The sequence below is a fragment of the Pedobacter sp. V48 genome, from assembly GCF_000523515.1.
Classification (GTDB): domain Bacteria; phylum Bacteroidota; class Bacteroidia; order Sphingobacteriales; family Sphingobacteriaceae; genus Pedobacter.
The window spans coordinates 173,015-403,700 of sequence record NZ_AWRU01000005.1; the positions used below are offsets into that span (position 1 = coordinate 173,015).

The window sequence follows — 230,686 nt, forward strand, 5'->3', positions numbered from 1 at the left end:
AGTATCTTTGAAAAAGCCATCGAAAGATGGCTTTTTAATTAGTTCTGTTTTTTAGATTGCTGCATTGGGTTTGTTGCAGGCATCTGCTGTTCCTTAAATAATTCAAACCTGGTAGACTGGCTTTTTCTTGGCCAGGAGTTATTGCTCTCATCAATGTCGGCGGTTTCTCTACTTGGGTCTAATTGCACGGAAACAACTTCCTTATCCTTCGCAAAAACTTTGGTTATCTTGTTTTCATTCTTTCTCCATACATAGGCAGGAATTTTATCTGTTTCCTTACTGCCATCCTTAAATGTCCATTCAATGATCAATGGCATCACTAAGCCACCCAGGTTCGAGAATTCGAGCTCGTAAAAGTTCTTTTTGCTCTCATAGATTTTTTTTTCTTCTGCACCTAACGAGTTATAATAGCTTTGAAACTGCTCATCGGCAGTTTTACTGACTTCAAAGCGATCAAACTTATTATAAAAATCAAGCAAACTCGTGTCCTGCTCAATTGCAAACTTTATACCCTCAGCCTTATTACGTTCTCTGCTTAAGTATTTGTTGTCTTTGTCGTATGTTTTCTTGCTTTCTGCATTTTCAATAGCTTGTTTCATGCTATTCATACGATAATAACGCACATCATTCAATGAAATATCTACAGGATCAGTGCTAAAGAACCAACCTCTCCAAAACCAGTCAAGATCTACTGCCGAAGCATCTTCCATTGTTCTGAACAAGTCGGCAGGAGTAGGGTGTTTAAATGCCCATCGCGTTGCATACTCTTTAAAAGAATAATCAAAAAGCTCCCTGCCCATTATGGTTTCTCTTAAAATATTTAGCGCTGTGGCTGGTTTGGCGTAGGCATTAGGACCGAAATTTACAATGTTCTCGGAATTAGTCATAATCGGCTCCAACTGATCTTTCGGCATTTTCATGTAGTCTACAATCTTATGCGCCGGTCCTCGTTGAGAGGGATAATTATTGTCCCATTCCTGCTCTGCCATAAACTGGCAAAAAGTATTTAAACCCTCATCCATCCAGGTCCATTGCCTTTCGTCGGAGTTTACAATCATAGGAAAAAAATTATGACCTACCTCGTGGATAATTACACTGATTACACCATATTTAAGAGACTCTGTGTACGATCCGTCTTTTTCCGCACGACCATGATTAAAGCAGATCATAGGATATTCCATTGCATTAGAGGCTTCAACAGATATTGCAACAGGATATGGATAAGGAATGGTGTGTTTAGAATATGATTTTAAAGTATGCGCTACTACCTTGGTTGAATACCTGCTGTATATCGGATAAGCTTCAGGGCCATAATATGACATGGCCATTGTTTTTTTTCCGTCGATGTAAGTTGCCATAGCATCCCAAACCAACCTTCTTGAGGATACCCACGCAAAATCCCTTACATTTTCGGCCACATAAGTCCATGTCTTTTTCCCGGTAGCCTTTTTTGTAATAGCTGATTTTGCCTCGCTAAGGTTTATAATTTCCAGGGGGGCTTTTGCTGTTTGTGCTTCATTCCATCTCTTTAAGCTGGTTGCGCTTAAAACCTGCGGGTAGTTCTGGCATTCGCCTGTTGCCCCAACTACGTGGTCAGCCGGAACAGTCATGTTTACCTTGTAGTTCCCAAAAACCAGGGCAAACTCACCTCTGCCTTCAAATTGCTTGTTTTGCCATCCCTGGAAATCAGAATAAACAGCCAGGCGTGGAAACCATTGTGTAATGGTAAACAAATAATTGTCGTCCTGAGGAAAATACTCATAACCACCTCTTCCATGGACAATCTTACGATCAGAGATGTTGTAATTCCATGTGATTTTTAACTTATATTTTTCCTTAGGTTTAAGCACCACAGGCAAATCAATCCGTAACATCGTATTGTTGATCACGTAGGGAAGAGGAGTACCCTTCTCATCGGTAATTTTAATGATTTTCACACCGAGATCATCATTACGGCCAATAATATCAGAGAAGTCATCTAATGTCATCTTCTCTTTTATTTTGCTGGTTTGTGTAAGCTTATTATCGCTTGTGGCTTTATTCTGATTCTCATCAAGTTGAACCCATAAATAACTTAAAGGATCTGGCGAATTATTATAATAAGTGATCGTTTCAGATCCATTTAAACGAAGGTTCTTTTCATCCAGTTCCGCATTAATTTCATAATCTGCCCTTTGTTGCCAATAAGCAGGCCCTGGTGCCCCAGATGCAGAGCGGTAATAATTTGGATCAGAAAGCATTGTACCCAACTGTTCAAATTTATTCCCGTGGTTTGAACCCGGATTATTTAATGATTGTGCGTATATGGAAGCATTAAAAAGCAATGCAGCAGTTAGAAGTAACAGTTTCTTCATTTCGTTAGTTAAGGATTGCAGGTAAGCGTTCGGCCGCCATTACAAATGATATCCCAAATATAGCGGATGAAAGGAAGAAATTCCAGTCCCACCGCTTAATTTTTACGATCATAATAAGGATAAATGACAGGATGAGTACACCGAAAACGATTAGTATTTGCCCAAATTCCAACCCAAGGTTAAAGGCAAGTAACTCCACAACGATGTTGGTAGTTTTGCCAAGCAGACTTTTTAGGTAGTTAGAGAAACCCATGCCATGTATTAATCCAAAGATGAGTGCTAATGTATATTTTAGCCTTATGGCCTTGGGTTTCGGTTTTTTATTAAAGATGTTAGCTAATGCAGTTATCATAATTGTAACCGGAATTAAAAATTCTATAAGTGCGGTGTTTACATGCACAACATTTAACACACTCAGGGCTAAAGTAATGCTGTGGCCCACGGTAAATGCGGTAACCAAAATTAGTACTCTTTTCCAATCGGAGAGGGTATATACACCACAAAGAGCAAGTAAGAAAAGTATGTGATCGTAGCCTTTCCAGTCTAAAATATGGTGCCAGCCAAGATCAAAATAGAGATTGAAATCTTGCATTATAGTTTAAAGTTGTAATTTTGAATACAGAATAGCAAGAATTATTCTATTTTATATCTACCTATACAAAATGTTACAACTTATTTTATTTTTTTGGTTAAATATTTTTCATCCGTTTTACGTTAGCGTAACCGAGGTAGATCATAACCAAAAAACGAAAACTGTACAGGTAAGTGTGCGTGTATTTTTTGATGATTTTGAAAATGCTCTTGATAAACGTTATAAAACAAATATCAACATTTTGAAACCTAAAGATCGTAAACAGGTAGACGGGCTCATTTCCGATTACATAAAAAGCCATTTGCAGATTAAGGCTGATAACAAATCGCTCACCCTAAAATACCTGGGATATCAAATTGAAGAAGATGCCGCCTGGTGCTATTTTGAAAGCGAAAAAATTGAAAGCATACAAAAACTAGATATTCAAAACAACATACTGTTTGAACAGCATGATTCACAGATCAATATGATTCATGCAACGGTCAACGGAAAGCGAAAAAGCACCAAACTTGATAATCCGGAAAGGTCAGTAGCGTTTTCATATTAATCGTAAATAAAAAATGGGAGCATTTTTAAATGCTCCCATTTTTTAAATCTTTATATCGTTTATTGGTATTGAATGTAAACCGGAACAGGTTTCAGTTTCATCAATTCCTCAGGAGTCATTAAGCGCTTAGGATCTTTTTTCAAATCATTTTTATAGAATAATTTGAAACCAGTAAACTGAACAGGCTCAGAGAAAATAAAGTGACGGTAAGTTCCTTTTTTAAGCTCTGGTTCACCCCATCCATCCATATGCATTACAATTTGAACTTCCGGACGAAGTTTTATGTTTTGAGAATTGGTAACCATCTTTTTTGTAAAACGGTGAACCACGAATACTTTTGGAGGTAAATTGTATTTCTTTACAAGATTAGTTAAATACTGAGAAACATAGTTGATATCTGCAGCATCATAAGTTCCGATTTTTTTACCTGGCAGCGAACCGTCTTTCATAGAAAACTCAGGGTCTATACCTAAATGCACAAATGGTAGTTGCAGGTATTTTTCTATATGTGGCAACTCTGCCTTGATGTTACTAAGTGCTACCTGTAAATCTAAAAATACGATGGTATTAGGACGCATTTTAGCGATGCTCAATACAGAGTCAATCTGTGAGTTGGCCATACGGTTGATGTATTTGCCATCTCTGCCCGGCGTACCACTTGCTACAGCAGCAATGTAATGTAAACCTGGCTGTACGGGAGTAGTAGGGTCAACTTTTTCCCAATGTTTAACTTCAGCATCCAATCTTTTCCACATCTCTTTTGGAGCATATTCGCCCAGGGCCCCCATTTTTTTAGAGTGCAAATTTCCATAATAAACCACAATACGTTTAAATGGTAGTATAGCACCTGCAAGTGGGTACGGTTGTTTTTTAACCGGCCATTTACCTGTTGTATCCCCATTGGCTAACTTTGCCATAATTGCATCATACTTTGCAGTGTCAATCGGTCCCCGCAAATCTTCTTTTGTTTCGGTTGCTGTCGAATCTCCAGGAGCATCTTTTGTTTGGCCATTGGCCTTTTTAATGTCCGAGGTGCAGCTTATAAATACACCAATTGAAGCCATTCCGACTAAAAGCATCCCTGCTAGATGAGATAATTTCATTTTTTATACTTGTTTTTTATGGTAAGATAAGATGTAAATGTCAGTTCCTAGCCGACAATAAAATTTTTTACAAGTATACCACTATACACAGTAATAAAAAAGCTGGTTATCAGGGTTAATTAAAATTTTTCTATTTATTATTTGTAATTAGTCTAAATAAGTTCCTATACTTGTGGTGTTATTTAAAATTATTCTAAATAGATCGGTTAATGAGAATTGGATTACTAATAATGGTTGTATTTTTTATCGTTTCAACAACACAAGCACAAGAGAAAGATGCGGGTAGGAAATTGAAAAGCGATACAGCAGCCAATTCTCTAAAGGAAGTTGTCGTTACGGGCGAATATCAGCCTCAATCATTAAGAAATTCAGTTTACAGAACACGTGTTATTAATTCAGAGCGTATTCGCTTGCGTGCTGCAACAAACATTCAGCAAGTGTTAAATACAGAGTTAGGGTTCAGGTTTTCTAATGACATGGCGCTAGGTACAAGCGACGTAACTTTAATGGGCATGTCGGGCAGAAACGTTAAGATTCTTTTAGATGGCGTACCTATGATAGACAGGGGAGACACCAGAGAGAGTTTAAATCAAATAGACATCAACTCCATTGAGCGCATAGAGATAGTAGAAGGACCACTTTCGGTTTCTTATGGTACCGATGCACTGGCAGGTGTAATTAATATCATTACAAAAAGAGCAGTTAAAGAAACATTAAGCCTCAATGCGAGGGTGCAAGAGGAAACAGTGGGCAATGAATATTCTGCGTTCAGTAAAAAAGGGTCTCACTTGCAACACGTAGGTGCAAGTTGGCAAAATAACGGCTGGACTGCCCTTGGGGGTGTAACACATAACGATTTTAATGGTTTTAACAGTGCACCTGCTTTGGCTACTGCCGCACAGATAGCTGCTGATATTAATCGCTGGAAACCTAAAGAACAATGGTTGGGAAATGGCCGTCTGGGTTATAATGGTGATAAATTAAATGTATGGTACCGGATAGATTATGCTGATGAGACTATTTTAAGCAAGGGCGGCTATAACCCAAACATTTTTAAAGCTGTTAATCAAAAATACATCACCAACAGGTACACCCAGCAAATACAGGGTGACTATAAGCTAACTGATAAATTACAGCTTAGTGGCATACTTGGTTATGCTAACTTAAAGCGTACTACCAGAAGTGTATTGCACGACTATTCTACAGGAAAGGAAGAATTGTCTACTGGTGCCGGCGAGCAGGATATATCTAAATTCCAATCCACATCGGTTCGTGCAACCGCCCAATATAGGTTATCAGATAGGTGGTCTTTTCAACCTGGTATAGAGGTTAATCTGGATGGTTCAAGTGGGGCAAGAATTAAGGGAGATCCTTCTATTAATGATTATGCTTTCTTTGTATCTTCTGAGTGGAAGGTTACAGATGGTGTAACCATAAGACCAGGTGTCCGCTTTATAAAAAACTCAGTTTACGATGCACCTCCTGTAATTCCATCTCTTAATACAAAATTCAGGTTAAATAAAGATATTGATTTACGTTTGGGTTATGCAAGCGGTTTCCGCTCGCCTGCCTTACGCGAACTGTACTACGACTTCTTTGATGCCAGCCATTCTATTTTAGGAAACCAAAGCCTTAAAGCAGAACAGTCACATAGTTTTACCGGATCGCTGACTTTTACCAGGTTGCATAATGAGCATACTGATTTCCGCTCCGTTGTAAGTGGCTTTTATAATACTTTCAGAAACAGAATAGATTTTGGTCTTTCCGCTGCTGACCCTACAATTACCACCCTTATAAACGTTTCACGCTACAAAACGACGGGAGGGACTTTTGAAAACACTTTAACGCTTAATGATTTTCAGGTTTCCCTGGGGCTTTCCTATATCGGTATTAATAACCGGTTTGTAGCCGATGCTCCCAAGCCCGGTGAATCTGATGAATTTGCATGGACTCCTGAGGTGAACAGCAACATCACTTACACCTTTTCCAAGATTGGCACAACTGTAAATCTGGCATATAAGTTTTCGGGGAGAAGACCTTTTTATCAACTAAATACGGTTAGTGGAATTGATCGGGTTAGTCTTGAAAAAACAGGTTCTTACAGCACTGCCGACCTGATGATCAATAAAAAAATATTTAAATCTCTTAATCTGAATGCAGGAGTTAAAAACCTGTTCGATGTAACTACCATTAGCAGCACATCGGTTGCAACTGGTTCGGCACACTCAACGGGTGGTCCGGTGCCATTGAATTATGGGCGCTCCTATGTAGTAGGGTTAAGTTTTAACTGGAACAAGAATTAGATTATTAATTATTATAAACGTATAAAATCATGAACAAAATTACTAAACTCATTGCCCTATTGTGTTTTGCTACAGTCTTTACTTCTTGCAGTAAAGATCAGGATCCAATAGTGGAGGTTCCGGTATCGGATGGGACGACATTAACCCTGAATGGAATAGCTGGTGCCGAAGCCGGCAGCAGTGCTGCAAACAGCGTTTATGTAGATTTAAGTGGGGCCCAACAAACAGAAGTGCTTCGTAACAGCTGGGCTTTAGGTTTTTATTCTGGTAATGATTTTAAAGTTGTTCTGAACGGAACTTCAGGGGCATCGGCAAAGAAATTAGAGAAGACAGATTTAAATGCCGTAACTGAATCCGATTTTAACCTGTCTGATTTAACAATTGCGCTTGGTGAGACAGGAGCTAAGGCTGAAGTTGAATTCAAGAAATTTGATGATCCCAGAGAAACCAGCATCCTTAATAAAACAGTAATTGAAACCATCTCGGCAACAGATTCAGAAAATAAGGTATACATAGTTAGTCCGGTTGGTGGTAGTCATAGCTCAGTAATAAGTGCACAGACTGTTTACAAGGTAAGGGTTCTTCGTAAGGCCAACGGATATACTTTGGAATATGCCAAGCTAAAGGAAACTACTTTTAAATCTGTCGATATTGTTAAGGATGCAAATTCTAACTATAGCTTTTTCTCTCTTACTGATGGAAAAGCGGTAAACGTAGAGCCTGTAAAAGCCAACTGGGACCTGGTATGGACCTGGACCATGTATTATGGCACAAATGCGGATGGTATTTTCCCATATAGCTTTTCAGATATCGTTTTTACAAATAGCCTTAATGGTGTACAGGTGGCGCAGGTTAAAACTTCTGCAGTAAGTTACGCTGATTTTTCTGAGTCAAACCTTAGTGCTTTAACCTTCAGTGCAAACAGAGATGCGATCGGCGATAAATGGAGAAATACAACCGGTACCGCAGTAGGTGTAAAAACTGATTCGTTTTACATTGTAAAAGATGGCGCCGGTAACATATATAAATTGAAATTTAACAGTTTTCATGCAAGCGACGGTGGGGTGCGCGGCAAGCCTGTAGTAGAATATAAACTCGTTAAAAAAGGATAAAAGTTTGGTTTAGTTTGGTTAGATGAGGATGCTTTCGGCCCCCCCGAAAGCTCCTCTTTTTAAACACTTATTATGAAAAAAATAGTATTGTTGATGGTTGCTGTTGCCATGTTTAGTGCATGCAGAAACACTACCGAAAATAACACAGGCAGGCAACTGCCGGATAGTGTGAAGATTGTTTCTTTAAATGGAACTGTAAGTGAAATAGTTGCAGGACTGGGTTTAGAAAAAAACATTGTAGGAACGGATATAACAAGCAGCTATCCTGAAAGCTTAAAAAGCAAGCCTAAGGTAGGCCACAATAGTAAGATCAATGTCGAGGGCGTTTTGTCGCTTCAACCTGATGTCGTTGTTGCTATTGACAAAGAAGTATCTCCACAGCTTGCCACCCAGTTTAAAACTGCGGGCATTAAATTATTATTGTTTAAGCAAGAATTCTCACTAGATGGGGCTAAGAATTTAATCCGCTCCGTTGGCGATAGCTTATTGCAGCAAACCAAGGCAGATTCCTTAATTAAGGTATTTGATACGGAAGTAGCAGCTGCTCAAAAGCAAATAACCAATACAAAAAAAGCTAAAGTGCTGTTTATTTATGCCCGCGGTACTGGAACGATGATGGTTGGCGGCTTAGGTACACAAGTAGATAAAGTGATTGAATTAGCCGGAGCACAAAATGCAGTAACCGGATTTTCTGAATATAAGCCTTTAACCTCCGAAGCACTTGTTAAAGCTAACCCCGATGTAATCTTGTTGTTTGATGACGGATTGCAAAGTTTAGGCGGTACGCAAGGTTTGGAAACAGTTCAGGGTATAGCCCAAACAAATGCAGGTAAAAACAAGAAGTTCATCACTATGGATGGTGCTTTGTTGACCGGTTTTGGTTTGCGTTTAGGTAAGGCAATAACAGAGCTGTCTGATAAAATCAACAACGCGGTTAAATAGAGAAAATAGGGGTGATTAAAAAAACAGGATATATTATTGTACTGCTTGCGGTAGTTCTGGTGGTAACCATGGTGGTTTCTTCTTGCATTGGTGCTGTGGATATCAGTTTCTCAGAACTGTTGTCTATTATAAGTTACCATACAAGATTATCCGATCACCAGGGTTTTACTTCGCAACAGGAATCTGTGTTTTTTAATCTTCGTTTGCCAAGAGTACTGTTGGGTAGTCTTATTGGCGCTGCATTGGGCGTTTCTGGAGCTGCTATTCAGGGTTTATTTCGCAATCCCCTTGCAGAACCTGGTTTAATAGGAATATCATCGGGTGCGACATTGTTTGCTGTAATTATGATCGTGCTTGAGGTCAACATCTTTAAAAACCTTACAGGTACATTAAGTTTTTACGCCTTATCCATTGCAGCATTTATAGGTGCGGGTATCACTACAATGATCGTTTATCGCATTGCGATGAAGAATGGTAAAACGGTTATCACAACTTTATTACTGGCCGGATTGGCAATTAATGCATTGGCAAATTCGTTTATTGGATTAATGACGTACATGGCTACCGATGCACAATTAAGAAACATTACTTTTTGGAACCTTGGAAGTTTAGGCGGTGCCAGCTGGCAAACTGTAAGTGCATTGTTACCCTTTGTTTTAATACCTATTGTTACCCTTCCTTTTTTTGCCAAGTCTTTAAATGCATTGGCTCTTGGAGAACCCCAGGCGTTGCATATGGGTGTAAATGTTAAAGTAGTTAAACGGATGATCATTATCCTGGCGACCATGGCTGTAGGTGCTTCTGTTGCCATGGCTGGAATTATTGGATTTATCGGTTTAATTATTCCACATATAATAAGGATGACATTTACAGCTGATCATAGATTGGTAATTCCAGGATCAGCATTACTTGGTGGGGCTTTATTAACCGGGGCGGATCTTATTGCAAGAACAATAGTGGCTCCGGCGGAACTTCCAATAGGCATATTGACTGCAATGATTGGTGTGCCTGTATTTATATATATTATTATTTCTGAGAAAAATAAAAACAACCTATAGATGATCCGAGTAGAAGAACTTACCTATAAAGTAGGAAACAGAAAATTGGTAGATGGGTTGAGCTTTGAGGCTCACTCTGGCGAAATGCTGGCTATTTTAGGGGCTAATGGTGCTGGTAAAAGTACTTTAATGAAATTGCTTTGCAGAGAGATAAGGCCATCGGCAGGTAAGGTGTTTATTAAGGGAAAAGAGCTGATGAATTACAGGCTTGAAGACCTGGCAAAGACAAGAGCTGTGCTTTCTCAGCACAATACCATTTCAGTTTCTTTTGTTGTCGATGAACTGGTAATGATGGGAAGGTATCCACATTTTGATCAGAAGCCAGCTGCAAATGATTTTTCGGTAGTAAGAAGAGTGATGCAGGATACAGGAATAAGCCATTTATCGGGCCGAGATTATAATACGCTTTCAGGGGGTGAACAACAAAGGGTTCAATTGGCGAGGGTTATTGCACAGGTTTATGATAGTCCGAATGCTTGTTTGTTATTAGATGAGCCTACAAACGGTCTTGATATTCAGTTTCAGCAGCAGATTATGGTGCTGGCGCGTAAACTGGCCGATAGGGGGTATTGCGTGATCTGCATTTTGCATGATATCAACTATGCTTCTCGCTTTGCAGACAGAATATTGATGCTGAAAAATGGTAAAAAAGTAGCCGAAGGGATGCCTGTTGAAGTGATCAATTGTGATAATATCCATGAGACTTTTAGCATTAAAGTAAAGCTAATGGCATGCGAAGATTATAATTGTCCGCTGGTTATACCAGCTACTAGTGTAAGCTAAAAAAGGTGTATCATGAATACACCTCAATTTAAAATGAAACGAATTAATTAAAACAGGATAAAATGGAAAAGATATTAGATTTAAAAAGCCAGTGGGAAGCCTTTAAAACAGAAAACCCAAAAGTCCGTATCAGAGATGTAGCAAAACAACTTGGTACCAGCGAAGCTGAATTAATTGCAACAACTGTAAATTCAACAGCTATCCGTTTGCAGGACCAGTTCCAGGAAATATTAAAAGAAGTTGAAAGCTTAGGTTATGTAATGGCTTTAACACGTAATGACTTTTGTGTTCATGAACGTAAAGGAATCTATAAAAAAGTATCTTTCAAAGGAATGATGGGGTTGGCAGTAAATCCTGATATTGATTTGCGGTTATTTATGAGCGCATGGAAATCGGCCTTTGCTGTTAATGAGAATGACCGTAAAAGTCTCCAGTTTTTTGGCAAGGATGGAGAGGCGGTACACAAAATCTACTTAACCGATACGAGTGATGCTGACGCTTATGAGGTATTGGTTAAAAAATACACGGCCGAAGATCAGCGTGCTGCACTGGAAATAATTACCGAGAAAGTGGCCGTGGTAGAAAAACCAGATCAGGAAGTTGATGCCGAAGCATTTAAAAAGGAATGGCTGGCACTAAAGGATACGCACGATTTTCATGGTTTATTAAGAACCCATGGGTTAAGTCGTACACAGGGTTTGCGTTTAGCACCGGAAGGCCTTGCTACACAAATTACAACCGATTCTTTGAAAGCAATTTTAACCAGAGCATCAGAAACTGATCTGGAAATAATGGTTTTTACCTCAAATGCGGGCTGTATCCAGATTCATACCGGCCTTGTAAAGAAACTGGTTCAGACAGGTCCGTGGTTTAACGTTCTTGATCCTGAATTTAACATGCACCTTCGTGAAGATGGGATTGCCAACGTATGGTTAGTTAAAAAGCCAACAGATGATGGTATTGTAACCAGTGTCGAAGTATTTGATAAAGAAGGGAACATCATTGTTCAGTTTTTTGGAAAACGTAAACCTGGTATTCCTGAAAATGAGAATTGGAGAGTGATCGCAAATGAATTAGCTGTAATTGCATAAACAGCAAAAGAAACTTAAGCAGTAAGGTGTTACTGGGTTTAAGTGTGTTTTAAAGGCGTCGGTTTAGGTCCCGGCGCCTTTTTTTATTTTTAAAATCAATTCCTTCGTTCGGGATGACGGTGTGTACCACTTCTTTATTTGAAAGTATTGAATTTTCCAAAAACTCCCAATGGTAATTTAATACCCGAAGTTGCCTGCAAATACAATTCTCCTGTTTCAAGATTTCTTACCTGAGGGAATGAAGTTTTAATCAGATTCTCTACAATAACAGAAGAAAAACCTAATGAGTAAGTGTTTAAGATCAAAAAGTGTTCTTCTTCATCAAGCAWMNGARMAWCWKMYTRMNANNTCATTYCCTSARNTAWKKTMWTNNCCNNAGTTKCCWKYWMWYRCMATTYKSSYSWTKNCMARAAKNNCAGGWKKRYSTWWKMYAATTCCGTTATATTTTTTACCGCGTTTAAGCTCTCTTTTTACAAACTTTAAGGCGTCTTCAACTACCCATCGCACATCCTTAAGTTTAGAGAGCTCCTGGTTTTCATTAGCCCAGTTGACCACTTGTTTAATAGAATCAACGTGAGTAGTGTCTGCTCCGGCAGCTTTCGCAATTAACGATGCAGCACCGGTATAGGCAAATAAGTTTAATACTTTAGGGCTTGGCGTTTTAAATTTCTTTATTGATGAAGAGATATAGTCCCAATTTACCGCCTGTTCAGGGAAAACGCCAACATGTTTAAATGAGGTTAATCCTAACCGGAGGTTAATACTTACATCATCATTTTTGTATTCAACATTCCATCGGTCTGGCAAATGAGCCGAGTTTTTAACCCATTCTCCGGAGGTAGCAGAGCGGCCTTTAAATCGGATGTGTGTTTGTTTTTTCCAGTCTTGCTCAGACAAGGTCTTTTTCCATACCGCTTGGGGCTCAGGTCTGGACAGTACCAGGTTACCGAAACGTTCTAATTTTTCAAAATCACCACAATCAATCAGCTCATAATCTTTCCAATGCGTGGGTGTTAGCAGGCTTATCATAATTATATATTAAAACTTTCCTTTTGCAGCCTTCATAAAGCGGCTTGCAAAAACGAAATCATTTAGTTCTTGAATTTCAGTATGGGCAATTTCTTTGTTAGAACCTTCCCAGAATTTCTTGCCTTCGTGCAAGAAAAGAATATAGTCGCCGATGCCCATTACTGAGTTCATATCATGAGTAACAACTATGGTTGTCGTGTTGTATTCTTCAGTAAGCTCTTTGATCAGCTCATCGATTACAATCGAAGTTTTAGGATCAAGTCCAGAGTTTGGCTCATCAACAAACAAATACTTTGGGTTCATGGCAATAGCGCGGGCAATACCCACACGTTTCTTCATGCCACCGGAAAGTTCCGCAGGAAACAGCTTGTTTTTTCCTTCAAGGTTTACACGTTCCAAACAGAAATTTACACGCTCCAGCTTTTCCTTACGTTCCTGATCGGTAAACATATTTAAGGGGAACATGATGTTTTCTTCAACAGTCATCGAGTCAAATAGAGCTGAACCCTGAAATAGCATACCTATCTCTTTTCTGATCTCTATCTTTTCTTCGAAGTTCATGGTGGTAAACTCGCGGCCATCGTATTCTACACTTCCTTCTTCAGGGTGGTGCAGGCCAATCATACATTTAAGTAGTGTGGTTTTACCCGAGCCAGAGCCTCCAATGATCAGGTTGGTTACACCAGCTTCAAACTTACCGGAAATTCCCTGTAGTACTTTGTTGCTGCCAAACGATTTGTGTATGTCCTTAATCTCGATCATAATAATAACTGGGTTACAATGTAATCACATGCCAATATAGTAATACAGCTAACAACAACAGCTCTTGTACTTGCCTGGGCTACCTCAAGTGCACCACCTTTGACATAAAAACCWTSMYMKGCNWKKWWMCKAARWSATNMTRWMKCCRRAWACMAWTKYYYTWACMARKSYTWSRMYAWTRRTRTNWKKRYYAWWATYWSTASTNNTWCMYTGGANNWRTAWTNGRCANNRSARAWWSMSYKCCAGATAAAGTACCGCCAATGTACCCACCGGTAATGCTTAGGAACATAGACATAATTACCAATAAAGGAACCATGGTGATCCCTGCAATGATTTTTGGCAGGATAAGATAACCGGGAGAGTTGATTCCCATAATCTCAAGCGCATCAATCTGTTCGCTCACACGCATTGTCCCAATTTCAGAGGAAATTGCAGAACCAATTTTACCGGCCAAAACAATAGCGGTAATGGTAGGACTAAGCTCAAGAATACTTGAATCTCTGTTTACAGAACCGATAATGGTTTTAGGAATGAAGTCGCTAACTAACTGGAAGGCAATTTGTAATGTCATTACTGCTCCAATGAAAGTAGAAATAATGGCAATAAGCCCCAGGGAACCTACCCCTACAAAATCCATTTGTTTAAAGATGGCCTTCAAGTATATTTTAAACTTTTCGGGCTTTCTAAATACCGCTTTCAATAAAAGTAGGTACCTGCCAAAATTGGTGAAATTCATTCAATGAAAAATTAGCTATAGTATTTGTGCAATATTATTACAAAGAAACAATAAAAAGTTGAAATCGTTGTAATCCCTTTTTCTAACCAATCTTTGGCTATTAATGTTTTGCCATGCGGCGCTTTTTTGTATTATTGTGTTAAATAAACATGTTTAAACAATGAATGCAATTATTACCGGCGCTACGAAGGGTATTGGAAAGGCCATTGCAATAAAACTTGCAGAGAGTGGATATGATTTAGCAGTGTGTTCAAGAAATAAGACTGAACTGGATAGTTTTGCAGAAGAGTTAAAGTGTACAGGCGTTAAAATATTTACTTATCAGGCAGATTGCAGCATTAAAGAAGATGTATATGCATTTTGTAATGCCGTAAAAAAAGAGATGCCGGAGGCAGATGTGTTAGTGAATAATGCGGGCATGTTTTTGCAAGGTTCTATACTTGATGAGGCTGATGATCAGCTGGAAAAGCAAATAAATCTGAACCTTAACGCAGCTTATTACTTATCAAAGTTTTTTGGTAAAATGATGCGCACACAGCAATCAGGCCACATTTTTAACATATGTTCAGTAGCCAGTAAACAAAATGCAGAAAATGCAGGTAGCTATAGTGTAACTAAAGCAGCATTGCTAAGTCTTAATAGTGTATTTAGGGAGGAATTATCAAAATACAACGTTAAGGTAACAGCTGTATTGCCAGGTTCAACACTAACATCATCGTGGGAGGGAACAGAAATCCCGGCTGATCGTTTTGTACAACCAGAAGATATTGCGAATACCATATACACCATTTTAAATTTAAGCGGTGGCGTAAATGTTGATGAGATAACTATAAAGCCGATACAGTTTTAAAATATAGGAGGAAATATATTATGGACAAGAGATTATTTAGAAATGAGCATGAGAAAGTAATTGCAGGTGTATCATCTGGAGTTGCGGAGTACATGGAGGTGGATGTGACGATAATCAGATTATTGTTCGTACTCTCAACCATCTTTTTAGTTGGAACAGGGATTTTGGTGTATATCATCATGTGGATTGTGGTACCTGTGAATAACGATCCGACAAAAAGATTTTCAAAATTCAATGAGTTTTATAAAGGACCACAGAATAACCCTTTTAACTCGCCAAATGCGTTTTCGCAGCCGTATCAAACCCCGGAAACATCAAATTCATCGCAGTCACAAGCATGGACTTCATCTACAGTAAGTGATGCCGGTTTTACTGCGGAACCGAAACAGCCTGAATTTAAACCCTATCAGAAAAGTGATACAGGACGAACCGTAGGGGGATTGTTTTTACTGGTAATAGGTCTGTATTTTCTGATGAATGAGTTTAATATTATCCCTTTCTGGTTTAGTATAGGCAAGTTATGGCCACTTGTATTTGTTGCCATTGGGGTAAGCTTTATTCTTAAATCTAAAAGAAAAGATGCCTGGGAAGAGTGGAAGAAACAAAATCCTCAGGAAGGACCAACAACTGATCCTGTAAGCCCTCCACCTACACCAACAGACATACCAGGAAATTCAAATACTGGCGAAAGTAATACAGACGATAGATTCACCAAAAAAGATATATAAGATGAAACTGGATAGAATAATGTGGGGTATAGTACTGCTTTTTATAGGTGGGGTACTCCTTTTAGAAAATTTTCATATAATTGATTTTTACTGGCGCAATGTTTGGCGTTTCTGGCCAATATTTTTAATCATCGCAGGTGTAAATATTCTTTTTAACAGAAATAAATCCCAGATAGGTGGAATAGTATCTATCGCAATCCTTGTTGTAACCTTAGGTGTTTTGTTTTACAAAGGTCAACAAACTCCTGAGAGTAAAAGATGGGCGGATGTTAACATTGAGGACAGTGTAGATTTTGATAACAACGATACTGAACACTTAAGCTTCTCGCATCCTTTTACCGATTCTGCCTCTACTAAAACTGTTTTGAATGTTTCTGGGGGTGGAACATCTTTCGACCTAAAAGGACCTACAGATAGTTTAATTACTGCAGATGTACAGAAAAGAGGAGGAACCTTTTCATTGCAAACAGAAAAAACTGATAGTATCACTACAGTGAACTTTAAAATGAAGGGCAATTCGAAATGGAATATGGGTGACGGGGGGAATGATGTTAAAATGAAATTAAACATTAAACCTACCTGGGAAATCCATATGAACATGGGGGCCGGAGAAGTGAATTTCGATCTCTCGGAATACAAAGTGCGCGCTTTCAACTTTGATGGTGGTGCCGCTGCACTTGATATTAAGATTGGAGATTTGCTGCCCATTACAGATGTAAATGTGAAAACAGGTGTTGCAGATGTTAAAATCAAAATCCCAACAAATTCGGGATGCAGGATTAAAACCAAAACCGGACTTTCATCAAGAGATTTTACAGGTTTCACCAAATTAGAAGACGGCACTTACGAAACACCGAATTATAAAGCTTCAGCTAAAAAGATATTTATCAATTTAGATGGAGGATTGAGTAGCTTTGAGGTAAATCGTTATTAATCGATTTATCGCGCTTAAATTGCGACAAGCTAACTCTTAGAATGGAAAGTAAGAACGAAATTGAATATACCGTTGTAATTAACGGAAAGCCTGAAGGGCCATATCAATTAGAACAATTAAAGTCACTAAATATCCTTCCGGGAACTTTTATCAGGAAGCCTGGGATGGACGATTATAAAGAAGCTCACGAGTTGCAAGAACTGCGTGAGCTTCTTGGTTTTACCTTTCAGAAAACAGCCCCCCAATACTTTGCTTCCTTTGATCAGCGTTTGCTAGCCTCTGTTATAGATTATTTTTTCTTAACTCTGGGCTATGTGCTACTGGTATTAATCAGTTTCATGTTTGTAGAAGAAAAAACGCAGCGGATTATGGTCTCACTGACAGGATTGCCCCTGATTTCTATTGCTAAATTTATTTATAGCAGCATTGCCGAAGCATCTGATAAGCAAGCTACCATTGGTAAGCGATTAATTAATATTAAAGTTACAGATCTGGGCGGAAACAGGATCAGTTTAAATAATGCCTATGGCCGAAATGCCGCTAAAATACTATCGGTAGCTCCTTTCTTTTTGGGCTACTTATACAGCTTTTTGAATAAAAAGCAACAGTGCTTTCATGATTTGGCAGCCGAAACACTGGTAATAAAAGACCGGTTGATCTGACCAAGAGTTATAAACATAATCTTTATCTTTGTAGCACATTAGCAAGTCATGGAAAAAGTATTTGATCAGAGTGCGTTACAGAAAGAGTTAAACGGCGGGTATTGTAACAGTTTGACCCAATATTCAAGATTTCTAACCAGAGAGGTGAGTATCGGGGATATTCCTATGGGGGGATTAAATCCAATCCGTATTCAATCGATGACCACAACTGATACCATGGATACTTTAGGTACAGTTGAGCAAACCATTAGAATGGTAAACTCTGGTTGCGAATATGTTCGTATTACTGCCCCAAGTATGAAGGAAGCAGAAAACCTTGCTAACATTAAAAAAGAGTTAAGATTCAGGGGTTACAATGTGCCACTGGTTGCCGATATCCACTTTACGCCAAATGCCGCTGAAGCTGCGGCCCGCATCGTAGAAAAAGTGAGGGTAAATCCGGGTAACTATGCAGATAAGAAACGCTTCGAAAACATTGAATATACGCAGCAAGCCTATCAAGCCGAGCTGGAACGCATATATAAGAAATTTACACCGCTGGTAAAGATCTGTAAAGAATATGGAACGGCTATGCGCATAGGTACCAACCATGGATCGTTGTCAGACCGTATCATGAGCCATTATGGCGATACCCCAAGGGGTATGGTTGAGTCGGCAATGGAGTTTATCCGCATGTGCGAGGATCAGAATTATTACAATCTGGTTATCTCTATGAAAGCCAGTAATACACAGGTCATGGTTCAGGCATACCGTTTACTGGTAGAGACCATGGTAAAGGAAGGCATGAACTATCCTTTACACCTGGGGGTAACTGAAGCAGGCGATGGAGAAGACGGCCGCATTAAATCAGCAGTGGGTATTGGAACATTACTTGAAGATGGACTGGGCGATACCATTCGGGTTTCTTTAACCGAGGATCCTGAATTTGAAGCTCCTGTTGCAAAAGCATTGGCTTTAAGATATGAAACCAGGGCACTGTTAAATAATGAAATTATTGCAGGTCAACCAGAAAGTATTACTGTAAAAGATCTTCCCTATAATCCTTACCAATACAACCGCAGGCATACGCAACCAGTACAACATATTGGCGGTCATCATCACCCTGTAGTGATCATTGATGCATCAAAAGAAAACTTAAAAGATCCTTACTTTTTAACAGCAGTTGGCTATAAATATAGTGCAGTTCTGGATAAATACAACATGGCCGATCAGGCAACTGATATGGTGTATCTTGGAGATGCATTGCCTTCATTCTCTTTTCCAGGTAATCTAAAACAGATTTATAACTATCAAACCTGGTTAAATTTAAAGGATAAGAACAATTGCCACCCTTTATTTTCATTTGAAGAATATATCACTGCCGATATTAAAGACGAGCATTTAAATCTTGTTGGTATAAAAGCAGAAGAGGGCGCTGATAATGACCTTTCTAAATTGCAGGGTAATGTTGTTGTGGTATTAGAAACTACTGTTGCCCACGGTATGGCTATGCAAAGGGAGTTTTTTATATCCCTGATGAAGCATAATTCACAAATACCGGTTATTGTAAAAAGGGCCTATTCTGGTATCAGTGCTGATGATCTGATGCTGCATGCTGCTACAGACCTTGGTGCACTGTTTACCGATGGACTTGGCGATGGCATCTGGATTAGTGCTGATGAAACCATAGGCTTATCATTAATTAATGCCACAAGTTTTGGTATTTTACAGGCAACGCGTACACGCATTTCTAAAACAGAATACATCTCTTGTCCAAGCTGCGGACGAACACTTTTTGATCTTCAGGAAACTACTCAGCTGATTCGTTCACGTACGGATCACCTTAAAGGAATCAAAATTGGTATCATGGGTTGTATTGTAAATGGCCCAGGTGAAATGGCCGATGCCGATTATGGATATGTAGGTACCGGCCCTGATAAAATAACGCTTTATCGTGGGAAAGAAGTTGTCAAGAAAAATGTAAATGCTGCCCGTGCCCTTGATGATCTTATTGAACTGATCAGAGAAGACGGGAACTGGATAGAGGTAAATCAAAACTAAAAGATACTTTATTTCCTATCAAGTCAATGTTCAGTTTACTGTCATTGGCTTTTATGTATTCCCTGATCAGCGTTAGGCCCAAACCTATACCTTTCTCATTTTCTGTTCCGTAGGTTGCGCCACCGGCTTTTGGATTTCGAATATGTTCAACATCAAATTGCTCCGGATTATTGATGGTATTCCACACGCAAATCTCTACCATATTACCATGGGTTTTTAATGCGATACCAATTTCATTCCCAGAAGGGGTAAACTTTATCGCATTATCAATCAGATTTCTGAAAATAAGCTGTACATGGTCTTCATCTGCATAAGCTGAAAAAGGTTCCGATAAATTGATCGCTGTGACAATCCCTTTCTTATGGATCAGCGGCAGATAAACCAAAAGCAATTTTTCTATAAAAGGTTTAAGATCAAATGTAGTGGGTACACTATTTACCACCTCCATTTGTCGCCTTGCCCAATACAAAAGGTTATTTAAAGAACTGTTGATCGTTTCAATGTGCTTTTGATTCTCTGTTAACAGCATTTTATAGTCTTCGAGCGTTAGCATGTCCATGTCCTTAAGCGCAAAGATGCCCGTCAGACTGTTAAAAGGACTTCTAAGATCATGTGCTATGATAGAGAATAGCTTGTTTTTTACAGAATTGGAAAGTTCCAGTTCCGTTATCGTGTCACTGAGTTTTAATGTGCGCTCCTTAACTATGTGCTCCAAACGTAAGTTCTGATCGCTTACCAGCATCAGGTTTTCATCTCTTGTCTGCTGTTCCCGTTTAATTACTGCGTTATAACGGTATCCCATTGCAAAAGAAAGCAATAGTAATTCAATTGCTGAGCCTATAGGTAGCAGGTCAAAAGTATAATCTGTAAAGGGAAGGACCTTTGCAAGGGTTAGAATAACAATCAGAATAGCTAGGGCTATGAAGCTCCAAGCAAGAATATAATATTTAGCCGGGGTATGTCCTCTTCTGTAAGCAACAAATCCTGAAATCCATAAAATGATAGGAGAAACAAACATCAAGATCTGCGTATAGTTAGCCGCTATTCCCTTGTATCCAAAAATGCTGACAAAAAACAGGATGACACAAAAGAAAATGAGTGCCCGGTAAATCTTTAAAAACTTGGGGGCAGTTACACGGAGATTGAGGAAACGTCTACAAAATAAAATTCCAAAAATAACTGTTACGGACAGGAAAGCATGCGGATAGAGGTTGATGATCTTCCTTATCTCAGCATTAAGAAGGTACGAATATCCCCTCAAATACAAAGAAACATAAATAAATAAACCAGGCACATACAGACAGTAATAGAGGTATAATTTGTCTCTCATGTTCATGTATAAGAAAATGTTATACACAAATAAAGAAAGAAGAACACCCATAAAAACAATCTCCAGATAGTCTCTGAAAGTTGGACCCGCAACTAAAGTGTCAGAGGTAGCCATCTTTATTGGCAACTGCAGGTAATTATCAGATTTTACCCTTATAAAAATGTGTTGAACATTAGTTTGATTACTGTTTTGAGGCAAGCTGAAGGTAAAGCGGTTTTCTGATTTTACTCGGGTACTTGAGGGTATTAAAAAGCCTGATTTGAACTGAACCCAGGTTCCGTCAGTGTTATCTGCATAACAATCAATGTATTCAATATTAGGCATGTCTGCAATTAAATAAGCTTTTCCTGAGCTTTGATTAACGTAATTGACTTTAATCCAGAATGCAGACTTTGTATTCCCGAGATTTAATACCTCTGTTTCACTGTGTTTAAATTTTCCGGCCTTTTCCAAAGCTTTAACTTCATTGATCGTTAGTGATGCGGCCTTGTCTTCAAAGTACGTCACCTGTTTACCTATATTGCTGTAGGGCGTGTTGTCGTTTAAATAGATCACCTGAGCAATAGCCTGAATTTTCGCAAAAAGTATAAGGGCAATTAGAATAAGAAAACGGCGCATATAGAGAGATCGATTACAATAATTGGTTTGTGGTCGCTTTTTTAACAGCTAAATGTAAGCCAACATTTTTGTTTATAGTATGTTAAGTCTATAAAACTTCTATTTTTTCTATGTAAAATACGTAAATTGGATTTAAAACGATTTAAATTATGGATACACGTCGCGACTTTTTACAGAAACTTGGACTTTCTTCATTGGTTTTACCATTTATACCGCTTTCGGGCTGGGCAACTACAAAAACTGATAAATTGTACGATGGACCAGTGTTACGCGTAGCTATTATGGGCCTTGGCGGATATGGCAGCCGCGTTGCGGAAGCCATGCAATCCTGCGTTAAAGCGAAACTGGTAGGTGTAATTAGTGGAACACCTTCAAAAATAAAAGACTGGCAAGCTAAATATGGTATTCCCGAAAAGAACTGCTATAACTATGAGAACTTTGATCAGATAAAAAACAATCCTGATATTGATGCAGTGTATGTAATTACCCCTAACGCACTTCACCATGACCAGGTTATTCGCGTTGCTAAAGCTGGAAAGCATGCAATTTGTGAAAAGCCGATGGCAATAAGTCCTAAACAAGGGCAAGAAATGATCGACGCCTGTAAAAAAGCAAACGTGAAGTTATTGGTGGGTTACCGGATGCACTTTGAGCCCAAAACCCTCGAAGTTATTCGAATGAGAAATGCCGGCGAATTTGGAAAGATCATGTTTTTTCAAGGACAATGCGGCTTTAAAATAGGCGATCCAAAACAATGGCGATTGAATAAACAACTTGCTGGTGGAGGCGCAATGATGGATATAGGTATTTATGCCATCAACGGCTCCAGGTATATGGTAGGAGAGGAACCTACATGGGTAACCGCACAAGAAACCAAAACAAATCCTGAGATATTTAAGGAAGGGGTTGATGAAACGATTCAATTTCAGATGGGATTTCCAGGTGGGGCAGTAGCTTCTTACCTGTCCACCTACAATATGAATTATCTTGATCGGTTTTACCTGACCGGTGAGAAAGGTTTTGCCGAGATGCAGCCATCAACAGGTTACGGGCCAATAAAAGGTCGTACACACAAAGGCGAATTGACACAACCTCACGCTACCCATCAAACCGTGCAGATGGAAGAAATGGCCGGGATTATTTTAGAAGGTAAAGAGCCGATAGTACCAGTTAACGGAGAAGAGGCGCTAAAAGATTTAAAAATTATAGAAGCCATTTATCTTGCGGCTAAAACAGGTAAAAAGATACCGCTGAAACTGTAAGCTCTTTAAAAAAAAGAGTTTATTCCATCATTTTTGAAAGTGCGAGGTGCTGAAGTAGCATGATCGTTTTTCCATCCTTAATTTCGCCGGTTGCAATCATATTCATCGCGGTATTAAATGATAATTCCAGCACTTCTATATCCTCATCTTCTACGCCGCCGCCTATTTCTGTTTTCATCTCAGAGGTGTATTCTGCAATAAAGAAGTACAGCTTTTCAGTAACGGAACCAGGACTCATATAAACTTCAAATACTTTTTGAACGGAGGACAATACGTATCCGGTTTCTTCCTCTGTTTCTCTGCGGATGGCCTCTTCCGGACTGTTTTCGTCAAGTAAACCTGCGCATGTTTCAATGAGCATTCCGGTAAGGTTACCGTTAACATAGGTCGGGAACCGGAACTGTTTAATCAGGATAACGGTTTGCAATGTTCGGTTGTAAAGGAGTATTGTAGCTCCGTTTCCACGGTCATAAGTTTCCCTGCTTAGCGTTTCCTGTATCCCTTTTTTGGATAAGAAGTTGAATGTTGTTTTCTTTAAAACATACCAGTCGTCTGATAAGATTTCCTCTTTAATTATATTTATCGTACTATTCATGATCGATTATGATTAATAATGATTATTTTTGATCAAATGTAAATTATTTAGATGAGTTTTCAGGAAAGAAAGAAAAAGATTTTAATGATACTTGATGAATTTGAGGCTTTATCTGTAATGGAGATCTCTCAGAAATTATCTATATCTCCAGCCACTGTTAGAAGAGACCTGCAAGATCTTTCTGAAGAGGGGCTACTGCAGCGAACGCATGGAGGTGCCATGAAGCTTGATAACCCGCCCTTCGCATCGTTCAATAAAAAGCAAACTGCTAATACCCAAAGCAAGCAGGAAATAGGGAGATTAGCTGCTGCTCAGGTGGTAAATGGAGATACAATATTTATGGATTGCGGAAGTACGGTGTTTGCCATGTGCGCCCATTTAAAAAAACTTAACAAACTAAAGATCGTTACCAATTCTTTACCAATAGTAGCCGAATTAATAGATACACCCGGTATTGGCATTAACCTGATAGGCGGCGAGCTCGATAAAGAACGCAGGGCGGTACACGGGGATATGGCAGTTCAGCACATCGATACCTATCATGTCTCTAAGGCTTTTGTAGGGGTCGACGGCATATCATTACAAAATGGTTTAACAGCACATAGCGAAAAGGAAGCGCAAATAACAAAAGCTTTTCTAAAAAATGCGGAGCAGGTTTATTTACTTACCGACTCCTCCAAAATTGGGAAAGACGCGTATGTTAAATTTGGGACTTTAAAGGCGATAAACTTTTTAATTACCGATGCTCAGCTAACGGCCTCTTTGAAAAAGAAAATAGAAGAAGAAGTGAGGGTGTTGCAGTAGATTATTTGTAATACTTCTTTCTAAACCAAAAAGCAACATTTACCAGGGCAATAAGGGTTGGGACTTCAACCAGTGGACCAATGACACCGGCAAATGCTTGGCCTGAGTTGATGCCGAAAACGCCAATTGCAACAGCGATTGCCAGTTCAAAATTATTGCCTGTAGCGGTAAATGCAATTGCTGTGTTTTTAGAATAATCAGCGCCAAAATATTTGCCCATAAAGAAGCTGAAGACAAACATAATTACAAAATAGATAACCAATGGGATTGCTATTCGTATTACATCCATAGGAATTTTTATAATCAGATTACCCTTTAAACTAAACATAATCACAATTGTGAATAATAGGGCTATCAGTGTTACCGGCGAAATTAACGGTACAAATTTGGTTTGGAACCAGGTTTCTCCTTTGAGTTTTATTAACGCATAACGGCTGATGATACCCAATGCAAACGGTATGCCAAGATAAATCGCCACGCTCTTGGCAATCTGGCCGATCGTGATATTTACTTCTAATCCTTTTAATCCAAATAATGGCGGTAAAACAGTGATGAAAATATAGGCAAATACACTGTATAGTAACACCTGAAAAATACTGTTCAGGGCAATCAGGCCTGCCGCGTATTCCCTGTCACCTTCAGCAAGCTCATTCCAGACAACTACCATTGCAATACACCTGGCAAGACCAATTAAAATTAAGCCCACCATATATTCCGGGTAGTCGTGTAAAAATACAATGGCCAATATAAACATCAGCACCGGCCCGATAACCCAGTTTAGTACTAAAGACAGAGAGAGCACCTTGGTGTCCTTAAATACCCTGCCCATATTTTCATATTTAACTTTGGCCAGTGGAGGGTACATCATTAGAATTAATCCTATTGCCAGCGGAATATTTGTTGTTCCGCTGGAAAAGGAATTGATAGTGGTAGAGGAAGATGGAACCAGATACCCGATTCCGATACCGGCAGCCATAGCAAGAAATATCCATAAAGTAAGGTAACGATCAAAGAAGCTTAATTTTTTCCTTTCCATTAAATATGCTTTGCTATAAAATCCTGGCAGTACTGTTTGATCATCTCCCTTACCGATCTGAATTGCGTTTTAACTTCCTGGTCAGTTCCTGTTGCTTTGGCCGGATCGGGAAAGTTGTAATGAAATTTTTGTGCATGCGTAGGGAAATACGGGCAGCTTTCCTTAGCATTATCGCACACAGTGATTACATAATCAAAATCGATATCCGTGTACTCATTGATGTTGTTTGAAGTATGTGATGAGATGTCAATTCCATCTTCTTTCATCGTTTCAATGGCTTTCGGATTTACGCCGTGGGTTTCTATCCCGGCACTATAAATTTCAGCGTTATTCTTTGCAAAGAATCTTAAATAGCCTTCGGCAATTTGACTGCGGCAACTGTTGCCGGTACATAATACAAGTATCTTTTTCATATTTTAATTAGCAGCAGCCACTTCCAGGCGAGCAAGTAACTGTTTCTGTTTCCTTTGTGTCGCAATTCCCACCTCTGCTGATGGCTTTGCATTGTGTAAAATCAGGGCTTAGGTTTACAATAAAGTTTCCATTGTCAATAATAAATTCCCCGGGATACATCTGGCGGGTATCAAACTGAGAGTTCCCAAATTCTATTTTTACTACAGCCAGTGGATTTAGTGGCAGGCTTTTTTCGACAAGCTTAACAATTGATAGTGCTTTGCTTACCTGCATTGCTCTTTCTTTGTCCTTCACAGCTGGTTCCCAGAGCTGAACAATAATTTCTGTCCACGAGTTCATAATCCCACCGCAATCTACCGATACAATGGGTGCCTGTTTAATTTCTGTGATGTGATATGAAGCATCTACCCATTTGTCCTCAGCATACTGAAATTGTAAAGTAAGTTCTGGATTGTCCTGTAGTTTACGTTTAAATGTTTGCCAGTTGATTAATTCAGTTGTATTCATGATAATTTATTTAATTGTTTGATTGCAATATTACGATGTATTGGGTCAAATTTTTTTAACAGCAGTCTGTCTTTAATTCATAAGTAGAAAAGAATATCGAGAGTTGTTGCTGAAGCTCGTTCCATACCGTTGGATTGATGCAGTAGCATACACTAACACCTTCAATTGTGCCTTGTATAATACCTGCCGTTTTCAGCTCCTTTAAATGCTGAGAAATGGTGGCTTGTGCAAGGCCAAGTTCTTCAACCAGGTCCCCACAGATACAGGCGTTGGCTTTAATGATCTGCTGCAGAATAGCAATGCGGGCAGGGTGGGCCATGGCTTTCAGCATTACCGCTAAGCGGTTTTGTTCTTCAGTAAATATTTCTGTTTTTGTAAGTCCCATAATTTTATATCGCAATATTACGATGTATAATTGTAATGACAAAATTTTTTTTAAAAAAATGTATTGCCTGGATATCTTCTGAGATTTGCTTGCTTGGGATTTACTCGAGACTGGTTCGCGTTTTGTTCCCGAAAAGGATTGTTTGTGGAGAAAGCATGTACCAAGTGTGCATTGCGTCTGGATTAACTGAAGGCGCAACCATGTTCATAAAATTGAAAAATACACTTCCATTTTACTAAAAATATTAGTAATTTTAATGTATCTAATTTTTCTGATTTATGAAAGGCATATCAATAACACCGGAATTTCGAACCATATCTCCATCCGAACTACAAAAGCGTTGGCGGAAATCATCTACAGGATTACCAAAGAATATTAAAAAAGTCCCGGTTTATTTTATTTGGGTGCCCCGAAAAAATAAGTGACTGAAAACAACGCTAATACCGTTGTTTTTCCAGTTCTACTTTTAAGTCGTCTTTTAAATTTTTGGCTTTTTCCATCCATTCTGGCGCTTTTTCTTTGATATCATCGGCTATTGAGCGCCCATTAATGTCTTTTTTAGTTACGTATTTAACTATGCCATATATTGCGGCGCCGATTAAGGCAGTTTTAAATAATCCCATTTTTTTTAAAATATTTGTGTTCTTATCACTAACAAACGGGACCGGAAATGGTTTGAATGCCATCTAAGAATTAAGACTGTGTAGTATTCCGGTTTCGAGTCCTCTTAACTCGGCCAGACCCTTTAGCCTGCCAATAATAGAATAACCGGGGTAGTGCTTTTTGTTTAGATCATCTAACATTTGGTGACCATGGTCGGGCCTCATCGGAATAGATCTACTGAGCCTTTGTTGAAGTGCAACCACCTCTTTAACAACTTGCGGCATGTTGGCATTTCCTTCCAGGTGGTTGGCCTCGTAGAAGTTTCCTTCGTTATCTCTTTGGGTGCTGCGCAGGTGAAGAAAGAAAATATGGTTGCCAAGTCTTTTTATCATTCCCCGGAGATCATTGTCGGCGCGTGCGCCAAATGAACCTGTACAGAAGCAAATGCCGTTGTTGGCTGATGGAACTTCGGTAAGCATGTCTTGAACATCGGCTTCAGTACTCATAATTCTTGGAAGACCCAGAATAGCGTAGGGAGGATCGTCTGGGTGAATGGCCAATTGTAGTCCCATTTGTTCCGCAACCGGAATAATTTCCCTAAGAAATTCATACAGGTTTTCCTTTAGTTTCTTGTTGTCAATATTCCTGTAAGTTTCCAGCGCGCTTAAAATCTGTTCGGGAGTAAAAGGCTCCTCTGATCCCGGCAGGCTAAGTAATGCATTGTTGTATAGGATTTCTTTTTCCTGTTTGCTCATTTCCAGGAATCGTTTTTCAGCCTTTTCAATCTCGTGTGGTTGATAGTCGTTTTGGGCATTTGGTCGTTTTAACAGGAAAAGATCAAATGCTATAAAAGCCGATTTTTCAAAGTATAGTGCTTTGCTGCCATCACTTAATTCGTACGAAACGTTGGTGCGCATCCAGTCCAATATGGGCATGAAATTATAGGTGATAACTTTTAAGCCGCAGGCAGCAACATTTTGCATACTGGTTTTATAGTTTTCTATGTAGACTTTATAATTTCCGCTTCTTTTTTTGATGTCCTCATGAACAGGCAAGCTTTCGATAACAGTCCATGTTAATCCTGCTTCCAAAATTTCCGCTTTTCTCTGTGCTATCTCATCGATAGTCCAGATTTCGCCAACAGGAATGTGATGCAGAGCGGTAACTACGCCCGTTGCGCCGCTTTGTTTGATGTATTGCAGACTAACCGGATCGTTAGGGCCGAACCATCTTAAGGTTTGTTCCATTTTAATCATATCAGCTTGAGATTTTTGTTTAGAATCCTATTGAATTTCCACCGTCAACAGGTATAATTATACCTGTAATGAATTTAGCATGATCAGAAGCAAGGAAGTAGGCGGCATCTCCTATGTCAGCTGGTAAGCCCAGTTTTCCCATTGGCGTGCGCGAGAGTACCTTGTTTTTTCTGTCGGGATCATTATTTAGTGCTTTGGCCGACATATCTGTAGCGATAAAGCCGGGAGCAATACAGTTTACGCGAATGCCATCGGGCGAGAGTTCTACGGCCATTGCTTTTGTCATTCCTTCGATAGCTGATTTGGCAGCGGTATAAGCAATTACTTTGGGTATGCCATATTGCGCGGCCATGGAGCTGATGTTTATGATGCAGCCTTTTTTCTGCTTAAGCATCACTTTTGAAACCTCGCGTGTTAACGAAAATACAGAAGATAAATTTGTAAGGATAACTTCGTGAAATTCCTGATCGGTAACCTCTATAAGCGGTTTTTTGGCATTTATTCCGGCATTATTAACAAGAATGTCAATGCTACCGAACTTTTGTTCGATATCGGCAACCAATTGGGGGATATCACTTAGTTTATTCAGATCAAAAGCTATGGCTGTTGTAAGTTCGCCAAGTTGCTTACGTGCCTTTTCCAGTCGTTGTTCGTTTCTTCCAATCAGGATAGTGAAAATATTGTTCTCTACAAACTTTTCAGCTATGGCAAAGCCTAATCCTGATGCGCCGCCGGTAACCAGTGCGATTTTTCTTTCTTGATCATCTTTCATGGATGGTATTGGTTTGAGATTTCGAGGTAATAAAATTGAACTAATGTAGTTAAAAAACTCACAATTATACAACCGGTTGCATAATTATTTTTTGACATGATAGCCTTTTGTTATTTAATCCGTTTAGATGAATCTCTTGCGATAAGTTCTGATCTTAAAATAATTGAATTGGTTGAATTTATGCTTTGTTGTCCGTTTAAATGTGTGATTAGTTTGTGTGCTGCTATTTCTCCCATTTCAAATCCCGGATAATTAATGGTTGATAATGTTGGTCTGATGACCCTTGATATTGGGTCGTTGTTGAAGCCGATAAAAGCAATATCCTCAGGTATTCTAATTCCATTATTCATAAGGATGGCCATGCAGTTAACCGCGCAGGTGTCGTTGTCTACAAAAACACCGTCAGGTAACGGATTCATTTTTAGTATCTTTTGGGCGCAGTCTATGCCTGCCTGTTCATCCAGTACGTTGATGAAGGTATTGTTGGGATCTGCCTGGATCCCTGCATCTTTAAGTGCATACTCGTATCCTCTTTGGCGATCGGCATAAACGTTCCTGGCTAAATTTCCGGTGATGTGGATGATGTTTTTACATCCCTGCGCTATTAAGTGTTGGGTAGCAAGGTACCCGGATTTATAATTGTCTATAATAATACTGGTGCATTGCGGATGATCAAGGGTGCGATCGAAGAATAGCAGGGGAATGCCTTTTTCTAATAGCATTTCGAATTGCGAAACGCCAACTGTGTCGTAGGCTACGGACACCATTAGCCCGTCTACACGATTGTTAAACATCGTTTTTACGTTTACGGCTTCTTTTTCTGCTGATTCAAGTGATTGGCTGATGATTAAATTGTAGCTTGCCTCATTTGCAACTTTTTCCATTCCGGCAAGTACTGCCGACATAAAGCTACTGTTCATTCTTGGAATGATTACCCCAATAGTATTGGTTCGCTTACTTCTGAGGTTGCTTGCAAAGGTATTGAAACGGTAGCCCAGCTCTGCCGCAATATCGTTAATTCTCTTCTTGGTTTTTTTGCTAATAGCAGGATGGTCCTTCAGTCCGCGACTAACAGTTGTAGGTGAGAGGTTGAGTTTTTCGGCGATATCGTAAATGGTTACGTCTTTTTTTGAGTGCATTTCTTTAGATTTTTATAGAGCCTGATGTACTGATTTTGTATTTAAAATTGAAACCGGATGCATGTATATTCGTTTTTTCTACGAGAAAAATGTGATTCCCGCAATTACTCTGCTGCTTGTTTTGCCCGCTTTGCTGCCTTGGAAAGATGTGTTTTTCCATATAAAAGTCCATTTTTATCATCTTTTAATGCTTTTTGTGGTTTTATTCATTCCTTAATCCCTTCCAGGAATGAATAGGCAAATTTAAAAACATTTATGCTATCGGTTGCATTTTTAAATATTATTCCTAACTTTAATTTACTAACCTAATTAAACTAAACTATATGAAACCTATGCTTAACCGGGATACCTCTTGAATTTAGAATGCACGCAGTGTAATTAAAATTATTCATTTCCTAAAAAATAATAATACATATTATGTTTCTAAATATACAAAACGGCAATAAAATGCGCGTTACAGGATTCTTACGCTCAATTTTTGCAGTAGCAATATGTTGTCCGCTATGGTCTTACGCAACAATTAACGAATTGATAAGGGTTCCGCCTGAACAGCAGTTTGACGATCGCTTTAATAACAAATATGAAAATGTCCTCGCCAAAACGGTTTCCGGTACAGTTACCGATGAAAAGAAACTTCCTGTAGCAGGGGTGAGTGTTCGTTTAAAGGGCTCTAAAAATGGGACTGTAACTAACGCGGAGGGACGTTATGTTCTAAAGGATATTCCAGACAATGGCGGAATATTGGTTTTTAGCTCACTTGGCTTTATCTCTAAAGAAGTTCCCGTAACGGGCACAACAGTTAATGTTGTTTTGGCAGAAGCCGCAAATGACTTAAATGAATTAGTGGTGGTGGGTTACGGTACACGATCAAAAAAGGATTTAACAGGCGCCATATCACAGGTTAAGGCTGTACAACTTGAAAATCAACATCCAAATAGTGTACAAGATCTGCTTCGGGGAAATGTTCCGGGATTAAATGTCGCTTTTTCAGCCTCACCGAAAGGTGGAAACAACTCCGACCTTCAGGTGCGTGGAAAGTCCTCGCTGATAGCTGGAGTTACGCCACTTCTCGTTGTGGACGGTGTAATTTATCCGGGTCAGTTGAGTGATATTAATCCTAGTGATATCGAAACAATTGATGTCTTAAAAGATGCGAGCTCCGCTGCAGTTTATGGCGCAAAGGCTGCAAGTGGTGTGGTTATTATCACTACAAAACGAGGCAAGTCAGACAAACCTGTAATTACTTTAAATACCACAATCGGGATGGCCTCACGTGAGGTTACTGAACATGTTTATGATGCTAACGGCTTCGTTAACTGGCGTACTGATGTATTAAAAAGTATAAATGCGGGTACAATTGGAACACAGCCATCTCGTTTTAATGACCCGCGTACGCTTCCATCAAATGTAACTCTGGCACAATGGTATGCTTACGATAATACGCCTGTAACTGCCGATCCGATAGATACCTGGTTAACCAGATTGAAAATGTTTCCAATAGAAATTGAAAATTATAAGGCAGGTAAAAGTACAAACTGGGAAGATTTGATTTACAGAAACGGATTTAGACAGGATCATACGTTTGGTATTTCCGGAAGAAAAGATGAGGTTAATTATTACCTTTCTTTAGGCTACACCAATAATGAAGGATTAACTGTAGGTGATCAATATAAAAATGCCCGGGCACGCCTTAATCTGGAAGGTAAAGCGGCAAAATTCGCAACTATAGGTGTTAATTTTCAATATGCGAGTCGCGATGAGAGTGCCGTTCCAATTGACTTTGGCCAGATTAGAAATGCTTCACCTTTGGGGTCTAAATACAAGGATGATGGAATTACATTGCGACCAAGTCCAAATGACGATTTAGGTAACAACCGTAATCCTTTTCTGGATAATGTGTACCGCGAAAGGATGCTGAAATATAACACCATCTTTTCGACCATGTATGTAAAAGGTGAATTGCCATTTGGTTTTTCATACTCGGTAAACGTAACACCAAGTTATGATCAGACCAGGGAATTTAATCACTTTTCTGCGCTACATCCAGACTATGTTGCCAGAAAAGGATATGCAGATCGTACAGAAACCACCCGTTTTAACTGGCAAATTGATAACGTTCTGAAATGGAATAAAACCTTTAATAAAATTCATCAATTCGATGTTACGTTCTTGATGAACGCAGAAAAATTAAAACAAACGTCTTCGAGAATAGAAAATGAGGGTTTTGATCCAAACGATAAACTAAGCTATCATAACATCGGTTCAGGAGTAAAACCAATTGTGAGCAGCAACGATCTGGTAACTACGGGCGATGCATTAATGGCCAGGTTAAACTATACGCTTAACAGTAAATATCTTTTAACAGCAACCGTTCGTCGCGATGGGTATTCTGCTTTCGGACAGCGAAATCCGAGGGCAACTTTCCCTTCATTGGCTTTGGGCTGGGTGTTTAGCGACGAAGGTTTTATGAAGTCTGTAAGCTGGCTTAATTATGCAAAACTTCGTCTGTCTTATGGATCGGTAGGGAACAGGGATATTGATGGTTATTTAGCGCTTTCAAATCTTAATACAGGTAAATACTTATATGTATCTCCGTCAGGAACAGTTTTTCCTATTGCACAATTGTATGTGGATAGAATGATAAACAGGGACCTTAAATGGGAATCTACATCATCATTTAATGGTGGTCTCGACTTTTCAATCCTTAATAATATAATAGACGGATCGGTAGAGGTTTACAGGAAAAATACAAGCAATTTACTCCTGTTAAGAGCCCTGCCAAGTGTAACAGGTTTCTTTAACATCGCCTCTAACCTTGGTAATGTGACCAATACCGGTGTAGAAATAGCCTTAAACAGCAATAACTTTAAAAGAGAAAACTTCAGCTGGAAAACCTCTGTAAACTTTTCTTTGAACCGGAACAAGATCGTTCATTTATTTGGCGAAGTAAACCAGTTGGACAATGAAGGAAAGGTAATTGGTAAAGTTGAAAACAATGATCCTGGAAATGGTTGGTTTATCGGCAAGGATGTGAATGCCATTTGGGACTTGAAAGTTTTAGGCGTGTGGCAGCAAAATGAAGCAGCTGAGGCCGCTAAATACGGTGTGAAACCTGGAGATTTTAAATTGCAGGATGTAAATGGTGATTTCAAATTCACAGATGCTGATAAACAATTCCTGGGATCCAGAAATCCTAAATTTACCACCTCAATGAGAAATGAATTTACGCTGTTCAAGCACTTTGATTTTTCTTTCTCTATGTACTCCAACTGGGGAGCTATGACTGATTTTAACGAGGCTAAGAATAATTCCGGTTTCCAAGATAGACAGAATTCGTACAAAGTGCCGTATTGGACTGCAGAAAATCCAATCAACGATTATGCAAGGTTGTATTCAAGCAATGGCAGTGCAAGCTATAATGTATATCGTAAAACGTCCTTTATCAGAATCGATAATGTCTCGTTAGCATACACTTTGCCAAAGCGCCTGGTTGAAAAAGGAAGGTTGAATAGTGTAAGGATCTTTACGACTGTTCAAAATGCAGCAATTTATGCACCCGACTGGGATTACTGGGATCCGCAAAATAAAAACCCAACGCCGCGGTATGTGACATTAGGCTTAAATGTAACCTTGTAGTATAAATCAAATTGATGATCATGAAAAATCTATATAAAATATTACCTGTCTGCTTAGTTATCACTATGCTGGCTGGAATTGGATGTAAAAAAAGCTTTTTAGAACCCGAACCGCTTTCCTTTTACACAGATGAAGATTATAAAGACCCTGCAGTTTTGAGGGCTACATTAGTTGCCTGTGCAAGAAATTTACGGAATGAATACTTTGGTGATGGGGCGCCATGGATTACCGAGCAAATATTCTCTGAGATAGCAGTTGATGGTACAACAGATAAATCTGGTCCTGCTCAGGATTTAAACCTGTTGATTACTCCTGATGCAAATCTAAATTCGGTTGACTTTAACAGAATTGGATATTATTGGGACGAAGGATACAAGGGTATCAAATACGCAAACACTGTGATTAGCCGTATTGATGCCGCCAATTTTAAAGATGAAGCGGAGCGCAACTCGATACTTGGATCGGCCTATTTTCACAGGGCATTCCGTTATTATCGTCTGGTAAACCAATTTGGCGATGTTCCTTTGTTGTTAAATGAAGTAACTACTCCAAGGGTCGATTTTTATACGACTAAGCGCGAGGTAATTCTTCAGCAGATGAAAACAGACCTGGAATTTGCAGCACAATGGGTAACTGATAATGTGAATAAAGGTGAGGTAACCAAAGGAGCGGTAAATCATTTGCTTACTAAAGTGAATTTGGCGCTTGGAAAATTTGACGATGCCATAGCCTCTGCAAATGCAGTTATCAATGGTAGTCCGTATGCGCTAATGACCAATCGCTTTGGCGCTACAAGGGCAGATGAAACAAGAAACCTGATATGGGATCTTCACAGACCGGAGAACAAATCATTGGGTGAGAACAGGGAAGGTATATTTATGGTGATTGATCGGCAGATGGATGGGGGATATGACGGAGGGATGAAAATCATGCGTCAGGCGGTACCCAATTGGGGTTCAAACATCAATACGCCAAATGGAAAAAAAGGTACAAATGATGGAATTAATCTGGAGATCACCCAATCAAATTTTTATGGAAGAGGAATTGGCCGCTGTCGCGGAACATCTTACAGCACGCAAGCGATCTGGGATGATCCTAATGACTTAAGGCATATTAAAGGCAACTGGATGAACATGGAAGACCTTGTTTATAATGAGCCTGCATTAAAAAAGAGCGACCCTACATACTACAATAAACCGATACAATTGCGAAATGCTGCCGGCGGACTTATCGTTACCGATACGATAAGGAGTTATTTTGGATGGCCACAGTATAAAATATTTATACCTGATTTTGAAAATGCACCAATGCAAGGTGGCCATACAGACTGGTATGTGTTCAGGATAGCAGAAACCTATTTGCTTCGCGCCGAGGCTTATTATTGGAAGGACGATCTGGCCAACGCAGCCGCTGATATTAATAAGGTAAGGGCACGTGCCAACGCAGCACCCTATACACCTGCTTCGATCAACATCGGCACTATACTAGATGAAAGAGCACGGGAACTTTATTACGAGGAGCCAAGAAAATGCGAGCTGACCAGAATTGCTTATATTTTTGCGCTTACCGGTAAAACCGCCTATAATGGCAAAGCCTATTCTTTAACCAATTTTTCGGAGAACAATTTCTTCTATGATAGGGTAAAAGAAAAAAATGTGTTCTATAAAAATGGTGTTAAAACAAATCATGGAGATCAATATACCATGAGCCCGTATCATGTGTTGTGGCCGGTACCTCAAAGTGCAATCAGGGCAAATGTCTCTGGTCACATAAATCAAAACAAAGGATATTCTGGCTCAGAAGGTAATGTGCCACCGATTGATAAAATAGAATAAGGACTAAATTGAACTTACTGTCTAAAAAGCATATTTTTAAAATACGATTAAAAAAATAATGATGTTAAATTCCCTGAGGCTAACCTGTATATCTTTTATTGCCTTTTCAGCAATGGCAACACCTTTGCGTGCCCAAAGAATTGCCACCCTGGAAGTAGACCTGAAGAAAAGAACTCCAGATAAAGAGATCCATGTTCAGGTAGATCTGGATGCAATTACTTCTTTGCCTGATAGTGACATCAAGTTAATAGAGATAAAAGGAAACAAGCAAATCCCCGTAGCTTATCAGATAGAAAACAACGGAAAACGGGTTTTGCACTGGCTGGTAAAACCATCTTCGGGCACAAGCGTATTTGGCCTGCAAAAAGGAAAACCGCTTCAACCTGCAGAACACATAAAGGCGCTCCGTGAAAACGGTGAATTGACCATAAGTAACGGTAATAAAAATTTGCTGCGCTACAATTACAAAACGGTGTATCCGCCAAAGGGAATAGATACGGCCTTTAAAAGAAGCGGGTTTATACATCCGTTATGGTCTCCGCACGGGCAAGAGTTGACAAGGATACAGGCTCCTGATCATTACCATCATTATGGATTGTGGAACCCATGGACCCATGTGGTGTTTGAGGGTGATACTGTAGACTTCTGGAACCTTAAAGACCGGAAAGGAACCGTAAGGTTTGTAGATTTTGTTTCTGTAAACGCTGGTCCGGTGTATGCCGAGTATCAGACACTGCACGATCATGTGGTTTTTAAAAAAGGCGGAACCGAAAAGGCAGCGCTTAACGAGCTTCAGTCGGTAAGGATTTTCCAACCTCAAAAGGATCAGGATTATTATATCGCAGACATCACTATTCAGCTTAATTGCGCTACAGATGAACCCGTATTGCTTAAAGAATACCGTTATGGCGGCCTGGGTTGGCGGGCTACCGAAAAATGGAACAAAGAAAATAGTGAAACCCTGACATCCGAAGGAAAAACAAGAAAAGATGCAGATGGCACAAAGGCACGATGGGTGATTTTGCAGGGTAAGATAGATGATGACTATGCCGGTGCGGTAATGATGTCTTATCCCACCAATTATAATTACCCGGAACCATTAAGGATATGGCCCGAAAATATGAACGGACGGGGAGATGTGTATGCCAATTTCTCGCCAACAAAAGATAAAGACTGGTTATTGGAAAAGGGGAAAACCTATACCCTAAAATATAGATTTCTGGTGTACAATGGCCATACTTCTAAGGAGCGTGCTGAAGCCGCATGGGGTGATTTTGCCAATCCTCCTGTAGTTAAAATAAAATTAAACCAACTTAATTCAAACTAATGAGCGTATCAATTTTAAGATTTAAATTCAAAGCGAGTATCCTGCTTTCTGCGTTATGGATATTGTGCATGCCATTTGCAATGGCTGCTGAAAAGACCACTTTTCTAAGAAAAGTAAAAGTCCTGGTGTATACCAAAAACGGGAAGGGTTATGTTCATGACAATATTCCTAATGCAGTAAAATGTATTCAGAAATTGGGTCAGGAAAATGGATTTGACACTGATGTGTCTGATGATCCATCGGTTTTTACAGAGGCAAATTTAAAGCAGTATACCCTGCTGATTTTTCCAAGCACCAATAATGATGTGTTTGATACCGATGGGCAAAGGTTAGCCTTTAGAAGGTATATAGAAGCCGGAGGCGGATTTGTTGGCTTACACTCTGTAACTGGCACAGAACGAAACTGGCAGTGGTTTAAGCAAATGCTGGGAGGCACCTTTGCCTGGCACGCCAGAAATCAAAAGTTTACGGTAAAAGTAATTGACCCTTCGCATCCCTCTGTTGCGGGCTTGCCAAAAGTTTGGGAAAGAAAAGATGAGTGTTATTTTGCCAAAGAACTCTATCCTGGTATTAAAGTAATCATGGCACATGATGTTACCTCTTTAAATTCATCCGACCCGGCGGATGCAGAGAAAATCAAAACATTTTCTGCTCCGTTTTCGGAGTTATATCCTGCAGTATGGTACCAGCAATTTGACGGAGGAAATGTTTGGATCACCACCCTTGGTCACGACAAAGAAAACTATGAAGATCCGGTTTTTATCAAACACATCCTTCAGGGCATCAACTATGTTGCCGGCCAGTATAAAAAAATAGATTTCAGTAAAGCATACGCAGATTCACGAAATACACCGCTGCGCTACTAACCAAATATTAACCTAATAAACCTAGATGATATGATGAGCGAAAATGAAAAACTTCCATATAGCAGAAGAGATTTCGTGAAAACGGCTGTTAAGAGTGCTGTTGTTACTTCGGTTGCCATGACCGGCTTTCCTACTATAGTTCCTGCTTCTGTGTTTGGTAAAAACGCACCCAGCAATAAAATTAATATTGGCCAGATTGGCTGCGGTAGAATTGCCCGTACACATGACCTTGCCGAAACTTTTAAATATGATAAAGCCCGTATTGTGGCCATTGCAGATTTAGATGGCAATAGACTCAAAAGTGGAAAAGAGCTGGTAGAAGGCTGGTATACCAAAAAAACAGGCAATGCCAATTATATAGATATTAAAACTTATGATGATTATCATGACCTGCTGGCCAATAAAGATATTGATGCGGTGATGATCAGTACGCCCGATCATTGGCATGCCCAGCCGGCAATTGAAGCGGCACTTGCCGGTAAACACATTTATCTTCAAAAACCAACTTCGTTAACTATTGAAGAGGGCAGGATGATGAGTGATATGGTCCGGAAATCTGGAGTTACCTTTCAGTTAGGCAGTCAGCAACGCTCAGTTAACCCATGGCCTCAATTTAAAAGAGCATGCGAACTGGTAAGAAACGGAAGAATAGGAAAACTTCTAAGCGTACAGGTGGGTTTGCCTTCAGATCCTGCGGGTGGGGTTGCTACAGAGATGCCAATTCCTGCAAATTTCAATTATGATATGTGGCTTGGCTCAACACCTTACATTTACTATACTCAGGATCGTGTGCATTCGCAAACAGATCCCGAATCGCGGGGCGGATGGTTAAGATTAGAACAGTTTGGCGCCGGGATGATAACCGGATGGGGCGTACATCACATTGATATTGCCCATTGGGGAATGAATACAGAGCATACAGGTCCTATTGAAATTGAGGCGCGTGCGGAATTTCCTAAAAATGGTTTGTGGAATGTGCATGGCGATTATGAGGTTCATGCCAAGTACGCAAATGGAGTAAATATGGTGATGAATAGTAAAAATCCAAATGGGGTAAGGTTTGAAGGCAGTAACGGTTGGATCTTTGTATCAAGAGGAAACGTAGGCGTTACCAGTACAGACCCTGGATCAGGTGGTAAAGAGAATAAAGCATTTTATGCAAGCGATCCGGCTATCCTTACTTCTAAAATAGAAGCAAATGAAATTCATCTGTACGAAAGTCCTGAGCAACACGGCAATTGGCTGGATTGTATTGAAAGCGGAAAGCCAACCATTAGCCCTGCTGAAGTAGCGCATCGTTCTTGTAGTGCATGTTTAGTTGCTCATGCTGCAATGAGATCTCCAAAAAAGCTATATTGGGATCCGAAGAAAGAAGTTTTTAAAGATAATGCAGAGGCCAATAAATTATTATCGAGGCCACAACGCTATCCTTATGGTACCAACTATATTCTCGATAAAAAGAGTAAACTATGAAAAGTAAACTAATCATGATCCCATTAATTGTACTGGCAGGGTGCAGTCAGCCTAAGAAACAGGAAGATAATGCCGTAAAGCTGATCACCCTTGATCCCGGACATTTTCATGCTGCGCTAGTGCAGAAATCGATGTATCGCGGCGTAGATTCTACCGTGCATGTGTACGCACCTAAGGGAACCGATGTGGAGTTGCATTTATCAAAAATCGAAGCGTACAATAAACGTCCGGACAGTCCAACCACATGGGATGAAAAAGTTTATCTGGGCGATGACTACCTGGATAAAATGATTGCCGAAAAGAAAGGGAATGTTGTGGTATTGGCGGGTAACAACCAGAAGAAAACAAACTACATAAAAAGATCGGTTGAAGCCGGATTAAATGTATTAGCTGATAAGCCAATGGCCATTGACGGAGCTAGTTTTGAGGTTTTGAAAGGTGCATTTAAAACGGCAGCAGATAAGCAGTTGTTGTTGTATGATATCATGACAGAGCGTTATGAGATCACGACCATGTTGCAAAGAGAGTTCTCCATGATACCCGAAGTTTTCGGTATGCTTGAAAAAGGCACGCCCGGTAACCCTGCAGTTACCAAAGAAAGTGTTCATTATTTTTATAAGTATGTTTCCGGAAGTGTTTTGGTTAGACCTGCATGGTTTATGGATGTGGCACAGGAAGGAGAGGGGATTGTTGATGTAACTACACATTTGGTTGACCTGGTACAATGGGAATGTTTTCCGGATCAGACACTCGATTATAAAACTGATGTTCAATTGGTGTCGGCTAAAAGATCAAGCACAGATTTAACTTTAAGCCAGTTTAATACCATTACCAAGTCCACTGCGTTTCCGGATTATCTTAAAAAAGATGTAGTTAATGATAGTGTGCTTAAAGTGTTTTCAAACGGAGAGATCAATTATACGCTCCGTGGTGTGCATGCTAAAGTTTCTGTAAAATGGAATTATAAGGCACCCGAAGGTACTGGCGATACCCACTACTCCATTATGCGTGGCACAAAGGCCAATCTGATTATAAAACAGGGAGCAGAGCAGAAATTTAAACCTGAACTGTATATTGATCCTGTAAATCCAAAAGATGCTGCTTTTGAAGCGGCTTTAAATCAGCAGCTTAAAAATCTACAGGGTAAGTTCCCTGGTATTTCGCTTACAAAAACCAAAACCGGATGGTGGGTTAATATTCCCGATAAATACAAAGAAGGGCACGAGGCACATTTTGCACGGGTAACCGAAAAGTTTTTGAGTTACCTGAAAAATAAGGATATCCCAGCCTGGGAAGTACCCAATATGCTTGCAAAATATTACACAATTACTGCAGCTTTGGATCTTGCCAGAAAGAAATAGTTATAATTCATTTTCTATCTTGCAATGTTAAATTGCAATTATGGATTATGTTTTAGGAATAGATATCGGTACGGGGAGTGTAAAAGCGGTTGCTGTAGATACCAAATGCAAATCATTTGGTGCATTTCAGCAGCATTATTCTTTTACCTCGCCACATCCCGGTTATCATGAACAGAATCCGGAAGAAATCTGGAATGCTTTTAAGAAAAGCATGGATGGATTGATTGCTGAAATTGGCAATATGCCTAAAGCAATATCTCTTAGCAGCGCCATGCACAGCCTGATACCGGTTGATGAAAATGGTAACGCACTGGCGCCAATGATAACCTGGGCCGATAATCGAAGTTCTGAAATTGCTAAAGGATTAAGAAACACTGACATGGGCGTGTCCATTTATAAAGCAACAGGTACACCCTTGCACGCCATGTCGCCTTTATGCAAAATCATTTGGTTAAAGGAAAATGATCCAGGCTTATTTAGCCAAACGCATAAGTTCATTTCTATAAAAGAATACATCTGGTACAAGCTTTTCAGAGAATTCAAGATAGATTACTCAATCGCTTCATGCACAGGTCTGTTTAACATAGGGGAGCTGGCCTGGCATACAGATTCCCTTAAGATCACGGGGATAGATAGTGAAATGCTTTCTGAACCTGTACAAACTGATTACACTAAATTTCTAGACTCTGGTATTGCTGTTGTAATTGGCGCAAGCGATGGCTGTATGGCCAATCTGGGGAGCGGAGGGATTAAACCCGGCATTGCGGTGATGACCATAGGTACAAGTGGTGCGGTAAGAATAGCCAGCGATAATCCCTTGCCGAATGAAAAGGCAATGACATTTAGTTATATCCTGGATAAGGATACTTTTATTTGCGGTGGCCCCATAAATAATGGGGGCATTGCCTTACAATGGTGGATAAAAAATAACATCAAGCATGAACCCGGAGCAACCGATTATGAACAGCTTTTTGCGGAAATTGCCGGCATAAAGGCTGGAAGTAACGGGTTGCTGTTTTTACCTTACCTCACCGGAGATCGGGCACCGATATGGGATAGCGAAAGCTGCGGCGTATTCTTTGGTGTAAAGCTGGAACATGGAAAAGCCCATTTTTCGAGAGCTGTACTAGAGGGAATCTGCTATGCGATGTATAATGTGCTTGATGCCTTGCAGGAAAATGCTGAACCCATCAAACAGATCAATATTAGCGGAGGCATTGTGAAGTCGGATGTTTGGATGCAGATCATGGCTGATATTACCGGAAAAGATCTGGTGATTACACAAACAGAAGATGCTTCGGCAGTTGGTGCTGCACTGTTGGCAATGAAAGCCTTTGGTTTGATTCATGATTATTCCGATTTGGTAAATAAAACGCCAAAAATGGTTAAACCAAACACCAATAATGCTGAGGTTTACCTGAGGAATTTTAGGATCTTTAAAACGCTTTATTCTGATTTAAGGAATACCATGCATGAATTTTATAAAATGAATCTTTAATGTTTGCAAGGAAAACCATAATTGCATTAATCTTCTTCCTGATTTCATCTGTTGGGTTAGCCCAACAGGACCAGATTCAGTTTTCGAGTATAAATCTCTCTGATGGGCTTTCTCATAACCAGGTAAATACAATTCTTAAAGACAGCAAGGGCTTTATATGGATTGGTACCCTTTCCGGATTGAACCGTTTTGATGGTCAGCAGATAAAAGTTTTTAAGCACGATCCAAGAGATGGTAAATCAATAAGTGACGATTTTATTGCCAATATTTTTGAACTACCCGAAAACAAGCTCTATCTGGAAACCAAGACTGGGGCAAATATCTATGATGCGGAAACCCAAAGTTTTATAAGGGATGTGAAACCTTACCTGAAGGAATTAAACATCATTGCTAAAAAGATCATAGAAGTAGTAAAAGATAATAAAGGCGGTTTTTGGTTCAACGGGGGCGACGAAGGCGTCTTTAAATATGATACCATTAGCAAAAAGAGTATTCATTTAAAACTGAATACCGGGAATGCCGCCTCACTAGCTGGTTCTCCTGTTTCAGCATTACAGAAAGGACCTAATGGAGACATTTGGGTTATTCATACGGACAAGACCATTGAACTGCTCAACAGTTCTACTGGCAAAGTGCAAAAGCGTATCTCAGTATTCAAACATGACGATCCTTTGGTTTCTCAAAACTTTAAACTGTTTGTTGATAATGCATCCGATCTATGGATATATACCCTGAACAGCCAGAGGGGAGTAGATTTTTATGAAACCAAAACAGGGAAAACCAGATTTATAGACAAGGCGCCAAATGGTCTGAATAACAACCTGATCAGCAGTATCATTCAGGACGATAAAGGATTGATTTGGATAGGAACGGATCATGGCGGTGTTAACCTGCTGGATAAGAGAAATTTTAGTGTCAGGTATCTTGTTAATAAAGAGGACGATGTCAAAAGTATTGGGCAGAATGCCATTTTAACCTTGTATAAAGATCATTCAGGTATAATATGGGTAGGCACATTTAAAAAAGGTGTTAGCTTTTATCATGAAAAGATTCTCAAATTCCCACTCTATAAACACCAGAATGCAAATCCGAGTGGCCTGACTTATGATGATGTAAACCGTTTTGTAGAAGATGACCTGGGTAACATCTGGATTGGCACGAACGGTGGAGGACTATTTTATTTTAATAGAAAAACAGGTCAGTTTAAAAGGTATGTGCATGAGCCCGGTAACCCAAACAGTTTAAGTAACGACATCATTGTAAGCCTGTTTATAGATCATCAAAAAAAATTATGGGTAGGCACTTATTTTGGGGGATTAAGCTGCTTTGATGGTGCAAAGTTCATCAATTATAAACACAGTAGCCAAGATAAAAATAGCCTGACCGATGACCGGGTGTGGGATATTCTTGAAGATAGGACCGGAAATCTGTGGGTTGCGACCTTAGGTGGTGGGCTGGATAAATTCGATAGAAGCAAGGGCGTTTTTCTTCACAAAAAAGTAGGGGATAAGAATGGCATCATTTCAAATTCGCTCTCCTGTTTAATAGAGGATAGGAAAGGCAATATATGGATAGGCACTTCTGAAGGTGTTGATGAAATGAAACCGGATGGCAGATTTGTTCATTACAAGAATAAACCCGGCGACAAAAAATCATTGATCAATAATGTTGTTTATGGTATGATGGAGGATAGCTATGGTTTTATTTGGATATCTACACGTGATGGTTTAAGCAGGTTAAATCCTGAATCCGGGCAGTTCCAGAATTTCGACAGCAAAGATGGACTCACTGAAATGACCACTTTAAAAGTGGTTGAGGATAACGACAAAAATCTTTGGATAAGCACGGCGAATGGTTTGTTCGAGATCATGGTTAAGAAGATAAATACAGGCAAATTCTCGTACACCTTTCGTAAGTACGATGAACATGACGGTTTGCAGGGCAATGCGTTTAATGCCAATGCAGGGTATAAGACCAGATCGGGAGAGCKTYNTRTWKGGARRGRSWRWWGRYYTYRRTSKTYKYMRNAYCRKKMRAWAWMARAAATGMYAATMMSAAWSCTNTYAWMSWYWTTWSSRAWMWKYAKWYTKCYAWYWRRMGKRTYKRYMKTRATGNAKCMRKTWWWYGKRWKKGWWWKSWYAWAGRMSGNTATYWYYWKNTAMSAWMGRWWKARMGTYGWRYCATAGCCAGAACGGGTTTGCACTTAAGTTTGCAGCACTGAACTTTTTTAATCCTCAAAAAATAAAATACCGGTATAAGCTCGAAGGATTTGATCAGCACTGGCAGGAACTTCAGGGGGATAACCGCTTGGCAACCTATACCAATATTGATCCGGGCGATTATACCTTTAAAGTGATTTCTACTGATGCGTCGGGAAATTGGGTAAGCAATGAGACCAGTCTTGGTATTACCATTATGCCTCCATTTTGGAGAACCACGCTAGCCTATATCATCTACGTATTGCTAATTGGTGGTACGCTGTTTTTCATCAGGCATCGTGGCATTCAAAGGATAAAGAAAGAGTTTTTAATAGAACAGGAGCGACAACAAGCCAAGCGGATGCATGAGCTGGACCTGCTTAAGATAAAATTTCTTACCAATGTAAGTCATGAATTCAGAACACCCTTGTCGCTGATCATCACGCCACTTGAGAAACTGATTAAACAAGCTCAGGATTCAGAAAGGCCGCAACTTCAAATGATTCAGCGGAACGGGCGCCGCTTGCTGAATCTGGTAAATCAATTGCTGGATTTTAGAAGGATGGAGGTGCATGAATTAAGACTGCACCCTAAAACAGGTGATATCATTTCTTTTATTCAGGAGCTATCGTTTTCTTTTAGTGATATAGCCGACAGAAAGAACATCAGTTTTAGTTTTCAAACCGATAGAAAGAGCCTGATTACCTTTTTTGATCATKAWMAARKTRAAMNGKAWACTSWKTAMNCTKCTTTCAAATGCTTTCAAATTTACACCACAGGGTGGTAAAGTGAAGGTAAGTTTGCTCACTACCATTAATGAACAAAAACAAACTCAGTTAATTCTTAAAGTTTCTGATACGGGTATTGGTATTCCTGAGGATAACAAGGCAAGGATATTCGAAAGATTTTTTCAAAATGATGTTCCCGATTCCATTGTTAATCAGGGTAGCGGTATTGGCTTGTCGATTACCAGGGAATTTGTACGGTTACATGGTGGACACATTACGGTTGACAGCATGGTGAATGAAGGTACTGAGTTTACAGTTTACCTTGTTTTTCCTAAAACAGATATAGAAACTTCTGTTCCAGAACCTAAGCTTGACCTGCTCATTACGGCGGGGGTAGAAGAAAGTGCGGTAAGCGATCCTAAGTTTGTATGGAAAAGTAAAAAGCCTGTGCTCATGCTGGTAGAAGATAATGAGGATTTTAGGTTTTATTTAAAGGATAATTTAAAAGAATACTACCAGATAGCCGAGGCGGCCAATGGTAAAGAAGGTTGGCAAAAAATACTTTCGATACATCCTGATTTGATTGTTAGCGATGTGAGTATGCCTGAAATGAATGGCATTGATCTTTGTCGGAAAATTAAAGCAGATAAGCGTACTGCCCATTTGCCTGTGATATTACTTACCGCACTGACTACCGAAGACGAACAATTGATCGGTCTGGAAACCGGTGCAAGTGATTACATGACCAAGCCCTTCAACTTTGAGATCCTTTTGTCCAAAATAAGAAACCTGTTGCAGCAGCAGGCACTTTCAAAAAAGACCTATCAAAAGCAGGTAGAGTTTAAACCGCTGGAAACAGAAATCGAATCTGTTGACGATAAGTTCATCAGACAGTTGTCTTTTCATATAGAAAAACATTTGTCAGACTCTGCTTATACTGTTGATCAGTTAAGTGCAGACATGAATATGAGCAGGGTAGGTTTATATAAAAAAGTACTTCCGCTAACAGGTAAATCACCTGTAGAATATATACGTTCTTACAGGTTGTTAAAATCTAAACCCTTGTTGCTGAAATCGCAAATGACCATTGCCGAGGTAGCCTATGAAGTTGGCTTCAGTAACCCTAAACATTTCAGTAAATATTTTAAGCAGGAATTCAATATGCTGCCATCAGCGTATGCCCTCATAAAACCCGACCAAGAGCCTGTTTAATCCTCGTTTTGGCCGATTTGTTAACATATGAATACCTAATTGTTATCATTTGAATGCCCTGCCTTTTTTTGCTTGCATATACCTTTAGAAATAAATCAACCAAGTATAAACAGTATTTATTTCTATGCGAAAAATTAGGGTGAGCGCCGTAATATTTATAAGTAGTATGTTACTATATATAAATGTAAACGGGCAAGTAAAAGATGATGTGCAAACAACCTCAGGGATTGAAATTCCTATTCAACATTCTGCCTCGGGAATTAAAAAAATAAAACTTCAGCCCGTATCCGATCAGATCATTCATGTAACTGCAATTGCGACAGACAAGTTTCCTGACGACAAAAGTTTAATGGCTGTTAAGCTTTCAGATGCCGCTGTTAAATTTACAACAACTAACTCACCCGACCAGGTGACCTTAAGTACTTCATCGTTAAAAGTTGAAGTATCCACAAAAACCGGTTTAATTACCTATCGTGATGCCAACGGTAAAGTATTGCTGGCGCAAACAAAAACCGAAGGGCTTTCACTTATCCCTAAAGTATTTAATGGAGAGCCGTCTTATCAGGTTTCTCAGCTATTCGATGCGCAGGAAAATGAAGCGTATTACGGTTTGGGCCAGCACCAGCAGGGACTGGTAAATTATAGCGGACGCAGGGTAGATCTTGTACAGTACAATACAGAAATAGGTGTTCCCTTTTTTGTTTCTAATAAAGGTTATGGGCTGCTTTGGGACAATTACTCAATTACCCGCGCTGGCGACATCAGAGATTACCAGCCTTTAACTGCACTAAAATTATTTTCTAAAGAAGGGGATGAAGGGTGGCTTACTGCTACCTACACTTCAAAAACCGAACCCGGTAAGGCGTTGCTTAAACAACCTATATCTGAACTATCTATAAACTGGTTAACCGATCAGCATAAATTTCCTTCGGACATAAAAATGCAGGATGCCGTGGTGCATTATGAGGGGGCTGTGGGAAGCGAGCTGGAAGGGTTGTATCAGCTTCAGTTAAAATATGCAGGTTATATTAAAGTTTGGTTTGATGATAAGCTTGTTGCCGATTTTTGGCGTCAGGCCTGGAATTCAGGGTCTGCAATATTGGATCTGGAATTAAAAAAAGGTAAGAAAACCAAAATCAAAATAGAATGGATACCCGATGGAGGGGAGTCTTACCTGGGCTTAACCTGTTTGCCTCCTTTGCCAGAATCATTAAAAAATACCTTTGCGCTTAGTTCTGAATCTGGTGCCTCAATTAACTATTATTTTATTGGCGGTGCAAGTGCCGATCAGGTAATCAGCGGGTACCGCACAGTAACCGGAAAAGCGGTATTGATGCCAAAATGGGCTATGGGTTTTTGGCAAAGCAGAGAACGTTATAAAACACAGGACGAAATTTTATCAACCGTAAAAGAATTCCGCGACAGAAAAATCCCGCTTGATAATATTGTACTGGACTGGTCGTACTGGAAACAGCCGGAATGGGGTAGTCAGCAGTTTGACCCTGCACGTTTTGCTGATCCTGATGGGATGATCAAATCTCTTCATAAACAAAATGTGAACCTGATGATCTCTGTTTGGCCTAAGTTTAATAAGGGCTTCGATATCTATGATAAGTTAAACAAAGAAAATTTCCTTTATAAAAGAAACATCGCAGATGGCCGTGTAGATTGGATTGGAAAGGGATATTCGAACACATTCTACGATGCTTTTAACCCTAAAGCGAGAACCGCATTTTGGGACCTGATGAACAAAAGGTTGTATAGCAAAGGTATAGATGCCTGGTGGATGGATGCTACAGAGCCTGATATGCATTCGAATTTACCGGTTGAGATCAGAAAGGACCTGATGAACCCAACTTATGTAGGATCCTCTACAACTTACTTCAATGCATTTCCGCTGGTTAATGCCAAAGGTATTTACGAAGGACAACGTAAAGTGAACAACGAAAACAGGGTGTTTATTCTAACACGGTCTGCATATGCAGGCTTGCAAAGATATGCTGCTGCGGCATGGAGCGGAGATATCGCTTCCAGATGGGAAGACATGAAAACCCAGATCGGTGCAGGGGTGAATTTTTCGCTATCGGGCATGCCTTACTGGACCATGGATATTGGTGGTTTTTCTGTTGAAAAGCGTTATGAGAAACCTAATAAAGAAGACCTGGAAGAGTGGAGAGAACTGAATGCCAGGTGGTATCAGTTTGGCGCTTTTGTTCCTTTGTTTAGGGTACACGGACAGTTTCCTTTCAGAGAGATCTATAACATTGCGCCAGAGGGTCATCCTGCGTATAAAAGCATGCTGTACTACAATAAGTTGCGCTATAGACTGATGCCTTATATCTATTCAATTGCCGGAAATACCTATCAGCACGATTATACCATGATGCGTGGTTTGATGATGGACTTTCCTCAGGATCTTAAAGCTGCTAATTTGTCGGATGCCTTTCTTTTTGGTCCTTCGCTATTAATTAATCCTGTTTATAAGTACAAGGATAGGAACAGGGAAGTATACCTGCCATCTGGACAAGGGTGGTATGATCTATATACGGGCAAGTATTTTAACGGCGGACAAACCATTAAAGCTGATGCACCATATGAAAAGATGCCTGTGTATGTAAAAGAAGGATCTATTGTTCCTACGGGCCCGGAATTACAATATACTTCAGAAAAACCTGCTGATCCGATAACGCTCTTTGTGTATACCGGTAAAGATGCTTCATTCTCTCTTTATGAGGATGAGGGTACCAATTACAATTATGAGAAAGGTGCTTTTGCTACAATAGATTTCAATTACGACGAAAAAACCAAAACGCTTGCAGTAGCTGATCGCAAAGGAAGTTTTAAGGGAATGCTTGAAAATAGAACCTTTAAGATCGTGGTGATTACTCCCAAATCAGCCAGGGTATTAGACTTTAACCAAAAGGTAAACCACACCATTACTTACAATGGTAAGGCTACTACAATAAAGCTTTAATCAAAATTAAACCAATATAAAATGAATCAATTATTTACCAAATCTTTATGAACGGCATGAAAAAGAATTCTATGATTAAAAGAGAACATATTTTTCTGCTGATGTTTCTTTCACTGCTTGTTTTTAGCGAATCTCTATTTGCACAGCAGCGTCAGATCAGTGGAAAAGTAACTGCGGCGGATGGACTCGCTATACCGGGTGCAGTAGTAAAAGTAAAAGGAAAAACTGGTGGAACAGGAACCGATAACGATGGTGCATACACCATTAATGCTCAAACAGGAGATATACTACAGGTTAGTTCTATTGGTTTTGTAGCCAAAGAAGTAACAGTTGGGCAAGGTAACACCATCAACACTAGTTTAGCTGAAGATAACCAGGGCCTCAACGAAGTAGTGGTAGTGGGGTATGGCGTTCAGCAAAAGAAACTGGTAACCGGTGCCACAGTTCAGATTAAAGGAGAGACGCTGCAAAAGCAAAGTACCACTAACGCCTTGCAAGGCTTACAGGGACAAACTCCCGGCGTACAGATTACGTCTACTTCTGGTCAGCCTGGCGAAAACATCAAAGTAACCATAAGGGGATTAGGTACCATTGGCAATGCATCGCCGCTATATGTTGTGGATGGAGTGCTTACTGGCGATATCACTTATTTAAACTCATCAGATATTGAATCGATCGATGTTTTAAAAGATGCTGCATCTGCGGCTATTTATGGCTCCCAGGCGGCTAATGGTGTAGTGTTGGTTACTACACGACAAGGTAAACGTGGGCAAACAGGACAAATTACTTTTGATGCTTACGCAGGCGTACAAAATGTTGCAAAAAAATTAGCGTTGCTTGATGCTTCGCAATACGCGGCTATGATGAGCGAAGCTGCTGTTAATGGAGGGAAACAACCACTGTTTACTAATGATGAAATAAAAGCTTTTGGCAAGGGTACAAACTGGATGGACGAGATGTTTGTAGACAATGCACTTACACAAAATTATGCACTTGGCGCATCCGGTGCATCTGAAGCCTCAGTTTATTCATTGGGTTTATCTTATACCGGGCAGGAAGGTATTGTAGGGGGTAAAGGCTTGTCTAATTACCAACGCTACAGCTTTAAAATCAATTCTGAACATAACTTTTATAAAGATATCGTCAAAATTGGTCAGCACCTTACCTACTCAGATATTAAAAATAATGGTATAAGTGTTGGTAATCAGTATAATAACACACTACGTGGAGCATTTAGTGCCAGCCCATTTTTGAAGATGTATGATGAGGATGGAAACTTCTTTGACAACAGCAAGTCTACATGGAATAATGCTGAGGCAAATCCTTATGCATCGATGGTATATAACAGCCAGAACAAAAATAATACTCAGCGTATACTGGGTGATATTTATATGGTAATTGAACCGATTAAAAATCTGAAATTCAAAACCAGTTTAGGTATGGATTACAGTGCAGGCGAAAGTCGTTCTTATACCCCTATATACAGTCTTTCTGTTTATACTTATAACCTTGTTAACAAGGCCAGCCAGTCAATGAATAAAGGTAAATCTCTGATCTGGGATAATTTGTTGAGTTATAAATTTACCTTAAATAATGACCATACTTTTGAAGCCATGGTGGGTAGCTCTGCATATCGTGCAGATGGTTCCAGTATTTTTGGAACCAATACAAATTTGATTGCTGATAGTTTTGATTATGCCTGGCTAAGTAACGCTACGGGTAAAAACATAGCGGGTATTACTATTGGAGGTAGACCAAACGATCCAGATCGCAGGTTATCTTATTTTGGCAGGTTAAATTATAATTACAAGGAAAAATACTTATTAAATGCCACTTTCAGAGCAGATGGTTCTTCACGTTTTGGCCCGGCAAACCGCTGGGGGTATTTCCCTTCTGTTTCTGCAGGCTGGGTAGTAACAAACGAGAATTTTATGCAGGGACAAAAAGACTGGTTGGACTTTCTTAAGGTACGTGCGAGCTGGGGGCAGGTTGGAAGTCAAAATATAGATGCGTTTCAATATCTTGCGCCAATTAAGCTAAATAATACAAATTATATTTTTGGTCCTGACGAGGGTGTGCTTACTCCTGGTGGCTACCAGGAAAGAATTAGTAATCCTGCAGTGAAATGGGAAACCTCAGAGCAGACTAATATTGGATTTGATGCTAATTTTTTGCAGGGCAAATTTGCGTTGAACTTCGACTGGTATAATAAAACTACTAAAGATTGGTTAATAGCTGTGCCAATTCTTGCCACAGCTGGTGCCAATCCTCCTTTTATTAATGGTGGTAATGTGAAAAATACAGGTATAGAACTGGCACTTACTTATAGAAACAAGGTAGGTGAATTTAATTATTCTGTTGGGGTTAATGGTGCTTACAATAAGAATAAAGTTGAAAATATTCCTACTTCCGATGAAATCATTCATGGTGGCGAGAATGAACTGTTCAACAATGCACTTGAGTTTTATCGTGCTCAAACCGGATTCCCAATTGGTTATTTCTGGGGCCTAAAAACAGCAGGTATTTTTCAGAATGAAGCCGAGGTTCAAAACTACAGATCTGCCAATGGTAAGGTAATACAACCAACCGCTGCTCCTGGAGACGTTAAGTATGTAGACATTAACGGAGATGGTATGATAGATAACCTGGATAGAGGAATGATTGGTAATCCGAACCCTAATTATACGTTTGGCATCACACTTTCAGGTGATTATAAAGGCTTCGATTTTTCTGTTGTAGCTTCTGGAGTTGCCGGAAATGATATTGTTCAATCTTACAGAAATCCATCTAGTCAGTTTGGTAATTACACCACCCGAATACTCGATAGATGGCACGGAGAGGGTTCATCGAATACCATTCCCCGCTTAACCGAAGACAACCGGAATTGGAGTAATTTCTCTGACCTGTATATTCAAAAAGGTGATTTCTTAAGGATCAGTAACATCACTGTTGGTTATGATCTTGGGAAGGTATTTAAAAAGAGCTACCTGAAACAGGTAAGGTTATATGCTGCTGCATTAAACGTTTACACATTTACAAAATACGATGGAATGGACCCTGAGATAGGTTATGGTACTCAAGGATTCGCGTCGGGTATAGACTTAGGTTATTATCCAAGGCCAAGAACATTCATGATAGGAGCCAATCTTAAGTTTTAACTACAAGATCATAAAAATATGAAAGCTATAAAAATATATGCTGTTGCACTAAGCCTTTTATCTTTAGGGGCATGCAAAAAAGGTTTTCTGGATACTGAGCAAGTGACAGCAGTAACAGATCAAAATTTTTACAAAACACCAAAGGACGCATTTACCGCACTTGTTGGTTGTTATGATGGACTACAGGTTGTGTGGTCTGAGGGGGTCGCCTTGCCGGTTGCAGCCGAAGTAATGTCTGACAATACTTTTGGTGCAACCGGAAATTCTGATGGTTTTGGTTACCAGATGATTGATGAATTTGATAAGTCGCGTTCACCATCAGACCAAAATTTATACAATCGAAACTGGGTTTTGTATTATAGAGCATTGTTTCGTTGCAACACCCTTCTGGGTAAATTGGATCAGATTGAATGGGGTAAAGATACTGAGTTGAGAAAAACATACGAATCTGAGGCCCGCTTTCTGCGTGCCTACCTGCTATTTGATATGGTTAGACTTTGGGGTAATATTCCATTGTTAACTGCTCCATCTACCGAGAATTTACCACAGAGTAATCCAGATGAAGTTTACAAGGCAATAGCTGAAGATCTAAAATTCGCAGCAGCAAATTTACCAGAAGTTGCTTACCCGGCTCAGGCTGTTGCCAATCATGGCAGAGTTACCCGATATGCCGCCGAAGCGCTGATAGGTCGTGTATTCTTGTTTTACACTGGTTATTATGCAAAGGCAGATTTAGTTGGTCTGGTATCTAAACCAGAAGCACTTGCCTATCTTGAAGATGTAATTACAAAAGGCGGATATGGTCTAATTGAAAATTTTGCAAACCTATGGCCTGCTGCATCACCAACATCATATGCAGGTGAGGATAATAAGGAAACCATTTTCGCCATAAAATATACTTATACAAGTGATTATGATGGCAATACCGATGGCAACCATTGGATGATAATGACAGGTATTCGTGAGCAGGCACTTTACCCGTATGGAAACGGATGGGGCGCTGAAACAGTAAACCCTAAATTATGGAACGCATACTTGCCTACCGACACCAGAAGAGCAGGCTCTATCATTTCAATTGTAGACGAAAACCTGCCCTTCACAAATCAAAAAGGTCAAAGAGAATATACTGGTTACTATGTGAAAAAATATAGCCCAATGATCGGGTTAGACGGCAAGCCTCTGCCAGAAGCACATGGTAATACAAACTTCCAGATTGGTCAGTTCCAGGATTATGTATCTATCCGTTATGCTGATGTATTATTGATGGCCGCAGAGCTGGGAAGTGGAAATGCGCAAACCTATTTTGATGCGGTGAGGCAGCGTGCATATAAGGGTGCATTTACTCCGCTGGCGATAAGCCAGGCTAACATCATTAGAGAGCGCAGACTGGAATTTGCTTTTGAAGGAATACGCTATTATGATTTATTGCGTCAAGGAATAGATAAAGCAGCTCAGGAAATTGCCGAAACTTCAACGGTATTAAACGGTGGTGTAAGCGCAGAGAAAAAAATATCTGCAGCAAATATCATTGCTACAAAAGGTTTGCAGCAAATACCATACACCCAAATCGGTCTTTCTAATGGAACGTTAAAACAAAATGCAGGCTGGTAACAGATCATCTATTTTAATCATTAAAGAAATGAAACTATATATAAAAATGTTTGCAATGCTGATAATGCCTTTGCTGTTCAGTGCATGCAAAAAAAATGAGCACAGTATTGATAGGACGCTCGATAAATCAGAAATTCAGTACACTGTAACCCAGGATTTAAAGGCCGATGCCGGTGGAAATACTGTAATTCTTAAAAACGCTACACCGGGAACTATACCCATGTGGGATTATGGAACAGGAACCTCCAGAAGGATGATAGATACAGTTAAATTTGCCTTTAAAGGAGATTATGTGATTAAATTTTCTGTACTCAGCGGAGGATTAGAAGTGAAGATGGATTCTGTAGTGGTAAAAGTTACACAAGATAACTTGAACTACGTGAACGACCCACTTTGGATAGCGCTTACTGGCGGCGTTGGCAGTGAGAAAGAATGGGTATTGGATACGGAAGGCGTTTATTTTGCAGGACCTTTTGCATTTTATGGAGTAAATATTGGTTGGCTTAAAGACGGCGGTCCATGGGGTTCCAATACCACAGGATGCTATGGTGCTGATTGCTGGAATTGGGGTCCGGGACTTGCCGACATTTATCCGAATATGATGGCCAAAGGTGATTATGGGGTAATGACGTTTGGACTAAAAGGAACTGCTTCTTTTAAAGCCGTTAAACCTATGGAAAATGGAATTATACAAAATGGAACTTACTTTTTAAATGTGAATTCGAAAATGTTAACCATCAATTCGGGTTCAATCCTTAGAGGATATAAACCTGAAAAGAATGGAATTACAGGAATAAGTAACTGGACAACCTATAAAATTTTATCTCTTGATGAAAATACGCTTCAACTTGGGGTAATTAGAGATAAGGATGTTGATGGAGAAGGGATGGCTATGCTCTCTTTCAACTTTATATCAAAGAACTTTGCTTCTTCACAATAAGCGAAAGTAAAGTCGTTTGATTTGGTGCAATCAAATGTTGAAAAGGATGAATGGCTTTTTTATTATATCCTTTAATTAAATCCGCTCGGGCTTCATTTTGATTCAGGTGAAGTCTGGGCATTTATTAAACATATTTTTCTTATCTTGGAGGTAAAAACTCAATTTTATGAAAAAGTTATTTGTATTAACATTAATTGCTGGTTTGTTTACCACGCTGACCAGCTCTGCTCAGGATGACAAGTCCAAAAGAGTCAGCCCTCCGGCTATAGCAAAAGAAACGCTTGCATCTGGAGCTGCTGTAACCATTGACTACAGTCAGCCTTCAGTTAAAGGCCGTAAAATAGGAGCCGATATTGCACCTTATGGAAAAGTATGGCGGACCGGAGCAAATGAAGCAACTGTATTTGAAACAAGCAAAGATGTAAAGGTAGAAGGTAAAGCCCTTGCTGCAGGTAAATATGGTTTGTATACTATTCCAGGAGAAAAAGAATGGACAATTATCTTTAACAAAACCTGGAAACAATGGGGTACTGATTACACTGAGGCAGATGATGCACTTCGTGTAGCGGTAAAACCTGGTAAAGCTGCTTCTGCAACTGAAAAAATGACTTTTAAGATTGAAAAATCAGGAAAAGTTAGCCTTTTATGGGGTAATGTTGTAGTGCCGTTTACTGTTAAATAGTAGGTAAAGTAATTTAAGTTATAGCGGGTATCATCCATATGGATGTTACCCGCTGTTTTTATAGACTAATAAACCGGAAAGTGTTTTCCACCACCTGTTGCAAATGCTCAGGTAGGCTTGCCGATGTATACGGATGCGATGCCCCATAAACATGATTAGCTCCTTCAATCTTTAATATTTTTGCTTTAAGTTGTTTTTGTGCCAATTGTTGTGCTACACTAAAACTCACATTTACATCATCATCACCATGCAGAATTAACCATGGGATATCTATCTTTTTTGCAGCACTCAAAATGTTCAGCTCTTCTTTGTGCTTATTAAAGTCTTCTAATAACGTGCTGNTTTAACGGCATTTTTTCTTTAGTCCTWGCATTTTCTACATAGATTTTGCCGGTTTTAGTCCATTCTTCTTCCTGCTCTTTTTTCCAAAGGCTCGAGAAATCCGAAATAGACGACCAGGTAATCAGCTTATCAATCCTTTCATCATCAGCTGCTTTTATAATCGATAGCCCGCCACCCCGACTATGTCCGATCAGGTAAATAGGCGAAGATGGGTAGGTGTTTGAAACATAGTTAACCATTTGGTCAACATCAAAAAGTTCCTTGCTAAATGTGTTGTCAGCAAAGGCTTCCATATCGGTTACATCATTAGAATTTTGGTCTGTTACTCCACCATGACTAAGGTTAAACTTCACATAACGGCAGCCATTTTTGGCAAACCATTCGGCAATTAGGTTGTGAGCACCCCAATCTTTGAAGCCTTTAAAGCCGTGAACAAATATTATGGTACCAATGTTTGTGTTTTTATCGTCATATGTAGTGTCACCAAATATGTTTTTTTCATCTGCTCCTTTTATTGTAAATTGCTCCTTTTGTATCATATATGTCTGCATTTATGGTGTTTAGCCAATATAACAATTTTTATATCGGGATGTTTAAATGAATCTATTTATTTAAAATCTTTCTAAATAACTCTTAATTACAGCATAATGACAGTGGAACAAGGGCGTCTTATTACTTTTGTTTCGCTAAAAATAAACAGGATAATAGATTTTGGAATATTTAAAGATCATTGCTTTTACGCATAAACAGATTGACCTCAAATCTTTAGGTAAATTAGTGATATGTGAGCAGACGCTGGACGACAGATTGAGAAACATTCAATCTGAGTTAGGAGTTAAAGAAATATTCTACGTAGGAACGTGTAATCGTGTTGAATTTGTATTCACATCCTCAGAAAAAGTTGACAGAGATTTTATCAGTCGTTTTCTTACTGTGTTAGATATGGGGTTACCCGATCAATACATGKAWAAKYTCNTSKMAAMTKTTTCTGWKNNTRTGAAGAAGCGGAGGCGTTTAATCACTTGCTTCGTACATCCTGTTCCTTAGAAAGTCTGGTTGTAGGAGAGAAGGAAATTCTTGCCCAGATCCGGAAGGCTTATGAAGCTTGCAGGGTTGCAGGATTTACGGGCGATTATATGCGGATGATCATGAACCGTGTGGTAAAAACAGCTAAAGAGGTTTACACACATACCAATATCTCCAAAAACCCCGTCTCCATTGTTTCTCTTGCTTACCGTAAACTTCGTGATCTAAAAATGTGTGGCAATGTAAAATTGCTCATTATCGGAGCGGGAGAAACCAACAAAAATATTGCTCAATACCTTAAAAAACATAAATACTCTAACTTTTCTATATTCAACAGAACTTTAGAAAATGCCCAAGCGCTGGCCAAAGATTTAAATGGCACTGCATATCCACTTTCGGAACTAGAAAATTACGATCAGGGATTTGATGTAATTATTACCTGTACCGGCGCTACAGAACCTATTATTACTGAAGCCATCTATAAGAAATTATTAAATGGTGATACCGGTAAAAAAGTAATTGTAGATCTTGCCATCCCTAATGACACTGCTCCTGAAGTAGTGAAAAATTTCCCGATACATTTCATAGAGGTAGAATCTTTAAAAGAAGTTGCCCGCAAAAATATACAAGAACGCTATGATGAGCTGGTTAACGCAGAACACATCATCGAAGAGAACATCAAAGATTTTGAATTGGTATTACGCCAGCGTGAAATTGAGATAGCCATGAGTGGCGTTCCTCAGAAAATCAAGGAAATTAAGCATACTGCTATCAATGGTATCTTTGCCGAAGAGATCAATAACCTGGATGAGAACTCCAGATTGGTACTGGAACGTGTGATGGATTATATGGAAAAAAAATACATCAGCGTACCAATGGTAATGGCAAAAGAGATATTGGTAAAGAATAGCTAAATTTGCCAAAAAATTAGCATCAACGTGAAAAGACTTACTATCGGTACAAGAGGCAGCGACCTGGCTTTATGGCAAGCCAACTTCATTAAAGATAAACTTGCAGGAATTGGCGTTGAGGCAGATTTGAAAATCATCAAAACGCAAGGCGACAAGATTCTAAACTTAAGATTGGACAAACTGGAAGGTAAAGGGTTCTTTACTAAAGAGCTTGAAGAAGAACTTTTAGGTGGAACCATCGATATAGCAGTACACTCTCATAAAGATTTACCTACAGTACACCCCGCAGGATTAACAATTGCAGCGGTGACTGAACGCGAAGATCCGGCAGAGCTTCTTTTAATTTTAAAAGACTGTGTAGACATTACCCAAAAATTATCGCTGAAAACAGGCGCAATGGTGGGTACATCATCTAACAGACGTAAAGCCCAAATATTAGCATTACGCCCTGATTTAAATATTGAAGATTTAAGAGGGAACGTGCCTACCAGGATCCAAAAACTAAGAGATGAAGATTACGACGCGATCCTGCTGGCTAAAGCCGGTGTGAACCGTTTAAAAATTGACCTTTCGGAGTTCCATGTAGAAGTTGTAGATACTACAGAACTGGTTCCCGCTCCTGCTCAAGGTGCTTTGGCTATTCAGATCAGAGAAAACGACACTGAACTATTTGAACTACTTCAAAAAATACACGACCCGGAAACCGCAGAGGAAATTGCAATTGAACGAAAAGTGTTAAACCTTTTTGAAGGCGGCTGTCACATGCCATTAGGGTGTTACTGTAAAAAAGAAGATGGTTTATATGAGGTTTGGACTTCTAAAGCAGAAACCGATGAGGATTTCCCTGATCGCTTATTTTATAGAGTAGAGAGTCTTGATGGTTTAGCTGAAAAGATTGTGAGCAGATTTGCTCCGGATAGGAAATTTCCAGCAAGGGTGTTTATTTCAAGAGAAGTTGGTGAACATAACTATTTTAGAAAGGCTTTAGCAAAACACAATATAGAAATTGATGGCAGATCGCTGATCCGTACTTTTCCTATTGTAACTGTTTTGGATCAATATCATTTCAGACATGTAGACTGGATCTTTTTTAGCAGCAGAAATGCGGTAGATTATTTTTTTAATCTAAAACCTGTATTGCCTAAGCACGTTAAATTTGGCGTTGCCGGCAAAGGTTCTGAAGATTCATTAAGAAGGGCTGGTTATCTGGCTGATTACGAAGGAGAGGGTGGTGATATTGAGGAAGTAGCTGAACTTTTTGCTAAAAAAGTTGCCGGCAAAACGGTATTGTTTCCAAGAGCACAAGATTCTTTATTAACCATTCAAAAAGCACTGACAGCAGATACAAAAGTAATAGACTTACCTATTTACGAGACTGTATTTGAAGATGATATAGACCAGACTTACGCTGACGTGCTGATTTTTACCAGCCCATCTAATGTTGACGCCTATTTTGTAGAGAACTTATTAGATCCCGGACAGCAGATTGTTGCTATTGGTAATTCAACAGCGAAAAAATTTGATGAGATGGGTATAAAATATACCTTACCTTACTCGCCGGATGAGATCGGATTGGCTGAGGCTGTGTTTGGAATAGAAATAAAATAGAGAAAGTTAAATAGAGGTTGATATGTTACACCGTCCACGTAGATTGAGGAAAAACCCTGTAGTTAGGGAAATGGTAGCCGAAACAAGGTTGTCGAAAGATATGTTCATTTATCCGTACTTTATTGTGCCGGGTAAAAATGTTGTTCATGCTTTAGATGCAATGCCGGGGATCAACCATTACTCTGAAGATACATTGGTTAAAGATGTTGAAAAGGGCCTTAAACTAGGTGTAAACAAAGTCATGTTGTTTGGTGTAGGAGATGAAAAAAGTGAGGATGCACATTCAGCATATCATGATCATTCCCTAGTACCTTCGGCAGTTCGTTTGCTTAAGAAAAACTTTGGCGAGGATTTATATATAGTTACCGATGTTTGCGTTTGTTCATATACTACTCATGGACATTGCGGCATATTAGAAAATGATTATGTACAAAATGATGCAAMTSWWSMMKKMMWTGCCAAAATGGGACTTACCCATGCACAGGCAGGTGCTGATATGCTTGCCCCATCCGATATGATGGATGGCAGGGTTGGTGCAATGCGAAGTGTACTTGATGGTGCAGGTTTTGTAAATACGGCAATCATGTCGCATGCTACAAAATTTGCTTCAGCATATTATGGCCCTTTTAGAGAGGCCGCTGATTGTGCACCAAGTAAAGGAGATAGAAAAGCCTATCAAATGGATTTTAGAAATGGCAATGAAGCGCTAAGAGAAGCATTGCTTGATGAAAGTGAGGGAGCAGATGTATTAATGGTTAAGCCGGCTTTAGCTTACCTTGATGTAATGCACAACTTAAAACAGCATACAGACTTGCCAATAGCATGCTATAATGTATCAGGAGAGTACTCTATGGTAAAAGCAGCTGCTGAAAAAGGCTGGATAGATGAGCAAAAAGTAGTGATGGAGACCATGCATGCATTTGCACGCGCAGGAGCAAGCATTATAACAACTTACCATATAAGAGATATAGTAGAAAAGAATTGGATGTAATATGTTAGAATCTTTAAAAAAAATGTTTTCGGGAAATGAAGGGGATATGCCTGTAAATACAGGAAGTAAACCGGATATTTCCAGAGAGAAATCGGCAGAGCTGTACGAGAAGGCTAAAAACTATTTTCCGGGAGGAGTAAATTCTCCGGTTAGGGCTTTTAAATCGGTTTACGGAACTCCATTGTTTATTCAAAAAGGCGATGGATGCTTTGTTTGGGATGCTGATGGAAATCAATTTATAGATTTTTGCGGAAGCTGGGGTCCATTAATTCTTGGCCATAACAATGCTAAAGTTCGTGAAAAGGTTACTGAGGTGATGCAAAATGGAATGAGCTTCGGCGCACCTACTGCATTAGAAAACGAGCTTGCGGAACTGATTATAAAAAACAATAAACTTGTAGAAAAGATACGTTTTACCAGTTCTGGTACAGAGGCAGTAATGTCGGCTATTAGATTGGCGCGTGGCTATACAGGTCGTGATAAGATCATCAAATTTGAAGGTTGTTATCACGGGCACAGTGATTCGCTATTGGTAAAAGCAGGTTCAGGTTTGGTTACCTTCGGTGAAACTTCTTCTGCCGGCGTTCCAAAATCATTTGCTCAGGAAACCATCGTAATTCCTTTGAATGATACCGAAGCTTTGAATAAAGCATTTGAACAATTTAAAGATGAAGTAGCCGCTGTTATTATTGAAGGAATTCCTGCTAACAACGGATTGCTGATGCAGGATGCAGCATATATTCAGTTTTTACAGAATATCTGCAAAGAGAATAAAGCACTCTTAATATTTGATGAGGTAATCACCGGGTTCAGATTGGGATTTGAAGGTGCTGCGGGACATTATGGCATAAAGCCTGACATAGTTACCTATGGTAAAATTATCGGTGGTGGCTTGCCTGTAGGAATGTATGGTGCATCGKCCGANNTCWTRKCTNATATTTCTCCTGATGGTGGCGTTTATCAGGCAGGTACATTATCCGGAAATCCGGTTGCTATGGCTGCGGGTATTGCCCAGTTAACGGAGCTATTACGTTCTGGTTTTTATAAAGATTTAAACAATAAAGCCAGTGAGTTTGCCGAAAGTATACAGCGTTTTGCTACTGCAAGGAACTACAAATTAAAGGTATTCCATGTGGGTTCTATTTTCTGGCTGGCTTTTACCGACAAAGATAAAATTCAATGTGCCGAGGATATTGATCCGGCAAGCATGGAGAAATTTAAAGTAATGCACAGGGAGCTGTTAAACAGAGGTATTTACCTGGGCCCATCGGGCTATGAGGTAGGTTTTGTTTCTGCTGCGCATACTAAAATAGAGCTTGAAAAAGCAAAGAGAGCTATATTTGATAGTCTCGATGTTGTTTTCAGGAATAAGTAAATTTTGGGTATATTTATAGTATAAACTACTAACTGTCTTGAAGAAATCAATCGTTATATTTTATTTCCTGCTATTGTACTCTTTAGTGCAATTAATTTCGTGGGGCACGCTTGTAGTTAAATTACAACCGTCCAGGATGGCTATGGTAATGGGCGAGGGATCTGTATTTCTGTTCTTATTGTGTATTGGAGCATATTTTTTACACCAATCTATTAAAAAAGAAGACAGGCTAAGAGAACAGCAGCAGAACTTTTTACTCTCGGTAACGCACGAGTTAAAATCGCCTTTGGCGGCTATAAAATTATCTATACAAACCATCGTTAAACGTGATCTGGATAAAGCCAGACAAACTTCTTTACTGAATAATTCATTAAAGGATATTGAGCGTTTAGATGATTTGGTTGAAAACATGTTGTTGGCTACCAAGATCGAAAACAGGTCTTATTCGTTCCCTAAAGAAGAGTTTGATCTTTCGGAAATGGTTTCAAGAATCACGGATAGGTTACAGATCCATTCATGCGGCTGTGAGCAGCTGATAAATCCAAAAATACAACCCGGGGTTAAGGTAGTGGGCGATCAGTTTGCGCTGTCGTCTGTGGTAACTAACCTGGTTGAAAATGCAGTTAAATATTCTGGACCTTGTGCAGAGGTTGGTGTGGAATTGACAAATAAAGATGGGCATCCTTTTTTAAGGGTAACTGACAAAGGGCCAGGTATCCCTGATGCGGAAAAGATGCTTATTTTTGATAAATTCTACCGTGTAGGTGACGAAAATGTCAGAAAATCAAAAGGAACAGGTTTAGGCCTGTTTATTGTTAAAGAAGTTCTACAAAGCCATGACGCTGATATCAGCGTTAAAGATAACGCACCACAGGGTGCAATTTTTGAAATAACATTTAGTTGATTATGCCACAGAAATTAAGAATATTACTGGTTGAGGATGAAGACCACTTATTAGATGCAATAAAATTAAACCTTGAACTTGAAGGTTATAAAGTTCATGCGGTAAAAGACGGTAAAACTGCTTTAAAGGTTTTTAAAGAAGAGCGTTTTAACCTGATCATTTTAGACGTGATGCTTCCTGAAATGGATGGTTTTCAGGTTTGTGAAACAATTCGTTTAGAAAACACTGAAGTTCCTATCCTTTTCCTAACAGCCAAAAATACAAGTGAAGACCGTGTTATGGGTCTGAAAAAAGGTGCTGACGATTATTTGGTTAAACCATTTAATTTGGAAGAGCTGATCTTAAGAGTAGGTATTTTGGTTAAACGCAGCATGAAAGCTGATGATCTGAAAGAGCTTAACTCTTATAAAATCGGAGATAAGACCATCTATTTTAATTCTTTTGAATTAAAACAGGATGATGGCCTTATTGTTCCTTTAACAAAAAAAGAAACCATGCTGTTAAAACTACTGATTGAGCGTAAAAACGAAGCAGTATCGCGTGAGCAGATTTTAGAAACCGTTTGGAATTACGATGTTTATCCATCAACGCGTACTATCGATAACTTTATATTAACCTTCCGTAAGTATTTTGAGCCAGATCAGAAAAACCCGGTTTATTTTCACTCTATCAGAGGGGTAGGTTATAAATTTACTGATATTCATTAATGTACAATACCAAAGGCAGGTATGCACTGATGGCAATTTTTATTATTGCCGCTTTAGCATGCCTTTTTTATGATCAGTATCAGCTTGCCGCATTGGCAGGCCTTTTCTTTGCCTTTGTACTTTGGAGTCATTTTAAACACAGTTCTGTGCTGCTTGCTTCCAAGTATTTTAAGAATGGCGAATATGAAAAAGCAGAACGCATATTGGCGGAAGTGCCAAATCCGGATAGACTTGCAAGAAACCGAAGAGGTTATTACGAGTTTATGCGTGCTAATATTGCCTTAAGAAAAGAAGAATATGATGTTGCAGAACACCATTTTCAGATCGCAAGTCGTTTCCCGCTGGGTGGAAAAAATGATAAAGCTTTTGTATTGATCCATCTTGCCAATCTTGCGCTTAGAAAGAAAGATGGTGAGCGGAGCAGGGCCTATATTGCGAAAGCAAAAGAACTGGCCAGTACCCCAAAAGCAAAAGATATAATTAGCAAGATTGAGATAGAAGCGAACAACTTATAAAACAAAATAGATTTACATGAACACGTTATTTTTAGATGCAGCATTTTCAAAGCAAACAGAACGCCCACCAGTTTGGATGATGCGTCAGGCTGGTCGTTTTATGCCTGAATACTGGGAGATCAAAAATAAATACTCCTTCCTTGAAATGTGCAAAACACCTGAAATTGCTGCTGATGTAACTATGTTACCGGTTAATTTACTGGGTATCGATGCCGCTATTTTATTCTCGGATATTTTAGTGACAGGCGAGGCAATGGGCGGAGATTTAAGCTTTACTCAGGGTGTTGGACCAAAGTTTGCAAACCCTGTGCGTACATTAAAAGATGTAGATGCACTTGAGGTTGATGTTTTAGACCGTTTGCAATACGTAGCAGATGCGATTAAGGTTATACAACAACGTTTAAACGGAAGTATTCCTTTAATTGGTTTTGCCGGTGCTCCTTTTACTGTTATGAGCTACCTTGTTGAAGGTGGTTCATCAAAAGATTTTAAAACAACCAAGCTGTTGATTCACAATCAACCAGAGGTTGCACACAAACTATTGGCTAAAATAGCAAAAGTTACTGCCGATTATTTGAACCTTCAAATTGCTGCAGGGGTTAATGCCATCCAGATTTTTGATAGCTGGGCCCAGGCTTTATCATGGAACGATTATCAGGAATTCTCGCACCGTTATATTCAGGAGATCATCGCAAACTTAAACAGAAAAGATATTCCCGTAATTTCGTTCTGTAAAGGAAGCTCTGTATTTGCGCCTATTATGGCTGAGGCTAAACCGGATGTAGTTTCGGTGGACTGGAACGCAGATTTGTTAAATATCAAGAAAAGCTTACCAGCAGGTATTGCAGTTCAAGGCAACCTGGATCCGCATATACTTTATGCAGATAAACCCGTTATTAAGAGAGAGATTCTTCGGTTGTTCGAGCGTATGCGCGGAGAGAATGGATTTATCTTTAATCTTGGCCATGGCATTATGCCGGATATTCCGTTCGACAACGTAAAATACGCGATTGAAGTAATCAAAGACTTTAAATACTAATATAAAAATGGAGAAGTACTATTTTTACATTCTGTCTGTTCACATCATCTTTGTTGTTAGCTGGATGGCAGGATTGTTTTATAGTGTCCGTCTGTTTATTTATCATACTGAAGCCGAAGACCGGCCCGAAATCGAGCGTAATATCCTGCAAAAGGAATACGAAAGGATAGAGGCCAAACTTTGGAATATCATTACTACACCTGCAATGGTACTCACTGTACTTGCAGGTGCAGGAATGGTTTGTATACACCCTGGTTTATTACAAACGCCCTGGTTTCATGTAAAACTTGGCTTTGTAGCAGCTTTGCTGGTTTATCATTTTATTTGCCAGAATATAATGAAGCAGCTGAAACACGGTAAATGCAAAATAAGCTCGTTTAACCTTAGATTGTGGAACGAGGTGGCCACCATCCTTCTTGTAGCTATTGTGTTCACAGTAGTGCTGAAAAGCGCCGTGAACTGGATTTATGGCCTTGTTGGGCTCATCATATTTTCTGTAGTAATTATGCTTGCCGTGAAATGGTACAAACATTACCGCAAAAAGCACGATTGCTAACCCCCTTTAATTTTTTTTATTACTGCGTGCAACCTTTTCTATAGTTGCGTCATCTACTCTATACCAAACACACAAATGAAATTGACGCAATATAGTATAAATGAATTATTAGAAGGATGCAAAGCAGGCAACCGGAAGATGCAGGAGGCCCTGTACAGGCAAACTGCGCCCAAGATGCTTGTAGTTTGTATGCGTTATGCAAAAGATAAGATGGAGGCCGAAGACGTATTGCAAATGGGTTATATTAAAATTTTTCAGAAAATAAATGAATACAGGGGAGATGGGGCTTTTGAAGGATGGATTAGGAAAGTTATGGTAAATACAGCAATTGAAAGTTACCGTAAAAATTTAAGGACTATGAATGTGGTTCCAATTGAGGACGCGTATGATCAGCCATCAACAGGCTTTGATTTTAGCAGATTAGGAATGCAGGATTTATTAAAAGTGATTCAAAAGCTGGCCGATGGCTACAGAGTGGTGTTTAACATGTACATCATAGAAGGATATTCTCATAAAGAAATTGCTGAAACATTGGGCATTTCTGAAGGAGCAAGTAAATCGCAATTGTCAAGAGCAAGGGCGATATTAAAAGAAGAAATCATAAAAATGGAGGGCATAAATTATGCAACACATGCAGGATAAAGCGTTTGATCAGTTGTTTAGGGATAAGTTTGAGGGGGCGGAAATACAACCTTCAGCAGACCTGTGGAATGGTATTTCAGAAGAACTGTCGCCAAAACCTAAACGTAGTTTACCGGTTTACTGGATGGCAGCAGCAGTCGCTGTAATTGTCGCAACAATCGGTTTATTGATGCCGATGCAGAAAACAGAAAAGATCAGGTTGCAGGCACCAGAGATGGCACGCAACGAGGTTACCCCAGTTCCTGTTGTTAAAACTCCGGCGCAAGTACGCGAGGTTAGCTCAACAGTTGCGGACAAGGTTGAAAGTACTCCATTAATTATTGCACCACGCATAAAATTAAGCAGCAGAGAAAAAGAATTGGCCGCTTTGCAACCAAAAGCAACAACCGATCGTCCTGTTAATAAGCAACCGGAAGTTGTTAGCACGTTAGCTAAAGTTGAACCAAAAGAAGAAGCTCCTAAAGAAGAAGTGATGATCGCAAAAGCAGAACCTGCAGAATATACAGATGTTGCTGTTGAGCCTGAACATCAGGAGAATAAGGGAATTAGGAATGTAGGAGATCTGGTGAATTTTGTAGTTAACAAAGTAGATAAGAGAGAGAAGAAATTTATACAGTTTGATACCAATGACGATAATTCATCTTTAGTGTCCATTAACATAGGTTTCATAAAGTTTAATAAAAAGTCAGATAAATAGAATTAGGAAACACACAAACCAATACATACAATGAAACGTCTATTATTAACAGCACTTATTGTAAGCGGACTTACCGGTGCTATAGCTCAAACTGCCAGTGCACAACAAGATACTACCGTAAGCAAAGAACGTAAAATGAAAAAGTTCGATATGGATCTTGGTGTTGGTATTACCATTGGTAAAAAAGACTCTACAGGGAAAACCAATATGTCTAAGGGCCGCTTTATTGGCGGAATAACCATAACAAGAGTGGATCTAGGCTTTTCAAGATTAATAGATAATGGCAGTTTTACCTTATCTCCTGAAAACGACTTCCTGGATTACAGAGGTGGTAAAACAAGTACATTCTCTTTTGATATCATCCAGTTTGGCTATCGGTTCAATTCAAACTTTAAGATATATCTGGCAGGTGGTTTCGACTGGACGCACATCAGGTTGAACAAAGATATAACCATGCAAAAAAATGCAAGTGTGCTTACTTATGTTCAGGAAGATATTCATTTCTCTAAAAATCGTTTCTCTAGCAGCTATGTGCACATACCTTTCAATTTTGAATTACGCACTAAAGAAAACGATCATGGCAACCGATTTTACTTTGTATTCGGACCAGAAGTGGGGTTCCTTTTAAATGGAAAAGTAAAACAGATCAGTAACGAAAGAGGAAAAGTAAAAGTYNASTSWTGATTACAACTTTCAATCCTTCCGTTATGGCGGCACAGTTAGGTTAGGTTATGGCGCTTTCGGAGTATTTSCKANNTMYTMKGCTAGTGACATGTTTGCAAGCGCAGCTCAAAAGGGATTAAAAAATATGGCATTCGGCGTTACGCTTGGCTTAAATTAAAACACACAACACACACAAGTAAAACCAATCCCGCGGTATATACTGCGGGATTTTTTTGTTTACTGACCAACACTTTTATATTATCTTTGAACTGTGGAAGAACAGATCATTAGCGTAAAAAACCTGACCAAGCAATATCAGACTGAACAGGTTTCTGGAGTTAAAAATATTAGCTTTGATATCAAAAAGGGAAATATTGTAGCCATTATTGGAGAAAGCGGAAGTGGGAAATCGACACTGCTGAAATGTATTTATGGTTTACTAAAGGTAGATAGTGGTGAAGTGCTTTTTGAAGGGAAAAGGATTCTTGGACCGGATGAGCAACTGATACCAGGCCATAAGCAAATGAAAATGGTTACTCAGGATTTCTCCTTGAATATCTACGCCAAGGTGTACGATAATATTGCTTCCATGCTATCGAATACAAACGTGCAATCCAAGCACGATAAAACGATGGACATGATGGAGCATTTGCACATTATGCATCTTAAAGAAAAGAAAATTACTGAACTAAGTGGAGGAGAACAACAACGTGTTGCAATTGCCAAAGCATTGGTAAGTGACACCTCAGTCTTACTGTTAGATGAACCATTTAGTCAGGTTGATGCATTATTGAAAAATCAGTTGCGTGCTGATATTAAACGAATTGCAGCTGATACCGGTGTTACTGTTATCATGGTTTCTCATGATCCTGCCGACGGTTTGTTTTTGTCAGACGAATTATTGATTCTAAAAGATGGCCAGCTTTTACAGAAAGGGGAACCATCACATATATATCATCATCCCGATCATATTTATACCGCTCAAATACTAGGCAATGCCGTGGTTTTAAATGCAGAAGATGCTTTGAAACTGGGTATTAATGCCACCAAAGATCAAGTGGTTTTTTATCCGGAATGGGTTGAACTAAAAAGTTCATGGAATAGCAGGCGTTTTGAAGTTAAGGATGTTTATTACAAAGGCTTTTATGAAGAATTACTACTGGAAAGAAATGGAGTAAAAATCAGGGCAATTCAATTGAATAGGGGAGAACATAAAAAGAACGATCATGTTCAGGCGAACATCGGTCATTTTTTAGAATTTTAATATCGCAGACCTATTATGGCAATAGCCATTTTAAAAATGCGACAAATTTTAATATGTCTAGGTTCCAAATGTTGATCTCACGAAGACTAGTTAGATTTGAAATCTATTAAGACAATCTAATATGTACTTATTGTTGTACCTTTTTTGATTACCATTTATAACTTTCTAGGAGATATAATTTTAGCTTACTAATAGTTTATAAGTTTTACTTTTTTTTTAAAAAATGATTTATTATATGTAATCTTACTATTACCTATAGCCAAATATTTATGATAAAAATTTACGTTCTCTCAAACGATAATAAGCCTATTTCTGAATTGTTTGATTTCATATACAAAACTGAGGGGCTAAAAATAGTAGGGGTATCCGATGATCTTGTTAAAGTCGCATTATCTATATATTCTTCATGTAAACCTGATATTATCATTGTGAATCAACAAATCAATGAAGAGCGTATGATTAATTTGAATGATTCGCTCGGACTTGCATTTAATGTTGTTTTTGTAGATCCATTAAAGACCTTGTCAAAAGAGTTTTTTGAAAAACATAGGTTGAATTATATGCAAAAACCTTTTGGCTATGATAAATTTCTTGAAAGGGTCAATTTACCCAAACCTAAATGGAGTCATAGCAAACCAAAATTTATTCAAGAGTTTCACAAAGAAGATCATTTCTTTATAAAATGTGAAAAGGGGAAAATTATAAGGATAAATATCAATGATATCTTTTACATAGAAGCGAGCCAAAACTACATCATTATCAATCAAACAGGAGAAAAGTGTATTGCAAATTTTACACTTAATGGAATTGAGAAGGTGTTGTCAGAGAATGTTTTTATAAGAGTTCACCGATCTTTTATTATTAATATTAATAAAATAAGGTCTATCGAATCTAATCGGGTAATACTAGATAAGAATATCATCATTCCGATCGGACAATCTTACAAAGCTGGAATACTGGATGTATTTAATCCTAGGATTTTAATTCTCAATAAAATAATGTTATTTATCGCGATGATCCTGTCGCTGTACCGCGATTTTGATTTTTTATTCGAGAGTATGTTAACTTAAGATGTTGTTTCCTAACGCTTTCATTTAACATTGTTGTCTAAATATTTGGCGTTAGTGTAATTTTAAAGCCCGTTAGTCATTTGAAAATAGGTGTCTGTGTAATTTGTTTGTTAATAAATAAGCTCTTATTAAATTGCTAATGTAAACCTATTGCTCTCAATTTATGCCAACTTACTATTTCAACAGACTCGATCAGTTAAATTCATTAATTCGGAGAAGAGCTACCGGATCTCCAATTCAATTAGCTAAAAAGCTTTCTGTAAGTGAAAGAACCATATTCGCATATATTTCCATTCTTAGAAATCAAGGTGCAGATATTAGATATAACAGGAGTAGGCAATCCTATTATTATTCGACAGATGGCACCTTTGATTTTACATTTAAAAAAACAGGATAGGGAAATAATGAATTTAGTTATACTGTTATTTTTTTGCATCGAAGTAAATTAGATTTATATCAATAAGCATTATACATTCATTAATAGTTTTACATGGAGAACAAGGAAAAAACAATGATTGTAATAGTGCCTTGCTATAATGAATTTAAACGTTTCCCCCTTCAGTCATTTGAGAAGTTTATTAGGGATAATTCTAATATTGGATTTTGTTTTGTAAATGATGGGAGTTCAGATCTAACTCAATATTTTATTGATAATTTGGAATCAAGATATAAAAAAAATRYANGTAYWRYTWMRTWAATGGTAAATCTTGGGAAAGGTGAAGCCGTACGTAGGGGAGTTAATTTCGTACTAAAGAATTTTTCTACAAAGTATATATGTTATTTAGATGCAGATTTATCTACCCCACTTGAAGAAGTTCAAAGAGTGTTTTGGTTAATTGAATCGCGACAAGAATTATTATTTGTTTTCGGTTCACGTGTTTCGGTATTTGGAAGCCAAATAAAGCGTTTAAGTTATCGTCACTATGGTGGGCGTGTTATAGCAACTCTGATTGATATGGCACTAAAGCTCTCTATTTACGACACACAATGTGGGCTCAAGATATTTAGCCGTGATTTGGCAAATGAATTATTTAAAGACCCATTTTTAAGTCGATGGCTTTTTGATGTTGAAATTTTCGCCAAAATGAAATTGCTATATTCCTTGGTAGATTTAAATAGGCTTATGAAAGAGATTCCAATTAACGTATGGACGGAGAAAGGTAATTCAAAGGTGAAGTTTGTTGATGTGGTGAAAATTCCTTTCATACTTTTTGCTATTAAATATAAGTACAGGATTAGAGCGAATGAAAGAAAAAACAACACGAATCATGCCTCTAATATTCAGTCTGTTCTAAGTTCAATCCATTCAAGTTCGAATCCTTTGCAGAGATGAAAATTTCTACATTCATTTTCAGAGTTTTGAAATTCGGTATATGTGGAAGCATTGGAATGTTGATTGATTTTAGTTTTACGATTCTCTTTAAAGAATACTTTCAACTAAACCCTTATTTATCAAATTTGTTGGGTGTTTCTATTGCCATGGTTATTGTTTTTAACTTGAATAAGAGATGGACCTACGCAGATAGCAATAGTAATGTAAGGAAACAATTTCAACAGTTTTTTATTGTGTCTTCGTTTGGTTTTATATGGAATTCTGCACTCGTGTATTTATTTCATCAAAATTTAGGTTTTTCATTCTATTTGGGGAAATTTTTTGCAATTGTCCTAGTGGCAATTTGGAATTTTTCACTTAACTCAATTTTCACCTTTAAGGTAACTAAATAATTTTATTATAACTCCATGGCTAAACAATTTTTCTTGACGTCCAAAGCACTATTCGTTTTATTTACAAGTATCGTGGTAATAGTGATTTTATACTTTATTTTTATAAAGCTTGGTATAATAACTGAAGTCCCCAATGAAGTTAACATTATTAAAAATGATGGTGTATGGTTCAACGACATTAGATATTTAGGTTACACCTTTACTCCCAATCAAAAGTCTAATATGGCTTTCTTTCCATTGTTTCCTTACCTCTGGAAATGGACATTTTTGAACAATTTTCAGATTATTTTTGTAAACCTAATCATCTTTATCATCTCATTTTTATTCTTAATTGGAAAGACAAATTATAAAATACCTTATCTGATGATTGTTAGTACAATTCCTTGTTTTATATTTTTCTTTCTACCTTATTCCGAGGCGTGTTTTTTTTTGTTTGGTACACTGCTTATCCTTGGCTATAGAAGAGATTCCAGGACTTTGGTATTTATTGGGTTGTTGGGTTGTTGCTTAACAAGATCTGTTTCAATTTTCTTTATACCCGCTGTGATTGTAACTGAGTTATTGGCCTACAAAAGCTCCAGTATTAGTAGAAAGAAGTTACTGACAAATATTATTACCAATACTCTGATTTGTGTCATTAGTATATTCATTGTCGTCTTAATTCAATGGATAGAAACAGGAAAATGGTTTTATTATATTGAGGTTCAAAAATACTGGAAAAGAGAGTGGCTAATTCCATCTATACCTTTTACAACTGTTTCACCGAATAAGGTTTTGGGAATTGATGCAATAGGATTAATGTTGGGTTGTATTGCAATGTTTTTCTGTTTCAAATGGGGCTATAATTGCGTTATCTCGAAACAAAGAACATCAAGGAGTGGATTAAAAGAAGAAAAGAATCATGTTTGTAAATCAGTTTATTTTTCTGCCTTGTTTTTATCTGCAATAGCTATAATAGATACTTGTTTTACATATAACATTGAAGGAAGCACAAATATGCAGTGCATGAATCGACATCTTATATGCACCTCATYTKCMGWTYNTTWKNTTGAATTGGATAAATAAAGATTACAACCCCGGATCAAAGGATGTTTACTTTATCACGGCAATACTGGTCTCCGGTATATTTGTAACTGGTATTTTTAACTATATACACCATACTGTTTATTATATATTATTTGGATTATCCTTTTTCTTATATAAGTTTTTCCAAAAATTGCAGCCTTTGTATTTCTTGCTGTTTTTATTTAATATTTTTTTTACCGTGATATTCTATCATGATTTTATTAGTGGTTTTTGGGTGGGCTAATTTTCATGAATTAAAATTATGCACTGCAAAAGCTTAGCAGTCTATTGAGATAGATTTATATAAACAAATTTAAATTAATTTTATATGGAACAAAAAAAATGGAAAGTTTCCTTAGCAGCTAAGGTACTTGGAGGAGCTGTATTCCTCACCGTATTTATTTTTAATGCCGTAACTTTTATTGAAAAAGATGGCGGCAGTTTTTCCTTGAACTCTTTAAAAGCATATGCCCAGACTGGAGGAGGAGGCTCCGAAGAACTCGCACCGTGTAATGATCCGAATACAGAGGGGTGTTCGGCAAAACTTTTAACTACGGAAGATTGTTCTAAACCTTACGTTAAAACTCAATATTATAATTCCTTTAATCAGCTTGTGGGAGCATCACTTTACATAGATGGGCACTTTACTTCTTCATATGGAACGGCTTATACGCCACCGGGCGGACATTCGATAGTCCTAAATGGATTTATAGGAGGGACGATAACAAAGTTGGCTTGTCCTATGGGGACCACTGTAAAAGGGTGTTATCCGAATTCATCTGATTGTATATTGAGTCAACAAGAAGTGTAAATACAGGGAGAGGTAACTCTCCCAACTTAAATGAAATTAGAATGATCAAATATTTAACACTTTTTAAAAGGGGTTACATCACATTCATTGTTATAATCATGTTGAATTCTTGTGACTTTAAAGACCAGCGAGTTACAGGAACCAAAACGGTCTTTGCTGGGTATGCAGGGGAAATTAAAAACAATAAAATTCCTGTAATAGAAAAAAAAAACCATAAGGTATTTAGTGTTAAAATTCCCCAAGTTATCTCGGATACTTCTTCTATACGATTAGATGATTTGGTTAGAAACATTCAATACATTCAATTAGAGACGGAAAGAAACTCTTTAATTGGTTCGATTGATAAGCTTATAGTTACCGATAAGAGCATAATTGTTTGTGATTTCAATAAAGCTTCCTCTATTTTTATTTTTAATTTGAAGGGTAAGTTTATGAAAAAAATCTTTTTAAAAGGTAAGGGGCCTGGAGAATTCTTAGCGCTAAGAGATGTTACCTATAATAATTTGACAAAGGAAATTCTATTGTATGACGATTTTGGGAGAAAGATTAATTATTATTCGGAGGATGGTTCGTATATAAAATCTTCCAAGACATATTATTATTATTTAAAATTGGCATGGCTGGAAGATGGAACCCTACTTTCCAAAGCTACTCCCGACATTAATTTACATGTTCCTGATTTGAAATATGCGCAGCTTGTATCTACTGATACAAGTCAAAGTATTCTTACCAAGGCCTTTAGTGCTAAGCCTGTTTTTGAGAAAAATGAACTAAATAGTTCTAAGAATTTTAAAGATCATACCGGGAAAGTTCTTTTTACTCCCTTATTTACAGATACTATTTTCGAAATATCTTCTGCTACCGAAATGTTTGCAAAATATCACATTGATATGGGAGATAGGAACATTGTTAAAAGAGTTACGAAAGATATTGATGCCAGCTCATTTCTCCTGGAATTAAATTTAAAGAAAAACTATTATTTTGAAGGTAATTGTTTAGAGATGAAAAATAATCTATTTTTTGAATTAAATAATGGAGACATAGCGTCATTTTTTTATTCATCGAAGACTGGCCGATTAGTCGGTGGTAAATCAACGAGTTCAGCAGATATTGATTTAGCCCTATTTAGTTTGCCAAAAAGCGTTTATAGGGATAGCTATGTTAGTACTATAACTGCAACTGAAATTATTGCCAGAAGGAATGGAATGGATCGCTCGGTAGTTTCAAAGAAGAAGGATAATAAAACAATAAAACTTATTAATTCAATTAAACAAGAAGATAATCCTGTGTTAATGTTCTATAATATTAATGAAAAATTTTAGGTATCTGATATTGGCGATAATTGTATTCTTGCTGGTATTGTGTGTTGTTCTTTTCAAAGAAACGAAAATACTAAAGACAGAGTATGAAAGTTTGGTTAAAGACAGCAAAATAGACCAAACTATTCTATTTAAGAGTATTGAAGAATCAACATATTTTAAATTGCCTGAAGGTATAACTGTTTCTGATTCCTTGGGTAGGGAAGTCCCTTTTGAGTCTTTAGCTATTCAGAACCCTGTATTGATTTTTCGTACTTCCTGGTCAAATTGTGAATCTTGTGTAAAGTCTCAGATAGAAATTATAGAGTCTAGCTTGGAACTGATTCAACCAGGGAAAGTTTTTGTCTTAACATCATTTGAATCAATAAATGATATGGTCGTTTATAAAAAACATTTACGATCAAACTTGAATTTTATTAATATAAAGTTAGAGAGCTTAAAAGATTTAGAACTTGAAGGGGGAAATAGTCCATATTTTTTTGTTTTAAATAAGGATAGAACTGCAAAAATGATATTTATTCCGCTCGTTAGCTCAATTGACTTATCTCAAAACTATCTGAGATATATTAGAAAAAATTATTTAATTACTAATAAATGATACAAAAATAAAGCATGAAATTATATAAAAATTCCTTTGTTTTACTGTTCATATTGTTGTTATTAATCACAAATGGTTTTTTGATAAGGAGAATATTTATTGATAAAAAAAATGATGTGGAGGTTAAGGGCACTCTGTTAGAGAAAGCTTATAGAGAAAGGTTATTATATCAGGTTGAATATTGCAATTCATTCAAGTTGCCTACTTTTATCCTTGCAAAGGATATTAATAATAAGATATTAAGATTTGATTCCTCATTAAATTATAAAGGCAAACTTTTTTTTCGTGTATCTGAAAGAAATTGTGATTTATGTGTAAGTAAGGAGTTTATACACCTTAAATTGCTTGAAGAAAAAATTGGTAGCGACAGGATTATTATTATGGCATCCTATAGTGGCCCTAATGACTTAAGAATTTTAAAAAATAGGTATAATATCAATTTTAAAATTATCAATATACCTTTCGGTGCCTTAGATAATAAATATACTGAAGATCAGGATTTTCCTTACTTTTTTACCATTAATGATAAAAATGTTGCAAATAATATCTTTGTTCCTGATAAGTCATTACCTCAATTAACTAAAGATTATTTAAATTTTTTTAGTAAAAAAGAACAAATGTGAAAGATTAGAAGAGAAAAATAGAAATGCAATTGTCGTTGAAAGCCAGTGGTTTTTTTCTTTTTTTACTATATTATAGGACGTGCTGTATGCGGATTAGTAAAGCAGTCCATAGAAAAATAAATTGAGGTATGTAAAAACACTGTTAGATGAAATTAATAACACTGCTACTCTTGATTGTGATCATATTTTCCTTTTCTGAAGCCTGGGCTCAGTTTCCATTCTATGGGGACATGCGAAGACCTAAAGGGAAAGTACAGTCATTTACTGAGAAATGTTACGAAACTACCGGGGGTATAAATACTTTGGTTCAAAAAAGAAGTTATAGTTATGACTTAAATGGAAAATTGATTGAGCAAAAAATATATAATACGATAGATAGCAACGCCGTCGAGCAAACCATAAGTTATGTGTATGAGGATAAGGAACTCTCAGAAGAGCAAGGGGATGGTGAACATGGCTACAGGATTAAATACATGTATTATGATAGCGGAAAGATGATGGCGAAAAAATATATTTCTGATTCGGTGAAAAGCCTGGAACGTTATGAGTATGACGATAAAAATAATAGGAGCTTACGTGTTTGTTATGATGGATATGGAGAATTAAAGCTTAAGGAAGTTTATAAGTATGATGGCTTAAATAACCTCATATTAAAGGAGTGGAATGATTATGATACGACTTTAAATAGTGGAAGTATAGCCTACTCAATTGAACCCACTTTACTGTTAGGCGGCGAACGGGCGTATGCTTCAAATGGACATTTAAAACATTCTATTACTTATGAATATGATAATAACAATAATATAGTTCAAGAGATTCGATATACCGGAGGAGGCTTTGTTGACTGGAAGAAAAAATACTCATACGAGTATGATGAGAAGGGTAATTGGTTTACTCTCAATAATAAAAATAAAGTAAGTACTTATTTAACCAAAAGAGAGATTAACTATTATTAAATATTATGAAACGATCGCTCTATATTCCTTTCTTTTCTGTTTTAATTTTGGTTTTAGCATGTATTCCCAGCGATAATGATCCGGTTAATAAGTTAATTGCATCTTTGCATAAATGGGTAGAAACTAATCCACAGGAAAAGGTTTACCTGCATACTGATAAGCCCTATTATGCAGTTGGTGATACCATTTGGTTTAAGGCGTATGTAACAATGGGGAGCAGGCATAAGCCATCAACCCATAGTGGAATACTGTATGTGGATCTGATCAATGAAAGAGACTCCATACAGAAAACGCTTAAGTTTCAATTGACTAAAGGAACATCGGCTGGGGATTTGATATTAGCAGATGATTTTAAAGAGGGGAATTATAGACTGAGGGCTTATACGCAATGGATGCGTAATTCGGATAAAGATTACTTTTTTGACCATACTTTTATGATTGGTGATCCCTTCGTTAACAATACAGATGCCAAATCGAATTCCAAGATTGTAAAGAAGGAAACTAAAGAAAAGGTAAGCAAAAAGGCTATTTTAAAAGGCGAACTTTCTGATAGTGATGTTCAGTTTTTTCCGGAAAGCGGAGGGTTAATTAATGGAATAACCTCCAAAGTGGCTTTTAAAGCTATTGGAATTAATGGAGCTGGCATAAGTATTAAAGGTAAAATAAAAGACAATGAGGGTAAGGAAATTGCTGGTTTCTCTAGCTTGTATGCCGGGATGGGTGCTTTTGATCTGAAACCTGAATCGGGAAAGAGTTATGTTGCAGAAATAGTTTATCCTGATGGGTCAGAAAAACGAATAATGCTTCCTAAAGTGAGCGATGATGGCTATGTTGTTTCAATTAATCAGGGTAATAAAGATAGTTTAAGTGTCAGTATTAAAGCTTCTTCAGGTGTGTATCAGCGGGCCAAAACTGTTGCTTTAATCGTGCAATCCTCTGGAGAGATTATTTATTCTTCCCCAATAAAAATGAGCAAACCGATAACATCAATACGATTGGCTAAAGGTAGTTTTCCGACAGGAATTGCTCAGTTTACCTTGTTTAACAATGAAGGGCAGCCTTTAAATGAAAGGATAGCATTTGTTAGAAGTCGGGATCTGATGCAATTGAAGTTGAAAACCGAAAAGACAAGTTACAATACTAAGGAAAATGTTTGGATAGAGATGGAATCAAAAGATCCATCAGGAAAATTTGTGGCCGGAAACTTCTCTGTTACTGTTATTAATGAGGGTAAGGTGCCTTTTGACGAAACCTCGGAAAGTACAATACTGTCAAATCTATTGCTGAGTTCTGATTTGAAAGGCTACATAGAAAAGCCGAACCATTATTTTATTGATGAAAGCGAAGAAACTAGTAGAGCTTTGGATAACCTGATGTTGACGCAAGGCTACAGGAGGTTTGTGTGGAATAATCTTGGTCAGGATTTTACTCCAGTTTACAAAACCGAAAAGTCGGGTATAGAGATTTCTGGAAGGGTAGTTACCTTAGGAAATAAGCCACTTGTAAATGCCAAGGTGAATCTACTTTCATTAAATGGAGGTATTATGGAAGATACCAGAACAAACACTGATGGAAGATTTAAGTTTGATGACTTAATGTTCAAAGATGGTTTTAAGTTTGTAGTGCAAGCCAAAACACATGACAATCGAAAAAATGTTGAGATAGTACTAGATAGTGCTCAGGTGCAGGGTATTACTACGAATAAAAATTTGCCGGACGCTAGTAATGGTACTAGCACAGATATTAAAGTGTATCTTGAAAATAGCCGGAATCAGGATCAGGCATTGCCTAAGTTTGGCAGGTTAAGTCGTGTTCAAAGGCTTAGAGAAGTAAAAATAATAGCTAAAAAAAGGGAAAGTGAAAAATTTGCTCCTCAGGGAATGATGCAGATCCCGGAAGGACATGCTGATCAAACCTTTTTTCTTGAAAAACCTGAGGTTTGTGCCAATTTGGGGGTGTGTTTACAAGGAAGATTACATGGGGTGTTTTTCGGGAAGGTGGGAATAGTTAATAATTATCCACTCTCTAGGCCCGATCCAATTAATCTATCCGGACTTATGCAGATTATACTTAACGGAAGAAAAATTGAGGACCCAATAGAGATCGCAGGAATATTTGATAGTAATGAAATAGATCCCATGGATATTGTTAAAATAGAAGTTGTTAGGAGCAATTTGGCATTAATGGGATTATTGGGGAGAGCTTCTATTCTTATTTACACTAAAAAGGCTCCTCTGCGAAATAAAAAATATACCCCAAACATTGTCAATTTTTCGGCAAAGGGTTTTGATAAGGGACGTGAGTTCTATGAGCCCAGATATGAAAATGGGGATAAAAACAATAGGATTCCTGATTTTCGTTCGACAATATATTGGAACCCTGCAGTGAAAACTAATAACGACGGTAAGGCATATTTTGATTTCTACAATGCGAGTGAACCAGGGGTTTACAAGATTGTTGTTGAGGGGATTAATGCTGCTGGTGAACTTGGGAGATTGGTTTATAGATATAAAGTTGAAGAATAAAAATTTAAATGCATCTGGATTTCCTTTAATTTCTTAATAAGTAAAACTTTAAAAATGGCTTTTTCTTTAAAATTATTCTACTTTTTGTTACTTGCAGTACTTCCACTTTTGCATGCTTGTTCTAGTACTGCTAAAGAAGATTCTGAAATTGCAGGTAGTAATCAAAAAAATGCTGTTGAAAAGAGAAATGTAAGTGTTGAGATTGCTGAGGTTTTCGAAGGCCCATTCTATCAAGAGATTATTAGTAATGGCAAGGCTCTAGCGATAAATAGTGCAGAGATCAGATTTTCTTCTAATGGTGAAATAAGGGCAGTTCTAGTGAAAAATGGAGACTATGTTAGTCGAGGGCAGGTTCTTGTTAAATTAGATGACGAAGATCTTAAAATTAGACTAGCAAAGACTAGGGATGGTGTAGATAAGGCGACAGTTGAATTGGATGATCGTCTGATAGATTATGGATTCCGTTTAAAAGATTCTTCTATTGTACCAAAATCTGTGATGCGTATGGCAAGAATAAAAAGTGGTTATAATGGGGCACTTTATGAATCGGATGAAGCAAAAAAATCATTGGATAAAACAAAAATTACGGCTCCATTTTCGGGTAAAATAGCCAATCTTAAAGCAAAGAATTTTAATGCGGCAAATACTTCTTCTGAATTTTGTACACTGCTGGATGATCACCAAATGCGTATAGAGTTTAATGTTTTGGAAACGGAGTATAAGTTTGTATCCAAAGGGACAGTAATCGAAGTTGCTCCATTTGGTAGAAAAGAATTTGTAAAGGGAGTAATTACAGAAGTTGAGCCATTTATTGATAATAATGGAATGATTAAAATTACTGGAGTTGTTGATAATGTAAATGGCTATTTTTTGAATGGGATGAGTGTTAGAGTTGTAGCTAGAAATACTGAGTCTCGTCAATTATCTATTCCAAAAGAAGCTGTATTAGAACGGCAGGGGCGGGAAGTTGTATTTACTTATGAAAATGGCCGGGCTAAATGGAATTATGTAGGAATAGGTTTGCAGAATAGCCGGTTCGTAAGTATTAACTCAGGATTGAAAAAAGGTCAGAAGGTTATAGTTACTAATAATGTAACACTTACTCATGATCTTGAAGTTTCTTTAAAACAATAATAAGGGTGGTGGACAATCAGAAACAAAGGTCTTTACCCGCATTTACTGTAATAAGCATTTTTGTAGCGTTCATGATAGTTGGATCAGCGCTAATACCTTTATTGTCAGTTCAGCTGGAACCTTCAAAGAACTTCAACAGCATTTCAATCCATTCTTATTGGAATGATGCCTCTCCGCAGATTATGGAGAGTACGATTACCACAAAAATAGAAGGTCTATTGGCAACGGTAAAGGGGATTACTAAGGTCAGTTCGAGTTCGGGTAATGGCTATAGTAACGTGTATGCTAACATTGGAAAAAATGTAAAGATCAATGAAGTAAAGTATGAAGTGTCAGCTCTTATCAGACAATTATACCCCAGTTTGCCTTTAGGGATTAGCTACCCGGCTGTATCTGCAAACACTCCTTTTGGAAACAAGAGTGTTTTATCATATTCAATAAATGCAGGAGGCAGCAGTGCCGAGATCCAATTGTTTATTGAGAAAACAATTCAACCATTACTAGCTCAAATAAAAGGTATTTCTAAAGTGACAATTTATGGCCTGGAGAGGTCTAATTGGAAATTAAATTATGATCCAGCGTTGCTTGCAAAATACGAGATTTCAATCAAGGATATAAGCTTAGCTATTAACAACTATTTTTTTAAGTCTGAATTAGGTAAGGCTAATGTTAAATCAAGCGATAAATCAGTTAAGGAAACGTATAATTATTTAACCTTAGTGACAAATTACCCTGATAAGGTATCTTGGAATAAGATAGCAATTAAACAATGGGGTGATCGGATTATTTTTTTAACAGATCTTGCTAAAATAGTTTATCAAACTAGTCCTCCTAAATCTTACCACCGAATTAATGGTCAGCATACGGTAACAATGGAAATAGTAGCGGCAAAGAATGTAAATTATCTTGTCCTTGCAAAAGAAATAAAGGAAAAGATAAATGACGTTCGAAAAAAAATCCCTGTCGAATACAAAATAACAACGAACTATGATGCCACTGATGTTCTAAAGGAGGAGCTTGACACAGTGATCTGGCGCTCTTTTTTCGCTTTGTTCGTTCTACTTATTTTTATATTGATTATCAGTAGGCAAATTCGCTATTTTTTATTGATTTTAATTTCTCTGGTTGCGAACTTATTGCTGGCATTTATCTTCTATTATTTTTTTAAGCTGGAAATTCATCTATACTCCTTGGCTGGAATAACAGTTTCTTTGGGACTGATAATTGATAATAGTATTGTGGTCATTGATCATATAAGGAATAAGAAAGACTTACGGATTCTGCTCGCTGTAATTGGAGCTACGTTTACTACTATAGGTTCTGTTTGTATTGTCTTTTTTTTGAGCGAGGATCAACAAATCAGACTGGTAGATTTTGCTTGGGTAATGATAATTAATTTATCAGTATCACTATTAATCTCACTTTTTTTAGTTCCTGCACTTTTGGAAAAATTTCCATTAAGACAAGAAAATTTTATCTCAATTGTCAGAAGAAAAAGAAGAATAGTAATATGGTCTAAATTTTATTCTCATTTAATAAATTATTGTAGTAGGTTTAAAAAATCTCTTATTCTAGTCCTCATTCTTATTTTTGGTTTGCCCATATTTCTTCTCCCGTCGCGGATAGCTACAAATAACATATGGGCAAACGCCTATAATAGAACAATTGGTACAGATGAATACAATTTGAAAATACGCCCAGTTTTAAATGTAGTTTTAGGGGGGCTATTGAGATTGTTCCTTGAAAGAAAAGAGCATTTTCCCTATTCGGCTGTCATCGCAGGAAAGACCAAAATAAATGTAGCAATCAAAATGCCTTATGGAACAAACCTAGAGCAGATCAATAATATTGTGGTGGATTTTGAAAATTTTTTGGGTGAATTTAAAGAAATTGAAGATTTTCAAAGTCGTGTAAATAATGGATATGCATCTATTGAAATTAGCTTTTTGAGGGAGTTTGAGACTGGTCCCTTTCCTTTTGTTTTAAAGACCCAGCTAGAATCAATGGCAATAAATACGGGTTTGGCCGAGTTTGTAATTTCAGGTGTTGGACAAGGTTTTAATAATGAATTACATAAGGAGGCCGCTAATTTCGGTATAATACTTCTTGGATATAATTACGAAAGGTTGCTAAAATATGCTGAGCAAGTTCAAAGCTTGCTTCGCGAAAACATGCGAATAGAAAATGTAACCATTGGAAGTCAGCGAGATTATGTAGGAACAAATTCTAATTATGAGTTTGTTTTTCAAGTAGATAACAGTGATAATTTGCTAGTTAATTATTTTTCTTCTGATATGATTAACAGTTCTTTAGCTCATTTTTCGGGAAACGATCAATATGTAACAAATTTGTTTGTCGAAGGGAAAAGGGTTCCTGTGGTTGCTAGCTCTGGGCAGCCCCCAGCTTCTGTATGGAAGGTGATGAATGAACCTGTACGTTCTGATTCTGGGTCTTATATTCGACTGAAAGAATTTGCTTCTATTCAAAAGCAAAAAACGCCAAACGAGATTTTAAGAGAAAATCAACAATATCAGTTAGTGGTAAATTATGACTTTATTGGTGATCAAGCCTTAGCTGAAGTTGTATCCATGCAAATAATGAAGAAAATGAGATCTGTAATGCCGATTGGATACAGCATTAAGCAAATCATAAATAATTTTTGGTCCGGGAATGAAAAAAACTTGACTTGGGCCATATTACTTACTATTGGAATTGTATTTATTATTTGTTGCGTATTGTTAAATGATCTTCTGCAGCCTCTAATTGTGATTTCAATGATTCCAATTTCTTTTATTGGTGTATTTTTAATGGCCTGGATTTTTGACTATCATTTTGATGAAGGTGGCTATGCTGCACTCATTATTTTATGCGGAATTGTAGTTAATGCTGCTTTGTACATTCTCAATGATTATAATAATCTCCGCAAAGATTATCCTGGGAAATCTAGAAAAGTTGTTTTTCTCAAGTCATATAATTCGAAAATAATACCGGTCTTGTTGAGTATGGGCTCTATGCTTTTAAGTTTGATGCCGTTTATTTTTTATGGTGAAGGAGAAGCTTTTTGGTACGCTCTTGCGATGAGTGTTACAGGTGGCTTAATCTTTTCTATTCCTGCAATCTTAATTTTTTTGCCATTGTTTTTAATAGGAGAATCAAAAAATAAAATGAAGAATAAAAAGGGGTTTTTTAGTGTTTTAAAATAGAATGGTTAAATTTCTGATTCATAAGCCTGTTGCTGTTATTATGGTGTTTATTGCGCTGATCTTACTCGGTATTGTAGCTGCTAAACATATTCCTGTTTCCCCGTTGCCTTATATTGATATTCCCGAGATAACAGTACATGTTAGTAATAAGAATATGTCAGCTGAAAGATTGGAAGATGCAGTAATTAAAAATCTACGTGCACAGTTACAACAGGTAACGGGATTGGATGAGATCCATACTGAGACCCGTGATGACTATTCCATAATTAAACTTCGATTTGATTACGGGACGGATATTAATTTTGCTTTCATTGAAGTGAATGAAAAAATTGATCTGTCTATGAATAGTTTTCCTCGCGACATGAACAGACCAAGAGTAGTAAAAGCTAGCGCAAGCGATATTCCTGTATTTTATATTAATCTGAGTTTAAGAGATACTGTAAATTCCCCAAATAATGCACCTCATTTTCTTGAATTAAGTGAATTTGCTAATCAGGTGATTAAAAGAAGATTGGAGCAGTTGACAGAGATTGCTTTTGTTGACATTACAGGTACTACAAGTGCTGAAGTTTATATCCAACCAGATGTAGTTGCAATGTCCGCTTTAAGTTTAACGGAGGAAAATATTAAGAAAATTATTGAGAAAAATAGCCTTGTGTTTGAAAATGTCTCTGCAATGGATGGCATATTAGAATATAATATTCGCTTTGCTACTCAAAATCCACGCACTTTAGAGGAGATAAAGAATCTAAGTTTTAAACACAACGAGAGAATATTTAAGTTAAAAGACATTGCTAAGGTTGGAATCAGGCAGCAACAAATGAAAGGTACATTTATAGCAAATAATCAAGCTGCTATAAATCTTGCCGTTATCAAACAACCGCAAGCTAGGTTGGGAGACCTCAGAAAGGCTATAAATGAATTGATGTTGGGATTTGAACATGATTATCCGGATATTCGTTTTGAACTCGTGCGGGATCAAACAGAGATTCTAGAATTTTCTATCAATAATTTGAAGCAAGACCTCCTTTATGGAAGTTTGCTCGCATTTATAATGATGTTTTTCTTCTTAAAGAACGTCAGGGCTCCGATGCTTATTGGAATAACAATTCCAGTATGTCTGATTTTGAGTATTCTTTTTTTCAATCTATTTAATATTAGTATTAACATTATCTCGCTTTCTGGACTGGTTTTAGGAGTGGGATTAATGATTGATAATGCTATTATCGTTATCGACAATATCACTCAGTACCGTGATAGAGGTGATGCACTTTCTGATGCCTGTGTTAAAGGCGCAACGGAAATTATTCGGCCCCTACTTTCATCAGCATTAACTACCTGTTCTGTTTTTCTGCCTCTTATTTTTTTGAGTGGTATCGCTGGGGCGCTATTTTATGATCAAGCGATGGCAATTGGGATAGGCCTGGCTATTTCCTTAATTGTTTCTGTAACGTTATTACCTGTACTTTACCGGTTATTCCATCGTGGTCAGGTTACGGTTGTTAAAAATAGATTTTTTGAAAAATATGGTATTACTTTTTTTGAACGCATGTATGAAGCAGGTTTTCAGTGGGTCTTTAAAAATAAAACAGCTTCATTTTTAATCGTCTGTGTATTAATTCTATCGAATGCATTGTTGTTTATATTACTTAATAAAGAAAAACTTCCTAATCTTAAACAAACAGAGCAGATAATAGAGATTAATTGGAACAGTAATATAACAATTGATGAGAACAAGAATCGAGTGAAAGATCTTGTTATGAATTTAGGGAAAAACCTGTCATCATCTAGTGTAGTTATCGGTGAACAACAATATCTTTTAAATAAAGAAAAGGAATTGTCTTCCTCAGAATCAGTTGTTTATGTTAAATCTACTAACGTTAGTGCATCGATACTCGTCAAGAAGGATTTAAAAAGGTATTTTGAAAAGAAATATCCCGAAGCGATCTGGAAATTAAATCCACCTAAAAGTATTTTTGAAACAATCTTTGGAGAAGATCAGGCCCCCTTAGTTGTCCAGATCTTTCAAACCGGAGGGCAGATTTTACCCAGTACCCGCGACGTTGACAAAGTTTCAAAGTTTATTAAAGATTCTTTTCCCAAAGCAGAAATATTTGTGGAGGCAGCGCAAAGTTCTTTGGTTTTGAATTTAAATTCAGATAAGCTATTGCTTTATGACCTCTCTTTACAAAGTGTTTTTGATAAATTGAAAGGCAGCTTAAATCCTAATGAGATTGGTTTCCTACAAAGTGGTCAGTTGCAGATCCCTGTGGTATTGAGTAAAAACTCGACTGACTTAAATGATATTTTGCGGTCGATTACTGTAGAAAATGTCAATGGTATTAGTTATCCGATATCTGATATGATCAAAATTAGTAATGAAAGAAGCTATAAGACTATACAAGGAGGAGTAAATGGAAATTATATTCAAGTGTCAGTTAATACTAAAGATCCAGATAAAGTTATTAATTTTTTGAATAGCGAATTTAATCGTAAAAATGGAATGGAATTAAGTTTTTCTGGCAGCTATTTTTCAAATTATCAATTGATTAAAGAAATGGGAATAGTTTTGTGTGTAGCTATTTTTTTATTGTATTTTATTCTAGCAGCACAGTTTGAATCTTTAGTTCAGCCATTGATTGTGTTGTTTGAACTACCCATAAGCATGAGTGGAGCATTGATAATGCTATACTTTTTTAATTCTTCAATTAATTTGATTTCCTTAATTGGTCTCGTTGTTATGTGTGGAATTATAATAAATGATTCTATACTGAAAATAGATACGATAAATCAGCTTAGGAGACACAAAAATTATTCTTTAATGGATGCGATACACATCGGTGGTGTAAGAAGGTTAAAGTCAATTATTATGACTAGTATGACTACTATTCTTTCTGTAGTTCCTTTTTTATTTGGAAGTGATATAGGGTCAATGCTTCAACGTCCTTTGTCATTAGCTTTAATTGGAGGTATGATTATAGGGACTCCCGTGAGTTTATACTTTATTCCTTTGGTTTACTGGTATTATTATAGGGGTTCTGAAAAAAAAAGCGTCAAAATTAATGATTGAGAACTGTTGGACTTTGTATTAATCGAAAGGAATGTCTGATAATTCTATTTTTCTATTAATTTCAAAATCATATAAAGTAATTTTTCTAATAGTATAGTACATCGACCAATAGTTTCGTAAGTTACTGATATAATCAGTAACCGCACGGTCTTTCTCCATCTGAGCATTGTTAAAATCAGTATAACTGATACTACCCATTGAATATTTCTGCCGTGCAATATCATAACGTTGTTGGGCTAACATGCGGGTTTCCTTTGCAATTTCTATCAATTCCTTTTGCATTCCCCATTTCAATATCTCTGTAGAAATTTCTTGTTCATTCGCTAATTCTTCTTGTATAATATTTGTATTTTCTAAATCGAGATTTGCATTTGCTCTTTTTCTGTTAGATTTATTTACACCCCAGTCTATCAAGGGTACACTAAAGCCGATGATTACTGATTGATTTCGGAGAAGATCTGTATATGAATTTTGCAAGCCATTTCCTGTTTGGCTCAGGCCAATATTGGCATTTATGCTAACTGAAGGTCCGGTTTGTGATTTTGTCTGGTTCACCGTCTCCTGTGCTTGTAATAATCTTCGCTTAAAGGAGAGTGGATATTTTCTGTTATTTTTGGCATGTTTCAGGGCATCATCAGTACTTATATCGAAAAATAACAGTGTATCGGGAGTCAATAAATTGATTTTTTTATCCTTATCTAGCTTTACATAGCGTATGAAACCTTGTTTTGCAGTCTCAAGTAATAAAGTAGAAGCAGCTAGGGATTTTTTTGCATTGAGTAAACTTACTTTTGCCTGTAATATGTCATTTAAATTAACAGTCCCAATTTCAAATCTTGCCAAAGTAATTTTTAGGAGTGTATCTATGTTGATTAAATTTTGTTGGTCTAATTTATATTGCACATCTGCTATTAGTAAGTTGAAGTACTTATCAATAGTTTTATAAGAGATGTCTTCCAGGTTTTCAATATATTCTCTTTGTGATTCCTGAAGCTTAAGTGGTTCAATTTTTTTTTTCCATTTAATTGGGTTATAAAATAAATTATTCTGAAAGTAAGAGATGGATAGTGGAATAGATGTATATGCTGTATTGGAAAACCGTCCTAAATTATCAATGCGTTGGAGTGATGATGATACCGCAATACTACCACCTGTATAAGCGATATTCTGGCTCAAATTCAAATTTAAGCTCGAATTGGCAACATTTTGACTTACAAAATCGTTTGCTCCGCTTGGTAAAGTAATCATGTTAATGGTTCGGTAATAATTCGGTAAGGTTCCATTTAATGTAAGTTTAGGTAAAAAACTGGAATTATAAGCTTTGTAATCCCAATACGATGATCTTGCCATGTAAACAGCGATTTTATAGTCTAAAGAATTCTTCTGAGCAAGTCTAATTGCACCTTTTAAAGATATACTTTGATTTTTCTGAGATTTAGCCAGAAAAGGTAAGAGAATTAGAAGTAATAGCGATTTGTTGATGTTAATTTTAAAATTTAGAAATTTAAAGGCAAATTGAAAAATTATAATAAGCATAGATTTAAGTGGTAAGAGTTTGATGTGTATGAGAGTATATTTAGGGTTGCTTTTCCTATAATTAAATCCTCAGGAAGAAATCCCCAATATCTGGAATCAATTGAACGATTTCGATTGTCGCCTAGCATAAAGTAATAATTTTGTTTAAATGTATAGAACCTGGTTTCTTTTCCATTTATGTAAATTTCAGTATTGGATATAAAACTGGTAGACCTTTCATGGACATCAATTATTTTCTTGTATAAAAAATAATTTGAAGGATTTAATTTTATAGTCAGTCCCTTTTTGGGAATTAGTAGAGGGCCATAGTTGTCATTATTCCAGTTGGAATTCTCTTGTGGGTATATATCTGATTGTCGGCCCGTGATTTCTGTTTTATGAATTTCCTTTACGCTTGGCATATTTTGAATTTCTTTCGCTATTTCTGGATTAAGAGGTACGATAGTAGATGTATTATTGTCTGGGTATAAGCTCTCGAGCTTGAATTTATTTTTAAGGTGAATCATTGCTTTATGATCGAAGGTCTCAATATAATAATGACTGATGGAAGTATTTGGTTGCCTGATGATTTTTGAATCAACGTATACCTGATGATGGATAATTGATAGGAGTTCTCCAGGTAATGCAATACACCTTTTGATTAGGAACTCATCCTTATTTACCGGATTCGTAAATACGATGATGTCATTTCTCTTTACCTTTGAAAACCCTGGTAAACGACTTGTTGCAATTTTTGCCCCATAATGCAATTTACTAACTAATATTTGGTCACCACTTAATATCGTATTGGCCATAGAATCAGTTGGAATTGAGTAAAATTGAAAAAAAAAATACTTGCAGGCTGTTGAAACTAATAGTGAAATAAGAACTAATCGAATAGCTATATATAGATGTCTGGAAAAAATGCGCTTACGTTTCATTATCGGGTTTCCGCATATATAATACTCAACATCGTAAATGTATCTGTTAATACTGCAAATTTATTGCGTTATTAACAGATACATTTATCCTACTCCCATATTGAATTAATTTAGATCTAATGAAATTTTAATTAAAAAATAATTCTAAAAATGATTACTTTTTTTAATTTATTTAATAAAAAAGCACTGCTTCTATCTGGAGCTAATTGTATAGTGATGGTGGTTTTTTATTTTATTCTTTATAAGCTTCAAATTATAAATCTTCTTCCTAACGAAAGAAATATTGTAAGTTGGGACGCAGTATGGTATAATCAAATAAGAGAATCTGGGTATACATATTTACCTGTTCAGGTTTCTAATATGGCATTCTTTCCACTGTTTTCACTTTTTTGGAAAGTAACGCAATTTTCTGCCATCCAGATTAGTTTTTTTAATGCAGTATTGTTTATGATTTCATTTTCTTTGTTAATAGGAAAGGAGAAATATAAAACGATCTACTTATTGGTATTGGTTTCATTACCTAGTTTTATTTTTTTTTACTTGCCATATACAGAGTCTCTATTTTTTTTTTTCGGAACATTGATAGTAATCGGATATCGTAATAATTCTTTCAGTTTATTGATTTTAGGGATTTTTGGGTGTTGTTTAACAAGAGCTGTTTCTACAGTATTTTTGCCTATTTTAATTTTGACAGAGCTATTTTGTTGGGATAGTTCAAAAGATAAATTTTTCGATGTTCTGAAAAAACTTTTTGTTTATTGTTCAGTGACACTACTTTGTATTTTTATCGTGGTACTAATGCAATTCATTCAAACAGGGAAATGGTTTTACTATATTGAAGCCGTTAAGTATTACAATAGACACTTAATTCCTATATCGTTACCTTTTTCTACTTATTCCGCTAAAATGATCCTGGGGATTGATGGAATTGCGTGGACTCTAGGAATGATTTCAATGTATTATTGTGTGAAATGGGGGATGGAATTTACAAGGAATTTATTGTCAAAAAATGAAAATAAATTTATACTTAATAAGTCGGCATGTTTTTCAGCCTTATTTTTATCATCAGTTGTTGTCTTAGATACTTTTTTTACAAACTATGTAGAAGGAATGACAAATATTTGGAGTATAAATCGACATCTTTTATGCACCCCATTTGCTATTTGCTTTATTAATTGGTTTCACTCACAATGTAAAATGAAAAAGTATGATTTCTATTGTATTTTTATCATTCTAATTTTGGGGTTATTTATTACAGGTACATTCAAATATCAGCATCATATTCTTCTTTACTCATTGTTTTCGATTTCTTTGATTCTAAGTAAGTTTATTAACAAAGCATCGTCGATGTTATTTCCGATGTATGCCCTTAACTTATTTCTTTTCGCCCTTTTCTATTATCAATTTCTAAGTGTTAAGTGGGTGGGTTAATTTATTGTAACTAATAATCTAATTATATGTCATTAATCACAGTAATTATTCCTGCTTATAATGAAGAGAAAAATATCTTACTTATCGCCACTCGATTAATCGAGGTCTTAGAAACTAGGTCATATGAATTGGAATTAATCTTCATTAATGATGGTAGTAAAGATAATAGTGAAGAAGTGTTAAAAATGCTAAGCAATCGGTTCGCGAATGTATATTTCATTAATTTTTCACGGAATTTTGGTCAACAAAATGCACTGAGAGCTGGTTATGATTATTCAACCGGTGATGCTGTTATTTGTATGGATGCTGATCTTCAAAATCCACCAGAGTTAGTATTGGAGCTAATTAAGAAATGGGAAGAAGGCTTTGATGTTGTTCTCTGTCGACGTCGGAAGGCAAAGCAACATGGAGGCTTTTTAAAAGAAATTACATCAAAGTTCTTTTATCGGCTGTTGACAATAATATCTGATACACCAATTGAACACGATTCTCCTGATTTTCGTTTGATTGATAGAAAACTTGTAAATATTATTAAGAACTTACCTGAGAATGATATTTTTCTTAGAGGATTAATTTCATGGATGGGTTTTCAAAAAACAGTCGTTGAATATAATCATGGTCTCAGAATTAACGGAAATACTAGTTATTCCTTGCCTAAGATGATAAAATTAGCAACGTCAGGTATAACAAGTTTCAGTGTTAAGCCTTTACATATAGCGATTTATCTTGGATTGTTTATTTCTTGCTTATCGCTTTCTTATATCCCATATGTATTTGTGAAATTTTTTTATGGACATACCATTTCCGGTTGGGCATCTTTAATTGTGACTGTTTCTTTTCTAGGTGGGCTCCAATTACTTATTCTTGGAATTATTGGTTTATATCTAGGTAAGCTCTTTATACAAAATAAACAAAGACCTGAGTATATAGTAAAAAGCACAAATATGGATAACAAAATTAATTTAAACTTTGAATTACAAAAAGGTAGGGGAATTTAAAATGGTCTTCTTTTGAAAACAATATAGCCGAAAGATTAAAATAAAGATTGCAAAATATCATGTTGATTAACAAAACTTATTTCTTGACTCTAATTCTGGTCGGGACTTTTAGTATTGGTTTTTTTTTAAGGATTKSTYAGWNNTRGAARWKWYMMCWTKMCWAATTAACCAGGATGAGCTCTCCAATATCTACGATGCATATTCAATTGTAGAGACTGGTGCAGATAGATGGGGTTTGAAAAATCCCGTTATTCTTAGGGCATTTGGAGAAAATGATTATAGACCACCTTTATACACATGGCTTGCGGCAGGAAGTATTAAGATCTTTGGTTATTCAGTTTTTTCAGGCAGACTTCCATCAGTAATATTAGGCATGTTGTCACTTCTATTGTTATACAAGACATCAAAAAAAATAGGGGGAAGTATATTTTCTTATTTAACCCTCTTAATAGCCGTTCTATCTCCATGGCATATCACCATGTCCCGTCTGGCACTTGAAGCTGCGAGCCTCTCCTCATTTTTTGTAATTCTTACAATCTATCTATGGATTAAGGCCAAAGAATCAGATTTTTATATTTTAAATCTGATTTATTTAGGCTTGAGTGTCGGACTTGCTACTAATGCTTATCAGTCAACCAAACTTATTTTCTTTTTGATAGCAATTGTAATATTTATTGATATTGTAAAAAGTTCATCAAATTGGTTAAAGAAAAGCTCAGTTTTTATTTTGTTTATTACGTTGGGAGCACTCCCCCAACTATATGCAGTAATTGCTATGCCGCAGTTTTTTTTTTCAAGGGCAGCTGACACTATGATGCTCTTTAGCTTTTCATTTGAATATCTTTTCATCTTGCTCAGAAACTTCTACCTAAATCTTTCGCCACAATATTTGTTTTCGGAAATTGGCAGTTACAATTTTTTAACTGTAGCTAGATTATTGACAGTTGAATTACCCTTTTTTTATTTAGGGTTAGTTTTATTCTATTGGAAATTCAAAGAAAATAAAAGTATCAATCCAATCTATATTTACCTATTTATCATGGTGTCTATTTTACCAAGTGCTTTAACCTATAATAATCCCAATGCGTTACGAGCTTCCTGCAATGTTATCCTCTTTCCTATGATTTCTGCAGTAGGTATTTTAGCAATTTACGATATAATAACTAATAAATTACTGAAAAATTTACTATTAGGGGTGACGATTTTCCTTTTATTTCTAAATTCAATAATCAATATTGTGAAGTATATCAAGATTAGAGAATTAGCTGGGGCCGGTCAACAAAATGTATTGGTTGAGCTATCCAAAAAGATTAATCTCCAAAAGGATAAATATTTGAGAATATATATAGAGGACTTAGGGAATCAACCGTACATATACATAACAAGTTATTGTGATATCACCCCTAAACAATTTCAGGATGCCAATAAAAAAATTGAAAAAATTGGATGGGATCATTTTGTTCAATTAGACAAATATTTTTTCCTAAATAAAGAAGCAATCTTAGATTCTATAAATAGAAATAAAGAAAAGAGTTTATTTATCCTAAAATTTAAAAATTATAAATATGATCTAATCGATAGTATTGAATTGTATGATGAAAAACTTTTCTTTTACTCTAATACATTTATCGTACCGAGTATTAGAAAGTGAAATTCTTCCACTTGATTCTTATTTCAACTTTTTCCTATTAGACTTTATGCTATCTTGAATAGGTTGAGCTAAAAAGTTCATTTAACAACAGGTATTTTGAAGTAAAGATGTTTGTTGCAAAGGCCGATATGAAGAGCTGCTGCTGGAAAGAAACTAATTAAAATAAGAGTAATCTAATTGAACAGAGTAGAACATAAAAAATGACAGTATTGAAATAAACCTCCGTCATTTTTGAAATTTGGTATATATTCTGTAATCTGATCGGTTTTTTCGTGATTAAATGGGAATAATCATCTTATTTGATTCTTTGTAAATCTTAACTTACGTTGAAGTTTCTTGTGTTTACTATTTAACCAAATAAAAGCTATTCATATGGGAGCTGCAAAATTAACAAATCGAAAGAGTTTGCAGATGTTCAGTTTTGGTTGCCGCTACTTACAGATTTTTAAGAGTAAGCTTTAAGGATTATACACCTACTTATGATGGTTTTATGTCTGCCAAGACTTATATGTCTAAAAATTCGGTTAACGATGCATATCGAGAATTTATAATTGAGTCTGGATTGGCTTTAGTAAATTTTTGTAAACTTAGCCAGCTGCAAAGACAGGTGTTGTTTCAGAAAGCACCATTACTCTAGCTTTTAACTTGGAAGGAGGTAATATGTTTATGATAACAGAGCAACGTTTTAATCCATGAGATAAAAATGGAGTGGCTGAATTTCAAGCTGCCATTATGAAGTAGTTTAACAACAAGATATTTACTTCAACAAGGAATTTTCTAACAATCGGCTTACATCTTTATCTGACTTTTATATCCGGGAATCGGAAAAACAGAAGCAATAGCCGATATTTTGTTCAGGTTACCTATTTTAGAAAACTGATAATAAAGGTTCTCGTTATAGCTCCTTCAATTTAAAATACATGAGCTTAAAAATAATGGGCTTATCTATAGCTGGCTTGCTTTGCGGAATCACCTCATTTTTAAAAGGTACTATGGTTATAAAATAATCCCCAAGTTTGCCTGAGATTTTATTGCGGGAGTGTAGCGTAGGATCTTTTTTACTATTTAATTCAACAAATTGAAGTGTTTTGCCTGTCTTCTTCGAAAAAAAGGCATTCCTGGGATCAGTTCTTGAGCCGAAATTATATCTGAAAGAGACCCACTTATCAGTAACAAAAAGCGAATTATTATCGTACATTATTTTAGCTGCTTCCATTTTTTTCCAGTAATCGAAATGATCTTTTGCCGGTTTAGCAGAATTAATATCGAAGCCTATCTTATTTTCCTCAGGTACTTCAATTTGAAATGCTGGTTTTACATCATCAATGTCCACTGTATAGATTTTATCGTCAAGTAGTGGGTAGTAATAAACAGAATCTTTGTAACTATCAAATTGATGTGAAAAACCCAGATCAAGCTCCTTAATCACAGGGGGGAAGAAAAGTTCCTGAGAATGGTAGGTAAGCATTCCGTCTCCTTCTTTATAAAGTCTAAGTCTTCTCAAATCCTTATTGTTGTTGATGATCTCACTTACATACATGTCCTTAGTTTTTGCAAAGGTTAAACCGAAATACCTGGAGCCTACAATATCCAGAACACCTTCAGGTTTTCCATTAAGGTCATATCTGAAAATTTTGTTTAAGCTCAGATCTAATAGTTCTATCCGATGGTTGTACTCATCGTAAATTATGTCTGTTAAATTCGCATACTCGTCAGGTTTATCACCCAGGTGATTTATCTTGATTTTAGGCTTACCATTTTGATCGAAAAGAAAAATAGTACTTTGCGATCGGTCGGCGATAATGATAAGACTATCAGTTACAAAGAAATTAGAAATATGTTTAATGGAAAAATCCTTTTCGGCTTCTAGGGTTACATAATAAACACTATCAGCAATATCCTCAATGAAAGCTTTTTTGTTCTCTGCGGGGTTGATCTTAATCTTCGTTACAGGGAAATCGAATTTCTCTTTCTTTTTCTCCTGCGAACATGAAATAAATAGAATGAATAAAGGGAAAAGTAGGTAGTACTTCATTGATGAGATATTTGATTTTGAGTAAATATTGATTAATCCGCCACCTTAAACAGATGGCGGATTTTAAATTTAGTATTCAGGCCAGCTAGGTACGATATTGGTAACGTCATGGTAGTTATTATGAGGTGTGTTAGGATTGTATCCTACACCGCATTGAGTTCCCGAGTTGTTTGGGAAAAATTCATAATAGCCATAGTCGTAACCATACCAGCCTTGAACAACTTTGTAGTAATTGTCATTTTGCCAAACCCATGTGCCGGTTCTGTAACTTGTATTGCCTGTGGTTCCACAATACATAGTGCCGTTTGCATCGGTCCATGCAGCACTGGCTGCTCCTGAGTTGTTTGTTACGTCGTAATCAAAGAATGCATATTGGAGATTACAAACCAATGTGATCACAACAGCCAGAACTCCTACTATTTTAAGTGTTTTTTTCATGATTTTTAATTTTAACAAATTATAATTAGGTTAATTTTTAATGATTCGATTGCATTTATAAGACCCCGGAACGGGGTCACCAATGTTGCAACAGAAATAATTCGACCCTGATTAAAGGTGGAATAAGGATGATGAAATCTATGTTAATAAAAGTTAGTTTCATTTGTTAGCCTTGTGTTTCTGGAAGTCATTTCTTTTTTTAAGCAACTCTTTCAGCTCTTGTTTTAGCTTGTCACTGTCATGCCAGATCTTGCTATGTTGATGGGCATAAATGCCTATGGAGAGTACATACAAGAAACTGAGTATAATTGTTAAGTTTTTGTATTTTAAATTGCTCAGGGCCTTATCCACGAAGTAGGCCATAAGGAAAAAGATCCCTATTGAGGCTACGTATACGTACCTGTCGGCGACAATCGCGAATCTTGAAATCGGGATGACATGCAGACAAACCCCAAGATGGACAATGAAAAAACTGATTCCAAAAAAGACCCAGTGCTTTTTCCAGAAACCCCAAAATGAAACACATATAATTAATAGCATTGCCGGGTACATCCAGAACCGCATGGGAACTTCTTTGCCTATAGCATTTGGAAACACATATAAGTAGCTTAATTTAACGGGGATTAGACATTTTACAAGGTATTCGGTCACAGAATAGCTGGCAAATATGATGTTCTGATAAAATGGATAGCGAGGGGCCTCAGATAGCAAGCCAGCCTTGTCTGCACTTTGGGAAAGCAAGGTAATGCATCCAAAAAAGAAAGCAATAATAAATAAAGGCAACTTCTCAAACCATAGCCATTTGCTTCGGAAATCTCTTTTTACCGCATAATCTATTAATAAAAGACAAACCGGAAGTGTTACTGCCTGTTCCTTTCCGGCAAATGACAAAATGAAAAACAAAACGACCAATAAATAATGGCCTATCTTTTTAGAAACGAGGTAGCTCAGGTAAATGTGAATAGCGATTAAATAGAAGAAACTATAAATGAGAATTTTAGAAGCGGATAACCAGGCGACAGATTCCACAAGAAATGGATGTACTGCCATGAGTAGGGCCGTAAGAAATGCGATGCGGGTTACAGATGCTGTTTTAAAGCCTTTAGAAAGATTTAGAAGCTTTTTGATAAAAAGATAAACCAGAATTACATTGCTTATATGTATAATAATTCCTAAGAGATGGAACCAGAGGGGGTTATATCCAAATGCGGAATAAAGTAATGTATAAGACAGTTGATTTGCAGGGGCATATTGTCCATTGTAAAACTCGGTCAGTATTGCCCATAAGTTGTTTCGTGTTAAGCCGTCTTCTGTGTAGGCATTAACTACAACCCATTGGTCGTCCCAACGCATCTGGAATTTATGCGAAAGCACAGGGAAATAAACCAATAAGCTTATTGAAATTAAGAATAAGATTGTTGTCAGGGTTTTATTATTGTCAATAAAACCTTTTAGCATAGGAATCTTACTTGGGCTGGAGGAAGCGCTAACGTTTGTGTTCATTTTAATAGGGGATGGCTAAATAAATGAATTGCACGACGGTGAGAGTCGTTAAAATATTACGGCATGGGATGAGTTCTTAAAATTTCTTGGGGCGTAGGCGAGTGCCGCCTAATGGCATTAGAATTTTCAGATGATCCATTAAATGGATCAATGATTCTTTTTGGTATGAGCGCGTTCAGGTACTCAAGTCTTTTAAAGTAATATTTAGGCATATCGGGATGATTTAGGCCATTAAATATCTTCTAAAGTTCTAGAAGTCGTTTATTATTTGGTTGTTATCTCTAATATAGATAATATAGTTTGAACTTAATCAAGGCGCTAGTATATGCAGGTAGTAACTTTTTTGATACAAAAAGCCAGCACTTATTAAGTGCTGGCTTTAGAATATAATTGATTTTTAATCTTTATCCTGAAGCTATTCCGAATGTGTTTACGGTTGGAAATTAGAAGGAATGATAATAATTTTAGCAGTCATTGGTTTAGTTGGCTTAGCAGGGGTTGTCACCTGAGCATCTGAACTTTGTATGTCTATGCTAATTCCGCCCTTGTAAAGCTCATAACTATAGGTATTTACGTCATAAGTAAAAGGAACTTGTACATAGCTGGTCGAATTTATAGGGTGTGTTAAGTATACCAAAACAGCTTCATCATCCATAGTAATATCATCAATCTCATCTACATTTAAAGTAGCAGTATAGTTGTACCCGTCACTACTCAACTTCCAATCATTCGGCTGGATCGTATAAATGAAAGTCCTGTTCGGCGTTTCATTGATAATGGTGTCTTTTTTGCACGACACCAAGCCTAGCGTGGTGGTACATAGGATTAAAAATAATAGCTTTTTCATGTGATTTGTGTGTTTTGAAATTAGTCAAGCAAATTTATTGCCATAAAAATTAAAGCACTGTATTTGCTTATTCTGTAATTAAAATGTTATGCAGAATATTGTTGTTTACTGCAAAGTTAAACCAAATATTCAAATAGTGTTTTGTCGTTATTGAGCTCTATAATTTCAAACTTAAATTCCTTCATTCGTTGCACTAAAGCATCATAATCTGTTCGATCTGTAAGCTCAATACCAACCAAAGCAGGACCATTTTCCTTATTGGTTTTTTTAATGAATTCAAAGCGGGTAATGTCATCATGCGGACCAAGTACATTGTTCACAAAAAGCTTAAGTGCTCCTGGTCTTTGCGGAAACCGAACAATGAAGTAATGCTTAAGCCCTTCATAAAGTAAGGATTTCTCTTTAATCTCCTGCATGCGCTCGATGTCGTTATTGCCACCACTCACCACACAAACAACAGCTTTTCCTTTTATTTTGTCCTTACACGCATCCAGTACAGCTACCGATAACGCACCGGCTGGCTCAACTACAATAGCATCCTCATTATAAAGTTTTAATATGGTAGTACAGATTTTTCCTTCTGCAACCAGTAACATACTATCCAATACCTTGGTGCAAAGTTCGTAAGTTASGWTNCYTANCKCGCTTTACAGAGGCACCATCAACAAAACGATTTATTTCAGGTAATGTTATTGGACCACCATGTTCAAATGCTTTTAACATAGATGGAGCGCCTTCAGGCTCGACACCTATCAGCTGTATATTTGGATTTTCGTTTTTTAAATAGCTTCCTACACCTGCAGCAAGACCACCACCGCCGATTGGCATAATTACCACCTCAACGCCCTGCAGATCTTCGAATATCTCTACACCAACAGTACCCTGGCCTTCAATAATGCTGTAATTATCAAATGGTGGGATAAAAGTCATGTTGTGCTCCTTGGTATAAGCCAAAGCTTCCATCAGGCAATCGTCAAAAGTATCACCAACTAATACAAGCTCTACGCTGCCGTTGCCAAACATTTCTGTTTGCTTAACCTTTTGTCTAGGAGTGATTTCGGGCATAAAGATGACACCCTTGGTGCCAAGTTTATCGCAAGAGAAAGCAACGCCTTGTGCATGGTTTCCTGCACTCGCACAAACAACTCCACGGCTCAATTCTTCCGGGCTCAACTGACTGATCATATTGTAAGCACCACGCAATTTGTAGGAGCGTACAATTTGCAGGTCTTCACGTTTTAAGTATATTTCGCACTCGTATTTTTCAGATAACTTGGAATTGTAGATGAGCGGGGTATGCTTTACAACATCTGCTAATCGTTGCGATGCGGCTTTGGAGTCTAATTTAACAGTATTCTCTGTCATGTTTTCTAAAAGATGTAACCCTTACCTGATAACAGATAAGGGTTTAAATTTGTTTCTCCCGTAATGGGAAAGGAAAAGATGTTTAGCTACTTGATGTTCTTAGCTAACCAATCACCAACTTCACTTGTTTTGTATGCTTTGTTTTTTCCTGAAAGGTCTTCAGTTACGATTCCTTCTGCAAGAGATTTGTTTACTACAGCTCTGATCAATTCTGCTTCTTCTTTTAATCCGAAAGCATCTTCAAACATCATTGCGGCAGACAATACAGTTGCCAAAGGATTGGCAATGTCTTTACCGGCAGCCTGAGGGTAAGAACCGTGAATTGGTTCAAATAAAGAAGTGTGAACGCCAATTGAAGCAGATGGCATAAGGCCCATAGAGCCCGAAATTACAGATGCTTCGTCGGTTAAAATGTCTCCAAATAAATTTTCTGTGATCAATACATCATATGAATTTGGCCATTGTACCAAACGCATCGCAACTGCATCAACAAATTCGTAGCTTACTGTAACCTCAGGGAAATCTTTTTCCATGTCCTGTACAGTTTCTCTCCATAAACGTGATGTTTCCAATACGTTTGCTTTATCTACACAGCAAAGTCTTTTACCACGGGCCATTGCCATTTCAAAACCTAATTTAGCCAAGCGCTGAACCTCTACTCTGGTATAGGTACAAGTATCGAAAGCTGTGTTGCCATCGTCTTTTCTACCTCTTTCGCCAAAATAAATACCACCAGTTAACTCACGAAGGATAATAAGATCTGTACCTTCTATACGCTCTCTTTTTAATGGAGAGTTATCAATTAAAGATGGGAAAGTAAATGTTGGGCGTACGTTTGCAAATAGGCCCAGTTTTTTACGCATTTTTAGAAGTCCTTGTTCCGGACGAACGGTAGCTTTTGGATCATTGTCGTAACGTGGATGACCAATAGCGCCAAACAAAACAGCATCAGCTGCCATACAGATATCGTGTGTTGCATCTGGATAAGGTTCGCCAACAGCATCAATTGCAGCAGCGCCGGTTAGGGCAGAAGTCCATACAATTTCGTGATTAAATTTTTGTGCTACGGCATTTGATACTTTAACTGCCTGATCAATAACCTCAGGTCCAATTCCGTCTCCCGCTAAAAGAGCGATATTAAGTTTCATATATTTCTAGTTGTGTTTTTTTAAATATTTCTTTAATTATAACCAGTTTTTATTTGTGATACTAATTTACCTTTAAATAATGTTCAACATTTTCTGGGTAGCTTTAATCGCACACACGGTCTGATCTGAATCAAGGCCTCTGGTTATAAATACTTTCTGATCGGTTTCCCAGGTAATAATTGTTTCGCATAAAGCGTCTGAATTACTTCCGGGAGCTATCCTTACAGCATAGTCGATCAGCTTTGGCAAGCTCCTTTCTTTTTTTGCATAAACCTTCGTTAACGCATTCATAAATGCATCAAACTGACCATCGCCCTGCGCATTCTCTTCGAACTTTTCCCCTTCAATTACTACAGAGATGGTAGCAGATGGACGTAAGCCCATTGCATTCATCAATACGTACGATTCTACAATAACCTTTTCTTCATAAAGGCTGCTGTCTAATACGTCGGAAATGATGTAAGGAAGATCTTCTTTGGTTACGGTTTCTTTTTTGTCGCCTAATTCAATAACTCTTTGAGTAACTTTCTTTAGGTCGGCATCGTTTAGTTTTAAGCCTAATTCTTGCAGGTTTTTTTCAATATTGGCTTTACCGGAAGTTTTTCCTAATGCATAACTGCGTTTTCTGCCGAAGCGTTCAGGTAGGAGGTCGTTAAAGTACAGGTTGTTTTTGTTGTCTCCATCAGCGTGAATCCCGGCTGTTTGGGTAAATACATTATCGCCAACAATCGGTTTGTTTGAAGGGATTCTAACACCTGAAAATGTTTCAACAAGCTTACTAACTTTATAAATCGAAGATTCTCTAAGTTGAACTTCAACCTCGGGTGCAAAGTCATTAATTACGGCAATAGCGCTGGCCATTGCTGCATTTCCTGCTCTTTCGCCCATTCCGTTTACTGTTAAATGCAAACCGCTTATTCCAGCCTTTACAGATTCTAAAACATTGGCTGTACCAAGATCATAATCGTTATGTGCATGGAAATCAAAATGGGTATCCGGATATTTTGATTTAAGCTCAGTAATATATTTAAAAGTTTCGCCAGGTGTTAAAATACCCAGTGTATCGGGTAATAATACTCTTTTTATGGGCTGTGTAGTCAGAAAATCTAAAAATTGCAGCACATACTCCGGAGAGTTGCGCATGCCATTACTCCAATCCTCTAAATAAACATTGGTAGCGATGTTGTTGGCAATTGCCAGATCAATAACATGCTTAATTTCTGCAAAATGTTGTTCTGGTGTTTTTTTAAGCTGATGCGTTAAATGATTTAATGAACCTTTGGTGAGCAGGTTCTGAACTTTAACACCTGCTTTTAACATCCAGTCGATAGAAACACCGTTGTCTACAAAAGACAATACTTCTATACGATCTGCATATCCGTTTGCTTCTGCCCAGGTTAAAACTGCTTTTACTGCCTGAAACTCTCCGTCAGATACACGTGCAGAAGCAATTTCAGCCCGGTCAACATGGAGCTCTTCCAATAATAACTGGGCTATGGTTAACTTTTCTGAAATGGAAAAAGACACACCCGATGTTTGTTCTCCATCGCGGAGTGTAGTATCCATTATCTCTATTTTCCTTCTTTCCATGTATCGGGTCTTACTTTTTTCTTTATACTAATTATCCGTCATCGTCATCTCGAGGATAGGAGAGATTTAATGGTTGTACCAATTCAAGAGATCTCTCCTATCCTCGAGATAACGAGGTGTGCTATAGCATGACGGGTAACAGCTATGTTTTTTTTAAAGAGGTAGCTGCAATGCAAACTCTTCAATTTCTGGTTTTATGCTTTGCAGGTAATCGATGTCATCAAAACCATTCAGCATATTGTCTTTTTTATACGGGCTGATTTCGAATTTTTCTTTTTCACCTGTTGCTAAAAGTGTAATGGTTTGTTCCGGTAAGTTTACTTCCAGTTCTGTATTAGGATCAGCAAAAATTGCAGCAAAGATTTTTTCAGAAAACTCAGGACTAACCTGAACTGGCAATACACCAATGTTTAGGCAGTTGTTTCTGAAGATATCAGCAAAAAAGCTTGATACCACACATCTGAATCCATAATCATAAACCGCCCAGGCAGCATGCTCTCTTGATGAGCCTGAACCAAAGTTTTTACCACCAACAAGTATTTTACCGCTGTAAACAGGGTTGTTTAAAACAAAGTCTTTTTTGGGTGTATTATCTGGGTTATATCTCCAGTCACGGAAAAGGTTGTCGCCAAACCCAACGCGCTCTGTAGCTTTTAAAAAGCGGGCAGGAATTAACTGATCGGTATCCACGTTTTCTATTGGAAGTGGAACCGCGGTGCTTTTTAGTATATTAAATTTATCGTAGGCCATTTTAATCTTTTAAGTGTGTTTAGACAAGTTCTTCAATTAATGTTCTTGGGTCTGTAACCACGCCGGTAACAGCTGCAGCTGCAGCAACTAGCGGACTGGCTAACATGGTTCTTGAACCAGGACCTTGTCTTCCTTCAAAATTTCTGTTCGAGGTACTTACCGCATATTTTCCTGCAGGTATCTTATCGTCGTTCATTGCTAAACATGCAGAACAACCAGGTTGGCGTAATTCAAAGCCAGCTTCGGTTAAAATATCCAGTAAGCCTTCTTCTTTGATTTGAGCCTCGACAATATGAGAACCCGGAACCAGCCAAACGGTTACATCGTCAGCTTTATGTCTGCCTTTTACAATAGAAGTAAATGCTCTGAAATCTTCGATACGTCCGTTAGTACAGCTACCAACAAAAACGAAATCTATTTTCTTACCTATCATAGATTCGCCTTCCGAGAAGCCCATGTAACCTAATGATTTAGCATAGGTTGCAGCGCCACCTTCTGCGTGAGCAGCATCAGGGATGTCATGAGAAATTCCCATTCCCATTCCCGGGTTTGTACCATATGTGATCATTGGTTCAATTGAAGAACCATCGAAAGTCAATTCTTTATCAAAAACGGCATCAGCATCAGTTTTTAACGTTTTGTAATAAGCCAATGCTCTATCCCAGGCTTCGCCTTTAGGGCTAAACTCACGACCTTTTACGTAATTGATGGTAGTTTCATCAGGAGCGATCATACCGCCACGGGCACCCATTTCAATACTTAGGTTACAAACCGTCATACGGCCTTCCATGGTCATGTTTTCAAAAACATCACCAGCATACTCCACAAAATATCCGGTTGCACCAGAAGTTGTAAGCTGAGAAATGATGAACAATGCAACGTCTTTAGGGGTAACACCTACACCTAATTTTCCATTAACATTGATACGCATTTTTTTAGGTTTTGGCTGCATAATGCACTGTGTAGAAAGCACCATTTCTACTTCAGAAGTACCAATACCAAAAGCGATTGCACCAAAAGCACCATGCGTAGAAGTATGCGAATCACCACAAACAATAGTAGCACCCGGTTGTGTAATTCCGTATTCAGGACCTACAACGTGTACAATACCATTTTTTTGATGGCCTAGTCCCCAGTGGCTGATACCATATTCATTAGAGTTGGACTCTAATGCCTTTAACTGGTTAGCCGAAAGCGGATCTGCAACCGGCAAATGCTGGTTAATTGTTGGGGTGTTATGATCTGCCGTAGCAAATGTACGCTCAGGGTATAAAACTTTGATTCCTCTGCTTTTTAAGCCTAAAAAGGCAACAGGGCTTGTCACTTCGTGGATAAGGTGGCGATCAATAAAAAGCACATCGGGGCCACCTTCAATTTTACGTACCACGTGAGTGTCCCACACCTTATCAAATAATGTTTTGCTCATTTTTTTCTTTTTTTATTATGAATTCTTTTTGTGAAATAAAGGTTAAGCTAATTGTTGCTTGCCCATCATTAACAAAAGATCATCATCATTAATATCTAATTTACTATCTGCAACTGTAAGGAAGCGATGGTAGGCTTCTCCCAATTCTTCTTTACTTAAATTAAAACCTAAGCGCTCCAAATGGAACTTTAAAGCATGTCGGCCACTGCGTGCAGTAAGTACAATACTTGCATCAGGGAAACCAACATCTTCAGGACGTATAATTTCGTAATTTTCGCGGTTTTTTAAGAAACCATCCTGGTGGATGCCCGAGCTGTGTGCAAAGGCATTGCTGCCAACAATTGCTTTATTTGGTTGTACCGGCATACGCATTTGTGAACTTACCATACGGCTCAACTCATAAAAGTTTTTAGTGTTGATATTGGTATGCAAACCTAATGTCTGGTGGGTCTTTAAAATCATGACGACCTCTTCAATAGAGGTATTACCTGCACGTTCTCCAATACCATTAATAGTACCTTCAATTTGACGGGCGCCGTTTTGTAAACCCGCAATTGAATTTGCGGTAGCTAAACCTAAATCATTATGGCAATGCACAGATATAATGGCATTGTCAATGTTTTTTACATTCTCTTTCAAAAACTTGATTTTGCTTCCGTACTGATCTGGTAAGCAATAACCATTAGTATCTGGGATGTTTACAACAGTAGCGCCGGCTGCAATAACTGCTTCTACCATCTGGGCAAGAAAGTGTACATCGGCACGACCAGCATCTTCTGCATAGAATTCAATATCTTCTACAAATTGCTTGGCATATTTAACGGCTTCAACTGCACGTGCTAAAATATCTTCTCTTGTACTGTTAAATTTATGTTTGATGTGCATATCAGACGAGCCGATACCAGTATGGATCCGCGGACGTTTTGCAAATTTCAATGCAGCAACAGCAGAATCAATATCGCCTTTATTTGCACGTGTAAGTGCACAAATGATCGGCTCAGATACCGCTTTAGAAAGTTCTACAACACTTTGGAAATCACCTGGGCTTGAAATAGGAAAACCTGCTTCAATAATATCCACGCCAAGGGCCTCCAATTCTTTGGCAATTTCTATTTTCTCTGGGGTTGTTAATTGGCAACCCGGCACTTGTTCACCATCACGCAACGTGGTGTCAAACACATAAACTCTATTTGGATCGTGTAACATAATTTTCGTTTTTAGTTAGTATAGGTTTTTTGTGTAATATATTTTAAGACGAGTTTACCCATTTCCTTAGTACCTAATACTTTATAAGGATTTGTGGTGCCGTCGGCAATGTCATTAGTTCTGAAGCCTTCTTTGAGTACTTTGTCAACTGCGGCAACTACTGTTTTGGCTTCTTCTTTTAGTCCAAAACCTATTTCGAGCATTAGCGCTACGGATAGGATAGAAGCCAGCGGGTTGGCCAGGTCTTTTCCGGTGATGTCATGTGCAGAGCCATGGATTGGTTCAAAGAAACCAGTACCATCACCAATTGAGGCCGAGGCTAACATCCCCATTGAGCCTGCAATTTGCGAAGCTTCATCTGTAAGGATATCACCAAATAAATTGGCAGTTAGTACTACATCAAAGCGCTTAGGATCTTTGATCAGTTGCATTGCGGCATTGTCTATAAACATATGTTCAGTTTCAACCTCAGGGTATTCTTTAGCGATAGCCTGTACGGTTGCCCTCCATAATCTGGAGCTTTCCAGTACATTGGCTTTATCTACCGAACATAACCTTTTGTTACGCTGCATTGCAGCCTGAAAAGCTTTGTGTGCTATTCTTTCTATTTCGTATCGGTGATAGATCATTAAATCCGACGCGGTATTTCTATCCTCAGAAAGTGTTTTCTCTCCGAAATAAACGTCGCCTGTCAGCTCTCTGAAAAATAAAATATCTGTACCTTTTAGTATACTTGGTTTAATGCTTGATGCATTTAACAATTCATCAAATAATAAAATAGGGCGTAGATTGGCATAAAGACCCAATTCTTTACGGATCTTAAGTAAACCTTGCTCCGGGCGTACTTTAAGCGAAGGATCGTTATCATACAAGGCGTGGCCTACAGCACCAAAGAGGATTGCATCACTTTGTCTGGCTTTTTCCAGGGTTTCATCTGGCAATGGGCTGCCTGTCGCTTCAATAGCAGCATGACCCATTAAAGCTTCGTCAAAGGTAAACTCATGGCCAAAATCTTCGGCAATTTGTTCTAAAATGGCTTTTCCCCATGTGGTTACTTCAGGCCCGATGCCATCGCCGGGTATTACTAAGATATTCTTCTTCATAGTACGCTCTCTAATAAGGTTTCGACGGATTTTACTTCACCGTTTTCTAATAAAATTCTTTTCTCAATACAGCCAGGTACCTGTGATTCAAAATGACCAACATAAATTAACGTTGTGCCATTTTTGCACAATTCATCTACCAGTTTGTTAAAATGCAATGTTTGTTGCTTGTCTAATCCCTGGCAAGGTTCATCCAATATCAATAGCTCCGGGTTTTTTACAATGGTACGGGCCAATAATGCCAGCCTTTGTTTACCAAGAGGAAGTTCGTTCATCAGGGTGTTTTTATATTCATCCAGCCCGAAATAGTGAATTAATTCATCGGTTTGTGCTTTTTTTGAATATCCCGGATCACAAAATAAGCCTGAACTATCATAAAAGCCAGAAACAATACTTTGCCAAACAGTTGCTGAAGGATCAAAATACCAGTGTAATTCTGGTGAGATTAAACCAATTCGTTCTTTAATCTCCCAAATACTTTCTCCGCTTCCTCTTTTGTTTCCAAATAAATGAAAATCATTGGCGTAAGCCTGAGGATGATCGCCACAGATTAAACTTAACAAAGTTGATTTTCCAGAGCCGTTGTGGCCATGCAACACCCATTTTTCTCCTGCTTTAACTTCCCAGTTGATATTTTTTAACACCTGTTTTTCGCCGTAGCTGATATTTACATTGATCATTCTAATGATCTCTGCGGATGAAGCATTTACAACCGATTCACTCAAAAATGTAGGAACAGGTTTGTCAAATGCTTCGATATCATTCCAGGCACGTTCATCAGCAGAAATCTCGACTAATTTGCCTTCCTCAATTGTTGCGATGCGATTGATGCAGGCAGGTAGCTCAGCTTCGTTGCTGATTAAGATCAACTGTGTACCTGCTTCAGAAATTTCTTCCAGTAAAGCGTTTAAGTTTTTACGGGAAAGTACATCCAATCCGTTGTAAGGAAGATCAAGTATTAACAATTGAGGCTTTAACCATAACGCTTTAACCAATTGTAATTTTTTATGCTCTCCGCTGGATAACTGGATAAGTGTGGAGTCTTTTAATTCCGAAAACCCTAAAGCAGCTAAAACCCTATCCACCTCATTGAATAAAAGTGAATGTTTTTTGCCGAAACTTTCCAATTCAGCTTTTACCGTCGCGGTAGTTTCTGTTGATTGCTTATTGTAACGCTGCTGATAATAGAAATTAGACTGGCCTTCCAAGTCTTTAAATTGAAACCAATTGGCCACATAATAGGCCATAGCAGGTAAACTGCTTTGAGGATTAAAGTTGATTTCAATATTACTGTAGCTATGGCCTATACCGGCCATAGCTTTAGCTAATGATGTCTTGCCACTTCCACTTGTTCCGCACAACAACCAATTCTCATTACGATTTATAGTCCAGTTCAAATCCTTTAACACGGGTTTGTGCCGATACTTTAAATTTAGTTTTGTGATATGGACGACGGGCTGTGACATTTACTATTATTATGCTGTTTTTATAGATTTCATTGCAGTCATTGCTTTTCTCAATCTCGCGCCAACTATTTCAACTTCATGAGAACGAAGCGCCTCATTAATTGCAATTAACGTTCTGTTATCAACCGAACCATCTTTACCTTCGTTAAAGTTTTTACCTACTAAATCAGTATCTACTTTAGTCATGAAATCAGCTAATAAAGGTTTACAAGCATAATCAAATAGGTAACAACCATATTCAGCAGTATCAGAGATAACACGGTTCATTTCGAATAACTTTTTACGCGCAATGGTATTGGCAATAAGTGGAGTTTCGTGCAACGACTCATAGTAAGCAGATTCTGGTTTAATACCAGCCTGAACCATTGTTTCGAAAGCCAATTCAACACCAGCTCTAACAAAAGCAACCATTAAAGTATAGTTATCAAAATATTCTTGTTCGCCGATTTTTACATCACCAGCAGGAGTTTTTTCAAAAGCAGTTTCTCCTGTAGCAGCACGCCATGCTAATAAGTTTTTATCACCAGCAGCCCAGTCTTCCATCATTGTACGGCTAAATTCACCGCTCATGATATCATCCTGATGTTTTTGGAATAGCGGACGCATAATGTCTTTCAATTCTTCTGAAATTTCAAAAGCTTTAACTTTAGCTACATTGCTTAATCTGTCCATCATGCCAGAAACACCGCCATGTTTTAATGCTTCAGTAATTACTTCTACACCATACTGAACAAGTTTAGAAGCATAACCAGCATCGATTCCTTTTTCAATCATTTTATCGAATGAAAGGATTGAACCCGTTTGTAACAAACCACAAAGGATAGTTTGCTCGCCCATTAAATCTGATTTTACTTCAGCAACAAAAGATGATTTTAAAACACCAGCCCTATGGCCACCAGTTCCAACGCAGTAAGCTTTAGCTTGTGCTAAACCTTTTCCTTCCGGATCGTTCTCCGGGTGTACAGCGATTAGGGTAGGTACACCAAAGCCTCTTACATACTCAGCTCTTACTTCACTACCTGGACATTTTGGGGCGACCATGATCACCGTAATATCTTTACGGATCTGCATTCCTTCTTCCACAATGTTAAAACCGTGCGAATACAATAAAGTAGCACCTTGTTTCATTAACGGCATAATTGCAGTTACAACTGCAGTATGTTGTTTGTCCGGAGTAAGGTTAATCACTACATCAGCTGTAGGAATTAATTCTTCGTAAGTGCCAACAGTAAAGTTGTTTTCTGTAGCATTTTTCCATGAATCTCTTTTGCCTTCAATAGCTTCTTTTCTTAAAGTATAGGCAACATTTAAACCACTATCTCTTAAATTTAAACCTTGGTTAAGGCCTTGTGCTCCACAACCTACAATTACCAGTTTTTTTCCTTTTAGTGCATTTACGCCATCAAGAAATTCAGAACTGTCCATGAAATCGCAAACACCTAATTGGTTTAATTTTTCTCTAAGAGGTAATGTGTTAAAATAATTTGACATCGTTTTATCGGTTTTTTGTTATAAGGTTCTTATTTACTTTTTATTTAATGCTTTTTTAATTGATGATGCACAGCCATAGTGGTAAGCATCATGTATAGGGAAAAACTGTACCGCTTCAATTGTACTCTTTAGTTCTACACCGTAGCTTGTAGTACGCGCATTGTAGCTTACAAAAACATTGTTGTTCAGATCCTCTGCCAGCCTATTAATAGTGCTAAGCGCCAGGTCTTTTAAAATGTTTATTTCTTCGGCTTCAACGAACTTTTCAGGTTTTGTTCCTTTTTGATAATCCAGAATATACTGATCCTCTATAACAGGGGCAACATTAGCCAGTTTATAACACAGGATCTGCTGACTACTTATAATATGGCCAAAGTTCCAAATTATATTGTTGTTAAAGCCTGCAGGCACCTCGTTTATCTCTTCAATCGTTGATGTTTCTATCAACTCAATAAAGTTCTTCCTGGTTTGTATAATCGTTTTAAAAAGGGTGTTTTCCATCTTATTAGTTCTGTAATGCCTATTCGGTTGGCTACGAATTACATGCTAAATACATTCTTCTCTTTATCAAGGAACTCATTTTCAATCACATCCTCACCCGGTTCTCTGCGCTCAAATTCTCTAAGCTTGCGGTTAAAACCTTCGCTGTCTTTAATAATGGCAACTCTTGCACTTCTTACAAACTCAATTAATCCGTGAGGTTGTAGCACTTCAATCAGTTTATCAGTTTCTTCTCTGTGTCCGGTGGTTTCAAAAACAGTATAATCTTTACGGATCACTACTGCTCTTGCGCCATATTCGCGAAGMAAACGCTCTACCGATACTTTTTCTGCAATGGTATCTGTAGGCACTTTATACAATGCCATTTCCTGCCAGATGATGTCTTCGTTAGTATTGTAATATACTTTCAATACCTCTACTTGTTTTTCTATCTGACGGGCCAGTTTACGAACAACCTCTTCCGTTTCATGGATCAGAATATTGAAACGGTGAATGTGTTCAATTTCTGAAGGAGAAGTGTTCAAACTTTCAATGTTAATTTTTCTTCTGGAGAAGATGATGGCTATACGGTTAAGTATGCCGATTCTATTTTCGGTATATGCAGTAATCGTAAATTCCTGTTTTCCGGTTATTTCTATATCGTTGGAATTGCTCATGATCTTTAATTATTTAAGTCTGATTTCGCTTACACTACTTCCTTGTGGAACCATAGGGAACACATTATGTTCTTTGGCTACCATTACCTCTAAAAGGTAAGAACCTTTGTGGTCTAACATTTCTTGTAATGCTGCAACAAGGTCTTCACGCTCCGAAACTTTTTTACCTGCGATGTAGTAAGAATCAGCAAGTTTTACAAAGTCAGGACTGGTAATGTCTACAAAAGAATAACGTTTTTCGTGGAATAATTGCTGCCACTGGCGAACCATTCCTAAGAATCTGTTGTTCAAAATCATGATTTTAACATCGATACCACTTTGCATAATGGTTCCTAATTCCTGACAAGTCATCTGGAAACCACCATCACCAATAATGGCAACTACTGTACGCTCCGGAGCACCAAATTTGGCACCAATTGCAGCCGGTAAACCAAAGCCCATAGTACCTAAGCCACCGCTGGTAATATTGCTTCTTGTTTGGTTAAACTTGGCATAGCGACAAGCAACCATTTGATGTTGGCCAACATCGGTAACAATAACAGCATCACCTTTGGTTAGCTCATTTAATTTATTGATAACCTCGCCCATGGTAAGCTCACCGCTTTCCGGGTTTAGTTCTTTTTGTATTACGGTTTCTTGCTCAGTTTTATCAAAAGCCCTGAATTCTTCTACCCATTCGGTATGTGATTTCTGATCAACCAAAGCAGTTAAGAATGGTAAAGTTTCTTTACAATCGCCCCAAACAGGAACGTCTGCTTTTACGTTTTTATCAATTTCGGCAGGGTCAATATCCAAATGGATAACCTTTGCCTGTTTTGCATACTTATCTAAGCGGCCTGTAACACGGTCGTCGAAACGCATTCCGATTGCAATTAAAACATCGCAAGAGTTGGTTTGTACGTTAGGACCATAGTTACCATGCATACCAAGCATACCAACATTTAACGGGTGATCTGTAGGGATAGCACCGGCACCTAATATTGTCCATGCTGCCGGAATACCGCTTTTCTCTACAAAAGCTTTAAATTCCTGTTCCGCATTACCTAATAGAACGCCTTGTCCGAATAGGATGAAAGGTTTTTTTGCGCCGTTAATTAATGCCGCGGCCTCCTCAATATATTCTTTTCTGATCAAAGGTTTAGGGCGGTAGCTACGGATGTGTTCGCAAGGCGTATATCCTTCGTATTCGAACATCTGTAACTGCGCGTTTTTGGTAATGTCAATTAAAACCGGACCTGGTCTTCCACTGCGTGCTATATAAAAAGCTTTTGCAAGGACGCTAGGGATTTCAGTGGCATCAGTTACCTGATAGTTCCATTTTGTTACCGGAGTGGTGATGTTAATTACATCCGTTTCCTGGAAAGCATCTGTTCCTAAAAGATGTGCAAAAACCTGGCCTGTGATGCAAACCATAGGAGTACTGTCTATCTGAGCATCAGCCAAACCTGTAACCAGGTTTGTTGCGCCAGGACCGCTGGTTGCAAAAACAACACCGACTTTGCCTGAAGTACGTGCATAACCCTGGCCAGCATGCGTGCCGCCTTGCTCATGACGTACTAAAATATGTTGTAATTTTTCTTTGTAATCATATAGCGCATCATAAATGGGCATGATGGCGCCGCCCGGGTAACCAAAAATGGTATCGGTACCCTCAGCTATTAATCCTTCCAATAAAGCTACGGAACCAGAAACAGTTGTTGTTTTTTTAGGTTCTGTTAAGGTTGTTGTTTCCTCGTGTGCTGTATCCATTGTTGTATGTTKWSGKTWTWSKKKTTCTAATTAATTAATCATTGTAGGCATCAGTAACACAGCCTTCGCTGGCATTGCTTACTTGTTTAAGGTATTTATAGAGCACTCCTTTTGTGACGGGTGGTGGTAACTGTTTCCAAACCGCCCTGCGGGTTGCCAGCTGCTCTTCAGTTAAATGAACATCAATTGAGTTATTTACTGCGTCTATAGTGATGATGTCATCATCATGAACTAGTGCGATGTTTCCGCCATCCCATGCCTCAGGAGTGATGTGGCCTACAACGAAACCGTGAGTACCACCAGAAAAACGACCATCAGTAATTAAAGCAACAGTTTTACCTAATCCTGCACCTATAATAACCGACGTTGGTTTTAGCATTTCAGGCATACCCGGAGCTCCTTTCGGACCAACCTGTCTGATTACCACTACGTCTCCGCTTTTTACTTTTCCGCTTTGAATTCCTGCAATTAGTTTTTGCTCTCCGTCAAATACGCGGGCAGGGCCTACAAATTTTTCGCCTTCTTTACCACTGATTTTAGCGACAGCCCCTTTAGTTGCAAGGTTACCATAAAGCATCTGCAAGTGACCGGTTTCTTTAATCGGTTCAGTTACCGGGAATATAATTTTTTGTTTATCGAAGTCAAGATCTACAGCATCTGCTACGTTCTCTGCCAATGTCTTGCCAGTAACAGTGATACAATCGCCATGAACCAAACCTACTTTTATCAGGTATTTTAAAACAGCAGGTACTCCGCCAATTTCATGCAGATCTTCCATTAAGTAAGTTCCGCTTGGTTTTAAATCGCCAAGTACCGGTGTGCTGTCGCTGATTTTTTGGAAATCACTAAGTTGTAAATTTAAGCCTACTGATTTAGCCATTGCAATTAAATGCAATACGGCATTGGTAGAACCACCTAAAACCATAACCGTAACGATAGCGTTGTGGAATGATCTTTCTGTCATGATATCTGAAGGAAGGATATTTCTTTCCAATAGAATTCTGATTGCTTTACCGGCTTCTAAGCACTCATTTCTTTTTTCTTCACTTAATGCAGGGTATGAAGAGCTATAAGGCAAACTCATACCTAAGGCTTCGATAGCAGAAGCCATAGTGTTAGCAGTATACATACCTCCGCAAGCACCAGCACCAGGACAGGCATTTCTGATTACACCCTGGAAATCTTCTTCCTCTAAGTTACCTGCAAGTTTCTGACCCAATGCCTCAAAAGCAGAAACAATGTTTAATGCTTTACCCTTGTAGTTTCCAGAGTGGATACTTCCACCGTAAACCATGATAGAAGGGCGATTTAAACGACCCATTGCCATGATAGATCCTGGCATATTTTTATCGCATCCAGGTATAGTGATCAATCCATCGTAGTATTGGCCACCACAAATGGTTTCAATTGAATCTGCAATAACATCTCTTGAAACTAAAGAATAACGCATTCCATCTGTTCCGTTAGACATACCATCACTAACACCAATAGTGCTGAATGTTAAACCGACCATGTCATTTTTCCATACACCATCTTTAACGATTTTGGCTAAATCATTTAAATGCATGTTGCAGGTGTTTCCATCATATCCCATGCTGGCAATACCAACCTGAGCTTTTTCCATATCTGCTTTAGTTAAACCAATTCCGTACAACATTGCTTGCGCAGCTGGTTGTGTTGGGTCTTGTGTAAAAGTTTTACTGTAGCGATTGATTTCTGGTGTTTGTGACATATTATATGGTTAGGTCTTTTTTGTTATTTACTTATTATATTATGTAGTAGTTATATGATTACTTCGTAGTTCTGTTTTTCCAATACCAGGCATTTGTAGGTGCGCTGTATGGTTGCACCAGCACTCTCTGTCCATTTTAATGGGAACGTATATTCGTCTACCGATCCTATTCCTGCAATTTCAGTGGCAGTACCACAGAAAAATGCACTATCTGCATGTTTCAGGTCTTTTACTGATAAATGTTTCTCAATAATTTCTATATCTAAAATATGGCATAGTTCAATTACTGTAGCGCGGGTAATACCTGGTAAAATGTTTCCAAGAGGAGGGGTGTATAGCCTGCCGTTTTTTTCGATAAAGATATTTGCACCCGGGGCTTCAGCAACGTTGCCATACATATCAAGCAACAAGGCCTCGTCAAATCCTTTACGTTTGGCCTCTGTGGTGGCTAGTATGGAGTTAACATAGTTGCCGCTAACCTTAGCCTCAATAGGAGTAGATTTAGGATTTGGACGCTCAAAACTTGATACGCAAACTTTAAGGAGTTTATGGCCAAGATAAGCTTCCCAGTCCCAAACACAGATCATGATTGAAGCTTCTTTTGCTGCAACCAATGACATGGCAGGCGGACAGTATATTAAAGGACGGATATATGCATCCTTTAAGTTGTTAATTTCCAATAACCTGTAGGTTTGTTTGATTAATTTATTTATATCCCATGTAAATGGAATGTGAACTAATTCTGCCGAGCGTTTTAATCTTTCGAAATGTTCTCTTGCTTTAAAAATACGGGTGCCATTATGAGTAGAGTAGGCCCTTATCCCTTCAAAAACTGCATAGCCGTAATGTAACGACTGACCATACAAATCGGCATTTGTATCGGCCGCTTTTTCGAACCGCCCATTTAAGTAAAGTATGGTATTTGAATTGAAATATTGCATTTTTTGTCAGGTATGTTTTTGTATTTTAGATGTTTCATTAAAAAAGCGCCACTTGTGGTGGCGCTCTAGTATATTTTAAGTATTCAATATTCCTTTATAGCGCCTTATCCTTCTGAATAATCAGTAGGAGAATTAGGTTAACAATTACAGTAAATAAGACGTTGACTGAAAGGTTCATATCGTTGTTTAATTTCTTGTTGTTTTATAGAATCCAATTTACCTCTTGGCGGTTAAACTATCAATAGATGAATGAAAATAAATGAAAAAAAATATAATTCTTTATTTTAATTGTATTTAAGAATATAATTCTTAAATACATGTCAATTTCATATCTTAACGTGGCGGTCGCTATACCAAATATGAAATCGGTATTCGGTATAGGTGTTATGCTAGCATTATAAATTTGTGCATTTTCTTCTTAAAATGTGGAAAACCTTAAAAAAGTTGATTGAAATTCTGATTTATTTAGAGGGATTTTCTCCGCCATAAGGCATCCGTGATCAGGCTGTGGTCAACAGGCTTTCGTTATCGGGATAACGGGAGATTAATAAAAAACTATAAATAAAAAAAAAGCCCTTTGAAATTTTCAAAGGGCTTTTAGAATATTGTATGATTAAATATTAGGCAACCCCTTCGGCTAACACAATAATTTTGTTTTTTAAAACTTCAACAACACCACCTTTAATAGTAAAGGTTTGATCGCCGGTTTTGCATTTAATAATTACAGGTCCATCCTCTAAAGTTGAAATAATAGGTGCATGGTCATGTAGTATCTGAAAAGATCCCATGGTACCAGGAACAGTAACTGCAGTTACGTCACCTTCAAAAACTTTCTTATCTGGGGTTAATATTTCTAATGTCATATATATATTATGTACGCTTTAAAAATTAAGCGTTTGCTTCAGCTAATAGTTTTTTACCTTTTTCAATAGCCTCTTCAATGCTTCCAACTAAGTTAAATGCAGCTTCAGGATATTCATCAACTTCACCATCCATGATCATGTTAAATCCTTTGATGGTATCTTTAATGTCAACCAATACACCTTTTAAGCCTGTAAATTGCTCAGCAACGTGGAATGGTTGAGACAAGAAACGCTGAACACGACGTGCACGTGATACAACTAATTTATCTTCTTCAGATAACTCGTCCATACCAAGGATTGCAATGATATCTTGTAATTCTTTGTAGCGTTGTAATGTTTCTTTAACACGTTGAGCTGTGTTATAGTGCTCATCACCTAAAACAGCTGGAGATAAGATACGAGAAGTAGAATCCAATGGATCCACTGCAGGATAGATACCTAGCTCAGCAATTTTACGAGATAATACTGTTGTAGCATCTAAGTGGGCGAAAGTTGTAGCCGGAGCCGGGTCAGTTAAATCATCCGCAGGTACATAAACAGCCTGTACAGAAGTAATTGAACCACGTTTAGTTGAAGTAATACGCTCTTGCATTAAACCCATCTCAGTAGCAAGGGTTGGTTGGTAACCTACAGCAGAAGGCATACGACCTAATAGTGCAGATACCTCAGAACCAGCCTGAGTGAAACGGAAGATGTTGTCAACGAAGAAAAGGATGTCTTTTCCAGCGCCTTCGCCATCACCATCACGGAAATATTCAGCAACTGTTAATCCTGATAATGCTACACGAGCACGTGCACCAGGAGGCTCGTTCATTTGACCGAATACCAATGTTGCTTTTGATTCTTTTAATTTTTCAGTATCAACTTTACTCAAATCCCATCCGCCTTTTTCCATTGAATGAAGGAAGTCTTCACCATAGTTGATTACACCAGACTCGATAAACTCACGTAAAAGGTCATTACCTTCACGAGTACGCTCACCAACACCGGCGAATACAGATAAACCAGCATAAGCTTTCGCAATGTTGTTTACCAATTCCATGATCAATACCGTTTTACCTACTCCAGCACCGCCGAACAAACCGATTTTACCCCCTTTTGCATAAGGCTCTAATAAATCGATTACTTTAATACCTGTAAAAAGTACTTCAGTTTCAGTTGATAACTCATCAAATCTTGGAGGAGCATTGTGGATTGGTCTGCCACCGGTTTTGCTAACAGTATTAATACCATCGATAGCTTCACCAACAACATTGAATAAGCGACCTTTAATTTGATCGCCAACTGGCATTTGAATAGGAGCACCAGTATCTAATGCTTTCATTCCACGAACCAAACCATCGGTTGAGTCCATTGCAATTGCACGTACGCGGTCTTCACCAAGATGTTGTTGAACTTCTAAAACGACTTTCTGTCCGTTTTCTTTTTCAATCTCTAATGCAGAGAAAATTTGAGGTAAATGAGCATCGTCAGCAAAACTCACGTCAACTACCGGTCCTATAATCTGCGCTATTTTTCCAATGTTAGGCATATATTGTTTTGGGTAAAATTATAAATATCAATTTGTTAAAGGCTGTTTTATGGGCCTACAATTCGGTTTGCAAAGTTAAAATTTTTATGCAAGAAATACATATATAAATAAAAAGTTTTTCCACAGTTTTTTAATCAATAATTTAGCCGGTATTATTGAGGCTTTAATTATGCCTTTTAAAGCATTAAATAGTGATTTTGCTGCATTGGCAGCTGTTGAAAATTGTAAATAAACATTAATGAAAACCATACTAGTTACAGGAAGTAATGGCCTTTTGGGTCAGAAAATAACAGAGCGGTTATCTGCTACGAAGCAATTTAAGTTAATTGCAACATCAAAAGGGGCTGATCGTTTTCCTGTTAAAGATGGATATACTTATGCCGAAATGGACATTCTGGATCCGCAGAATGTGAAGGAAGTTGTTGGACGTTATAAGCCTGATGCCATCATTCATACTGCGGCCATGACCAACGTGGATACCTGTGAAGATCAAAAGGAATTGGCTTATCAGTTGAATGTGGAATCGGTAAAGACACTGATCTCAGTTTGCGAAGAGCACAATATCCAGTTGGTGCATTTGTCGACCGACTTTATTTTTGATGGTGCAAAAGGTCCTTATGATGAAGAGGCTGATCCAAATCCTTTAAGTTATTACGGACAAACGAAGGTTGAGGCAGAGAACGTTATTAAAGCTTCTAATTGCAGATGGGCGATTTTGCGTACTATATTAGTGTATGGTATAGTGAGTGATATGAGCCGTAGTAATATCGTACTATGGGCAAAAGGCGCTTTAGAAAAAGGTTCGCCAATAAACGTGGTTAACGATCAATGGCGCATGCCTACGCTAGCAGAGGATTTGGCTGATTGCTGCCTGCTTGCAGTTGAGAAGAATGCACAAGGAGTTTATAATGCTTCCGGAAAGGATATGATGAGTATTTCTGAACTGGTAGCAAGAGTAGCTGATTATTGGAAGCTTGATAAAAGCATGATCAATGAGATCAGCGCAGAAACGCTTAATCAAACCGCAAAAAGGCCTGTAAGAACAGGTTTTGTTTTGGACAAGACTATTCGGGATCTGGGTTATAATCCACACAGCTTTGAAGAAGGATTGATAATTCTGGATCAGCAATTAAAGAATTAGGGCAGAGGGGTCAGTGTTTTCTCATCTTTAGTATTTGATTTGAAAGAAGGAGATCACAAATTTATATTTGAACAATAAACTTAATTATAATATGGCATTACAAGTTGGCGATAAAGCCCCGGATTTTAAATTATTCAGTTCTGAATTGAAAGAGGTATCTCTTTCAGATTATCAAGGAAAAAAAGTTGTTGTACATTTCTTCCCTATGGCATTTACAGGTGTTTGTACTGCTCAGTTGTGTACAATGAGAGATAGCTTTGGTTACTATGAAGGAATGAATGCTGCTGTTGTTGGTATTTCTGTTGATTCTCCTTTTACCCTGGCTAAATTCAAAGAAGATCAAGCTTACCAATTTCCGTTACTTTCTGATTTTAATAAAGAAATATCTCAGGCTTACGGTGCATTTTACGAAGATTTTGTCTTCAATTTAAAGGGTGTTTCTAAAAGAGCAGCGTTTGTTTTGGACGAAGAGGGGAAAATTATCCATTCAGAAGTGTTAGAAGATGCAGGTAATATGCCTGATTTTGATGCAATTAAGAAAGCAGTAGAAGCATAATACAGTTCTGCAAGAGTAATGCTCTGAATAATTTTATAAAAAATATTGCTATTTTGAATTTCAAGCATTACTTTTGCAGTCCGTTAACGAAACGGAATTATAATAAAAAAACGCATTTGTAGCTCAATTGGATAGAGCATCTCACTACGGATGAGAAGGTTTGGGGTTCGAATCCCTACAAGTGCACCACGGAAAGAGGGAATTTCAGCAATGAGATTCCCTCTTTTTTTTATTCATATATCTGATATTCAGATTCTTGCGATTTTTACGAATTGGCTGATTTTTGAACTCTAAAATCTTAGCGTTTTTAGAAATTTTTGAGTATTATTTTTTTAATATGCTGATATATAGTTGTTTGCTTTGTTTTTTTTAATCAAAATTCTAAAAAAGGGTTCGATATCCGGAAGGGTGAGTTAAAGAGAGTCGAACCAAAGCAATATATCCCTAGTAGAGTAAAATTGTCGGTTTAATAAAAAACAGTTAATAGCGGGCGATTAGACACTGATTTTAGAAATTTTTATCCCCAGTAAAGTAATTCATTTTTTAGCTATGAATGACCAGTTCTGCAAAGCTCTCTAGGAAAAATATAATATTTTGTGCATTTCTAGACTCAATACTTCGGTTATTATTGCTTTCAAACTTTATTATTTCCTCAGATTCTTTCGAGTAAACAAATTCTTCTACTGAATTTGAATCGGAAATTGCTTGGATTTCAGTAATAGTATCCGAATTTTCATGCTCTAAATTGTAAATGAATTTGACTGCATCTGTGAAAAGGATATGAAAGTTCTTATCATCGCAAAGTATCCGTTTGTCAGTTAAGAGGTCGATTATTTTTCTTTTGTATGTAGTTTCAAATTGTTGGTAGGTTAAAGAGATATTTGAGAATTTGTGCATAGCTTCAGCTATTATTTTTTCAGCTTTTGAAATCATAAACGCTGCGTTGTTCAAACTAGTTCCTATACAATTGATTTTGTACTCACAATCGGCTTTTATTGCGAAGTAGTCGTCATTGTCTATTTCACCTGTTAGCAAAAGTTCTTTAGCCTTATTTAGCCTTTCAAATGTCCTTTCTATACTTTTAAAGATTTGAGATTGTGTATTTGAAGCTTCGCCGAAATGTTTGTTATAAACACGTTGTAAGACCACATGAAAAAGAGATAAATAGAATTCTCCAGGAATTAACTGTTTTAACTCTTTTAGTACCAATTCATCCATAGAATCGGCTCTAACCCGGAATTTGCAACCATTCGTACAGTGGTAGTAATGGTAGTACGTATTTCTACCCTTCGAGGCACTGCCTGTTAGGTTCTTAAAACATAGCGGGCATGTTAATAAACCTCTTAATGGTAGTTGATTATTAGTTTTAGTTCTGCGTTGTGGTTTTGCATTGTTATTTAATACCTGTTGAACTTGTTTAAAGACATCTTCGGATATTAATTTTTCATGCAAGCCATTAACTAAATACCGATTTTCTTGTTCGTATGCTGGAACTACGATCTTACCATAATAAATAGGATTTCGAATCATCAGCCAGAAATTATTTAAGCTACATTTAAATCCGTTTTCTATTGCTTCGTTATAAATAAAACGTGTGGAATGATATCCGTTGGCCAATTCGATAAAAATGTTCTTGATAAAGGTCGCCTCTGGCTCTTTGGGTATTATACATTTTTTTCCATCGATTAAGGTGATATTTATATACCCTATTGGTGCATGACAAATATATCGTCCCTCTTGTTTTGCTTTACGCATGCCTTGTCTGACATTCAAACTTCGCCTGTCATTTTCTACTTCGGATGTTGCCAGGTAAATAGCGAGCATTATTTTATTTTCTGGAATAGCCAGGTTAAGAGGTTGATCAATAGCCTTCGTTTCAATGTTCATCTTTTTAAGCCTTTCAATCATGGAATATGCATCGGCAGCATTCCTGCTGAACCTATCCCATCTGGAGAATAAAATAAAGTCTGGTCTGTTAACTCTACTTCGACTTAAGCTTAAGAATAATTTTGACCACTCAGGTCTATTAAAGGTCTTTGCTGAATGATCTTCGTATACAATCTGTAGAATTTGAATTTTATTAGCGAAACAGAACTTTTCTAAACGTTCTCTTTGGCTTTGCTGTGAGTATCCTTTTTGTGCCTGCTCATCAGTACTTACACGAATGTATAACGTTGCTGTTTGCATGATAGAGATTAGATAAACTATTTCATCGTTAGTTTAAAATCACATTTTTTGTAGGAGTAAAATGACGGTTGAATTATAACCTGCGTTAGTTTTTAAATTGTGGAGATTTAATCTGTTGATCTATAATGTTTAAAATGCCAGTTGGGTAATTTTAGGTATTATAAGTTATCTAAATGGGCAAAAGTGCAAGAAGGATGACTCTATTATCATATTTAATATTCCAGTTTTAATTCTTAGTTTATCCCAAATAATAACTTATTTATAAAATGTCTCTCCTTAACTATTTTAAAGAAATCACTATTGGTTGGGAGCTGTCGCTTTTTCTTGTTGTATTTTGTGTCTGGCCGATTAGTTCTTACCTAATTTTTCATTTCGACCCCCTTTTGTTTGCGGACTTGGATTTATCTAAGCTGACACTGTTGTCTTCCGCAATTGCTTCACCTTTTTTTGTAATTAATACGGGTGCTAGTTTTCTGCTAACTGATCCCAAAGACAAAGATTTGAAGTGGGGCAATGCACCCGATCAGTTTTTATCTGGAACGGTACTAGTCGGAGTTGGCATTTCCCTGTGGGTACTTTCTTTCGGTGCTATCGCTGCCTTAATGGACTGTACTCTTCAGGTAGTAAAGTTTATAATGACCGGTATTGAAGTCGCTTTCTTGGTGATTATTGGTTGGTCAAAAGTCGTCGAGGATAAACGATTTAAAAGAAAAAACAACAGCAATCATGAATGAAATTGTAAGGAATTACCTGATCAAATGGGCAAAAGTAAAACGCCCTGTATCTTATAGTCAAATTGCTAAAGATTGTGGCTTGAATTTAAATCTTGAATTACCTTCTGATGGCCTAAAATCACAAACTAATTTTAAAGAAAGATGATGGTAAAAACGTGACTCTAGCTGTAAATATGGCCCCTTTTCTCCGGAATCGGAGGCACTTTGGAGCGGAATAAGGTGTCAGTTTAAATGCGGAAGGAGGGGACCTGGAAAGGGCTGCCGAATCAATTTTCGGCAGCCTTTTTGATGATTACATCATTTAGAACATTAAGGAGCTATCCAATCAAAATTGATAAGATGACCTAAGTTGTCTGTCAATTGATTATCAGGGTTAGATCTAAGGTATTTATTATTACCAGTTCCAACTACAGTTACCTTTTCACCAAGCTCAAATCTTGAAGTCTTATAGTTCCATAGCCATGTAATAGTATGATTCCCTTTCAATTCTACAGTTGCAATTGCTTCTGCTTTTGTTTTCTTTTGGGCCCTAGTAAGTTTATTAGGTCCCGTTACAGTGTGAAAAGCATAAGCGGTAATAACACCGTCCGAATTTTTCCAGACTCCCGAAATTCGATATTCTGCCATAATTTATAAGATTAAAATTCATCAACAATTTCTACTACTTCTTTTGCAAATGGACTTTTATCAATCTGAATCTGCAAAACTCTTCTGAAGTTATTAAGCTCCCTTTGTTCGATAACTCCCTGTAACTTTGTTCTGCCTTGATAGCCTTTTTGTAAAATCATCTCAATCGCATCGTCAATTCCGGTTAAAGTACTTGGCATATCATACATCACTGCATTTGGGGCATCATTTGTATCCAATTGAAACCAAGCTGGATGAGGTCGAAAACGTGTTTTTAAGGTATTCTGGCTAAAACCATGTTTCTTATAAAATTGAGCCGCTTTTTCCCTTATTGAACCATGTAAGTCATTAGGTATAACAATTTTGAGCTTAAAGTTGGTAAAATCCTTTCCTTCATAGTTTAGGGTAGGTTCATTATGAAGACTATCAACCATTCCAGCTACAAAATTCTTGTAATATCCTATTGCAAGCGCTGTAGTTGGATATAAGCTCAGATGACCAAGCCGATAATGTTCCTCAATCTTACTAGTAAATTCTTGACATGCATTTTCGATGGTACTAGGATTTCCTGCATCAAATCTCGGCATATATATGCCGTTAAAGTCAGAAGGTAATTTAATTCCTTTTTCAACCAACAAGAATGATTTATCTTTACCAAGAGCACCTAAAAATAGTGCCATCTCCAGAATTACATTATCCCTGGGCTCGATTACAATATTGTCATTCGTTAAAGTAAGGTCATCTGCCGTTGCCACAAAAACACCAAAATCGAAATAACTTGCCATTTTTAACAAGTTATCAAAGGTGCTTACATTCGTTTCCCATGCGGCATCATCCTTCCATAGATAACAATCTCCTACAATAGACAAACATTCCTTGACCTTTTTCGCTGATTCATATCCGGCTAGCGAAGAACCTATAAATATATTTGGTTTTAAATCCGTCATGTTAATAGGTTAAAATACCACGTTGAACGCTATAACTTTTATTTATCTCACTTGAGGAATCTTCTATAAGAAGATCTAAATCAATTTTAAGTCTGATAAGATCTTTAACAATCCCTTCTTTAGTCAGTGGTTTTTCTGTTCCATTTGGACTAGAAACAGAGAGTCTATAAGCGGGCTCATTAATAATTCGGTTAATTTGCGATGAAACTACCTTTGCTATTTCCAATTCTGTCCCAGCGTTATAATAAAGTTTATTGCTATCAATATCATGGACAATGCTAGTGAGTTGAAAGCTTTTTAAAGTTTCGAGTTGATCGTCACAATCTGCTTTTAAGGTTTTAAGGAGTCTTATCCCCCTTCTGGAACCATCGTTGGTAGCGGTTCCTTTATGATTGATATTGTTAGCTGTTGCAAAAGGATAATCTAAGTGCTTTGTCTCCTTAACAAAGTTAAAAAGATAGATACCTTTATAGTGCTCGTTTCCCGTTTCCGTATATTTATCAGAGTGATACCAAAAACTAGGTACGATATCAACCTTACGGCCCAAGTTTTGGTTAATAATTGAAATGCTCTTTTCGCCTTTATCATCAACAATGTCATATTGTCTTTTCAGAATCTGAATGGCCTGTCGTCGTAGATCTTTTATATCAGAATTTGGATCAGAGTCAGTATAAGGGTTAACAGGTTGCCCTTGCGGATAATGATAGCGATTTATCACTGTCAACAAATCAATATCACTATGTACCTTTATGTTGGTACCAGCCATAACGGAACCTTGATTTTTATAAGCTCTGCGAAAGTGCAAATTAAAATCACGTTCTAAATGATTTTGTACATTTTGTGCTGCCTGAAGTGTCCGTTCATTATACTTTTTCCCTATTGGAAGCATAGACTCCACTAGGTACTTAATATTTTCAGGTAAGTCCGAAGTACTAAAAGATTTTGTTAGAGTAGACTCATTAAAGTCCTTATCAAATCTTCTATTTTGGAGATTTGATAGCCTCCGGCCATAATTTAGATTTGCCATATGCTATCCCTTCTCCTTTCTCACCCCTTTAAACGGAGTTCCATCTTGTTTAACATCCATGAACCGACCTGTGTCAGCATCTCTTTTAACCCATTGGTCTGTTTTTGGGTTGTGTGTTTGTGAGCGGTCTCTTACTGCTCCATTTCTGTGGCCATCGCCAGTCTTACCGTTTCTTGCCATGCTTTTAAAAATTAGGTTGTACAATTCCCTTTGCCAATGGCATTGAACGCAGGGCGTTAATTACACCTCACATTGCAAGGTGTTTTCATAAAGCACGTAGAGGGTATATTCTGGTGGCGAAACAAGGGAAAAAATAATTTGAGGAATGAAAACTATTTATACCTTTGCGGCGTTATACAAAATATAACCTTGGTTGCTATCCAGCAACCCGATGCTATGTAAGGTTAGGCCTGCATCGATCCGCTAAAATTTTTGCAGGCTTTACCAAAAGACCTCTCACAATTAATCAGCCAATAGTTATATGTCAGTTAGATAGATGTAATGCTAATATTTTTGGCTTCATCTTTGATGTTACGCTATGAATGTTAGCTTTTTTGCCAATTAAATTAATTTCTGTGAAGAATTGGGAAATCTCTTCCATTATAACACTCAGCAAAAATCGTAATGAAAAACTTATCAACAGACAAATAATAAATATTTAGTAAGTTAAACTGTCATAGTTTGACTAAAAATCATACATATTGTCAGATAGTGTTTTACTTACACTAAATGAAATAATGTTTGTATATCTCGCAGTAAAGCAAATTTTTTGCCTTCAAAACTCTCTTCTGTGCGTTTTTATTTCAAATCATTTGTCCAATTTTTTCTTTTTTGTTTGGTGACAATTATCTAACAGCTTTCAAAGCTGGTAGGCGAATTAATTTGTGTTTATTTTAATTTATCGATTTAATTCTCAATTCGCGATTTGCGAATTGAGAATTAAATTTTTATATTTACAGTATGAAAGCACATAACGGTATGAGACCGCATGACATTGTGGTGCTATTGAAGATCATTGCCTTTCAAGGTAATCACTGGTTAAGTAAAGATTTGTCTGCAACTTTGTTTATTAGTCCTTCAGAGATTAGTGAATCGTTAAACAGATCTATGATTGCAGGGCTACTTAGCCCGGATAAGAAGAAGGTGATGAAAAATGCGATGCTGAAGTTTATAGAGAATGGATTGCGTTTTGTTTTTCCGGCAGAACTTGGTGCGATTGAAAGAGGGATGCCAACAGGGCATAGTGCTCCTGTACTTAAGGAGTTCTTTTCTTCATCGGAAGATTATGTCTGGCCGTTTCCATCGGGTAAATCCAAAGGGCAATCGATTAATCCGCTATATGCCAATCAGGCACGTGCGGCTGAACTTGATCGGCATTTGTATGATATGCTTGCTCTTGTCGATGCCATCAGAATTGGTAAGGTTAGGGAATGTGAGAAGGCAGTCGAATTGTTGAAAATGTATTTTAACGGAATTTATGCATGAAAATTTAACCCGCATCAAAGCGGTTAGTAAAGTCCTGGATGGACTTAAGCAAGAGTATGTGTTTGTCGGTGGGGCTACGGTTTCGCTTTATGCTACTGATCCTGAACTGGCTGAAGAGGTGAGGCCGACGGATGATGTGGATGTGATTGTGGAACTCGCCAGTTATGGAGGTTATGCTGAGATAGATGAGAAGTTGCGCGAGCTGGGCTTTGCGAACGATGTGGAATCCGGAGTAATCTGCCGATACAGGTTACAGGGGATTGTTGTGGATGTGATGCCAACAGAACCTAAGGTAATTGGTTTTAGTAATATTTGGTACCCTGATGGTTTTGCCAACGCGGTAACAAAGGCTTTAGATGCGGAAACATCTGTACGCATATTTTCTATGCCTTATTTTGTAGCTTCTAAATGGGAGGCTTTTAAAGGTCGGGGTAAGGGTGACTACAGGACAAGCAAGGATTTTGAAGACCTGGTTTATGTTTGGGAAAATGCGGATGACTTTGCTGAACAGATTATTGTTGCTCCAGCGGACGTAAAAGACTATCTTAAAAGTGAATTATCTACGATAATGAATTCTGACGATTTCTCAGAAGGTCTTTATGCACATCTATCTGGCGGGTATGGTGGTAAAGATGCGAATTATATACTCATCAAATTACAGCAGGCTTTTGAAATCTATTAATAGAACCTTCTAAAGCGGCTAAGCAGACAGTTGAATCAGCTCATGTTTAAAGCTCTGCCTGATTTGGAAAATGTCCCGGAAATAGCGATTTCGGATTTGAATAGCTGAACAAAACTATAGATGATGCAAGTATACTACACATTGTTGTGGTGAATTAGTTTGCTATATTAGTGGTTTAAATTAGCGTCTATGTTCATATTTTTAGGTATCGTTTTATTAATCATTATAATTGTTGCTTCAAGTAAAAAGAAGCAGCCTTCTGCTCTTCCAGAGATTCGATTTCGTCCAGCATCTAAACCCTACATACAACCAACAAAAATCAATCCGGTGGCGATTAACATGGTTACTAAGCATTTTGGAGGGGAATGGCTGCAGTTCCTGGCCGCAAAAGGCGATAGGGTAGCTGTTAGTGATCAGAGAATTCGTGAAATGGTAGCTATTGGGTATTCTCAGATGAAAACTAAAGCTCTTGAACATTTGCTGATTTCCTTCATTCATATTACTACTGATAATACACCTGGTACAATCGGGGTCAACGTCAAGAGCGATAATTATGCTGCCCTTCACGAGGCAATTTATGGGTTGATCAAAACAAACCGATTTAATCAGGTTTCCATTCTATCGACATTAAATTTTTTATCTGAAACGGCCTATGCTGACAAGAAGCGAGCGGAGCTTGAGCGAAAAGCAGAAATTGCAGAGAATAAGGCCAAACAACTGGAGTTGAAACAACAGTTGACGGAGCAGCGTAAAGTCATAGCTCAAAAGGAATCGGAACTTAAACTAAAAGCTGCAGAACATCTGCAAACTTTGAATACTACACCATCTGAGGCGGGAGTTAATGCGTCATTACGCCAGAATCAGACGCTTGACTTAAGTACTGGAAAATGGGAAGTAGCAGAGAACAGGGTGGATGATTCGATCATCGAAGTTTCCCAGGAAAGTACGAGGATCATTCTCCCTCCGGTAGAGCCTGCTTCGTACTCATCGAATTATCAAACTAATTATCCTGAATATGACCCTGATCAGTATTCCTTGGGTAAGAAGTATAAAAAGAAGCTAAATCTTGCACCTCAGGAAGTAAAATGGCTTAACAAATTCTGGAACTATTCTAATGTATTCAATTCTATTGAAGGGTGTGAACTGGAAATTATCAAGCTATATTTATTGACAATCAAGTTATTGAATAAACGACTGAAGAAGGAAAACTCTTCGCTGGATCAGGAAATTGAGCCATTGAAGACCATGACCGCAGAATTTGAGAAGTCTCAGCCTAATTACTGGCAGGGTTATGATGAGGTATATACGGGTGGATCTGCGGAATCAGAAGCTTATAATTTCGTGTATAAAAAAGCGGAATCTGTTATAAGGGAGCAGTGGAAGCACAAGCGTAAGATCTCAGCCAATTTTTATTCCAGGAGTGTTGAGATAAAAGAATTTTTTGATAGCAGGTTGGGAAATTTGGTTGAGGAGATTATAGATCAATTAATCCCTACTATAGGCGTGCCGGATGAGATTACGGAAGTCGCTTTAAACGAAGCAACTACTACCAGGTGGAAAACGCAGTTTCAGGAATTAACGGATGGTTACATGGGTGATGACCATACGGAACTTGTTGCAGCATTACATAGGTTGGGCAAACTGAATAAAAAGAATCCTTCAGTGGAACATATCTTTTATGAGGCTTCTAAATTCATGACCCCATTAGACAAGGTGGAGGCACTAAAATTTTATCTGCATTATATTTGGAAGGATCTCAATTCTGTAGTGGTCGACAGAAAGGAATTAAACAAGACGATTCAGAAAAAGCTATTTGCGAATGAAGGACAATTGAGCGCTTTTCAGGAGATTATAGATGAGCTGGTAAGAGGTCGCAACTTAACTGCCGCGTTAAAAGCTGTTGAGGGTATTTATAAAGCAAAACGCAAGAATATTACTTTGGACACTGAGGCAATCAGGCGAGTGGAAGAGCAGCATAGTGGAACAGTTGATAAATTGAATGAATATCTACAGGATGATGAGGAAGTTTACGAGTTGCATGTTAGCCGCCCAACAGAGCCTGTGTCTGCGGTTCAGACTGGGCTGGCCTTAACCAGTGAAGTATCACTCAGTCAAATACAACTGGAATGTTTGAGACTATTCGATAATGAATCGCATTCTGCTGATTCGGCCGATATAGAGTCTTTTGCCAAATCAAAATCTGTATTTAAAAACCAACTTATTGATGGAATCAATGAGACCTGTTATGAGGTACTGGACGATGTATTAATTGAAGAAACTGAAGATGGATATGAAATTAATCCGAATTATTATACACAAATTATAGCCTAATGATATCAAATTTAAAACCCAAGGAAGCTACTGCCATTATTAACTCACTGCTTGGTGGAGTTGTTCCTAAAATCGGTGTGCAACACATTACTGTGGGTAGATCGCCTGAAGTGGAAGCTTTTTTAAGCGCTTTAGAGGATGTTAAAAATGGGCACAGTATTGTGAAGTTCTGGATCGGTGAGTTCGGTTCTGGAAAATCATTTATGTTGCATTTACTGAATACAGTCGCCCTTAAGCAAAAATTTGTGGTGGCAAATGCTGATTTTACTCCTGATAACCGTCTGTATTCAAATGATGGTAAGGGAGTTGCCTTGTATGCTGCAATTATGGATAATGTATCTATCCAGACTAAACCTGAAGGAGGGGCTTTGCCGACATTACTTGATAAATGGATAGAGCAAATTATGATGCAAACGGCGCAGTCCAATGGTATTAGTCTTGGCGAGATTAGAGATGAACAGCATCAGCAGCTGGTTCAGAATGACATTATGAAAACTGTGAATGAGATCACAGAGGTTGGCGGATTTGATTTTGCCTGGGTAGTAGTTAAGTACTATGAAGGATTTATCAAGGAAGATGATCTTTTGCGCCGGAACGCATTGAAGTGGTTAAAGGGTGAATACAAGACTAAAACAGAAGCTAGAGCTGATCTTGGTGTACGGGAAATTATTAATGACCTGAACTACTACGATATGCTTAAAAATTTCTGTAAGCTGTTTGTGAGCATTGGTTATAGCGGATTTATGATCAATTTGGATGAGGCAATTAACCTCTACAAAATATCCACTTCGGTAATGCGGGAGAAGAACTATGAAAAGATACTAAGCATATATAATGACTGTTTCCAGGGGAAGATCAGTAACTTGTTTATTAATTTTGCAGGCACAAAAGAAGTGCTGGAGAATCCGCGTCGTGGGTTGTTTAGTTATCAGGCTTTAAAATCAAGGCTGGAAACAAATAAGTTCGAAACCCAGCAGATCAGAGATTTCGCTCAACCAGTAATACGTTTAATGCCTTTGGACCATAATGAGATCTTTGTATTGCTGAAAAAGTTGAAATTAGTTTTTGATTTCAATTATAAGATTGATTTGGCAGTGACTGATACCGATATTCAACAGTTTATGGAGGAACTTTTCAATAAGCCGGGAGCTAATGAGTTCCTGACTCCAAGAGAGGTGATTCGTGATTTTCTGAACATATTGAGCATTATCCGTCAAAATCCAAATGTCGATAAGAAAAAGCTATTTGGTGATCTGGAGATTAAAGATGAACGACCAAACGAAACTATACTCGCTGATATTGAAGAATTATAAAGGTGTTTGAGCTGCTGTCTGAACCTGTTAGGAAGTATATACGCGATAAACGCTGGGAATCATTACGTCCGATCCAAGCGGCGGCGATAGAAAAGATCATGACCACTTCGCTGAACTTGATACTCGCTTCCAGGACTGCATCCGGGAAAACCGAGGCGGCTTTTTTGCCGATTCTTTCCAAAGTTGATTTTGCCCAACCAAGTGTCCAGGTATTATATATTTCACCCCTGATAGCTTTAATCAATGATCAGTTCACAAGGATTGAAGATCTTTGTGCTTATTTGGATGTCAGTGTAACTAAGTGGCACGGCGAGGCCAGCCAGGCAAGGAAAAAGAATCTGGTGAAAAATCCGAATGGAGTACTTTTAATAACTCCGGAGTCTTTGGAGGCAATGCTTGTTAATGCACCTTATAATGCGAAGACGCTATTTTCAGGTTTAAAATATGTGGTTATTGATGAGATTCATTCCTTCATTGGTGCAGACAGAGGTATTCAGCTAAAATCAATCCTTTCAAGATTACGGTATTTAAATACTCATAGGTTTGTAGTAGTTGGACTTTCTGCAACGATCGGTGACTATACTGAAGCTAAAAAGATGACAGGAGATCCTGATCATACTAAAGTTCTTTTAGATAGAACGGCCAAGGAGATGGAAGCGAATTTCAAATACTTCAAAATGGAAGCCGCTGATTTGCCGTTAGCATTAATGAAAGATTTGTACTTGAATACTATGGCAAACAAAGTGCTGATATTTCCCAATAGTCGTGGCCGTGCAGAGGAAATAGCAGTCAAGCTGAAAAAGATTTCAGACAAAGTAAATGGGCATTCAAATTATTTTTCCCATCATTCATCTATTGATAAAGAGCTCCGCGAATATATCGAACATTTTGCTAAGACCAATGTCCGTTTCCCGTTTGCCATTTCCTGCACTTCTACCCTGGAGCTTGGCATTGATATAGGTTCGGTTGATAAGGTGGTTCAGGTTGACGCGACCTATTCTATCTCTTCTTTGATTCAACGCATTGGCAGAAGTGGCAGGCGGGATGGTGAAGTGAGTAAACTGTTGTTTTATGCCACTGATAAATGGAATTTGCTGCAGTCGCTCGCCTGCTTTGATTTGTATAAAGAAGGTTTTATTGAGCCTGTGAATGTAGTTCGGCAGCCATTTGATATCTTATTGCACCAAATGCTGGCCTATGTAAAGCAGTTATCTGGTTGTACAAGGGCGATGCTTTGGGAACGAGTGCGGGAAAATTATGCTTTTGACCAGGTTGCTGAGCAGGATTTTGATGCTATTTTAACACAACTGCTCGAAAAGGATCTGCTTGAATTGATTGGAGGAGAGCTTATCATTGGTGTTGAAGGAGAATGGGTGGTGAACAATAAAGATTTTTACAGCGTCTTCAAGACTGAACCGGCTTATAAAGTATTAAATTATGATAAGCCTATCGGCGAAATTCCCTTCTCGCCGCAGCTCAATGAGGATGAAAATCTGTTGCTTGCAGCTCGTATTTGGAAGATTATCGAGGTAGACCACACGGCTAAAAAGATTTCGGTTATTCCTGCTAAAGATGGTAAGAAGCCAATATTCTCCGGTTCAGGGGCTGATTTGCACCCAAAGATCAGGGAGCGGATGCTTCAATTGCTGACTGAATCCGAGGAAATACCTGAACTGGATGAAACTTCAATCGACATCCTCAGAGAATTCCGATCGGAGTTTAGAAATTATAGGATTGAAAGTCTCGAGGATGATCGACCGGCTTTATTAAAGGAAGGCACAATACAGCTATATTCTTTCCATGGCACCCGGGTTAATAAAAGCTTACATTTTTTATTTGACCTGATTGGTCAGGAAAGTAATTATCTGGAACAAACTAGTAGTTTTACGTTCACCGGTGGAAAAGCGGAGCTGCTTAGTTTTATCGCAGAAGCAATTCAGATATTAGAAGATATTGATTTTCACCTTGAGAACATAGTGTTAACTAAGCCTTCGATAATGGAGTTTTCCAAGTGGGGACATTTTTTGCCCTTGCAGTTGAAGTGTCGTTTATTAAATGATAAATATTTTGATTTCTACGGGGCTCGTGATTTTTTGGATAGAGTCAGTCTGGTCGTTGTTGAATTTGAATAACTCTTCAGTAGTCAATTTGGTAATGGGCTTTGGCGACAGCCGAGGTGATCAGGTCAATGATGCAAATATGACCGTCTGCAACGCTAGGCTATATATCTGAAACCTGCTCTACCGATCTGGTTGATTAGGCGAAGGGTACTTTGTGGGTATGAGTTGGATTTTTTGGACATCGATATCGACCATGATGTTCAAATCCACACAAGGTGTTAACGAACAACTATTTCATTCTATGCATTGTAATTCTACAATTACTAATCGCAAAGATCATCCTCATTTTCACCGCCATGTGAAAGATACCTATGATCATTCATTGAGCTATGAATTCAAACTGCCTGATGATTCCAAAAGATCATTCCATTGAAGTTATGCTATGTCATTTTCCAAAGTCATAAGTACGACTATAGTTTCATTGGAACAGTGATTAATGCGCATTTACTCTACTAGAGATAAACTCTGTTTTTTGCACATCTCTAGTAGAGATAAATGCGTGTTTTTATACACATAAAAATACCCCACTAGAGACTGCAGCTGCATCATTTGATCTGAGTTGATTGGTGCTTGGATAAGATAATTATCTGCCAAATTTCACTGTGTAAGCTATTTTTCATTCTTTTTCTTTTTCCAGGTTCGCTTATATTTTAACGCAAAATCTCTACTAAGGGGTTCCTGGGTAACCAACTCACTAATCCTTGCGATTTTGCTTAAATCATCAATAAATTTTTTTGAGTTCAGTTCGAAAGGGAGCACGAGACTGGATACAGCTAAAAACTGTATCCTTTTTTATTTTATGGCATTTTTGGGTGTTTAAAGGCCGTTATTTTCGGTTACTAAGCATATAGTTGAGTTAGTCTGTACAGAAAGAATTCAATGTTTTTGACTCCCCTAAACTGCGATCTGAAAGCCTTTATCTTAGCATTGAAAGATTCTACAGAAGCATTCGTGGATCTATTATCAAAGTAGTTGAGAATGGTTTGATAGTGGTTTTGTATCGAGCGGGCAATTGTATTAAAAGCCTTGAAACCAGTTTGCCTTACTTTCTCATGCCATTTGGCGAGATTAGCTAGAGCAAAGACTTTGTCTGTTGTATTTTCAAAGAGCTGACTAAGTCCCATACTTAGTCCGTAAGCAATTCTAAGATCGGGAAATCTTTCAAATAAGAGTTCTGCACGATCTTTTTGGCTATCTGTCCAGCCCGAAGGCTTTTTATACAACACATATCTGCTACGAGCTAGCAATTGTTTGATTGTATCTCCATTATGGAGTACTTCCGCCTGAAATGGGCGGCCTGTCTTTTTTGATTGTTCTATGGCTTCATTTTCTGCGTCCATAGCTTCCCATCTGTATTTGATCCGCAAAACGAAGGTTACCTTGTCGCAATAGATCCTTGAGAGAAGTGAATTTGTTGGTTGTAAAAATACACTGCTAATGTTAATAGAAGCAGTAAGTTTTACAATTGGTCTATATCGTGTTTCTATAAAAAGAAAGTTTGTACATAGGTAACTGTATGTTGTCATGAAATCGCAAAGTATTGCATCACTCTTCAAAAAGAATAACGGATATCTGACCCGGTCTCAGCTGCCCGATAGAAATATGTATGAAGAAATTCGCAGGCTAATTAGCGTGGGGAAAATAGAACGGATTAAAAATGGGCTTTATTTTATGGAAGGCATGTCTAGTCGCTCTGAGCTGATAAACCTAACAAATATAGTATCCGGTGGTGTGCTTTGTCTATATTCAGCCTGGTTTCATTATGGATTGACCGTACAAATGCCGCAAGCCTTTCATGTGGCCATTGAAAAGAGCCGGAAGGTTACCCTTCCTGAATACCCTTTTATCAAATTGCACTACTGGCAGAAGAATTACCTGGAGCTTGGTGTAACTCAGGTTAAAATTGATGGGACTGATGTTAAAATGTATGATATCCACAAGTCTGTCTGCGATGCCGTGAAGTTCCGGGCCAAGATCGGCACCGAAACTTTTGCAGAAATACTTAAAAATTATCTTAAACGAAAGGATCGTAATTTGACGAAACTGATCGATTACGCCAGGGCTATGCGTGTAGAGAAAATAGTGAAAACTTATCTGGAGGTGCAACTGTGAAAAAAAATGTCGGAAAGTCAATACGGGCTACGCTATACAACATTGCTAAAGCCAAAAAAGTAGAATTTCAACAACTGATGATCCGATACCTATATACGAACGTCTGCTATACCGGTTGTCTTTAAGTCAATACAGGGATAAGTTATATCTTAAAGGCGGGGTGCTGATGTACGCTGTTGAACAGGATTATGCCAGACCCACTCTTGATATTGATTTTCTGGGACACCAGATCAGCAATGACATGGATGAACTGATAAACGTTTTTGCCGAAATCTGCGTTATTGAAGATCATGAGGATGGGGTCAGATGACAACGGAATTCGGTTTTTTTTAGAAAGAATATTTGGATAATCATTCGATCAGCTACTATCATTTAGGTCATTATTTATTATTTACTTAATTTTTTTGTAAATTGCGTCAGTGTAATGACTTAATTTATATAAATTACGTCAGTCGTGTGACTAAATTATCAAAAATGGATATACCAAGGTTAGTGCAGCAGCAAATGGTTGCAAAACTAGGTACTCAAAAAGTGCTAATGTTGTATGGTACCCGTCGTACTGGAAAAACCACTATCATTGAAAATATTGTGAGCAAATATCCCAATGATACGCTTTTACTTCAGGGAGAGGATATGCAGATTTCGGAAATTTTGCAGCGTCGGACAATCGCAAATTATACTCAACTGATCGGCGGTAAGAAAATAGTGATTATAGATGAAGCGCAAACGATACCTGAGATCGGTAAAATATTGAAATTGATGATTGACGGGATCAAAGGTATTACTGTCATTGCAACTGGTAGTAGTAGCTTTGATCTGGTATATGCAACTGGAGAGCCGTTAGTTGGAAGAAACATCATTTATCAATTATATCCAATCGCTCAAACAGAATTGTCAACCGTTGAAGACTATATAACTACTGCAAGAAATTTAGAGCAAAGATTGATTTATGGCAGTTATCCGGAGTTGTGGCATTTAGATAGTTTACAAGAAAAAGAGAATTATTTGAAACAAATGGTCAGCAGTTATCTGCTTAAGGATTTATTGACCATAGAAAATGTGAAAGGTGCAGATGTGTTGTACAAATTATTACAAATGCTCGCCTGGCAAGTTGGAAGCCAGGTAAGTACAGTAGAGATTGGAAATAGTTTACAGTTAAATAAAATTACCGTAGAACGATATCTTGATCTATTGAGTAAAGTATTTATTATTTATCCGTTAACAGGGTATAGTAACAACTTGCGCAAAGAAGTAACTAAAAGTAAGAAATGGTATTTTTTTGATAATGGATTAAGAAATGCACTGATCAACAATTTTAGCCCTTTAAGCCAACGCAATGACATTGGGCAACTGTGGGAGCAATATATACTGAGCGAAAGGATTAAAAATAACACCTATAACGGTCATTATCCTCAATATTTTTTCTGGAGGACTTATGATGGGCAGGAAATAGACCTGATAGAATCTCATAATGGGAAACTACATGCATTTGAATGCAAGTGGAAAAATAACAATGCGAAGAAACCAATTGCTTTTRGKWANNCTTMTMMYKATRCTTTATTTACCATACTAGATCAAGAGAATTATTTGGATTGGGTTACGAAATGAAAATATTGTCTGGTCCTATAATGTGATTTTTAAAGGAACGGTCCGATACGGGTTTCATTTTACAGTTAACAAAAAGTCAGTCCTATACAGTTAGTCCTTTACTTTGAACGCGAGATATGAGGATAATCCCATGTGGGAAATCAAGCCTTTGCAGATTTCCCACATGGGATAACGATTTTTATCGTAATTACTGCACATAGAATCAACGTTGAAGAAGTGTTAAATGCCTATTTCTCATGTTGTCAATATACCTTACGCTAATGGCAAAGTACTAGTTTGATGGCTACCTATATGCCTACTATCACTGGGCATTTATAACTAAGTATAAATCAAAATAGGTTAAGTTATAGCTTTACTTTTATTTGGTTTTGTAAAGTTATATGCTTGCTTTTGCTGGTAGCTTGTCAAGTTAAACCTTTACTTATATGGGAAAACAGTCATTAATGATTCAACAGCTTAATAATAAATTATTAAGCTTTGTTACCTTAAAGCAGGTTGCTGTTCCACCGAATGGTTGGATTAAAGCCATTCGTACTACTTTAGGTATGTCAAAGCAACAATTGGAGAATAAATTGTCGGTTACCAAACAAGGTATTTTGGACATTGAAAAAAGAGAAAGGGATGGTTCGATTACGCTAAAATCCCTAAGAGAGGTGGGAAGGGTATTAGATATGGAATTGGTTTATGGCTTTATACCAAAGGATGGTTCGTTAGATACTTTAATAGAAAAAAAGGCAATGGAGCTAGCTTCGAAAATCGGTTTACGTACATCAAACACCATGAAATTAGAAGACGAGGAGAATTCTAAGGAAAGAATTGAAAAAGCGATAAAGGAGAGAACCGAAGATATAAAAAATAACATGCCTAAATTTTATGGGATTAGATATAGTTTATATTGATGGACAAACCCCATTGGACGAAGAGGAAAAAGAAGGTTTGCTAATCCCTGCCATTGCAACTAGGGAGGAGCTGGATAAAGCATTAACTTAGATGGGATTAGATTTTAATGTAAGTTGCTTTTTATCACTAAAGATATTTTAAAAGATAACTCCCATATGGGAAATCCTGACCTCCTAAATTTCCCATATGGGAGTTACTTCATACTGTTATTTTCTCATAAATTTTCGAAGGAAATTCAGGGTTTTCGGAACCTTAGTGGCGTACTTCTCTTATCATTAATATATTTTTTTATTTCTGCCACTACCTTCAAATCCTCAAGAAATTGGTGTGTACGGAATATCTCTGAGAGTACCGGACTGGGTGCTACTATCAGGTCGATTTCCATTCAACTGCTTGGATCAAAATACTTTTAAGCGTATAAGATGCGCGTGTTTCATGTTTAGAAAGATATATTTACATTTATAGGAACTGATTGTCGAATAAAATGAAAACTAGGATACATATTTTCAATTCACTTGACGCTGCGAAAGAAAAGGAGATACAGGATATTATTAAACAATCACCTGTTGACCGTTTGAGGCAGCCTGTCGAACTTATTTTACGAGTGTATCATGTCAGTAGAGAGGACCTAAAAAACAGAACTGCTACACGCAAAATCAGAATAATCACAGCTGGATGAATCTGTTTATAGAAAAACACCAGGACCTATTAAAGTAACATTTATTATGCAAAGTTGATTTTATTGTAATTGTTGGTTACTCTGTAATATTTCATGGCTATGCAAGAAGCACTGGAGATGTGGACTTATGGCTAAGACCTATGTAAATAAGTTTAAGTTATTGGGTGTTCTAAAGCAAATGGACTTTGACGAAGAGGATATACAGCACATAGCTGAGCTTGATTTTTCAAAATATATTGTCTTCTCGAGGTGGGATGAACCAGAAAAAGTTGATTTTTTAACCAGAATTAGCATGAAAAGTACAAACGTAAAACTTACTTTGGATTCTTGCTTTTAATCTACGAGTTTTCGTTTTTTACAAGATAGTTTTTCACTATGAAAAAAATCAATATTCTAACTTTAATATTGTCTGCAGGAATTGTCGCTTGTGGCTATGTCCATATATATTATTCACATAAGCTTTCAAGGCTCGATGGACTCGATCAGTTAGCTATTGCGTCATCTATTTATTTTTTAATTCAGCTATGGTTTTCTGGGAACTACTTAGTCAAAGGCTTAACCTTCGTCCTTTTAGCAGGATCGACACTTCTATTGCTCAACATTCTTCACAATAACTATGCTGATAATCAGCTTAATATGTATGGTAGAAAGGCTTATGCCACAGTTACATCAGTTAAATACATGAGCGGTCACAAAAGTTACCCAAGAATAATAATTAAGTTTACTTATACTTTAAGAGGAAGGGTATATAATCATTCAATTATGGATGATGTTGAAGCTGACAGGCGATTTTCTGTTGGAGATACAATACCCATAAAATATTCATCCATGGATCCGGACTTATTCGAGGAATTAGGGAATTGAATATTATCTGTTGTATGAGTGACTAATTCCCTAATCCTGACCTTCCAAATTTCCCATATGGAAGTCAATTTAACACGGCAGGAAGCTAGTTACACGTCCACTGCCGAGCGTTTTGCAAGGCCACTCTGTTTGAACACAACCTAAAAGTTKTMYKWTMKYAGCWAATAGATCACTTTGCAAACTCCATATCCTAATTTCAGCGAATCAGAAAACCTGCGTTGGAAAGCCTTCAAAACAGGCGATGTAGCCTCTTTTTCCTTTCTTTATCAAGAATACTCCCCTGGATTGTATAACTATGGAGCGAAATTTTCCATGGATAAGGATCTGATAAAAGAGTGTATCCAGGAGCTGTTTGTTCAGATCTGGACGAAAAGGAATTCAATTGGCATTCCAGTGCACGTTAAAAATTACCTCTATAAATCTTTCAGAAACCTCATTCTTAAAAAAGTTGCTCAGTTACAAAAACATCGCAATTTTGATGAAATTGAAAACTATGAATTTAATGTCAGTCTGAATATAGAAGAAGCACTGATTGATGGTGAAAGGCGTAAAGCAATCAGTGAACAGCTCCAATTAACTATTTCCAGCCTTACCGCCCGGCAAAGAGAGGCTATTTTTCTAAAATTCTATGAGCAGCTTTCCTATGAAGAAATTGCAGAAGTCATGGGAATCACCGTTAAAGCAAGTTATAAAATAATGGCCAGATCATTGGATTTTTTGCGTGACAACCTATCTAAAGAAGATTTACTTCTGCTTTATCTGATGTTTAATTTAAGATTATTTAACTGATAATCAGATTGATATAAAATATATTCATTTTGATGGGGTAAAACGTTTCTTTTTCAGCTAATAGGATCAAAACAGTGAAGATGGAGAAACAATTAAGCGATTACCAATCCTATGCCCTGAAAGATCTGATCAATGACAAATCTTTTATGCTGTGGGTTAGTCAACCCACTAAAGAACTGGACCTCAAATGGAGCAGCATCCAGCAAATTTATCCCGGCCTGAGTCCAATTATCCGGGAGGCAACAGAGATTATACTGTCTATGCATTTTGAAACGGCAATACTCGGTAAAAACGAACAACAAGAAATCTGGAATACTATTGCTGCAAGAACTACCCTAAGTGTCAACCCACAAAGATCGATCAGTCTTTGGGCCCGGTATGCTGCAGCAGCTATCTTAGTTGGTGTACTTTTCACAGCTGGTTTATTTTATTCAAGCTTCCAGCAGGTATCTATTCAAACGCCTTACGGACAACTGCAAACGGTGACTTTGCCAGATGGATCACAGGTGACCCTAAATGCAAATTCTCATATCAAATATGATAGGAGCTGGGATGACAGTGAAATCAGGGAAGTATGGATTGAAGGTGAAGCATTCTTGAAAGTAAATCGTCTTCATAAAAATGGGCCAGTTAAAAATCATCAGCGTTTTATCGTACACACCGGTGCATTAAATGTAGAAGTACTCGGTACCTCCTTTAATGTCAATGACAGAAGAGGTCGGACAGAAGTTGCCTTGCTGGATGGCAAAATTAGTCTGCGTCTGCGTAACGAAAAGGATAAAACATTAATTCTTAACCCAGGGGAAATAGTAGAATATACGGGAGGAAAATTAGACAAGAAATCCATTAACGTCGTTGAATATGCTTCATGGAAAGACGGGAAGCTTTATTTCAGGAACGTTCCACTTGTAAAAATATTCAATTACCTTGAAGACACTTACGGCTATAAAGTCAGGGTAGAGGACCCACAGATTTTAACAAGAAAACTTTCAGGAGCAGTAAGTTCCAAAAATGATAAAGTTTTACTCGAGTTAATTGCAGTTACGTTAAACCTCAGTATTACCCGAAATAATGAATCCCGTGAACTCATCATTAAAACTAATTAAGGGCAGCATCATGAGAAAGCATTTAAAAACAGGACTCATTAATTTAGTCTGTATGATCCTTTTCAGTCCCGCTGTCGCTATGGTCAGACAAATAAGCCCCACGGCAACATCACAGCCTCTGGTCAAGGTACTCTCTGCATTAACTGCACAATTCAAAGTAAACTTTTTATACGAAGAAGCTAATGTCAAACCTCAAAAAGTAAATTATGATGCCAGCTTATACAAAGGCAAATCAATCAGTCAGGTATTGAATAGTTTATTAGGCCCGTTAAATCTTTCCTGGTACAAAGTTGATGAGCAGAATTATTCCATATTTCCAAAACCTGCCCGGGCTGTTCGGGATACACAACAGATAGGAGCCTTAAAATTACCGGCGCAGGATTCATCAGCACGGGACCAGGTTCAGGGACGAGTATTGGACGAGCATCAGCTGCCCCTGGTTTATACTAAAGTAACATTATTGACCGCGGTGGATTCTACTTTGGTACAAAATGTTTTAACCGATACCAACGGCAATTTTACTTTCACAGCCATTCAAGCCGGTATTTATAAGATAAGGATTTCGGCAGTTGGAAAATATCCTTACACCACCAAACCATTTACTGTTGGTGGAGCTGTAAGGCCTGCTATGGAACCCATTGCAATGCGGGCTTCTGAGGAAACTCTAAAGGAAGTCAAGATCACTTCATCCAGACCACTGGTAGAGAGCAAAGGGGACAGGCTGATTTATAATGTCGAAAACAGTGCAATGGCTACCGGTAACTCTTTACAGTTGCTCCGATCGGCTCCTTTCGTAAGAGTTGGTGCAGACAACAGTGTAAGTCTGCAAGGGAAAAAAACAATGATTTTAATTGACGGTAAGCCTGTGCCGGATGTATCCCTCGAAAACATACTACAGACAATGCCTGCTGGAAATATCCAGAAAATTGAATTAATCACCCACCCATCAGCTAAATATGATGCTTCCTATGGCGCAGTAATTAACATCATAACCAAAAAGAGTCAAGCCGAAGGTTTTACAGGCAATTTTAGGCTTGACGGTTCTACAGGGAAATATGCGAACGGCAGCACAAATCTTTCAGGGACCTATAAACGCAATCGTTTAACCATGTATGCAAACGGAGGGATCATTAAAGGTGACAATTTTTTCGGCGTGACTTCCACCAGGTTTCAGGATCCGGCTGATCCTTCCTATTTCATGTCAAATAACTGGAAGCGTCTTTCCCATAATAATATGTATTCCTTTCAAGGAAGTATCGATTATCAGTTGAGTGAAAATCAAACCTTTGGGTTGTTTGCAGATGCTAACAACTATAAATTTAAAGGACCATGGGGAACGCGAAATGAATTTGGAAAAGAAAATCTGAGGCCAGATTCTGCTTTAATTACCGATGCTGATTTTAATCAGACAGTCTGGTCTTCTACCTACAACCTTAATTATCATTTACTGTCTGATTCGGGTAAACATGACTTGACGGTTCTGACAACCTTTACCCCCTGGAAGAGGAATATGTTGCAGAAATTTCCATCTGCACTCTATAATGCCTCGGGTGAGCTGATCAAAACTCCGCCCGTATATCAAAACCGGAATCAGGCGGCCATAGACGTTTATATTGCACAGGCAGATTATACACGTCAATTCCAGAACAGCTGGAAACTTGAAACAGGGTTGAAGTATCAACAAACCAATTCCAGAACAAGCGTAAATTATGAAGATGACCGAAGCGGGCAGATGCAACAGGTTCCGGAGTTTTCCAGTCAGAATACACTTCAGGAATCCATTAGCGGAGCCTACGGTATTCTCTCCAAAGGATGGAGAAATATTAAATTACAGGCTGGAGTAAGACTGGAAGATACCAAAGCTGATTTTGCAGGACACTTCCGTCAGCATTATACAAACCTTTTTCCAACATTCTTATATCAGCATACCGTGAATAAAGACATTGAGGTGTCGGCTTCCTATAAAAAGACAATTAGTCGTGCACCTTACTATGAACTGGTGCCCTATTTGGTCGCGATAAATCAGTATACCATTGAGCAAGGTAATCCAGCATTGGTTCCGGCATTTTATAACATATACTCATTAAATGCAAATGTCCATAAACTCAACCTGTCGCTAAGTTATACAAAAAACAAAGGGCTAATTGGACTGTTCCCGGTAAAACAGGATTTTACAACCAAGGTCACTTACTATACAAGACAGAATCTGAAAAGTGCTTCAGATATCTCCCTTTACCTGTTCTATCCTTTACAGATCAATGATTGGTGGGAGACCATCAACAGTGGTACACCAATAGGATACAACAAAGCAGAAGGTCTGGTCCTTGGTCGGCAATATAAACTTTCTGCTTTCCATTCTGATTTTAAAACATCTCATATATTTAAATTTACCAGGAGGCTCAAATTTCAGTTAGATGCCTATTACTGGACTGATTACGTACAGGATCTTTCACATAACAGTGGAAATAAAAATGTTGACGCATCCTTTTTGCTCAACTTATGGGAAGGCAAAGGTCAGCTTAGGCTTGGAGGGAGTGAATTGTTATTTAAACGTAATGATTACCTAATAGCGAGAAATTACGGAACTTTTCGATCTGCCGAGAGAATAAATACTGATAGCAAAAGAGTTTATGTCGGCTTTACCTATAAGTTCGGAAAATCACATGTGCAAAAAAACGATACGAAACTAGGTAATGAAGATGCCCTAAAAAGGCTATAAAACTAAAAGGTCTCATCCCCCTATAGATTGAAAACGGTCAACCTATAGGTGGATGAGACCTTTCGGCCCAAACTGGTTCTTCCCCACTTTCACTGAAGTATGCACTAAGAACGGTATGCTAAAAAAACTGGCTTACTTGGCTTCGTGAAGTGTATCATAAACAGTTGAATCAATATAATCCTTTCGTATATTCTTGAAAATAAGTTAACAATTTCGAACTTTAATGTGAAAAGGTTACTTTAGAAAATATTACGGGTTCTTCCGCTGCTAAGGACTTAAACCAACTTAAATGATTAATGAACGTTTCGAATGTGAAATTTTAAGGGCTAGCAGGACTAGGCTATTACAATTGATCGAAAAAAGTAGTTGCGAAATATTATTTAAAATTCCAGATGGTTTTAACAATAATATAATTTGGCAAATTGGTCATTGCATCACCTCTCAACAGAGGCATATGTATATGCGTAGCGGATTACCAATGTATATATCTAAAGAATTTGAGGAGTCCTTCAAAATTGGATCGTCCCCAGCTTCTTGGAAAGGTATTCCAGATGTTAATGAGGTGAAACATTTATTGATTGATACAGTGAATCGCCTCGAATCAGATCTAGAATCCGGGTTGTTTGTCAGCTATGACCACTTTGAGTTACCCATGGGATTTCAAGTGAAAAATCATGTCGAGGCACTACAAGCCGCTAACTATCACGAAGCGGAGCATAGTGGGAAGATTTTTACTTATTTGAAGCTGCTAGCCAAAGAATGAAGTACATCAATTAAGATCCACATTCAAAAATCAGGCAAATGCCATGCTTAAGCAATTGTATGAACTCATAGGGCAATCGAGCGAGCTCCATTATTCTATTATTCCTCACTTTGTGATTTCGAAGCTGGGATGGCGGGCATTGAGGCAGAAGCTGTATAGACACTCTGCGCCTGTTCAGTTATATTCCGTACTACATTATCCAGGTTCTCAGCCGCTTTTTTCAACATATCTATAACATCGGCATTGCATGAGTTATCATTGTTTTCTTTGACCAATTCTACCAGACCCAATATGCTGGAAAGTGGGGCCCTTACTTCGTGCGACTGCATCCATGATATTTTTTTTAGTTGATCATTTTGCTTTTCAATCATCTGCATATGCATTGATTGCTCAATCTGATTTTTTTTTTNCTCGGTAATGTCAACAAAATAAACGGCCAATCCATCTTTTTTGGGGTATACATGCATCGWKCCCCAAACTCCAAGTGCTGTATAGCATTCCTCAAAATGTACGCTTATTTTTTCTTTTAAAGCCCTTTCGTATTCTTGATAAAACTTTCCCTCTTTGGATCTGGGAAAGAATTCCCATAGGTTTTTTCCCAACAAATCTCCTCTTTTACAGTTTAAGATCCATTCCGCTTCTTTGTTGATATAAGTGACTTCCCAATTTTCGTTCATGGCATAAAATCCATCAGTGATACTTTCAAGGATATCGGCAATCTCCATATTCTTTTCTTTCAGTGCATTTTCTGCCTTGACTTTTTGATCTATGTCAATTGCCATAACTACCCTCGCAGTCCTGTTTTGGAAAATGTTACCATGAGCGTAGATATGAACAAAGAATTGTTCACCGCTTTTGCGGATGTGTTTCCACACTCCATAATCCGAATAAGTAGCCTTTATTTCCCGGATAGCCTTTTTGAAACGTTTAACTTCTTCCGCAGACCTTATTTGCAGAGCTTTCATAGAGAGGAATTCTTCTTTTCGATACCCGTACTGATTTAAGGCTGCAGCGTTGACTGCCAGAAATTCGTATGTATGAAGGTCAAAGATGTACATGGGTGCGGGGTTTTCCTCAAAGATCCGTTTGAAACTGACCGATTCAATGTTGCTTGGGTTTGTAAAGACGGGATTCTTCATGACTTTATACTAAATAGGGTAAATCAATGTAATGAAAAAATATAATAAATTTTAATCCCCGGAATTTCGGGTGCGTTGTAAAAAGAATTAATTGTATTCCTACTTTGAAGATATCTGCCGATCCCGAATATTCAGTGGACAACCTAGTTACGAGGTAGGATTTTGGGAGGGTTAAATAAATAGGCAGTTAAAACCTTACAAATAAAACGGTGGGAAATTTGGTTAGTCAAAATTTTTAAAAAAATCACTCTAAAGGCTATTTAAATGCCAATATTTGGACTAGGTTAGCGCCCTAGTGCGTCTTAAAGTTGAACCATTTTAGACTTTGGATTACGCTACTAGAGATTACACCATTTGAATTAAGTTGCGTGGGTGTTCTGACTAACCCATCAACCTTTCTTTTAGAGGGGTAATCAAAATGGGTAATTTAATATCTTAGCAAAATAAAACTATAAAAACCTATGGAGCGCGAAATCTTAAAGTTAGAAGAACAAATTGTTGCTGCTATCTTAAGCAGCGATGTGGCAGTACTGGATCATGTGCTTCACGACCAGCTGGTATTTGTCAACCACCTGGGGATGACACTTTCCAAAAAGCAAGATCTGGCCCCACACATCACCGGGGATTTAAAAATTACCGGTTTAGTAGCCTCAGACCTTCAGTTGCGCGTGTTTGGAGATACCTGCGTGGTCCTGGTCACTAAGGATATCAGGGGAAGTTATTTGAACCAGCCATTTGATAGCAAGCTGAAATTCACCAGGATCTGGAAGTCATTTGACGGGAACTGGAAAGTCATAGCAGCAAGCAGTGTGCCTGTAGGTTAAAACGGTATGATGTCGTTATCCGGCGAAACATGGCCAAATAGTCGCTTTAGTGTAACCCTGACAGTATCGATTCAAATTATACCGAAAAATAGAATAATTGTGAATCAAGACTTCTTTTAGCTTCATTTTTTCTTTTTTAAGAGATGTTTTTTGACTTTACTTAAAAATTCATGTGAAATTCCCAGATATGCAGCGATTTGATGTTGGGCTATCCGTTGAGCTAATGTGGGGTATTTTTGATTAAATTCCAGATATCTTTGATCAGCATTTTTATACAGCATGCTGATCATTCGTAAATGCATCGCCGCCAGGGATTTTTGGTTCATGATCCGGAATAATTTTTCCACTTTAGGCATTTCAGTATACAATTGCTCTTTATGAAGCCGGTCGATTGTCAGGATCGTTGAATCCTCTAATGCTTGAATATTTAACTTTGCGGGACTGCCAGACACGAAACTCCCAATGTCGAGGACCCAYSMATSTKCRACKKYARAWNNTAAANNAYATSYTYCMRGARSWTWNCSYCTYMAWKKMASAWMYYWRMNCMTYCTWMAAGAAYATRCNNNTCAAWTTYWYWAWSCTGMYSTWNCYAMAASAANAYSMWYWTTTKTTTTGACCCTTTTGACCCTGTAGAATGAATGGAGTTTTGTCAATTCGGCTTCCGACAGATCTATGCACTCGAGAATATTTTTATTAAAAGAAGAGTAGTTATCCATATCACTGCCTTCATAAATTTGTTCGATTGATTTGACCATTATACCAAAAATAGTCTTTTCTCAACATACTACTTTTTACAGTTTCAAATTGATTGGCGCAAAAATTGGTTTGTTGTGGTTACATCAGCATAAAAAAACTGTAGAGCACTTATGAATGACAATTGCACATGCTCTGCGCTTATTTTCTGCCCCTGAAATTCAAGATCCAAAGTTGCACATGCGTCACTAATTAGGGTTACATTAAAAGCATAGTCTTTGGCAGCCCTGACCGATGAATCGACACAAATTTGGGTCATCATACCACAAACTACCAAATCGGTAATCTGTTCTTTTTCTAAATGGTCCAATAAATCGGTTTCATGAAAGCTGTTAGGACTGTGTTTTATAATGATTTTTTCGCTCGGAATAGGTGCTACCTCTTCGTGAATGTTAGCGCCTTCAGTACCAGGTAATAAAAATCCGGCATCAACCTGAGTCGAGATGTGCTGTATATGAATGATATTTTTACCATCCGAACGAAACTTTTCGATCAGTAATTTAGCATTCTTTGCAGCTGTCTCTGGGTTTGTTAAAGGGTAGGCTCCTGCAGGAAAATAATCATTTTGAATGTCAATGATTAATAAAGCTTCTTTCTTTGTCATGTTCAAATAATTTGGTTTTAAATAACTTTTGACAAAAGTAGGGCAGGGAAAATGAAACATATGTTGAACTTGTTCACCAAACAGTAGACATTCGTTTTCTGTAAATAACATGCTGCTATATCCCGTTCCATTTTATCAAGGTCAAAATCAGACACGGATTCATTATATTGCATTATGAAGAAAGAAATCATGCGTATGAATCTCCTTGTTTTAGGCATAAGCTGTTTACTGACCGTGGGTTTCAACGCGTCATCCTCAGCGTCAGTAAATGTCATGTCTGTACACAAAATTGAAGCAGATGACGCAAAATTGATTCGTTCTGGATTGACCACTCATGCAAGCCAGCAAAACAGCAAAGCACTAAAGGTTGAAATTAAGAAAACAGCGACGGGTTATACGTTTATCAGAAACGGACAGCCTTATTTTGTAAAAGGGGCAGGTGGAACATCAGAAACCGAAGCCATAAAAATCGCAGGAGGAAATTCTTTCCGCACCTGGGATACAGGAAGCGGAGCGGCAAATCTGGAAAAGGCAGAAAAACTTGGACTAACCGTTACGATGGGGCTGAATGTAGCACGTGAACGTCATGGTTTTAACTACAATGACGCAGTTGCGGTAAAAAAACAACTGGACCACCTGCGTAAGGAAGTTCAGAAGTATAAGGACCATCCTGCTTTGCTGGCCTGGGGCATCGGGAACGAACTGAACCTGGATTATAAAAATCCGAATGTCTGGAATGCTGTGAATGACATTGCAAAAATGATCCATCAGGAAGATCCAAACCACCCTGCCACTACCATGCTTGCAGGCATCAATCAAATAGAAATAGACCACATCAAAGCTAAATGCCCTGACCTTGATTTCCTTTCTGTTCAGGTATATGGCGGATTGGCCAAAGTCCCTGATCAGCTACGGACCACAGGCTGGAATGGTCCTTACCTGGTCACTGAGTGGGGGCCCACAGGGCATTGGGAATGTCCGAAAACATCATGGGGCGCCCCGGTTGAAGAGACCAGCACAGAAAAAGCTGAAGTCTACAAAACACGATATGAAGCATCCATCCTGAAAGATAAGAGTTGTCTGGGTTCCTATGTATTTCTCTGGGGGCAGAAACAGGAGCGTACACCTACATGGTATGGTCTGTTTACAGAAACGGGAGAAACCTCAGAAGTATTTGACGTCATGCAATATGAATGGAGTGGCAAATGGCCTCAAAACCGGGCACCCAATATCGGTTCATTTACGGTAGATGGCAAAAGTGCACGCAGTTCTATTCATCTCAACCCCGAGGAGAAATATTTAGTGGTGATCTCTGTTTCAGATCCGGACAAAGACAAACTAACGATCAGGTGGGAACTGTTGCCTGAAGCAACGGATCTTAAGCAGGGTGGCGACAGGGAAAGCAGGCCTGCAGCGATCCCCAATATGGTGACGGCAAATTCCCTGACAAATGCACTGCTCAGCGTACCTACAAAGCTTGGCGCTTACCGTTTGTTTGTCTATGTGAGTGACGGTCATAATCATGTGGCTACTGCAAATATTCCTTTTATGGTACAGTAAGCCATGCTTTTGCTGGCAATTAACCCAATTTTGGTGGTAGAGCAAAGTGTCATCGTACATCGGGCTCTTTAAAAGAACCCTAAACAACATGAAGTTAAATCTTATTCACTTAAAAAAACATTTCCCTTTACTTTGTGGCCCTGTTACTGGTGACAGCACTGAAAGTGCAAACTATCAAAAATAACCTTGTTGTTATGGGCGTTGTTGATAGCGTTCACTCGAAAATACTGAACGAAACCCGCAAACTTTTGGTTTATACTCCGGCAGGTGACAAACTAATGGCCGTAAAGGATACGGTGTCTAAAGAATGATTAATCTTTTTTTACAATTTTTAAATCTGTGAAATAGCCCTCTGTACCTATATCTACCCACAGTCCGATACCTCCGCTTTTAGGGATTACATTTTTTGGCGTGTTGATGAAAATTGACGCATGCTCCCTGTTATCCAAATACAACTTAGCCTGATTTTGTGCCACTTCAATACGGAGTGTGATCCATTTATCTAGTTCCATGTCCGAATATGATTCATATTGTTCAGGAGCATCCTTACGCAATCTGTCAAACTTATAGTCCGGATAGGCATAATACTGGATCGAGTGATTTCTTCTGACTTGGTCTTCTGACCGTGCGTTGGTCGGACGCAAATAGATACTTTCATAAGAAGAATTATCATCGTTTATTCTATAGGCGACGCCAATAAAACCACGGGCAAATTCAGGTGCTGTTTTAAGTAACCTGCTTAATACTTTTACCTCAATGGTGCCATTTTTAAATTCGGTCCCTACCAGCTTAGCAAAAGTAGGTTCATCGAATTTTGCTATTGTAGAATCTTTAGTTATTCTTACAGCACCCTTACCAGCTATTTTTACTTTGTGTAATGAAACCAGATTTGCCTTAAGTTTATATTTGCCCAAATTCGCTGTCTGGGCAAATATAAACGGCGCAAATGATAGACTTATCAGTATTAGAATTAGTTTTTTCATCAGCGTTTGTTTCTGGTTAACCACTAAATTTTTGTTTTCGCTTCCGCTAAATTTACGGTTTTTCCAAGGGCACCAAATTCATGCAGGTCACCAAATACTTCTATACGGATAGATTGATCGATACCACCGACACGAACGGCCTGAAAGCCATTATCTCGGATAAGGTCCTCAACCTCACTGTCAACTGATGTATCGTCATTTGCATAAAACAATACCGCTTTTTCTGGAGCTTGATAAGCCGCTTTGATAAGAGATGCTGCGCCCAATGTACCCAAGGCTTTTACGAGTTTTGCTCCATTGGGAAGGGAAGCTGCATTGATCTGTCCAGCAGAATTGTTCGCGTCTATTATTTTCTTGAAACCGCCATTTTCGTCAGGCGCGATTGGATTAGATGGGTCAATGATGATCTTACCTTCTAAGTCATTTTCGTGGTCTTTTATAAAACCGGCCACAGCTTCGAAAGGAATAGAAAGGATAATAATACCCGCGTTTTTCACGGCAGATGCAATATCACTTGCCTTTGCATTTACGCCCCATTGTTCAGCAAGGGTTGCTGCCTTTTCTACATTTCTGTCTGCCGCAATAAAAATCCGGTCAGATTTTGAAAGATTGGTTCCTACTGCCTGTCCAATATTTCCCAGCCCTACAACGGCTACTGTTTGATTTGTTGTCATGATGTATTTCTTTTAAGTGTATAAATCGATACCACAAATCTCCGTTAAAGCAGAGCCTTGTACCAATAAACTACATCAAGAAATACTATTGATCTAGTTTAAGATTTTACGCGCTTATTCTTCAATCGGCTTAAAAATTCCGGTGTAATGCCCAAAAAAGAAGCAATTTGAGTTTGGGGCAGGCGGTTTGACAGATGGGCGTAGGTCTCTATGAAAAACTCGTAACGTTCTTCTGCTGTCGAACTAATCGCCTGCAGCATCCTTTTTTGCAATCCAACATAACTGTTTTCAATAAGTACCCTGAAAATCCGGTCGAACTTTGGAGCTTGGGTATATAATGAGATCAGGTTATCATAGCTAATCTGCAATACCATGGTGTCCTCGAGGGCGTCGATGCTTAATTCAGATGGATTTCTACTGTGGAAACTGCCGATGTCCAGTGTCCACCAGTTTTCTGCCGCAAATTGTATGATGTGGGTGTTGCCCTTATCATCTACTCTATACATCCTCAAACAGCCGCGCACAACAAAGTTCATCTGATTGCATCGATCGCCTTCCTGCAAAATATATTGTTTTTTTCGGTAAAGACGGGGTTTGAAAAAATCCCTCACCAATTGCTTTTCACTATTATCGAGTAGAATTAATTTTTCGAAATATTCAATCAAAGGCGCTGTCGAAACATCGGGTGCATTTACTTTCATGTGTACAAGTATGTAGTTTAAAATTAGTTATTAATTGTCGGAAACGATAAAGCGGGTCATGAAAGGAAAGAGACAGCACCTGTTGCAATTCTCTTTTGTGCATTACTAAAATTCTTAACTTTAACGTATCTACATTACTGAAAAATACAAATGAAAAACATTGTTACTATAATTGTTTTAGTGTTAACTTTTGGGCTGACCAAAGCACAATCTAATCGGGAAGATATAGAAATCAGCTGGCCAAAAACAGAGGGGTGGGAACTTGACGAGAAATTATCCGTCCAAACTGATTATTCTCGTCGTCATTATAAGTGGGATGTTAAGGACGATAAGAACGAGAGCTGGAAAAAAGTGGTGATGATATTAAATGATGACATCACCGAAAGTACTAAGCCTTTGGATAGCACTGATGTCTCCCAGGACTTATTAAAGGACAAAGGCATTCGTTTTAAACTCCTGGCGGAAAATAGAAATGGCCCTCATCCCTTTAGACTAATCAGTCTGGAAAACCGAACGCTTAAATCTGAGCAAACACCCGTTTCTACGCTTATTTACATTTTAGATGGCAAGAGCTGCAGGCATATGGTCCTTGTTTCTATGAAAACACCAGAGTTCTCCGCAGGATTTTTGAAACAATGGTCTGATATTTTGTTAAGCAGCCGGATCATTCCCTCAAAAGATGGAAATTTTGAACTTACCAATGATGCGTTTTTTGATGTCAAAGAAGTGAATGGGGTTACTGAATTTTATATTACTGCCAATTTTAAATCAAATCAGGTGCAGCATTTGCTTAAAGGTCAATCGGTTAAAGTTGTTGTTGATGATTTTCCTGAACTTAGTCTTTCCGGTAAAATAACTGGGATCAGTAATTTAAAAAATGAATCTCCTTTAAGTTCTCCGAGTAACCAAAGCGGGAATTATGTGAAAATGGTTGAAAGATTTCCAGTGACCATTAAAGTCGAAATACCACTGGCAGAAAAGAATAAGTTTAAAAGTCGCATGAGTTGTATTGTCAGGGTGTCCACAGCTCCATAAAATGAATAAGGTACGTCTATGATAATTGTTTAGTATGTTAATGATTTAAGGAATAAATGGAAGATCATCAAATTGATAAGTTGCAAATACAGTTACAGCAAAATATTCCTTTGCAGGAAGAGGAAATAATGGAAATGGATAGGGGCCATAAAGTAATGATAAAAATGATTGCAGTTATTATTGTTGTTAGTATGGTTTTTATGGGCTTAATTGCTGTTTTTACTGTAAAAAAGGAAACTTTGGAGGGGCTGGGCTATGAAGATTATTTCGCTTTTTTTTGTGTGGGCATATCTTTTTTTTGTTTTTGTTATTTGATTGCCTGGCTTTGCATTCAGTATAGCCGGTATAATTGGAGGAAGGATAAATTAAATGGGAAAAATAGACTAACGAGTATGGTGGTTGACCGGGATAAAACTGAACATGCGGAGTACCTGACTTTTTTGGGGCCGGCTGATAATGAGAAAATCAGGATTGAGGTTGACCTGCAAGATTATGATCGTTACAAAATTGGCTCAAAAGTTATTGTTACTTATCTGAAATTCAGCAGGAAGGCCATTGAAATCACTGATTTCTAAATTGGGCCATTTGTTTTCCTCAGCTTGAAAGGTATACTGCATATTTGCTTCTATGGGTCAATAGGTAGCTGCAACAGAAGGTTTAGGAAACAATCTATTTTCAATAACTTATGATTGAGGAGTGTATGCTATCCCTGTCTACAAGATGCTTGGTTTTAGTGATCGTCGACCAGCGATTTTTGCTTTTCCTATAACCTGTAAGGCAACAGCTAAAAAAGCGAGGTCCTTGATTACAAAAAAGTCGGTGATCGGTACACCGTCACTTAGCTTCCAGATCCCAGGGGTTGTCATTAAAAAACTTAAGGTAGTGAGGAAAATGATTGCAGTTAGATAACCTGCCACCAATCCAATTCGGCTGTTCCAAAAAGATACAATCAGCAGGATGCCTGTGATGATCTCATAGATCCCGATTAGATTTGAAACTCCTTGGTCTGAGTTGAACCGGTATAACCAGTTCATCAGAAAACTGTTTGAGACATAGGCTTTAATAGCCATCGCTTCGCTGGGCGTGAATTTTAAGACGCCGATCCAGAATAATACAATTATTGTGGTGATAACGCCAAGGTTGTAGCCGGTGTTTTTAAAGTCCATTTTTCTATAGTTTAGGTCAATATTTAATGTTTTGTAGCAGACTAATGATAAGCTTCGCTGTGCGCTGGAAGCTTATCATGAATTGAAATGGCCAGCGGCGAATTTGCTTTTATTTCAGCGTAACGCTGATGATCTGGGATATTGCCGGTAAAGTTGTAAATGGGTTTGGATTTAGGACCTCACCAATTGGATTGCTTTCCGAAAGTGGCGTTCCCGAAAGATTGAACTGAGTGAGCCCCGCACCTGGAAACTGGTCAATTGCAGTTCCATTATTGTACAAGCCAATGTTAGCTGAAGCATCTCCTTTTTTCATTGGATCTATCCCGTTTGAACCAGTTGCAAAAAACCAGTCATTGGAAAATCCATACATCGTTGCCACAGCTATCCGGTCTCCCTTGGTTACGATCAGTTCCTGTGAAACCTGTCCGCCCGGCTGTCCGCTTATTTTTGGAAGCAACACAGTAGTGGTTGGTGCCGGAAGAACGTAGACTGCTTTAATGCCGTTTTTTGTCTTCAAAGAAGCCGCAAGTACAGTTGCATTTCCCTGTTGAGCCAATTCTTTGAGGCCTTGGTTACGGTCTTTCTCGCCAATTTTATACAATGGATCTTCAATGCCATTATAAACGACTACCAGGATAGGAGAAAGTGGCGTAAATATGCCGGTGATGCTGCTTACATAGGTCTTAAGAGGCATATTGTTTCCTGCTTCTGCAATGGCGGTCAGACCGTTGGCACTTGGTTCTCCTTTACCAAATAAGGGGGAGGGATTGAGTAAATTTCCACCAGCAATGTAGGATACAGCCCATACACCGGGACTTAGCGGTGTTTCATTCTTAGTCCCACCGGATGTGTTTTGCAGGGTTAAGGTAAACTGCGAGTTGCCATTGTATTTCAGGTTTGCCTTGATCAGTTTCGCTGCCGAAAGATAGGTGTTGCCCTGGGCATCGCTTCCATTCACTTCGCTGATATTTTTGTTCTCCACACTTCCAGGATGACTGACACCTGATCCCGGGTTTTGATTGATACGCGTACCATTGTCCCATAGTTTTATTTGGGTAGATACATCTCCTTCAATTGGTTTTCCCTCCTGGTTATACACCAGTATCCCTGGGTTTTCCGGTGCAAAAAATAAATCATTTGAGGCCCCGTACATCGTTGCAAAGGTCACGGCTTCTCCTTTGGCAGCGTAGAATGTGATCGTTGCGGATTGTCCGGGTAAAATAAGCGCAGGAGTTCCGGTGCCCTGAAAAGTGCCAGATTCAACCAAAGGTTTTGAGTTTAAAACATTTTCAATGGTGATTGTTGTCTTTTCGCTTTCACCCATTGTTGCACCAGACTGGTCTTTTTTACATGCAGGTAGTGCCAGTGGCATTAAGGCAATAGCAAACCAAATCATGTTTTTTGAGTTTTTCATATTGAGTTTTTCTACTTTGTCGGATAAAAAGTTTGTTCCTTACAAATTTTTTGAATTTATTGTAAAATGCGTGTTTTTCCAGCCTTGGATAGGTTATTAAATCATTCTTAACATTTTTTGTAAGGCTTGGCCAGTCACTTCGACTAAGGTTAAAAACTAATAATCACATGAAAAGGAATCTTAACAAAAACAGCTGTTTAACGAGTAACAGATGGAAGAAATCTCTGTTCGTATTTGCCGTACTGTGTGTGGGGGGCTCAGGTGTGAAAACTCTGGCCGCAGGTAGGATTGGTGCCTCACAGGATCTGATGCTGATGAATGATACCACAAAAATGGTAACAGGAGTACCTTTGAAACCAGAGGATATCAGCCCCTTACTGGTCGGGGAAAACATTCCAGTACTGAAGCTATTAAAATCTTCGGGGGAAAGTTTTGATTTAAATAAATCGGTTGCCGGAAAACCAACCATACTTGTGTTTTACCGTGGAGGCTGGTGTCCGTACTGCTCTAAACAATTATCAGGACTACAGGAGGTTGATCAGGACTTAACTAAGATGGGCTATCAAATCATCGCTATCAGCACGGACAGTCCTGAAAATCTTACCAAAACAATGGTTAAACAGAAGTTGTCTTATACGCTTTTATCGGACGCCGAGCTCAATGCTGCCAGGAAATTCGGGATCGCTTTCAAAGGGCCCAGGAGCTATGATTCATTTCTAAGGGAAAGTTCAGGAGGCAAAAATGTAAACAAACTGCTCCCTGTACCCTCTGTATTCATTCTGAATAATAAAGGTACTATCCTGTTTGAATACATTAACCCCGATATCACAGAGAGGTTAAGCGCTTCACTACTTAAAGCTGCAGCTGCTGCGCTGCGTAAACAGATATAGGTGAATAGATTTGAGCGCCGATATCTTTCTAATTTCTTTACCTGCTCTATAGTAGTAGGTAGCAGGTAAAGAAAATTAGAAGTCATGCTGATACGACTAGTTTTTGTCCAAGTTTTGATTAATGCGCTGTTGAAGGTTTCTTTTGAACTCGTCGTCCAGCCTCACGTCGGCTCGCTCAGTCGACTGAAAAAGGTTGCGTACCAGGTGATTGATCACGATACTTTGCCGCTGAAAGGTTTTGCAAATGGAGCAGCCTGCCAGGTGGATTTTAAGTTCTAGTTTTTCCCTTAATGTGATCCGCCCAATCTGCTGTTTCTCGATTAGATAGGTTGCCTTCCGGCAGTTGTATTGTATTTTTCTTAATTCGTTCATGACCGTATGTTAAATCCAGTTCTTTTGGAGACAGGAGCGTAGGCTCACTTTAGTGCGATGTATTATTACCCAGAAATTTGATGCCGATACTTTCAACTCACTGCAAATGGTCTCGGTCGCTTCATCATCCATATGCTTCATGGTAAATACGGAAAGCCACAATGAGGGTAGCTTCTTCATGCATAGCTGCAATATTCTTTGGAATTCTTTGTTTTCCAACGCATCGGACTGTTCAATGCCGAATTCCTTTGGTCTGTGCTGGTTATTCCAGTGACCGTCATCGGCGTCGAAAAAATCCTGATCTCCTTCCGGGGTGCCTTGTTCCGTCGATTTTGCAAAACCAGAAGCATTTTTACGGTAGAGGTCAATCACTTTGAACTTTAAAATAGCAGTCAGCCATGTGCGCTCGGAGCTCCGGCCCTCAAATTTGTCTGCTTTTTCAAGTGCAGCAAGAAAGGTTTCCTGAACCATATCTCGAGCCTGTTCTTCATCATTTATACGTGCTAGGGCATAGGAATACAAATAGTCGGCATGCTTACTTACCCATGATTGTGGATGGAGGGTACGGTTTTCAAGACTGGGTGCTTCATTCTGGGCGATTTGCATATATGAAATTACTTAAATATTTTTATAGACTGTACAGTGCTTAGTCGGAAGCAGTAAGGTATCCTTACAAGATATTTTTACTTTTTTATAAAGTTGTTCACTGGTTCGCCGTAGCAAACTAAAAAGCGGATTTTTGATATGCATTCAAACTTGAATAACTGTAACGGTCCTTCTAACTGTTTGTTTAGTATGCAAGATCAGCCCAATTTAATTAAAGTAAGAAAATGGCCTGGCAGACTGTTCCGACTAATCAAGCTTTCTATTGCCAGACGTTTTGGCTGATTTTTCAACGCCACTTAATCCTGCCGAAAAACTAAAATTGTCTGCCTGGCTCAAACGCCGGCTGGGGGTGGATGCGCTTAGTCTATTGCTTCTTTAATCCCAACAGCTTTAGTGCAGCTTAGGTCAGGAAGATTTAGAATGATTTGGCGGAAATCAGCGTTGTGAGGTAGCTAACGATTTTGATTAAAAATTGACAACGTTCCAATAAGCTTTTTTGGGTTCAAGTTGAGTATCGAACAAAAGCGGGTAATTTTTACGACCGCGTACCGGGAAATTGTCCAGCCAGCTGTACCTATCGGATAGGTTCCAAAATGTCACTCCGCTGATGTATTTTTTATGGTTCCTGAAAACCTTAAAAATCATCGCGTATTGTTCAGCTTGTTGCTGCTCGCGTTCCGCAGTTAGTATAGAAACCGGAGTGATAACCGCCTTATCCTGTTGATGCCCGTTCGAGTAAATGGAAACATCCAGTTCGGTAACCTGGATTTTCAGTCCAAGCGATGCAAACAGTTTAATGGTACTTTCCAGTCGCTCCTGTGAGGGGTCATTGAACGACCAATGCGCTTGTAGGCCTATAGCGTGGACTGGGATCCCGGTATCTCGCATTTTTTTTAGTAGTTTATAGATGCGCTGCCTCTTATCTGGGTTTTCGGTATTGTAATCATTGTAAAACAAAATGGCTTTTGGGTCTGCTTCATGTGCATATTGAAAGGCTTTATAAATAAAATCTTCCCCACAGATCTGATACCAGAGCGAATTGCGCAGTAGCTGGTCATGTTCATCTGATACCGCTTCATTGACTACATCCCAGGCATATACCCGATCTCTATATCTTCCCACAACTGCATAAATATGATCTTTTAGTCTTTGAAGCAATACTTCCTTGCTCACTTGGTTTCCAAGGTTATCGTAGAACATCCATCTGGGTGTCTGGTTATACCAACATAAGGTATGGCCACGGACTTTTAGATTATGTTGTTGTGCAAATGCCACAATTGCATCGGCATCTTTCCAGAAAAATAAATTTTCTTTCGGATGGATGGGGCCCATTTTCATTGCATTCTCTGCTGTCAGGCTATTGAAATGTTTTAAAATGAAATTCTTTTGGGCTGAATCTGAAAGTTGTTTAGCAGTAACAGCCACGCCTATTGGAAAGTAATCGCGATAATAATCCTTTAAACCCATCTGATTCTTAGAAGCTTGTCCATAAACGTAAATTGGGAATAACGAAGCTGCTAAGATTAAAAGTTTATGGGCAATAGCTTTATAGACTAAATTCATAATTAATCAATGTTGGTACAAGATAACAAATAAGACAATCGATTGCTTAATATTTTTTATTTCGCTTATTAGATAAGATTGTAATGAAAAATGAAAATAAATTTGCGAAACTGATTGGTTGCGTATATATTTGCAACTGAACGGTTGCTTATTTAAGTGGCTAAGCATAAGAGGAATTAAATTAAATCGTTGAAACAATGAGGAGAGATGTTTTCCAGGCAATAGCCGACCCTACAAGACGGGCAATCATTACACTCATAGCCTTACAGGCTATGACACCAAATGCCATAGCTGAACATTTCAACACCACACGACAGGCGGTTTCTAAACATTTACGAATACTCACCGAATGTGAATTGGTAAAACAGAAACAAAAGGGGAGGGAAATTTATTATCAGCTTGAAATTAACAAAATGAAAGAAATTGACCAATGGTTAGAACAATTCAAAAAGATTTGGGAGCAGAGATTTAATCAGTTAGATAACCTATTACTTACAATCAAAAAACAGGAAAAATGAAAAGCAATCTATTATTCGACTTCACAGTCGACAAGTCTACAAATACAGTATTTGTAAGCAGAGAATTTGCGGCAGATCAATCTTTGGTTTGGGATGCATTCACAAAACAGGAAGTCCTTGACCAATGGTSRRYWYCWAAGCCTTGGCTATCCAGAACTAAATACATGGATTTTAAAGAGGGTGGACGCAGGTTTTACGCGATGTGCGGACCTGAAGGACAGGAGCACTGGGCCATTCAGGAGTTCAAGGCCATAAACCCTGAGACAGACTTTGAATTTTTTGATGCTTTTGCCGATAAGGACGAAAACATCAATCCGGAAATGCCGAGTTCGACATGGCGATTGGAATTTAAAGAAACAGAAGGGGTAACATCGGTAAACATTACTATCAGGCATAAAACCCTTTCTGATCTGGAAAATATTATCGAAATGGGCTTTAAAGAAGGATTTACAATGACATTAGATCACTTGGCGAAGTTACTGTCCAAATAAAAAACTAAAATCAATCACAACCAAACATTTTAAAGTTATGCGTAAACTAAAAATCCAAATGAACATTTTACTTGACAATAAATGGGATAGTGGGATGTCTGACTTTAGTATTGATAACCTCAATAATGTTGACTGTATCCTGCACGGACGAAAAACCGGGGAAGGCTTTATTCCATATTGGACCGAAGTGGCCAACAATTCAAATGACGGAGAACAAAAGCTTGGAAAATGCTTCTCGGAAATCCCGAATGTCATTTTCTCCAATACGCTCATAGAAAGCAAATGGAAGAATACAACGATTATCGGTGGTGATATTGCAGAAGCAATAAGTGCTTTAAAAAATAAAGTGGGAAAAGACATCATTGTCTATGGCGGTGACTCATTTGTGTCATCGTTGATACAACATGATTTGATTGATGAATACTATGTGCTGGTAAACCCTGCTGCATTGGGTAATGGGCAACAAACTTTCAACCCCATAAAAAATGATTCGGCATTGAAGCTTGTGACCTCTAAACCATTTGCCTGCGGGACAGTTTTGTTGTACTACACCAAATAAACATAACTTTGCTCAAAAGAAGTCACTGTATCTGTCTTCGACATCCTCGCGGACCATTCCTTTTATTTTCTGAGCATATAGTAGCGAATTAACGATTCAGCTTGGGTGGAGCAATCATCCGCTGAATTTTCATAGTTGGGGGAACTTTGAAAAAATCGACCGGGACATTGATCTGCTTGATTTCCTTTGCTTCTATACCTTCAAATAGGGTGTTGGCCGCATTTTTTTTATATAAACCCAAAAATCCGCTGGGCACCTGATCCATGAATGTGTAAGGGTGCCAGGGACTTTTGGGTACATTATCCGATAGATATACCTCATATACGGCATCAACAAGTTTTTTTTGAGGATGAAAAAGAAGTTTATTACATGCCATTCCCATGAACTCAAAATTTCCTTCAGCTTTTAGCATTTTATAGTCATTAGCCCATAAGATGATTGGAAAATCATCATTCGAAAGTTCGTAAACTTCTGGCATTTGTTGTGCGGCTGAAAGACCTTCTCTGGCAAGGTTGCCATAGATGCTATAGCGGCGAGGGGCGGTTAAGTCTCCAATTTCCCAGTGATCTGCTGCGTATTGAAGTCGGTAGGCTGAATCTGTGTAATATAGTGTTGCCTTTCCATATGTTACTATGTTGGCAAATTTTGCATCTTGCTTAATGAGTGTATCGGATGATTTATACAGGTATTGGTATTCGATTTTCCACACCGACAGGGAATCCTGAGCGTTTAAGGATGTACTTCCTGAGATTAGCCACAAAACAAGAATAATCAGGTACTTTCTATTCATGGTTTAAGAACTAATTTCAAGCCTGTATCCTTTACCGCGGATAACAACAATTTTGATATTCGGATCAATTTCCAATTTTTTCCTAAGTTTTGATATGAACATATCCAGGCTGCGACCTACAATAACACCTTCATCTTCCCATATCTCTTTCTGCAGCCGGCTTCGCTCTATAGTCTGGTTAGGAGACGAGGCGAAAACGTGCAGTACCCGGGTTTCCGTTCCGGTGAGGTCCATTGTCTCTCCATTTATCATGAGCTTACGATTCTTGGCATCGAACAAAATTGACCCCATATTGAATGTACCAGTATGCTGATTGTTAGATAAGGCCTTCCGCGGCTTAACAGATCTCAAAAAGATAAACCCAACAATCGCTAAAAATGACAGACCACCCAAAAAATATTCATTCTTTAATGTATTTATTCCTGTCGGTTTAAATTTAATGTTAATCATGTAACATGCTTTAGGTTGCCTTCTTCCTATACAGGCTACAATATCGTCTTTCTTATTTTTTGATATCGCGTATCCATAGGCTACACTGGCATCGCTGCAGTTCATTACGTTAACAACATAATCACGTGCCAGCGGGTCTCTGGCCAACAAACGCTGAATCGTATTCACCAGGGAGTCGGGTTGAAAAGTAAGATCATTCTCAAACTTGATCTGGTATTCATTTTCCGCGATCTTTTTCACGGGAAGAACCCTTGATGTACTGTCGCCCGACTGTAAGAGTATTTCATGTCCGATCCTGCGAAGCAAAACTTCCCGCCTTGCAATATCAAAGTCATCATTACCCTTCCTATTGAAAGCCGCGCAGATTACAAAGATAGAAGAGAGTAATAACAATMYGMTNCRGSKACYWSCGWKWYCYRSASWSKWKMYYTWSACKANCNGMYMTWMCGNTCWWNAKTTTATTTGCAAAGTTTACATTTTTATTTACAATTTAAGCTCTTCAGCCTGAAATATATCAAAGTAATTTCGATGAATCAATCAGATTTGATATAAAGAGGGTCAATATCCACTCACCTTTACAACAGGTCGTTAATCATCTCTTTCACTTTTTCATTTCCAGGGAAGGCAGTAACTTTATTGATGAGGGCACCTTCTTTGTTATATAACAGATATGATGGAATATATTCGAACTCAAAATGGTTCATGATATACTCCCACTGGGCACCCGTCAGATAATAATGTTCACTGCCTATTCCTTTAATTTTTTCTTCCCAAAGCTTTCGGGGTGAGGACCCGTTTGTGAGGTAAACAAATGCAATGTCCTTGCCATGAAACTTAGCCTTTGTGCTCCTGAATTCCGTCATCGCATCCAGGCAGGGTCCACACCATGTGGCCCAAAGGTCGATAAAAACAACTTTGCCCTTGTGTTTAGCGACAATGGTTTCTATGACTTTATCGTCTGAGACAGAGGAGATGTCATTTATAACGACGGGTGATTTGAATTTGTCTAATTCAGCTACTTGTTGGTTTTTTCGAAATAAGATTTTTGCAATTTCTCCATTTTTCCAATAGGCAGCAATGTACTGTTTTTGCTTTTCGCTCAGCGGTCTTACTTCTTCAGTTAGTTGTCTGCCATAGGCATTAGCCGCTAAAATATCGTAATATTGGCCATCCTCGAATCCGACTAAATCGGATAAGATCGTTTTCACTTTGGCTAACCAAGATGGAATATCGTTTTCTCCGATCTCAGGGAGCCCTATTGTTTCATTTTGAAGGATTTTTTTTTGAGCTTCAATGAATGAATAACAATTCAGATATTGTGGATCATTGAGATTGAAATCTTTCAAAAAACGATAATACGACCTATCAATCTTTTGGATAGCAGGTTCATTGATCTGATCCTGAGTAACGTTTCGATAATTAAGCTTCATGTATTTTTCGTAATCAAAGACGAATCCAACATACGTGAATAAACGAAAATCTTTAGAGAGTATTCCTTTTAATTCTTTTGATATTAATGCATCACTATTTAGAACCTCTAATCTTTCCGTTACACTGGTTTTAGCATGATTCAGAAAAACATCGGGACTTTTATTATACAAAGGTTCCGTTTTTCTGCCCGATCTGTAATCAATCATTTTATTTATGACCTCCAAGCTTCGGGTCATATCATTTTGAGTCAGACCAGCAGGTGTAACGTCAATATTTTTGAAATCAAAATCCGAATTGTAAGCAATATCAATGTTGGTAACACCACCGCTTGTCAATTTAACAAGTAGGGATTTATATGGTTTTAAACTTGTGTATAGGCCCATCATAGAAATATCTGTTTCAACATCAACATCAATAGAGAATTTCCCTGATCGATCAACAAATGCATTGTATTTAACATACTCTCCCGAAATTGGATGTTGAACACCAATAGTTACAAAAATGCTATCCTTGTTTGTGTCATTCGGACTTGATATCCTTCCTGTTATTTTTGCTGTACTAGATTTTATAGTAGGTATATCTATCGTATCAACAGACTGCTTACATGATAACAAGAACAAAAGGCTGAATAAGCAAAGATTTTTCATGAGCGTGCGTTATACCGTTAAGATAGTTTTTAGGATTATGAAAAACAAGCAATTTTTGAGGTTATTTCGTATGTCTAATCACAACAACTTCAGAATTCCTTCTAAATTCAATGTTAGTTTTATGCCGATTAAACGATAAATTAACAGCTACAGGAAATGTATTCAAAAATCGGTAATCTCATCTGGAAGGAAATGAAAACACAGGGGTATACTCAGGTACAGCTGATGGAGAAACTTGATGTACCCGGTCTTCAGCTTAGCCAGGCATTTAAAAGCGAAAAGATTGATGCATATCTCCTGATGCAGATCTCTAAGGTGCTTAAAAAAAATTTTTTTCAGTACCTGGATGCCGAAGAGCTGGATGCCGTTTTGAATGTGGAGACGATCAAACAACTGAAAGGCAAGATTGTTGATTTAACTGAACTCAATCAACAGCAGGAAGTAATCCTGCATAACCTGAACATACAAATCAAGCGCTTTCAAAAATTTCTTCAGCAATTGGAGAAAAAAAAACTAAGTTGAGTATTTGACCTGATGGGACCATTTGAGTTCCTATAACTCGTCCGTTTCCTGTTCACTTTAAGACACACTGTCCACAATGAGACAGTTGAATTTTAGAGTTTAATTGTAACTGTCTTATTTACAGTTTGTTGTCTCTGGCATTTCTATTGGAATATAGGCTTCAAATTAGTATATATATGGACCGTGAAATTTCATCCAAAGAACAGGCCAGGCGAAGAACCAGGATATACATTGTCGGCGGTATTGTTACCCTGGCAATCGCTTTTGGATTTATTCAATTTAGCAGTATCGTCGAACCTGCAGTAAAAGGCAGTACCCTCAGTACTTCAATTGCAGAAACAGGCAGGATGGAGGCGACCGTACCTGCATCAGGAATCATTACTCCTGAATATGAATTCACCATCAGTTCACCGGTAGATGCAAGGATTGAACAAGTATTGTTTAATGCGGGTGAAAAGGTACTTACTGGTCAGTCTATTTTACGCCTGAACAAGGAATCTGCTATGCTCGCATTTGAGAAACTGAATGAGGAGCAGCATGTCAATCAGAACAAAATAAACCAATTGTCTCTAGGACTGCAGAAAACCTTGGATGAGTTAAAGACTCAGTATTCCATTAAACAAATGAAGATCAGTAGTCTGGAAACGGCATTGGAGCACGAGCAATCGCTCTTGGCAATTGGCGGGAGTACTGATGAAAATGTTAAACAGGCCCGCTTAACATTAAATGTGGCACAACTCGAACTGAAGCAAATCAAAAACCAGATGGATAACCAGAGGGCAACGATGCAGGCCGATCTGAAGAGCCTGGGGTATGAAATCAACATCCGCGAAAAGGACATTAAGGGAATCAGCGATAAGCTCAAAAATGCGTCCATTTTTTCTCCACGAAGCGGAGTGATCACCTGGGTTAACAGTAAGATCGGTGCGGAAATCAATGAAGGTGAAGAGTTGGTGCGCATTGCGGATCTGAGTAGTTTTAAGGTCGAGGCCAGCATCTCTGATACCTATGCTGATGAGGTTAAAGCAGGCAGAGCGGCCGTGGTCAGGATCAATAAAACGGACCTGACTGGAAACATCAGCAACGTACAGCCGGCCGTGGAGGATGGGACGGTAAAATTTTCCATTAACTTAAGCAACAAAAGCTCAAAGCTGCTCCGTTCTAACCTGAAGGTTGATGTTTTTGTCGTTACCGCTTACAAGGAGCACACCATAAGGGTTAAGAATGGCGCTGCATTTAATGGATCAGAACAACAAAAAGTATTTGTGATTGAAGGCGACAATGCGGTGTCCCGCCAGGTGAAAGTTGGTGAAAGCAATAGCGATTATGTGGAGATCCTCTCGGGTCTTAAAGCAGGGGAAAAAGTCATCACCTCGGAGATGCAGGACTTTACCCATCTCAGCAAAGTTAAGATCAGATAACCAAAATAAATGACACCCAAAATGATGTTCAAGACCATCTTATTATATTCAGGAATTCTCATGCCCTTGCTCGGGAAAGGTCAGGTCAATAGTGATACCGTAAAACTAAATTTGAACGATGTTATCGGAATCGCTAAAATGCACTCCACAGCAGCCGTGCAGGCAGCGACTATTCGTGAAAATCAGTACTGGCAGTACAGGACATTTAAATCAAATTATAATCCCCAACTCACACTCGATGGGACTTTGCCACAGTTCAGCAAGACCAATATTCCGGTAATCCAACCAGATGGAACAGTAGAATTTAAGCCCGTGATTAACGATAATTCGCAAGTCAACCTTGGCCTGACACAAAATATCGGTTTAACCGGTGGACAAGTGTTCCTGGGATCCAATGTATTGAGGTTTTCAGATTTCGACCGCAAACAAACCCGTTACAATGGGAATCCATTGATCATCGGTCTGAATCAGCCTTTGTTTGCATTCAATTCCCTGTCATGGGATCAGAAGATCGAACCCCTGCGTTATGAAGAATCACAGAAAAAGTACAAGGAAGACATGGAAGTGGTGGGTCGGGATGCCTCAGAGCTGTTCTTCGGCTTGCTGATTGCCCAGATTAACAAGGATATCGCCCTCAAAAACCTGTTGAACAATGAGACCATTTATAAAATCGGTGAAGGCAAAGCGGCTCTGGGCCGGTTGTCCAAGGACGAACTTTTACGATTGAAACTAGGGGTGTTGAATGCAAGGAAAGCTGTGGCGCAGGCCAATGTAGATGCGGAAACGGCTGACCTTCAATTGAAATCCTTCATTGGTTTTTCTGCTGGTAACCAGATTCAGCTTATCCTTCCAGAGGATTTATTGACTTTTGAGGTGGATGCCACAACTGCCGTCCAACAGGCAAAAGATAATCGTCAGAAATCCATAGAATTTAAACGGGCGTTGCTTGAAGCGGATAAGGAGGTTGCCAAAGCCCGGGGCGAAAATGGCCTGAAAGTAAACCTATTTGGAACATTTGGATTAACCAATGTAGCGGACCGGCTTCCTGGGATCTATAGCAATGCTAAAGACCAGCAGGAGATACGATTAGGTTTTCAGATTCCTATCTTGGATTGGGGCCGTTCCGCCTCGAGGATTAAAACGGCGCAGTCTAACCGCAAGCTGGTAGCCGCGACCGTTAAGCAGGCGCAAATAAACTTTGAGCAAGAGATCTATACCACTTTGAGACAGTTTTCGATGATCAAAGAACAAATGCAAACTAACTCAGAAGCAGATCTCACTGCAAACCAGCGCTATGAAATCGCAAAAAAAAGATACTTACTGAACGACCTGGGCATCACGGATCTGAATATCGCTTTGCAGGAAAAAGACCAGGCACGCCGTGATTACATTTTTTCTCTGAAAAGCTTTTGGAATGCCTACTTCAACCTCCGACTGCTGACCCTCTATGATTTTACCACCAATAAAAAAATATAAGCTTTCTAATCCATAACTGACAACATAAAATCACAAAATCATATGAAGCACTTAATTCTTTTAATGCTGCAGCTGCTCGCTGCAGTCAAAGCAACACTTATTTTGAAGGGGGAGAATGGAAAATTAGTGGTAACTTTTAGACCGCCAGGAGCGGAGCTTCAATCTCTCATCACGAAATGTAAAATCCTAGAATAACAACTATTAACTCAAATCGAAATGATACAATTATCAAACATAGAAAAAGTTTACCGTACCAAAACCATTGAAACCACTGCCCTTAACCACATCAACCTTAACATTAATAAAGGGGAATTTGTGGCCATTATGGGCCCTTCTGGCTGTGGTAAAAGTACTTTACTTAACATTATGGGGTTATTGGATACGCCAACTGCCGGATCCATTGAAATTGCCAATCAGCCGGTGACTTCACTTAGCCGCAAACGCCTGGCAACATTCAGAAACCTTAAGCTGGGCTTTATTTTTCAGAGTTATCACCTGATCAACGACCTTTCGGTTATAGACAACGTGGAGTTACCGCTATTGTACCGCAAGGGCATTTCAGGTGCTGAAAGACGCAAAAGAGCCTTAGTCGCATTGGAGAAAGTGGGATTGAGTGCCCGCACCAAGCACTATCCCAATCAGCTTTCAGGTGGACAGCGTCAACGCGTGGCCATTGCCCGTGCTATTATTGGGAATCCTGAGATCCTGCTTGCAGATGAGCCTACCGGAAACCTGGACAGTGCTATGGGTGAGGAGGTGATGAATTTAATGTTGCACCTGAATAAAATTGACGGGACAACGATCGTTATGGTCACCCACGATGAGCACATGGCGAAAAAAACCCAGCGGATCATTCACTTTTTTGATGGCCAGCAAGTCAGTTAACCTGTATAACCTAGAAATCATGTTGAAAAATTATATAAAACTCACTTTTAAAGTCATGCTTCGCAAGAAGTATTATACCGCACTTACCCTGGTGGGCATTAGCCTGACCCTTATGGTCATCACGGTATTTGCCTCCTTTCTGGATCAGATCGTGAGTGCGAATCCACCAGAAATTCATAGGGAAAGAACATTGATCCTGGATAAAGTATCGGTTTATAAAGGTGATAAAAAGACAGATGCCGCACCTAGCATCAGCTTCCTTCAAAAAAATATACGGAATCTGCAAAGCACCGAGACCATTTCCTATTTTACAACCAGAGAGTTTATTTCCTTCCTCAATGGAAAAACAGCGGGTCATATCCTTAAGTTTACCGATGAAAATTTCTGGAAGATCACAGATTTTGAATTTTTGGAAGGAAAACCTTTTAACATTATTGACGTCAGAAAAGGTGCCCGCGTTGCCGTAATCAGTGAAAAAACAAAAGCATACTTTTTTAAAGATGGTGCTGCCCTGGGGAAAACCCTTCCGATGCATGGAATAGCTTATCAAGTGATCGGCGTGGTAAAGCCTGCAACGCCCTTCAGCAGGATTTATTCCGATGTTTATGTTCCTTATACCACCGATGTGAATACCCAGCGGACGGAAAAAGCGCTGGAAGGTACCTATAATGCGTTGCTATTGGCGAAAACGGACGACCTGAAAAAGGTGCGTGCCGAGCTAAGGGGAATTTTAAAAAAGGCGAATCTGGTTTCGGGTGCAGATTCGGTAAAAGTGCATGCATTCACTGCTTTGGAGCAATTTGCGAAAAGCAGCTCCTTTAACGATGATGAACCTGAATATGGGAAAACCGCGATTGTCATCAGTATTGTGCTGGTTCTTTTCATGCTGATCCCGGCCATCAGTCTGGTGAATATTAATGTCACCCGGATTGGTGAACGGGCTGAAGAAATCGGTATTCGTAAGTCGTTTGGAGCAACTTCCGGTACCTTGGTGGGGCAGCTGGTAACAGAAAACATCATCATTACCCTAATTGGTGGATTGATCGGTCTTGGTTTGTCCGTTTACGCCTCACAGTTGTTGGTGCAGTTTATCAATACCTTTGATCCGCTATTCAAAATGCCGACCGATAGTTTTATCATCAGCTGGCGGGTGTTTGGTTTCTGTCTTTTTAGTTGTCTGTTACTTGGATTGGTCTCCGGGATTTATCCCGCCTGGAAGATGTCCCGTATGGATGTTGTTTATGCATTGAAAGGAGGAAACAGCTTATGATTTTGCATTTGTTTAAAATGATCATGAACAGGAAAAAAGCAAATTTCTTCCTGTTACTGCAGCTGTTTGTCACCTTTACCGCCCTTTTTCTTTGTTTGGGTTTGAATCTGAAGAAATTAGGTAACTATTTCAGACCATTGGGCTATCGTTATGAAGATGCCTGGCTGGTGGTACTGGATTTCCAACACCTGCAGGACGAAAAGAAACTGGAATTTAGCAGGCTAATCCAACAGAAGCTCCGGGCGGTTAAAGAAATCGAGCTGGTAAGTGCCACCGAGGTAATTCCTTTTCAACAATGGGGTAATGAAGAAAAGATCACCTATAACAAACAAACCAGCAAGGCTCTGGGATTTGAGGTAGATGAGAATTACTCAAAGGTACTCGGCATTAAACTAGTCGAAGGTCGATGGTTTACGGAAAAAGACTATGTGTTAAATGCCATTCCGGTAGTTCTCACCAAAGATTTAGCGGAACGTGATTTCAAGCAGGGAAGCCCGATCGGAAAAACGATCCTGATTGGCGACAAGCCGGCCCTGATCATCGGGGTATCTGAAGCGGTCAGAGAGAACACCGGAGCTGATCTGAACCCGGGATTTTTTATCCCATTGAAAACCGCGGCAACAAGTTATTTGCTTAAATCAAAAAATACCGATAATTTCCAGTTGCTAGAGGATCAGATCAGGAAAACCATCAACTCGGTTGGCGCTTCGGAAATTCTGATCAGGCAGAATATTTCTTTAACGCTGGTCAAAAAATATGCTCAGAAAACAGATTACATTCAGTTGAGTATTACCTTGCTGGTATTTGCATTTTTGCTGATCAATGTTTTCCTGGGAATCTCCGGTGTGTTTAGCTATAACCTGTCAAAACGTAAAGCAGAAGTTGGCCTGCGGGTGACCATGGGGGCAAGCCCGGCTGATATATTGAAGCAATTTCTCCTGGAATCCATTGTGCTGACTACCTTGGGTATTTTACCGGGCTTGCTAATTGCGATTCAGATGTTAATTATGCAATATTTAGATGCCTATTATGGAACTTTAAGTATTTTGGGGGCTGCGTTGTTTTTGTATTTGCTGATGCTGAGTTGTGCTTTCTACCCAAGTTTGAAAGCAGCCAGGCTGAATCCTTCGGATGCCTTACATGAAGAATAAACTAATTTAATTTGTTCCTATGATTTTGATTATTGATGATGATGTTGCTGTATGTGCTTCCCTGAACCTGTTGTTAAAACAGAATGGGTTCAAATCCATCAAGGCAAATGGGCCGGAAGAGGCACTCAAGCACCTTAAGGAAAAACCAGTAGATGCGGTATTGTTGGACATGAACTTTTCCATGGAAACTACAGGGGAAGACGGGCTGGCCATGCTGCAACAGATCAAAAAATCAAGACCACTCCTGCCAGTTATTTTAATGACCGGATGGGGATCGATTAAGCTGGCAGTAGAGGGTATGAAAGCCGGGGCAGCGGATTTTATCAATAAACCCTGGGATAACGACCACTTGACGCGGGCACTAAGAACAGCACTGGATTTATCAACCGAACTGGATACACCAGGGGCAATGACACGTAAGAAGCTGAATGACAAATATGGTTTTGAGAATATTGTTGGTGAAGATCCGCAACTTCTAGAAGTACTACAGACCATTGCAAGGGTCAGTAGTACTGACGCCTCAGTACTCATTATTGGAGAGAGCGGCACGGGGAAGGAACTTGTAGCCGAAGCTATTCATGAGAACAGTTCCCGCAGAAACAAAGCATTTGTAAAAGTAAATCTTGGGGGAATTTCTTCCAGCTTATTTGAAAGTGAGATGTTTGGCCATAAACGTGGCGCCTTTACCGATGCACGCACCGACAGAGTAGGCCGGTTTGAACTGGCCGATAAAAGCACCATTTTCTTAGATGAAATAGGTGATCTGGATTTAAACAGCCAGGTAAAGCTGTTGCGGGTATTACAGGACCGCAAGTATGAGGTGTTGGGCGACAGCAAGACGCGCTCTGTTGACCTTAGGGTAGTCTGCGCCACCAACCGCGATCTAAGGGAAATGATCGCTGCCGCAAAATTTAGGGAAGATTTGTATTACCGCATCAACCTGATCATTATCCGTTTACCTCCGCTTCGGGAACGCACAGAGGATATTCCGATTTTGGCCAATTATTTCTTGAAAAACCTCAAGGAAATTTACCAGAGACCCAAGCTGCAGATCGATAAAAAAGCCTATAACTGGCTAAAATCCCTTCCGTTGCCAGGTAATATCCGTGAACTAAAAAACCTGATTGAGCGTACCGTGTTGCTCAGCGAAGGGGATCACCTGGATGTAAAAGATTTTGAGCTGCACCTGGAAACTCAACGCCTGCCAAGTGCCTCCCTGACGCTCCCTGCTGTGGGAACATTATCGATTGACGATATGGAGCTTTCCATGATCAGGAATGCCATGGATTTTCATCAAAATAATATCAGCAGGGTGGCCAAAGCACTTGGTTTAAGCAGGGGCACCCTATACCGTAAACTGGAGAAATACAACATCCCTTATGAAGCTCAAAGCTAAGGTTTTACTGGTGGCAATTGTCGTTCATGCGGTATTTGTCTATCTGCTTACGGAGTTGTATGCGGCAAGCAGAACTGCTTTCCTGATCGGAGAGGCCATGCTTTTTGTGTCACTTATCTTTTCTTATTGGTTGTATCGATCGATCAGCCAGACATTTGATACCATCTCCTCGGGGATCGAAACCCTGAAGGATAAGGATTTCAGTATCAGGCTGAACCAGATCGGTCATCCGGAGATGGATGAATTGATTGATGTGTACAACCTGATGATCGAACAATTGAGACATGAGCGATTGCTGCAGGCGGAGAAAAGTTCCTTCCTGGGAAAACTTATAGAAGCCTCTCCTTCGGGGATCATTATATTTGAATTTGATGCAGTTATTGGGGCGGTAAACCCCGCTGCTGCAGAAATATTAGGTCTGCAACCAGACGAGATTTTGGGTAAATCATTGAGCCAGATAGGCGGACGACTTGCTGAGGAACTGTCGCTGATAGAAGTGAATGATGCCAAAGTAATTAATCTGAACGGGATAAAATCTTATAAATGCCATAAGTCGACCTTCACAGATCTTGGATATTCACGGACTTTTATTACGATTGAAGAACTCAGTCGTGAGATCTACCTGAAGGAAAAAAATGCCTACGAGAAAGTAATTAAGATGATGTCTCATGAGGTGAACAATTCTATAGGTGCCATTAATTCAATTCTTAACAGTTGTTTAAATTACAAGCATCAGCTGGATGAAGCAGATCAGGAAGATTATGATGCGGCGCTGACTACCTCCATCAGCCGCAACCATAGCCTGAGTGCTCTGATGTCGAATTTTGCCAGGGTTGTACGTGTTCCCGAACCCGTTAAGCATACTGTTGAGCTAATCGCATTGCTTCGCTCGGTGGTACTGCTAATGGAACCTGCTGCGAGGAAAAAAAATGTCAGCTGGTTGTGGGATCTGGATGCATTGGAGTTGGAAGCCTTTGCTGATTACCAGCAATTGGAACAGGTCTTTATTAATATTCTGAAAAATGCGATTGAGGCTGTAGATCCGTCTGGGACAATACGCATCAAAACCGCATCACCAGATAAAATGATTTCAATTTCGAACACCGGACCTGGAATCTCAAATGAGGTCAGTCGTCAGCTTTTCTCTCCCTTCTTTAGTACGACGAAAAACGGACAAGGTATTGGATTGATGTTGACAAGGGAAATCCTTTATAACCACGATTTCAGGTTTTCTTTGCAAACTATTGGTGAATGGACAGAATTCAAGATGGTAACCTAAACACTTAATCGGTATTTATTTACATAAAAAAGGCTACTTAAAAAGCAGCCCTTTTCAATCATCATCAGCCCTTTTAAATCACTAAGGGAATTCTGTTGTGATTATATTTTATCAGAACTATTCAGGGGTTCTGACTAAGATGAAATCTTATTGTACTATCTTACCGTCTTTGTCAATTTTCAAAGATGATGTTTCTTCACCTTTTTTAACATCGATTTGATAGAAGCTTGATTTATCTGCATTGGTTACCAAAAATGCAGCAGTTGGAGTCCATTCTTTAACTGGATCTGTTTGCAAAGTTTTTTGCACTGGTTCTGGAAGATCTTTTAATTCAACCGGAGTTTTTGTTGTACTATCCTGATGAACACTAATCATCACTGGATTTTTGATTTCGCTTGCTTTTACTGAGGTTAATCCTGCTACAGCTAAAATTGCTGCTGATAAAATGATCTTTTTCATAATTACTATATTAAAGTTCAACTAAATATTCTTGTTATTTATGTTTTGAGTATGCTACATAATAATGCCTAACTCCCAGTGTTTTGGCACGAGCTTGATTTACAGCGGCTTACTGATTAACGCATTTCCTAATGCTGTTGCATTTTTCCGCAAATTGCGGAATGCCGATACAGTTTTGAGGATAATAAAGTCCTTGTATTAAAAGACTATCATTATTATTACCTTTAATAAATTCCACCTTGTCGATGAATTATTTTATCTCAGTTATCTGCTTGCTACTTTTAAGTACAAATAGTAAGGCGCAATATCTTGATGAAATGTCTGTAAAACTGCATCAACCTGCTGATCTTAAAAAAGATGTTTATGTGGTGCAAAACATATTAGAAAAAGAAAATCCAAATCTTTATCTGTATATCAGTAAAAAAGACCTTAACCATAAATTTGATAGTTTAAGGACCACCATAAACCAACCACTTACCAGCATAAGTTTATATGTTAAACTATTAAGTGTTATCAGCTATATGGGCATGGTCATTTAACCATCAATATAGACTATTCGAAATTTACTGCCTCTGATATTGCTTTTTTAAAGAAACCAACATTGCAACACCCTATTTATCAATTTGATTACCGGGTAATAGCAAACAAACTATTTATCAGCGAAAACTTATCTGCCGATTCCACGATAGCTAAGGGTACAGAGATATTAAGTATTAACGATGTTCCTGCCGCTAAATTGATAGATAGTTTGAGCCATTATATTACATCAGACGGTTATAATATTACCTATAAGCAATTCCTAATGAACGGTGGACTATTTGCAGAACGATATCGGTTTTTATACCCGAAAAGGGAACCCTTGAACTTTAAACTCAGTTCCAACAAGGGTACACAACAAATAACCCTAAATGCTTTTCAAAAACCAGGTTATGATAGCAGTAGTGTTGCGCGGCCACCACGTACAGCGTATAAATTATTAACTGCTGATAGTAGCATTGCCTATCTTAAACTCCAGACCTTTTTTAATGGCGCTAATTATGAAGGGTATCACGGTATTTTTGCAGACATCCAAAAGAGAAAATTAAAAACCCTTATAATAGACCTGCGCGGAAATACTGGCGGAGAAACCGGTTGGGCATCAAGTATATATAGTTTCTTAATAGCGGAGCCAACATATTTCTACAAGCTTCCGGCAGAAATAAGCCGGCAAAAGTTACTATACGATAATCCAAAAATACGCGGCTGGGTTAAAATGGCATCTAAATCAACATATCCCATTGTTACACCGGATGCCAGCACGTTTAAAGGCAAAATATATGTACTTATAAATGGTGGTAGTTTCTCGGCAACCAGTTTACTTGCAGCAAATATACGAAACCTAAAAAACGTAACTTTTGTTGGCGAAGAAACCGGCGGTAGTAAGAATATCTGGACTGCAGGAACAATTAAAAATATAACGCTTCCTACCAGTAAACTTTCACTCGCTTATGGCAACACACCAGCTTATTTTGGTGACATTACACACATTGATGGACGTGGACTAATGCCTGATGTATCAATTTCTTACACTATTGAGGATTATTTAGGAAATAAGGACCTTGAATTGGATTGGGTGTTAAAGGATATTGCCCATTAGAGGAGGAAAACACCCTTATATTGTCGCGATTACACCCCACACAAGGAGACTGTTCTCTTTAAATTTGAATCATCATTAAACTAAATTGTATCAAAATGAGAAAGATCAGAATTTTCGAACATATCTCGCTTGACGGGGTGATTGAGCACGACAAAAACTATGCATATGGCGCATGGACTGCACCATACCGAACCCCCGCCGGGTTGGCCATGCTGCTTGAGGCATACGGTCCCGGTTTTGACCTGCTGATTGGCCGTCGCACATACGATGAGTGGTTGGGCTACTGGCCCAATGCTGGAGACTTTCCGATGGCGAACGCCATAAACGCCGCAACCAAATACGTAGTTACCCACAGACCTGACAGCCTTAAATGGGGACCAGTGAAGGATTTGGGCGAAGATTTTATCGAGGAGCTGCACAAACTCAAATTGACCGACGGGCCAGATCTGGTAGTTTCGGGAAGTATATCACTGACACCTTTGCTACTCAGCGCGGGATTGATAGATGAGGTTATCCTGATTGTATATCCGGTATTGCTAGGTAAAGGCAAACGCCTTCTTTCTGACAACTTTGACGCACGTGAGCTCGAATTCGTGAGCACATTGACCACACCAACGGGTGTGCTGCTCAATACTTATAAACATTTGGGATCGCTGAAAAAATAATCTTTCGCTGAGCTTAAATAAGCAATACATATAGCAAAACCAATTTCGATGAAAATTAGAAACCTTGTTGATCTGTTTACTATTCTTCCTGAAGAAGAAAAAATAATTGTAGATGTATTGCGACAGATAATTATTGAGTCTCTTCCTGAATACTGTAAAGAGAAAATCTCCTACAATGTTCCATTTTTTTATGGTAACAAAGGGATATGTATTATTTGGCCTTCAACTGTTCCCAGGGGTGGCATCAAAAAAGGCGTTCTTTTAGGTTTTTGGTATGGGCATAAATTAAATGACCCTGATCACTTTCTGTCTCATGGAACAAACAAGCAAATTTTTTATAAAATCTATCAAACCGCAGAAGAAATTGATGAAAATCCAATAAAAAAACTTTTAAAAGAGGCCATCAAATTAGATAGCTCGTTTGCTTAAATTTATAGCTCGTGCTATTCGTGGCCTATTATATCGTTGAAGGAAAATCGGATAAAGGTTTAGTAAGACATTTAATAGTAGTAACCACAAAGATTTGAGAACTCCAAATTCCAATGCCACGAACATATTAAACCCCAGGACTATTAGCAGGATAATTAAGTGGTCTAGTTCAGATTTTTTTGTCTGATAGTGCAAATTCACTAAAGCTTTGGCATTTTTTTCTATGGGATTAGATTTTCTGATCACCTTTTCCCAGCCAATCCAGACCAACAATTTTCTGAAAAAATTTATTCCGAGATATTCATATATTTTTCCGCTCCGTTCCCATTCCTTTTCTTTAAAATAGGAGGAACCAAGTGGACTTTTTAGTGCTCCGGTAAACGCAACTGCACACAACATCAGCAGGAAGTTCAGAATCCAGGAGAATGAAAAGCCATCCATTTTAATATAATGGACCAGGGTGTAAATTGAAGCAATTGTAATTGTTGCAATTAAAATTAAAATTAAGGTTTTTCTCATTGATTTAAATTCTCAAAAGGACGCTTAGATTAGGTGTTACTTTTTAAGGTTGTTCTGAATTTATATAATACCCAAACAAAAATCCCTGCTAAAATCAAATCATACGCAAAATTTACCCTTAGAAACGAGATTGTTGTGGATGTGAATTCTGAATCCTCAAAGGTCATTCTTTGCAAGTAAGGAAAGGGAAAACCTGCTTTAACAAATGAAAATTCATTCCAGAGAAATGGCAGGGCAGATACCAATATGAAAGACAAAATAAATATTACCACAAATTTCATAAAGGCTGGTGATGCTAACTGGTTTTGTAAGTTGGTCGTTGCTAAATTTAACATATTCCTATAAAGTAGCCAAATCCAAAATCCCATAAAGCTTTTTTTTGAAAACTGCTTTCCGACAAAGTTCGACCACTATGCTGTCTGACTCAAGGTCTGATTTGTCTGGCCCAAGTTTTTTTGCTCGTTTTTTCCTAGCCTGTCCTGGTAGTTTTGGGGTATCAAATCACCTAATAAACAGCAGTTATGAAAAATAGCAACATCTTGTTTTCTGCCCGGAGCCTGACAGTGGAGATCCGGAAGCAGTTTGCGGCCACTATGATTGCCTTGGCTTCTGTGCTTGCAATATCTACAGCGAGATTTGAACGGGATTCGCAAAGCTGCGGTATGATCACCGTTCAGTCAAAAAAGAAAAAACGACCATCGGAGTAAACAGAGCGTACCGTTCGACCCTCCAAATGCCTGGTTGGCATCTGAGCTTGTCTACTTCAGCCCGGTTATGATTTTCCTCAGGTCCCGGCAGCACTAAATTTATCCTATTAAACCACAAATACTACAAAATACAATGAAAAATCAATCTATATCCCCTCGACACTTCTTAGGAAGACTAACCTTTATCTTTGCTGCTTTGCTGCTGATTTTACTTTCTTCAGCCACAGCAAAACCAACCACAACAACTCAGAACAGTATCCTCACCCAGCTCGAGGATCCTTTTAATCATGTCAAACAGATAAAAGCAGGCTTACTTAATATAGGCTACGTAGAGGCAGGCCCGGCCAATGGTGAGCCCGTTCTGCTTCTTCATGGCTGGCCATATGACATTTACAGTTATAAAGAAGTATCGGAAATTCTGACTACTAAAGGCTATAGGGTGCTCATTCCATACCTGCGCGGTTATGGCAGTACGCGTTTTCTCTCCGCTGCAACACCACGTAACGGTCAGCAATCTGCCCTTGCTGTCGACATGATTGCCTTTATGGATGCCCTGAAAATCAAAAACGCCATCGTCGGCGGATTTGACTGGGGTGCGCGTACCGCAGATATCATGGCGGCACTATGGCCCGAGCGCGTAAAAGGACTGGTTTCCGTGAGTGGTTATTTGATCGGCAGCCAGGCAGGCAACAAGGCACCGCTTAAACCAGAGTCGGAGCTGTCCTGGTGGTATCAATACTACTTTGCTACAGATCGCGGCCAGGCAGGATATCAGGCACATACCGCTGAGTTTAACAAACTAATCTGGAAGACGGCCTCACCAACCTGGAAATTCAGTGAGGACACTTATAACCGTTCTGCAGCGTCCTTCAAAAACCCCGATCATGTGCAAATCGTGATTGACAACTACCGTTGGAGGCTTGGCATCACCAAGGGGGAAGCGAAATTTGATGCTCTGGAGGCTAAACTTGCTACTGCACCTGATATTATCGTGCCCGCAGTAACCCTGGAGGGAGATGCCAACGGAGCGCCGCATCCAGATCCGAGCGCCTATGCCATCCGCTTTAAAGGAAAATATGCACACCATAACATTAACGGTGGTGTGGGCCATAATCTCCCTCAGGAAGCCCCGCAGGCTTTTGCTGATGCCATCCTTGAGGTTGCGGCATGGACCCGATAAACAGGTATAATCATTATTCAACAATTTAATATTCAAATACAATGAAAAATCAAACAGTTTTTACCGCTACTGGCGGATCTGCAATCACTAAAGTATTATATACTGGCAAAGTCCACATCACCGGAGGTCGCGAAGGCAAAGCAAAGAGCACAGACGGACGTTTAGACATTGACCTGTCTACCCCAGGAAGTGTTGGCAAGGGCACCAATCCCGAGCAACTGTTCGCCGCTGGCTGGTCTGCCTGTTTCATCGGCGCTATGCAGCACAATGCCGCGGCCGCAAAAATCAACCTTCCGGAAGGAACCTCTGTAGACACTGAAGTGGACCTGGGAACTGGAGAAGACGGCTTTGCCTTACAGGCCAGGTTACAGGTTAACCTGCCAGGTCTTTCTGTTGCAGAGGCAATGAGCGTCGTAGAGGCTGCTCATCAAACCTGTCCGTATTCAAAAGCAAGCAGAAACAATATCAATGTAGAAATTTCAGTAACCGTATAAAACACCAGATATGAACAAATAAAATGATGCTCTTGTATTGTCGGAATGATGTCAGGAATAATGTTTTGGCTGGTATCATAGATTATACTGGTAACAAAATTATACCAAGTGTATTTTACTTTTGTTCAAATTTACAATAGAAAAATATGGAAACTTTAAAAGGAAAAATAGCCCTCATCACAGGAGGGAACAGTGGTATCGGATATGCGACTGCGAAAGAATTAAAATTACGGGGCGCGGAAGTTATCATTACCGGAAGAAGGGAAGATGCACTGCAAAAAGCGGCTGCGGATCTGGGGGTGACCAGTTTTGTGAGTGATCAGGGCCGGGTCTCCGCTATTGAAGAACTTGCTCAAAAAGTAACCGCACAATTTGGCAGGATCGATATCCTGTTCATCAATGCAGGAGTTTTGGCAGGTGCAGGGATTGAAAATGCAACCGAGCGTGATTTCGACTATGTGATGGATGTCAATTTTAAGGGAGCATACTTTACGCTGAGCCGCTTTATTCCAGTTCTGAATGATGGTGCATCGGTAATTTTCCTCTCTTCGAATGTGGCGAGCATGAGCGGAGCCAACTCTTCTATCTATAGCTCGAGCAAAACGGCGCTGAACTCAATAATGAAGATCGCGGCTGTAGAATTGGCGCCGCGGGGTATACGTGTGAATGCGGTAAGTCCAGGGCCAACGCAGACCGAGATTTTAAATAAACTCGGGCTTGACCAGGCCGGCCGCCAAGGCCTGGATGACTGGTTGATTGAGCGCATTCCGCTGCGGAAAATAGGTGGTGCAGATGATGTTGCTAAAATGGTGGCTTATTTCGCCGGAGAAGCTTCCGGTTTTATTACCGGTGCGGAAATCGTGATGGATGGGGGAATGAGTTTATAAACTTTCGTATTTTAGTATCTTGCAAGCAATCCTTAACCAGTACATCATGAGCAATGAAGAACTCATCCGTAAGTCGGGAGAAATACTTTCCGATCCCAGAAATCAAAAGGAGGAAATCCAGGCACTGCAGGATACCATGTACGTCATGGGCGGAAAATGGAGGTTAATGATCATCAATTCAATCTGCAACGGGAACAGGCGCTTTCGCGACATACAAAGAAGTATTCCGGGTATCACTACCCGGATGCTTTCCAGGGAATTGAAGGATATGGAAGCCAATAAACTGATCAAAAGAACCGTAACGCCCTCAACACCAGTGTTGGTCGAATACAGTGAAACAGACTATTGCCTTTCTTTTGGCGCCATTATCCTGGAGATGATCCGATGGGGCAAGCAGCATCGAGAAAAAATAAGAATGACAGATTAATCTTACCTTGCTTATTCATGAAAATAACGAATTTCAAGATATCAAACACAATTATCTGGAGCAGTTCTATTGTGCTGGGGGTATTATCTTCAGTGCCCCAACTCGCTTCCCACCAGTTCAATCTTTCAGAAGCTGCGGTGAATGCAGGTATCACCGCAGTTTTTGCTGTAACGATGTGGTACTTCAATATCTATATGCTTTCGCGAAAAAGCAATAAGCCCCAAGGTCAGCAGATCTCTTACCATAAGCTGCTGAAATCACTGTTATTCGGACTCGCAGTAATGCTCGCACTGGCTTATATTCAGCAGCTAATTCTCTCTCATATTGAATTCGGCCCTACGATGCTGATGGTAGAGGTTCGGGGGATATTGATTAACCTGGTCTTCTATATGTTTCTGAACCTGTTGCAGCAGAACTATGAAAACCAGCACGTAAATATGGAGCTGGAACGCTCCAGAAATGATAATCTCAGTGCGCAGTATGACCTGCTTAAACAACAGGTCAATCCCCATTTCCTTTTCAACAGCCTGAATACCCTGAAAGCCATGGTGGAGAGCAATGATGAGCAGTCGGTAGACTTCATCCTGAAACTGGCTAATTTTTATCGGTATACCCTGGAGAGCCGCAAGTTGGATCTCATTCACGTTCGTGAAGAGATGGATATCCTAAACGCCTACCTTTTCCTGCAAAAGGCCAGGTTTGATGATGGGTTTATATTTACCAGCAAACTGGATGATGAGGTGCTGGAAACGCTTATTCCGCCCTTCACCCTACAACTACTTGTTGAGAATTGCTTGAAACATAACATTGTCTCGCTGCATCGGCCATTAAACATCAGTATCTACCGTGATGCTGATACACTGGTGGTAGAGAATCAGATACAGCTAAAGAATAACGAGGAAAGCTCTCTGGGAGTTGGTCTCAAAAATATTGAACTCAAGTACAGTCATTTGCTGGACAGGAAAGTGGAGAGACTGAACGACCAGCAATTATTTCAAATCAAACTTCCATTAATCTATGAACATCATCATCATTGAGGACGAATTACGAACCGCCAAATCATTGGAAAATATCCTCAGGGAACTTCGTCCTGCTGCTAAAATCACCGGCTCCTACCAAAGTATAGAAGAGTCGGTAGCGGCGCTATCCAAAGGACCGCAACCCGACCTGATTTTTATGGACATTCAACTGGCAGACGGCCTGAGCTTTGAGATTTTTAAGTCAGTAGCAATTAGCTGCCCTGTGGTGTTTTGCACCGCTTTCGACGAATATTCGCTGGAGGCCTTTAAGCGCAACGGAGTGGATTACGTGCTGAAGCCATTTTCAAAAGAAGACATTGCTGGAGCCATGAAAAAAGTGGATGCCCTGAAAAACTTCTTTCAGCAAAAAACGATTCCCGATCTGAGCGATCTGCTGATTCAGATGGTTCAACCTGCGGAGAAGACGAGTTTCCTGGTATTCAAGCACCAGAAATATACAACAGTCCAGGTCGCACAGATCGCCTATTTCTACATTCGAAATGAGTCTACTTCGATCATGTGTTTCGACGGGCAGGAATTTCCCCTCAGCCAATCCCTGGATCAGGTTGCCGGGTCGGTTTCCCAAAAACAGTTTTTTAGGGTTAACCGGCAATACCTGGTCAACTTCAGCGCGATTAAGGAGATTGAGCATTATTTTCTGCGCAAGCTCTATGTGAAATTGGTGCTCGAAACTCCGGATAAACTGCTCATCAATAAAGAAAAATCGACCTCCTTCTTATCCTGGATGGAGAACCGTTAACAGCAATATAATTGAAGGATCGCCCTGTCTATGTGGCGATCCCAATTGTCCGGTTCAAGCCGAATCTCCTGTTTTTGGGTGTCGTTAGTCCCTAAGTTTGGATCAAATTAAAGATTCAAATTATGAAAAGGATACAACTAACCATGCTTTGCGCATTAGCCGTCATCTTGTTACTGACCGCGACCCTGGCCAACAGATCGATGGCCTCCAAATCATCTATCTCACAAACGATTAAAGGGGACGGGTTCGTCGTTCTCGAACTCTTTACTTCTGAAGGCTGTTCCAGCTGTCCGCCAGCGGACGAGTTACTGGCTAAAGTGCAGCGCGCGGCCGGCGACAAACCTGTTTATGCTTTGTCTTATCATGTAGATTACTGGGACAACCAGGGCTGGCGTGATGTATTTAGCAATCCGGACTACAGCAAACGTCAATACGATTATGCAAGCAAACTTCGGGCACAGGTTTACACACCGCAGGTAGTGGTTAACGGTAAAACTGAATTCGTAGGTTCCAATGAGTCAGCGATGAATTATGCCATAGAAAGCAGTCTTACCGGTAGCTCAGTCAGCACGCTGCAGCTGCAGGGGAAACAGCAGGGCGGAAAAATGACCCTTAGTTATCAGGTCACTGGAAAAACTAGCGAAGATGAATTGCTAATCGCAATCGTTCAAAAGAAAGCGGTCCATCAGATTAAGCGAGGTGAAAATGAAGGCCGTACGCTTAGACATGCTCAGATTGTGAGAAGCTTACAGACCTTCCAATTGGACCGATCTGAAAACGGCCAGCTCAGTCTCGAATTACCCAAAGCATACAACACAGCAGGATGGGAAATCATCGGTTTGCTGCAGGATAAAAAAAGCAAAGCCATACACAGCGCCACCAGGGCAATATAACAACCGTTGAATTCAAAGACAATTAAAGTACGAAGTAAAAATTAAACACTTAAATATAGAAATCATGAATACTAAAACAACAAAAATAACCTTCTGGATCGGCATCGTTTTAACTTCCCTATGGTTCGGTGCAAGCGGATTCTTTGAACTGACCAAAAATGCGCTGGTTTGGGAAATTACCCAGCAACTTGGTTACCCTGCACATTTCATTTACCTGTTGGGGGTTGCTAAAATATCGGGCGTCATCGTGCTCCTGATTCCCGACAGATTGCTGAGATTAAAAGAATGGGTATTTGCCGGAATCTTCTTTGATATTATCTTCGCATTCGGGTCAAAAGTAGCCGTCATGGGTGCTGGGGCAGCCACCGATGCCGTTGTGGCCTTGGTGATGGTTAGTGTGACCTATGCAATGTTCAGAAGGCGCTATCTGCTGGCTTACCGAAAAGTTGAGTAAGATTTCAGGCCGAGGCCACGCTGGCTCGCTTGCCACCACGAAAAGCAAAAACCTTCTTGGTATGAATCTTGTTCAAAAAGTTGAAAATCGAAAACTATATTTTTAACAATCAGTTGATCAAAAACACGAAGATGAGATTCACCTATTATGCCATTATTACTTTTTCCATCCTTGCTCTAGGTGTTGCCAGCTGTAAAAAGGATAAAAAAGCAAATCCGGATGAATCTGATGGACCCGAAATACCCGTGTCTGAAATATATGTAGCAGGCTATGAAAGCGGCGGGGCAAGATACTGGAAAAATGGTGTTGTTACTAACCTTACCGGTGGGGGGAACGGTTATGCTACAGGTATTGTTGTTGCAGGCAATGATGTATATGTAGCCGGTTGGGAAAATATTGTTGGCGGAAGAAAGCTTCAATACTGGAAAAATGGTGTAGCAACACAACTGACCGTTGGCGATCACAATACATTAACCGGTGGTATTGCTGTAAATGGTAATGATGTTTACGTTACAGGTGCCCAAACAAATAGTAGCGGCACCAAAGTAGGTAAATGTTGGAAGAACGGAGTGGCCACCAACCTGTCCGACGGTACAGCGGGTCACCATGCTAATGCAAACGCAATAGTGGTGGTCGGAAACGATGTATACATCGCTGGAAGTGAATTTAACGGGAGCAGGCTTGTGGCTAAATATTGGAAAAATGGCATAGCCGTGCCGCTTACCGATGGCACTAAATCAGCATATGCTAATGCAATTGCAGTTGTGGGTAGCGATGTATATGTGGCCGGAACTGAGTCCGTCTCAACTGACGGGGGAAGCAACCCCGTTGCCAAATACTGGAAAAATGGTGTTGCTGTATCACTCAGCGATGGCAGTGAATACAATGTGGCAACAGGCATTGCTGTTTCCGGAAAAAATGTATATGTTTCGGGTTATCAAAATATAGGGAGCAAGGGAGATATTGCCAGGTACTGGAGAAATGGGGTGGTTAAAAACCTTGGCGACGGTACCCGAAGCACAACGGCAAATGCCATCGCGCTTTCGGGTAGTGCGGTGTACCTTGCAGGCTACGACGGTAATTTTGTAACCTACTGGAAAAACGGAGTTGCTACTCACGTTTCCAATGGTGCTAGTAGTAGTTCTGAGGGCCTGGCTATCTTTTTGAAGCAATAAAAAGGGTGATGATTATAAATTCCTATTCAGAAAGTCGGCCAGTTCGACTGGGCTAATGTTTTTGGCAAGGATTCTGCCATTACCATCTAACAAGAAGTTACTAGGAAAAGAGTTAACGGCTAGTTTGGCTGCCTGAACGCCATCAATATCCCAATATTGAGGCCAGGATAATTGTTTTTCAAGGATTACTTTTCGCCAGTCAGCTTCATATTTTGCCTTATCTGTTGATATTGCAACTATTTCAAATCCTTTGTCTTTATAAGCCAGGTATGTTTTCTTTAAATCTGGAAATTGGCGGATGCACGGCAGGCAGCTACTATACCAAAAGTCAATCAACGTAAATTTATTGCCTACGTAGGACGATGCCGTTAACTTTACGTTGTTTTGGTCGATACAATCGATCAAGGGAAAAGGTTTGCCAATCGCTATATAAGTGCCAGCATTTTTAAGCTTTTCAGCAATTTTATTACCTGTAAAAGTTGTTTTTATTTCTGGAGAGAATGCCGCGAAAATGGAGTCAAAAATATTCTCGTAGCCGAAACCTAGTAATCTGACAAGATCCCATAATGCCAGGTAAGAATTGGGGTTGGTTTTTACATATTTTAACAAATTCTCATCATTCATTGAATAAGCTTTTTTCAGGTCAACCATTAAGCGTAACTGAATACTATCGGGTAATTTGCCTGAATATCGCCTGGTCAGATCGTCCCATCTCGTATTCATTTTATTTTTATAGGCTTTACTTGCCCTGAAAGCTTTTAAATACTCATTGCGATATTCATCCATCGCATGATTTTTCATTTCGGGTATCTTAAAATTAGAATCTATGTTACATGTAATGGTCTGCACACCCTTCTCTAAAATAAACATATCGGACACAAATACTTTGGCATTTAAAAATACTCCAATCGGATAAGGGGTTGAACCTTTGAATTGAAATTTTCCATCTTTAATCTTAACCACCATTTCTTCGATACCTGAAGGATAGTACTCTTTTGCGTTGATAAATGCTAATTTAATAGTCCCGGTATCCACATCAATACTGCCGTTTAGTTCAAAGGAGTTTTCAGATATACTCTGGCCATAGGAGTTAATTGTGAATACCAGGATTAGGAACAGGGAGAGATAAAGCTTTTTTATCATAGGGATTAATTTTAGCACAAACTAGTGTATTAAAATTAATCATAATGCAAAAACAGGTTGATTTAACATTTTTTTACATACACAAATTATAGATTGTAAGCTACTTAGTAGCTTACAGATAAGCCCAGGTTAACTGATGTCCCCCTACCTTTGGAATAGAAGCCTGGTTGCATAAACCATTGCGCCCTTGCCGGAAAATAATCTTCGTTAAACAGGTTTTCCACGCCTAAAGTAATCCGGGTGTTTCTGTTAGCCCTGTAGCTTCCTGCAAAACTGAATAGGTTATAAGCTTTAACAGCGCCTTCATTACCGTTGTAAACACCAGTGGCGTTTTTCTCGAAGCGGTTACGTGACGCTATTCCGGTATAGTTAAGTGTTAGATCTAATACATTCAACGGACTATAAGTAACTGTTCCTGTAATTTTAGGTGCCGAAATTCGGCGACCATTCATATACATATCCACACTGTCATCAAATTTGCCATTGTTATCAATGTCACGTTTACCTTCTGTGTAACTATAACTTGCACCAAATTCTAATGAAGGCATTAATTTATAATTGGCAGCGAGTTCAAATCCGTATATTTCTTCAGGACTCCTTGCCGTATTAAACAATCCTGTAGCCGCGTCGTATACCACTTCAATACCAAGCTTCGATGTACTTCTGTACACGGAAGCAAGAAAAGTCAGGTCCTGATATGTACTTTGAAAGCCCGCCTCATAATTATTCACTTTTACGGCATCGGTATTGATCTTATCAATGCTGTTCACTTTAGCTTCACGTAATGCCAAACCAATGTCCATTACCGAAAAACCCTGAGAGAAACTGATAAAAGGACTGAACAATGCAATGCGGTTATATTTTAATGCTGCATTATACAGATAGGTGTTGTATTTTAATTTACCACCAGTAACATCAAAAGAAGGTGTTAATGTTCCTCCTGTTGCATTTGTAGTGCGCAATGTTTTGTAGTCGCGAACATCGATATTTACATGTTCAAGGCGTATCCCCGTAGTAAATATCAGGTCATTTAACGCGGTGATACTTGCCTGTGCAAATGGAGCCAGGTTGGCCATATCCATTTCCGGCACCCAAGTCCTGCCGTCAACTAAAGGCTGTGCCGTTTTATCTTTTAAAAAATCTGCTCCATAGGCTAGTGTTGCCCTTAAAGCTGAAGTTTGAAAAACAGGCGTTTCCAAAAATATGCGGGCACCTTTTTTATCATTTGTAGCTAACGATTGTCCATCCCCGCCATCAAACCGACCTAAAGAAACGTAAAATACATCTTTGCGTTTTTCAAAGTAAGTGTCAACAGTCAGGCTGGTGTTTAAAAGTATGCTGTCTATTTTATATGAAAGGTGGACATTGTGGTTGTAATCCACCCCGGTTGGTATACCCAAAGGCTTACCTAAAACTCCCGTAGCCTTTTGACCCGTGGCAAGGTTGCCATTCACTAATGTGAAATTACTATTCTGTAAGCTACTGTACATATTGTACACGAGCTGCAAACGTTGGTTTTTGGCTGGCTGATAACCAACTTTGAAGAATGCATTATAGCTGTCGGTTTCACCTAAACTATAGTTCGGGCCAACCACATCACCTTTAGCATCTTTATATTCACCGGTTTGTTCGTAAGTTCCACTAGCTATGTAATCAATCTTTCCAACCTTTCCGTAGAACATTTGATTGATACGGCCACCGCCGGAGTTTTTTGGGTTGATCAGCGATCCGTTTAAGTTAACAGATGTTTTTCCTGCAAACTTTGCAGCAGTGTCAGGAACAAGTGTAATGTAGTTGACCAGGCCACCGGCTGCGCCATTTCCATAAATTGCTGTTGCGCCTTTTACTACCTCTATTTGTTGTAAAACGGCAGGATCGATAGAACGCAGGTCAACTTCGGCATTCCGCAACGGAGAAGATTGGCTTACCCCATCAATCATAACCAGCATTGGTCGTCCACGAAGATTTTGGCCCACGTTATTTCCGGTTTGAGCGGTTGGGGCAAATCCCGGAACCTGATTGGCTAGAATTGTACTTAAATCAGGATTAATGGTCATTTCTGATTCGAGTTTCTTTTTTGAAACAACACTTACTGAGGCAGCTATGTTACGTATATTTTCGGGCTTACGGGTTGCAGAGATGATTACATTTTCTAATGTATTGTTTTCTTGCTCCAGTACCCAGTTTAAGGTCGTGTCACTTTGTAAAAATCCGAGTTCTATATTTAGGCTTTTATATCCTACGGCTTTTGTTTTTAATACCACAGGTTTACCCGCTTCTACAAATAATGTAAAATGTCCTTTCGTATCGGTTTGTGTTTTTGTTAATTTATTTGTTTCGATGGTTACAAAGGGAACCCCTGAATTTTTATCTGTAACCACGCCCTGAATTTTAATGTTCTGACCATAGGTCTGAGAAAAGGAAAGCAGCAGAAAGGAGAGCAGCAAAAGTAAGTTTTTAATCATCGTATTTATTTTTTTGGCGAAAGTAAGTAAAAGTATATTAATTATAATGAATCTAAATAAAAACATAAGGTTGTTGCATTATGATGGATCGCCATATGTCAAAAAAGCATCAACAAGTGTCAAAATTTGAATAGTTTATCATGGATTCTATTTATATTTTAGCTTTATTATTTATTCAATTTCATTTCTTTTTTACTGGTGAAAACCGAAGTATAAATTAGATTTCCTTTTTATTCATGAAAAAAACAATCCTGGTTATTTTTACACTTTTAGTTCAGTTTTTTAATGCTTCTGCACAACAAATCAATCTAAAAACAGATGATCTGAGCCTCAGCATTTCCCAGACGGGTCAGCTCGCCGCAATGCTAAATCCCAAGACTGGAAAAAATTACCTTGCCATTGGAGAAAAGGCGCCTTTATTAAGTGTTCGTGTCGCCGAGGATTGGGAAGAGCCGGCTCAAGCTGTATTTGATAGTAAATCAGGTGTTATTGTGCTGAATTTTACGAAGTCTAAGGTCTCCGCAGAAATAAAAGTTGTCCAAAAGAAAACCCATCTTGTTTTTGAATTAATTCGTTTGAACACAAAGGATAAAGTAAATGCAGTTATCTGGGGTGCATATCCAACTATTATTGGGCAAACGATTGGAGAAGTGGTTGGGGTGGTACGTGATCGTGAATATGCGATCGGGCTTCAATCATTAAATGTAAAAACCATCGGAGGTGTTTTAAAAAATGCTGAAGGGGCAGATTATTCAAGAGGTTCGGTGGCGGTGAGTCAGCCCTATGGGAGTAGTTTGCAGGCATTCAGTTTGGATCGATCAAAAGACCGGAAAATCACGGTTTGGAATCAATATCCGAATATGCCGGTGAATGCAATACCCAATGAAACTACGATAGGTTCAAAGATTGCCCTTTTTGGGTGTCCCGAAAATCAAGTACTATCTCGTATCGGAACAATTGAGCTTGCCCAGGGGCTTCCACATCCATTGATTAATGGTGTCTGGCATAAACAGTCCCCTGAAACTGGGAGGGCCTATATGATTACGGATTTTGACGAAAGTAATATAGATACCTTATTGAATTATGCAAAACAGGCAGAATTAATGTCAGTTTACCATGAAAGTCCGTTTCAATCCTGGGGCCATTTTGTTTTAAATCCTGCAAGTTTCCCAAATGGGAATGCCGGAATGAAAGTTTGTGTCGATAAAGCATCAAAAAAGGGAATTCGTATAGGTGTACACACACTTAGTAATTTTATCAATACGAATGATCCTTATGTTACACCGTTGCCCGATAAACGCCTTTCTTTAACTGGTTCCTCCATACTGACAGCAAACATAACATCGTCTGCTACTGAAATTGCGGTTGAATCTGATGAGTATTTTAAGAACATAAAACCCAGTACATTACATGCTGTGCAAATCGGTGAAGAAATTATCCGTTTCCGTGAAGTGACATCAGAGCGCCCCTTTAAATTGTTGGATTGTCAGCGAGGAGCTTATGGAACAATAGCATCCGCGCAGGAAAAAGGGACAGCAGTTGGTATGATGATGGATTATCCATATAATACGCTTTTTACAAACTTTAGCCTTCAACAGGAAATCGCGGGGAATTTAGGTCGTTTTTTTACTGAAACTGGGGTTAGCCAGATGGATTTTGATGGTCATGAAGGATGTTTATCCTCGGGGGAAGGTGATTATGGTATGCAGGCTTTTGCCGAAAAGGTTTTCAAGGATACCAAACATACCTTGGTTAACGGCACAAGTCGTTCAAGTCATTATTATTGGCATATTTGTCATTATTGGAACTGGGGAGAACCATGGTACGGTGGATTTCGTGAATCCCAGGGAGATTTTCGCTTGGAAAACCAACCTTTTTTGGAAAGAAATTACATGCCTAATATGCTGGGATGGTTTTTACTTTCTTCAACAACAACGGCAGAAGACATCGAATGGATGATGGCAAGAGCTGCCGGTTACAATGCAGGTTTTGCTTTGGTTGCACGCTATAAAAATTTGCAAAAAAATCCAAATACTGCTCAATTATTAGCCCTTATTAAGCTTTGGCAAGAGGCTTATAAAAAGAAAATTTTCTCTCCTGATCAATTGACAAGATTAAAGAATCCTGAAAACGATTTTCACCTGGAACATAATAATCAGGGTTGGAAACTATATCCGTTTAAAAAATTCAAATTTGAACATGCTAAGCAGGTGCTTCAGCCTGGGCAACCAACCTTTTCGGAATGGCAGTTTGTAAATAGTAATGCCGAACAACCATTAAATTTTACCCTTACTTTTATGGGAAAAGAAGGTGTAGTCAGTAATCCGTGGATTGAATTGGATGGTTATTTTAAACTTGAATTGCCAGGCGAATATGAAGCAGGAAACTCAATTGTATGCAATGGAACAACTATTAAAATATACAATAGTAAGGGGAGTTTTAAGAACGAAATTGCATTAAAACAGGCCATTCCAAGTCTTAAATCCGGAAAGCATACCCTTAAATTTGATTGCGAATTTCCTGATGAAAATGAGCTGACAAATAGGTTTATTATTAAAACAATCAGCAGTCCTGAAATCATCTCAAAATAGAAATGTATTAGTATCTTGGCGGGTAGTCCGGGAATTTACGTTATACGTTTATGAAAATTACTTATCAGAAATTAGAATCTTCAGATATCAAACAGCTAATGGCCCTGGTTCGGGTATATGAACGGGTATTTGAAATGCGGAATTTTGAAATGCCATCAGTTGCTTATTTGCAAACCTTACTGGAAAATCAGCAGATCATTTTTTTTAGTGCGCTTGACGATTATGAAAACGTAGTTGGTGGAATGACAGCTTACATGATGCCTTCCATATATTATGCTGCCCCTGAAGTATATATTTACGATTTGGCTGTTGAAGTAGCATGGCAACGCAAAGGTATTGGCAGGAGACTAATAGAGGAGCTAAAGTCGTTTTGCAAGGGGCATCGATGTAAGTTTGTTTTTGTGCAGGCCGATCTGGCAGACCAGCATGCTATCGACTTTTACCGGTCAACCGGTGGGATCCAGGAGGATGTGGTGCATTTTGATTATAAGCTTTAATATTGCAAATGGAATCTATTGTCCTTACCAAATCACAAGCACGGAAGATCATCCTTGATGCCGTTGGGCTTGCCCGGAAAGCACAATTCGGAACTGGAATAGAAGCTGTTTATAGCGTAATTGACCACCTGGGTTTTGTGCAGCTGGATACAAATTATGTTGTTGAGCGTGCCCATCATCATGTGATGGCAGCGCGTATACCGGATTATCAAACAGAATGGCTGGCCAACCTTAGCGCGGATGGCCGCATTTATGAATACTTCACTTCGGATGCAGGCTATCTTCCGATGGGCGATTTCCGTTTTTCCCTGCCGGTAAAAAAAGCCTTTGAAACACAAGGAAAACCACTCACTAAGCCGGAAATTAATTTAATGAAGCAGATTCTGGACCGCGTGGAAAGGGAGGGGGCGCTAATGGTTGGGGATTTTGAGGACGACCGGTTAGCAGCCAGCTCCGGTTGGTGGGATTGGCGACCCGCTAAGGTTGCCTTGGAAAGGCTTTACCTTAATGGCAAGTTGATGATCAGCCGTACCAAAGCCTTTCAGAAAACCTATGATTTACCCTTTAATTTAGTGCCGGAGGAAACAGACCTCACCATGCCTACAGATGCGGAATACGCTTGTTTTGTGATCTATCGTACTTTAGGCGCACTGGGTATTTGCTCTGCCAGGGAAATGGCCTGGCGTGCCCGTCGTGTGAAAGGCAACCTGGTTAAAAAGGAACTCGAAAAAATGGTTCAGACAGGAAAAGTAAAAATGGTAATTGTAGAAGGCTTGAAAGGCCCGCTCTATATGCTCCCCAATCAGGAAATTAACATTAAACTTTCCAACGATGTATTCATCCTTTCGCCCTTCGATATCCTCAATGTCTTCCGTCACCGCCTAAAGGATTTTTTCAATTTCGATTACCAGATCGAATGTTTTGTGCCCGCTCCTAAACGACAGTACGGTTATTTTTCCCTACCTGTTCTCGCAGGAGAAACTTTTATCGCAAGGATGGATGCCAAAGCCGACCGCAAACAAAAAATGCTGATCGTTCATAACATCCATTTTGAATCTGTTGATCTCGCGCAAATCGTTATCGAAAAGTTCGTTCAAACCTTAAAAACATTCGTTGAATTCAACCAATGTAAGGACATTGTTTTCAAACGATCCAACAATGAATCCTACCTGAAAGCGATCAGCAAAAGTTTTTCTGAATAGATTTATAGTGAATGCCAAAATAACCCAAACATAATATTTGGGAAACAATTAAAAGGCAGATTTGTAATAACTTAGAGATAACTTAAATATAATCGTATGAATACTCAGGAAGTAGCTGACAAATTAGTACAGCTTTGCCGTGAAGGCAAGCACGCAGAAGCCGTAGATGAACTGTATGCCGACAATGTAGTTAGTAAAGAGCCAAAAGGTTCTCCGATGGAATTGACAGAAGGCAAGGAGGCAGTTAAAAATAAAACGTTGCAGTGGGAAGAAAGCGTAGCAGAAATTCATAGTGCATCGACCTCAGACCCGCTTGTTGCGGACAACCATTTTTCTGTAGTTATGGATATAGACGCCACCTATAAAGAGCATGGTAGAATGCCAATGAGCGAGATTTGTGTGTATGAAGTTAAAGATGGTAAAATCGTAGCCGACGAATTTTTCTATAGAATGGGTTAAAATGTTGGAATAAAACCCAGAATGATTACCTTAAGGGATGCATATTACTTGTATTAGAAATGAATATGGTAAATAAAATGACTCGCATCCTTTTTGCTTTTGCCCTTGCCGGAACGGTAAATGTATCCGCACAGAAAGCGGATCCGGAATCGATTTACACAAAAGAAGGTTATAAATTAGTCTGGGCAGATGAGTTTAACAATAATGGTAAACCTGACACTACAAGTTGGACGCACGAGCAGGGCTTTGTACGCAACGAAGAAGCCCAATGGTACCAGGGAGATAATGCCTGGTGTGAAAACGGGCTGCTTGTTATTGAAGGAAGAAAGGAAACCAGGCCTAACCCAGGTTTTAAAAAGGAATCTGGGGATTGGAGAAGTAATCGTGAAAATGCGGAATATACTTCGTCAAGCATAAAAACCGCCGGTAAACATTCCTGGCAATATGGTCGTTTTGTAATGCGGGGTAGAATTGACGTAAGCCCCGGGCTTTGGCCTGCATGGTGGACGCTCGGTGTATCCGGAGAATGGCCTTCCGATGGTGAAATAGACATGATGGAATATTACAGGGGGAAATTACTGGCCAATATTGCTGTTGGCACTTCAAAAAAATATCAAGCGGAATGGCACAGTAATACCAAGTCCATCATAGAATTGGGCGGACCGGAATGGGTCTCAAAATTCCATATCTGGCGAATGGACTGGACAGAAAAAGACATCGCTTTATATATAGATGACCAGCTGCTGATTAAAGTAGATATGGATAGTCTTTACAACAAAGATGGGAGTAATACCCATCCATTCAAACAACCTCATTACATGCTGTTGAACCTTGCCATGGGGGGTACGAACGGGGGAGCACTTGCCAATACCAAATTTCCCAACCGTTTTGAAGTTGATTATGTACGTGTTTATCAGAAGTAGTCAGCTTTCTATTTGTGTTTAATGATGGTTGGGAAAAGGTTGAAAATGAATGGCACTATTATTGGCCTTATTGAGCGTCATTACAATGGTAATCTCCTATGGATAGCAAGTTACTTTTTTCTTTTATTTCTTTGCTAAAAAGATCTGTATTTATTCTTTTGCTGTTTGCTCAGTCTGATTCTTTTGCGCAAAGCAGTATTCCTAAAGACATTCCGGTAATTGACATTAGCTTTTTCAAAGGTCCTGTGCCTGATAATACATCCTTTGCAAGCATGACCTATATCGATTACAGTTACGGTTTTAACATAGAGGGCACGCGACGTTCAAAAGATGTGAAAGTCAAGGTCGCCCTGACTATCACTCCTAACAGTTCCCGGAGTTACCTCGACCGATCGAGAATAAAAGATGAGAATTTAGATCAGTTAATCACTCATGAGCAGGGGCATATTGTTATCGGGTTCTTTATCGGAAAGAAGGTTCAGGATGCCCTAAACGCGAGCCATTACACCAAAAATTATAAAAATGAGATCAAGGCCAATTACAAGAAGTTTTATCAGGAGTTCGAAAAACTGCAGCATCAGTATGATGAAGAAACCAATCATGGTTCAGATAAAGAAGCCCAAATAAAGTGGAATAGAAAAATTCGACTGCTGGATTAAATACCAAAGCCAACAGGCATGTTTAGTAACATACGCACTGGTTTGTCCTTATAATAGGCTGGTTCAGTAAACGATGTTTTTTGAACTGCCGCTATTGCAGCTTCATCACAGCCATGACCAAGTTTTCTATCAACTTTGATGTTAGATATACGTCCATCCAATTCAACTATGAACGACAAAAATACCCGGCCTTTAATTCCAGCCTCCTTGGCGCCTTTAGGATATTGGAGGTTAGCATTTACCGCTTCATAAAACTTTTTCATGCCACCTTTAAATTTAGGCATTACCTGAACGACCGTAAATTCATATACGGTAGTGTCTGATTGTGGTTTTTCCTGAGCCAGGCCAGTAAGGCAAATGACAGTACATAAGAGCGTTAATAATAATTTCATATCGTAAAATAATTAAAATTTAGTTGACTATCAAACTAAGAACCTGGCTGTTTTATAATATTTCAAAGCTATATACGCCCGATTGGAATTCAACCTCATATTTATTGTTGGTTTCTTTTGCTAAAGTGCTTTGTCCGGAATCATACTTTATCTTCGTTTTATTTGCAGGTAAAACAAAAGTTGCTGAACTATTTTTAGGAACCTCAATCAATACCTGCAGCTTTCCATGATCTCTTTTCCATTCTGAACGTATTTTCCCAAATGAACTATGGTAAGAGGATTTGCAATAATTTAAATCGGCTATAGGCTTTGGCTGAATTAAAAAATGTTTCATGCCCACACTTGCCGGATCAACTTTTATCCCAGCAATACCTGAATAAAACCACTCCACTACACTTCCAAACATAGGGTGGCACCTGGAGCCATCTCCATTCCACGATTCCCATAAAGTGCTGTTTTTGCTGTCCAGCAAATAACCAAAGCCCGGGGAATCTTTTTGATTCATAATTTGGTAGGCAATATCATCCCTGTCATTTTGTGAAAGCACTTTTATCAGCAGGGGAGTTCCTAAAATACCCGTATCAAAATGATAATTGATTGCCTTTAAATGGGCTAATAAAGCGTTGAAAACAACCTCGTAATTCTCCTTGGGTACCAGACCAAAAGCCAAGGCAAATACATCGGCACCCTGCCTGCCTTCCCAGTATGTTTGCTTTGAAGGGTTATAATACGCGGTATTAAAATTTGTTTTTATTTCATTTGCAAGGTTGTCAAATTTTTGATAATCATCATTTTTACCTAATGTCTTTGCCACTTTTGTCATGATATTGGTAACGTGATAAAAATAGGCTGTATTAACCAAAGGCGCCGGAATTTGAATGTTGCTGGGTGTACACCAGTCTCCTAAACACCACCCGTTAGGTTCTTCTCTGGTTATTAATCCGTCTTTGTCGGTTCTGGTTTGCAGGTATTCAACCCATTGTTTCATACCGGTATAGTGCTCGGCCAATACGGTAGTATCGCCATAGTGAGAAAAGTATGTCCAAGGCATAATTACATAGGCCGATCCCCAGGCAGGGCCACCTCCGCCACCGCCAAAAGGTGCTGTGTGAGTAACAAACCCGGTTTTTTTGTTTCTGGCATCGTCCATGTCATTGAACCACTTGCGGTAAAACTGACGCATATCATAAGTGAATATTGAACTCTCTATAATCACCTGCCCATCGCCTGTATAGCCCAGCCTTTCTCTATGAGGACAATCGCTACTTATACTTCCATGAAAGTTTGCATTTTGTGTTTTGATATAGGCTGTATTTATTTTATTTAAAAATGGGTTTGAACATTCGAAATTTCCATTTGATTTTACATCCGTGTGGACTTCTTTTATTGTTAAACTTTCCTTGTCAAGGCTTACATCCTGGGTAATTAATTCAATTCTTCTGAAAGCATGCCAGGTAAATTTTGGCTCCCAGTTTTCAACTCCTTTGCCTTTCAGAATGTAACTGTCGAGCTGACCATAATCTTCGCCTTCCTCGCTGATATACCTAATTTTAATCCGACTACCTGCTTTTCCCTTAACAGTTATCGCTGCCCAGCCTGATACCGTTTCCTCTAAATGATAAGAATAAACAGAATCTTTTGTTTTACCCTCAAAAGCAGGCATTAGCGTTCTGGTAATTTTATCAAAGGGTGCGAGCTGCGGACGTAAAGCACCGGTAGGTGCACGAACTAAGATTGCTGGTTTCCACTGAATATCGGCATAACCAATTTTATTCCATTCTCCCAGTTCTAATCGTGCATCATATTTTTCTCCTGTAAAAATACCATCCTTTAATAGTGGTCCGTTTGCTGTTTTCCAGGTTTTATCGGATCCGATGATTTTGCTGGTGCCGTCTGCATATGCGATCTCTAATTGAAAAATTAACCTTGGCGCATCGTACCACATATCGCCTTCAACCCTTCGATCTCGCTGGTTGTACCATCCATTACCAAGTTGTATCCCAATCGCATTGTTTTTTTGAAGCAGATAATTGGTGACATCGAAACTGTTGTAAAGTACGCGTTGAGTAGATTGATCATCATAAGGATAAAGTAATTTCTTCAGTGATCTTTTATCATAATTGGTAACCGCGGGAGCCAGTACCTGGTCTCCAATTTTCTTTCCATTCAAAAATAACTCATAAAAACCCAGTCCACTGATATGAACAGTAGCTTGTCTTATCTTTTTTTCGGCTATGAATTCTTTACGAAAAAAGGGAGCGGGGTAGGTAATCGCCGAATCTGGATATGGGTTCTCGAAGGCTCCAATCCATTTCGCCTGCCAATCCGTAGCTTTCAATAGACCCATGGACCAGCAGGCGGTCTGACTCCAGTTGGAGGGCATTTTTTTTTCATCCCAAACCATTACTTTCCAATACAACTTCTTTCTGGAAGTTAATGGCTTGCCTTTGTAGAAAACCTGACTTGAATTTGTGGAGTTCGTTTTGCCAGTATCCCAGTAATCACCTTTATTTTGCTGTAATAAAGAGCTACTGCTTGCCACGATTATCCGGTATGCCGTTTGACTTTTTGCTTTATATTCCGATGCCATTTGCCAGCTCAGCGCTGGATGTTGATTGTCTATAGCGATTGGATTTGAAAGCTGTTCGCAGGCTAGTTTTTCAATATTGGGTGCTAACGGGCTACTGAAAATTACGCTTGGAATAAAGAGGAACAGAATAATACTGGTAAAGATTATTTTCATTTAGTATACTTCACGTTTATAAAGCAAACTACGATTTTAATTATAGGTTTTTATAATATTTATTCCTTTTTCTATCGCTCACTTCTCAATTTATTTCTGTGCATTGCACCCCACTCAGACAGCGTTTCCAATACCCCGCTCAAAGTATCTGCATAGGGAGTCAGTTGATATTCAACCACCACTGGTGTTTGCGCATGAACCACTCTTTTTACAAAACCATTTATTTCAAGTTCTTTAAGTTCAGCAGATAGCACACGTGCAGATATTCCTTCAACACTTCGCTGGATCTCGTTAAACCGTTTATTGTTCTCGCGCAGCGAAACCACAACCCTAAGTTTCCATTTGCCACCAATCACATAAAGTGCATCAGAGATGGAATCCAGTCTGCTTGTACATTCATTGGAAGTTGGCTGTAGTGTTTTGCTCATAATTAGTTGATTTACAGTTTACTAACCAAAATATTAGTACTAACCTTTTGTATACTACTAATCTTTTGTAAGCAAATGTATATAGATTTGACAACAATAAATCATAAATTCATGAAAAAGATATTGCATGTCATATCAAGTCCGAGAGGCGACGCCTCTTTTAGCATTAAACTAGGAAATGCCATTGTAGAAAAGATCAGAGCGGTTTACCCGGATAGTACTGTTCAGGAAACAAATCTCCTTGAAAAGCACTTTCCACACCTCGAAGAATCACATTTAGCCTCCTTTTTTACGCCAGCTGAAAATAGAACACCAGAGCTCTTAGCTGCGGTTAAACATTCAGATGAAGCGATCAAAGAGATCATGGAAGCGGATGTGATTGTGATCGGCGCACCGATTTACAATTACAGTATTCACTCCTCATTAAAAGCCTGGATAGATCATATTGCCAGATCCGGCCTCACTTTCAAATACGATGAAAACGGCCCTGAAGGATTGGTTAAAAACAAAAAAGTTTATATCGCGCTGTCATCGGGAGCGATTTACTCAGAAGGGCCATTAAAATCGATCGACTATGTTGAACCTTATATGAGAACTATCCTAGGTTTTTTGGGGATGACCGATATCACCGTGATTCGTGCAGAAGGAACCTCATTGCCAGGCATACAGGATCATGCATTGGACAAAGGAATAGCTAGTGTACATATCAACTAGTGATGTTATTGCTTTCACAATTGCTCAGCAATTGTGAAAGCAATCGTTATTTATCTCTATTAATTATTCCAGGGTGAATGTAAGATACAATCGCAGAAATTTTTGCGATGGAAATTTGGGATCATATACGCACAAACATCAGCTTTGATATTACCAAAAGTGGTCTCAGTTTTATGTTCAAAACCACTAAAGAAAGTTGGGATGATGTTTTTCTTGAAATCATTACGTGGAAACGCACTAATAATCTCAATTCTGTTCTCTTCGCTAAGATGCTCATATCCTTCTCCCATTACATCTAAGCCGACGCCTGAATACATCAGCGCTACTTCGGGTTCCTTGTGTTCTGCAATACCTATTGTAGTATGTAAAGCAATAGTATCCCAAACCAACTGCAAAGATTCTTTTGGTAGTCCATGACTTTTAAGAAAATCGCGTGCGGCATTAGCTCCATCTACTTCGAAACGCAGATCAGAACTGCTATAGTGTTTTGTTAAACCTAAATCGTGGAATACCGAGCTCACATATAACAATTCCTGATCATATTTTAGCTGGTTTCTTTTTCCATTTAAAGAAGAAAAAAGAAAAACCCTTAAAGAATGGTTGTAGATGAATTCTGTTCCATGTTCTAATAAAAGTTCTGTTGCCTGATTGGCAATGCTACTATCGGGAATGCTTATCCCTGCAACGTTTTTTAATTTATTAACTGACATTGTCTTTTTGTTTTCCCAAAGTTACCGCAGTCTTATCGCATAGGGAATGTTAAAATCCGTCAATCAGATGTTAATATCCGCAAATCAGTAATTGGTTAGATGATCACACGCCAAGGTTTGTAAAAAGTGTCCGGTAATCTTTAGGAGATACCTGTACGTTTTTCTTAAAGAAATGACTGAACTGATCTGGCGTTGCAAAATTCAACTGAAGTGCAATTTCTTTAATCGGCATGGATGAGAACTGTAAAGACCTTTTCGCCTCTGCGATAAGCTGTCCGTTTATTAGTTCCTTAGCGCCTTTGCCGCTACAACGTTTTGATAGATCGGCCAATTTTCGGGCAGAAATACCTAAAAGTTTCGAGTATTCCGCTACCTCATGTGAGCTTTGATAATGCTCACTTATCAATTCTGTAAACTGTCTGTAAAGCTTATTCTCATAATTGTCGAATCCGCTTGCGAGAGAGGTGTTTACATTCGCTATTTTTATCATGATAATTTTTAGATAGGCTGCCATTGCATCCAACTTATTGATATATTCTTCTCTTTCGAATTCATTCAATAAAGATTTGAAAAGCGAACCAAGTTCTTCATGGTCTTCTTTTATTAGCGGAAGTCTTTGGTTTGCAGCGGCATTGTTGAACAGGACTGCCTTACAATTATTAGCGCTTGAAGGAGCTTTTTCCCAAAAGCAATCACCAAAGCTGAGCTCATAGCCTGTAAATTTGACACCTTTTTTAAAGCTTACGACCTGTCCCTTTGAAATTAAAAAAAGCTCAGAGGCTGAAATTCTAAAAGTATGTTCATCTACTTTTAGTTCCCCAACCCCGGTACTGATTAGGATTATCCGGTTATAAGTAAGCCGATCAGATGGAGACTCATATTGTCTATCTGCAAAAAAATGGATAGAGAAGGAATCCTTAATCTCTTTTTCTATAAGCGTACTCGACAACATAGTTTTCCGGAAGTGGTAGTTTTATAAATTTTATACTAAAGGTAGCAAGAATAGTCAAGATCATAATTCATTTGGAAATGATCTTGAAAACCGGACGAAAATTAATTAATATGTTAACTTTAGATTATTCTCTCTTTATGATGGACAGCATCTTTTATACCAGTAATGATTATGTCCCGCTTATCCTCAGGATAGTGGCTGGAGTCATCATTTTGCCTTATGGCATGCAGAAGCTCTTTGGATGGTTTCCGCCATTGGGAGGGGGAATAGGTATTAAAGGAACGCTAGCAGATTTTAAAGCTAAAAAGGTTCCTGTATTAATAGCCTGGCTGGTAATTATTGCCCAGACATTGGGCAGTATAGGGTTGATTATTGGATGCCTCGGTCGGGTAGCTGCGCTAGGTAATTTCATCATCTTTGCTGCGGCTATTGTGGTGCATGCCCCCGATGGATGGGCGATGAACTGGACTGGCAGGAAGAAGGGGGAAGGGATTGAATACTTCATATTGCTCTTATCAATCCTGCTTATCATAATTATTAGGGGGAGTGGCGCATGGTCTGTAGACTATTTGCTTTTGCATTATGTTGGTAATTTTACAATATAAAGATGAAAATATTTGTTGGAATAGACCGAATGGTTTATTTTTGCTTCATCTAATATTTATTTAATGAATAAGGCAGAGCGGACTAAGAGATTTATTATAGAGAAATCGGCTTCCATTATTAACAAAAAAGGAATGGCCGGTACTTCTCTTAGTGATATCATGGGAGCAACAAAATTGGCCAAGGGTGGTATTTATGGAAACTTCGAAAGTAAGGATGAAATATGCGTTGCGTCATTTTTATACCTGACCGAGACGCTTGCCGATCAATTGAACAGGGCCGTGTTGCGTGGGAGAACGGCGAAAGAAAAATTTTTAAATTTATTGGATGCCTATAAAGAGATTATAAATACTGAGGGGGGATGCCCTATTCTGAACTTTGGTGTAGAGGCAGACGATACACATCCTGGTATGAAAGAAAATGTAAAGAAGGCAATCCGGTCTTCCCAGAAAAGATTTTTTGATATCATATCTGATGGTATTGCCAACAATGAAATATCTGCAACTGTGAATCCGAAGAACTTTAGTATAAAAGTTTTTGCCATGATAGAAGGGGCTATTTTGTGTAGGAGGGTATTAGAGAGCGATGAGCAAATGCGGATTATTCACGAGGCAATCAAACTGGAATTTGAGTCGTATTTAACCTAATTTTTTTTGCTTATTAAAAGACCGATTGGTCTATTTTATCTATTGAGTTTTAACAATTAACATAAGAAACAATGTCAAAAGTAATTTTAATAACAGGAGCCTCCAGGGGATTTGGAAGAATCTGGGCAGAAGCATTTTTAAAACGTGGTGACCGGGTAGTAGCTACAGGTCGGAATATCGAAGCACTTCAGGATCTGATCGATCAATTTGGGGATCAGGTATTGCCTGTTCAATTGGATGTTAACGATCGTCAGGCTTGCTTTGAAGCCGTAAATAGGGCGAAGGAACATTTTGGAAGAATCGATGTACTGATCAACAATGCAGGATATGGACTGTTTGGCGCTGTTGAAGAAACTTCTGAACAAGAAGCAAGGAGCCAAATGGAAACTAATTTCTTTGGGGTGCTTTGGGTAACCCAGGCCGTATTACCTGTTATGCGGGCACAACAGGCGGGTCACATTATCCAGGTATCGAGTTATTTAGGTTTAATAACAGCTCCGGTGCTGGGGATTTATAATGCTTCCAAATTTGCTGTAGAAGGTTTAACTGAAACACTTGCCATGGAAGTAAAAGCTTTTGGGATTAACGTTTCGCTGGTTGAGCCTAATGGGTATGCAACGGATTGGTCTGGGGAGTCGGCTTTTCAAGCAACCAGTATGGAGGCATATGGCCCGGTAAAAGAAGCGTTTCAGAAAGCTGTGTCCGTTCCTGGTTTTTTTGGACAACCAGCAGCTACTGCAGAAGCCATAATTAAATTAGTAGATGCACCTAATCCACCGCTAAGGTTATTGTTAGGGTCTTTTGCTTATCCTTCGGTAAAAAAAGTATATGAAGAACGCCTGGCTAGCTTTGAAGAGTGGAAAAATGTTTCCGAAGCAGCACACGGAACCAATTGATAACAGAAAACAATGAGAATTTTAAAAGAAAATCACCAGGGTTTTAGTACCGTGTTAGCCCTCTCGCTTATTCCATTGTCGGGATTTGCTACAGATATTTATTTGCCCTCTCTTCCGGCGATGGCAAAAGACTTACATGTTTCAGCATCTGCCATTCAGCTTTCCTTGGTGCTATTTATGTTTAGTATAGGCGTAAGTCAGATTTTTATTGGAAGCATATTGGATAGTTTTGGACGTTTTAGGATTAGTATCATATCACTTGCTCTGTTTTCGATGACCAGTTTTGTGATTGCCGTGGTACCCAATATTTATGTTATTTATGCAATGCGCATTATTCAGGGAATTACAATTGCCTTTATTGTAGTAGGAAAACGTGCCTATTTTGTTGACCTCTATTCCGGAGAGAAATTAAAGCATTACATCAGCTTGTTTGCTATTATCTGGGCCTGTGCCCCAATTATGGCGCCTTTTTTAGGGGGATATTTGCAAAGTATCTTTGGCTGGCGATCCAACTTCTATTTTCTTGGGGTGCTGTCGTTTCTTTTTTTGATCCTGGAACTCATCTATAGTGGTGAATCTTTAAAACACTTTCATCCATTTAAAATAAGGTCAATTGCACAGACTTATAGTGGAATGTTAAAGACAGCTGATTTTACACTTGGTTTAGCTATCATCGGCATTTGCTTTGGTCTGGTGGTTATTTATAGTTTGTCGAGCCCCTTTATTATAGAAAGTGTATTTGGTTATTCTGCTGTCACTACCGGTTATAGTTCACTGTTATCTGGTTTTTCTATCATGACTGGTGGAATTATTGCCAAATCTTTAATTAAGGAATCTTTAGCTAAAAAGGTTATCACTGCGCTGGTTGTGCAGACCAGTTTTGTGTTCCTTATGATCTTTACAGTTCCCTTTGGCAGTAATATTTATACCTTAATAGGCTTCACGATTGGTATCCATATGTGCGGAGGCTTTATTTTCAACATCATTTATGGTTATTGTTTAAGCCGCTTTTCAAAAAATGCAGCGGTAGCAAGCGGGCTTACCGGTGGTGCGATGTATATGGTTAGCTCGGTATTCAGCTATGGCTTTGCAAATTTATATGCTGTTAAAAGCCAAACGTTACTAGGTATAGCAAATATCTCCTTGATATTGGTTATTGGCATTTTATTTATGGCTTTTAACCGATACAGGAAGGTACGTGTGAGTAATGAACTGAAGACTGCTCTGGCCTAACTAAATTTCAAAATGAGGTAGTCCAATAAACATTATTGGACTACCTTTTTAAGAATTCCGAGTGCTTCCACCATTTCGTTTTCCTCGAGCGAGGCAAAGCCCATTCTCATACCATTGGTAGAAAAGGATTCGTTCTTGTAAAAATTGCCGTTATCGATATAAAGGCCTTTTTTTGAAGCATCTTCTGACATTTTTATCAAATCGACTTTTTCATTGAAATTGGCCCAAACGGCAAGTCCTCCTTCTGGATGACTGAATGTGATCTGCTCATTAAAGTCGGATTTGAGGATTTGACAAAACAGGTTCCTGCGCTGCTTATAGATTTTTAGTGTTTTTCGAAAGTGCCTGTCCATCTCACCATTGTCAAACATCACTGCAAAGGCCTCTTCTAAAAGGGTGTCTCCCTGTTTGTCTATGAGTTCTCTTAATGATGACGCGGCGTCAATAAATGCTGATGGGCCTACCATAAACCCAATTCGCAAGGCCGGGGCAAAAGTTTTTGTAATTGAACCTATGTAAATTACATTTTGATTGTGGTCAATACTGGCTAATGGAAGGTATGGTTTGTTGTTGTAGTGAAAATCAAAATCATAGTCGTCTTCAAGAATGGCAAAGCGATACTCTTTGGCCAGATTCAATAATTTTAACCTCCGCTCTACACTTAGGGTTACGGTGGTTGGACAATGATGATGCGGTATTACATACACTGCCTTAATTTTTTGATGTTGTAAAATAGCTTCCAGATCATCTACATCCATTCCATTTTCATCAACGGGAATCCGCAACAGGTTCGCACCGGCATATCTGAAAGCATCATCTGCGGAGGCATAGTTTGAAATGCCGACTGCGATATGATCACTGGGGTTGAGAAGTAGTTGTGCTGCTAAGTAGATCCCCATCTGACTGCCCTTTGTAATGAGTATATTTTCAGCAGAAACATCCAGACCCCTGGTATTGGAAAGATAGTTGCTGATAGAAATCCGAAGATGTTCTGATCCCTTGGAACCACCATATTTCAGAAAGTTTCGGCCATAAAACTTTCTGGAAAGACTTCGGTATTCGCGCATGAGCAAATCTACGGGTGCCAAACGCACATCGGGAAAGCCATCATCAATAGCCAGCGTAGTTTTCTGAAGATTCAGACTGGGCATTGCATTTTTAAAACGATTAGTCCATAGAAAAGCCTCTTCGGGTTTATTGTTTTTGTTGGGGTCAGGTAGTTTAGTTTTGGAGATTACAGGCAGTCTGGAAAGCACAAATATTCCCTTACGCTCAATAGCCTCGGCCCAGCCCTGGCTAATCAGTTCTTCATAAGCCAGTTTTACTGTATTTCTGTTGATACCGATCAGTTCTGCAAGTAAACGGGAACTGGGTAGTAAGTCAGATGGCCGCAGACTGCCATTGGTAATCAGTGAGATAAAGCTATTGCACACCTGGATGTACAATGTTACAGGCGCATCACGATCTATCTGAATTAATGATTTGTATGGTAGCATCTGGGCTGTAGTTTTTATAATAATTGGTATGTAAATATACCCCAACTCATCTATACTTTTGAATAAAATTATTAAAAATGAAACGAGTATTAGTCATTAATTCGAGCGCAAGAGCGCTTGGCTCCAGAAGCAGAAAACTTACTGAAATATTTGTCGATCACTGGAAAGACATTCATGTTAATCCGAAAATCAGCTTCCGTGAACTTGGGAATGCCGATGTGCCACACGTCACCGAAAATTGGATAGCTGCGGCCTTCAAACCTGCGCAGGCAAGGTCTGAAGAAGATAGAGCGGCCTTAAAAATAAGCGATGGCTATATTTCAGAATTAAGGGAAGCGGATGTGATTGTGATTGGTGTACCGATGTACAACTGGTCGGTTCCCAGCGCACTAAAGGCCTATATCGACCAGATTCTCAGGGTCAATGAAACTTTTAAGATAAACCCTGCCAATGTGCAGCATCCATATGTTGGTCTGTTGGAGAACAAAACCTTATTTCTGTTGCTTTCAAGAGGTGATGACGGATATGAGAAAGGAGAATATAATGAACATATGGACTTCCAGAGCCCCTATCTAAAGACCGTATTTAACATTATGGGTGTTTGCAATATCCATGTAGTCGCCATTAACGGAAGATCTTCTGATGCTATTGATGCATCGCACCAGAATTTAAGAATGCTGATTGAGCAGGAAGTTATTTTAACCAATATGTGCAGATGATGAATAATGTACTTAAAGGAAGTATTTTTATTGCACTGGGGGCCGCCAGTTATGGCATGCTTGGAGTTATTGTGAAACTGGCATATCATGATGGATTCAGTACTGCGGAGGTAACGCTTTCGCAGTTCGGTCTTGGATTTGGAGGCCTATTTATTTTGATCTTGTTCCAGAAACAACAACCGGTATTAGCAACACGAACATCAAGGGTTAAAAGCATACTTAAGTTGGTAGTTGCGGGTACCTCTTTGGGGTTGACCAGTGTGTTTTACTACCTCGCAGTCCAGTGCATTCCGGTTAGCGTTGGAATTGTGCTGCTTATGCAGACGGTGTGGATGGGGATTGTCGTGGAGATGATCTTGTATAAAAAGACACCGGCGCTGCGGAAGATAATGTCGGTTTTCATCATTCTGGCCGGTACAGTATTGGCTACTAATTTGCTTAAACAATCTGTAAACATCAACTGGATGGGGTTTGGCTGGGGTTTTCTGGCGGCGCTTTGCTATACAGCAACAATGTTTACGTCAAACCATCTTGAACTTCATTTCCCGCCGTTAAAACGAAGTCTGTACCTGGTCTTTGGCGGACTGATAGTTATCGTACTTATTTTTCATTCTGCGCTGAATAAGGGTCTTTCATATGACATATTTACCAGCTGGGGCATTCTTCTTTCGTTGTTTGGGACAATTCTTCCGCCTTTACTGTTTACCAGGGGGATGCCGCTTACAGGAATAGGACTGGGAGCCATTATTGCATCTATAGAAATTCCTGTTGCCATATTTACAGCAAATATACTTTTAAAAGAGCCTGTTAACCTGCTTCAGTGGATTGGTGTTGTTCTTATCCTGCTTGCTGTGGTGTTGATGAACATCCGGAAAAAAATATAAAATGAAAGGCCTCAATTAGAGGCCTTTCATTTTATATTTCCTTTATCAATTCTATGCCGGTATTAATTTAGTTGTGATGCCAATTCTGTTCCATACGTTAATGGTAATAATAGCTAGGATCACTTGTGCCAGATAAGTTTCGTCCAGTACCTTAGCAGCCTGCTCATAGGTTTCATCTTTTACATGATTGGTAATTAAAGTAACTTCCTCGGTCAGTGCTAGTATTGCCCGTTCTTCTTCTGAGAAAAATGGAGCGTCGCGCCAGGCATTGAGGGCATAAATACGCTGTTCTGTTTCGCCAGCTTTACGGGCATCTTTAGTGTGCATATCAATACAAAATGCACATCCGTTTATTTGTGAAGATCTAATTTTAATCAGGTCCTTATGTGTTCTTGTCAGTGGTGTGCTTTCAATGAATTTTTCCAGTCCAAGAACGGCTCTGTATCCTGCTGACTCTACTTTGTCAATGTGAATTCGTGTTTTCATGTCTTAAAATTTATAAGATTTATTTACCACAAAATTACCGCTATGATGTTGATGCTAAATATACCAATTACAAAATAAAGGGTGGTCCAGCAAACTCAATAGACTGAATGTAGCAAGGCGATTGTTTGAATTTTGCAAGTATTCATTTGTTCCCTGCAATCGATGCATCTCTATGAGGGGTTACCTTTGCTTATATAAATTAAAAAGCAATAATCATGGATAAAATAATTCAAAAAGTATGGTTTATTACAGGGGCTTCGAAGGGATTAGGATTAGCACTTGCAATACAGTTATTGGAACAGGGACAAAAGGTAGCTGCAACTTCCAGAAGTATCGGGGACTTAAAAAATGCAATAGATACGGAAAATGATAATTTTCTTCCCTTATCGGTTGATATCAGGAATGAGGAAAATGTCTCATCTGCAATAGCACAAGTTGTTGCACGCTTCGGAAAGGTGGATGTTATCGTGAATAATGCAGGCTATGGCTTAGCAGGAGCCCTTGAGGAATTGACCGATGCGGAAAGCAGGCAAAACTTCGATGTCAACGTATTTGGTTCTTTAAATGTGATTAGAAAGGCAATGCCGTATCTGCGTAAACAAGGTTCTGGACACATTTTTAACATCGCATCTATTGGTGGTTTTACAGGGGCTTTCCCTGGTTTTGGGATTTACTGTGCTACTAAATTTGCAGTTCATGGTTTCTCAGAATCATTGAGGGAAGAAGTGAAAAATTTTGGCGTAAAAGTAACGGTAGTATCGCCCGGATATTTCAGAACCAACTTTCTAAGTGATTCATCGCTAAATGTACCATCAAATCAACTGCAAGAGTATGCTGAAGTACGAGCAGTTCAGGCTGCCCATGAACAGGATATTAACGGAAATCAACCCGGTGATCCGAAAAAAGCTGCTACCGCCTTTATCAGTGTAGCAGACATGGAAAACCCTCCGGTTCATTTGTTTCTTGGGGAGGATGCATACGAGTTTGCCAACGCAAAGATAGCATCTGTGCAAAAAGAGATGGAACAATTGGCATACATCGGTAAAGCCACAGGCTTCGAATAACAGACTTATTAATTGCGGGAATATTTTTATTTTTGATCAGATAAAAGACATATGGCTGAAATAGAAACTTTGGAAGATTTTTACAGGCACAAATTCGCAGGCGTTGCCAGCGATGCACAAAAAGCGATTGGCGATTTTAATGCCTTTGTACTGGAAGACATCAGCACCCCGGAGGGAAATTCGACTGTTGAATATGCACGTAGAGATTTTTTCAAGATCAGCCTGATCACAGGGTCCAACCTTTACCATTATGCCGACAAAACCATAAAGATAGATGGCACTGCACTTATCTTTTTCAACCCGCAGGTGCCCTATAAAATGGAATGTTCATCGAAAGAAAATAGAGGCTTCTTCTGCATTTTCAAAGAAGCCTTTTATAGCGAAAAATTGAGAGGTAGCTTAAATGACCTTCCAATGTTTACAATTGGGGGAAAACCATGCTATATTCTTGATGAGCAGCAAAAAGATGAAGTTTCGATGATCTTTAAAAAGATAATCAAGGAGATGGAATCTGATTATAAATACAAACGGGACCTGTTGTTGAACTATGTGACCGAAATGATCCATTATGCGCTAAAGCTGGAGCCTACAGAAAACTTATACCATACCAATGATGCCAATGCGAGAATTACTGCTGTATTTTCAGAGCTACTGGAACGTCAGTTTCCAATTGTATCCTCTGAACAACGGTTCAATATGCGGTCGGCCAAAGACTTTGCTGAACGGTTGTTTGTTCACGTAAACCATCTTAACAGGGCTATAAAAGAGACAACAGGAAAGACTACCAGTTACTATATTGCAAACAGGATTGCAAGCGAAGCGAAGGCTTTGTTGAAACATACAGACTGGAACATTTCTGAAATCAGCTATTGCCTGGGTTTTGAAGAACCCTCGCATTTCAATAATTTTTTCAGGAAACATACTGAATTGTCGCCATCAAAATATAGGACTGCCTAAGGTCACTATGTTGCTGAATTCTTGTGCCGTAGACATAAATAAGCCACAACAGCACAGAAATACATCATTAAGATCATGGGGTAGGCTGTACCATTGTAAAGTACACTTAATATCGATGTAATTAAAAAAGCAGAGAGATAACTTACGGCTCCTACCAGTGCCGAAGCCGATCCGCTAAATGATGGAATGGCTCCAATGTATAAAGAAGTAGTATTGGGTAGAATCAGGCCAAGCATAGATAAAAATATAAAGATCAGCACCAGTAAAACATAAAAAGATCCGTTGAAGTACAACACAATTATCATCATTAAGCCTGTAACCAATTGGCAAATCATTGCAGATTTTGTGATTTTTTGAACCTCAAAATATTTCAGCAGTTTGGTGTTGAGTATTCCGGCAGCAATTATGCCTATAGCCAAACCGGAAAACACAAAGCCGAACTGCTTTTTACTGAGCGCATAAAGCTGTGTAAATATAAAGGGAGAAGCCGTAATAAATGAAAATGCTGCGCTATTGCTAATGGCTCTTACTACTGCATAATTAACAAAAGCAGGATGTTTTACGCAATAGATATAGTTTTTGAGTATAACAGGAAAGTAGAATTTTTTATCGCTGGCTGGGGGTTTTCCTGCGGGTAAAATGGTTAAACAACCTATTAGTCCTGCTCCAGAAACAACTGCCATAATTAGAAATAAATACTTCCAGGTGGAGGGTTCTGCCAACATCCCTCCGGCTATTGGCGACAATATTGGCGAAACACCCATTATGATCTGTAAAACCGTGAAAACATGTGCTGCATTTTTGTCCTTATAAATATCGCCTACCAATGCCCTGCAGATTACCTGACAAGCGCTTCCTGCAAGCCCCTGGATAAACCTTAGCGTCAGAAATACAGGGAAGGAACTGGTAATTACGCAGCAAATGCTGCAAAGGACATACACCGCTAACCCCACTCTTAAAGGGGTTTTTCTGCCCCACACATCAGACATGGGTCCAATAAACAATTGGCCAAAGGACATGCCGAACAGAAACAATGTTACTGTACCTTCAATACGAACAATCGGTACTTTAAAGTAATTGGCCATTACACCGAATGCAGGTAAATAGATGTCAATGGAGATAGAACCTATTGCAGTTAAAATACCTAAAGTTAACGTGATCAATAAGGGCTTTGCATTGATTTTCATCCGTATATTGGGTCGCTGAATTTTATGATAAAGCTATACAACTAAATTTACTCATATGAAATTTCTTATGTAAAAATTATGACTTAATTTTCTCGATTAAAAACCTATTTTTATGGCTTGAAAGAAAACAGTTTTTTACAGATCAACATCAAAACGAATCTATAGACATTTAATGTCTGAATTAATTCGGTTATCACTGTTTCGGGGTAAAAGTAATTTTTAATCATGATTGCAAAAAGAATGGAGGGGGTTAGTGAATACTACTTCTCCCAAAAACTTAGGGAGATTGAATCCCTGAATAAAGAAGGCAAAAACATCATTAACTTAGGTATCGGGAGTCCCGATCTTCCACCGCATCCGGATGTGATCAGGACATTGCAGGAAGAGGCTGCAAAGCCAGGAGTTCATGGTTATCAAGGATACAAAGGCATACCCGCATTGCGACAGGCTTTTGCAGATTGGTATCAACAGTGGTATAGGGTAACGCTTGATCCTGATACCGAAGTATTACCCCTAATTGGCTCCAAAGAAGGCATCATGCACATTTGTATGACCTATTTGAATGAAGGCGAAGAAGCATTGATCCCGGATCCCGGTTACCCTACTTATGCCAGTGCCGTTAAATTGGCAGGAGGCAAAGCAGTAACTTACCTCTTACAAGAAGAACGAAACTGGTATCCCGATCTCCAGGCGCTGGAAGCTACGGATTTGAGCAAGGTGAAGCTGATGTTTGTGAATTACCCGCACATGCCTACCGGTCAGCAGGTAGATGCCGGGATGTTTGAAAATCTGATACGCTTTGCAAAAGAAAATCAAATCTTGCTGGTACATGATAATCCTTATAGCTTCATTCTAAATGATCATCCTGTAAGCCTTTTGGAGGTGCCTGGCGCTAAAGAAGTGGTACTGGAACTAAACTCCTTGAGTAAATCGCATAATATGGCTGGTTGGCGCATCGGTATGCTTTGCGGATCAAAAGAGCGGATTGAAGAGGTATTGAGGTTTAAGAGTAATATGGATAGCGGAATGTTCCAGCCGCTACAAATGGCAGCAGCAAAGGCATTAAGTCTGGGCGCTGAATGGTACAGTTCCATCAATAGCATCTATTCGGAAAGGAGAGATAAAGTATATCGTATACTTGATATTCTGGGCTGCAGCTATGAGCTTAAACAGGTTGGTTTATTTGTTTGGGCAAAAATACCTGATCATTACCAGGATGCTTATGCGCTTAGCGATGAAATCCTTTACGGAGCAAATGTTTTTCTGACACCGGGAGGTATATTTGGCAGTCAGGGAAATCGATACATCCGGATTAGTCTTTGCGGCGATCTTTCCAGGTTTGAGCAGGCCATAAGCCGGATCAGTAACTCATATAAATAACGCATATACTCACAATAAAAAGAAAATACCTAAACAGATGAAAATAGCAGTTGTAGGTCTTGGACTTATCGGCGGTTCCATGGCCATGGTGTTAAAGCACAGAGGCTTCGCTTCAAAAGTGATAGGAGTGGATAATCAGCAGGCACATACACAGAAGGCACTGGAGCTTGGAATTGTGGATGAAGTAGCTGACCTGGACAGCGCAATAGCAAACAGTGACCTGATTATACTTAGTGCTCCGGTAAGCGTTTGTGCAGTATTATTACCTCATATATTAGATCAGGTAAAACATCAGGTTGTACTGGATACCGGTTCCACTAAAACCTCTCTTCTGGAGGCAGTAAAGGGGCATGCTAACAGGGGAAGGTATATCGCCACGCACCCCATGTGGGGAACAGAATTCAGCGGACCGGAAGCGGCAACATTGGATGCGTTCGACGGCCGGGCCAATGTGATCTGTAATGCAGGGGAAAGTGATAAGGATGCTCTTGAAACAGTAGAACGCTTGTATAAATTACTTGGCATGTACAATGTATACATGGGCGGGAAGGATCATGACGTACATGTGGCCTATGTCAGCCATATTTCCCATATTACTTCCTTTGCCTTGGCCAATACCGTGCTGGAAAAAGAGAAAGAAGAAAATGCCATATTTGAACTGGCCAGTGCGGGTTTCGAAAGTACAGTAAGGCTGGCAAAAAGTAGCCCTGCAATGTGGATGCCCATATTTAAACAAAACAAGGAAAACGTATTGGATGTGTTAAATGAGCACATTACCCAGCTCAGGAAATTCAAGTCCTGCATTGAAAAGGAGAACTGGGCTTATCTTACCGAGCTGATGGAACATGCCAATAAAATCAAAGATGTCCTGGACCGGAAACAATAATACATGGGCGCTGTCTGAATAAACCATTTTAATATCTTTTTTAAGATGACATCGCCCGGCTGCAAAGGCCGTTACAGCAGCCTGGCTCATTTCCGGCCTGAAGACAATTGCGCTAGATGTTTCTTAAGCTAGGTGCGGAGGAGAAATCCAGTATCATTACTTTGCTGCAACTCATTCTATTGAAGTTGGGCTGGTAGCGGATATACCCATATTCATCCAGGGCCCGGATGGCATTACGCCAGGTTGCACTGCTGGATACTTTTGCCTGCGGCATGAGCTGCTTGCTTTTTATCCCGATGAACACAGGTTTATTGCCTAAAACCCATTGCTGGTAAAGCGCCATGTAAACGGCAATATGTGTGGCCCTGATCCGTGGATCGTGTTCAATTTTTTCCATGAATTGTTTTAAAATAGCTGTTGCTTCCATTCTTTCTTGGATATTTTGATTTGCTGACGCCAGCGTTGGCGTCAGCAGTTTGGAATTCTTGTTTGCTAAGACATGGTGGGACCGGACTTTTTTACCCTCGGTCTGGGTGTCTTGTTTTCCAGGGATGTTGCCTGAGAATCTATTTGTTCTTTCCCCTGTTGCTGGTTGAGGTACAGTTTATTCTGGTTCATATCGTATACATCAACACTTTTAAATCGGGGATTGGCGGCCAGAAAATGCTGCTGCAATTGACCATCCTGGGCGCTACTGTACAGTTGGATTACACATAGTAGGAGTATTACCCCGTATTTCTTTAAGTTCAGGGGTTTGTGTGGTTTGGGTATTGTTTTCATATCATTTTTTCTTGTTCATGGAATGGATTTCTGTCGCCCGGTACTTAACTGTACAGGGTGCAGAAATGGCGGCCATCACGCTGCCCTCTTTTCCTGTTTTTTTGTGAATGCGCTTGGCACGGATCACCTTTCTGAGTTTTTCTGTTAAGCTAGTTTCCATGGATCCTGCTCCCTTCCGGTGGATCTGTGATTTAAGTCCGGCAATCAGGCTTTCGATCCTGTCAAAAGTTTCCTCGCTGTTTTGAGTTGGGGTAATTGGTTGATCAGGGATGATTTGACTAGTCGGCAGTTGTTGCTCACCTGTAGCAGGCTCAGATGGTTGGAAAGGGATGTTTTTTTTGCCGCTGAGCAGCACCCTGAACGCTTGCGGATAAAACCGGATGGCTATCCAGGTATAGTAAACAAGTGTCAGAATAAGGAGTCCGCTAAGGTACTGTGTCCAGGTAACGAGGTTTAACATGTCTATGATTTTTAGTTTCTGTTTTTCGTCCCTGCTGCAAGATCATTGGTCTTGCAACGGGCTGATGAAACAAAGGCGGGCAGGCTAGAGAAGTACTAGGGATACATAAGAAAAGCCGTATCCCTGTATCTGTTGATATTCAAGTCTATAAATTACCCGTCATTTATTACCTAGGCATTACAGGGAACTTGTTGCCGCAATCAAGCGATAAAGGGCTGACGCTGGTTTTGAAAGAGGGGACACAGCTAATATTTCAACAAGTATATGGGGTATAAATCTTAGGGTTATTTTGTTGACTTCCGATGGCTAGCTGAAGAAATGAGAGACAAAACCATCTGGTTTTTGATATATTTCATTTAGTTCTATATAATTGCCTGAATATTTCAATAACTTTATAGGCAGGGACCAATTCATGACTGATTATAGCGAATTTAATGATTCTGAGCTAGCTAACCTGCTGAAGGAAGGAAATCAGTATGCTTATACCGAAATATTTGAGAGATATAAAGGCTTGCTTTACAAACATGCATTTCGTTTGCTCAATGATCAGGAAGAGGCTAATGACATCATTCAGGATCTTTTTTTGACCCTTTGGCAAAAGAAGGCTGAACTTAGTTTCAGAACTTCATTGTCTTCGTATCTCTACAGCGCAGTGCGCAATAGGATATTTGACCTGATCAGCCATCAGAAAGTAGCTTCTAAATATCTGAATTCCATCAAAGTTTTTGTCGAGCAGGGCGATTACATTACCGATGAGCAGGTTCGTGGAAATGAACTGTCCAGGATTATCGAAAAGGAAATTGCTGCTCTTCCCCCAAAGATGAGAAAAGTCTTCGAATTGAGCCGTCAGGGGGAACTGTCTTATAAAGAGATTGGCAGACAACTGAATATTTCTGATAAAACAGTAAAGCAGCAAGCCTATAATGCAGTAAAAATTCTCAAGCTAAAGATCAATTCTTACCTCTCACTTTTCCCTTTTTTATAATTTTTTTATTTTTCTTCTAATACCTTTCAGGTGGTTCCCCGTCTTAAGGTTATAAAGGGGTAAACAGCCTCTTGCTGATTATGGAAGAAAAGCAAATCACCGAGCTGTTGGAAAAATATAAGAACGGATTACTGGATGACCGGGAAAAGGCAATACTCGAAAGCTGGTATCTTCAGCAGGCGGACAACAGTCCGCATGAGATCAGCGATGATGACCTGAACCATAACTTGGAGTATATCGCCGCCGGCCTTCCTTTAAAATACCAAAAGCCTGAATATCAATTGTGGAAACGCGTGGGTTCCGCCGCTGCAATTCTTCTGATGGCAGGACTGGGCTATTATTTTTTCCGCCCTGAGCAGTTAACTATAACTACTCCTGTAGTTAAAATGCAGGATGTGTCTCCAGGTGCGAACAAGGCTGTTCTCACACTGGGCAATGGGAAAAAGATCAGCATTACAGATGCCAAGGATGGAGAACTGGCCAGTCAGGCTGGTATCAGCATTAAAAAGACAGCAGACGGACAATTGGTTTACAGTGTAGATGATGTGGATAATGCGGGTAAAAACCCTGTATTCAATACCATTGAAACGCCAAGAGGTGGGCAGTACCAGATCGTATTGCCTGATGGCACAAAGGTTTGGCTCAATGCAGCTTCGAGCCTCAAATTTCCGGCGAGCTTTTCAGGTTTGGCCAGCAGAAAGGTGGAGCTGAACGGCGAGGCCTATCTTGAAGTAGCCAAGGATAAAACGCATCCATTTATTGTAAAAACACCACAGCAAGAGGTTGAAGTATTGGGAACTCATTTCAACGTGAATACATACAGCGATGAAGATGCGATAAAAACGACCTTGCTGGAAGGAGCTGTTCTAGTGCACCTGGAAGGACAAAAAGACATCAGGCTTGTGCCAGGACAACAGTCCGCCATTCGCAAAGCCAGTCCTGCAACGGTAAGCGTAGTGGATGTGAATGAGGCCATTGCCTGGAAGAAAGGCAATTTTGAATTTAACAATGAAAATGTATATCAGATCATGCGGAAGGTTGCCAGATGGTATGATGTACAGGTAATTTATGAAGGAGAGATCCCGCTCAGTACGATGGAAGGTACCATGTCCCGGTTCCAGAATGTCTCGAAAATATTGGATATCATGCAAAGTACCGGCCTGGTCAAGTTTAGAATTGAAGGCCGGAAAATATACGTCAGTAAAATATAGGACTTAGGCCAGGCAAGGCATATTTCCGCTAATAACCTAACCATTAACCAAATAAAACATGAAAAGAAAACTACGACATCCGCATTAACCAAATGCAGAAGGGCCCCCGTAAAAACAAAACGTGAAAGTGTTAGAGCACTTCCACGCCAATTGTCAGGGTCACCCTTATCCGGATTTTCATCCTGGAAAAATTGATTAGAATCTAGTGTTAAACCCAAACAGAACAAAAGTATGAATTTAAATGCTTTTCACAAGATGGCAAGGCCCATGCCTGGCCTGCTGTCGAAAATTTTATTCGTTATGCGAATCACCACGTTTTTATTATTTGTAATGCTCATGCAGGTCAGTGCTTCTGGCCGTGCCCAGAGAATTACATTGTCGGAAAAAAATGCTTCTTTGAAAAAGGTGATCGAAAAGATCCGCCAGCAAAGCAATTATGATTTTTTCTATATCAAGGATAACCTGAAGTCGGCAAAACCCGTCGACATTCAATTGAATGGCGTCTCGGTTGAAGAAGCGCTTAAGGCCATATTTGTAGGTCAGCCCCTAGGATATGAACTGAAAGACCGGGTAGTGGTGATCAAAATGAAACCAAGAGCCCTGATCTCCGCATTGGCACCTGTATTTAAATCCGTGGATGTGGGCGGCAGAATTACCGATCAGATTGGTGTAGTCATTCCGGGAGTGAGCGTAAAGATCAAGAATACCCAGAGGGGTACGGTTACCGATGCGGATGGTAGGTTTCAGTTAAGTCTGGTCAAAGGAGATGTTCTGGTGATGAGCTATGTAGGTTTTCAGACAAAGGAGCTTGTTTACGATGGACAATCGACCATTGAGGTGATCATGGAACAAACCAATAACGCACTTGGAGAAGTTGTGGTGATTGGTTATGGTGCCGTAAAACAAAGAAATTTGACCGGCGCGATTGTGCAGGTTAAGGGAAAGGACCTCAATTCAAGTGTGGCCTCTAGTTTCCAGCAAACGCTGCAGGGGAAGGCTTCAGGAGTTCAGGTCATTCAATCGACCGGGCAGCCAGGGGCAGGTGTTAAAGTACAGATCAGGAGTAATCCTTCTTTTGCCGATGCAGGTGTTTTATATGTGATCGACGGTGTGACGGTAAATGATGCAGCCGGACAGCCTGCTTTGGGAGGAACTGTAGGCGGATCAAGATATGCGTCTGGGGGAGTGGATAAATCTCCGCTTAACTTTATCAATCCAAATGATATCGAGTCCATACAATTCTTAAAGGACGCGAGCGCGGCCTCTATTTATGGCGCCAGGGCCGGTGCGGGGGTAGTCCTGATCACCACCAAAAGAGGTGCAGAAGGCAAATCCACGATTGAATATACCGGCTCTTACGGAAGCCAGCGCGCTGATAAAATGTACCCTGTTTTCGGTGCAAAGGATTATATGATCCAGCGCAACCTGCTTCGCGAGGAAAGATGGTACAGAGACAATAAAATCGCACCTTATTACGGCACCGTTGATGCCGGTTCGGTAGATCCCTATGTACCTGTGTTTACCCAAACCCAGATCAATGGGGCTGAAGCGGCTAACCAGGCGGCCACCGATGCGATCACTCGCAACGGATATACCCAGCAACATAACCTTTCACTTTCGGGCGGTAATGGCAAAACCTCTTATTTTGCTTCAGGTAATTACTTTGACCAAAAAGGTGTGATTATCGGAACAGATTACAAAAGATACAATGGAAGGTTAAATATAGACCAGATCGTCTCTGATAAGATCAAAATTGGTGCAAGTATTATTGCTTCGAACTCTGATGCCAATAATACCATTACCGGTGGAGCCAATGAAAATGGGGGCATTGTGACCGCTGCAATTTATTGGGCGCCATCAGTGGCACTTAGAAGTCCTGATGGAGGTTATCCATTAAGCCCATATTATCCGACTATTCCCAATCCCTTGTCTTATGCAACAGTAACCGATAAAACAAAAGCAAATCGCTTACTGAGCACGGCCTACGGGGAATGGACCATTCTGGAGGGGTTAAAAGCGAAGGCTAATTTCAGCTTTGATCAATCAGTCTCTAAAAGATCGTCCTATTTCCCCAAAACCTTTTTGTTTGGAAGCCAGGCCAATGGTTCGGCAAGTATTTCTGAATCAGATACGCAATCCAAATTATTTGAATATACTTTGTCCTATAACAAGAACCTTTCAGAGAAACACAACCTGAACGCAGTTGCGGGTTATACTTACCAGCGATCCGATTGGGAAGGATTCAATGCAGGGAACCAGAATTTCCTTTCTGATGTGGCCCTGTACTATTCATTGGGTTCGGGACAGTCAGACAAACCAACGGTGGGATCCAGTAAAAGCCAGATTACCTGGGCATCGTATTTTGCCAGGGCAATTTATACGTATAATGGCAATATTACCCTTCAGGCCTCCATCAGACGTGACGGATCTTCCTTATTTGCTGAAAATAAAAAATGGGGATATTTTCCTTCCGTTTCGGCCGGTTGGGTATTGTCTGATGAGGCTTTTGTCAAGTCCATCAAACCGATTTCTTTCCTTAAGCTTAGGGTGGGTTACGGAGAAACAGGTAACAGTGCTTTTGAGGGGGCTGCCTTTGCACAATACGGAACCTCGCAAAGTGCTTACTTTGGATCAAACACAGTCAGCGCTGGTCTGGTGCTTTCGCGTGCGGCGAACCCCAATCTCACCTGGGAGACTGCCGGGGAATTTAATATCGGATTGGATTATGGCTTGTTCAATGACAGGATTTCGGGCTCTTTTGATTATTTTAACAAAACCATCAGGAACCTGATTTCATTTATTCCTTATCCTTCAGGTTTTATCATCGAGGGCGTTTACGGTAATGCCGGTAAAACAAGGTCAAGGGGATATGATATAGGTCTGCAGATCAAAAATATCGTATCCTCATCTGGAGATGGATTTACCTGGTCAACGAACCTCACGTTCTCTCATTACCTGAATTATTGGGTGAAACGCTCAGATCAGGCCTTAAAGGTTCTTGAAAAATATGAGCCTGTATCTGGTAAAGGTGCACTGTTTCTGCCTTTCAAGGGATATCAGTCTGCCGGTCTGTTTACCGGACATTTTGGTAGTGCCCCTTCGCAAATGCCTGGGATGCTTCCCGGGGGCGTGATCATCAGGGATATTCACGGTTACGATGCTTCAAGTAACCTGGTAGGTCCGGACGGGAAAATTACTGCTGCGGATTTGCAGTACATTGGAAACAGGGATCCGGAATTTAATTTTGGAATAGGGAACAGGTTCAGTTACAAGAGTTTTGACCTGAACATATTTATGTCGGGTATCAAACAAAAGAAATGGTCACCCTATCTAAACGGCAGAGCTACGGAAAAAACAACCGATTCTTTCGGTTTTAATGCCATGCCTGTTTCGGCTACCCGCTGGAGCTTCCAGAATCCTTCAGGGAATTTTCCGACTTCATTATATGATGCAACCTATAGCGGATACCAGGATGCGTCGGATTACTGGCTGGTAAATGCTACCTTTTTGCGCTGCAGGAACATCACACTTGGTTATTCACTCCCTGAGCGATTAATGGCAAAACAGCATGTGTTCTCTAAGATCAGGCTCTCTTTTGATGTTCAGAATCCTTTTACCATTACCAATTATCCCGGACTTGATCCGGAGCTGAATACAGATAATTTTTATCCGTTGGTAAAAAGCTATGTTTTTGGTATCAATGCGTCATTTTAATCATTAAAGAAAAAGTCATGAAAATTTATCAATATAAAAAACTACCGAAATTATTGCTTGCTGTCTGTGCTTTCAGCTGCGTCCTTTTTTTTGGAGCTTGCGAAAAAGGGCTTGATTATGTGAGTTATGGAGATTTGTCTACCATAGTTAAAACACCGGAAGGTGCTGGTGCGGCGACCAGCGCGGCCTATACCGGCATGGCTGGCGGGAGCGACTGGCAGGGCGGCTGGACGGCAGGAACTTATGCCTGGCGCACGCAGGCAATGATGTCAACAGATGAGGGCGTTTGTGCATGGGGCGGTAACTGGGCAAATCTTCGTAATTTGAACTATAATCCGGATTTCGATTGGATCACACACAATTACGGTCGCTACCTACCTTATATTTCAAGAATAACCATTACCATAGATGACATCCAGACCCTGTCGATGGATGAAACCCTAAAGAAGCGTTATGTGGGAGAATTGAAAGCACTGCGGGCACATTATGCACAACTGCTTTATTTCGCCTATGGCCCGGTTACTATTGTAACCGATCCTAAGGTTGCGGCTGACCCGAATGCTCCTTTTGTTCCCAGACCATCCAGCAGTGAGGTGGTTGTGCAGATTGAAAAGGATTATTCGGATGCGGCGGCCGTATTACCGGACAAATTTACGGGAAGTGACTATGGACGTTTTTCAAAAGCTGCAGTGTTAACTGGCTTGATGAAATTATACATGCATGAGAAAAACTGGCCGAAAGCAGTATCAACAGGTATGCAGATCAAAACGATGGGTTATTCACTGCAGGCGAATTACGAGGATATTTTTAGTATTGCCAATAAAGGAGGGGCCTCAACAGAGATCATCTTAGCAATTGTGTGTACCCCAACGGGCGGAGACCAATATACCAATATGTGGCTTGMRSANGCRYYGYSAGCTGATTATAAAGATCCTTCCGGGATTAACCTGACAGCCTGGGGTGGTTATAAAATGCCCTGGAAAAGCTACGATAAATTCGATCAGACAGATAAAAGACTTAAAGTGCTGCTGAGTAAATATCCGATCGGAAAAGATGCGGCTGGTAATGTGATCTATAAAGATGCAAGAGCAGCTGGTGATCTTGGCGCAGTTCCCATGAAGTTTGCACCAGATCCTTCGAAGGCAAATGCACAGAATAGTGGTGTTGATTTTCCAGTTTACAGATACGCCGACGTGCTGTTGATGCTGGCTGAAAGTATTAATGAAGCCAATGGAGGGCCCAATGATGAAGCGTATAGTGATATCAATGCGGTTAGAAACAGAGCCGGATTGACTAACCTGACCTCTGGTTTGTCGAAGGCGCAATTCCTCAGTAAGATTCAGGACGAACGTTTGTTCGAGCTCTGGGCCGAAGGCTGGAGACGGGATGACCTGATCAGGTGGAACCTCTATATACAACGTGCGGCGGCCGATGGTTCTGCGACAGCAGAACCGTTCAGGGTATTGTATCCTTTGCCAAGGGCTGTAGTAAACCAGAGTAATGGAGTGATTAAACAGAATAGTGGATACAATTAAGCAAAGGATGAGGATTCTATTCTTTTTACTTTTTATCACTGCAGGGGCTGTTGCACAGACCCCTGCAGTTCCTTCAAATTTAAAAACCCTGGGAACCAGGAGCTGGATCCGCTTGGAATGGACAGATGGGGCTGCTGATCAGCTGGGTTTTAAGATTTATTGGTCTGAGCAAAACCGAAAACCGGCACTGCCAGGGGCAACGATAGGAGCCAACCTGCAGCGCTATTACATACAGGATGTGAAGGAAGAAACCCAGTMYKATSTNTRGCTGGAAGCTTACAATAAAACGGGTTCCAGTAAACCAGTTAATGCTAAAGTAACGACAACGAAACAATGGCGATTGGATAAGGATGAACTCCGGAACCTGGACATAGCCAGCTCCAGTGCTGTTCCTGACGGGATGGAGATTTTGTGGAATGATGAGTTCAATGATGATTTGTTGAATAGGAATAAGTGGTCAACAAACTATTATTCCAACATTGATTTTCTCAAAAAAGACAATCTATCGTTAATGCTTCAGGATAGTCTGCCTCAGCCTGGAATGAGTTTTGATGGCAGGAGCATTCATTTGTTTACCAATGACGTTGTGCCGGCTAAAAGTTTTTATCCGGCGAGCGGAAGGAAAATCTCTTCCATTCAGACATACGATTGGCGGAAAAATGAGAACTACCTGGACAACAGCAGAGGTGGTTATTTTGAGGTACGTGTGAAAAGGAGCAGCTCGGGTAAACCGCAAGGGGTAAATACAGCCTTTTGGTTTGATTCACCTGGCCCTGATCTGAAATATTATCTTCAGCAGGGGACCATATTGGATGGCATCTCAGGCATCAGACCTGCAGGGCAGGTTTTTGAAATTGATGTGTTTGAGAACCTAGATGCCCAATTTGTATTGCATGGACATGTAGATAAGCATGGGGCTTTTCAGCATAACCTCGCTACAGATATTGCCGAAGGCTTTACCCATGTTGACCAATGGGTAACACATGGTCTCCTATGGACGCCATCGAGCATTAAGCATTACATTAATGGTAAGCTGATTAAAGCTTACGACAATAAAAACCAGATTTATTCGCCCAACCATTTTATGAATGTCTTTTTGGGAAGTTATGGTGCAGGGGGATCAGTTGATATGGAAGTGGATTACATCCGGGGATACCAATGGCCTTTATTGAAAGGAAATGAATTGCCAAACCCAGGGTTTGATGCAAATAAGAATTTGTCGCCCTGGGAAGGAACAGGTGAATTGACTTCAGGTGTGAAGCGAAATGGAGATCATGCGCTGCTTTTAAAGCCGGGTCAGTACATAGAACAATATGTATACCTCAATCATAGTACAGCCTATCAGCTGGAGCTTTGGATGAAGGGAAAAAGCCATCTTGAGGCAACCGTACAAAACGTTACACAAGTGTCCGGAGCGCTTGATAAAGGCAGTAAGTTTGAAGTCAGTGGTGCCAATAACTTTAGTGTTAAAACATTAAAGTTTAAAACAGGATCGGAATACCTGAATCATATGAAGACTGTAAAAGTGAGGTTTCTAAATACAGGCACGTCAACGGTGATATTAGATGATGTTAAGGTCTCAAAGGTAAGGTAGTTCATCAGGCTGATCCGATCGAAAATTAATGGATCTCGGGCGGCGTTGAACCAATATTTACGGCTTTCAGGGAGTGTCTGGAAACAGACCTTCCTTTTCAAAATGGAGAGATCTCCGTGGAAATTAGCCTTCCCACATGTCACTGTATTTAAAAGCATACCAGCAAACTGTGAAACTGAGCAGGGCATTGATCCTAAAATTAGTATCTCCAAGTTCGTTCGTCTTCATAGCAGGCCTAGTGCAAAACAAAGCCCCGGGATTCAACTCGTCAATTTGAAATTTTCTGAGCAGTTGAACGATTTAATTCAAATAAATCGATTGTAAAACTGAGCTAATAGAAAAGAATATTATGACCTTGTTTTTGCCACGTTTTAATTATTATATCGATTGGTCCGAAATTTATATGAAGCGATTACTTGATAGGGATAAGGTTGTCTTTTTTGACTATTAATGTTTTTAAATATCTGTATTTCAGTATTTTGTGATTTTATTTTGATGATTTTATTCGACATCTTGGATGTATGATGTGTCAAATGAAATATTCTTTTTACCCTAAATTGCTGATCAGAACGCCCGCAAAGCCATTTTCTAATTTCAGTCCTAATAACCTTTCAAGGGTACTCCTGGACAAAGATTTTCAGCAGGCATTGTTCATGGCCAGTCCTGACTTGTACATCGCGTTGAAGAAACATGGGTTTGCCTATGAATTATTGGCTATTGAACATCGTCTGGCTGCATATAAATATTATAACAGGATGTCCTATAGGGCAACGCCATTTGGTGCATTTGCGTCTGTATCGCTGTTAAACTGGGAAGTGCACAACAAACCTATGCTGCGTGACACAGAGCAACTTTTGATCACTTTTCCTAATTTTGGAGGAGCAGATCCTATGGTTGCCTGGACTGAGGAAACACTCATCTATGTAAACCCATCCATTTATAAACTTGGAAGTCAATTCCGTTATTTGTTTCGTCAGTGCAGCTCTGGGGAGGAGAGATCCACCTTTAAGCTCATGAAGGTTTATAAATCAAGGCTACTTGCAAAACTATTAAAATTCCTTGAGCAACCAAGCAATTATAAGGCAGTGCTTAATTTCCTGACCGAAGACCTTCAACAGGAAGACGGTCCAGCTTTAATCACAACATTAGTCAAGGCGCAAGTGTTATATCATTCTGCATTACCACATATTACCGGAAGTTTTTTACAAACAGTTGATCCAAGTGCCAACAATCAGAAATCCTATTCAATTGCTTTTCATAAACAACAGGGGAGCCTTTCCGCCAGTCTTCATGATGACATCCTGGAAGGATTAGCGGTTCTCGATAGATTAGCGCTTGATCAGGAGGGTGCCTTGTCAGATTTTGCTAAAAAATTTATGAAAAAATTTGAAACTGCAGAGATCCCATTGCTATTGGCCTTAGATCCTCAATACGGAATAAGTTACCTGGGAACGGAGAAATCGGCCATGGAAGAAGGTAACTTAACACGCCCTTCAGATGATAAAAGTCAGGGAAATTTTAAAAAGAACTGGACTGCGGTAAGTGCGTTGCTTTTACAGAAGATGTCTGATGCTGATAAGAAGGGGGCTATCTCCCTTTCAGCAAATGACATTGAGCGATTGCCCATTCCCGACAGCGTAAAACACTTTCCTCCCTCATTATGGGTTATGTTCCGGCAAGCCGGGTCTTATGTGTTTATTGAAAATGCAGGAGGCAGTAGTGCCGTGAGCATCGCGGGCAGGTTTTCTCATCATCAGCAAATTCAGGATGAGCTTAGAACGATCACTGCAATGGAACAAGCAAAAAATGCTGAGGTCGTGTTCGCAGAGATAGCCGCTATGGATGATTCCATTTCAGATAACATCAGCAGCAGGGCGCACCTCCGGGATTTTGAAATTCCGGTTCTGGTACATTCTGATTTACCAAAAGAGCAGATCATTTCATTGAATGACCTGCATATTAGCGTAGCGGCCGGGCAAGTGATCATGCGTTCTAAACGATTGAATAAAATTGTTATTCCAAGACTGGCGAGCGCATATAATTACAACCTTAGTAACCTGCCTTTGTTAAGGTTTCTTGGAGACTTACAATACCAACGCCTGAAGTTTGACTTTTCATTTGACCCTGAATTTTATTTGCCTGGTCTAAAGTATTATCCCCGGGTAATGTATAAAAATATCATTTTATCTGCGGCAAAATGGATATGGGATAAACAAGTGATAAGCAATTTTCAAGATTCGGCGCATGGTGTGGCTAACTTTTATAAGATGGCTTCTTCCACCCACCTGGTCAGATGGTTTGCCTTATCAAACTATGACCGTCAGTTGGTGTTTGACCTTAATTGTGAAGAATCGATCAGGTACTTTTTAAAAATCATAAAAAATCAATCACGGATTATCCTCAAGGAATTTTTTATGCCAGGGGATAGTTGCAAGATTTACGACGTTAAGGGGAATGTTTATCTCGGTCAGTATGTGGCCTTCCTGATCAACAAGGAACCTTGCTATCAGGAGCAGATTTTCAGACAGGTAGATGTAGTGAGAAATGTTAAATCCCTATTCTTGCCGGGTGAGGAGTGGTTATACTTTAAAATATACGCGCATCCAGAGACGGTAAACTGGTTTTTGGCGGACGATTCTTTATATAAGATTTTGCTGCGGTTTCGAAAAGCAGGACGAATCAATTGCTGGTTTTTTGTTCGTTATGCTGATCCTAATCACCACCTTCGGCTTAGGATGAAAGCGCCTGCCCATCATGCCGTCCAGATTATAGCTGAGATCAAACGCCTGGTCAAACCGCATCTAAAAAACGGCTTGGTTACTGATTTCACAATTGCAACTTATCAGCCTGAACTTAAACGCTATGGTTTATCGGGAATGGAAAATGTCGAGAAGATATTTGAACGGAGCAGTGAGGCTGTTGTCAATTTTTATAAAACTCAGAAGACACTTGACGAACAAATCTGTTTTGCGATCAGCTCTGTTGCTGAGATTCTGTCCGTGCTGTTTCCTGCCTTAAATGAAAGGCTTCAGTTTGCGAAGAATGGAGATCTGATAGCGCCAAAATCAGCGTCAAAACGGGTAAAGCTGGATAAGTATTATCGCCACCATAAACGTCAATTGGAGTGTGCGGCTAGCGAACCTGTAAGTTATTATGGCAATCTTATTGCTCAAACAATTCAAGAATTGGCTGAAAAGTGTAAAGCAGTAAAGGACATCCGGCAGCTCGTTTCAAAAGACCGTTACGATCAGTTGGTGTCGGATTTGATTCATATGCATTTAAATAGGTTGAACACGACGGGTTCATCTGAGTTTGAAACAAACCTATATTATTTCCTGACCAAATATTACCGCTCGCTAGCGGGTAGGGGAAAACAAAGTCTTGTCAATACGATTTAGGTTTAATAGATTCTAGTTGCCACCTATGGTATTGGATTTTAGATAAGTATAAAAGCTGGTTTTATATGCCGGACCTAGTCCAATTTTTTGACCATTGCTCATGGTCAGACTGTTGCCATCAACGGTTTCCAGGAAAATCGTATTGATGATAAAAGACCGGCTTACCCTGATCAAATGGGTACCTCTTAGTTTTGTTTCGGCCTCTTTTAAGGAAAGATAGATGACCTTAGGCGTCTCACTTCCGGTAGTATGGATTTTCACGTAGTTCAGCATGGCTTCAATAAAAGTAATCTGATCGATCATGATTCTGATAAATTTTCCTTTTACATTCACCTTGAAAAAAGCTGGCTTATCAGATACTGAAATTTCCTCCTTAACGATCCGTTTACATACTTTTTGCACCGTGCTTAAAAACTTCTCAAAAGAAAAAGGCTTGAGCAAATAGCCCGAGGCATGAACGCCAAACGCTTCAAGAGCGTATTGCTCATGTGCTGAAGTGAATACGACCTGAACATCGCCATTTGCAAGATCTGCTAACGCTAGTCCAGAAAGTTCAGGCATATCGATGTCCAGGAAGGCAATATCTGGAGGCTGGTTGCCGGAAAGAATAGGCAGAGCGTCCAATGGATTTTCATAGGCCTTGTAGAGAATAAGATTTGGTGTTTTTTCGATATAGGAGCCCAATGTAGCCAGTGCATGCGTTTCGTCATCTACAATTATTGCTTTATACTGCATCATGATAATTGAATGGTAAGGGTGAGCTGGTAAGATAATTTTGAATTTAAGATGTGAAGTTCGTATTTATTAGGATATGCCCTAGTGAGTCTCTTTTCGGTGTTTTTAAGGCCAATTCCATGACCTATAGGCGAAACGAATTTACGCTTATTGTTTAAGATTTGTATGGTCAACATTGAACCTTCGATGTTACAGTGAAATTGTGCAGGGCTTGCCTCGACTTTTAAATCAGCATATTTTAGCACGTTTTCTGCTAAGGTAACCAGCACCAAAGGAATGATTTCGAGCTCACCAGGAGCTCCGGTAACCCTATAATCTATATGTAAGCGTCCGGCGGATTTTAAAGTACTGATCTCAAAAATATCGCTGATATGCTGGATTTCCTCTTTCAGTTTTACTTTTCCCCCCGAGGGGGTGCTTAAACTATACCGCATGATGTCGGAAAGGCGAAGAATGGTCTCTCCGGCATCTTTATTGGTATGAAGGACAGCGCTGTAAAGATAACTTAAGGTGTTGAACAGGAAATGGGAGTTGATCTGTGACTTCAAAAAAGCATTCTCTACAGTGACAAATTCCCGTTTTACGATTTCCTGATCGGCCAAATCCTTTAGCCTTGCTTGTTCAAGTAAGGCAACTTGTCGCTGCTTTCTGCTGGAGGCCATGAAGAACCAGTAAGTGAAGCTCAACCCATTTACGGTTATGAATCTCCAAAAGGTGTCGCGCAGAAAATTGTTGAATCCTACATAAGGATTGGTGGTGCGTACCTCAAAAAAGATATAAGCTTGTGCAAGCAGATATTTCAGCAGCAGAAAGGCGGAGAACTCCAATGCTAAGAGTATTATTCCTAAACCTAGACGCTGAGGAGCTGTCGCAAAAGAACTGGCATATTCAAGCAGGTAGTGAGCAGTGAAATAAAAGAGACATAGGTTAACCAGTAAATGCCAGAAGACATCCCAGAAATAGATCCCTTCGCCGGTGTAGGCGTAGAGCATTCCAATCTCATACAAAAAATAGGCAGCAACAAAAGCAATATGCCTGCCGATTACCTTCAGACGTACTGTTAATTTCATAATAGGGTTGATAGCTACAATTTATGGTTTTTATATAAAAAAGAGGCATAGTGGTATAATAAAATTCGTTGGGTTCGCCCTTTACCCTAATTTTTCAAAAAAAAGTTATGAAAACTCAAAACAAAAAAAAGNTGGTTATTGAGCCAGAAGTGGTCTTTGAAATAAAAAATACTTATCAGAATGATCCCCCTGATGATCCGACAACCAGTCTGGCTACAACGACCTTTACACACATATTCACCTTCGGCGCGCACTACCATGAAAAGGATTCTCGTGAATAAGAAGTACGAACAACCAAATTGGTATAATATGTATCTTGGGTGTTTTATTGAATTAAGATATAGAGGCCAATAATAAGGATCGAATTCGGATAACTGAAATTTTAGCAACAGCTTTTGAAGACAATAGAACTGTAAACTATATTGTCAAGCAGGATAAAAAGCGTTTATCGAGAATAAAGTTATTGATGGAGTATGCCTATTTCATGTGCAACGCATATGGTAGAATGTTTTGTCCGAAGATAAAAATGCATGTGCACTGGTGCTGTTTCCCGATAAGAAGAAAACCTCCTTAAAAGGGATTTACTGGGATGTAAAACTTATGTTAAAAGTAATAGGCGTTTTTAATTTGCCCAAGGTGCTTAGGCGGGAGGGTTTAATAAAGAAACAGCATCCTAAAACGCCATTTTATTACCTCTGGTTTATCGGTGTGGATCCTTCAGTGACCGGGCAGGGATTAGGCAGTGCATTATTGCAGGAATTAATTAAAGAAGCCGGGATGATGGACCTACCTTTTTACCTGGAGACTTCTACCGTTGAAAATATCCCTTGGTATCTGGAATTCCGGTTTTATATCTATCATACAATTGATATTGGTTACACTTTATACTTTTTAAAACACATCACATAGCGCTCATTAAATACGTCATTCCGATCATCGCCTAATCATCTCCCTATGTTAGTCTTTAATTCTGAAATGCATCTGATTACGCTCTTATTTGTTCTGCTTGAACTGATGATGTTCTCCATCCAGTTCTACCGGTATTCCTCCAGCCCCCAGGATAAGCCACGATTATGGTACCTCATCCTGCTTGGGCTCCTCATTTTTTATAACGTTACAGGTGGCATTTTTCTGGATCCGGACATCCCTGTTCGGCTGAGCTTGCAAAATACCATTGCTTACGGTTCCGGCTTTTTGATGGCAGCCTATTTTCCCTACTATTTTTATAAAAGCTCTCGCCTGGAACGACTGCGTTTCCATGCGCTGTACGGGACAACAGTTTTTCTGTTAGGACCATATCTGGTATTTTTTGTACTCATCTATTCATTCAATCAAGACCTTAATTTTGCGATCAACTACGGTTTGATCATCCCTTTTCTGTACTCGTTATATTTGTTGTGGACGATTTTAAATGCCATCAGTAAGGAGTTCAAAAGCAAATCTGCTACCATAAAACCAGCTCGAAAGATAGAGGTGCTTGGGGTGTACCTTGCCGTTGCTCCATGGGTATGTCTGTCTGTATTTGCCTATTTCAGCATTAGCCAATGGATTGAGGTATTGGTGACGAATGCTGGGTTTATCCTAGTTACGGCATTATCTCTGAAGCGGTCGATTGACAGGAATCGCTCGGAATATAAAAAGCAACTTGCCAATCAGCAGCTACAACTATATAGTTTCAGTACAAAATGTGCGAACTATCAGCTCAGTGTTCGTGAACAAGAAATTACAAGGTTGGTCCGCCAGGGACTCACTTATGAGGAAACGGGCAGAATCCTGTTTATTTCCAGAAAAACGGTGGATGCCCATATTCGCAAGATCTTTCTAAAAACCTGTTCCAGAAATAAGGTTCAACTCGTGCATCT

At 39.0% G+C, this 230,686-nt stretch carries 199 protein-coding genes, 1 tRNA gene and 12 pseudogenes (1 of these 212 only partly in view); 134 read left to right on the forward strand and 78 right to left on the reverse strand.

The window, feature by feature from the left end:
* Window positions 1–38 precede the first annotated feature (38 nt).
* Together N824_RS04070 and N824_RS04075 are read right to left on the reverse strand one after the other, a co-directional pair.
* On the reverse strand, window positions 39–2,354 hold the full coding sequence (locus N824_RS04070) for a M1 family metallopeptidase (RefSeq protein WP_048903864.1): 2,316 nt from the start codon (window positions 2,352–2,354) through the stop codon (window positions 39–41).
* Between the two features lie 4 nt (window positions 2,355–2,358).
* Window positions 2,359–2,946 carry a HupE/UreJ family protein gene (locus N824_RS04075; RefSeq protein WP_048903865.1) on the reverse strand — a complete coding sequence of 196 codons (588 nt, stop codon included), beginning with the start codon at window positions 2,944–2,946 and terminating at the stop codon, window positions 2,359–2,361.
* 70 nt (window positions 2,947–3,016) lie between these two features.
* On the opposite strand from N824_RS04075, the gene N824_RS04080 reads away from it, so the two are divergent.
* Window positions 3,017–3,493 carry a DUF6702 family protein gene (locus tag N824_RS04080; protein ID WP_048903866.1) on the forward strand — a complete coding sequence of 159 codons (477 nt, stop codon included), beginning with the start codon at window positions 3,017–3,019 and terminating at the stop codon, window positions 3,491–3,493.
* Between the two features lie 59 nt (window positions 3,494–3,552).
* Here the strand turns inward: N824_RS04080 and N824_RS04085 are convergent, their stop codons facing one another.
* Window positions 3,553–4,596, reverse strand: a complete 1,044-nt coding sequence (locus tag N824_RS04085; RefSeq protein WP_048903867.1) for a hypothetical protein — start codon at window positions 4,594–4,596, stop codon at window positions 3,553–3,555.
* A 209-nt stretch (window positions 4,597–4,805) separates the two neighbouring features.
* Between N824_RS04085 and N824_RS04090 the strand changes: the two genes are divergently transcribed.
* The 6 genes from N824_RS04090 to N824_RS04115 all read left to right on the forward strand — a co-directional run bounded on the left by N824_RS04090 (window position 4,806) and on the right by N824_RS04115 (window position 11,885).
* On the forward strand, window positions 4,806–6,899 hold the full coding sequence (locus tag N824_RS04090; protein WP_048903868.1) for a TonB-dependent siderophore receptor: 2,094 nt from the start codon (window positions 4,806–4,808) through the stop codon (window positions 6,897–6,899).
* Window positions 6,900–6,928: 29 nt separating this feature from the next.
* Window positions 6,929–8,011, forward strand: a complete 1,083-nt coding sequence (locus N824_RS04095; protein ID WP_052334051.1) for an HmuY family protein — start codon at window positions 6,929–6,931, stop codon at window positions 8,009–8,011.
* A 72-nt stretch (window positions 8,012–8,083) separates the two neighbouring features.
* Window positions 8,084–8,953 carry a hemin ABC transporter substrate-binding protein gene (locus N824_RS04100; RefSeq protein WP_084498184.1) on the forward strand — a complete coding sequence of 290 codons (870 nt, stop codon included), beginning with the start codon at window positions 8,084–8,086 and terminating at the stop codon, window positions 8,951–8,953.
* 11 nt (window positions 8,954–8,964) lie between these two features.
* A complete protein-coding gene (locus N824_RS04105) occupies window positions 8,965–10,011 on the forward strand; it encodes an iron ABC transporter permease (RefSeq protein ID WP_235206982.1) in 1,047 nt (348 codons plus the stop codon).
* Window positions 10,012–10,794, forward strand: coding sequence for a heme ABC transporter ATP-binding protein (locus N824_RS04110; protein ID WP_048903870.1), 783 nt, complete (start codon window positions 10,012–10,014; stop codon window positions 10,792–10,794). It abuts the gene before it with no gap.
* 62 nt (window positions 10,795–10,856) lie between these two features.
* A complete protein-coding gene (locus N824_RS04115) occupies window positions 10,857–11,885 on the forward strand; it encodes a hemin-degrading factor (RefSeq protein ID WP_048903871.1) in 1,029 nt (342 codons plus the stop codon).
* A gap of 134 nt (window positions 11,886–12,019) precedes the next feature.
* Here the strand turns inward: N824_RS04115 and N824_RS34010 are convergent.
* The 4 genes and pseudogenes from N824_RS34010 to N824_RS35370 all read right to left on the reverse strand — a co-directional run.
* Window positions 12,020–12,211, reverse strand: a pseudogene (locus tag N824_RS34010) (oxidoreductase); the annotation flags it as partial.
* A 99-nt stretch (window positions 12,212–12,310) separates the two neighbouring features.
* Window positions 12,311–12,914: pseudogene (locus N824_RS38210) on the reverse strand (oxidoreductase); the annotation flags it as partial.
* Between the two features lie 9 nt (window positions 12,915–12,923).
* A complete protein-coding gene (locus N824_RS04125; protein WP_048903872.1) occupies window positions 12,924–13,676 on the reverse strand; it encodes an ABC transporter ATP-binding protein in 753 nt (250 codons plus the stop codon).
* A pseudogene (locus tag N824_RS35370) lies at window positions 13,673–14,412 on the reverse strand (MlaE family ABC transporter permease). Before N824_RS35370 ends, N824_RS04125 begins: the two are co-directional and overlap by 4 nt.
* Before the next feature lie 160 nt (window positions 14,413–14,572).
* Here N824_RS35370 and N824_RS04135 point away from each other — a divergent pair.
* From N824_RS04135 to ispG, 5 genes are read left to right on the forward strand one after another with little or no spacing between them, the layout of a single operon-like run.
* Window positions 14,573–15,262 (forward strand): SDR family oxidoreductase, encoded by a 690-nt coding sequence (locus N824_RS04135; RefSeq protein ID WP_048903873.1) that lies wholly within the window; start codon window positions 14,573–14,575, stop codon window positions 15,260–15,262.
* Between the two features lie 20 nt (window positions 15,263–15,282).
* The gene (locus tag N824_RS04140) at window positions 15,283–15,990 is read left to right on the forward strand and encodes a PspC domain-containing protein (RefSeq protein WP_084498185.1); all 708 of its coding nucleotides are present in this window, start codon (window positions 15,283–15,285) and stop codon (window positions 15,988–15,990) included.
* A gap of 1 nt (window position 15,991) precedes the next feature.
* A complete protein-coding gene (locus N824_RS04145) occupies window positions 15,992–16,924 on the forward strand; it encodes a LiaI-LiaF-like domain-containing protein (protein ID WP_048903874.1) in 933 nt (310 codons plus the stop codon).
* Between the two features lie 41 nt (window positions 16,925–16,965).
* Window positions 16,966–17,586: an RDD family protein gene (locus tag N824_RS04150; protein WP_048903875.1), complete on the forward strand. Its 621-nt coding sequence runs from the start codon at window positions 16,966–16,968 to the stop codon at window positions 17,584–17,586.
* A gap of 48 nt (window positions 17,587–17,634) precedes the next feature.
* A complete protein-coding gene (ispG, locus tag N824_RS04155; RefSeq protein ID WP_048903876.1) occupies window positions 17,635–19,626 on the forward strand; it encodes a (E)-4-hydroxy-3-methylbut-2-enyl-diphosphate synthase in 1,992 nt (663 codons plus the stop codon).
* Here the strand turns inward: ispG and N824_RS04160 are convergent.
* Window positions 19,586–21,574 (reverse strand): sensor histidine kinase, encoded by a 1,989-nt coding sequence (locus N824_RS04160; protein WP_048903877.1) that lies wholly within the window; start codon window positions 21,572–21,574, stop codon window positions 19,586–19,588. The two genes, ispG and N824_RS04160, sit on opposite strands and share 41 nt — an antisense overlap.
* 149 nt (window positions 21,575–21,723) lie before the next feature.
* On the opposite strand from N824_RS04160, the gene N824_RS04165 reads away from it, so the two are divergent.
* Window positions 21,724–22,836 (forward strand): Gfo/Idh/MocA family protein, encoded by a 1,113-nt coding sequence (locus N824_RS04165; RefSeq protein ID WP_048903878.1) that lies wholly within the window; start codon window positions 21,724–21,726, stop codon window positions 22,834–22,836.
* A gap of 19 nt (window positions 22,837–22,855) precedes the next feature.
* Here the strand turns inward: N824_RS04165 and nudK are convergent, their stop codons facing one another.
* Window positions 22,856–23,431, reverse strand: coding sequence for a GDP-mannose pyrophosphatase NudK (nudK, locus tag N824_RS04170; protein WP_048903879.1), 576 nt, complete (start codon window positions 23,429–23,431; stop codon window positions 22,856–22,858).
* Window positions 23,432–23,482: 51 nt separating this feature from the next.
* Between nudK and N824_RS04175 the strand changes: the two genes are divergently transcribed.
* Window positions 23,483–24,235 (forward strand): DeoR/GlpR family DNA-binding transcription regulator, encoded by a 753-nt coding sequence (locus N824_RS04175; protein ID WP_048903880.1) that lies wholly within the window; start codon window positions 23,483–23,485, stop codon window positions 24,233–24,235.
* A gap of 1 nt (window position 24,236) precedes the next feature.
* On the opposite strand, the gene arsB is transcribed toward N824_RS04175, so the two are convergent.
* The 8 genes from arsB to N824_RS04215 all read right to left on the reverse strand — a co-directional run bounded on the left by arsB (window position 24,237) and on the right by N824_RS04215 (window position 30,347).
* Window positions 24,237–25,271: an ACR3 family arsenite efflux transporter gene (arsB, locus tag N824_RS04180; protein WP_048903881.1), complete on the reverse strand. Its 1,035-nt coding sequence runs from the start codon at window positions 25,269–25,271 to the stop codon at window positions 24,237–24,239.
* The gene (locus tag N824_RS04185) at window positions 25,271–25,684 is read right to left on the reverse strand and encodes an arsenate reductase ArsC (protein ID WP_048903882.1); all 414 of its coding nucleotides are present in this window, start codon (window positions 25,682–25,684) and stop codon (window positions 25,271–25,273) included. The genes arsB and N824_RS04185 overlap by 1 nt, the downstream gene beginning before the upstream one ends.
* 7 nt (window positions 25,685–25,691) lie before the next feature.
* Complete coding sequence (locus tag N824_RS04190; RefSeq protein ID WP_048903883.1) at window positions 25,692–26,192, reverse strand: DUF6428 family protein; 501 nt, start codon at window positions 26,190–26,192, stop codon at window positions 25,692–25,694.
* Window positions 26,193–26,247: 55 nt separating this feature from the next.
* Window positions 26,248–26,577: a helix-turn-helix transcriptional regulator gene (locus N824_RS04195; RefSeq protein WP_048903884.1), complete on the reverse strand. Its 330-nt coding sequence runs from the start codon at window positions 26,575–26,577 to the stop codon at window positions 26,248–26,250.
* Between the two features lie 437 nt (window positions 26,578–27,014).
* On the reverse strand, window positions 27,015–27,200 hold the full coding sequence (locus N824_RS04200; RefSeq protein WP_048904100.1) for a hypothetical protein: 186 nt from the start codon (window positions 27,198–27,200) through the stop codon (window positions 27,015–27,017).
* A gap of 63 nt (window positions 27,201–27,263) precedes the next feature.
* A complete protein-coding gene (uxuA, locus tag N824_RS04205; protein ID WP_306413877.1) occupies window positions 27,264–28,427 on the reverse strand; it encodes a mannonate dehydratase in 1,164 nt (387 codons plus the stop codon).
* A gap of 28 nt (window positions 28,428–28,455) precedes the next feature.
* A complete protein-coding gene (locus N824_RS04210) occupies window positions 28,456–29,208 on the reverse strand; it encodes an SDR family NAD(P)-dependent oxidoreductase (protein WP_048903886.1) in 753 nt (250 codons plus the stop codon).
* 110 nt (window positions 29,209–29,318) lie between these two features.
* Complete coding sequence (locus N824_RS04215) at window positions 29,319–30,347, reverse strand: LacI family DNA-binding transcriptional regulator (RefSeq protein ID WP_048903887.1); 1,029 nt, start codon at window positions 30,345–30,347, stop codon at window positions 29,319–29,321.
* A gap of 417 nt (window positions 30,348–30,764) precedes the next feature.
* Here N824_RS04215 and N824_RS04220 point away from each other — a divergent pair, with 417 nt between their 5' ends.
* The 15 genes and pseudogenes from N824_RS04220 to N824_RS04285 all read left to right on the forward strand — a co-directional run bounded on the left by N824_RS04220 (window position 30,765) and on the right by N824_RS04285 (window position 55,846).
* Window positions 30,765–33,983 carry a SusC/RagA family TonB-linked outer membrane protein gene (locus N824_RS04220; RefSeq protein ID WP_200869812.1) on the forward strand — a complete coding sequence of 1,073 codons (3,219 nt, stop codon included), beginning with the start codon at window positions 30,765–30,767 and terminating at the stop codon, window positions 33,981–33,983.
* 20 nt (window positions 33,984–34,003) lie between these two features.
* Complete coding sequence (locus tag N824_RS04225; protein WP_048904102.1) at window positions 34,004–35,818, forward strand: RagB/SusD family nutrient uptake outer membrane protein; 1,815 nt, start codon at window positions 34,004–34,006, stop codon at window positions 35,816–35,818.
* Window positions 35,819–35,876: 58 nt separating this feature from the next.
* Window positions 35,877–37,145, forward strand: a complete 1,269-nt coding sequence (locus N824_RS04230; RefSeq protein ID WP_200869813.1) for a PmoA family protein — start codon at window positions 35,877–35,879, stop codon at window positions 37,143–37,145.
* Window positions 37,145–38,011, forward strand: a complete 867-nt coding sequence (locus N824_RS04235) for a ThuA domain-containing protein (RefSeq protein WP_048903888.1) — start codon at window positions 37,145–37,147, stop codon at window positions 38,009–38,011. Before N824_RS04230 ends, N824_RS04235 begins: the two co-directional genes overlap by 1 nt.
* Before the next feature lie 30 nt (window positions 38,012–38,041).
* A complete protein-coding gene (locus N824_RS04240; RefSeq protein ID WP_048903889.1) occupies window positions 38,042–39,484 on the forward strand; it encodes a Gfo/Idh/MocA family protein in 1,443 nt (480 codons plus the stop codon).
* Entirely contained in the window at window positions 39,481–40,845 is a 1,365-nt protein-coding gene (locus N824_RS04245) for a putative oxidoreductase C-terminal domain-containing protein (RefSeq protein ID WP_048903890.1), read from the forward strand. The genes N824_RS04240 and N824_RS04245 overlap by 4 nt, the downstream gene beginning before the upstream one ends.
* A 40-nt stretch (window positions 40,846–40,885) precedes the next feature.
* Window positions 40,886–42,343, forward strand: coding sequence for a gluconokinase (locus tag N824_RS04250; RefSeq protein ID WP_048903891.1), 1,458 nt, complete (start codon window positions 40,886–40,888; stop codon window positions 42,341–42,343).
* A pseudogene (locus N824_RS04255) lies at window positions 42,343–44,529 on the forward strand (two-component regulator propeller domain-containing protein). Before N824_RS04250 ends, N824_RS04255 begins: the two are co-directional and overlap by 1 nt.
* A 55-nt stretch (window positions 44,530–44,584) precedes the next feature.
* A pseudogene (locus tag N824_RS27845) lies at window positions 44,585–45,328 on the forward strand (triple tyrosine motif-containing protein).
* Between the two features lies 1 nt (window position 45,329).
* Window positions 45,330–46,481, forward strand: a complete 1,152-nt coding sequence (locus N824_RS27850; RefSeq protein ID WP_373419277.1) for a response regulator — start codon at window positions 45,330–45,332, stop codon at window positions 46,479–46,481.
* A gap of 166 nt (window positions 46,482–46,647) precedes the next feature.
* Window positions 46,648–49,455, forward strand: coding sequence for a glycoside hydrolase family 31 protein (locus N824_RS04265; RefSeq protein ID WP_235206985.1), 2,808 nt, complete (start codon window positions 46,648–46,650; stop codon window positions 49,453–49,455).
* A 56-nt stretch (window positions 49,456–49,511) separates the two neighbouring features.
* Entirely contained in the window at window positions 49,512–52,613 is a 3,102-nt protein-coding gene (locus tag N824_RS04270; protein WP_048904104.1) for a TonB-dependent receptor, read from the forward strand.
* 18 nt (window positions 52,614–52,631) lie between these two features.
* Complete coding sequence (locus tag N824_RS04275) at window positions 52,632–54,224, forward strand: RagB/SusD family nutrient uptake outer membrane protein (protein ID WP_048903894.1); 1,593 nt, start codon at window positions 52,632–52,634, stop codon at window positions 54,222–54,224.
* Between the two features lie 28 nt (window positions 54,225–54,252).
* Entirely contained in the window at window positions 54,253–55,164 is a 912-nt protein-coding gene (locus N824_RS04280; RefSeq protein WP_152541979.1) for a hypothetical protein, read from the forward strand.
* A 166-nt stretch (window positions 55,165–55,330) separates the two neighbouring features.
* Complete coding sequence (locus tag N824_RS04285) at window positions 55,331–55,846, forward strand: DUF2911 domain-containing protein (protein ID WP_048903896.1); 516 nt, start codon at window positions 55,331–55,333, stop codon at window positions 55,844–55,846.
* A 58-nt stretch (window positions 55,847–55,904) separates the two neighbouring features.
* Here the strand turns inward: N824_RS04285 and N824_RS34020 are convergent, their stop codons facing one another.
* Window positions 55,905–56,138 (reverse strand): S9 family peptidase, encoded by a 234-nt coding sequence (locus N824_RS34020; RefSeq protein WP_235206986.1) that lies wholly within the window; start codon window positions 56,136–56,138, stop codon window positions 55,905–55,907.
* A 25-nt stretch (window positions 56,139–56,163) separates the two neighbouring features.
* Window positions 56,164–56,739 carry a S9 family peptidase gene (locus N824_RS04290; protein WP_235206987.1) on the reverse strand — a complete coding sequence of 192 codons (576 nt, stop codon included), beginning with the start codon at window positions 56,737–56,739 and terminating at the stop codon, window positions 56,164–56,166.
* Window positions 56,740–56,899: 160 nt separating this feature from the next.
* Between N824_RS04290 and hemA the strand changes: the two are divergent.
* The 26 genes and pseudogenes from hemA (at window position 56,900) to N824_RS04430 (ending at window position 87,185) form a co-directional block, all read left to right on the forward strand.
* A pseudogene (gene hemA, locus N824_RS04295) lies at window positions 56,900–58,128 on the forward strand (glutamyl-tRNA reductase).
* A gap of 24 nt (window positions 58,129–58,152) precedes the next feature.
* Window positions 58,153–59,733 (forward strand): hydroxymethylbilane synthase, encoded by a 1,581-nt coding sequence (hemC, locus tag N824_RS04300; protein ID WP_200869814.1) that lies wholly within the window; start codon window positions 58,153–58,155, stop codon window positions 59,731–59,733.
* A 22-nt stretch (window positions 59,734–59,755) separates the two neighbouring features.
* Window positions 59,756–60,724 (forward strand): annotated as a pseudogene (gene hemB, locus N824_RS04305) (porphobilinogen synthase).
* 1 nt (window position 60,725) lies between these two features.
* Window positions 60,726–62,099: pseudogene (gene hemL / locus N824_RS04310) on the forward strand (glutamate-1-semialdehyde 2,1-aminomutase).
* A 37-nt stretch (window positions 62,100–62,136) separates the two neighbouring features.
* A complete protein-coding gene (locus tag N824_RS04315) occupies window positions 62,137–63,003 on the forward strand; it encodes a sensor histidine kinase KdpD (RefSeq protein ID WP_048903900.1) in 867 nt (288 codons plus the stop codon).
* A gap of 2 nt (window positions 63,004–63,005) precedes the next feature.
* A complete protein-coding gene (locus N824_RS04320; RefSeq protein WP_048903901.1) occupies window positions 63,006–63,710 on the forward strand; it encodes a response regulator transcription factor in 705 nt (234 codons plus the stop codon).
* On the forward strand, window positions 63,710–64,225 hold the full coding sequence (locus N824_RS04325; protein ID WP_048903902.1) for a hypothetical protein: 516 nt from the start codon (window positions 63,710–63,712) through the stop codon (window positions 64,223–64,225). Before N824_RS04320 ends, N824_RS04325 begins: the two co-directional genes overlap by 1 nt.
* Window positions 64,226–64,241: 16 nt before the next feature.
* Window positions 64,242–65,264: a uroporphyrinogen decarboxylase gene (gene hemE, locus N824_RS04330; RefSeq protein WP_048903903.1), complete on the forward strand. Its 1,023-nt coding sequence runs from the start codon at window positions 64,242–64,244 to the stop codon at window positions 65,262–65,264.
* 7 nt (window positions 65,265–65,271) lie between these two features.
* A complete protein-coding gene (hemJ, locus tag N824_RS04335; RefSeq protein WP_048903904.1) occupies window positions 65,272–65,820 on the forward strand; it encodes a protoporphyrinogen oxidase HemJ in 549 nt (182 codons plus the stop codon).
* Between the two features lie 75 nt (window positions 65,821–65,895).
* Window positions 65,896–66,462 carry an RNA polymerase sigma factor gene (locus N824_RS04340; protein WP_048903905.1) on the forward strand — a complete coding sequence of 189 codons (567 nt, stop codon included), beginning with the start codon at window positions 65,896–65,898 and terminating at the stop codon, window positions 66,460–66,462.
* Complete coding sequence (locus tag N824_RS04345; protein ID WP_048903906.1) at window positions 66,452–67,159, forward strand: hypothetical protein; 708 nt, start codon at window positions 66,452–66,454, stop codon at window positions 67,157–67,159. The genes N824_RS04340 and N824_RS04345 overlap by 11 nt, the downstream gene beginning before the upstream one ends.
* Window positions 67,160–67,189: 30 nt before the next feature.
* Window positions 67,190–67,843, forward strand: coding sequence for an outer membrane beta-barrel protein (locus N824_RS04350; RefSeq protein WP_235206988.1), 654 nt, complete (start codon window positions 67,190–67,192; stop codon window positions 67,841–67,843).
* 250 nt (window positions 67,844–68,093) lie between these two features.
* Window positions 68,094–69,086 (forward strand): ABC transporter ATP-binding protein, encoded by a 993-nt coding sequence (locus N824_RS04355; protein ID WP_048903907.1) that lies wholly within the window; start codon window positions 68,094–68,096, stop codon window positions 69,084–69,086.
* 269 nt (window positions 69,087–69,355) lie between these two features.
* Window positions 69,356–70,156, forward strand: coding sequence for a LytTR family DNA-binding domain-containing protein (locus N824_RS04360; RefSeq protein WP_048903908.1), 801 nt, complete (start codon window positions 69,356–69,358; stop codon window positions 70,154–70,156).
* Between the two features lie 163 nt (window positions 70,157–70,319).
* Window positions 70,320–70,553: an HTH domain-containing protein gene (locus tag N824_RS38215; RefSeq protein ID WP_048903909.1), complete on the forward strand. Its 234-nt coding sequence runs from the start codon at window positions 70,320–70,322 to the stop codon at window positions 70,551–70,553.
* A gap of 93 nt (window positions 70,554–70,646) precedes the next feature.
* Window positions 70,647–71,489 (forward strand): annotated as a pseudogene (locus N824_RS04370) (glycosyltransferase).
* On the forward strand, window positions 71,486–71,881 hold the full coding sequence (locus N824_RS38220; RefSeq protein ID WP_048903911.1) for a GtrA family protein: 396 nt from the start codon (window positions 71,486–71,488) through the stop codon (window positions 71,879–71,881). The pseudogene N824_RS04370 and the gene N824_RS38220 overlap by 4 nt, the downstream one beginning before the upstream one ends.
* Before the next feature lie 1,393 nt (window positions 71,882–73,274).
* Window positions 73,275–73,757, forward strand: coding sequence for a hypothetical protein (locus tag N824_RS04390; protein ID WP_048903914.1), 483 nt, complete (start codon window positions 73,275–73,277; stop codon window positions 73,755–73,757).
* A gap of 41 nt (window positions 73,758–73,798) precedes the next feature.
* On the forward strand, window positions 73,799–75,079 hold the full coding sequence (locus N824_RS04395) for a 6-bladed beta-propeller (RefSeq protein ID WP_048903915.1): 1,281 nt from the start codon (window positions 73,799–73,801) through the stop codon (window positions 75,077–75,079).
* Window positions 75,066–75,674, forward strand: a complete 609-nt coding sequence (locus N824_RS04400; protein WP_048903916.1) for a hypothetical protein — start codon at window positions 75,066–75,068, stop codon at window positions 75,672–75,674. Before N824_RS04395 ends, N824_RS04400 begins: the two co-directional genes overlap by 14 nt.
* Before the next feature lie 14 nt (window positions 75,675–75,688).
* On the forward strand, window positions 75,689–76,297 hold the full coding sequence (locus N824_RS04405; RefSeq protein ID WP_048903917.1) for a hypothetical protein: 609 nt from the start codon (window positions 75,689–75,691) through the stop codon (window positions 76,295–76,297).
* 146 nt (window positions 76,298–76,443) lie between these two features.
* Window positions 76,444–77,253 carry an RHS repeat protein gene (locus N824_RS04410; RefSeq protein WP_048903918.1) on the forward strand — a complete coding sequence of 270 codons (810 nt, stop codon included), beginning with the start codon at window positions 76,444–76,446 and terminating at the stop codon, window positions 77,251–77,253.
* Window positions 77,254–77,258: 5 nt separating this feature from the next.
* Window positions 77,259–79,778: a carboxypeptidase-like regulatory domain-containing protein gene (locus tag N824_RS04415; protein WP_048903919.1), complete on the forward strand. Its 2,520-nt coding sequence runs from the start codon at window positions 77,259–77,261 to the stop codon at window positions 79,776–79,778.
* A 54-nt stretch (window positions 79,779–79,832) separates the two neighbouring features.
* Window positions 79,833–80,912, forward strand: coding sequence for an efflux RND transporter periplasmic adaptor subunit (locus tag N824_RS04420; protein ID WP_048903920.1), 1,080 nt, complete (start codon window positions 79,833–79,835; stop codon window positions 80,910–80,912).
* Window positions 80,913–80,920: 8 nt separating this feature from the next.
* Window positions 80,921–84,115, forward strand: coding sequence for an efflux RND transporter permease subunit (locus tag N824_RS04425; RefSeq protein WP_152541980.1), 3,195 nt, complete (start codon window positions 80,921–80,923; stop codon window positions 84,113–84,115).
* 1 nt (window position 84,116) lies between these two features.
* Window positions 84,117–87,185, forward strand: a complete 3,069-nt coding sequence (locus N824_RS04430) for an efflux RND transporter permease subunit (protein ID WP_048903922.1) — start codon at window positions 84,117–84,119, stop codon at window positions 87,183–87,185.
* A gap of 18 nt (window positions 87,186–87,203) precedes the next feature.
* Here N824_RS04430 and N824_RS04435 read toward each other — a convergent pair whose 3' ends face one another.
* Together N824_RS04435 and lepB are read right to left on the reverse strand one after the other, a co-directional pair.
* Window positions 87,204–88,721: a TolC family protein gene (locus N824_RS04435; protein ID WP_048903923.1), complete on the reverse strand. Its 1,518-nt coding sequence runs from the start codon at window positions 88,719–88,721 to the stop codon at window positions 87,204–87,206.
* Window positions 88,709–89,641 (reverse strand): signal peptidase I, encoded by a 933-nt coding sequence (lepB, locus tag N824_RS04440; RefSeq protein ID WP_084498186.1) that lies wholly within the window; start codon window positions 89,639–89,641, stop codon window positions 88,709–88,711. Before lepB ends, N824_RS04435 begins: the two co-directional genes overlap by 13 nt.
* Window positions 89,642–89,791: 150 nt before the next feature.
* On the opposite strand from lepB, the gene N824_RS04445 reads away from it, so the two are divergent.
* The 4 genes from N824_RS04445 (at window position 89,792) to N824_RS38225 (ending at window position 94,358) form a co-directional block, all read left to right on the forward strand.
* Window positions 89,792–91,072 (forward strand): hypothetical protein, encoded by a 1,281-nt coding sequence (locus tag N824_RS04445; RefSeq protein WP_048903925.1) that lies wholly within the window; start codon window positions 89,792–89,794, stop codon window positions 91,070–91,072.
* A gap of 26 nt (window positions 91,073–91,098) precedes the next feature.
* Window positions 91,099–92,070 carry a glycosyltransferase family 2 protein gene (locus N824_RS04450; protein WP_048903926.1) on the forward strand — a complete coding sequence of 324 codons (972 nt, stop codon included), beginning with the start codon at window positions 91,099–91,101 and terminating at the stop codon, window positions 92,068–92,070.
* 235 nt (window positions 92,071–92,305) lie between these two features.
* Complete coding sequence (locus tag N824_RS04455) at window positions 92,306–93,721, forward strand: glycosyltransferase family 39 protein (protein WP_048903927.1); 1,416 nt, start codon at window positions 92,306–92,308, stop codon at window positions 93,719–93,721.
* Window positions 93,722–94,142: 421 nt separating this feature from the next.
* Window positions 94,143–94,358, forward strand: coding sequence for a DUF6266 family protein (locus N824_RS38225; RefSeq protein WP_048903928.1), 216 nt, complete (start codon window positions 94,143–94,145; stop codon window positions 94,356–94,358).
* 258 nt (window positions 94,359–94,616) lie between these two features.
* Here the strand turns inward: N824_RS38225 and N824_RS04465 are convergent, their stop codons facing one another.
* The 20 genes and pseudogenes from N824_RS04465 to atpD form a co-directional block, all read right to left on the reverse strand.
* Complete coding sequence (locus N824_RS04465; RefSeq protein ID WP_048903929.1) at window positions 94,617–95,756, reverse strand: 6-bladed beta-propeller; 1,140 nt, start codon at window positions 95,754–95,756, stop codon at window positions 94,617–94,619.
* Window positions 95,757–95,825: 69 nt separating this feature from the next.
* Window positions 95,826–96,194 (reverse strand): hypothetical protein, encoded by a 369-nt coding sequence (locus tag N824_RS04470; protein WP_048903930.1) that lies wholly within the window; start codon window positions 96,192–96,194, stop codon window positions 95,826–95,828.
* A 159-nt stretch (window positions 96,195–96,353) separates the two neighbouring features.
* Window positions 96,354–97,697 (reverse strand): hypothetical protein, encoded by a 1,344-nt coding sequence (locus N824_RS04475; protein WP_048903931.1) that lies wholly within the window; start codon window positions 97,695–97,697, stop codon window positions 96,354–96,356.
* A gap of 430 nt (window positions 97,698–98,127) precedes the next feature.
* A complete protein-coding gene (locus N824_RS04480; RefSeq protein WP_048903932.1) occupies window positions 98,128–98,544 on the reverse strand; it encodes a hypothetical protein in 417 nt (138 codons plus the stop codon).
* 116 nt (window positions 98,545–98,660) lie between these two features.
* Window positions 98,661–99,909: pseudogene (ilvA, locus tag N824_RS38230) on the reverse strand (threonine ammonia-lyase IlvA).
* An 86-nt stretch (window positions 99,910–99,995) separates the two neighbouring features.
* Window positions 99,996–101,057 (reverse strand): 3-isopropylmalate dehydrogenase, encoded by a 1,062-nt coding sequence (leuB, locus tag N824_RS04490; protein WP_048903933.1) that lies wholly within the window; start codon window positions 101,055–101,057, stop codon window positions 99,996–99,998.
* Window positions 101,058–101,129: 72 nt separating this feature from the next.
* A complete protein-coding gene (locus tag N824_RS04495; RefSeq protein ID WP_048903934.1) occupies window positions 101,130–102,647 on the reverse strand; it encodes an alpha-isopropylmalate synthase regulatory domain-containing protein in 1,518 nt (505 codons plus the stop codon).
* Between the two features lie 153 nt (window positions 102,648–102,800).
* A complete protein-coding gene (leuD, locus tag N824_RS04500) occupies window positions 102,801–103,397 on the reverse strand; it encodes a 3-isopropylmalate dehydratase small subunit (RefSeq protein ID WP_048903935.1) in 597 nt (198 codons plus the stop codon).
* Window positions 103,398–103,416: 19 nt separating this feature from the next.
* Entirely contained in the window at window positions 103,417–104,823 is a 1,407-nt protein-coding gene (gene leuC / locus N824_RS04505) for a 3-isopropylmalate dehydratase large subunit (protein ID WP_048903936.1), read from the reverse strand.
* 42 nt (window positions 104,824–104,865) lie between these two features.
* A complete protein-coding gene (locus tag N824_RS04510; RefSeq protein WP_084498188.1) occupies window positions 104,866–106,029 on the reverse strand; it encodes a 2-isopropylmalate synthase in 1,164 nt (387 codons plus the stop codon).
* Between the two features lie 11 nt (window positions 106,030–106,040).
* On the reverse strand, window positions 106,041–107,132 hold the full coding sequence (leuB, locus tag N824_RS04515) for a 3-isopropylmalate dehydrogenase (RefSeq protein WP_048903937.1): 1,092 nt from the start codon (window positions 107,130–107,132) through the stop codon (window positions 106,041–106,043).
* A complete protein-coding gene (locus N824_RS04520; protein ID WP_048903938.1) occupies window positions 107,129–108,598 on the reverse strand; it encodes an ATP-binding cassette domain-containing protein in 1,470 nt (489 codons plus the stop codon). The genes leuB (N824_RS04515) and N824_RS04520 overlap by 4 nt, the downstream gene beginning before the upstream one ends.
* Before the next feature lie 9 nt (window positions 108,599–108,607).
* Window positions 108,608–110,089: a ketol-acid reductoisomerase gene (gene ilvC, locus N824_RS04525; protein WP_048903939.1), complete on the reverse strand. Its 1,482-nt coding sequence runs from the start codon at window positions 110,087–110,089 to the stop codon at window positions 108,608–108,610.
* A gap of 33 nt (window positions 110,090–110,122) precedes the next feature.
* A complete protein-coding gene (locus N824_RS04530) occupies window positions 110,123–110,590 on the reverse strand; it encodes a DinB family protein (RefSeq protein WP_048903940.1) in 468 nt (155 codons plus the stop codon).
* A gap of 38 nt (window positions 110,591–110,628) precedes the next feature.
* Complete coding sequence (gene ilvN, locus N824_RS04535; RefSeq protein WP_048903941.1) at window positions 110,629–111,246, reverse strand: acetolactate synthase small subunit; 618 nt, start codon at window positions 111,244–111,246, stop codon at window positions 110,629–110,631.
* A 9-nt stretch (window positions 111,247–111,255) separates the two neighbouring features.
* Complete coding sequence (gene ilvB / locus N824_RS04540) at window positions 111,256–112,995, reverse strand: biosynthetic-type acetolactate synthase large subunit (protein ID WP_048903942.1); 1,740 nt, start codon at window positions 112,993–112,995, stop codon at window positions 111,256–111,258.
* A gap of 34 nt (window positions 112,996–113,029) precedes the next feature.
* Entirely contained in the window at window positions 113,030–114,727 is a 1,698-nt protein-coding gene (gene ilvD / locus N824_RS04545) for a dihydroxy-acid dehydratase (protein ID WP_048903943.1), read from the reverse strand.
* 50 nt (window positions 114,728–114,777) lie between these two features.
* Complete coding sequence (locus N824_RS04550; RefSeq protein ID WP_048903944.1) at window positions 114,778–115,668, reverse strand: branched-chain amino acid transaminase; 891 nt, start codon at window positions 115,666–115,668, stop codon at window positions 114,778–114,780.
* Window positions 115,669–116,288: 620 nt separating this feature from the next.
* Window positions 116,289–116,531: an ATP synthase F1 subunit epsilon gene (atpC, locus tag N824_RS04555; RefSeq protein WP_048903945.1), complete on the reverse strand. Its 243-nt coding sequence runs from the start codon at window positions 116,529–116,531 to the stop codon at window positions 116,289–116,291.
* 25 nt (window positions 116,532–116,556) lie between these two features.
* Entirely contained in the window at window positions 116,557–118,062 is a 1,506-nt protein-coding gene (gene atpD / locus N824_RS04560; RefSeq protein ID WP_048903946.1) for a F0F1 ATP synthase subunit beta, read from the reverse strand.
* Window positions 118,063–118,300: 238 nt separating this feature from the next.
* Here atpD and N824_RS04565 point away from each other — a divergent pair, with 238 nt between their 5' ends.
* The 3 genes from N824_RS04565 to N824_RS04575 all read left to right on the forward strand — a co-directional run bounded on the left by N824_RS04565 (window position 118,301) and on the right by N824_RS04575 (window position 119,948).
* Window positions 118,301–119,203, forward strand: a complete 903-nt coding sequence (locus N824_RS04565) for an SDR family oxidoreductase (protein WP_048903947.1) — start codon at window positions 118,301–118,303, stop codon at window positions 119,201–119,203.
* Between the two features lie 91 nt (window positions 119,204–119,294).
* The gene (locus N824_RS04570) at window positions 119,295–119,759 is read left to right on the forward strand and encodes a redoxin domain-containing protein (protein ID WP_048903948.1); all 465 of its coding nucleotides are present in this window, start codon (window positions 119,295–119,297) and stop codon (window positions 119,757–119,759) included.
* Between the two features lie 112 nt (window positions 119,760–119,871).
* A tRNA-Arg gene (locus N824_RS04575) sits at window positions 119,872–119,948 on the forward strand.
* A gap of 354 nt (window positions 119,949–120,302) precedes the next feature.
* Here N824_RS04575 and N824_RS04580 read toward each other — a convergent pair.
* Window positions 120,303–121,946, reverse strand: a complete 1,644-nt coding sequence (locus tag N824_RS04580; protein WP_048903949.1) for a recombinase family protein — start codon at window positions 121,944–121,946, stop codon at window positions 120,303–120,305.
* 266 nt (window positions 121,947–122,212) lie between these two features.
* Between N824_RS04580 and N824_RS04585 the strand changes: the two genes are divergently transcribed.
* Together N824_RS04585 and N824_RS31150 are read left to right on the forward strand one after the other, a co-directional pair.
* The gene (locus N824_RS04585) at window positions 122,213–122,680 is read left to right on the forward strand and encodes a hypothetical protein (protein WP_048903950.1); all 468 of its coding nucleotides are present in this window, start codon (window positions 122,213–122,215) and stop codon (window positions 122,678–122,680) included.
* Complete coding sequence (locus N824_RS31150; RefSeq protein ID WP_161662259.1) at window positions 122,673–122,825, forward strand: hypothetical protein; 153 nt, start codon at window positions 122,673–122,675, stop codon at window positions 122,823–122,825. Before N824_RS04585 ends, N824_RS31150 begins: the two co-directional genes overlap by 8 nt.
* Window positions 122,826–122,989: 164 nt before the next feature.
* On the opposite strand, the gene N824_RS04590 is transcribed toward N824_RS31150, so the two are convergent.
* From N824_RS04590 to N824_RS32960, 4 genes are read right to left on the reverse strand one after another with little or no spacing between them, the layout of a single operon-like run.
* Window positions 122,990–123,307 carry a DUF3892 domain-containing protein gene (locus tag N824_RS04590; RefSeq protein ID WP_048903951.1) on the reverse strand — a complete coding sequence of 106 codons (318 nt, stop codon included), beginning with the start codon at window positions 123,305–123,307 and terminating at the stop codon, window positions 122,990–122,992.
* An 11-nt stretch (window positions 123,308–123,318) separates the two neighbouring features.
* A complete protein-coding gene (locus N824_RS04595) occupies window positions 123,319–124,254 on the reverse strand; it encodes an STING domain-containing protein (protein WP_048903952.1) in 936 nt (311 codons plus the stop codon).
* A gap of 1 nt (window position 124,255) precedes the next feature.
* A complete protein-coding gene (locus N824_RS04600; RefSeq protein ID WP_048903953.1) occupies window positions 124,256–125,281 on the reverse strand; it encodes a hypothetical protein in 1,026 nt (341 codons plus the stop codon).
* A gap of 3 nt (window positions 125,282–125,284) precedes the next feature.
* Complete coding sequence (locus N824_RS32960) at window positions 125,285–125,461, reverse strand: hypothetical protein (protein ID WP_184626010.1); 177 nt, start codon at window positions 125,459–125,461, stop codon at window positions 125,285–125,287.
* Between the two features lie 780 nt (window positions 125,462–126,241).
* On the opposite strand from N824_RS32960, the gene N824_RS04605 reads away from it, so the two are divergent.
* The 5 genes from N824_RS04605 to N824_RS04625 all read left to right on the forward strand — a co-directional run bounded on the left by N824_RS04605 (window position 126,242) and on the right by N824_RS04625 (window position 133,224).
* Entirely contained in the window at window positions 126,242–126,766 is a 525-nt protein-coding gene (locus N824_RS04605) for a hypothetical protein (protein WP_048903954.1), read from the forward strand.
* Complete coding sequence (locus N824_RS04610; protein ID WP_048903955.1) at window positions 126,759–127,448, forward strand: nucleotidyl transferase AbiEii/AbiGii toxin family protein; 690 nt, start codon at window positions 126,759–126,761, stop codon at window positions 127,446–127,448. The genes N824_RS04605 and N824_RS04610 overlap by 8 nt, the downstream gene beginning before the upstream one ends.
* Before the next feature lie 189 nt (window positions 127,449–127,637).
* The gene (locus N824_RS04615; RefSeq protein WP_048903956.1) at window positions 127,638–129,779 is read left to right on the forward strand and encodes a tellurite resistance TerB C-terminal domain-containing protein; all 2,142 of its coding nucleotides are present in this window, start codon (window positions 127,638–127,640) and stop codon (window positions 129,777–129,779) included.
* Window positions 129,779–131,092, forward strand: a complete 1,314-nt coding sequence (locus N824_RS04620) for an ATP-binding protein (protein WP_048903957.1) — start codon at window positions 129,779–129,781, stop codon at window positions 131,090–131,092. Before N824_RS04615 ends, N824_RS04620 begins: the two co-directional genes overlap by 1 nt.
* Window positions 131,093–131,094: 2 nt before the next feature.
* Entirely contained in the window at window positions 131,095–133,224 is a 2,130-nt protein-coding gene (locus N824_RS04625) for a DEAD/DEAH box helicase (protein ID WP_048903958.1), read from the forward strand.
* Between the two features lie 827 nt (window positions 133,225–134,051).
* Here the strand turns inward: N824_RS04625 and N824_RS04630 are convergent.
* Complete coding sequence (locus N824_RS04630; protein ID WP_200869815.1) at window positions 134,052–134,738, reverse strand: transposase; 687 nt, start codon at window positions 134,736–134,738, stop codon at window positions 134,052–134,054.
* On the opposite strand from N824_RS04630, the gene N824_RS04635 reads away from it, so the two are divergent.
* The 10 genes and pseudogenes from N824_RS04635 (at window position 134,737) to N824_RS04685 (ending at window position 144,752) form a co-directional block, all read left to right on the forward strand.
* Complete coding sequence (locus N824_RS04635) at window positions 134,737–135,324, forward strand: type IV toxin-antitoxin system AbiEi family antitoxin domain-containing protein (RefSeq protein ID WP_048903959.1); 588 nt, start codon at window positions 134,737–134,739, stop codon at window positions 135,322–135,324. The genes N824_RS04630 and N824_RS04635 overlap by 2 nt on opposite strands.
* A gap of 103 nt (window positions 135,325–135,427) precedes the next feature.
* Window positions 135,428–135,634: a nucleotidyl transferase AbiEii/AbiGii toxin family protein gene (locus N824_RS28870; RefSeq protein WP_255327410.1), complete on the forward strand. Its 207-nt coding sequence runs from the start codon at window positions 135,428–135,430 to the stop codon at window positions 135,632–135,634.
* A gap of 164 nt (window positions 135,635–135,798) precedes the next feature.
* Window positions 135,799–136,932 (forward strand): annotated as a pseudogene (locus N824_RS04645) (ATP-binding protein).
* 425 nt (window positions 136,933–137,357) lie between these two features.
* Window positions 137,358–137,831, forward strand: a complete 474-nt coding sequence (locus N824_RS04650) for a transcriptional regulator (RefSeq protein WP_048903961.1) — start codon at window positions 137,358–137,360, stop codon at window positions 137,829–137,831.
* An 807-nt stretch (window positions 137,832–138,638) separates the two neighbouring features.
* The gene (locus N824_RS04660; protein ID WP_048903963.1) at window positions 138,639–138,848 is read left to right on the forward strand and encodes a hypothetical protein; all 210 of its coding nucleotides are present in this window, start codon (window positions 138,639–138,641) and stop codon (window positions 138,846–138,848) included.
* 38 nt (window positions 138,849–138,886) lie between these two features.
* Window positions 138,887–139,375 carry a DUF3592 domain-containing protein gene (locus N824_RS04665; RefSeq protein ID WP_048903964.1) on the forward strand — a complete coding sequence of 163 codons (489 nt, stop codon included), beginning with the start codon at window positions 138,887–138,889 and terminating at the stop codon, window positions 139,373–139,375.
* A gap of 174 nt (window positions 139,376–139,549) precedes the next feature.
* Entirely contained in the window at window positions 139,550–140,164 is a 615-nt protein-coding gene (locus tag N824_RS04670) for an RNA polymerase sigma factor (RefSeq protein WP_048903965.1), read from the forward strand.
* Between the two features lie 80 nt (window positions 140,165–140,244).
* Window positions 140,245–141,270, forward strand: coding sequence for a FecR family protein (locus tag N824_RS04675; RefSeq protein ID WP_048903966.1), 1,026 nt, complete (start codon window positions 140,245–140,247; stop codon window positions 141,268–141,270).
* Between the two features lie 10 nt (window positions 141,271–141,280).
* The gene (locus N824_RS04680) at window positions 141,281–143,989 is read left to right on the forward strand and encodes an outer membrane beta-barrel protein (protein ID WP_235206989.1); all 2,709 of its coding nucleotides are present in this window, start codon (window positions 141,281–141,283) and stop codon (window positions 143,987–143,989) included.
* 289 nt (window positions 143,990–144,278) lie between these two features.
* A complete protein-coding gene (locus N824_RS04685; protein WP_048903968.1) occupies window positions 144,279–144,752 on the forward strand; it encodes a DinB family protein in 474 nt (157 codons plus the stop codon).
* Between the two features lie 98 nt (window positions 144,753–144,850).
* Here N824_RS04685 and N824_RS04690 read toward each other — a convergent pair whose 3' ends face one another.
* Window positions 144,851–145,891, reverse strand: a complete 1,041-nt coding sequence (locus N824_RS04690) for a PAS domain S-box protein (RefSeq protein ID WP_048903969.1) — start codon at window positions 145,889–145,891, stop codon at window positions 144,851–144,853.
* A gap of 461 nt (window positions 145,892–146,352) precedes the next feature.
* Here N824_RS04690 and N824_RS04695 point away from each other — a divergent pair, with 461 nt between their 5' ends.
* Window positions 146,353–146,715, forward strand: coding sequence for a nuclear transport factor 2 family protein (locus N824_RS04695; RefSeq protein ID WP_048903970.1), 363 nt, complete (start codon window positions 146,353–146,355; stop codon window positions 146,713–146,715).
* A 122-nt stretch (window positions 146,716–146,837) separates the two neighbouring features.
* Here N824_RS04695 and N824_RS30045 read toward each other — a convergent pair whose 3' ends face one another.
* The gene (locus N824_RS30045; RefSeq protein ID WP_152541981.1) at window positions 146,838–147,041 is read right to left on the reverse strand and encodes a hypothetical protein; all 204 of its coding nucleotides are present in this window, start codon (window positions 147,039–147,041) and stop codon (window positions 146,838–146,840) included.
* Between the two features lie 473 nt (window positions 147,042–147,514).
* Window positions 147,515–148,072, reverse strand: coding sequence for a cysteine hydrolase family protein (locus N824_RS04705; RefSeq protein WP_048903971.1), 558 nt, complete (start codon window positions 148,070–148,072; stop codon window positions 147,515–147,517).
* Window positions 148,073–148,246: 174 nt separating this feature from the next.
* On the opposite strand from N824_RS04705, the gene N824_RS04715 reads away from it, so the two are divergent.
* Together N824_RS04715 and N824_RS34025 are read left to right on the forward strand one after the other, a co-directional pair.
* Window positions 148,247–149,632 carry a hypothetical protein gene (locus N824_RS04715; RefSeq protein ID WP_152541982.1) on the forward strand — a complete coding sequence of 462 codons (1,386 nt, stop codon included), beginning with the start codon at window positions 148,247–148,249 and terminating at the stop codon, window positions 149,630–149,632.
* Between the two features lie 164 nt (window positions 149,633–149,796).
* Window positions 149,797–149,943, forward strand: a complete 147-nt coding sequence (locus N824_RS34025; protein ID WP_235206990.1) for a hypothetical protein — start codon at window positions 149,797–149,799, stop codon at window positions 149,941–149,943.
* Here N824_RS34025 and N824_RS04720 read toward each other — a convergent pair whose 3' ends face one another.
* The 3 genes from N824_RS04720 to N824_RS04730 all read right to left on the reverse strand — a co-directional run bounded on the left by N824_RS04720 (window position 149,944) and on the right by N824_RS04730 (window position 151,990).
* On the reverse strand, window positions 149,944–150,615 hold the full coding sequence (locus N824_RS04720; RefSeq protein WP_052334060.1) for a hypothetical protein: 672 nt from the start codon (window positions 150,613–150,615) through the stop codon (window positions 149,944–149,946). It abuts the gene before it with no gap.
* A gap of 23 nt (window positions 150,616–150,638) precedes the next feature.
* Entirely contained in the window at window positions 150,639–151,289 is a 651-nt protein-coding gene (locus tag N824_RS04725) for an NADPH-dependent F420 reductase (RefSeq protein WP_048903973.1), read from the reverse strand.
* A gap of 98 nt (window positions 151,290–151,387) precedes the next feature.
* Window positions 151,388–151,990: a Crp/Fnr family transcriptional regulator gene (locus tag N824_RS04730; protein ID WP_048903974.1), complete on the reverse strand. Its 603-nt coding sequence runs from the start codon at window positions 151,988–151,990 to the stop codon at window positions 151,388–151,390.
* A 150-nt stretch (window positions 151,991–152,140) separates the two neighbouring features.
* Here N824_RS04730 and N824_RS04735 point away from each other — a divergent pair, with 150 nt between their 5' ends.
* Both N824_RS04735 and N824_RS04740 read left to right on the forward strand, forming a co-directional pair.
* Window positions 152,141–153,025 (forward strand): hypothetical protein, encoded by an 885-nt coding sequence (locus N824_RS04735; RefSeq protein ID WP_048903975.1) that lies wholly within the window; start codon window positions 152,141–152,143, stop codon window positions 153,023–153,025.
* Window positions 153,026–153,081: 56 nt separating this feature from the next.
* On the forward strand, window positions 153,082–153,600 hold the full coding sequence (locus tag N824_RS04740) for a hypothetical protein (RefSeq protein WP_048903976.1): 519 nt from the start codon (window positions 153,082–153,084) through the stop codon (window positions 153,598–153,600).
* A gap of 138 nt (window positions 153,601–153,738) precedes the next feature.
* On the opposite strand, the gene N824_RS04745 is transcribed toward N824_RS04740, so the two are convergent.
* Window positions 153,739–154,191, reverse strand: a complete 453-nt coding sequence (locus tag N824_RS04745; RefSeq protein WP_048903977.1) for a DUF417 family protein — start codon at window positions 154,189–154,191, stop codon at window positions 153,739–153,741.
* 109 nt (window positions 154,192–154,300) lie between these two features.
* Window positions 154,301–155,605: a spondin domain-containing protein gene (locus N824_RS04750; protein WP_048903978.1), complete on the reverse strand. Its 1,305-nt coding sequence runs from the start codon at window positions 155,603–155,605 to the stop codon at window positions 154,301–154,303.
* Window positions 155,606–155,772: 167 nt separating this feature from the next.
* On the opposite strand from N824_RS04750, the gene N824_RS04755 reads away from it, so the two are divergent.
* A complete protein-coding gene (locus tag N824_RS04755; protein WP_052334054.1) occupies window positions 155,773–156,495 on the forward strand; it encodes a peroxiredoxin family protein in 723 nt (240 codons plus the stop codon).
* Window positions 156,496–156,591: 96 nt separating this feature from the next.
* Here the strand turns inward: N824_RS04755 and N824_RS04760 are convergent, their stop codons facing one another.
* The 3 genes from N824_RS04760 to N824_RS04770 form a co-directional block, all read right to left on the reverse strand.
* Complete coding sequence (locus N824_RS04760) at window positions 156,592–156,867, reverse strand: hypothetical protein (protein WP_048903979.1); 276 nt, start codon at window positions 156,865–156,867, stop codon at window positions 156,592–156,594.
* Window positions 156,868–156,876: 9 nt separating this feature from the next.
* Window positions 156,877–157,473, reverse strand: a complete 597-nt coding sequence (locus N824_RS04765; RefSeq protein ID WP_048903980.1) for a sigma-70 family RNA polymerase sigma factor — start codon at window positions 157,471–157,473, stop codon at window positions 156,877–156,879.
* Window positions 157,474–157,938: 465 nt separating this feature from the next.
* Window positions 157,939–159,036: an endo-1,4-beta-xylanase gene (locus N824_RS04770; RefSeq protein WP_048903981.1), complete on the reverse strand. Its 1,098-nt coding sequence runs from the start codon at window positions 159,034–159,036 to the stop codon at window positions 157,939–157,941.
* A 197-nt stretch (window positions 159,037–159,233) separates the two neighbouring features.
* On the opposite strand from N824_RS04770, the gene N824_RS04775 reads away from it, so the two are divergent.
* The 3 genes from N824_RS04775 to N824_RS04785 are packed head-to-tail and all read left to right on the forward strand — an operon-like array spanning window position 159,234 to window position 160,604.
* Window positions 159,234–159,554 carry a helix-turn-helix transcriptional regulator gene (locus tag N824_RS04775; protein ID WP_048903982.1) on the forward strand — a complete coding sequence of 107 codons (321 nt, stop codon included), beginning with the start codon at window positions 159,234–159,236 and terminating at the stop codon, window positions 159,552–159,554.
* On the forward strand, window positions 159,551–160,045 hold the full coding sequence (locus N824_RS04780; RefSeq protein WP_048903983.1) for an SRPBCC domain-containing protein: 495 nt from the start codon (window positions 159,551–159,553) through the stop codon (window positions 160,043–160,045). Before N824_RS04775 ends, N824_RS04780 begins: the two co-directional genes overlap by 4 nt.
* Window positions 160,046–160,103: 58 nt before the next feature.
* Window positions 160,104–160,604 carry a dihydrofolate reductase family protein gene (locus N824_RS04785; RefSeq protein ID WP_161662261.1) on the forward strand — a complete coding sequence of 167 codons (501 nt, stop codon included), beginning with the start codon at window positions 160,104–160,106 and terminating at the stop codon, window positions 160,602–160,604.
* Between the two features lie 88 nt (window positions 160,605–160,692).
* On the opposite strand, the gene N824_RS04790 is transcribed toward N824_RS04785, so the two are convergent.
* The 3 genes from N824_RS04790 to N824_RS04800 form a co-directional block, all read right to left on the reverse strand.
* Complete coding sequence (locus tag N824_RS04790; protein WP_048903985.1) at window positions 160,693–161,394, reverse strand: hypothetical protein; 702 nt, start codon at window positions 161,392–161,394, stop codon at window positions 160,693–160,695.
* A 3-nt stretch (window positions 161,395–161,397) separates the two neighbouring features.
* On the reverse strand, window positions 161,398–162,237 hold the full coding sequence (locus N824_RS04795; RefSeq protein WP_084498203.1) for a winged helix-turn-helix domain-containing protein: 840 nt from the start codon (window positions 162,235–162,237) through the stop codon (window positions 161,398–161,400).
* 182 nt (window positions 162,238–162,419) lie between these two features.
* Window positions 162,420–163,922 (reverse strand): TlpA disulfide reductase family protein, encoded by a 1,503-nt coding sequence (locus tag N824_RS04800; RefSeq protein WP_152541983.1) that lies wholly within the window; start codon window positions 163,920–163,922, stop codon window positions 162,420–162,422.
* A gap of 156 nt (window positions 163,923–164,078) precedes the next feature.
* Here N824_RS04800 and N824_RS04805 point away from each other — a divergent pair, with 156 nt between their 5' ends.
* From N824_RS04805 to N824_RS04840, 8 genes are all read left to right on the forward strand, one after another.
* Window positions 164,079–164,444: a hypothetical protein gene (locus N824_RS04805; protein ID WP_048903987.1), complete on the forward strand. Its 366-nt coding sequence runs from the start codon at window positions 164,079–164,081 to the stop codon at window positions 164,442–164,444.
* 176 nt (window positions 164,445–164,620) lie between these two features.
* Window positions 164,621–165,865 (forward strand): efflux RND transporter periplasmic adaptor subunit, encoded by a 1,245-nt coding sequence (locus tag N824_RS04810; RefSeq protein ID WP_048903988.1) that lies wholly within the window; start codon window positions 164,621–164,623, stop codon window positions 165,863–165,865.
* A 9-nt stretch (window positions 165,866–165,874) separates the two neighbouring features.
* Complete coding sequence (locus N824_RS04815; protein ID WP_200869817.1) at window positions 165,875–167,341, forward strand: TolC family protein; 1,467 nt, start codon at window positions 165,875–165,877, stop codon at window positions 167,339–167,341.
* A 216-nt stretch (window positions 167,342–167,557) separates the two neighbouring features.
* Complete coding sequence (locus N824_RS04820) at window positions 167,558–168,226, forward strand: ABC transporter ATP-binding protein (protein ID WP_048903990.1); 669 nt, start codon at window positions 167,558–167,560, stop codon at window positions 168,224–168,226.
* Window positions 168,227–168,245: 19 nt separating this feature from the next.
* Window positions 168,246–169,496: an ABC transporter permease gene (locus tag N824_RS04825; RefSeq protein ID WP_161662262.1), complete on the forward strand. Its 1,251-nt coding sequence runs from the start codon at window positions 168,246–168,248 to the stop codon at window positions 169,494–169,496.
* A gap of 23 nt (window positions 169,497–169,519) precedes the next feature.
* Complete coding sequence (locus N824_RS04830; protein WP_161662263.1) at window positions 169,520–170,647, forward strand: ABC transporter permease; 1,128 nt, start codon at window positions 169,520–169,522, stop codon at window positions 170,645–170,647.
* 19 nt (window positions 170,648–170,666) lie between these two features.
* Window positions 170,667–172,043, forward strand: a complete 1,377-nt coding sequence (locus tag N824_RS04835) for a sigma-54 dependent transcriptional regulator (RefSeq protein ID WP_048903993.1) — start codon at window positions 170,667–170,669, stop codon at window positions 172,041–172,043.
* On the forward strand, window positions 172,027–173,322 hold the full coding sequence (locus tag N824_RS04840) for a PAS domain-containing sensor histidine kinase (protein WP_048903994.1): 1,296 nt from the start codon (window positions 172,027–172,029) through the stop codon (window positions 173,320–173,322). Before N824_RS04835 ends, N824_RS04840 begins: the two co-directional genes overlap by 17 nt.
* Window positions 173,323–173,469: 147 nt before the next feature.
* On the opposite strand, the gene N824_RS04845 is transcribed toward N824_RS04840, so the two are convergent.
* Window positions 173,470–173,781 carry a hypothetical protein gene (locus N824_RS04845; protein ID WP_048903995.1) on the reverse strand — a complete coding sequence of 104 codons (312 nt, stop codon included), beginning with the start codon at window positions 173,779–173,781 and terminating at the stop codon, window positions 173,470–173,472.
* Window positions 173,782–174,026: 245 nt separating this feature from the next.
* Between N824_RS04845 and N824_RS04850 the strand changes: the two genes are divergently transcribed.
* From N824_RS04850 to N824_RS04865, 4 genes are all read left to right on the forward strand, one after another.
* Window positions 174,027–174,320: a hypothetical protein gene (locus tag N824_RS04850; RefSeq protein WP_048903996.1), complete on the forward strand. Its 294-nt coding sequence runs from the start codon at window positions 174,027–174,029 to the stop codon at window positions 174,318–174,320.
* Between the two features lie 62 nt (window positions 174,321–174,382).
* On the forward strand, window positions 174,383–175,417 hold the full coding sequence (locus tag N824_RS04855) for a S41 family peptidase (protein ID WP_048903997.1): 1,035 nt from the start codon (window positions 174,383–174,385) through the stop codon (window positions 175,415–175,417).
* Window positions 175,418–175,512: 95 nt separating this feature from the next.
* Window positions 175,513–176,082, forward strand: a complete 570-nt coding sequence (locus N824_RS04860) for a dihydrofolate reductase family protein (RefSeq protein ID WP_048903998.1) — start codon at window positions 175,513–175,515, stop codon at window positions 176,080–176,082.
* Between the two features lie 48 nt (window positions 176,083–176,130).
* A complete protein-coding gene (locus tag N824_RS04865; protein ID WP_048903999.1) occupies window positions 176,131–176,511 on the forward strand; it encodes a DUF1801 domain-containing protein in 381 nt (126 codons plus the stop codon).
* Here the strand turns inward: N824_RS04865 and N824_RS04870 are convergent.
* Window positions 176,491–177,030 (reverse strand): hypothetical protein, encoded by a 540-nt coding sequence (locus N824_RS04870; RefSeq protein WP_048904000.1) that lies wholly within the window; start codon window positions 177,028–177,030, stop codon window positions 176,491–176,493. The two genes, N824_RS04865 and N824_RS04870, sit on opposite strands and share 21 nt — an antisense overlap.
* Before the next feature lie 840 nt (window positions 177,031–177,870).
* Here N824_RS04870 and N824_RS04885 point away from each other — a divergent pair.
* From N824_RS04885 to N824_RS04925, 9 genes are all read left to right on the forward strand, one after another.
* Complete coding sequence (locus N824_RS04885; protein ID WP_048904003.1) at window positions 177,871–178,917, forward strand: alpha/beta fold hydrolase; 1,047 nt, start codon at window positions 177,871–177,873, stop codon at window positions 178,915–178,917.
* Between the two features lie 41 nt (window positions 178,918–178,958).
* The gene (locus tag N824_RS04890) at window positions 178,959–179,411 is read left to right on the forward strand and encodes an organic hydroperoxide resistance protein (RefSeq protein ID WP_048904004.1); all 453 of its coding nucleotides are present in this window, start codon (window positions 178,959–178,961) and stop codon (window positions 179,409–179,411) included.
* A gap of 146 nt (window positions 179,412–179,557) precedes the next feature.
* On the forward strand, window positions 179,558–180,298 hold the full coding sequence (locus N824_RS04895) for an SDR family oxidoreductase (RefSeq protein WP_048904005.1): 741 nt from the start codon (window positions 179,558–179,560) through the stop codon (window positions 180,296–180,298).
* Window positions 180,299–180,344: 46 nt separating this feature from the next.
* Entirely contained in the window at window positions 180,345–180,725 is a 381-nt protein-coding gene (locus tag N824_RS04900) for a helix-turn-helix domain-containing protein (RefSeq protein ID WP_048904006.1), read from the forward strand.
* A gap of 17 nt (window positions 180,726–180,742) precedes the next feature.
* Window positions 180,743–181,762 (forward strand): sensor histidine kinase, encoded by a 1,020-nt coding sequence (locus tag N824_RS04905; protein ID WP_048904007.1) that lies wholly within the window; start codon window positions 180,743–180,745, stop codon window positions 181,760–181,762.
* Window positions 181,743–182,504 carry a LytTR family DNA-binding domain-containing protein gene (locus N824_RS04910; protein WP_048904008.1) on the forward strand — a complete coding sequence of 254 codons (762 nt, stop codon included), beginning with the start codon at window positions 181,743–181,745 and terminating at the stop codon, window positions 182,502–182,504. Before N824_RS04905 ends, N824_RS04910 begins: the two co-directional genes overlap by 20 nt.
* 122 nt (window positions 182,505–182,626) lie before the next feature.
* On the forward strand, window positions 182,627–183,397 hold the full coding sequence (locus tag N824_RS04915; RefSeq protein WP_084498191.1) for a thioredoxin family protein: 771 nt from the start codon (window positions 182,627–182,629) through the stop codon (window positions 183,395–183,397).
* 64 nt (window positions 183,398–183,461) lie between these two features.
* The gene (locus N824_RS04920; RefSeq protein WP_048904009.1) at window positions 183,462–183,851 is read left to right on the forward strand and encodes a DoxX family protein; all 390 of its coding nucleotides are present in this window, start codon (window positions 183,462–183,464) and stop codon (window positions 183,849–183,851) included.
* 131 nt (window positions 183,852–183,982) lie between these two features.
* Window positions 183,983–185,026, forward strand: coding sequence for a hypothetical protein (locus tag N824_RS04925; RefSeq protein ID WP_048904010.1), 1,044 nt, complete (start codon window positions 183,983–183,985; stop codon window positions 185,024–185,026).
* A 12-nt stretch (window positions 185,027–185,038) separates the two neighbouring features.
* Here the strand turns inward: N824_RS04925 and N824_RS04930 are convergent, their stop codons facing one another.
* Both N824_RS04930 and N824_RS04935 read right to left on the reverse strand, forming a co-directional pair.
* The gene (locus N824_RS04930; protein WP_048904011.1) at window positions 185,039–186,169 is read right to left on the reverse strand and encodes a TlpA disulfide reductase family protein; all 1,131 of its coding nucleotides are present in this window, start codon (window positions 186,167–186,169) and stop codon (window positions 185,039–185,041) included.
* A gap of 104 nt (window positions 186,170–186,273) precedes the next feature.
* Window positions 186,274–188,634 carry a TonB-dependent receptor gene (locus N824_RS04935; RefSeq protein WP_161662264.1) on the reverse strand — a complete coding sequence of 787 codons (2,361 nt, stop codon included), beginning with the start codon at window positions 188,632–188,634 and terminating at the stop codon, window positions 186,274–186,276.
* A 236-nt stretch (window positions 188,635–188,870) separates the two neighbouring features.
* On the opposite strand from N824_RS04935, the gene N824_RS04940 reads away from it, so the two are divergent.
* The 6 genes from N824_RS04940 (at window position 188,871) to N824_RS04965 (ending at window position 194,965) form a co-directional block, all read left to right on the forward strand.
* Window positions 188,871–191,225 carry a hypothetical protein gene (locus N824_RS04940; RefSeq protein ID WP_048904013.1) on the forward strand — a complete coding sequence of 785 codons (2,355 nt, stop codon included), beginning with the start codon at window positions 188,871–188,873 and terminating at the stop codon, window positions 191,223–191,225.
* 50 nt (window positions 191,226–191,275) lie between these two features.
* On the forward strand, window positions 191,276–191,722 hold the full coding sequence (locus tag N824_RS04945; protein WP_048904014.1) for an N-acetyltransferase: 447 nt from the start codon (window positions 191,276–191,278) through the stop codon (window positions 191,720–191,722).
* A gap of 8 nt (window positions 191,723–191,730) precedes the next feature.
* Window positions 191,731–192,924, forward strand: a complete 1,194-nt coding sequence (locus tag N824_RS04950) for a winged helix-turn-helix domain-containing protein (RefSeq protein ID WP_048904015.1) — start codon at window positions 191,731–191,733, stop codon at window positions 192,922–192,924.
* Between the two features lie 96 nt (window positions 192,925–193,020).
* A complete protein-coding gene (locus N824_RS04955; protein ID WP_048904016.1) occupies window positions 193,021–193,383 on the forward strand; it encodes a nuclear transport factor 2 family protein in 363 nt (120 codons plus the stop codon).
* 77 nt (window positions 193,384–193,460) lie between these two features.
* Window positions 193,461–194,306, forward strand: coding sequence for a family 16 glycosylhydrolase (locus N824_RS04960; protein ID WP_152541984.1), 846 nt, complete (start codon window positions 193,461–193,463; stop codon window positions 194,304–194,306).
* 98 nt (window positions 194,307–194,404) lie between these two features.
* Complete coding sequence (locus tag N824_RS04965) at window positions 194,405–194,965, forward strand: DUF922 domain-containing protein (RefSeq protein ID WP_048904018.1); 561 nt, start codon at window positions 194,405–194,407, stop codon at window positions 194,963–194,965.
* On the opposite strand, the gene N824_RS04970 is transcribed toward N824_RS04965, so the two are convergent.
* The 3 genes from N824_RS04970 to N824_RS04980 form a co-directional block, all read right to left on the reverse strand.
* Window positions 194,962–195,357, reverse strand: coding sequence for an energy transducer TonB (locus N824_RS04970; RefSeq protein WP_048904019.1), 396 nt, complete (start codon window positions 195,355–195,357; stop codon window positions 194,962–194,964). The genes N824_RS04965 and N824_RS04970 overlap by 4 nt on opposite strands.
* 52 nt (window positions 195,358–195,409) lie before the next feature.
* Window positions 195,410–198,100, reverse strand: coding sequence for a family 78 glycoside hydrolase catalytic domain (locus N824_RS04975; protein WP_052334055.1), 2,691 nt, complete (start codon window positions 198,098–198,100; stop codon window positions 195,410–195,412).
* Window positions 198,101–198,171: 71 nt separating this feature from the next.
* Entirely contained in the window at window positions 198,172–198,528 is a 357-nt protein-coding gene (locus tag N824_RS04980; RefSeq protein WP_048904020.1) for a helix-turn-helix domain-containing protein, read from the reverse strand.
* A gap of 111 nt (window positions 198,529–198,639) precedes the next feature.
* On the opposite strand from N824_RS04980, the gene N824_RS04985 reads away from it, so the two are divergent.
* Window positions 198,640–199,242, forward strand: a complete 603-nt coding sequence (locus N824_RS04985; protein ID WP_048904113.1) for an FMN-dependent NADH-azoreductase — start codon at window positions 198,640–198,642, stop codon at window positions 199,240–199,242.
* A gap of 59 nt (window positions 199,243–199,301) precedes the next feature.
* Here the strand turns inward: N824_RS04985 and N824_RS04990 are convergent, their stop codons facing one another.
* Both N824_RS04990 and N824_RS04995 read right to left on the reverse strand, forming a co-directional pair.
* Window positions 199,302–199,952 (reverse strand): HD domain-containing protein, encoded by a 651-nt coding sequence (locus N824_RS04990; RefSeq protein WP_048904021.1) that lies wholly within the window; start codon window positions 199,950–199,952, stop codon window positions 199,302–199,304.
* Window positions 199,953–200,055: 103 nt separating this feature from the next.
* A complete protein-coding gene (locus N824_RS04995; protein WP_048904022.1) occupies window positions 200,056–200,904 on the reverse strand; it encodes an AraC family transcriptional regulator in 849 nt (282 codons plus the stop codon).
* A gap of 110 nt (window positions 200,905–201,014) precedes the next feature.
* Between N824_RS04995 and N824_RS05000 the strand changes: the two genes are divergently transcribed.
* The 4 genes from N824_RS05000 to N824_RS05015 all read left to right on the forward strand — a co-directional run bounded on the left by N824_RS05000 (window position 201,015) and on the right by N824_RS05015 (window position 204,283).
* Entirely contained in the window at window positions 201,015–201,509 is a 495-nt protein-coding gene (locus N824_RS05000) for a DoxX family protein (protein WP_200869818.1), read from the forward strand.
* Between the two features lie 63 nt (window positions 201,510–201,572).
* Window positions 201,573–202,154: a TetR/AcrR family transcriptional regulator gene (locus N824_RS05005; RefSeq protein WP_048904024.1), complete on the forward strand. Its 582-nt coding sequence runs from the start codon at window positions 201,573–201,575 to the stop codon at window positions 202,152–202,154.
* Window positions 202,155–202,225: 71 nt separating this feature from the next.
* The gene (locus tag N824_RS05010; protein ID WP_048904025.1) at window positions 202,226–203,050 is read left to right on the forward strand and encodes an SDR family NAD(P)-dependent oxidoreductase; all 825 of its coding nucleotides are present in this window, start codon (window positions 202,226–202,228) and stop codon (window positions 203,048–203,050) included.
* 12 nt (window positions 203,051–203,062) lie between these two features.
* Window positions 203,063–204,283 (forward strand): MFS transporter, encoded by a 1,221-nt coding sequence (locus N824_RS05015; protein WP_235206991.1) that lies wholly within the window; start codon window positions 203,063–203,065, stop codon window positions 204,281–204,283.
* A 32-nt stretch (window positions 204,284–204,315) separates the two neighbouring features.
* Here N824_RS05015 and N824_RS05020 read toward each other — a convergent pair whose 3' ends face one another.
* Complete coding sequence (locus N824_RS05020; RefSeq protein WP_048904026.1) at window positions 204,316–205,779, reverse strand: PLP-dependent aminotransferase family protein; 1,464 nt, start codon at window positions 205,777–205,779, stop codon at window positions 204,316–204,318.
* Between the two features lie 77 nt (window positions 205,780–205,856).
* Between N824_RS05020 and N824_RS05025 the strand changes: the two genes are divergently transcribed.
* Complete coding sequence (locus N824_RS05025) at window positions 205,857–206,498, forward strand: FMN-dependent NADH-azoreductase (RefSeq protein WP_048904027.1); 642 nt, start codon at window positions 205,857–205,859, stop codon at window positions 206,496–206,498.
* Window positions 206,495–207,382 carry a DMT family transporter gene (locus N824_RS05030; protein ID WP_048904028.1) on the forward strand — a complete coding sequence of 296 codons (888 nt, stop codon included), beginning with the start codon at window positions 206,495–206,497 and terminating at the stop codon, window positions 207,380–207,382. Before N824_RS05025 ends, N824_RS05030 begins: the two co-directional genes overlap by 4 nt.
* A gap of 51 nt (window positions 207,383–207,433) precedes the next feature.
* Here the strand turns inward: N824_RS05030 and N824_RS05035 are convergent, their stop codons facing one another.
* Entirely contained in the window at window positions 207,434–207,868 is a 435-nt protein-coding gene (locus tag N824_RS05035) for a carboxymuconolactone decarboxylase family protein (protein ID WP_048904029.1), read from the reverse strand.
* Between the two features lie 215 nt (window positions 207,869–208,083).
* Here N824_RS05035 and N824_RS05040 point away from each other — a divergent pair, with 215 nt between their 5' ends.
* Window positions 208,084–208,932 carry an SDR family oxidoreductase gene (locus N824_RS05040; RefSeq protein ID WP_048904030.1) on the forward strand — a complete coding sequence of 283 codons (849 nt, stop codon included), beginning with the start codon at window positions 208,084–208,086 and terminating at the stop codon, window positions 208,930–208,932.
* Between the two features lie 51 nt (window positions 208,933–208,983).
* Window positions 208,984–209,889, forward strand: coding sequence for an AraC family transcriptional regulator (locus N824_RS05045; RefSeq protein WP_048904031.1), 906 nt, complete (start codon window positions 208,984–208,986; stop codon window positions 209,887–209,889).
* Between the two features lie 5 nt (window positions 209,890–209,894).
* On the opposite strand, the gene N824_RS05050 is transcribed toward N824_RS05045, so the two are convergent.
* Window positions 209,895–211,076, reverse strand: a complete 1,182-nt coding sequence (locus N824_RS05050; RefSeq protein WP_048904032.1) for a multidrug effflux MFS transporter — start codon at window positions 211,074–211,076, stop codon at window positions 209,895–209,897.
* A gap of 225 nt (window positions 211,077–211,301) precedes the next feature.
* Between N824_RS05050 and N824_RS05055 the strand changes: the two genes are divergently transcribed.
* The gene (locus N824_RS05055) at window positions 211,302–212,456 is read left to right on the forward strand and encodes a pyridoxal phosphate-dependent aminotransferase (RefSeq protein WP_048904033.1); all 1,155 of its coding nucleotides are present in this window, start codon (window positions 211,302–211,304) and stop codon (window positions 212,454–212,456) included.
* 37 nt (window positions 212,457–212,493) lie between these two features.
* A complete protein-coding gene (locus tag N824_RS05060) occupies window positions 212,494–213,342 on the forward strand; it encodes a prephenate dehydrogenase (RefSeq protein ID WP_048904034.1) in 849 nt (282 codons plus the stop codon).
* A gap of 112 nt (window positions 213,343–213,454) precedes the next feature.
* Here N824_RS05060 and N824_RS05065 read toward each other — a convergent pair whose 3' ends face one another.
* The 3 genes from N824_RS05065 to N824_RS05075 all read right to left on the reverse strand — a co-directional run bounded on the left by N824_RS05065 (window position 213,455) and on the right by N824_RS05075 (window position 214,582).
* Window positions 213,455–213,769 carry a hypothetical protein gene (locus N824_RS05065; RefSeq protein ID WP_152541985.1) on the reverse strand — a complete coding sequence of 105 codons (315 nt, stop codon included), beginning with the start codon at window positions 213,767–213,769 and terminating at the stop codon, window positions 213,455–213,457.
* 65 nt (window positions 213,770–213,834) lie between these two features.
* Window positions 213,835–214,122 (reverse strand): hypothetical protein, encoded by a 288-nt coding sequence (locus N824_RS05070; protein ID WP_048904036.1) that lies wholly within the window; start codon window positions 214,120–214,122, stop codon window positions 213,835–213,837.
* A 1-nt stretch (window position 214,123) separates the two neighbouring features.
* Window positions 214,124–214,582, reverse strand: a complete 459-nt coding sequence (locus N824_RS05075) for a hypothetical protein (RefSeq protein WP_048904037.1) — start codon at window positions 214,580–214,582, stop codon at window positions 214,124–214,126.
* Between the two features lie 412 nt (window positions 214,583–214,994).
* On the opposite strand from N824_RS05075, the gene N824_RS05080 reads away from it, so the two are divergent.
* The 6 genes and pseudogenes from N824_RS05080 to N824_RS05110 all read left to right on the forward strand — a co-directional run bounded on the left by N824_RS05080 (window position 214,995) and on the right by N824_RS05110 (window position 227,019).
* A complete protein-coding gene (locus N824_RS05080) occupies window positions 214,995–215,567 on the forward strand; it encodes an RNA polymerase sigma factor (protein ID WP_048904038.1) in 573 nt (190 codons plus the stop codon).
* 80 nt (window positions 215,568–215,647) lie between these two features.
* Window positions 215,648–216,778: a FecR family protein gene (locus N824_RS05085; RefSeq protein ID WP_052334056.1), complete on the forward strand. Its 1,131-nt coding sequence runs from the start codon at window positions 215,648–215,650 to the stop codon at window positions 216,776–216,778.
* 300 nt (window positions 216,779–217,078) lie between these two features.
* Window positions 217,079–220,492: a TonB-dependent receptor gene (locus N824_RS05090; RefSeq protein WP_161662265.1), complete on the forward strand. Its 3,414-nt coding sequence runs from the start codon at window positions 217,079–217,081 to the stop codon at window positions 220,490–220,492.
* Window positions 220,493–220,509: 17 nt separating this feature from the next.
* Window positions 220,510–222,027, forward strand: coding sequence for a RagB/SusD family nutrient uptake outer membrane protein (locus tag N824_RS05095; RefSeq protein ID WP_084498192.1), 1,518 nt, complete (start codon window positions 220,510–220,512; stop codon window positions 222,025–222,027).
* Window positions 222,014–223,621, forward strand: a pseudogene (locus N824_RS05100) (family 16 glycosylhydrolase). Before N824_RS05095 ends, N824_RS05100 begins: the two are co-directional and overlap by 14 nt.
* Window positions 223,622–224,154: 533 nt before the next feature.
* Window positions 224,155–227,019: a lantibiotic dehydratase gene (locus tag N824_RS05110; protein WP_048904042.1), complete on the forward strand. Its 2,865-nt coding sequence runs from the start codon at window positions 224,155–224,157 to the stop codon at window positions 227,017–227,019.
* A gap of 12 nt (window positions 227,020–227,031) precedes the next feature.
* On the opposite strand, the gene N824_RS05115 is transcribed toward N824_RS05110, so the two are convergent.
* Together N824_RS05115 and N824_RS05120 are read right to left on the reverse strand one after the other, a co-directional pair.
* Entirely contained in the window at window positions 227,032–227,757 is a 726-nt protein-coding gene (locus tag N824_RS05115) for a LytTR family DNA-binding domain-containing protein (protein ID WP_048904043.1), read from the reverse strand.
* Window positions 227,754–228,824, reverse strand: coding sequence for a sensor histidine kinase (locus N824_RS05120; RefSeq protein ID WP_048904044.1), 1,071 nt, complete (start codon window positions 228,822–228,824; stop codon window positions 227,754–227,756). Before N824_RS05120 ends, N824_RS05115 begins: the two co-directional genes overlap by 4 nt.
* Window positions 228,825–229,424: 600 nt before the next feature.
* Between N824_RS05120 and N824_RS05130 the strand changes: the two genes are divergently transcribed.
* Both N824_RS05130 and N824_RS05135 read left to right on the forward strand, forming a co-directional pair.
* Window positions 229,425–229,733 carry a GNAT family N-acetyltransferase gene (locus N824_RS05130; RefSeq protein WP_235206992.1) on the forward strand — a complete coding sequence of 103 codons (309 nt, stop codon included), beginning with the start codon at window positions 229,425–229,427 and terminating at the stop codon, window positions 229,731–229,733.
* A 45-nt stretch (window positions 229,734–229,778) separates the two neighbouring features.
* A protein-coding gene (locus N824_RS05135) for a helix-turn-helix transcriptional regulator (RefSeq protein ID WP_084498194.1) crosses the window boundary here: on the forward strand, window positions 229,779–230,686 show its 5' portion. 67 nt of this gene lie beyond the right edge of the window; the window shows 908 of its 975 coding nt (coding positions 1–908); its start codon is at window positions 229,779–229,781; the stop codon falls past the right edge of the window.

What these genes read in the sequence shown, in the direction of transcription:
- N824_RS04070 (WP_048903864.1), bottom strand. Translation starts at nt 2,354, where the DNA reads ATGAAGAAACTGTTACTTCTAACTGCTGCATTGCTTTTTAATGCTTCC.
- N824_RS04075 (WP_048903865.1), bottom strand. Translation starts at nt 2,946, where the DNA reads ATGCAAGATTTCAATCTCTATTTTGATCTTGGCTGGCACCATATTTTA.
- N824_RS04080 (WP_048903866.1), top strand. Translation starts at nt 3,017, where the DNA reads ATGTTACAACTTATTTTATTTTTTTGGTTAAATATTTTTCATCCGTTT.
- N824_RS04085 (WP_048903867.1), bottom strand. Translation starts at nt 4,596, where the DNA reads ATGAAATTATCTCATCTAGCAGGGATGCTTTTAGTCGGAATGGCTTCA.
- N824_RS04090 (WP_048903868.1), top strand. Translation starts at nt 4,806, where the DNA reads ATGAGAATTGGATTACTAATAATGGTTGTATTTTTTATCGTTTCAACA.
- N824_RS04095 (WP_052334051.1), top strand. Translation starts at nt 6,929, where the DNA reads ATGAACAAAATTACTAAACTCATTGCCCTATTGTGTTTTGCTACAGTC.
- N824_RS04100 (WP_084498184.1), top strand. Translation starts at nt 8,084, where the DNA reads ATGAAAAAAATAGTATTGTTGATGGTTGCTGTTGCCATGTTTAGTGCA.
- N824_RS04110 (WP_048903870.1), top strand. Translation starts at nt 10,012, where the DNA reads ATGATCCGAGTAGAAGAACTTACCTATAAAGTAGGAAACAGAAAATTG.
- N824_RS04115 (WP_048903871.1), top strand. Translation starts at nt 10,857, where the DNA reads ATGGAAAAGATATTAGATTTAAAAAGCCAGTGGGAAGCCTTTAAAACA.
- N824_RS04125 (WP_048903872.1), bottom strand. Translation starts at nt 13,676, where the DNA reads ATGATCGAGATTAAGGACATACACAAATCGTTTGGCAGCAACAAAGTA.
- N824_RS04135 (WP_048903873.1), top strand. Translation starts at nt 14,573, where the DNA reads ATGAATGCAATTATTACCGGCGCTACGAAGGGTATTGGAAAGGCCATT.
- N824_RS04140 (WP_084498185.1), top strand. Translation starts at nt 15,283, where the DNA reads ATGGACAAGAGATTATTTAGAAATGAGCATGAGAAAGTAATTGCAGGT.
- N824_RS04145 (WP_048903874.1), top strand. Translation starts at nt 15,992, where the DNA reads ATGAAACTGGATAGAATAATGTGGGGTATAGTACTGCTTTTTATAGGT.
- N824_RS04150 (WP_048903875.1), top strand. Translation starts at nt 16,966, where the DNA reads ATGGAAAGTAAGAACGAAATTGAATATACCGTTGTAATTAACGGAAAG.
- ispG (WP_048903876.1), top strand. Translation starts at nt 17,635, where the DNA reads ATGGAAAAAGTATTTGATCAGAGTGCGTTACAGAAAGAGTTAAACGGC.
- N824_RS04160 (WP_048903877.1), bottom strand. Translation starts at nt 21,574, where the DNA reads ATGCGCCGTTTTCTTATTCTAATTGCCCTTATACTTTTTGCGAAAATT.
- N824_RS04165 (WP_048903878.1), top strand. Translation starts at nt 21,724, where the DNA reads ATGGATACACGTCGCGACTTTTTACAGAAACTTGGACTTTCTTCATTG.
- nudK (WP_048903879.1), bottom strand. Translation starts at nt 23,431, where the DNA reads ATGAATAGTACGATAAATATAATTAAAGAGGAAATCTTATCAGACGAC.
- N824_RS04175 (WP_048903880.1), top strand. Translation starts at nt 23,483, where the DNA reads ATGAGTTTTCAGGAAAGAAAGAAAAAGATTTTAATGATACTTGATGAA.
- arsB (WP_048903881.1), bottom strand. Translation starts at nt 25,271, where the DNA reads ATGGAAAGGAAAAAATTAAGCTTCTTTGATCGTTACCTTACTTTATGG.
- N824_RS04185 (WP_048903882.1), bottom strand. Translation starts at nt 25,684, where the DNA reads ATGAAAAAGATACTTGTATTATGTACCGGCAACAGTTGCCGCAGTCAA.
- N824_RS04190 (WP_048903883.1), bottom strand. Translation starts at nt 26,192, where the DNA reads ATGAATACAACTGAATTAATCAACTGGCAAACATTTAAACGTAAACTA.
- N824_RS04195 (WP_048903884.1), bottom strand. Translation starts at nt 26,577, where the DNA reads ATGGGACTTACAAAAACAGAAATATTTACTGAAGAACAAAACCGCTTA.
- N824_RS04200 (WP_048904100.1), bottom strand. Translation starts at nt 27,200, where the DNA reads ATGGGATTATTTAAAACTGCCTTAATCGGCGCCGCAATATATGGCATA.
- uxuA (WP_306413877.1), bottom strand. Translation starts at nt 28,427, where the DNA reads ATGGAACAAACCTTAAGATGGTTCGGCCCTAACGATCCGGTTAGTCTG.
- N824_RS04210 (WP_048903886.1), bottom strand. Translation starts at nt 29,208, where the DNA reads ATGAAAGATGATCAAGAAAGAAAAATCGCACTGGTTACCGGCGGCGCA.
- N824_RS04215 (WP_048903887.1), bottom strand. Translation starts at nt 30,347, where the DNA reads ATGCACTCAAAAAAAGACGTAACCATTTACGATATCGCCGAAAAACTC.
- N824_RS04220 (WP_200869812.1), top strand. Translation starts at nt 30,765, where the DNA reads ATGTTTCTAAATATACAAAACGGCAATAAAATGCGCGTTACAGGATTC.
- N824_RS04225 (WP_048904102.1), top strand. Translation starts at nt 34,004, where the DNA reads ATGAAAAATCTATATAAAATATTACCTGTCTGCTTAGTTATCACTATG.
- N824_RS04230 (WP_200869813.1), top strand. Translation starts at nt 35,877, where the DNA reads ATGATGTTAAATTCCCTGAGGCTAACCTGTATATCTTTTATTGCCTTT.
- N824_RS04235 (WP_048903888.1), top strand. Translation starts at nt 37,145, where the DNA reads ATGAGCGTATCAATTTTAAGATTTAAATTCAAAGCGAGTATCCTGCTT.
- N824_RS04240 (WP_048903889.1), top strand. Translation starts at nt 38,042, where the DNA reads ATGATGAGCGAAAATGAAAAACTTCCATATAGCAGAAGAGATTTCGTG.
- N824_RS04245 (WP_048903890.1), top strand. Translation starts at nt 39,481, where the DNA reads ATGAAAAGTAAACTAATCATGATCCCATTAATTGTACTGGCAGGGTGC.
- N824_RS04250 (WP_048903891.1), top strand. Translation starts at nt 40,886, where the DNA reads ATGGATTATGTTTTAGGAATAGATATCGGTACGGGGAGTGTAAAAGCG.
- N824_RS04265 (WP_235206985.1), top strand. Translation starts at nt 46,648, where the DNA reads ATGTTACTATATATAAATGTAAACGGGCAAGTAAAAGATGATGTGCAA.
- N824_RS04270 (WP_048904104.1), top strand. Translation starts at nt 49,512, where the DNA reads ATGAAAAAGAATTCTATGATTAAAAGAGAACATATTTTTCTGCTGATG.
- N824_RS04275 (WP_048903894.1), top strand. Translation starts at nt 52,632, where the DNA reads ATGAAAGCTATAAAAATATATGCTGTTGCACTAAGCCTTTTATCTTTA.
- N824_RS04280 (WP_152541979.1), top strand. Translation starts at nt 54,253, where the DNA reads ATGAAACTATATATAAAAATGTTTGCAATGCTGATAATGCCTTTGCTG.
- N824_RS04285 (WP_048903896.1), top strand. Translation starts at nt 55,331, where the DNA reads ATGAAAAAGTTATTTGTATTAACATTAATTGCTGGTTTGTTTACCACG.
- N824_RS04320 (WP_048903901.1), top strand. Translation starts at nt 63,006, where the DNA reads ATGCCACAGAAATTAAGAATATTACTGGTTGAGGATGAAGACCACTTA.
- N824_RS04325 (WP_048903902.1), top strand. Translation starts at nt 63,710, where the DNA reads ATGTACAATACCAAAGGCAGGTATGCACTGATGGCAATTTTTATTATT.
- hemE (WP_048903903.1), top strand. Translation starts at nt 64,242, where the DNA reads ATGAACACGTTATTTTTAGATGCAGCATTTTCAAAGCAAACAGAACGC.
- hemJ (WP_048903904.1), top strand. Translation starts at nt 65,272, where the DNA reads ATGGAGAAGTACTATTTTTACATTCTGTCTGTTCACATCATCTTTGTT.
- N824_RS04340 (WP_048903905.1), top strand. Translation starts at nt 65,896, where the DNA reads ATGAAATTGACGCAATATAGTATAAATGAATTATTAGAAGGATGCAAA.
- N824_RS04345 (WP_048903906.1), top strand. Translation starts at nt 66,452, where the DNA reads ATGCAGGATAAAGCGTTTGATCAGTTGTTTAGGGATAAGTTTGAGGGG.
- N824_RS04360 (WP_048903908.1), top strand. Translation starts at nt 69,356, where the DNA reads ATGATAAAAATTTACGTTCTCTCAAACGATAATAAGCCTATTTCTGAA.
- N824_RS38215 (WP_048903909.1), top strand. Translation starts at nt 70,320, where the DNA reads ATGCCAACTTACTATTTCAACAGACTCGATCAGTTAAATTCATTAATT.
- N824_RS38220 (WP_048903911.1), top strand. Translation starts at nt 71,486, where the DNA reads ATGAAAATTTCTACATTCATTTTCAGAGTTTTGAAATTCGGTATATGT.
- N824_RS04390 (WP_048903914.1), top strand. Translation starts at nt 73,275, where the DNA reads ATGGAACAAAAAAAATGGAAAGTTTCCTTAGCAGCTAAGGTACTTGGA.
- N824_RS04395 (WP_048903915.1), top strand. Translation starts at nt 73,799, where the DNA reads ATGATCAAATATTTAACACTTTTTAAAAGGGGTTACATCACATTCATT.
- N824_RS04400 (WP_048903916.1), top strand. Translation starts at nt 75,066, where the DNA reads ATGAAAAATTTTAGGTATCTGATATTGGCGATAATTGTATTCTTGCTG.
- N824_RS04405 (WP_048903917.1), top strand. Translation starts at nt 75,689, where the DNA reads ATGAAATTATATAAAAATTCCTTTGTTTTACTGTTCATATTGTTGTTA.
- N824_RS04410 (WP_048903918.1), top strand. Translation starts at nt 76,444, where the DNA reads ATGAAATTAATAACACTGCTACTCTTGATTGTGATCATATTTTCCTTT.
- N824_RS04415 (WP_048903919.1), top strand. Translation starts at nt 77,259, where the DNA reads ATGAAACGATCGCTCTATATTCCTTTCTTTTCTGTTTTAATTTTGGTT.
- N824_RS04420 (WP_048903920.1), top strand. Translation starts at nt 79,833, where the DNA reads ATGGCTTTTTCTTTAAAATTATTCTACTTTTTGTTACTTGCAGTACTT.
- N824_RS04430 (WP_048903922.1), top strand. Translation starts at nt 84,117, where the DNA reads ATGGTTAAATTTCTGATTCATAAGCCTGTTGCTGTTATTATGGTGTTT.
- N824_RS04435 (WP_048903923.1), bottom strand. Translation starts at nt 88,721, where the DNA reads ATGCTTATTATAATTTTTCAATTTGCCTTTAAATTTCTAAATTTTAAA.
- lepB (WP_084498186.1), bottom strand. Translation starts at nt 89,641, where the DNA reads ATGAAACGTAAGCGCATTTTTTCCAGACATCTATATATAGCTATTCGA.
- N824_RS04445 (WP_048903925.1), top strand. Translation starts at nt 89,792, where the DNA reads ATGATTACTTTTTTTAATTTATTTAATAAAAAAGCACTGCTTCTATCT.
- N824_RS04450 (WP_048903926.1), top strand. Translation starts at nt 91,099, where the DNA reads ATGTCATTAATCACAGTAATTATTCCTGCTTATAATGAAGAGAAAAAT.
- N824_RS04465 (WP_048903929.1), bottom strand. Translation starts at nt 95,756, where the DNA reads ATGAAGTACTACCTACTTTTCCCTTTATTCATTCTATTTATTTCATGT.
- N824_RS04470 (WP_048903930.1), bottom strand. Translation starts at nt 96,194, where the DNA reads ATGAAAAAAACACTTAAAATAGTAGGAGTTCTGGCTGTTGTGATCACA.
- N824_RS04475 (WP_048903931.1), bottom strand. Translation starts at nt 97,697, where the DNA reads ATGAACACAAACGTTAGCGCTTCCTCCAGCCCAAGTAAGATTCCTATG.
- N824_RS04480 (WP_048903932.1), bottom strand. Translation starts at nt 98,544, where the DNA reads ATGAAAAAGCTATTATTTTTAATCCTATGTACCACCACGCTAGGCTTG.
- leuB (WP_048903933.1), bottom strand. Translation starts at nt 101,057, where the DNA reads ATGAAACTTAATATCGCTCTTTTAGCGGGAGACGGAATTGGACCTGAG.
- N824_RS04495 (WP_048903934.1), bottom strand. Translation starts at nt 102,647, where the DNA reads ATGGAAAGAAGGAAAATAGAGATAATGGATACTACACTCCGCGATGGA.
- leuD (WP_048903935.1), bottom strand. Translation starts at nt 103,397, where the DNA reads ATGGCCTACGATAAATTTAATATACTAAAAAGCACCGCGGTTCCACTT.
- leuC (WP_048903936.1), bottom strand. Translation starts at nt 104,823, where the DNA reads ATGAGCAAAACATTATTTGATAAGGTGTGGGACACTCACGTGGTACGT.
- N824_RS04510 (WP_084498188.1), bottom strand. Translation starts at nt 106,029, where the DNA reads ATGTTACACGATCCAAATAGAGTTTATGTGTTTGACACCACGTTGCGT.
- leuB (WP_048903937.1), bottom strand. Translation starts at nt 107,132, where the DNA reads ATGAAGAAGAATATCTTAGTAATACCCGGCGATGGCATCGGGCCTGAA.
- N824_RS04520 (WP_048903938.1), bottom strand. Translation starts at nt 108,598, where the DNA reads ATGTCACAGCCCGTCGTCCATATCACAAAACTAAATTTAAAGTATCGG.
- ilvC (WP_048903939.1), bottom strand. Translation starts at nt 110,089, where the DNA reads ATGTCAAATTATTTTAACACATTACCTCTTAGAGAAAAATTAAACCAA.
- N824_RS04530 (WP_048903940.1), bottom strand. Translation starts at nt 110,590, where the DNA reads ATGGAAAACACCCTTTTTAAAACGATTATACAAACCAGGAAGAACTTT.
- ilvB (WP_048903942.1), bottom strand. Translation starts at nt 112,995, where the DNA reads ATGGATACAGCACACGAGGAAACAACAACCTTAACAGAACCTAAAAAA.
- ilvD (WP_048903943.1), bottom strand. Translation starts at nt 114,727, where the DNA reads ATGTCACAAACACCAGAAATCAATCGCTACAGTAAAACTTTTACACAA.
- N824_RS04550 (WP_048903944.1), bottom strand. Translation starts at nt 115,668, where the DNA reads ATGCAATATTTCAATTCAAATACCATACTTTACTTAAATGGGCGGTTC.
- atpC (WP_048903945.1), bottom strand. Translation starts at nt 116,531, where the DNA reads ATGACATTAGAAATATTAACCCCAGATAAGAAAGTTTTTGAAGGTGAC.
- atpD (WP_048903946.1), bottom strand. Translation starts at nt 118,062, where the DNA reads ATGCCTAACATTGGAAAAATAGCGCAGATTATAGGACCGGTAGTTGAC.
- N824_RS04565 (WP_048903947.1), top strand. Translation starts at nt 118,301, where the DNA reads ATGAAAACCATACTAGTTACAGGAAGTAATGGCCTTTTGGGTCAGAAA.
- N824_RS04570 (WP_048903948.1), top strand. Translation starts at nt 119,295, where the DNA reads ATGGCATTACAAGTTGGCGATAAAGCCCCGGATTTTAAATTATTCAGT.
- N824_RS04580 (WP_048903949.1), bottom strand. Translation starts at nt 121,946, where the DNA reads ATGCAAACAGCAACGTTATACATTCGTGTAAGTACTGATGAGCAGGCA.
- N824_RS04585 (WP_048903950.1), top strand. Translation starts at nt 122,213, where the DNA reads ATGTCTCTCCTTAACTATTTTAAAGAAATCACTATTGGTTGGGAGCTG.
- N824_RS31150 (WP_161662259.1), top strand. Translation starts at nt 122,673, where the DNA reads ATGAATGAAATTGTAAGGAATTACCTGATCAAATGGGCAAAAGTAAAA.
- N824_RS04590 (WP_048903951.1), bottom strand. Translation starts at nt 123,307, where the DNA reads ATGGCAGAATATCGAATTTCGGGAGTCTGGAAAAATTCGGACGGTGTT.
- N824_RS04595 (WP_048903952.1), bottom strand. Translation starts at nt 124,254, where the DNA reads ATGACGGATTTAAAACCAAATATATTTATAGGTTCTTCGCTAGCCGGA.
- N824_RS04600 (WP_048903953.1), bottom strand. Translation starts at nt 125,281, where the DNA reads ATGGCAAATCTAAATTATGGCCGGAGGCTATCAAATCTCCAAAATAGA.
- N824_RS32960 (WP_184626010.1), bottom strand. Translation starts at nt 125,461, where the DNA reads ATGGCAAGAAACGGTAAGACTGGCGATGGCCACAGAAATGGAGCAGTA.
- N824_RS04605 (WP_048903954.1), top strand. Translation starts at nt 126,242, where the DNA reads ATGAAAGCACATAACGGTATGAGACCGCATGACATTGTGGTGCTATTG.
- N824_RS04610 (WP_048903955.1), top strand. Translation starts at nt 126,759, where the DNA reads ATGCATGAAAATTTAACCCGCATCAAAGCGGTTAGTAAAGTCCTGGAT.
- N824_RS04615 (WP_048903956.1), top strand. Translation starts at nt 127,638, where the DNA reads ATGTTCATATTTTTAGGTATCGTTTTATTAATCATTATAATTGTTGCT.
- N824_RS04620 (WP_048903957.1), top strand. Translation starts at nt 129,779, where the DNA reads ATGATATCAAATTTAAAACCCAAGGAAGCTACTGCCATTATTAACTCA.
- N824_RS04635 (WP_048903959.1), top strand. Translation starts at nt 134,737, where the DNA reads ATGAAATCGCAAAGTATTGCATCACTCTTCAAAAAGAATAACGGATAT.
- N824_RS04630 (WP_200869815.1), bottom strand. Translation starts at nt 134,738, where the DNA reads ATGACAACATACAGTTACCTATGTACAAACTTTCTTTTTATAGAAACA.
- N824_RS04650 (WP_048903961.1), top strand. Translation starts at nt 137,358, where the DNA reads ATGGGAAAACAGTCATTAATGATTCAACAGCTTAATAATAAATTATTA.
- N824_RS04660 (WP_048903963.1), top strand. Translation starts at nt 138,639, where the DNA reads ATGGCTAAGACCTATGTAAATAAGTTTAAGTTATTGGGTGTTCTAAAG.
- N824_RS04665 (WP_048903964.1), top strand. Translation starts at nt 138,887, where the DNA reads ATGAAAAAAATCAATATTCTAACTTTAATATTGTCTGCAGGAATTGTC.
- N824_RS04675 (WP_048903966.1), top strand. Translation starts at nt 140,245, where the DNA reads ATGGAGAAACAATTAAGCGATTACCAATCCTATGCCCTGAAAGATCTG.
- N824_RS04680 (WP_235206989.1), top strand. Translation starts at nt 141,281, where the DNA reads ATGAGAAAGCATTTAAAAACAGGACTCATTAATTTAGTCTGTATGATC.
- N824_RS04685 (WP_048903968.1), top strand. Translation starts at nt 144,279, where the DNA reads ATGATTAATGAACGTTTCGAATGTGAAATTTTAAGGGCTAGCAGGACT.
- N824_RS04695 (WP_048903970.1), top strand. Translation starts at nt 146,353, where the DNA reads ATGGAGCGCGAAATCTTAAAGTTAGAAGAACAAATTGTTGCTGCTATC.
- N824_RS30045 (WP_152541981.1), bottom strand. Translation starts at nt 147,041, where the DNA reads ATGAACCAAAAATCCCTGGCGGCGATGCATTTACGAATGATCAGCATG.
- N824_RS04705 (WP_048903971.1), bottom strand. Translation starts at nt 148,072, where the DNA reads ATGACAAAGAAAGAAGCTTTATTAATCATTGACATTCAAAATGATTAT.
- N824_RS04715 (WP_152541982.1), top strand. Translation starts at nt 148,247, where the DNA reads ATGAAGAAAGAAATCATGCGTATGAATCTCCTTGTTTTAGGCATAAGC.
- N824_RS04720 (WP_052334060.1), bottom strand. Translation starts at nt 150,615, where the DNA reads ATGAAAAAACTAATTCTAATACTGATAAGTCTATCATTTGCGCCGTTT.
- N824_RS04725 (WP_048903973.1), bottom strand. Translation starts at nt 151,289, where the DNA reads ATGACAACAAATCAAACAGTAGCCGTTGTAGGGCTGGGAAATATTGGA.
- N824_RS04730 (WP_048903974.1), bottom strand. Translation starts at nt 151,990, where the DNA reads ATGAAAGTAAATGCACCCGATGTTTCGACAGCGCCTTTGATTGAATAT.
- N824_RS04735 (WP_048903975.1), top strand. Translation starts at nt 152,141, where the DNA reads ATGAAAAACATTGTTACTATAATTGTTTTAGTGTTAACTTTTGGGCTG.
- N824_RS04740 (WP_048903976.1), top strand. Translation starts at nt 153,082, where the DNA reads ATGGAAGATCATCAAATTGATAAGTTGCAAATACAGTTACAGCAAAAT.
- N824_RS04745 (WP_048903977.1), bottom strand. Translation starts at nt 154,191, where the DNA reads ATGGACTTTAAAAACACCGGCTACAACCTTGGCGTTATCACCACAATA.
- N824_RS04750 (WP_048903978.1), bottom strand. Translation starts at nt 155,605, where the DNA reads ATGAAAAACTCAAAAAACATGATTTGGTTTGCTATTGCCTTAATGCCA.
- N824_RS04755 (WP_052334054.1), top strand. Translation starts at nt 155,773, where the DNA reads ATGAAAAGGAATCTTAACAAAAACAGCTGTTTAACGAGTAACAGATGG.
- N824_RS04760 (WP_048903979.1), bottom strand. Translation starts at nt 156,867, where the DNA reads ATGAACGAATTAAGAAAAATACAATACAACTGCCGGAAGGCAACCTAT.
- N824_RS04765 (WP_048903980.1), bottom strand. Translation starts at nt 157,473, where the DNA reads ATGCAAATCGCCCAGAATGAAGCACCCAGTCTTGAAAACCGTACCCTC.
- N824_RS04770 (WP_048903981.1), bottom strand. Translation starts at nt 159,036, where the DNA reads ATGAATTTAGTCTATAAAGCTATTGCCCATAAACTTTTAATCTTAGCA.
- N824_RS04775 (WP_048903982.1), top strand. Translation starts at nt 159,234, where the DNA reads ATGAGGAGAGATGTTTTCCAGGCAATAGCCGACCCTACAAGACGGGCA.
- N824_RS04785 (WP_161662261.1), top strand. Translation starts at nt 160,104, where the DNA reads ATGAACATTTTACTTGACAATAAATGGGATAGTGGGATGTCTGACTTT.
- N824_RS04790 (WP_048903985.1), bottom strand. Translation starts at nt 161,394, where the DNA reads ATGAATAGAAAGTACCTGATTATTCTTGTTTTGTGGCTAATCTCAGGA.
- N824_RS04800 (WP_152541983.1), bottom strand. Translation starts at nt 163,922, where the DNA reads ATGAAAAATCTTTGCTTATTCAGCCTTTTGTTCTTGTTATCATGTAAG.
- N824_RS04805 (WP_048903987.1), top strand. Translation starts at nt 164,079, where the DNA reads ATGTATTCAAAAATCGGTAATCTCATCTGGAAGGAAATGAAAACACAG.
- N824_RS04810 (WP_048903988.1), top strand. Translation starts at nt 164,621, where the DNA reads ATGGACCGTGAAATTTCATCCAAAGAACAGGCCAGGCGAAGAACCAGG.
- N824_RS04815 (WP_200869817.1), top strand. Translation starts at nt 165,875, where the DNA reads ATGACACCCAAAATGATGTTCAAGACCATCTTATTATATTCAGGAATT.
- N824_RS04820 (WP_048903990.1), top strand. Translation starts at nt 167,558, where the DNA reads ATGATACAATTATCAAACATAGAAAAAGTTTACCGTACCAAAACCATT.
- N824_RS04825 (WP_161662262.1), top strand. Translation starts at nt 168,246, where the DNA reads ATGTTGAAAAATTATATAAAACTCACTTTTAAAGTCATGCTTCGCAAG.
- N824_RS04830 (WP_161662263.1), top strand. Translation starts at nt 169,520, where the DNA reads ATGAACAGGAAAAAAGCAAATTTCTTCCTGTTACTGCAGCTGTTTGTC.
- N824_RS04835 (WP_048903993.1), top strand. Translation starts at nt 170,667, where the DNA reads ATGATTTTGATTATTGATGATGATGTTGCTGTATGTGCTTCCCTGAAC.
- N824_RS04840 (WP_048903994.1), top strand. Translation starts at nt 172,027, where the DNA reads ATGAAGCTCAAAGCTAAGGTTTTACTGGTGGCAATTGTCGTTCATGCG.
- N824_RS04845 (WP_048903995.1), bottom strand. Translation starts at nt 173,781, where the DNA reads ATGAAAAAGATCATTTTATCAGCAGCAATTTTAGCTGTAGCAGGATTA.
- N824_RS04850 (WP_048903996.1), top strand. Translation starts at nt 174,027, where the DNA reads ATGAATTATTTTATCTCAGTTATCTGCTTGCTACTTTTAAGTACAAAT.
- N824_RS04860 (WP_048903998.1), top strand. Translation starts at nt 175,513, where the DNA reads ATGAGAAAGATCAGAATTTTCGAACATATCTCGCTTGACGGGGTGATT.
- N824_RS04865 (WP_048903999.1), top strand. Translation starts at nt 176,131, where the DNA reads ATGAAAATTAGAAACCTTGTTGATCTGTTTACTATTCTTCCTGAAGAA.
- N824_RS04870 (WP_048904000.1), bottom strand. Translation starts at nt 177,030, where the DNA reads ATGAGAAAAACCTTAATTTTAATTTTAATTGCAACAATTACAATTGCT.
- N824_RS04885 (WP_048904003.1), top strand. Translation starts at nt 177,871, where the DNA reads ATGAAAAATCAATCTATATCCCCTCGACACTTCTTAGGAAGACTAACC.
- N824_RS04890 (WP_048904004.1), top strand. Translation starts at nt 178,959, where the DNA reads ATGAAAAATCAAACAGTTTTTACCGCTACTGGCGGATCTGCAATCACT.
- N824_RS04895 (WP_048904005.1), top strand. Translation starts at nt 179,558, where the DNA reads ATGGAAACTTTAAAAGGAAAAATAGCCCTCATCACAGGAGGGAACAGT.
- N824_RS04900 (WP_048904006.1), top strand. Translation starts at nt 180,345, where the DNA reads ATGAGCAATGAAGAACTCATCCGTAAGTCGGGAGAAATACTTTCCGAT.
- N824_RS04905 (WP_048904007.1), top strand. Translation starts at nt 180,743, where the DNA reads ATGAAAATAACGAATTTCAAGATATCAAACACAATTATCTGGAGCAGT.
- N824_RS04910 (WP_048904008.1), top strand. Translation starts at nt 181,743, where the DNA reads ATGAACATCATCATCATTGAGGACGAATTACGAACCGCCAAATCATTG.
- N824_RS04915 (WP_084498191.1), top strand. Translation starts at nt 182,627, where the DNA reads ATGAAAAGGATACAACTAACCATGCTTTGCGCATTAGCCGTCATCTTG.
- N824_RS04920 (WP_048904009.1), top strand. Translation starts at nt 183,462, where the DNA reads ATGAATACTAAAACAACAAAAATAACCTTCTGGATCGGCATCGTTTTA.
- N824_RS04925 (WP_048904010.1), top strand. Translation starts at nt 183,983, where the DNA reads ATGAGATTCACCTATTATGCCATTATTACTTTTTCCATCCTTGCTCTA.
- N824_RS04930 (WP_048904011.1), bottom strand. Translation starts at nt 186,169, where the DNA reads ATGATAAAAAAGCTTTATCTCTCCCTGTTCCTAATCCTGGTATTCACA.
- N824_RS04935 (WP_161662264.1), bottom strand. Translation starts at nt 188,634, where the DNA reads ATGATTAAAAACTTACTTTTGCTGCTCTCCTTTCTGCTGCTTTCCTTT.
- N824_RS04940 (WP_048904013.1), top strand. Translation starts at nt 188,871, where the DNA reads ATGAAAAAAACAATCCTGGTTATTTTTACACTTTTAGTTCAGTTTTTT.
- N824_RS04945 (WP_048904014.1), top strand. Translation starts at nt 191,276, where the DNA reads ATGAAAATTACTTATCAGAAATTAGAATCTTCAGATATCAAACAGCTA.
- N824_RS04950 (WP_048904015.1), top strand. Translation starts at nt 191,731, where the DNA reads ATGGAATCTATTGTCCTTACCAAATCACAAGCACGGAAGATCATCCTT.
- N824_RS04955 (WP_048904016.1), top strand. Translation starts at nt 193,021, where the DNA reads ATGAATACTCAGGAAGTAGCTGACAAATTAGTACAGCTTTGCCGTGAA.
- N824_RS04960 (WP_152541984.1), top strand. Translation starts at nt 193,461, where the DNA reads ATGACTCGCATCCTTTTTGCTTTTGCCCTTGCCGGAACGGTAAATGTA.
- N824_RS04965 (WP_048904018.1), top strand. Translation starts at nt 194,405, where the DNA reads ATGGATAGCAAGTTACTTTTTTCTTTTATTTCTTTGCTAAAAAGATCT.
- N824_RS04970 (WP_048904019.1), bottom strand. Translation starts at nt 195,357, where the DNA reads ATGAAATTATTATTAACGCTCTTATGTACTGTCATTTGCCTTACTGGC.
- N824_RS04975 (WP_052334055.1), bottom strand. Translation starts at nt 198,100, where the DNA reads ATGAAAATAATCTTTACCAGTATTATTCTGTTCCTCTTTATTCCAAGC.
- N824_RS04980 (WP_048904020.1), bottom strand. Translation starts at nt 198,528, where the DNA reads ATGAGCAAAACACTACAGCCAACTTCCAATGAATGTACAAGCAGACTG.
- N824_RS04985 (WP_048904113.1), top strand. Translation starts at nt 198,640, where the DNA reads ATGAAAAAGATATTGCATGTCATATCAAGTCCGAGAGGCGACGCCTCT.
- N824_RS04990 (WP_048904021.1), bottom strand. Translation starts at nt 199,952, where the DNA reads ATGTCAGTTAATAAATTAAAAAACGTTGCAGGGATAAGCATTCCCGAT.
- N824_RS04995 (WP_048904022.1), bottom strand. Translation starts at nt 200,904, where the DNA reads ATGTTGTCGAGTACGCTTATAGAAAAAGAGATTAAGGATTCCTTCTCT.
- N824_RS05000 (WP_200869818.1), top strand. Translation starts at nt 201,015, where the DNA reads ATGTTAACTTTAGATTATTCTCTCTTTATGATGGACAGCATCTTTTAT.
- N824_RS05005 (WP_048904024.1), top strand. Translation starts at nt 201,573, where the DNA reads ATGAATAAGGCAGAGCGGACTAAGAGATTTATTATAGAGAAATCGGCT.
- N824_RS05010 (WP_048904025.1), top strand. Translation starts at nt 202,226, where the DNA reads ATGTCAAAAGTAATTTTAATAACAGGAGCCTCCAGGGGATTTGGAAGA.
- N824_RS05015 (WP_235206991.1), top strand. Translation starts at nt 203,063, where the DNA reads ATGAGAATTTTAAAAGAAAATCACCAGGGTTTTAGTACCGTGTTAGCC.
- N824_RS05020 (WP_048904026.1), bottom strand. Translation starts at nt 205,779, where the DNA reads ATGCTACCATACAAATCATTAATTCAGATAGATCGTGATGCGCCTGTA.
- N824_RS05025 (WP_048904027.1), top strand. Translation starts at nt 205,857, where the DNA reads ATGAAACGAGTATTAGTCATTAATTCGAGCGCAAGAGCGCTTGGCTCC.
- N824_RS05030 (WP_048904028.1), top strand. Translation starts at nt 206,495, where the DNA reads ATGATGAATAATGTACTTAAAGGAAGTATTTTTATTGCACTGGGGGCC.
- N824_RS05035 (WP_048904029.1), bottom strand. Translation starts at nt 207,868, where the DNA reads ATGAAAACACGAATTCACATTGACAAAGTAGAGTCAGCAGGATACAGA.
- N824_RS05040 (WP_048904030.1), top strand. Translation starts at nt 208,084, where the DNA reads ATGGATAAAATAATTCAAAAAGTATGGTTTATTACAGGGGCTTCGAAG.
- N824_RS05045 (WP_048904031.1), top strand. Translation starts at nt 208,984, where the DNA reads ATGGCTGAAATAGAAACTTTGGAAGATTTTTACAGGCACAAATTCGCA.
- N824_RS05050 (WP_048904032.1), bottom strand. Translation starts at nt 211,076, where the DNA reads ATGAAAATCAATGCAAAGCCCTTATTGATCACGTTAACTTTAGGTATT.
- N824_RS05055 (WP_048904033.1), top strand. Translation starts at nt 211,302, where the DNA reads ATGATTGCAAAAAGAATGGAGGGGGTTAGTGAATACTACTTCTCCCAA.
- N824_RS05060 (WP_048904034.1), top strand. Translation starts at nt 212,494, where the DNA reads ATGAAAATAGCAGTTGTAGGTCTTGGACTTATCGGCGGTTCCATGGCC.
- N824_RS05065 (WP_152541985.1), bottom strand. Translation starts at nt 213,769, where the DNA reads ATGGAAGCAACAGCTATTTTAAAACAATTCATGGAAAAAATTGAACAC.
- N824_RS05070 (WP_048904036.1), bottom strand. Translation starts at nt 214,122, where the DNA reads ATGAAAACAATACCCAAACCACACAAACCCCTGAACTTAAAGAAATAC.
- N824_RS05075 (WP_048904037.1), bottom strand. Translation starts at nt 214,582, where the DNA reads ATGTTAAACCTCGTTACCTGGACACAGTACCTTAGCGGACTCCTTATT.
- N824_RS05080 (WP_048904038.1), top strand. Translation starts at nt 214,995, where the DNA reads ATGACTGATTATAGCGAATTTAATGATTCTGAGCTAGCTAACCTGCTG.
- N824_RS05085 (WP_052334056.1), top strand. Translation starts at nt 215,648, where the DNA reads ATGGAAGAAAAGCAAATCACCGAGCTGTTGGAAAAATATAAGAACGGA.
- N824_RS05090 (WP_161662265.1), top strand. Translation starts at nt 217,079, where the DNA reads ATGCGAATCACCACGTTTTTATTATTTGTAATGCTCATGCAGGTCAGT.
- N824_RS05110 (WP_048904042.1), top strand. Translation starts at nt 224,155, where the DNA reads ATGAAATATTCTTTTTACCCTAAATTGCTGATCAGAACGCCCGCAAAG.
- N824_RS05115 (WP_048904043.1), bottom strand. Translation starts at nt 227,757, where the DNA reads ATGATGCAGTATAAAGCAATAATTGTAGATGACGAAACGCATGCACTG.
- N824_RS05120 (WP_048904044.1), bottom strand. Translation starts at nt 228,824, where the DNA reads ATGAAATTAACAGTACGTCTGAAGGTAATCGGCAGGCATATTGCTTTT.
- N824_RS05130 (WP_235206992.1), top strand. Translation starts at nt 229,425, where the DNA reads ATGTTAAAAGTAATAGGCGTTTTTAATTTGCCCAAGGTGCTTAGGCGG.